Source organism: Acinetobacter sp. SW-226 (assembly GCF_055632855.1).
Genome location: NZ_CM145752.1, coordinates 3,451,737 through 3,682,422 on the forward strand (window position 1 = coordinate 3,451,737; position 230,686 = coordinate 3,682,422).

At 41.0% G+C, this 230,686-nt stretch carries 194 protein-coding genes, 5 tRNA genes, 3 rRNA genes, 11 pseudogenes, 1 CRISPR repeat array and 1 riboswitch (2 of these 215 only partly in view); of the genes and pseudogenes, 78 read left to right on the top strand and 135 right to left on the bottom strand.

Translation table 11 applies throughout. The annotated features are described in order from the left end of the window. The 6 genes from ACZ8ZH_RS16375 to ACZ8ZH_RS16400 form a co-directional block, all read right to left on the bottom strand. On the bottom strand, positions 1 to 813 hold the 5' portion of the coding sequence (locus ACZ8ZH_RS16375) for a hypothetical protein (protein WP_086209752.1). The gene continues 381 nt to the left of window position 1, outside the view; the window shows 813 of its 1,194 coding nt (coding positions 1-813); it begins with the start codon at positions 811 to 813; the stop codon falls past the left edge of the window. A 4-nt stretch (positions 814 to 817) separates the two neighbouring features. After that, positions 818 to 1,660 carry a hypothetical protein gene (locus ACZ8ZH_RS16380; RefSeq protein ID WP_086209753.1) on the bottom strand — a complete coding sequence of 281 codons (843 nt, stop codon included), beginning with the start codon at positions 1,658 to 1,660 and terminating at the stop codon, positions 818 to 820. Next, complete coding sequence (locus tag ACZ8ZH_RS16385) at positions 1,657 to 2,436, bottom strand: uroporphyrinogen-III synthase (RefSeq protein WP_119064880.1); 780 nt, start codon at positions 2,434 to 2,436, stop codon at positions 1,657 to 1,659. The genes ACZ8ZH_RS16380 and ACZ8ZH_RS16385 overlap by 4 nt, the downstream gene beginning before the upstream one ends. Positions 2,437 to 2,447: 11 nt before the next feature. Then, positions 2,448 to 3,368: a hydroxymethylbilane synthase gene (gene hemC, locus ACZ8ZH_RS16390; RefSeq protein ID WP_119064878.1), complete on the bottom strand. Its 921-nt coding sequence runs from the start codon at positions 3,366 to 3,368 to the stop codon at positions 2,448 to 2,450. Between the two features lie 118 nt (positions 3,369 to 3,486). Further along, positions 3,487 to 4,227: a LytR/AlgR family response regulator transcription factor gene (locus ACZ8ZH_RS16395; RefSeq protein ID WP_086209756.1), complete on the bottom strand. Its 741-nt coding sequence runs from the start codon at positions 4,225 to 4,227 to the stop codon at positions 3,487 to 3,489. A 50-nt stretch (positions 4,228 to 4,277) separates the two neighbouring features. Further along, positions 4,278 to 5,432 carry a sensor histidine kinase gene (locus tag ACZ8ZH_RS16400; protein ID WP_162900308.1) on the bottom strand — a complete coding sequence of 385 codons (1,155 nt, stop codon included), beginning with the start codon at positions 5,430 to 5,432 and terminating at the stop codon, positions 4,278 to 4,280. Between ACZ8ZH_RS16400 and argH the strand changes: the two genes are divergently transcribed. Both argH and ACZ8ZH_RS16410 read left to right on the top strand, forming a co-directional pair. After that, positions 5,423 to 6,856, top strand: a complete 1,434-nt coding sequence (gene argH / locus ACZ8ZH_RS16405) for an argininosuccinate lyase (RefSeq protein ID WP_004692796.1) — start codon at positions 5,423 to 5,425, stop codon at positions 6,854 to 6,856. The genes ACZ8ZH_RS16400 and argH overlap by 10 nt on opposite strands. Before the next feature lie 12 nt (positions 6,857 to 6,868). Continuing rightward, positions 6,869 to 7,141: an oxidative damage protection protein gene (locus ACZ8ZH_RS16410; protein ID WP_087528582.1), complete on the top strand. Its 273-nt coding sequence runs from the start codon at positions 6,869 to 6,871 to the stop codon at positions 7,139 to 7,141. Positions 7,142 to 7,589: 448 nt separating this feature from the next. On the opposite strand, the gene phoU is transcribed toward ACZ8ZH_RS16410, so the two are convergent. Next, entirely contained in the window at positions 7,590 to 8,306 is a 717-nt protein-coding gene (phoU, locus tag ACZ8ZH_RS16415; RefSeq protein WP_004692799.1) for a phosphate signaling complex protein PhoU, read from the bottom strand. Between the two features lie 580 nt (positions 8,307 to 8,886). On the opposite strand from phoU, the gene ACZ8ZH_RS16420 reads away from it, so the two are divergent. The 6 genes from ACZ8ZH_RS16420 to gluQRS all read left to right on the top strand — a co-directional run bounded on the left by ACZ8ZH_RS16420 (position 8,887) and on the right by gluQRS (position 15,345). Then, on the top strand, positions 8,887 to 9,939 hold the full coding sequence (locus ACZ8ZH_RS16420) for a hypothetical protein (RefSeq protein ID WP_119064892.1): 1,053 nt from the start codon (positions 8,887 to 8,889) through the stop codon (positions 9,937 to 9,939). A gap of 78 nt (positions 9,940 to 10,017) precedes the next feature. Then, positions 10,018 to 10,145, top strand: a riboswitch (TPP riboswitch). A gap of 144 nt (positions 10,146 to 10,289) precedes the next feature. Further along, entirely contained in the window at positions 10,290 to 12,182 is a 1,893-nt protein-coding gene (gene thiC, locus ACZ8ZH_RS16425; RefSeq protein ID WP_119064876.1) for a phosphomethylpyrimidine synthase ThiC, read from the top strand. 75 nt (positions 12,183 to 12,257) lie between these two features. After that, positions 12,258 to 12,878: an NUDIX domain-containing protein gene (locus ACZ8ZH_RS16430; RefSeq protein ID WP_086209759.1), complete on the top strand. Its 621-nt coding sequence runs from the start codon at positions 12,258 to 12,260 to the stop codon at positions 12,876 to 12,878. 10 nt (positions 12,879 to 12,888) lie between these two features. Continuing rightward, positions 12,889 to 13,686, top strand: a complete 798-nt coding sequence (gene cpdA / locus ACZ8ZH_RS16435) for a 3',5'-cyclic-AMP phosphodiesterase (RefSeq protein WP_086209760.1) — start codon at positions 12,889 to 12,891, stop codon at positions 13,684 to 13,686. A 208-nt stretch (positions 13,687 to 13,894) separates the two neighbouring features. Further along, on the top strand, positions 13,895 to 14,422 hold the full coding sequence (gene dksA, locus ACZ8ZH_RS16440) for an RNA polymerase-binding protein DksA (protein WP_004692816.1): 528 nt from the start codon (positions 13,895 to 13,897) through the stop codon (positions 14,420 to 14,422). A 2-nt stretch (positions 14,423 to 14,424) separates the two neighbouring features. After that, complete coding sequence (gene gluQRS / locus ACZ8ZH_RS16445; RefSeq protein WP_470247787.1) at positions 14,425 to 15,345, top strand: tRNA glutamyl-Q(34) synthetase GluQRS; 921 nt, start codon at positions 14,425 to 14,427, stop codon at positions 15,343 to 15,345. Positions 15,346 to 15,564: 219 nt separating this feature from the next. Here gluQRS and ftsW read toward each other — a convergent pair whose 3' ends face one another. The 5 genes from ftsW to ACZ8ZH_RS16470 all read right to left on the bottom strand — a co-directional run bounded on the left by ftsW (position 15,565) and on the right by ACZ8ZH_RS16470 (position 20,682). Further along, positions 15,565 to 16,761, bottom strand: coding sequence for a putative lipid II flippase FtsW (gene ftsW / locus ACZ8ZH_RS16450; RefSeq protein WP_086209762.1), 1,197 nt, complete (start codon positions 16,759 to 16,761; stop codon positions 15,565 to 15,567). 19 nt (positions 16,762 to 16,780) lie between these two features. Next, entirely contained in the window at positions 16,781 to 18,127 is a 1,347-nt protein-coding gene (murD, locus tag ACZ8ZH_RS16455) for a UDP-N-acetylmuramoyl-L-alanine--D-glutamate ligase (protein ID WP_119064872.1), read from the bottom strand. 159 nt (positions 18,128 to 18,286) lie between these two features. Continuing rightward, positions 18,287 to 18,538, bottom strand: coding sequence for a DUF6587 family protein (locus tag ACZ8ZH_RS16460; RefSeq protein WP_086209764.1), 252 nt, complete (start codon positions 18,536 to 18,538; stop codon positions 18,287 to 18,289). A gap of 27 nt (positions 18,539 to 18,565) precedes the next feature. Next, positions 18,566 to 20,425 (bottom strand): ferrous iron transporter B, encoded by a 1,860-nt coding sequence (gene feoB, locus ACZ8ZH_RS16465; RefSeq protein ID WP_086209765.1) that lies wholly within the window; start codon positions 20,423 to 20,425, stop codon positions 18,566 to 18,568. Further along, positions 20,422 to 20,682 (bottom strand): FeoA family protein, encoded by a 261-nt coding sequence (locus ACZ8ZH_RS16470; RefSeq protein WP_213033328.1) that lies wholly within the window; start codon positions 20,680 to 20,682, stop codon positions 20,422 to 20,424. Before ACZ8ZH_RS16470 ends, feoB begins: the two co-directional genes overlap by 4 nt. Positions 20,683 to 20,856: 174 nt before the next feature. Between ACZ8ZH_RS16470 and xerD the strand changes: the two genes are divergently transcribed. From xerD to thrC, 4 genes and pseudogenes are all read left to right on the top strand, one after another. Further along, entirely contained in the window at positions 20,857 to 21,774 is a 918-nt protein-coding gene (xerD, locus tag ACZ8ZH_RS16475; RefSeq protein WP_086209767.1) for a site-specific tyrosine recombinase XerD, read from the top strand. 127 nt (positions 21,775 to 21,901) lie between these two features. Then, a pseudogene (locus ACZ8ZH_RS16480) lies at positions 21,902 to 22,710 on the top strand (DsbC family protein). A 129-nt stretch (positions 22,711 to 22,839) separates the two neighbouring features. After that, the gene (locus ACZ8ZH_RS16485; protein WP_086209769.1) at positions 22,840 to 24,144 is read left to right on the top strand and encodes a homoserine dehydrogenase; all 1,305 of its coding nucleotides are present in this window, start codon (positions 22,840 to 22,842) and stop codon (positions 24,142 to 24,144) included. 65 nt (positions 24,145 to 24,209) lie between these two features. Further along, positions 24,210 to 25,349 carry a threonine synthase gene (gene thrC, locus ACZ8ZH_RS16490; RefSeq protein ID WP_119064868.1) on the top strand — a complete coding sequence of 380 codons (1,140 nt, stop codon included), beginning with the start codon at positions 24,210 to 24,212 and terminating at the stop codon, positions 25,347 to 25,349. Positions 25,350 to 25,434: 85 nt separating this feature from the next. Here thrC and ACZ8ZH_RS16495 read toward each other — a convergent pair whose 3' ends face one another. Beyond that, the gene (locus tag ACZ8ZH_RS16495) at positions 25,435 to 26,487 is read right to left on the bottom strand and encodes a serine hydrolase (RefSeq protein WP_139841364.1); all 1,053 of its coding nucleotides are present in this window, start codon (positions 26,485 to 26,487) and stop codon (positions 25,435 to 25,437) included. A 214-nt stretch (positions 26,488 to 26,701) separates the two neighbouring features. Here ACZ8ZH_RS16495 and gacA point away from each other — a divergent pair, with 214 nt between their 5' ends. The 3 genes from gacA (at position 26,702) to ACZ8ZH_RS16510 (ending at position 30,365) form a co-directional block, all read left to right on the top strand. Further along, the gene (gacA, locus tag ACZ8ZH_RS16500; protein ID WP_086209771.1) at positions 26,702 to 27,337 is read left to right on the top strand and encodes a response regulator transcription factor GacA; all 636 of its coding nucleotides are present in this window, start codon (positions 26,702 to 26,704) and stop codon (positions 27,335 to 27,337) included. A 22-nt stretch (positions 27,338 to 27,359) separates the two neighbouring features. After that, complete coding sequence (locus tag ACZ8ZH_RS16505; RefSeq protein ID WP_119064866.1) at positions 27,360 to 28,928, top strand: sensor histidine kinase; 1,569 nt, start codon at positions 27,360 to 27,362, stop codon at positions 28,926 to 28,928. A gap of 72 nt (positions 28,929 to 29,000) precedes the next feature. After that, positions 29,001 to 30,365 carry a sigma-54-dependent transcriptional regulator gene (locus ACZ8ZH_RS16510; protein WP_416202564.1) on the top strand — a complete coding sequence of 455 codons (1,365 nt, stop codon included), beginning with the start codon at positions 29,001 to 29,003 and terminating at the stop codon, positions 30,363 to 30,365. Positions 30,366 to 30,369: 4 nt separating this feature from the next. Here ACZ8ZH_RS16510 and ACZ8ZH_RS16515 read toward each other — a convergent pair whose 3' ends face one another. The 4 genes from ACZ8ZH_RS16515 to lptF all read right to left on the bottom strand — a co-directional run bounded on the left by ACZ8ZH_RS16515 (position 30,370) and on the right by lptF (position 35,407). Next, positions 30,370 to 31,545, bottom strand: a complete 1,176-nt coding sequence (locus tag ACZ8ZH_RS16515; protein ID WP_110974813.1) for a S41 family peptidase — start codon at positions 31,543 to 31,545, stop codon at positions 30,370 to 30,372. An 18-nt stretch (positions 31,546 to 31,563) separates the two neighbouring features. Next, entirely contained in the window at positions 31,564 to 33,111 is a 1,548-nt protein-coding gene (gene gpmI / locus ACZ8ZH_RS16520; protein WP_119064864.1) for a 2,3-bisphosphoglycerate-independent phosphoglycerate mutase, read from the bottom strand. A gap of 122 nt (positions 33,112 to 33,233) precedes the next feature. Beyond that, positions 33,234 to 34,304, bottom strand: a complete 1,071-nt coding sequence (lptG, locus tag ACZ8ZH_RS16525) for an LPS export ABC transporter permease LptG (protein ID WP_119064862.1) — start codon at positions 34,302 to 34,304, stop codon at positions 33,234 to 33,236. Between the two features lie 2 nt (positions 34,305 to 34,306). After that, positions 34,307 to 35,407, bottom strand: coding sequence for an LPS export ABC transporter permease LptF (gene lptF, locus ACZ8ZH_RS16530; RefSeq protein WP_086209777.1), 1,101 nt, complete (start codon positions 35,405 to 35,407; stop codon positions 34,307 to 34,309). 158 nt (positions 35,408 to 35,565) lie between these two features. Here lptF and ACZ8ZH_RS16535 point away from each other — a divergent pair, with 158 nt between their 5' ends. From ACZ8ZH_RS16535 to blhA, 3 genes are read left to right on the top strand one after another with little or no spacing between them, the layout of a single operon-like run. After that, the gene (locus tag ACZ8ZH_RS16535) at positions 35,566 to 37,014 is read left to right on the top strand and encodes a leucyl aminopeptidase (protein WP_119064860.1); all 1,449 of its coding nucleotides are present in this window, start codon (positions 35,566 to 35,568) and stop codon (positions 37,012 to 37,014) included. Continuing rightward, positions 37,007 to 37,414: a DNA polymerase III subunit chi gene (locus ACZ8ZH_RS16540; protein ID WP_110974817.1), complete on the top strand. Its 408-nt coding sequence runs from the start codon at positions 37,007 to 37,009 to the stop codon at positions 37,412 to 37,414. The genes ACZ8ZH_RS16535 and ACZ8ZH_RS16540 overlap by 8 nt, the downstream gene beginning before the upstream one ends. A 32-nt stretch (positions 37,415 to 37,446) precedes the next feature. Beyond that, a complete protein-coding gene (blhA, locus tag ACZ8ZH_RS16545) occupies positions 37,447 to 38,085 on the top strand; it encodes a cell division protein BlhA (protein WP_119064858.1) in 639 nt (212 codons plus the stop codon). Between the two features lie 72 nt (positions 38,086 to 38,157). Here the strand turns inward: blhA and ACZ8ZH_RS16550 are convergent, their stop codons facing one another. From ACZ8ZH_RS16550 to glnK, 7 genes and pseudogenes are all read right to left on the bottom strand, one after another. Beyond that, the gene (locus ACZ8ZH_RS16550; RefSeq protein WP_086209781.1) at positions 38,158 to 38,706 is read right to left on the bottom strand and encodes a VTT domain-containing protein; all 549 of its coding nucleotides are present in this window, start codon (positions 38,704 to 38,706) and stop codon (positions 38,158 to 38,160) included. A 145-nt stretch (positions 38,707 to 38,851) separates the two neighbouring features. Continuing rightward, positions 38,852 to 39,511, bottom strand: coding sequence for a riboflavin synthase (locus ACZ8ZH_RS16555; RefSeq protein WP_119064856.1), 660 nt, complete (start codon positions 39,509 to 39,511; stop codon positions 38,852 to 38,854). A gap of 23 nt (positions 39,512 to 39,534) precedes the next feature. After that, positions 39,535 to 40,826 (bottom strand): annotated as a pseudogene (locus ACZ8ZH_RS16560) (DNA adenine methylase). Further along, positions 40,823 to 41,926, bottom strand: coding sequence for a bifunctional diaminohydroxyphosphoribosylaminopyrimidine deaminase/5-amino-6-(5-phosphoribosylamino)uracil reductase RibD (ribD, locus tag ACZ8ZH_RS16565; protein WP_086209784.1), 1,104 nt, complete (start codon positions 41,924 to 41,926; stop codon positions 40,823 to 40,825). The pseudogene ACZ8ZH_RS16560 and the gene ribD overlap by 4 nt, the downstream one beginning before the upstream one ends. A 14-nt stretch (positions 41,927 to 41,940) precedes the next feature. Continuing rightward, the gene (gene nrdR / locus ACZ8ZH_RS16570; RefSeq protein ID WP_470247935.1) at positions 41,941 to 42,399 is read right to left on the bottom strand and encodes a transcriptional regulator NrdR; all 459 of its coding nucleotides are present in this window, start codon (positions 42,397 to 42,399) and stop codon (positions 41,941 to 41,943) included. A 151-nt stretch (positions 42,400 to 42,550) separates the two neighbouring features. Further along, positions 42,551 to 43,954 carry an ammonium transporter gene (locus ACZ8ZH_RS16575; RefSeq protein WP_470247788.1) on the bottom strand — a complete coding sequence of 468 codons (1,404 nt, stop codon included), beginning with the start codon at positions 43,952 to 43,954 and terminating at the stop codon, positions 42,551 to 42,553. Positions 43,955 to 44,013: 59 nt separating this feature from the next. Beyond that, the gene (gene glnK / locus ACZ8ZH_RS16580) at positions 44,014 to 44,352 is read right to left on the bottom strand and encodes a P-II family nitrogen regulator (RefSeq protein WP_004281042.1); all 339 of its coding nucleotides are present in this window, start codon (positions 44,350 to 44,352) and stop codon (positions 44,014 to 44,016) included. 274 nt (positions 44,353 to 44,626) lie between these two features. Here glnK and ACZ8ZH_RS16585 point away from each other — a divergent pair, with 274 nt between their 5' ends. Both ACZ8ZH_RS16585 and ACZ8ZH_RS16590 read left to right on the top strand, forming a co-directional pair. Further along, entirely contained in the window at positions 44,627 to 44,854 is a 228-nt protein-coding gene (locus ACZ8ZH_RS16585) for an accessory factor UbiK family protein (protein ID WP_119064890.1), read from the top strand. 64 nt (positions 44,855 to 44,918) lie between these two features. After that, positions 44,919 to 46,407, top strand: a pseudogene (locus ACZ8ZH_RS16590) (YifB family Mg chelatase-like AAA ATPase). Between the two features lie 70 nt (positions 46,408 to 46,477). Here ACZ8ZH_RS16590 and ACZ8ZH_RS16595 read toward each other — a convergent pair. Then, on the bottom strand, positions 46,478 to 47,248 hold the full coding sequence (locus tag ACZ8ZH_RS16595; RefSeq protein ID WP_119064852.1) for a TorF family putative porin: 771 nt from the start codon (positions 47,246 to 47,248) through the stop codon (positions 46,478 to 46,480). Positions 47,249 to 47,595: 347 nt separating this feature from the next. Continuing rightward, on the bottom strand, positions 47,596 to 48,366 hold the full coding sequence (locus ACZ8ZH_RS16600; protein WP_119064850.1) for a TorF family putative porin: 771 nt from the start codon (positions 48,364 to 48,366) through the stop codon (positions 47,596 to 47,598). A gap of 456 nt (positions 48,367 to 48,822) precedes the next feature. Between ACZ8ZH_RS16600 and ACZ8ZH_RS16605 the strand changes: the two genes are divergently transcribed. Continuing rightward, a complete protein-coding gene (locus tag ACZ8ZH_RS16605; protein ID WP_119064848.1) occupies positions 48,823 to 50,115 on the top strand; it encodes an OprD family outer membrane porin in 1,293 nt (430 codons plus the stop codon). A gap of 102 nt (positions 50,116 to 50,217) precedes the next feature. Here ACZ8ZH_RS16605 and ppa read toward each other — a convergent pair whose 3' ends face one another. Together ppa and ACZ8ZH_RS16615 are read right to left on the bottom strand one after the other, a co-directional pair. Beyond that, the gene (gene ppa, locus ACZ8ZH_RS16610; protein WP_119064847.1) at positions 50,218 to 50,742 is read right to left on the bottom strand and encodes an inorganic diphosphatase; all 525 of its coding nucleotides are present in this window, start codon (positions 50,740 to 50,742) and stop codon (positions 50,218 to 50,220) included. Between the two features lie 117 nt (positions 50,743 to 50,859). Further along, a complete protein-coding gene (locus ACZ8ZH_RS16615) occupies positions 50,860 to 51,264 on the bottom strand; it encodes an MAPEG family protein (protein ID WP_110974824.1) in 405 nt (134 codons plus the stop codon). Between the two features lie 106 nt (positions 51,265 to 51,370). Between ACZ8ZH_RS16615 and ACZ8ZH_RS16620 the strand changes: the two genes are divergently transcribed. Next, complete coding sequence (locus ACZ8ZH_RS16620) at positions 51,371 to 51,751, top strand: hypothetical protein (RefSeq protein ID WP_086209792.1); 381 nt, start codon at positions 51,371 to 51,373, stop codon at positions 51,749 to 51,751. 50 nt (positions 51,752 to 51,801) lie between these two features. Here the strand turns inward: ACZ8ZH_RS16620 and ACZ8ZH_RS16625 are convergent, their stop codons facing one another. From ACZ8ZH_RS16625 to ACZ8ZH_RS16650, 6 genes are all read right to left on the bottom strand, one after another. Continuing rightward, the gene (locus ACZ8ZH_RS16625) at positions 51,802 to 53,481 is read right to left on the bottom strand and encodes an AMP-binding protein (protein ID WP_119064845.1); all 1,680 of its coding nucleotides are present in this window, start codon (positions 53,479 to 53,481) and stop codon (positions 51,802 to 51,804) included. 149 nt (positions 53,482 to 53,630) lie between these two features. After that, positions 53,631 to 55,850 carry a DNA topoisomerase IV subunit A gene (gene parC / locus ACZ8ZH_RS16630; RefSeq protein ID WP_119064843.1) on the bottom strand — a complete coding sequence of 740 codons (2,220 nt, stop codon included), beginning with the start codon at positions 55,848 to 55,850 and terminating at the stop codon, positions 53,631 to 53,633. A 448-nt stretch (positions 55,851 to 56,298) separates the two neighbouring features. Beyond that, the gene (gene niaP, locus ACZ8ZH_RS16635; protein WP_086209795.1) at positions 56,299 to 57,618 is read right to left on the bottom strand and encodes a niacin transporter NiaP; all 1,320 of its coding nucleotides are present in this window, start codon (positions 57,616 to 57,618) and stop codon (positions 56,299 to 56,301) included. 104 nt (positions 57,619 to 57,722) lie between these two features. Continuing rightward, positions 57,723 to 58,367, bottom strand: coding sequence for a trimeric intracellular cation channel family protein (locus ACZ8ZH_RS16640; protein WP_086209796.1), 645 nt, complete (start codon positions 58,365 to 58,367; stop codon positions 57,723 to 57,725). Positions 58,368 to 58,426: 59 nt separating this feature from the next. Beyond that, entirely contained in the window at positions 58,427 to 58,894 is a 468-nt protein-coding gene (locus tag ACZ8ZH_RS16645) for a YchJ family protein (protein ID WP_119064841.1), read from the bottom strand. Between the two features lie 72 nt (positions 58,895 to 58,966). Continuing rightward, a complete protein-coding gene (locus ACZ8ZH_RS16650; RefSeq protein WP_086209798.1) occupies positions 58,967 to 60,547 on the bottom strand; it encodes a TerC family protein in 1,581 nt (526 codons plus the stop codon). A 329-nt stretch (positions 60,548 to 60,876) separates the two neighbouring features. Between ACZ8ZH_RS16650 and ACZ8ZH_RS16655 the strand changes: the two are divergent. Further along, a pseudogene (locus ACZ8ZH_RS16655) lies at positions 60,877 to 61,496 on the top strand (LOG family protein). 73 nt (positions 61,497 to 61,569) lie between these two features. On the opposite strand, the gene ACZ8ZH_RS16660 reads toward ACZ8ZH_RS16655, so the two are convergent. Together ACZ8ZH_RS16660 and ACZ8ZH_RS16665 are read right to left on the bottom strand one after the other, a co-directional pair. Continuing rightward, complete coding sequence (locus ACZ8ZH_RS16660) at positions 61,570 to 62,544, bottom strand: hypothetical protein (RefSeq protein ID WP_119064839.1); 975 nt, start codon at positions 62,542 to 62,544, stop codon at positions 61,570 to 61,572. Positions 62,545 to 62,700: 156 nt separating this feature from the next. Continuing rightward, entirely contained in the window at positions 62,701 to 64,608 is a 1,908-nt protein-coding gene (locus ACZ8ZH_RS16665) for a choice-of-anchor I family protein (RefSeq protein WP_119064837.1), read from the bottom strand. Positions 64,609 to 64,768: 160 nt separating this feature from the next. Here ACZ8ZH_RS16665 and mdtD point away from each other — a divergent pair, with 160 nt between their 5' ends. The 4 genes from mdtD to ACZ8ZH_RS16685 all read left to right on the top strand — a co-directional run bounded on the left by mdtD (position 64,769) and on the right by ACZ8ZH_RS16685 (position 69,117). After that, a complete protein-coding gene (gene mdtD, locus ACZ8ZH_RS16670; RefSeq protein ID WP_119064835.1) occupies positions 64,769 to 66,160 on the top strand; it encodes a multidrug transporter subunit MdtD in 1,392 nt (463 codons plus the stop codon). A gap of 101 nt (positions 66,161 to 66,261) precedes the next feature. Further along, positions 66,262 to 67,047: a glycoside hydrolase family 25 protein gene (locus tag ACZ8ZH_RS16675; protein ID WP_416332353.1), complete on the top strand. Its 786-nt coding sequence runs from the start codon at positions 66,262 to 66,264 to the stop codon at positions 67,045 to 67,047. A gap of 130 nt (positions 67,048 to 67,177) precedes the next feature. Beyond that, the gene (dinB, locus tag ACZ8ZH_RS16680) at positions 67,178 to 68,251 is read left to right on the top strand and encodes a DNA polymerase IV (RefSeq protein ID WP_119064832.1); all 1,074 of its coding nucleotides are present in this window, start codon (positions 67,178 to 67,180) and stop codon (positions 68,249 to 68,251) included. A gap of 509 nt (positions 68,252 to 68,760) precedes the next feature. After that, the gene (locus tag ACZ8ZH_RS16685; protein ID WP_086209804.1) at positions 68,761 to 69,117 is read left to right on the top strand and encodes a RidA family protein; all 357 of its coding nucleotides are present in this window, start codon (positions 68,761 to 68,763) and stop codon (positions 69,115 to 69,117) included. A gap of 62 nt (positions 69,118 to 69,179) precedes the next feature. On the opposite strand, the gene ACZ8ZH_RS16690 is transcribed toward ACZ8ZH_RS16685, so the two are convergent. From ACZ8ZH_RS16690 to ACZ8ZH_RS16700, 3 genes are all read right to left on the bottom strand, one after another. Continuing rightward, complete coding sequence (locus tag ACZ8ZH_RS16690) at positions 69,180 to 69,722, bottom strand: DUF2726 domain-containing protein (RefSeq protein WP_119064830.1); 543 nt, start codon at positions 69,720 to 69,722, stop codon at positions 69,180 to 69,182. A 379-nt stretch (positions 69,723 to 70,101) separates the two neighbouring features. Further along, positions 70,102 to 72,507, bottom strand: coding sequence for a YgiQ family radical SAM protein (locus ACZ8ZH_RS16695; RefSeq protein ID WP_086209806.1), 2,406 nt, complete (start codon positions 72,505 to 72,507; stop codon positions 70,102 to 70,104). Positions 72,508 to 72,671: 164 nt separating this feature from the next. Then, a protein-coding gene (locus ACZ8ZH_RS16700; protein ID WP_470247926.1) for an IS4 family transposase occupies positions 72,672 to 73,762 on the bottom strand; the annotation gives its coding sequence in 2 pieces (ribosomal slippage) (positions 72,672 to 73,222 and positions 73,222 to 73,762; 1,092 coding nt in all). Between the two features lie 249 nt (positions 73,763 to 74,011). Here ACZ8ZH_RS16700 and ACZ8ZH_RS16705 point away from each other — a divergent pair. Further along, the gene (locus ACZ8ZH_RS16705; RefSeq protein WP_470247936.1) at positions 74,012 to 74,881 is read left to right on the top strand and encodes an IS982 family transposase; all 870 of its coding nucleotides are present in this window, start codon (positions 74,012 to 74,014) and stop codon (positions 74,879 to 74,881) included. Between the two features lie 205 nt (positions 74,882 to 75,086). Here ACZ8ZH_RS16705 and rrf read toward each other — a convergent pair. From rrf to def, 8 genes are all read right to left on the bottom strand, one after another. Then, a 5S ribosomal RNA gene (gene rrf / locus ACZ8ZH_RS16710) occupies positions 75,087 to 75,201 on the bottom strand. A 179-nt stretch (positions 75,202 to 75,380) separates the two neighbouring features. Continuing rightward, a 23S ribosomal RNA gene (locus ACZ8ZH_RS16715) occupies positions 75,381 to 78,274 on the bottom strand. 335 nt (positions 78,275 to 78,609) lie between these two features. After that, positions 78,610 to 78,685: transfer RNA gene (locus ACZ8ZH_RS16720), tRNA-Ala, on the bottom strand. A gap of 68 nt (positions 78,686 to 78,753) precedes the next feature. Further along, positions 78,754 to 78,830, bottom strand: a tRNA-Ile gene (locus ACZ8ZH_RS16725). 61 nt (positions 78,831 to 78,891) lie between these two features. Next, a 16S ribosomal RNA gene (locus tag ACZ8ZH_RS16730) occupies positions 78,892 to 80,428 on the bottom strand. Together the 16S, 23S and 5S rRNA genes with 2 tRNA genes alongside form the textbook arrangement of a ribosomal RNA operon. Before the next feature lie 704 nt (positions 80,429 to 81,132). Beyond that, on the bottom strand, positions 81,133 to 83,178 hold the full coding sequence (locus ACZ8ZH_RS16735; RefSeq protein ID WP_119065004.1) for a TonB-dependent copper receptor: 2,046 nt from the start codon (positions 83,176 to 83,178) through the stop codon (positions 81,133 to 81,135). Positions 83,179 to 83,250: 72 nt separating this feature from the next. Next, on the bottom strand, positions 83,251 to 83,688 hold the full coding sequence (locus ACZ8ZH_RS16740) for a DUF2946 family protein (RefSeq protein WP_086210793.1): 438 nt from the start codon (positions 83,686 to 83,688) through the stop codon (positions 83,251 to 83,253). An 84-nt stretch (positions 83,689 to 83,772) separates the two neighbouring features. After that, positions 83,773 to 84,303 carry a peptide deformylase gene (def, locus tag ACZ8ZH_RS16745; protein WP_086210794.1) on the bottom strand — a complete coding sequence of 177 codons (531 nt, stop codon included), beginning with the start codon at positions 84,301 to 84,303 and terminating at the stop codon, positions 83,773 to 83,775. A 120-nt stretch (positions 84,304 to 84,423) separates the two neighbouring features. On the opposite strand from def, the gene ACZ8ZH_RS16750 reads away from it, so the two are divergent. From ACZ8ZH_RS16750 to tsaC, 3 genes are read left to right on the top strand one after another with little or no spacing between them, the layout of a single operon-like run. Beyond that, the gene (locus tag ACZ8ZH_RS16750) at positions 84,424 to 85,578 is read left to right on the top strand and encodes a LysM peptidoglycan-binding domain-containing protein (RefSeq protein WP_086210795.1); all 1,155 of its coding nucleotides are present in this window, start codon (positions 84,424 to 84,426) and stop codon (positions 85,576 to 85,578) included. Between the two features lie 22 nt (positions 85,579 to 85,600). Continuing rightward, positions 85,601 to 86,734: a DNA-processing protein DprA gene (gene dprA / locus ACZ8ZH_RS16755; RefSeq protein WP_119065005.1), complete on the top strand. Its 1,134-nt coding sequence runs from the start codon at positions 85,601 to 85,603 to the stop codon at positions 86,732 to 86,734. A gap of 45 nt (positions 86,735 to 86,779) precedes the next feature. Next, on the top strand, positions 86,780 to 87,349 hold the full coding sequence (gene tsaC / locus ACZ8ZH_RS16760; RefSeq protein ID WP_086210797.1) for an L-threonylcarbamoyladenylate synthase type 1 TsaC: 570 nt from the start codon (positions 86,780 to 86,782) through the stop codon (positions 87,347 to 87,349). A 395-nt stretch (positions 87,350 to 87,744) separates the two neighbouring features. On the opposite strand, the gene ACZ8ZH_RS16765 is transcribed toward tsaC, so the two are convergent. After that, on the bottom strand, positions 87,745 to 88,665 hold the full coding sequence (locus tag ACZ8ZH_RS16765; RefSeq protein ID WP_086210798.1) for a DMT family transporter: 921 nt from the start codon (positions 88,663 to 88,665) through the stop codon (positions 87,745 to 87,747). A gap of 336 nt (positions 88,666 to 89,001) precedes the next feature. Here ACZ8ZH_RS16765 and ACZ8ZH_RS16770 point away from each other — a divergent pair, with 336 nt between their 5' ends. From ACZ8ZH_RS16770 to ACZ8ZH_RS16800, 7 genes are all read left to right on the top strand, one after another. After that, on the top strand, positions 89,002 to 89,556 hold the full coding sequence (locus ACZ8ZH_RS16770; RefSeq protein ID WP_119065006.1) for a hypothetical protein: 555 nt from the start codon (positions 89,002 to 89,004) through the stop codon (positions 89,554 to 89,556). Positions 89,557 to 89,678: 122 nt separating this feature from the next. Continuing rightward, positions 89,679 to 90,224, top strand: a complete 546-nt coding sequence (locus ACZ8ZH_RS16775; protein ID WP_086210800.1) for a glutathione peroxidase — start codon at positions 89,679 to 89,681, stop codon at positions 90,222 to 90,224. 175 nt (positions 90,225 to 90,399) lie between these two features. Continuing rightward, positions 90,400 to 90,702: a hypothetical protein gene (locus tag ACZ8ZH_RS16780; protein ID WP_086210801.1), complete on the top strand. Its 303-nt coding sequence runs from the start codon at positions 90,400 to 90,402 to the stop codon at positions 90,700 to 90,702. 62 nt (positions 90,703 to 90,764) lie between these two features. Continuing rightward, a complete protein-coding gene (locus ACZ8ZH_RS16785; protein ID WP_119065007.1) occupies positions 90,765 to 91,199 on the top strand; it encodes an RcnB family protein in 435 nt (144 codons plus the stop codon). A gap of 152 nt (positions 91,200 to 91,351) precedes the next feature. Beyond that, positions 91,352 to 91,942: a hypothetical protein gene (locus ACZ8ZH_RS16790; RefSeq protein ID WP_119065008.1), complete on the top strand. Its 591-nt coding sequence runs from the start codon at positions 91,352 to 91,354 to the stop codon at positions 91,940 to 91,942. Between the two features lie 83 nt (positions 91,943 to 92,025). Continuing rightward, a complete protein-coding gene (locus tag ACZ8ZH_RS16795; protein ID WP_086210804.1) occupies positions 92,026 to 92,469 on the top strand; it encodes an AAA family ATPase in 444 nt (147 codons plus the stop codon). A gap of 81 nt (positions 92,470 to 92,550) precedes the next feature. Continuing rightward, on the top strand, positions 92,551 to 93,486 hold the full coding sequence (locus ACZ8ZH_RS16800) for a hypothetical protein (protein WP_119065009.1): 936 nt from the start codon (positions 92,551 to 92,553) through the stop codon (positions 93,484 to 93,486). 38 nt (positions 93,487 to 93,524) lie between these two features. On the opposite strand, the gene ACZ8ZH_RS16805 is transcribed toward ACZ8ZH_RS16800, so the two are convergent. The 12 genes from ACZ8ZH_RS16805 to ACZ8ZH_RS16860 all read right to left on the bottom strand — a co-directional run bounded on the left by ACZ8ZH_RS16805 (position 93,525) and on the right by ACZ8ZH_RS16860 (position 103,117). Beyond that, positions 93,525 to 93,827 carry a hypothetical protein gene (locus ACZ8ZH_RS16805; RefSeq protein ID WP_086210806.1) on the bottom strand — a complete coding sequence of 101 codons (303 nt, stop codon included), beginning with the start codon at positions 93,825 to 93,827 and terminating at the stop codon, positions 93,525 to 93,527. Positions 93,828 to 93,964: 137 nt separating this feature from the next. Further along, the gene (locus ACZ8ZH_RS16810) at positions 93,965 to 94,825 is read right to left on the bottom strand and encodes a D-hexose-6-phosphate mutarotase (RefSeq protein ID WP_119065010.1); all 861 of its coding nucleotides are present in this window, start codon (positions 94,823 to 94,825) and stop codon (positions 93,965 to 93,967) included. 98 nt (positions 94,826 to 94,923) lie between these two features. Further along, positions 94,924 to 95,343, bottom strand: a complete 420-nt coding sequence (locus tag ACZ8ZH_RS16815; protein WP_086210808.1) for a F0F1 ATP synthase subunit epsilon — start codon at positions 95,341 to 95,343, stop codon at positions 94,924 to 94,926. A 26-nt stretch (positions 95,344 to 95,369) separates the two neighbouring features. After that, positions 95,370 to 96,764 carry a F0F1 ATP synthase subunit beta gene (atpD, locus tag ACZ8ZH_RS16820; RefSeq protein WP_004684425.1) on the bottom strand — a complete coding sequence of 465 codons (1,395 nt, stop codon included), beginning with the start codon at positions 96,762 to 96,764 and terminating at the stop codon, positions 95,370 to 95,372. A gap of 26 nt (positions 96,765 to 96,790) precedes the next feature. Continuing rightward, the gene (atpG, locus tag ACZ8ZH_RS16825) at positions 96,791 to 97,660 is read right to left on the bottom strand and encodes a F0F1 ATP synthase subunit gamma (RefSeq protein WP_004984038.1); all 870 of its coding nucleotides are present in this window, start codon (positions 97,658 to 97,660) and stop codon (positions 96,791 to 96,793) included. A gap of 87 nt (positions 97,661 to 97,747) precedes the next feature. After that, positions 97,748 to 99,292 carry a F0F1 ATP synthase subunit alpha gene (gene atpA, locus ACZ8ZH_RS16830; protein ID WP_086210809.1) on the bottom strand — a complete coding sequence of 515 codons (1,545 nt, stop codon included), beginning with the start codon at positions 99,290 to 99,292 and terminating at the stop codon, positions 97,748 to 97,750. A 44-nt stretch (positions 99,293 to 99,336) separates the two neighbouring features. Then, on the bottom strand, positions 99,337 to 99,873 hold the full coding sequence (locus tag ACZ8ZH_RS16835; protein WP_086210810.1) for a F0F1 ATP synthase subunit delta: 537 nt from the start codon (positions 99,871 to 99,873) through the stop codon (positions 99,337 to 99,339). A 12-nt stretch (positions 99,874 to 99,885) separates the two neighbouring features. Further along, the gene (locus tag ACZ8ZH_RS16840; RefSeq protein ID WP_110975790.1) at positions 99,886 to 100,356 is read right to left on the bottom strand and encodes a F0F1 ATP synthase subunit B; all 471 of its coding nucleotides are present in this window, start codon (positions 100,354 to 100,356) and stop codon (positions 99,886 to 99,888) included. A gap of 38 nt (positions 100,357 to 100,394) precedes the next feature. Beyond that, positions 100,395 to 100,640: a F0F1 ATP synthase subunit C gene (gene atpE / locus ACZ8ZH_RS16845; protein ID WP_000424060.1), complete on the bottom strand. Its 246-nt coding sequence runs from the start codon at positions 100,638 to 100,640 to the stop codon at positions 100,395 to 100,397. Between the two features lie 84 nt (positions 100,641 to 100,724). Then, on the bottom strand, positions 100,725 to 101,600 hold the full coding sequence (gene atpB, locus ACZ8ZH_RS16850) for a F0F1 ATP synthase subunit A (RefSeq protein ID WP_086210812.1): 876 nt from the start codon (positions 101,598 to 101,600) through the stop codon (positions 100,725 to 100,727). Positions 101,601 to 101,707: 107 nt separating this feature from the next. After that, a complete protein-coding gene (locus tag ACZ8ZH_RS16855) occupies positions 101,708 to 102,106 on the bottom strand; it encodes an ATP synthase subunit I (RefSeq protein WP_086210813.1) in 399 nt (132 codons plus the stop codon). Between the two features lie 171 nt (positions 102,107 to 102,277). Beyond that, the gene (locus ACZ8ZH_RS16860) at positions 102,278 to 103,117 is read right to left on the bottom strand and encodes a metal ABC transporter solute-binding protein, Zn/Mn family (protein WP_086210814.1); all 840 of its coding nucleotides are present in this window, start codon (positions 103,115 to 103,117) and stop codon (positions 102,278 to 102,280) included. Positions 103,118 to 103,258: 141 nt separating this feature from the next. On the opposite strand from ACZ8ZH_RS16860, the gene ACZ8ZH_RS16865 reads away from it, so the two are divergent. From ACZ8ZH_RS16865 to ACZ8ZH_RS16880, 4 genes are read left to right on the top strand one after another with little or no spacing between them, the layout of a single operon-like run. Then, the gene (locus ACZ8ZH_RS16865; RefSeq protein WP_086210815.1) at positions 103,259 to 103,753 is read left to right on the top strand and encodes a transcriptional repressor; all 495 of its coding nucleotides are present in this window, start codon (positions 103,259 to 103,261) and stop codon (positions 103,751 to 103,753) included. Next, complete coding sequence (gene znuC, locus ACZ8ZH_RS16870) at positions 103,738 to 104,520, top strand: zinc ABC transporter ATP-binding protein ZnuC (protein WP_086210816.1); 783 nt, start codon at positions 103,738 to 103,740, stop codon at positions 104,518 to 104,520. The genes ACZ8ZH_RS16865 and znuC overlap by 16 nt, the downstream gene beginning before the upstream one ends. A gap of 3 nt (positions 104,521 to 104,523) precedes the next feature. Next, on the top strand, positions 104,524 to 105,324 hold the full coding sequence (znuB, locus tag ACZ8ZH_RS16875; protein ID WP_119065011.1) for a zinc ABC transporter permease subunit ZnuB: 801 nt from the start codon (positions 104,524 to 104,526) through the stop codon (positions 105,322 to 105,324). A gap of 4 nt (positions 105,325 to 105,328) precedes the next feature. Further along, entirely contained in the window at positions 105,329 to 105,826 is a 498-nt protein-coding gene (locus tag ACZ8ZH_RS16880) for a 2-thiouracil desulfurase family protein (RefSeq protein ID WP_119065012.1), read from the top strand. Here ACZ8ZH_RS16880 and ACZ8ZH_RS16885 read toward each other — a convergent pair. Next, positions 105,807 to 106,427: a LysE family transporter gene (locus ACZ8ZH_RS16885; protein ID WP_119065013.1), complete on the bottom strand. Its 621-nt coding sequence runs from the start codon at positions 106,425 to 106,427 to the stop codon at positions 105,807 to 105,809. The two genes, ACZ8ZH_RS16880 and ACZ8ZH_RS16885, sit on opposite strands and share 20 nt — an antisense overlap. 163 nt (positions 106,428 to 106,590) lie before the next feature. Here ACZ8ZH_RS16885 and ACZ8ZH_RS16890 point away from each other — a divergent pair, with 163 nt between their 5' ends. Then, entirely contained in the window at positions 106,591 to 107,511 is a 921-nt protein-coding gene (locus tag ACZ8ZH_RS16890) for a Dyp-type peroxidase (protein WP_119065014.1), read from the top strand. Positions 107,512 to 107,559: 48 nt separating this feature from the next. Here ACZ8ZH_RS16890 and ACZ8ZH_RS16895 read toward each other — a convergent pair whose 3' ends face one another. Together ACZ8ZH_RS16895 and ACZ8ZH_RS16900 are read right to left on the bottom strand one after the other, a co-directional pair. Then, on the bottom strand, positions 107,560 to 108,273 hold the full coding sequence (locus tag ACZ8ZH_RS16895) for an SH3 domain-containing protein (RefSeq protein WP_119065022.1): 714 nt from the start codon (positions 108,271 to 108,273) through the stop codon (positions 107,560 to 107,562). Between the two features lie 533 nt (positions 108,274 to 108,806). Next, on the bottom strand, positions 108,807 to 109,475 hold the full coding sequence (locus ACZ8ZH_RS16900; protein ID WP_171264508.1) for a hypothetical protein: 669 nt from the start codon (positions 109,473 to 109,475) through the stop codon (positions 108,807 to 108,809). A 319-nt stretch (positions 109,476 to 109,794) separates the two neighbouring features. Here ACZ8ZH_RS16900 and ACZ8ZH_RS16905 point away from each other — a divergent pair. Then, positions 109,795 to 109,971, top strand: a pseudogene (locus ACZ8ZH_RS16905) (Dyp-type peroxidase); the annotation flags it as partial. Between the two features lie 162 nt (positions 109,972 to 110,133). Here the strand turns inward: ACZ8ZH_RS16905 and ACZ8ZH_RS16910 are convergent. The 5 genes and pseudogenes from ACZ8ZH_RS16910 to ACZ8ZH_RS16930 form a co-directional block, all read right to left on the bottom strand. Further along, positions 110,134 to 111,160, bottom strand: a pseudogene (locus ACZ8ZH_RS16910) (IS30-like element ISAba125 family transposase). Between the two features lie 37 nt (positions 111,161 to 111,197). After that, positions 111,198 to 111,866, bottom strand: coding sequence for a hypothetical protein (locus ACZ8ZH_RS16915; RefSeq protein ID WP_470247789.1), 669 nt, complete (start codon positions 111,864 to 111,866; stop codon positions 111,198 to 111,200). A 4-nt stretch (positions 111,867 to 111,870) separates the two neighbouring features. Beyond that, complete coding sequence (locus ACZ8ZH_RS16920) at positions 111,871 to 114,057, bottom strand: LysM peptidoglycan-binding domain-containing protein (RefSeq protein ID WP_086210823.1); 2,187 nt, start codon at positions 114,055 to 114,057, stop codon at positions 111,871 to 111,873. Between the two features lie 2 nt (positions 114,058 to 114,059). Then, a complete protein-coding gene (locus tag ACZ8ZH_RS16925) occupies positions 114,060 to 117,377 on the bottom strand; it encodes a type VI secretion system Vgr family protein (protein ID WP_119065015.1) in 3,318 nt (1,105 codons plus the stop codon). A 153-nt stretch (positions 117,378 to 117,530) separates the two neighbouring features. Continuing rightward, positions 117,531 to 119,231, bottom strand: coding sequence for an NAD-dependent malic enzyme (locus tag ACZ8ZH_RS16930; RefSeq protein WP_110975789.1), 1,701 nt, complete (start codon positions 119,229 to 119,231; stop codon positions 117,531 to 117,533). Between the two features lie 274 nt (positions 119,232 to 119,505). Here ACZ8ZH_RS16930 and ACZ8ZH_RS16935 point away from each other — a divergent pair, with 274 nt between their 5' ends. Continuing rightward, entirely contained in the window at positions 119,506 to 120,108 is a 603-nt protein-coding gene (locus ACZ8ZH_RS16935) for a hypothetical protein (RefSeq protein ID WP_119065016.1), read from the top strand. 8 nt (positions 120,109 to 120,116) lie between these two features. Here ACZ8ZH_RS16935 and ACZ8ZH_RS16940 read toward each other — a convergent pair whose 3' ends face one another. Continuing rightward, positions 120,117 to 120,401: a DUF2798 domain-containing protein gene (locus tag ACZ8ZH_RS16940; protein WP_004684392.1), complete on the bottom strand. Its 285-nt coding sequence runs from the start codon at positions 120,399 to 120,401 to the stop codon at positions 120,117 to 120,119. Between the two features lie 177 nt (positions 120,402 to 120,578). On the opposite strand from ACZ8ZH_RS16940, the gene argS reads away from it, so the two are divergent. Next, positions 120,579 to 122,384, top strand: a complete 1,806-nt coding sequence (argS, locus tag ACZ8ZH_RS16945) for an arginine--tRNA ligase (protein ID WP_119065017.1) — start codon at positions 120,579 to 120,581, stop codon at positions 122,382 to 122,384. Positions 122,385 to 122,662: 278 nt separating this feature from the next. Next, positions 122,663 to 123,265, top strand: a complete 603-nt coding sequence (locus tag ACZ8ZH_RS16950) for an SPOR domain-containing protein (protein WP_004684390.1) — start codon at positions 122,663 to 122,665, stop codon at positions 123,263 to 123,265. 31 nt (positions 123,266 to 123,296) lie between these two features. On the opposite strand, the gene ACZ8ZH_RS16955 is transcribed toward ACZ8ZH_RS16950, so the two are convergent. The 8 genes and pseudogenes from ACZ8ZH_RS16955 to ACZ8ZH_RS16990 all read right to left on the bottom strand — a co-directional run bounded on the left by ACZ8ZH_RS16955 (position 123,297) and on the right by ACZ8ZH_RS16990 (position 129,875). Continuing rightward, positions 123,297 to 123,899: an alpha/beta fold hydrolase gene (locus ACZ8ZH_RS16955; RefSeq protein ID WP_119065023.1), complete on the bottom strand. Its 603-nt coding sequence runs from the start codon at positions 123,897 to 123,899 to the stop codon at positions 123,297 to 123,299. Between the two features lie 14 nt (positions 123,900 to 123,913). Beyond that, positions 123,914 to 124,555 (bottom strand): glutathione S-transferase family protein, encoded by a 642-nt coding sequence (locus tag ACZ8ZH_RS16960; RefSeq protein ID WP_086210828.1) that lies wholly within the window; start codon positions 124,553 to 124,555, stop codon positions 123,914 to 123,916. A gap of 130 nt (positions 124,556 to 124,685) precedes the next feature. Beyond that, positions 124,686 to 125,084 (bottom strand): OsmC family protein, encoded by a 399-nt coding sequence (locus tag ACZ8ZH_RS16965; protein WP_086210829.1) that lies wholly within the window; start codon positions 125,082 to 125,084, stop codon positions 124,686 to 124,688. Between the two features lie 101 nt (positions 125,085 to 125,185). Continuing rightward, the gene (locus ACZ8ZH_RS16970) at positions 125,186 to 126,133 is read right to left on the bottom strand and encodes a pirin family protein (RefSeq protein WP_119065018.1); all 948 of its coding nucleotides are present in this window, start codon (positions 126,131 to 126,133) and stop codon (positions 125,186 to 125,188) included. A 260-nt stretch (positions 126,134 to 126,393) separates the two neighbouring features. Then, positions 126,394 to 126,867, bottom strand: coding sequence for an HNH endonuclease (locus tag ACZ8ZH_RS16975; protein WP_470247790.1), 474 nt, complete (start codon positions 126,865 to 126,867; stop codon positions 126,394 to 126,396). 398 nt (positions 126,868 to 127,265) lie between these two features. Beyond that, positions 127,266 to 128,835, bottom strand: a pseudogene (gene guaA, locus ACZ8ZH_RS16980) (glutamine-hydrolyzing GMP synthase). A gap of 144 nt (positions 128,836 to 128,979) precedes the next feature. Next, positions 128,980 to 129,345, bottom strand: coding sequence for a NirD/YgiW/YdeI family stress tolerance protein (locus ACZ8ZH_RS16985; protein ID WP_119065020.1), 366 nt, complete (start codon positions 129,343 to 129,345; stop codon positions 128,980 to 128,982). A gap of 113 nt (positions 129,346 to 129,458) precedes the next feature. Next, positions 129,459 to 129,875, bottom strand: coding sequence for a DoxX family protein (locus tag ACZ8ZH_RS16990; protein WP_086210662.1), 417 nt, complete (start codon positions 129,873 to 129,875; stop codon positions 129,459 to 129,461). A 194-nt stretch (positions 129,876 to 130,069) separates the two neighbouring features. Here ACZ8ZH_RS16990 and ACZ8ZH_RS16995 point away from each other — a divergent pair, with 194 nt between their 5' ends. Then, positions 130,070 to 130,714: a DedA family protein gene (locus ACZ8ZH_RS16995; protein WP_086210663.1), complete on the top strand. Its 645-nt coding sequence runs from the start codon at positions 130,070 to 130,072 to the stop codon at positions 130,712 to 130,714. Here the strand turns inward: ACZ8ZH_RS16995 and ACZ8ZH_RS17000 are convergent. The 5 genes from ACZ8ZH_RS17000 to ACZ8ZH_RS17020 form a co-directional block, all read right to left on the bottom strand. Further along, positions 130,711 to 131,304 (bottom strand): LysE family translocator, encoded by a 594-nt coding sequence (locus ACZ8ZH_RS17000; RefSeq protein ID WP_086210664.1) that lies wholly within the window; start codon positions 131,302 to 131,304, stop codon positions 130,711 to 130,713. The genes ACZ8ZH_RS16995 and ACZ8ZH_RS17000 overlap by 4 nt on opposite strands. Before the next feature lie 214 nt (positions 131,305 to 131,518). Continuing rightward, positions 131,519 to 131,908: a hypothetical protein gene (locus ACZ8ZH_RS17005; protein WP_086210665.1), complete on the bottom strand. Its 390-nt coding sequence runs from the start codon at positions 131,906 to 131,908 to the stop codon at positions 131,519 to 131,521. Beyond that, positions 131,905 to 132,759: a ParA family protein gene (locus ACZ8ZH_RS17010; RefSeq protein WP_086210666.1), complete on the bottom strand. Its 855-nt coding sequence runs from the start codon at positions 132,757 to 132,759 to the stop codon at positions 131,905 to 131,907. The genes ACZ8ZH_RS17005 and ACZ8ZH_RS17010 overlap by 4 nt, the downstream gene beginning before the upstream one ends. 85 nt (positions 132,760 to 132,844) lie before the next feature. Continuing rightward, complete coding sequence (locus ACZ8ZH_RS17015; RefSeq protein WP_086210667.1) at positions 132,845 to 133,237, bottom strand: SirB2 family protein; 393 nt, start codon at positions 133,235 to 133,237, stop codon at positions 132,845 to 132,847. Between the two features lie 14 nt (positions 133,238 to 133,251). Further along, entirely contained in the window at positions 133,252 to 133,560 is a 309-nt protein-coding gene (locus ACZ8ZH_RS17020; RefSeq protein WP_086210668.1) for a BolA family protein, read from the bottom strand. Positions 133,561 to 133,780: 220 nt separating this feature from the next. Here ACZ8ZH_RS17020 and ACZ8ZH_RS17025 point away from each other — a divergent pair. The 3 genes from ACZ8ZH_RS17025 (at position 133,781) to ACZ8ZH_RS17035 (ending at position 134,087) form a co-directional block, all read left to right on the top strand. Next, positions 133,781 to 133,856 (top strand) — tRNA-Gly (locus ACZ8ZH_RS17025). A 41-nt stretch (positions 133,857 to 133,897) separates the two neighbouring features. Next, positions 133,898 to 133,973: transfer RNA gene (locus ACZ8ZH_RS17030), tRNA-Gly, on the top strand. A gap of 38 nt (positions 133,974 to 134,011) precedes the next feature. Beyond that, positions 134,012 to 134,087: transfer RNA gene (locus ACZ8ZH_RS17035), tRNA-Gly, on the top strand. Positions 134,088 to 134,467: 380 nt separating this feature from the next. Here ACZ8ZH_RS17035 and ACZ8ZH_RS17040 read toward each other — a convergent pair. Further along, the gene (locus ACZ8ZH_RS17040) at positions 134,468 to 134,686 is read right to left on the bottom strand and encodes a helix-turn-helix domain-containing protein (RefSeq protein ID WP_010588955.1); all 219 of its coding nucleotides are present in this window, start codon (positions 134,684 to 134,686) and stop codon (positions 134,468 to 134,470) included. 110 nt (positions 134,687 to 134,796) lie between these two features. Here ACZ8ZH_RS17040 and ACZ8ZH_RS17045 point away from each other — a divergent pair, with 110 nt between their 5' ends. The 5 genes from ACZ8ZH_RS17045 (at position 134,797) to ACZ8ZH_RS17065 (ending at position 137,810) form a co-directional block, all read left to right on the top strand. Further along, on the top strand, positions 134,797 to 135,012 hold the full coding sequence (locus tag ACZ8ZH_RS17045; protein ID WP_004985715.1) for a hypothetical protein: 216 nt from the start codon (positions 134,797 to 134,799) through the stop codon (positions 135,010 to 135,012). Between the two features lie 13 nt (positions 135,013 to 135,025). Then, entirely contained in the window at positions 135,026 to 136,207 is a 1,182-nt protein-coding gene (locus ACZ8ZH_RS17050) for a site-specific integrase (RefSeq protein WP_119065021.1), read from the top strand. Continuing rightward, positions 136,200 to 136,448 carry a hypothetical protein gene (locus ACZ8ZH_RS17055; protein ID WP_004985719.1) on the top strand — a complete coding sequence of 83 codons (249 nt, stop codon included), beginning with the start codon at positions 136,200 to 136,202 and terminating at the stop codon, positions 136,446 to 136,448. Before ACZ8ZH_RS17050 ends, ACZ8ZH_RS17055 begins: the two co-directional genes overlap by 8 nt. Positions 136,449 to 136,516: 68 nt before the next feature. After that, positions 136,517 to 137,053: a DUF1376 domain-containing protein gene (locus ACZ8ZH_RS17060; protein WP_026039984.1), complete on the top strand. Its 537-nt coding sequence runs from the start codon at positions 136,517 to 136,519 to the stop codon at positions 137,051 to 137,053. Positions 137,054 to 137,063: 10 nt separating this feature from the next. After that, positions 137,064 to 137,810, top strand: coding sequence for an ATP-binding protein (locus ACZ8ZH_RS17065; protein ID WP_004985725.1), 747 nt, complete (start codon positions 137,064 to 137,066; stop codon positions 137,808 to 137,810). Positions 137,811 to 138,706: 896 nt separating this feature from the next. Here the strand turns inward: ACZ8ZH_RS17065 and ppk1 are convergent. Continuing rightward, positions 138,707 to 140,784: pseudogene (ppk1, locus tag ACZ8ZH_RS17070) on the bottom strand (polyphosphate kinase 1). Between the two features lie 139 nt (positions 140,785 to 140,923). Between ppk1 and ACZ8ZH_RS17075 the strand changes: the two are divergent. Continuing rightward, positions 140,924 to 141,952, top strand: a complete 1,029-nt coding sequence (locus tag ACZ8ZH_RS17075) for an IS701 family transposase (protein WP_086197162.1) — start codon at positions 140,924 to 140,926, stop codon at positions 141,950 to 141,952. A 50-nt stretch (positions 141,953 to 142,002) separates the two neighbouring features. Here the strand turns inward: ACZ8ZH_RS17075 and ACZ8ZH_RS17080 are convergent, their stop codons facing one another. The 7 genes from ACZ8ZH_RS17080 to ACZ8ZH_RS17110 all read right to left on the bottom strand — a co-directional run bounded on the left by ACZ8ZH_RS17080 (position 142,003) and on the right by ACZ8ZH_RS17110 (position 152,107). Next, positions 142,003 to 143,271 (bottom strand): MgtC/SapB family protein, encoded by a 1,269-nt coding sequence (locus tag ACZ8ZH_RS17080; RefSeq protein WP_004907087.1) that lies wholly within the window; start codon positions 143,269 to 143,271, stop codon positions 142,003 to 142,005. Between the two features lie 49 nt (positions 143,272 to 143,320). Continuing rightward, positions 143,321 to 144,913: a Na/Pi cotransporter family protein gene (locus tag ACZ8ZH_RS17085; RefSeq protein ID WP_004907089.1), complete on the bottom strand. Its 1,593-nt coding sequence runs from the start codon at positions 144,911 to 144,913 to the stop codon at positions 143,321 to 143,323. Positions 144,914 to 145,053: 140 nt separating this feature from the next. Continuing rightward, positions 145,054 to 146,178: an ABC transporter permease gene (locus tag ACZ8ZH_RS17090; RefSeq protein ID WP_016165638.1), complete on the bottom strand. Its 1,125-nt coding sequence runs from the start codon at positions 146,176 to 146,178 to the stop codon at positions 145,054 to 145,056. Between the two features lies 1 nt (position 146,179). Next, a complete protein-coding gene (gene rbbA, locus ACZ8ZH_RS17095) occupies positions 146,180 to 148,936 on the bottom strand; it encodes a ribosome-associated ATPase/putative transporter RbbA (protein ID WP_016165639.1) in 2,757 nt (918 codons plus the stop codon). After that, complete coding sequence (locus ACZ8ZH_RS17100; protein ID WP_005137629.1) at positions 148,933 to 149,991, bottom strand: HlyD family secretion protein; 1,059 nt, start codon at positions 149,989 to 149,991, stop codon at positions 148,933 to 148,935. Before ACZ8ZH_RS17100 ends, rbbA begins: the two co-directional genes overlap by 4 nt. A gap of 18 nt (positions 149,992 to 150,009) precedes the next feature. Then, positions 150,010 to 151,407 carry an efflux transporter outer membrane subunit gene (locus tag ACZ8ZH_RS17105; RefSeq protein ID WP_016165640.1) on the bottom strand — a complete coding sequence of 466 codons (1,398 nt, stop codon included), beginning with the start codon at positions 151,405 to 151,407 and terminating at the stop codon, positions 150,010 to 150,012. Between the two features lie 4 nt (positions 151,408 to 151,411). Continuing rightward, the gene (locus tag ACZ8ZH_RS17110; protein WP_016165641.1) at positions 151,412 to 152,107 is read right to left on the bottom strand and encodes a TetR/AcrR family transcriptional regulator; all 696 of its coding nucleotides are present in this window, start codon (positions 152,105 to 152,107) and stop codon (positions 151,412 to 151,414) included. A 304-nt stretch (positions 152,108 to 152,411) separates the two neighbouring features. Here ACZ8ZH_RS17110 and ACZ8ZH_RS17115 point away from each other — a divergent pair, with 304 nt between their 5' ends. The 8 genes from ACZ8ZH_RS17115 (at position 152,412) to ACZ8ZH_RS17150 (ending at position 163,411) form a co-directional block, all read left to right on the top strand. Further along, positions 152,412 to 153,830, top strand: a complete 1,419-nt coding sequence (locus tag ACZ8ZH_RS17115; protein WP_016165642.1) for a hypothetical protein — start codon at positions 152,412 to 152,414, stop codon at positions 153,828 to 153,830. A gap of 553 nt (positions 153,831 to 154,383) precedes the next feature. Continuing rightward, a complete protein-coding gene (locus tag ACZ8ZH_RS17120; protein ID WP_010588950.1) occupies positions 154,384 to 155,052 on the top strand; it encodes a hypothetical protein in 669 nt (222 codons plus the stop codon). Then, positions 155,052 to 157,379 carry a hypothetical protein gene (locus ACZ8ZH_RS17125; RefSeq protein WP_004907117.1) on the top strand — a complete coding sequence of 776 codons (2,328 nt, stop codon included), beginning with the start codon at positions 155,052 to 155,054 and terminating at the stop codon, positions 157,377 to 157,379. Before ACZ8ZH_RS17120 ends, ACZ8ZH_RS17125 begins: the two co-directional genes overlap by 1 nt. Continuing rightward, entirely contained in the window at positions 157,363 to 160,578 is a 3,216-nt protein-coding gene (locus ACZ8ZH_RS17130; protein WP_004907120.1) for a tyrosine-type recombinase/integrase, read from the top strand. The genes ACZ8ZH_RS17125 and ACZ8ZH_RS17130 overlap by 17 nt, the downstream gene beginning before the upstream one ends. 130 nt (positions 160,579 to 160,708) lie before the next feature. Then, positions 160,709 to 161,071: an MbcA/ParS/Xre antitoxin family protein gene (locus tag ACZ8ZH_RS17135; RefSeq protein WP_004907123.1), complete on the top strand. Its 363-nt coding sequence runs from the start codon at positions 160,709 to 160,711 to the stop codon at positions 161,069 to 161,071. Positions 161,072 to 161,366: 295 nt separating this feature from the next. Beyond that, complete coding sequence (locus ACZ8ZH_RS17140; protein ID WP_004907126.1) at positions 161,367 to 161,627, top strand: helix-turn-helix domain-containing protein; 261 nt, start codon at positions 161,367 to 161,369, stop codon at positions 161,625 to 161,627. Positions 161,628 to 161,816: 189 nt separating this feature from the next. Next, a complete protein-coding gene (locus tag ACZ8ZH_RS17145; protein ID WP_004282130.1) occupies positions 161,817 to 162,125 on the top strand; it encodes a helix-turn-helix transcriptional regulator in 309 nt (102 codons plus the stop codon). Further along, positions 162,122 to 163,411, top strand: coding sequence for a type II toxin-antitoxin system HipA family toxin (locus ACZ8ZH_RS17150; protein WP_004907127.1), 1,290 nt, complete (start codon positions 162,122 to 162,124; stop codon positions 163,409 to 163,411). Before ACZ8ZH_RS17145 ends, ACZ8ZH_RS17150 begins: the two co-directional genes overlap by 4 nt. Before the next feature lie 17 nt (positions 163,412 to 163,428). On the opposite strand, the gene ACZ8ZH_RS17155 is transcribed toward ACZ8ZH_RS17150, so the two are convergent. The 3 genes from ACZ8ZH_RS17155 to ACZ8ZH_RS17165 form a co-directional block, all read right to left on the bottom strand. After that, positions 163,429 to 166,776: a DEAD/DEAH box helicase gene (locus tag ACZ8ZH_RS17155; protein WP_005001572.1), complete on the bottom strand. Its 3,348-nt coding sequence runs from the start codon at positions 166,774 to 166,776 to the stop codon at positions 163,429 to 163,431. Between the two features lie 184 nt (positions 166,777 to 166,960). Then, entirely contained in the window at positions 166,961 to 167,239 is a 279-nt protein-coding gene (locus ACZ8ZH_RS17160) for a helix-turn-helix domain-containing protein (RefSeq protein ID WP_005001571.1), read from the bottom strand. A 330-nt stretch (positions 167,240 to 167,569) separates the two neighbouring features. Continuing rightward, the gene (locus tag ACZ8ZH_RS17165) at positions 167,570 to 168,661 is read right to left on the bottom strand and encodes an ATP-binding protein (protein WP_005001570.1); all 1,092 of its coding nucleotides are present in this window, start codon (positions 168,659 to 168,661) and stop codon (positions 167,570 to 167,572) included. Positions 168,662 to 168,860: 199 nt separating this feature from the next. On the opposite strand from ACZ8ZH_RS17165, the pseudogene ACZ8ZH_RS17170 reads away from it, so the two are divergent. From ACZ8ZH_RS17170 to ACZ8ZH_RS17180, 3 genes and pseudogenes are all read left to right on the top strand, one after another. After that, a pseudogene (locus ACZ8ZH_RS17170) lies at positions 168,861 to 169,164 on the top strand (helix-turn-helix transcriptional regulator). A gap of 64 nt (positions 169,165 to 169,228) precedes the next feature. Next, positions 169,229 to 169,410 (top strand): annotated as a pseudogene (locus tag ACZ8ZH_RS17175) (type II toxin-antitoxin system HipA family toxin); the annotation flags it as partial. Positions 169,411 to 169,528: 118 nt separating this feature from the next. Further along, on the top strand, positions 169,529 to 169,765 hold the full coding sequence (locus ACZ8ZH_RS17180) for a VF530 family protein (RefSeq protein WP_002058193.1): 237 nt from the start codon (positions 169,529 to 169,531) through the stop codon (positions 169,763 to 169,765). Positions 169,766 to 170,177: 412 nt separating this feature from the next. Beyond that, a CRISPR array of direct repeats spans positions 170,178 to 173,746; the repeat unit is 28 nt; unit sequence TTTCTAAGCTGCCTACATGGCAGTGAAC. A 132-nt stretch (positions 173,747 to 173,878) separates the two neighbouring features. Here the strand turns inward: ACZ8ZH_RS17180 and cas6f are convergent. The 31 genes from cas6f to ACZ8ZH_RS17335 form a co-directional block, all read right to left on the bottom strand. Continuing rightward, positions 173,879 to 174,493 (bottom strand): type I-F CRISPR-associated endoribonuclease Cas6/Csy4, encoded by a 615-nt coding sequence (gene cas6f / locus ACZ8ZH_RS17185; protein ID WP_119064432.1) that lies wholly within the window; start codon positions 174,491 to 174,493, stop codon positions 173,879 to 173,881. Between the two features lie 3 nt (positions 174,494 to 174,496). Further along, on the bottom strand, positions 174,497 to 175,510 hold the full coding sequence (csy3, locus tag ACZ8ZH_RS17190; RefSeq protein WP_119064434.1) for a type I-F CRISPR-associated protein Csy3: 1,014 nt from the start codon (positions 175,508 to 175,510) through the stop codon (positions 174,497 to 174,499). Positions 175,511 to 175,536: 26 nt separating this feature from the next. Beyond that, positions 175,537 to 176,421, bottom strand: a complete 885-nt coding sequence (csy2, locus tag ACZ8ZH_RS17195; protein WP_110975694.1) for a type I-F CRISPR-associated protein Csy2 — start codon at positions 176,419 to 176,421, stop codon at positions 175,537 to 175,539. After that, entirely contained in the window at positions 176,421 to 177,662 is a 1,242-nt protein-coding gene (gene csy1, locus ACZ8ZH_RS17200; RefSeq protein WP_119064436.1) for a type I-F CRISPR-associated protein Csy1, read from the bottom strand. The genes csy2 and csy1 overlap by 1 nt, the downstream gene beginning before the upstream one ends. A 14-nt stretch (positions 177,663 to 177,676) precedes the next feature. Then, positions 177,677 to 181,051, bottom strand: coding sequence for a type I-F CRISPR-associated helicase Cas3f (gene cas3f / locus ACZ8ZH_RS17205; protein WP_119064438.1), 3,375 nt, complete (start codon positions 181,049 to 181,051; stop codon positions 177,677 to 177,679). Continuing rightward, entirely contained in the window at positions 181,048 to 182,013 is a 966-nt protein-coding gene (gene cas1f, locus ACZ8ZH_RS17210) for a type I-F CRISPR-associated endonuclease Cas1f (protein WP_119064441.1), read from the bottom strand. The genes cas3f and cas1f overlap by 4 nt, the downstream gene beginning before the upstream one ends. Positions 182,014 to 182,202: 189 nt before the next feature. Then, on the bottom strand, positions 182,203 to 182,577 hold the full coding sequence (locus ACZ8ZH_RS17215) for a rod shape-determining protein (protein WP_119064442.1): 375 nt from the start codon (positions 182,575 to 182,577) through the stop codon (positions 182,203 to 182,205). A gap of 280 nt (positions 182,578 to 182,857) precedes the next feature. Further along, positions 182,858 to 183,292, bottom strand: coding sequence for an excinuclease (locus ACZ8ZH_RS17220; RefSeq protein WP_119064539.1), 435 nt, complete (start codon positions 183,290 to 183,292; stop codon positions 182,858 to 182,860). A gap of 15 nt (positions 183,293 to 183,307) precedes the next feature. Further along, the gene (locus ACZ8ZH_RS17225; RefSeq protein WP_119064444.1) at positions 183,308 to 184,531 is read right to left on the bottom strand and encodes a beta-ketoacyl-ACP synthase; all 1,224 of its coding nucleotides are present in this window, start codon (positions 184,529 to 184,531) and stop codon (positions 183,308 to 183,310) included. Next, entirely contained in the window at positions 184,531 to 185,256 is a 726-nt protein-coding gene (locus tag ACZ8ZH_RS17230) for a 3-ketoacyl-ACP reductase FabG2 (RefSeq protein ID WP_068909339.1), read from the bottom strand. The genes ACZ8ZH_RS17225 and ACZ8ZH_RS17230 overlap by 1 nt, the downstream gene beginning before the upstream one ends. After that, complete coding sequence (locus ACZ8ZH_RS17235) at positions 185,253 to 185,690, bottom strand: hotdog family protein (RefSeq protein WP_068909341.1); 438 nt, start codon at positions 185,688 to 185,690, stop codon at positions 185,253 to 185,255. Before ACZ8ZH_RS17235 ends, ACZ8ZH_RS17230 begins: the two co-directional genes overlap by 4 nt. Beyond that, entirely contained in the window at positions 185,687 to 186,883 is a 1,197-nt protein-coding gene (locus ACZ8ZH_RS17240; protein WP_119064446.1) for a beta-ketoacyl-[acyl-carrier-protein] synthase family protein, read from the bottom strand. Before ACZ8ZH_RS17240 ends, ACZ8ZH_RS17235 begins: the two co-directional genes overlap by 4 nt. Beyond that, entirely contained in the window at positions 186,876 to 187,433 is a 558-nt protein-coding gene (locus ACZ8ZH_RS17245; RefSeq protein ID WP_119064448.1) for a DUF3261 domain-containing protein, read from the bottom strand. The genes ACZ8ZH_RS17240 and ACZ8ZH_RS17245 overlap by 8 nt, the downstream gene beginning before the upstream one ends. Then, on the bottom strand, positions 187,423 to 188,724 hold the full coding sequence (locus ACZ8ZH_RS17250) for an NAD(P)/FAD-dependent oxidoreductase (RefSeq protein WP_119064450.1): 1,302 nt from the start codon (positions 188,722 to 188,724) through the stop codon (positions 187,423 to 187,425). Before ACZ8ZH_RS17250 ends, ACZ8ZH_RS17245 begins: the two co-directional genes overlap by 11 nt. A gap of 18 nt (positions 188,725 to 188,742) precedes the next feature. Then, positions 188,743 to 191,067 carry an MMPL family transporter gene (locus tag ACZ8ZH_RS17255; protein WP_119064452.1) on the bottom strand — a complete coding sequence of 775 codons (2,325 nt, stop codon included), beginning with the start codon at positions 191,065 to 191,067 and terminating at the stop codon, positions 188,743 to 188,745. Continuing rightward, on the bottom strand, positions 191,042 to 191,683 hold the full coding sequence (locus tag ACZ8ZH_RS17260; RefSeq protein WP_119064541.1) for a LolA family protein: 642 nt from the start codon (positions 191,681 to 191,683) through the stop codon (positions 191,042 to 191,044). The genes ACZ8ZH_RS17255 and ACZ8ZH_RS17260 overlap by 26 nt, the downstream gene beginning before the upstream one ends. 7 nt (positions 191,684 to 191,690) lie before the next feature. Next, positions 191,691 to 192,110, bottom strand: coding sequence for an acyl-CoA thioesterase (locus ACZ8ZH_RS17265; protein WP_005012597.1), 420 nt, complete (start codon positions 192,108 to 192,110; stop codon positions 191,691 to 191,693). Between the two features lie 9 nt (positions 192,111 to 192,119). Beyond that, on the bottom strand, positions 192,120 to 193,652 hold the full coding sequence (locus tag ACZ8ZH_RS17270; protein ID WP_119064454.1) for an HAL/PAL/TAL family ammonia-lyase: 1,533 nt from the start codon (positions 193,650 to 193,652) through the stop codon (positions 192,120 to 192,122). Between the two features lie 5 nt (positions 193,653 to 193,657). Then, on the bottom strand, positions 193,658 to 194,572 hold the full coding sequence (locus tag ACZ8ZH_RS17275; protein ID WP_119064456.1) for an LpxL/LpxP family acyltransferase: 915 nt from the start codon (positions 194,570 to 194,572) through the stop codon (positions 193,658 to 193,660). Between the two features lie 17 nt (positions 194,573 to 194,589). Next, the gene (locus ACZ8ZH_RS17280; protein WP_119064458.1) at positions 194,590 to 195,324 is read right to left on the bottom strand and encodes a glycosyltransferase family 2 protein; all 735 of its coding nucleotides are present in this window, start codon (positions 195,322 to 195,324) and stop codon (positions 194,590 to 194,592) included. A 14-nt stretch (positions 195,325 to 195,338) separates the two neighbouring features. Continuing rightward, positions 195,339 to 197,000, bottom strand: coding sequence for an ApeI family dehydratase (locus tag ACZ8ZH_RS17285; RefSeq protein WP_119064460.1), 1,662 nt, complete (start codon positions 196,998 to 197,000; stop codon positions 195,339 to 195,341). A 78-nt stretch (positions 197,001 to 197,078) separates the two neighbouring features. After that, entirely contained in the window at positions 197,079 to 197,633 is a 555-nt protein-coding gene (locus ACZ8ZH_RS17290) for a COG4648 family protein (protein ID WP_086210682.1), read from the bottom strand. Continuing rightward, on the bottom strand, positions 197,630 to 197,878 hold the full coding sequence (locus ACZ8ZH_RS17295) for an acyl carrier protein (RefSeq protein ID WP_058868645.1): 249 nt from the start codon (positions 197,876 to 197,878) through the stop codon (positions 197,630 to 197,632). Before ACZ8ZH_RS17295 ends, ACZ8ZH_RS17290 begins: the two co-directional genes overlap by 4 nt. A gap of 9 nt (positions 197,879 to 197,887) precedes the next feature. After that, positions 197,888 to 198,148, bottom strand: coding sequence for a phosphopantetheine-binding protein (locus tag ACZ8ZH_RS17300; RefSeq protein WP_005090854.1), 261 nt, complete (start codon positions 198,146 to 198,148; stop codon positions 197,888 to 197,890). Further along, positions 198,141 to 198,944, bottom strand: a complete 804-nt coding sequence (locus ACZ8ZH_RS17305) for a lysophospholipid acyltransferase family protein (RefSeq protein WP_086210684.1) — start codon at positions 198,942 to 198,944, stop codon at positions 198,141 to 198,143. Before ACZ8ZH_RS17305 ends, ACZ8ZH_RS17300 begins: the two co-directional genes overlap by 8 nt. Next, the gene (locus tag ACZ8ZH_RS17310; RefSeq protein ID WP_119064462.1) at positions 198,938 to 199,561 is read right to left on the bottom strand and encodes a beta-ketoacyl synthase chain length factor; all 624 of its coding nucleotides are present in this window, start codon (positions 199,559 to 199,561) and stop codon (positions 198,938 to 198,940) included. The genes ACZ8ZH_RS17305 and ACZ8ZH_RS17310 overlap by 7 nt, the downstream gene beginning before the upstream one ends. A 301-nt stretch (positions 199,562 to 199,862) precedes the next feature. Beyond that, positions 199,863 to 201,572 (bottom strand): fructose-specific PTS transporter subunit EIIC, encoded by a 1,710-nt coding sequence (locus ACZ8ZH_RS17315; RefSeq protein ID WP_110974460.1) that lies wholly within the window; start codon positions 201,570 to 201,572, stop codon positions 199,863 to 199,865. 4 nt (positions 201,573 to 201,576) lie between these two features. Further along, a complete protein-coding gene (gene pfkB / locus ACZ8ZH_RS17320) occupies positions 201,577 to 202,509 on the bottom strand; it encodes a 1-phosphofructokinase (protein WP_119064464.1) in 933 nt (310 codons plus the stop codon). A 7-nt stretch (positions 202,510 to 202,516) separates the two neighbouring features. Next, on the bottom strand, positions 202,517 to 205,381 hold the full coding sequence (gene ptsP, locus ACZ8ZH_RS17325; RefSeq protein ID WP_119064543.1) for a phosphoenolpyruvate--protein phosphotransferase: 2,865 nt from the start codon (positions 205,379 to 205,381) through the stop codon (positions 202,517 to 202,519). Between the two features lie 240 nt (positions 205,382 to 205,621). Then, positions 205,622 to 206,539, bottom strand: a complete 918-nt coding sequence (locus tag ACZ8ZH_RS17330; protein ID WP_058952405.1) for a LysR family transcriptional regulator — start codon at positions 206,537 to 206,539, stop codon at positions 205,622 to 205,624. 575 nt (positions 206,540 to 207,114) lie between these two features. After that, entirely contained in the window at positions 207,115 to 207,237 is a 123-nt protein-coding gene (locus tag ACZ8ZH_RS17335; protein WP_265733404.1) for a hypothetical protein, read from the bottom strand. Between the two features lie 372 nt (positions 207,238 to 207,609). Between ACZ8ZH_RS17335 and ACZ8ZH_RS17340 the strand changes: the two genes are divergently transcribed. Continuing rightward, the gene (locus ACZ8ZH_RS17340; RefSeq protein WP_086210688.1) at positions 207,610 to 208,275 is read left to right on the top strand and encodes an epoxyqueuosine reductase QueH; all 666 of its coding nucleotides are present in this window, start codon (positions 207,610 to 207,612) and stop codon (positions 208,273 to 208,275) included. A gap of 2 nt (positions 208,276 to 208,277) precedes the next feature. On the opposite strand, the gene ACZ8ZH_RS17345 is transcribed toward ACZ8ZH_RS17340, so the two are convergent. Next, positions 208,278 to 209,672: a methylenetetrahydrofolate reductase C-terminal domain-containing protein gene (locus tag ACZ8ZH_RS17345; protein WP_119064466.1), complete on the bottom strand. Its 1,395-nt coding sequence runs from the start codon at positions 209,670 to 209,672 to the stop codon at positions 208,278 to 208,280. Between the two features lie 508 nt (positions 209,673 to 210,180). Between ACZ8ZH_RS17345 and ribBA the strand changes: the two genes are divergently transcribed. The 8 genes and pseudogenes from ribBA to ACZ8ZH_RS17385 all read left to right on the top strand — a co-directional run bounded on the left by ribBA (position 210,181) and on the right by ACZ8ZH_RS17385 (position 218,330). After that, positions 210,181 to 211,296 (top strand): bifunctional 3,4-dihydroxy-2-butanone-4-phosphate synthase/GTP cyclohydrolase II, encoded by a 1,116-nt coding sequence (gene ribBA, locus ACZ8ZH_RS17350; RefSeq protein ID WP_058868641.1) that lies wholly within the window; start codon positions 210,181 to 210,183, stop codon positions 211,294 to 211,296. 18 nt (positions 211,297 to 211,314) lie between these two features. After that, entirely contained in the window at positions 211,315 to 211,785 is a 471-nt protein-coding gene (gene ribH, locus ACZ8ZH_RS17355) for a 6,7-dimethyl-8-ribityllumazine synthase (protein WP_004684294.1), read from the top strand. Positions 211,786 to 211,789: 4 nt separating this feature from the next. Further along, positions 211,790 to 212,245 (top strand): transcription antitermination factor NusB, encoded by a 456-nt coding sequence (gene nusB / locus ACZ8ZH_RS17360; protein WP_058952409.1) that lies wholly within the window; start codon positions 211,790 to 211,792, stop codon positions 212,243 to 212,245. 12 nt (positions 212,246 to 212,257) lie between these two features. Continuing rightward, positions 212,258 to 213,174, top strand: a pseudogene (gene thiL / locus ACZ8ZH_RS17365) (thiamine-phosphate kinase). Further along, on the top strand, positions 213,152 to 213,673 hold the full coding sequence (locus ACZ8ZH_RS17370) for a phosphatidylglycerophosphatase A family protein (RefSeq protein WP_119064470.1): 522 nt from the start codon (positions 213,152 to 213,154) through the stop codon (positions 213,671 to 213,673). Before thiL ends, ACZ8ZH_RS17370 begins: the two are co-directional and overlap by 23 nt. A 20-nt stretch (positions 213,674 to 213,693) precedes the next feature. Further along, positions 213,694 to 215,058, top strand: coding sequence for a bifunctional UDP-N-acetylglucosamine diphosphorylase/glucosamine-1-phosphate N-acetyltransferase GlmU (gene glmU / locus ACZ8ZH_RS17375; protein WP_119064472.1), 1,365 nt, complete (start codon positions 213,694 to 213,696; stop codon positions 215,056 to 215,058). A gap of 12 nt (positions 215,059 to 215,070) precedes the next feature. After that, entirely contained in the window at positions 215,071 to 216,909 is a 1,839-nt protein-coding gene (gene glmS, locus ACZ8ZH_RS17380; protein ID WP_086210693.1) for a glutamine--fructose-6-phosphate transaminase (isomerizing), read from the top strand. A gap of 53 nt (positions 216,910 to 216,962) precedes the next feature. Then, on the top strand, positions 216,963 to 218,330 hold the full coding sequence (locus ACZ8ZH_RS17385) for a phosphohexomutase domain-containing protein (RefSeq protein ID WP_086210694.1): 1,368 nt from the start codon (positions 216,963 to 216,965) through the stop codon (positions 218,328 to 218,330). Positions 218,331 to 218,425: 95 nt separating this feature from the next. On the opposite strand, the gene ACZ8ZH_RS17390 is transcribed toward ACZ8ZH_RS17385, so the two are convergent. From ACZ8ZH_RS17390 to ACZ8ZH_RS17410, 5 genes are all read right to left on the bottom strand, one after another. Continuing rightward, on the bottom strand, positions 218,426 to 219,892 hold the full coding sequence (locus ACZ8ZH_RS17390) for a capsule assembly Wzi family protein (protein WP_171264503.1): 1,467 nt from the start codon (positions 219,890 to 219,892) through the stop codon (positions 218,426 to 218,428). A 268-nt stretch (positions 219,893 to 220,160) separates the two neighbouring features. Continuing rightward, the gene (gene pgi / locus ACZ8ZH_RS17395) at positions 220,161 to 221,822 is read right to left on the bottom strand and encodes a glucose-6-phosphate isomerase (protein WP_042891518.1); all 1,662 of its coding nucleotides are present in this window, start codon (positions 221,820 to 221,822) and stop codon (positions 220,161 to 220,163) included. Beyond that, positions 221,822 to 223,075: a UDP binding domain-containing protein gene (locus ACZ8ZH_RS17400; RefSeq protein ID WP_042891516.1), complete on the bottom strand. Its 1,254-nt coding sequence runs from the start codon at positions 223,073 to 223,075 to the stop codon at positions 221,822 to 221,824. The genes pgi and ACZ8ZH_RS17400 overlap by 1 nt, the downstream gene beginning before the upstream one ends. An 18-nt stretch (positions 223,076 to 223,093) precedes the next feature. After that, entirely contained in the window at positions 223,094 to 223,969 is an 876-nt protein-coding gene (gene galU, locus ACZ8ZH_RS17405; RefSeq protein ID WP_042891514.1) for a UTP--glucose-1-phosphate uridylyltransferase GalU, read from the bottom strand. A gap of 126 nt (positions 223,970 to 224,095) precedes the next feature. Further along, complete coding sequence (locus ACZ8ZH_RS17410; RefSeq protein WP_042891512.1) at positions 224,096 to 225,460, bottom strand: undecaprenyl-phosphate glucose phosphotransferase; 1,365 nt, start codon at positions 225,458 to 225,460, stop codon at positions 224,096 to 224,098. A gap of 765 nt (positions 225,461 to 226,225) precedes the next feature. On the opposite strand from ACZ8ZH_RS17410, the gene ACZ8ZH_RS17415 reads away from it, so the two are divergent. Next, positions 226,226 to 227,023 carry a glycosyltransferase family 2 protein gene (locus ACZ8ZH_RS17415; protein ID WP_042891510.1) on the top strand — a complete coding sequence of 266 codons (798 nt, stop codon included), beginning with the start codon at positions 226,226 to 226,228 and terminating at the stop codon, positions 227,021 to 227,023. Positions 227,024 to 227,094: 71 nt separating this feature from the next. Here the strand turns inward: ACZ8ZH_RS17415 and ACZ8ZH_RS17420 are convergent, their stop codons facing one another. The 4 genes in view from ACZ8ZH_RS17420 to ACZ8ZH_RS17435 are tightly spaced (at most 16 nt apart) and all read right to left on the bottom strand, a layout consistent with a single transcriptional unit that may run on beyond the window. Beyond that, entirely contained in the window at positions 227,095 to 227,841 is a 747-nt protein-coding gene (locus ACZ8ZH_RS17420; RefSeq protein ID WP_119064474.1) for a glycosyltransferase family 2 protein, read from the bottom strand. Between the two features lie 16 nt (positions 227,842 to 227,857). Continuing rightward, complete coding sequence (locus tag ACZ8ZH_RS17425) at positions 227,858 to 228,751, bottom strand: glycosyltransferase family 2 protein (protein WP_119064476.1); 894 nt, start codon at positions 228,749 to 228,751, stop codon at positions 227,858 to 227,860. Continuing rightward, positions 228,748 to 229,734, bottom strand: a complete 987-nt coding sequence (locus ACZ8ZH_RS17430) for an EpsG family protein (protein WP_119064478.1) — start codon at positions 229,732 to 229,734, stop codon at positions 228,748 to 228,750. Before ACZ8ZH_RS17430 ends, ACZ8ZH_RS17425 begins: the two co-directional genes overlap by 4 nt. Then, positions 229,731 to 230,686, bottom strand: partial view of a glycosyltransferase family 32 protein gene (locus tag ACZ8ZH_RS17435; protein WP_162900299.1) — the 3' portion only. Its footprint extends 16 nt past the window's final position; 956 of the gene's 972 nt are visible here — the last part of the coding sequence; the start codon falls outside the window, past its right edge; it ends in the stop codon at positions 229,731 to 229,733. Before ACZ8ZH_RS17435 ends, ACZ8ZH_RS17430 begins: the two co-directional genes overlap by 4 nt.

A 230,686-nucleotide genomic window follows, 5' to 3' on the forward strand; every position in this document is an offset into this window, starting at 1 on the left:
TAATAATTTAAGCCATAAAAGTTGAATATCATAACTGCGGGTAAAAATCTGATCCGATAGATCTAAATAGCGCTGTTTTAAATCTTCTAAATTGTCATAGCTGGCTTGATCAAATTTAATCAACAAACGTTTCAACCATGCTTTCTTCACATCCTGATCCAAATGACCATATTGGGTTGAACGCAAATACAGCCATGGAAACTGAACCGCGAAACGCCCCCACAACTCTTTTAAACAGGATTCATAAGCCGTTTGTACATCCTTTAGCCATGGTGAAAGTTCATGTTGATTAAGAAACTCAAGATGAGTGAGTGCTTGTTCCGCATCCTCTTTCGCTAAAAAGAGTTCAATACGCTGAAGTTCAGCCAGTTCAAAAGCCATGGCATTGCTTTGACTTAGTGCACTGAGTGCTTCTGGAAACTGCGCCTTCATCAAGTATAAGCGCGCATCAATAATACTTTTGAGCAAGCCCGACTGAGCAAACGCATTTTGAATAAAGGCCTGCTGATCTCGACCTGCATCTAACAACCAGATCACAGCCAATTGCTCGTAAGGATGTAAATTTTTAAAATCAAAAACCGTTTCTGCTTTACGTTTTTCCCGACTAAGATAACGTTTCAGCCCGAGCCAACATAGGTGCAAACCAAGACTCAGTACGGCTAATGCAAGAAACATCACCCAAAGATTGGTTTGCAATTGCCAGTCATGCCAAAATACATAGACATAGCCTGCACCATGTCCGTAACTCAAAACACTCAGTACAGCAATCGCAATTAAACTCACCAAGCCATAAGCAATCAGTATTTGTTTCATCTCATTACCCCAGCAACGCACGTGTGCCTAAAATCGGGGTGGGCACGACCATCAAAGTCTTTAATTTATTCAATTGTTTTAGCAGTTCCTTAGCTTTAGGATCTGGTAGCTGCTGAATGAGCAACATAACCTCAGTCAAATCTTTTTGGTATTCGGTGTATTGTCCTGAAATTAAGGCTTGACGGGCCAATAACAAACGCAATTGGGCCTCTTTCAAAATAATCTGGCGTTGCATTAACGCTGTTGCGGGTGCTTGAGCAGGTTCAAGCTTAAACCATTGTTTCCAAAAGGGTTCAGACGAATCACGTACGGTGCTTAACTGTGGTTGCTGTATTTCACGATTTAAAGCCAGATCAATCTGTTGCAGTTGACGGTTAATTTGTGCTTGCTGTTCATTGCGCTCAGCCACAAATTTCTGAATGGTTTGCATATCTCGCGCGATGACCTGATGCAGACTTTGCTTCAACGCCACAGCCAAATTATATTTTTCCAGTTGCATATCTAAAAAGGCCAATTTATCGGTGGCCACCACATACTGCTGTTGCTTTAAGGCAAACTCCACCAAGTCCAGTTGTTGTTTGATAAACAAAATTGGATCAATACCCTCAACCACTTCTTCAGTGAGCTGACTACTCGTCGCATTCGCTACTGCAGGACTCTGCTTCAAAGTTTCTTTCTGACGTTGCATGGCGACAACTTGATCGTTCAAATTAGCACTGCGCTGCTCGATTTGGTGCATCTCACTCAACAAAGCAGTTTGCTGTGTACTCAGCCCCCACACGTCATAACTCAGCTTCGCAACCCACGCCAACGTAGCCATTAACACCACTATAAGAATCTTCTTCATGCGTTCCCTTGCCCACTGCATAACAACTGTACAATCGTGGCTGTCTTTAAGTCTTTCAGTACACTCACTTTAAACTGTACATACATTTGCTGTTGAGACTGTTTCAAGATGTGAGCCAAACGTTCACCTAATACCAAAAAGTGTCCTTTTTGCAAAAGTTGAATGTTTGTGTCTAGTAGAGCTAACCAATTCAGCCAACTAGCCTCACTACTGATCAGCGCAACATAATCATTATGTTCTGATAAACATTGAACCAATTCAGCCTGTTGCTGCAAAGTTTGATGAGGACAACGGCGTTCATATAGCACAAAGTTCAGTATAAAACGCCCGTGTTGCATTAAGGTGTCCATCATAAACTGACGCCCACCCTCGCCACGCCAAAATGCAATGCTCGCATCACCAGCCAAGTTCTGCAAAACGGGTAATTGTAACATCCCTTCTGAGCTTTCCACCTCAGGCACAACACTATCTAAACCAAACTCAGCTAAAGCTTGTGCAGTCTTTTGTCCAACAGCAATCCACTGAAGATGCTTTAAGTCAGACAGAGCTAACCCACTGCGCACCAATTGATCCATACCAAACTGTACAGCACTTGGACTAACCACGACCACAACCTGTACCTGAGGCAACTGATCATACAAATGTGCCAAGTCTGTATCCCATAGCCTTGGAATGAGTTCCAATAAAGGCAGAGAATAGACCTCAACCGCCTGTTGCTCTAGCACTTGAGTCAGGCTTTTCGCCCGATCGACTGGACGCGTATTAATAAACAGCATCGTAACTAATATTAATGATAAAAAGCTTTGAGCAAGTCACCAGCGCCTTGTGCCAATAGCTCTTGCGCCAGTACAACCCCTAAATGCTCTGCTTCAGTAGCATCACCTGCCACTTGTGCTTTCAGTAAGGTTTGCCCATCGACACTGCCCACGCGGCCTTCAAGCTGAATGCGGTTATCTGCTAAAGTGGCATAGCCTGCAATCGGTACCTGACAGCCACCTTCAAGATAAGCATTGAAAGCGCGTTCAGCACGTACACAAGTATCTGTTTCTAGATGTAGTAAGGGATGAATCAGGTCCAAGACTACTTGATCATTGCCACGACACTCTAGCCCTAAAGCCCCCTGACCCACAGCAGGTAAACTCAACTCTGGTTGAATGGTATGGCGGATACGTTCTGCCAAACCCAAACGTTTTAATCCTGCACTGGCCAAAATAATGGCATCATACTGACCCGCATCCAGTTTAGATAAACGTGTTCCCACATTGCCGCGTAAGTCGATAATGTCTAGGTCTGGTCGTTGTTTTAAGATTTGGCATTTACGGCGCAAACTCGAAGTACCAACCTTTGCCCCTTCTGGCAATGCCTCAAAACTCGCATAACTATTCGACACAAAGGCATCTAAAGGGTCCTCACGCTCACAGATGACCGCCAGTGATAAGCCTTCAGGCAAAGCCATTGGAACATCTTTCATCGAATGCACTGCCAAATCAGCACGACCATCCAATAACGCTGCTTCAAGCTCTTTGACAAATAAACCTTTGCCACCAATTTTTGCCAATGGCGTATCTAAAATTTTGTCCCCTTGAGTAACAAAAGTTACCAACTCTACGGTGAGCCCCTCATGCAATGCTTCTAAACGAGCACGAATATGTTCAGCCTGCCAAAGAGCAAGTGGGCTTTGTCGAGTAGCGATCTTTAGGGTTTTCATAAATTTTAGTATGTGCCAATAAGAATGAAACTATCTTAAACTGAATTTCCCCCATTGGAAATGTATTCAGCCTAAAGCACTGAGTCTCATTTCTTGCAGCATTACCGATGGCTTTAAGTTAGAGCTTATGTAAGCGCTCACGCAATCCTGGCAAATGCCGTCGGCTGACTGCCAAACGTTCATCTAGCTCACGGCAACGCACTTGATACTGTCCAGAGTTAACCACCTCTAACCCTTCTAAAAAGTGAACTGAAACCAAAGCATTGCGGTGGATGCGAATAAAGGCATCCCCAAACTCATGTTCTAAGTCTTTTAAGGTTTCATCAATTAAAACACTGCCATTTCTATGACGGACAGTGACGTATTTTTGATCCGCTAAAAAATAATAAATATTTTCAACAGGAACCAACTCCACACCACGATAGGTTTTCGCTGCGATTTGATGTCGCTTTACATTAAATTCGTCCATATTTTCTTTTTGTTTTATCTCGCTCATTTGAGCTTGGGTTAATTTAGTGAGGTGACCAAGCACCTGTTGCAATTCCTGTTGCATCACTGGTTTTAATAAATAGCCTTCAGCATGTGACTTAAATGCGTCAAGCGCATGTTCATCGTAAGCTGTACAAAACACCAAAGCAGGCATGGGCTCAAGCTGACGCAAAAAATGCGCACAGGTTAAACCATCCATTTCTGGCATTTGAATATCCAAAAGTACAACGTCTGGCTCATATTGTTGAGTGAGTTCTATAGCTTGTTGACCATGCGATGCGGTTGCCACCACCTGATGTCCAAGCTGACTCACCAATCGAGATAAACGTTCAATTGCTAAAGGCTCATCATCACAAATTAGGATGTCCATTTATCTCCCCCCAACAGTCACCTTGTTTATTTTTATAGGTTCACTGTGGCTTATTTATATTGATACTGCACAACAGTGGTATACATTCCTTCCCCTGCATAAGTTTGAAAACTGACACTACGCCCAAAATATGCTTCTAGACGCTGCTTCACATTTTCAATGGCAATACCATGTCCCTGTCGTTTATGAATTGTTTCCTTTGTAAATGGGTTAGTTATCACGATATTAACTTGATTCTGCAATATTTCAATCAGTACACTTATCGTACTCTTAGTTAAAAATTTTTCAACTCCATGAAAAATACTATTTTCAAGTAAAGGTTGTAAAGTTAAGAGTGGAATATGTACCTGCGGACATAACTCGGCATGTTCGATTTTCCATTCAACCTGTAAACGATCTCCCAAACGAATTTGCTCGATTGCCAAATAGCGTTGACATAGCTCAATTTCATCACTTAACTTCACCAACTTCAGCTCTTGAAAACTGGCTCTAAACAGGCGCGACAAGTTGAGTAGCATTTGCTCTGCTTTATCTGGATCAATCGCAATTAAACTGACAACATTATTTAAACTATTAAACAAAAAATGTGGATGAATACGGGCTTGCATAGCTTGTACCCGCGCATTCAATTCACTATGTTGCTGCCTGAACCACTGCTCTCTTAAATATAGATAACGAAAACAAAAAGTCCCCAACAGCAGACCATAACCCAAATGTAGCGCCACATCCTCGAATAAAACTGGCGAAGTTAAACCTTTGAGACTAAAATTGATGCCAAAGAAGATCAGTATATTAAGACTCAGCGTGGTTGCCAAAACAATGATCTGTAATAAAAAAAAGCCTGACAATAAAGTCATACCCAAACTTAAATTTTGCAACTTTTTTTGAGCATATTGCATCAGTGCGGTAAACGACAGCAACACCCAATTAATGTAAAGCATATAACTCAGCACATGCCCAAACACCAAAGCTGACCAAGACTGTGCTTCGGCCAAAGCCAACAGCATAGCCAACAAATTTCCACCAACAAACAGCTCCAGCAAATGTGGCCATTGCACAATTTTACTAAATAAATAGGAAATATTGGGCTTGGTCATACTGGAAGTTAAACTTTGCGCATCTTGAACTTCGGCAAGTTGTCTTGAATTTGTTATACTCATGCGAGTTCTACCGCTTTTTATCTTATTGAGCCGACATGACCACATCTTCTAATTCCTCAAATCCGTCACAAGCCCAAACTTCGGGTATGTGGGGCGGTCGTTTCTCTGAAGCTACTGATGCCTTTGTTGCTGAATTTACAGCATCTGTACAATTTGACCAACGCTTTTATAAACAAGATATTGCAGGCTCTATTGCCCATGCGACCATGCTTGCAAAAGTTGGCGTTCTGACCGAACAAGAACGTGATGACATCATCAATGGCTTAAACACCATTCAAGCTGAAATCGAAGCGGGTCAGTTCGAATGGCGTATTGACCTAGAAGATGTGCACATGAATATTGAGTCGCGTTTGACTCAACGGATTGGCATCACAGGTAAAAAGCTCCATACAGGTCGTAGCCGTAACGACCAAGTGGCAACCGATATCCGCCTCTATGTTCGCGATGAAATTGATGCCATTTTAGAATTACTAAAAAAATTACAAAAAGGTATTTTGAGTATTGCGGCTCAAAACACGCATACCATTATGCCAGGTTTCACCCACTTACAAACGGCACAGCCTGTGACTTTTGGTCACCACCTATTGGCATGGTTTGAAATGTTAGTCCGTGATTCTGAACGTCTCATTGACTGTCGTAAACGTACTAATCGTATGCCTTTAGGTTCAGCAGCACTGGCAGGTACCACTTACCCCATCGACCGCGCATTTACAGCAGAGTTACTGGGTTTTGAAGCTGTTTCTGAAAACTCGCTTGATGCAGTGTCTGACCGTGACTTCGGTATTGAGTTCAATGCTGCAGCTTCGCTGATCATGATGCACTTATCGCGCATGTCAGAAGAACTCATTCTGTGGACATCTGCTCAATTTAAGTTTGTAAACATTCCAGACCGTTTCTGTACGGGCTCATCCATCATGCCACAAAAGAAAAACCCAGATGTGCCTGAGTTAGTGCGTGGTAAAACAGGCCGTGTCTATGGCGATTTGATGAGTTTGTTAACACTCATGAAAGGTCAACCGTTGGCGTATAACAAAGACAATCAAGAAGACAAAGAGCCTTTGTTTGATGCGATTGATACCGTGCGTGGCTCGCTCATGGCTTTTGCCGACATGATTCCGGCTTTGGTGCCAAACATCGACATCATGCGTGAAGCAGCGCTTCGTGGCTTCTCAACCGCAACCGACTTAGCTGATTACCTTGTTAAAAATGGCGTGGCTTTCCGTGATGCACATGAAATTGTGGGTAAAGCTGTTGCTTTAGGTGTTCAAGAGTCCAAAGACCTCTCTGAATTGACTTTAGAACAACTTCAACAGTTCTCTGACTTAATTCAAGCTGATGTGTTTGAAAAAGCGCTGACCCTTGAAGCGTCAGTCAATGCGCGTAACCACATTGGTGGAACTGCACCTGCGCAAGTAGAAGCTGCCATTGAACGTGCCCATGCGCGTTTAGAAAAACTTTATGCTCAATAAGGACGTCTAGATATGACTCGACAAGTTTTTTGCCGTAAATATCAAACAGAAATGGAAGGTTTAGACTTTGCACCGTTTCCAGGTGTAAAAGGTCAAGAGCTTTTTGAAAGCATCTCCAAGCAAGCTTGGGGAGAATGGTTAAAGCACCAAACCACGTTAATCAATGAAAAGCGCCTAAATGTGTTTGAACCTGATGCGAAAAAGTTTCTTGAAGAACAACGTGAGAAGTTCTTTAACAATGATGAAAGCTTAGAAAAAGCTGAAGGCCTAAAGCCTGAGGCGTAATAAAGCGGAGTACTGCTCCAGCACGCCGTAAGACAAGCGAAGCGCATCGTTTCAAATGTCATGAAAGAGTCTGTAAAAGGACTCTTTTTTTTATTTGCATGTCGATTGACTAAATCAATCTCTAAAGTAAAAAAGAAGATAGATGACACGTGGATGACTTAATTACTGTTTAAACCGATTATTTGTATCCAAATGATTGAGTGTAAACATAGCGCTACAGAACCTGTATAAAACTCAACATTACACTACAAGAACCTACATGACGCAGAAAAACATCTTTCCTATAATGACATTCAAGGATAGAGGGAAACCTCTTATCTATAACGATAAATATCCCCGATTTTAGTCTCAGATTTCCCCCAAAATCTGAGATTTTTTTTATCCAAAAATTAAGCAACCATAAAAAAGCACAACCGAAGTTGTGCTTGAAAAATAAAATTCGCTTTTTTTATTTTTGGATATGTTTTTCAACTTCTTCAAAACTGGTATGACGCACATCCAAGCCTTTCACCATGTAAATCACTTGCTCAGAAATGTTACGCGCATGGTCGCCAATCCGTTCTAATGAACGTAATACCCACATCACATTAATCACGCGCGCAATATGACGCGGGTCTTCAATCATATACGTCATCAAAGTACGCGTTGCAGACTGATATTCACGGTCAATATCAGCATCGGCCATCATCACCCGTAACGCTTGCTCAGCATCCAAACGCGCGAACGCATCTAAAGCATCATGAATCATGACACGAACTTGGTTACCAATATGACGCGTTTCCATATAACCACGTGGTGATTCGCCATCTTCACATAAACTTTGCGCAATACGAGCAATTTTCGCAGCCTCATCACCAATACGCTCTAGATCAGTATTGGCTTTCGACATTGCAATCACCATACGCAAATCAATCGCAGCAGGATGGCGACGGGCTAAGATCAAGGTCAATGCTTCATCAATTTCACGCTCTAATTGATTCACTGCATTGTCTTTAAACTGTACATCTACCGCTAAGTTGGCATCGGTGTCGAGTAAAGCATGAATTGCATTTGCCACTTGTTGCTCTACCAAACCACCCATGGTCATAAATTTAGTATTCACATCCTGCAAATCTTCATTGAACTGTGAAGAAATGTGATGGTTTAAAACAGGACTATTTGGCAAAGGACGTACTCCACAGCAACATCATGAGGGACTAAAGTTTGAGCGATATTAAAACATATCAATTATGAAGATTTGATGACAAGAGCTCATTCTGAGCTTGTTTTGTCGATCCACAATGCTTTCATTTTTCGCATCTCATAGTCAGTCAACTTACCCACAGATGCCTTTAAATGCAAGATAATGCGCAAATCACCTTTCAAGTATCCGCATTGTATTTTGATTAAAACAGTATTCCTTCCCCATGAATGTCCATTTTTAGCACTAAACTTTTAACCAAATTGACATGCATCGAATTCAATTACACCTGTCACAACTTAGCTTTCGCCAACATCATCAAAAGCAAAAGTTTATTCAAACGAATTGTTATTAGTTTCGTATATTTTTTATTGCATACATTACACTGACATATCTTAATGCATTCATTATGAAGTAAATATTTTCCAGCGTCATAAACCCTGAACCACATTCATTCACAATACTACACATTAAAAATCTGATTCCTCTATAAAATGAGGCGTGGAGAAACGGAGTGTCTCTATATCTTGTTGTCGCTGAACTGAGTTTTCTAAATCGAGTTGCTGTGAATCATTTTTCTTTCTTTTCACTTAAAACATATACGCTCATATTTTTGTGCGTAATGCTGGCTGCCTGTCAGAAACCAGAGCCAGTGAGTTTTCAGGAACCAGCCAGAATTGAACCATCTTCGTCACAAACGATGGATCTCACAGATTTGTGCCAAAAAATTGGCAAAAACATGTCCGAAATAGATGCTCAACGTACCACTTTTGCTTTAGAACAAATCAACCAAGACTTGAAACTATGTCTACCTTTACTTGATTTCCAACAGCAAAAACATTTATTGAGTTTATCTAATAAAATGTACAGTGACTTCTTAGCCGTCGATCGTACGCCACAGCAACAACGTGCTTTTGAAAGTTATGCTTTAGAAATGGCACAGCACCCGACCATTCAACAGAGTCTTTTTGAACAATTAACGCTTCGTGACCAATACTTAATCAAACATCAAGGCCAATCTTATGTGGAGTTATTCGACGCAGGCGAAGGGGAAGTCCATTACCGCCGCAGCCCTGAATATTTAGCTAAAATTTTTGCACCCTATTTACCTGTTGCAGAGCAAGCGTTTATTGAACATTTAGCAGCACAAAATCAGTACCCTGCCGTGATCGACCATCAAGTTAAAATTGATGCTAAAGAAATTGCAGATCGTGCATTGTATTGGGAAAGTTATTTAAGACAATATCCTCAAAGTAGCTATCATCAAGATGCCCGCCATTTATTGAATCTATATAGCACCTTGCTGTTTATTGGACCAAATACTCAAGCTGTTTATGATGGCTATACCGTACAAAGCAGTTATTTAGAGGAAATTGAGCGTCTTGCTGAACTCAAAAATTCAGTAGTCACCGATCATGCACGTTTATTTTTGAAATTTATTGAACTTAGCCCTGAACAAAGAGCAGCTCAAATCATCTTGCCTGCTTCCACTCATCCGCAGCGTTTAGGTGCAGAGCAATTATTACAAGCTCAACTCGCTCACTTTATTCAACTCCGTATGGTTCAACCCGACCAAGGCAAAGACTGCTTAAGTGATGCCATTTGCCTGAACCGCTAACATATACGCTCTCAAATTGTGCTCATATTTTGAGTAAAAAGATCGCTGTTTTTGCTTAACATGCATGTTAAGATGATGCATCGCTTGACGGAGCGCGAGTAACAACTCGCTGAGATCATCTAAAGCTTTTTAATGAAGTTTTGAAGATGAGTACCGTTGAACCTGATCAGGTTAAGACCTGCGTAGGAATCAAGCCATCTAAAAACTGAACGCCTTTCATTGAACTATTTCCAGTAGAAATACATTCGTTGCATTTGTATCCACAAATCAACAACACATAGAAATAGTTTCAATTGCCATCGTTTTTGGTCGTGCTTGATTCGTTGATGTCATTCATAAGGATCATTGCAATGAACCATTTAACGAATCTTTCCGCTGAAATTTCAGCACAACATGAACAAGATGCCAAAGACCTGACCCGTATCTTGCCTGCCTCTAAAAAAGTCTATATCCAAGGTTCGCGCCCAGACATTCAAGTCCCCATGCGTGAGATTGAACTGACCGAAACCCCAACAGGCTTAGGCGGTGAGTACAATCCGCCTGTCATGGTATATGACACCTCTGGCGTATATACCGATAGCAATGTCAGTATTGATCTGAATAAAGGCCTACCAAATGTCCGTGAAAGTTGGATTGAAGAGCGCGACGATACTGAAATATTAGACTGCCTCAGCTCAAGCTTTGGTCAAGAACGTTTACGGGATATTCGTACCGCTGAGATTCGCTTTGCGCATATTCAAAAACCACGTCGTGCCAAAGCGGGCCACAATGTCACGCAGATGCATTATGCTAAACAAGGCATCATTACGCCTGAAATGGAATACATCGCTATTCGTGAAAATCAACGTCAGCGTGAAGGGGTCGATGCACGTCAGCACGTGGGGCAAAACTTTGGCGCGCATAACTTGATGGAAATCACACCTGAGTTTGTGCGTAAAGAAGTGGCTGAAGGACGTGCGATTATTCCTGCCAATATTAACCATCCTGAAATTGAACCGATGATCATTGGTCGAAACTTCTTGGTGAAAATCAATGCCAATATTGGTAACTCGGCTCTCGGTTCTTCAATTGATGAAGAAGTCGCAAAAATGACGTGGGCAACCCGTTGGGGTGCAGACACCATCATGGACTTATCGACCGGTAAAAATATCCATGAAACCCGTGAGTGGATTATCCGTAACTCACCTGTTCCGATTGGTACCGTGCCTATCTATCAAGCTTTAGAAAAAGTCGATGGGGTTGCGGAAGACCTCACATGGGAAATTTTCAAAGACACGCTGATTGAGCAAGCGGAGCAAGGTGTAGACTATTTCACCATTCATGCGGGTGTCTTATTACGTTATGTACCGATGACTGCAAATCGTCTCACTGGCATTGTCTCTCGTGGCGGTTCGATCATGGCGCAGTGGTGTTTGGCCCATCATCAGGAAAACTTCCTCTACACACATTTCGATGAAATCTGCGAAATCATGAAAGCCTATGACGTGTCATTTAGTCTCGGTGATGGTCTACGTCCAGGTTGTATTCAAGATGCCAATGACGAAGCACAATTCTCTGAGTTACGCACATTAGGTGAGCTCACTCATCGTGCGTGGAAACATGATGTTCAGGTGATGATTGAAGGACCAGGGCATGTGCCTATGCATATGATCAAAGAAAACATGGATCTACAACTTGAAGTTTGCCAAGAGGCGCCCTTCTATACTTTAGGTCCATTGACCACCGATATTGCCCCAGGTTATGACCATATTACTTCTGCGATTGGTGCAGCGATGATTGGTTGGTACGGGACTGCCATGCTGTGTTATGTCACCCCCAAAGAACACTTGGGCCTGCCGAACAAGAAAGATGTCAAAGATGGCATCATCACCTATAAAATTGCAGCGCATGCGGCAGATTTGGCCAAGGGTCATCCAGGTGCGCAAGTCCGTGACAATGCCCTGTCTAAAGCACGTTTTGAATTCCGCTGGGAAGATCAGTTTAATTTAAGCCTTGATCCAGACACGGCGCGTAGCATGCATGATGAGACTATGCCAAAAGAAGCACACAAATCTGCACACTTCTGTTCGATGTGCGGTCCGAAGTTTTGTTCGATGAAAATCACCCAAAACGTCAGGGATTATGCACAAAATAAACAGAACACTGAACTGAATAAAATTCAGCAAGAAGAGGTTGAATCAGGCCTCAAAAGCATGAAAAAACAGTTCCATGCAACAGGACAAAACTTGTACCAAAAAGTGTAAGTTCATAAAAAACCTTTTGTAATCATGCGATTCTCAGTTAGGATGAAGTGATAAATTTCATCCTGATTGAGCTTTATGAACATAATTAAGCAAGCTACATATCACCGTGAAGATGTCCAAATTGTAGACAGAACCTTTCTGTTTCGGGGTTTTATCCAAGTAGAAAAAGTAAATTTACGTCATCGTCTGTTTAATCAAACTGAGTACACCTCTGTGATTTCACGTGAGCTCATTCAGCGCCCTGAAGCGGCTGGTGTCTTGATTTATGACGATACACAACAAAAATTTGCACTGATTGAACAGTTTCGTATCGGCGCTATGGATGACCAAGATTCAGCTTGGCAGCTAGAAATTATTGCAGGGGTTTTAGATGGAGATGAATCACCCGAAAGTTGTATTCGTCGCGAAGCACTAGAAGAATCAGGTTGTCAGATTGAACAATTACAACATCTGTTCAGCTTCTATCCTTCTGCGGGTGCCTGTGCTGAACTGTTCCATCTGTATAGTGCTGCAGCCAATTTACCTGAACAAGGCGGTGTCTTCGGTATGCCAGATGAAGGTGAGAACATTTTATTGCACCTAATTGATTATGCGCAGATTGGTACATTACTTTCCAATGGTCGGCTCAGAAATGCGCCTGTCATAATGGCCTTGCAATGGCTACAACAACAGATTAAAACGACAAGGAATGTCTAAGGGGTCAGACATGACTTTAAATAATGAAAAAAATTGGATCATTGTCCAAATTTCCGATACGCACTTGATGGATCAAGATCATTTGGAATTTGTACATATGAATCCAGAGCAAAGCTTTCATCATGTGATGCAACACATTGTTGAACGCCATCCAAAAATTGATGCCATCGTCCATACAGGCGACTTGGCACAGGTTCCCGTGCCTCGGACTTATCAGCGCTATCTAGACTTTATGCAAAGTTTAAAGACGCCGTTTTACCAAGTGCCTGGCAATCATGACAATATTGAACACTTCCCTTTTCATGAGCAACAGAATAAAGCCCACGTTATTCACTTTGGTCCGTGGAGCGTAGTCTTACTCAATAGCGCAGTAAAAGGAAAAGTTGATGGATGGGTGGATGAGGCTCAGTTGATTCAGTTGGAACAGATTTTACAAGATTTTGCACAACAGCATATTCTGATTGCTTGTCATCATCATCCCTTTGAAATGCAGTCCAAATGGATTGATCAGCATAAACTCAAGAATACCCCAGACCTCACTGCTGTGTTGGCACGACATACCAATGTCAAAATTGTCTTATCAGGTCATGTACATCAAGAATCATGGCGTGAATGGCACAATATTCAGTTTTATTCGACACCTTCAACCAGTGTGCAATTTAAGCCTTTAAGTGATCATTTTGCTTTAGATGAGCAAGCACCTGGTTATCGTATTTTACAATTAAATGCAGATGGAACACACGAAACACAGGTACAGCGCGTGTCACACGCGCAACAAAAAATAAATGTTGAAATTTCAGGTTATTAACTTTTCATTTTTCTCGTTTTCAATTACCTTAGTTGCTCTTACGAAAAAGTGATCAATTTAATCCAAACATCAAAGACTATCAAAATACTTAAAAAGTCTATATGATGACGACCCCCGAGGGTGGAATCTACTCGAGGGTGGATAAAAACACTTGCATATCACCATATTTTTTGCGTATTGAATACGTATATGATGAGGATTGCCCTAAATGGCGAATGACAACCAAAATACTGTCTTAGACGAACAAACTGATGTTGTAGATGAAAAATCTACAAAACGCGTGCGCAAAACTAAGCCCAAAGCGACTGACGGTGGTTCTACTGCTAGCTTATTTGGTATTGAACCTTATCAGCCGAAAAAAAATGAAGAATACATGTCTGAAGGTCAGCTGGAGCACTTCCGCCAGATCTTATTGGCTTGGAAAGCAGAGTTGATGTCAGAAGTTGACCGTACACTCAACACCATGCAAGACGAAAACACCGCTTTGCCTGATGTGAATGACCGTGCGACACAAGAAGAAGAGTTTGCAATTGAACTACGTACACGTGACCGTGAACGTAAACTCATCCGCAAAATCGAACAATCAATTGAAGCGATTAAAAACGACGACTATGGTTTCTGTGAAACCTGTGGTATCGAAATTGGTCTGCGCCGTTTAGAGGCTCGCCCAACTGCAACTTTATGTATTGACTGCAAAACATTAGCAGAAATCAAAGAGAAGCAAAATAACGGTTAATCATGTTATTTAATAATCCTCCCCCAACCCCTCCTTTACAAAAGGAGGGGGACAACAGGATGGCTTATGTGGGTCGGTTTGCGCCATCGCCAACCGGCCCTTTGCATTTTGGTTCACTCATTACAGCCGTTGCCAGTTATTGCGAAGCAAAAGCACATCAGGGCTTATGGTTAGTACGCATTGAAGACACTGACATTCCCCGCATTTATCCTGGCAGTGAAAGCCATATCTTGCGTTGTATCGAAGCTTTCGGCTTTCAACCCGATGCAGAGATCATTTTCCAAAAAGATCGTCTCGATCTATACGAAAACGTCATTCAACAACTGCATCAACTCCAACTGGTCTATGCCTGTCAATGCACCCGCAAAATGCTCGGTTCTAATCACATTTATGCAGGTACTTGCCGTGACCTTGCTCTGCCTTTTGAGCAACAAGCCATTCGCGTCAAAGTGGAAGATCTCGAGATTTGTTTTGATGATGCGCTGCAAGGCAGACACTGCTCGCAGCTGGCACATGAGCTCGGTGACTTTGTACTGAAACGCCGTGATGGCATTATCAACTATCAGTTAGCAGTCGTAGTAGATGACTACCTACAAGGTATCACCCATGTGGTTCGTGGTGCAGACCTTTTAGACAATACCGAGCGACAAATTTATTTAGGTCAGCTCTTAAATTACCCGCATCTTAACTATATGCATCTGCCTTTAGCCATGAATGATCAAGGGCAAAAACTGTCTAAACAAAACATGGCACATGCACTCGATCTCAACCAAGCACCTGCTCTACTCGCTCAAGCGATACGCGCTTTAAATCAGCCAGCTGTCGAGTTAGACCACCCTGAACAAATGTTGCAACAAGCCATCACACAATGGGATGTTTCGCTGATTCCACATTGCACCACCCTGCACGGCACCTATGTATAGCAAAACGATTACGGCAGAAACTCAACACTAGGCATAGCATTCAACGTTTCAATTAAAGCAAATTCAAAACTGATGTAAACCATTACAGTTATATCCATCATAAAAGCATGAGGGATAAATGCACTGATGAAAAACAGAATTCAGGAACAGCTCAAACGCTATTCGCATAACAAAAAACATGTCCAGTATGCAAATAACATGATGAAAGAAGAATCAAGCTTAGAAGCTTGATTCTTCTTTCGTTGGGTTAGTGCTTTGTGTGCTGGCATCAATTTTTAAAATCAAACTAATCATCACTGCACACATAATCAGTGATGAACCGCCATAACTAATGAAAGGTAGGGTCAAACCTTTGGTTGGGAGCATCCCCATATTCATACCTGCGTTGACCAAAATTTGCAGTAAGAAAATAATCGACACCCCATAAGCCAAATACCCCGCACGCAGGTATTGGTTTTTCAGTGCACGATGACCAATTTTGATACAACATACCAACATGGTAAAGGACAGAATTAAGACTGTCGTAATTCCGAAAAAACCAAACTCTTCACCTAAAATAGCCAGCATGAAGTCAGTATGAGCTTCTGGTAAATACGCCATTTTCTGCACGCTATGCCCAAGCCCTACACCAAACCACTCCCCACGCCCAAAGGCCATCAAGGCATTGGAAAGCTGATAACCCGTACCTAGTGGGTCTTCCCAAGGGTTAGAAAACGACATTAAGCGCTCAAAACGGTAAGGCTCAAACACAATCAAAAAGACAAAGGCCGCAAAGATTGCACCAAAAGCCATACCAAACTGAATGAGGGGTGCGCCAGCAAGAAAGAAGATGCCGAGCATCATCAAGCTAATCACTACGGTTGCACCTAAGTCGGGCTCCGCAATAATCAAACCCACCGTCAACAGCATAATGATGCCGAGACGAATCAAGCCTTTGATGTTGTTCCTTACCTCTTCAGCACGGCGTACCACATAGTCTGCCGTGAAAATCGCCATCATTACTTTGGCAACCTCAGAGGCCTGCAAGGTGAAGCCCGCAACACGAATCCAGCGGGTCGAACCATTCACCTCTGTACCAACAACCAATACCGCGGCCAGCAGTAAAATGGTTAAGATCCACAACGGAAAAGTATTGTTAAACCAGACATTGAGTGGTATTCGGTAGACGGCGTAGGCTAAAACACCCGCTACAACAATGGAAATCCCATGACGCAATACGTAGTGGAATGAATTCTCATGAAGGCGTTCAGCATACGGCATAGAAGCCGAAGCTACCATGATCGAGCCTAAACACAACAACGCTATCACACAAAAGATCAATACATTACGCGGTGTCACTTCACTGGGTACACGTGGCGCCCAACGGCTATAAAACTGGTTAATTTTATTGATCGTTGTCTGAGCAAACTCAGCCATCTCAATTTCCTTATTATTTTTAGTGGAGTTCTTGCACACAAGCGACAAACTGATGTCCGCGCTGTGGGTAACCACTGAACATATCAAAACTTGCACATGCAGGTGACAATAACACGACATCGTGGGCTTGGGTATGGGCTTGGCAAAGGGCAACCGCCTGCTCTAAAGTGTCAGCATGCAGTAAAGTCGTTGTTCCTGCCACGGCTTTTTCAATCAATACTGCATCTTCACCAATCAATACTGCCACTTTCACATATTTGCTCAAAGCTTCACGTAAGGCACTAAAGTCTTGCCCTTTGCCTTGACCACCTAAAATGATCGCGACCTTACCACCTTTGGCCGCAATTGCTGCACCTAAGCCATCAATTGCAGCTAAAGTTGCGCCGACATTGGTTCCTTTAGAGTCATTATAGTAACGGACACCCTCAACGTCTTTCACAAACTCACAGCGATGCTCTAAGCCTTTAAAGCCTTTCAGCGTTTCCAACATCGACTCAAGCGGAAGATTGATTGCCTCCCCCAAAGCCAAACAGGCTAAAGCATTGGCAACATTGTGTGTGCCTTGAATATACATCTCTGCACTATTCAATAACCGTGTGCGGCCACGAGCCAACCAAATCGTACCATCATCATCTCTTAACACACCGTACTGATTCATATCAGGCGCATTTAAACCGAAGCTTTGCATTGGTGTAGCATCAGGAACTAAAGGACGAGTGAGCGAGTCATCACGGTTATGAACGACTTTTTTCACGCCTTGGAAAATGCGATGCTTCGCGGTATGATAACCCATCATATCGCCATGACGGTCAAGATGGTCTTCACTCATATTCAGCACCACCGCAACCTCAGCCTGTAAATTTGATGTGGTTTCTAACTGGAAGCTGGATAACTCCAAAATATATAGGTCTGGATCATCCTTGGTTAAGTCTAAAGCTGGACGGCCAAGATTGCCTCCCACCGCGACTTTCACACCTGCATGTTCAGCCATCAGACCAATTAAGGTCGTCACGGTACTTTTTGCATTAGAGCCTGTAATCGCCATAATCGGTTTATCGGTTGCACGGCGTAGGATTTGAATCTCACTCACCACAGGAATGCCTTTGGCAATCGCAGCTTGAATTTCAGGTAGTTTCGGATCAAGCCCAGGACTAATAATGATTTCTTCAGCAGACAACAACAGCTCTGCGTCAAACTGACCAAAACTGGTTTGTACCTCTGCTGGAATTTGGTCATGACCGGGCGGGGTCGATCGAGAGTCCGTTACTGCAACGCGGTAGCCTTGGTTATGTAAAAAATTGACCGCTGCAACACCTGAAATACCGAGTCCTGCAACGACCTTAAGTCCACCACGTTGTATTAACATTTTCGCCCCATGCTTGGTCTGAAATTTATCTGCGGAAATGTTAGCACTTTGCTGTTTTGAATGCTTTTTCTGTTTTGACTTTCCCGCACTTTTTTTGTGTCAGTGCGTAAAAAAGCCGTCCCTATCGGACGGCTTTTTTATTTGTGAGTAAAAATCGTTTTATTTCCACTTCACCGCCTGAACTTCAGGCTTTTTCGCACTGCTGTCTTCTGTCGCTGGGCAGGCACAATTTCCACCACACCCACCAGACATCGCAGGTTTTAACCACGCTGCTAAACGCGTCCAACCGCGTGCTTCACATAGCTCCGCCAAGGATGTGAAAACTGAACCTGATGTCTGAGGAAATACTTTCTTAAACACCACCACCGCACTCCAGATCACTAGAGCAGCAACAATTAGAACTTCAATCATCTCAATCTCCTCGCCTATTTACACTGATTAGCCCAAATAGTGCGTTGCAATTTGATAGGTCAGGAATGACATTAAATAAGCCAAACCAAACAAGTAAATGGTCATAAAACTCACGGTTTTCCATGAACCTGTTTCACGTTTGACCGTCGCTAAGGTAGCCAAACAGTGCGGTGCATAAATAAACCACACCAGTAAAGATAGTCCTGTCGCTACCGACCAACCGAGCTCACCACCACTACTGATCAGTGAAGCCAAGCCTTGTGACATGGCATCATCATCGACAGCAGATAAGGCATATACCGTACCTAGAGCTGCCACCACCACTTCACGGGCCGCCATGGCTGGAATCAAAGCAATACAAATCTGCCAGTTAAAGCCCAGTGGCGCAAAAATCGGTTGCAGTAAATGACCAAGCATGCCTGCAAATGAATAATCAATTTCAGGTAAAGTCGCGCCTTCAGGGGCTTGCGGGAAGGTACACAAGAACCACAGCAAAATAGACAAGGCGAAAATGATACCACCTACACGACGTAAGAAGATCTTGGCACGGTCAAGTAAACCAATCCAAATATTCTTCAAGTCAGGGAAACGATAGCTTGGTAACTCCATCATCAACATATGTTGTGACTTGTCTTTCTGGAAGAATTTCAGAACGAAAGATACACACAGTGCACTCACAATCCCTGCCATATATAAAGCGAACAACACCAAGCCTTGTAGGTTGAACAAGCCCCAAACGGTTTGATTGGGGATGAATGCTGCAATCAATAATGCATATACAGGCAACCGTGCTGAGCAAGTCATCAACGGTGCAACAAAAATCGTGGTCAAACGGTCACGGGGATCGCTGATGGTTCGTGAAGCCATGATGCCCGGAATCGCACAAGCAAAACTAGACAAGAGTGGAATAAAGGCACGTCCTGAAAGACCTGCCTTATACATCAGTTTATCCAGCAAGAATGCAGCACGTGGCAAATAACCTGATTCTTCCAACACTAAAATAAAGAAGAATAGAATCAGAATCTGTGGCAAAAATACCACCACACCACCTGCACCTGCGATGATTCCATCCACCACCAAACTGTTGAGTAAAGGTTGACTAATCACCCCACCTGCGGTTTCACCCAACCAGCCAAAGAAAGTTTCAATCCCATCCATAAACGGCGCTGCCCAAGCAAAAACCGCTTGGAAAATAATAAACATCATCACAGCGAGGCTGACTAAACCGAGAACAGGATGCAAGAAAATTTTATCCAGAAAATCTGTTCGTTTGTCTTCTTCATCAACATACTGCACCACATCGTGCAATACATTCTCAACCTTCTGATGTGCCGTATCACCTTTTAAACCTGTCAACTCAGTATAAGGCACAGCATATTTGCCCTGCTCTAAAGCACTGAGGAGACTTTCAATACCCGAGTTACGTACTGCAACGGTTTCAACAATGGGCACACCCAAACGCTCAGAAAGCTTTTGGGTATTGATTTGCATCCCACGGCGACGTGCTTCATCCATCATGTTTAAAACGATTAACATTGGACGACCCAATGCAATCAGTTCAATCACTAAACCAAGGTGAAGTTTGAGGTTGGTTGCGTCAACAACGCACAAGAAAGCATCTTGCTGACCTTCATCAGCAATTTTCCCCATCACCACGTCACGGGTAATCATTTCATCAGGGCTGGTCGCATCTAAGCTATACGTCCCTGGCAAGTCCAGAACGCGAACCGCTTGACCTGAAGGCAAACTAAACTGACCAACTTTACGTTCAACCGTTACACCCGCGTAGTTGCCGACTTTTTGACGGGTTCCAGTCAGATGGTTAAATAACGAAGTTTTACCGCAGTTAGGATTACCTACAAGGGCAACACGCAAGGCATCACTCATCTAGGTGCTCCTTCGACTTGAATTTCAATTTTTTCAGCTTCAACTTTTCTTAGGGCGAAACGTGTAAAACCCACTTGGATTAAAATGGGATCGCCTCCAAAAACGCCTTTGGTAATCACCTGTACTTTAGTACCTGCAACAAATCCTAGTGTTTCAAGACGACTAGCCACCAAGTCAGTCTGAGCTTCGCCATCCAAAGTACGATTCACTTTGCTAATGATGGCAGTTTGTTTGACTTTTAAATCAGATAAACGCACCGCATCCAACCCTTTAATATTTTGAACAGTATACAAACAAATGAGAATAATTACCAAATCAGATTCGATAATGATTCGCATCTGTTATAACACATCGACAAGCGAGAATGATTACACTACATTGAATAAACCCCAATCATTGTTTTGTATTTTTTGCTGATGTGCTGAAAAGTTATGCTAAATAAAAAACCGCGTATACCTGCGCCTGTTCAAATTCCAACCCAGCTCAGCTTTTTACATGGCTTTAAAGATTACCTCATTGCACAAACTGTCAGTCCGCATACGCGAAATGCTTATCTTTCCGACTTACTACAATGTAGTGAGTGCTGTGCTGTGAGCATGCCCGAATGGAGCAGTGATGATATCGCTGATGTTTTACTGGCACTTACGAAACAAGGCAAAAGTCCACGTTCAATTGCGCGCTGTCTATCCGCCATGCGTTCTTTTTTTAAGTTTTTACGGGAACAAAAACTACGCTCCGACAACCCCGTCGCACTGCATAAAACGCCCAAAATTGGCCGCGCACTGCCTAAAGATTTATCTGAACAAGATGTCGATGCCCTGATTCAAGCACCCGATATTGAAACCGCTCTCGGACTGCGTGATCGTGCCATGTTTGAAGTATTGTATGCTTGTGGGCTACGTGTATCTGAGCTACTGAACCTCCGCCTAGACTTAATCAATTTAAAACAAGGCTATTTAAGAATTACAGGTAAAGGCAATAAAGAACGACTGGTGCCTTTAGGGCAAATCGCAGTGGAATGGGTCGAGAAATATCTGCAAGAGTCTCGCCCACAGTTATATAAATCTGCAACCGACTATCTGTTTCTCACTCAACATGGGGGCATTATGAGTCGGCAAAATTTTTGGTACGCCATTAAACGCTATGCCTTACAAGCAGGGATTCAAGCAGAACTCTCGCCACACACCTTACGCCACGCTTTTGCAACCCATTTACTCAATCACGGTGCGGACTTGCGTGTGGTACAAATGCTCCTAGGACACAGTGATCTGTCGACAACACAAATTTATACCCATGTCGCACAAGTGCGTATGCAGCAACTGCATGCCATGCATCATCCACGTGCTTAAAGCCATTAACAAATATACACGGAAGACTATTTTTAGCAGGAAGGCTACGAAGTATTACCGAGTCTTCTGCTTTTTTTGTTATGCTTGGCGCTCTGTTTTTATAAAGTCAAAAGAAAAAGGGTTATCTATGTTATTTACCCGTAAGCCATTGTTCATTGCCTGTGTCCTTGCCTCCTCTGTTCTGGTCACAGCATGTTCAAACAATACTGAAGAAAAAAACAAGACTCTTTAACAGCAAGCGCTCCGGCCACGGGTGAAGCATCGACATTGTCGGAACGCAATGCGAAACAACGTTTAATTGACACGCTTCAAAAGCATTTCAAAACAGCCAACATCAATGCCAAAATCATTGATATTAAAGCCACCGAAGTACCCAACCTATTTTGGGTGAATCTTGAAGGAATGAGTTCTGTCTATACCACAGCAGACGGCAAATATATTATCCAAGGGGATGTGATTCGCTTAGGCGATAAAACCCTCCACAATGTTAGTGATAACCTACAGGCTGAGGCCAATAAAAAGCTATTAGCAGAACTGAAAACTGAAGACCTACTGGTTTATAAAGCCAAAGGCAAGACCAAACATGTGGTTTATGTCTTTACCGATGCCAGTTGTCCTTACTGCCATAAACTGCATGAGCACATCCCTGAAATCACAGCTCAAGGTGTCGAGGTGCGTTACATTGCATGGCCACGTGGCGAGCAGTTCATGCCTGCTATGGAAAGCGTGTGGTGTAGTGCAGACCGTCAAGCTGCGTTTGATCAAGCCATTTCAGGTGTTCAACTGCCACCTGCAACTTGTAAAAATCCAGTGCGGGATCAATACCAATTAGGTCTAAACATGGGTGTAAATGGTACGCCTGCGATTTATAACGAAGATGGTGAATATCTCGGTGGCTATTTGACACCAAGTGAATTATTAAATCGACTTAAATAACTAATTTTTATTTGTTATTTAACTAATATTTATAGTTAAACATAAAGTTATTTCTTTCCTAGAGTCTCACAGTTTTTTTAGCTATGATCTAAGCTTGATTTAATATTTATAAGTAAATTGGAGTGTGACGTGAAACCAGTTCGTCTGGCAATCCTCGGTCTTGGTACTGTGGGTGGTGGTGCCCTTAAACTACTAAAAGAAAATGCTGCTGAGATTAAACGTCGCACCGGTCGAGAAATTCAAATTACCTATGTCGGCACACGTCGTCCACGTCCAGATTTAGAGCTTGATCCAAGTATTAAACAAAGCTCAGATTTGTTAGATATTGTGCGTCAACCTGATGTCGACGTTGTGGTTGAAGTTATGGGTGGCATCCACCCTGCTTATGAAGTGATTAAGGAAGCCATTCTTCACGGTAAGCAAGTCGTTACAGCAAACAAAGCCTTACTGGCTGAACATGGCAATGAGCTGTTCAAACTAGCGGATGACAATGCGGTGCAAATCGCCTATGAAGCTGCGGTTGCAGGCGGTATTCCGATCATTAAAGTCATGCGTGAAGGTTTAGCTGCCAACCGTATAGACTGGTTAGCAGGTATTATCAACGGGACAGGAAACTTCATCCTCACTGAAATGCGTGAAAAAGGTCGTGCTTTTGCAGATGTGCTCAAAGAAGCGCAGGAACTCGGCTATGCCGAAGCAGATCCAACCTTTGACGTTGAAGGAATTGATGCTGCGCACAAACTGACACTATTGGCATCTATTGCCTTTGGTATCCCGCTTCAATTCGATAAAGTCTTTACAGAAGGCATCAGCAAGGTCACTGCGCAAGATGTAAAATATGCTGAAGAACTAGGTTTCCGTATCAAACACTTGGGTATTGCCCGTCGTGCTGAAAACGGCATTGAACTCCGTGTACATCCAACGTTGATTCCTGAAGAGCAATTGATTGCCAATGTGAACGGTGTGAAGAATGCCGTATTGGTTCAAGCACATGCTGTCGGCCCAACATTGTATTACGGTGCAGGTGCAGGTGCAGGCCCAACTGCTTCTGCCGTGGTTGCAGACGTGATTGATATTGTCCGTGACATTTCTTATACCGAAGATGGTGCAGGAACAATTCCACAATTGGCTTTTGAAGCATTAGCAGACTTACCTATTCTGCCACGTGAAGAAATGACCACAGGCTACTACATCCGTATTAATGCTGAAGATCAAACAGGTGTTTTGGCCGATGTCACCACAATTCTAAGCCGTGCTGGTATTAGTATTGATGCCATCATGCAGCAATCTCGCTTAAAAGACCTGATTCCAATCGTGATTTTGACTGATCCAGTCAAAGAATCAAAAATGGATGAGGCTCTTGCTCAAATTCAAGCCTTACCCGTCATTCATGGCGAAATCGTGCGAATTCGTTTAGAATCGCTTGATAATTAATCGGGTTGAGGAAAAGAACGCTCTTCTCTTTCTCACCAAGCTCTACACACAATTGGAACATCATCATGTCGAATGCCAATCGTTATACTGGTTTAGTTGACCGTTATCGCGACCGTTTACCAGTGTCTGCAACTACTCGCGCTATTTCTTTGGGTGAAGGTAATACGCCACTGATTAAACTTGAGAACATTCCACGTTTAATTGGCAAAAATGTTGAAATTTATGTGAAGTACGAGGGCTTAAACCCGACTGGTTCATTTAAAGACCGTGGTATGACCATGGCAGTCACTAAAGCCGTTGAAGAAGGCTCAAAAGCGATTATTTGTGCATCTACAGGGAATACCTCTGCAGCGGCAGCAGCTTATGCTGCACGTGCTGGTATCAAAGCATTCGTTTTAATCCCTGAAGGCAAAATTGCCATGGGTAAAATGGCACAAGCGATGATGTATGGTGCGATCACCATGCAAATTCGCGGTAACTTTGATGACGGTATGCGTCTGGTTAAAGAAATTGCAGATAAAGCGCCAGTAACCATCGTAAACTCAATCAATCCATACCGTTTGCAAGGTCAAAAAACCATTGCTTATGAAATCGTCGATGAGTTAGGTCGTGCACCAGATTACCACTGCCTACCAGTAGGTAACGCAGGAAACATTACTGCACACTGGATGGGTTATACCGAAGCAGTTGCCAATCAACCTGCAGATCAATTTGAGCAAGTGATTTACAATGCTGAAACTGATCAATTCACAGGTCCAAAACCTGAAGGCCTACCAACCATGGTGGGTTACCAAGCAGCAGGTGCTGCACCTTTCTTACGTGGTGCACCCGTTGAAAACCCTGAAACAGTTGCAACAGCAATTCGTATTGGTAACCCACAAAGCTGGAACCATGCGAAAGCGGTGGTTCGTGACTCTCAAGGTTGGTTTGACGAACTGACTGATGCAGAAATTTTAGACGCACAGCGTTTACTTTCAATGTATGAAGGTGTCTTTGTAGAACCTGCTTCTGCAGCATCTATTGGTGGCGCAATCCGTGACATCAAAGCCGGTAAAATTGCAGAAGGTTCTGTGATTGTCTGTACCGTGACAGGTAATGGTCTAAAAGATCCTGATACTGCGATCAAGCAATGTTCTGACGCAGTTATGCTTTCAATTGATGCAACTTTAGAACAAGTTCGTGATTCAATTTTGTCGAATATGTAAGCTGAATTAAAAGAAGAAGCCCTGCATATGCAGGGCTTTTTTGTGACTCAATTTTTGTTGTTGAGTGAACAAAAACAAAGTCAGGTTAAATACGTTTTGGTAATTGGCTTGCCCAGTTCATTAGGCGCGTTGCATCATTCGTACGTGCTGCAGATGAGTCCGCGCCCAATAATACCACCACTGCTGGACGGTTATTTAAAGTGGTATGCATCACCACACAACGACCGGCTTCATTAATGAAACCTGTTTTTGAAATATTAATATTCCAGCCACCATTACGAACTAAGGCATTGGTATTATTTGATTTTAATACACGATAACCCAAGTTAAAATCATAGCTTGCTGTGGTTGAGAACTGACGAATCAGACCATATTGTGATGCGGCATTAACCAAAATACCCAAGTCACGTGCTGAAGCCACATTACCTGGATGTAAACCTGTTGACTCCATATAATGCGTTGAATTCATGCCCAAAGATTTTGCTTTGGCATTCATCGCAGCAACAAAAGCTGAACGTCCACCTGGATAAGTCCGAGCAAGTGCTGATGCTGCAGGATTTTCTGACTTCATTAAAGCAAATAACAAAGCCTCTGCACGGTTCATACTATCACCCGCACGTAGAGATGAACTTGAACTTTTACAGCCTGAACACGAAAAGTCTGCTTGCTGTAAAGTAATGTTCTCAGACATATTTAAACGTGCATCTGAAATCACCACCGCGGTCATCAGTTTGGTAATGGACGCAATTGGCAGAGCGGTATTACTGTTTTTACTGTACAGCACCTCCCCAGTATTGCCATCCATGACTAATGCTGCACGTGCATTGACAGTTGGCTGGTTAGAATATTTCGATGTGTCGAAAATTTGTGCAGTTTTAGCTGTGCTATTGGTAACAACACCATTTGAGCTTCGAATACTGGTGGTGACTTTTGTTGAACCCTGCGGAGCGTACTCCTCAGGATCTTCCATCATCTGATCATTAAGAAGCTGTTCTGCATCCGCAGCAGACCAACTCATAGTTGCTTGGCTCGATCCCGAACCCGGGTTGACCACCAAGTCTGCAAAGCTATGGGTACTGCTAGTCATTACAATTGACCATCCCAATAGATGCATTAAAAATTTATTTGATTTTTTCACTTTTATTCACTCAACTTCATAACCCATAAGATACATTTGCGTATCCACGCCCATTGCCTTACATTTGTACACAATGCGAATAGCATTGCCATCAACAGTGCGCATATCTTTTCAAATAAGCCTAAGAATAGGATTGCTAATTTTGTCGTTTCATTGCAAGCTTATTTTGCTTTATGTAACAAAAAATATGGTTTTTATAGTGAGGAAGTGCTAGGTGATCACAGTTTTAGTAGTAGATGACCATGAGTTAGTGCGTACAGGGATTTGTCGAATGCTCGAGGACCATGCCGATGTTCAAGTCATTGGCCAAGCTGAATCTGGTGAAGAAGCCATTAACCTTGTTCGTCAACATCATCCGAATGTCGTTTTATTAGATGTCAACATGCCTGGGATTGGTGGGGTAGAAACGACACGCCGTTTACTACAAACCGCACCTGACACTAAAGTTTTAGCCGTCAGCGGTTTAGCGGAAGAGCCTTATCCATCGTTATTACTCAAAGCTGGGGCTAAAGGTTACATTACCAAAGGCGCACCTGTAACTGAAATGGTTCGTGCCATCAATAAAGTGATGCAAGGCGGTAAATATTTCAGTGCTGATATTGCTGAGCAACTGGCCAGTTCTTATCTATCCGATACACAGACGTCACCTTTTGATGCCTTGTCTGAACGTGAAATGCAGGTCGCGATGATGGTGGTGAATTGCATCAGTGCGCAGGAAATTTCTGATAAACTTTTTGTCAGTGTAAAAACAGTCAATACCTATCGTTATCGCATTTTTGAAAAGCTCAACATCGACAGCGATGTAAAACTCACTCACTTAGCGATTCGTTACGGGCTGATCAAACCCTAATGTCTGCTCACTAAAGACCGACATGGCTCGACACAATAGCAATATTCAACTCAACCAATACCGCTTAGGCATTTGGTATGCGTCGTATCGACTGTTTATTGGCTGTTGTTTACTGCTGGTATTTTTACTGACCTATGCGCAACTGTTTTCAAACTACCAGTATCCAGCACTATATCGCTATGTACTGATTGGCTTTATTTTTATCAGTGCTTTTCAGCTCCTGAGTCTCAAGAATATACGGACACATATTCCGCTTCAGCTTACCTTACTGTTCATTGTCGATGTTGTCAGTCTCAGTTTACTCACCTTCGCCACAGATGGCCCTAACTTACAATTAAGTTTACTATTTGTGATCACGATTTTTGCCTCTTCCTTATTGGTGGATAAACAAAAAGCGCTCATCATTACTTTGATCGCAGTGATTACACTGGTTTATCAGCATTTTATTGGGACATTATTTTCAATTAGTTCACTCAACACCATTGGCAATAGTGCAGTGCTCGCCTTTTTATTTTTTGTGGTGTATGGGTCAGGTCAAATTGCTGTTCGACGCTTCCAATTCCTTGAAAAAATAAACTTTTACCAATCTCAAGAATTAGATCAACTGCAAAATATTAACCGTTATATTCTTGAGCAAACCGAGCTGGGTTATTTGGTTCTCGATGAAAACTGCCATATTGTACTCAGTAACCCTGCAGCATGTGCACTCTTGGGTATTTCTCCGATTTATGCCAATGACAAATACCCTTTGTATAAAGCACAACCTGATTTATTCGAGCTACTCAAATTCGACCAACTGAAAAATGGGGAAAAATTCCAATTTAAATCACAGTTGAGTCGCTTTCAAATTCAAATCGAAATTCAAAAACTACAAGTCCCGAATCAAACGCTGACTTTATTTGTGCTGCAAGACGCACAGAAAATTAATCAACGCGTACAACAACTCAAACTGGCTGCACTGGGCCAACTTTCTGCCAGCATTGCACATGAAATTCGCAATCCTTTGGCAGCCATCACTCAAGCCAATGAACTGATGCAAGTCAATGGCCCACAACAAGAACTATTGCATAACATGATTGCCAAACAAGCTTCACGGATTGATAAAATTATTGGCGACACACTGAGCATGGCACGAAGTAAAGAAACCTATCCGACTTTAATTGATGTCGCAGCTTTTTTAGAACGTTTTATCATTGAAGATTTGCCCGATGTCAAAGAGCAAATTGACTGCCGTATTTCAGATCAAGCTTATATTCAGTTCGACGAACAACAACTGAGACAAGTGCTGATCAACCTGATTCGAAATGCCATCCGGCATAATGCAACGGAAGCTGAACATATTCAAATTCGCGTCTATAGCTATAAAAACCTTGTTCACATTGAGGTTTGCGATTTTGGAGACGGGGTCGCCACTCAGGATCAAACGACCTTGTTTCAACCGTTTTTCAGTACCTCAATCAATGGAACTGGTTTAGGATTATATTTATCCCATAGTTTCTGCGAAGCCAACCAAGCTAAGCTATACTATGTAGAACAAAAAATAGGGGCATGCTTTCGGATTGAATGCCCTCGTATAAACAATGACGTGTAATTTTCGGGGTTAAGCGTGGAAAAAAAACCACTTGTCTTATTGGTGGATGATGAACAAGACTTATGTACACTGATGCAAATGTCTTTAAGTCGAATGGGGATTGATACGCATATTGCCTATCGCTTACAGGAGGCTGTTCAAGCACTTAAAACACATCAATATGATGCCTGTCTGACAGATTTGAATTTACCTGATGGTAATGGATTAACGCTGGTGGATTTTATTGCTCAAAATTATCCTAATCTACCTGTAGCTGTATTAACTGCTTATGGCAACATGGATGTCGCGATTGCCGCATTAAAAGCGGGTGCTTTTGATTTTGTCAGTAAACCAATCAACCAAAAGCATTTAGAGCAACTTTTACAAAAGGCCTTTAACCAGCCTATCAGCCAGCTACATATTCAAGAAGATACGCTTGAACACAAACTGTTAATTGGTCAATCCCTTCCTATTCAACAGCTTCGTGTGACCTTGAAAAAAATTGCCCGCTCACAAGCCCCTGTCTTTATTACAGGTGAATCAGGAACTGGTAAAGAAGTGGTGGCCAATTTGGTACATCGCCTGAGTAACCGTAATGAAGGGCCATTTATTGCCATCAACTGTGGTGCTATCCCAACAGAACTGATGGAAAGTGAACTATTTGGACATCGTAAAGGTAGTTTCACAGGGGCAACCCAAGACAAACAAGGCCTGATCCTTTCTGCACATGGTGGCAGTCTATTTTTAGATGAAATTGCAGAACTGCCACTAACCATGCAAGTCAAACTCTTACGTGCAGTACAAGAAAAGCGTATTCGTCCCATTGGTAGCGATACCGAAATTGATGTCGATTTCCGTGTGATTAGTGCCAGCCACCAAGACCTTGAAGCCTTAGTACAACAAGGTAAATTCCGTCAGGACTTATATTTCCGCATCCATGTTATGGACATTGTACTGCCTGCCCTACGTGAGCGCGGTAATGACATTATTCTTTTGGCACAGCATTTCATTCAGAAAATCTGTCAAGAGTGGGACATCCCGGTCAAAACCCTAAGTGAACGTGCACGTGAGTTTTTATTGGCCCAATATTATCCGGGCAATGTGCGTGAACTGCGCAATATGATGGAACGTGCCATCACTTTAAGTGATGAAAGCAGTATTGACTTACCGCACTTGCAAACCGCCCCACTGCGACCGATTGCACAGGCCAACTATACTAATGCCACACAACAGGGTGCGATTGGTACTGATCAACTTAGCCCTGTGCCTTCACGCAAATTACCTGAAGAAGGCTTAGAGCTGTATTTAGAAAAAATTGAAAAAGAAATTTTGATGAATGCACTCAATCTCACCCACTGGAACCGAACACTGGCGGCTAAAAAGCTCGGCATGTCATTCCGTTCTTTACGTTATCGCTTGAAGAAATTCGGACTCGATGGTGAAGACGATTCCGTTTAAAGACTTAACGACGGTTAATTAAAATCTCTGCCACATGTTCAACATAGCTTTCGTCTTTGAGTTCGTGTGGCATTGGATAAACCTGATTTGGCGCAATTCCCACCCCTTCAATCATCTGACCAGTTGGCGTGTAATAGTGAGACACGGTCATTTGCAAAGCTGCACCATTGGACAGTGGAAAAAGTTTCTGCACGACCCCTTTGCCATAACTTTTCTCACCAATCACCCATGCTCGCCCATGTTCCTTGAGCGCCGCAGTAAATACTTCTGCCGCTGATGCAGAGCGATCATTAATTAAAATTCCTACTTTCAAGTTTTGAAACTCAAAGCTTGGTAAGGCCTGAAACTGCTGATCACCCTCAGAGCGGCTTTTCGTTGAAACAATGACGCCTTGATTTAAAAATAGATCAGCAGATTCCACTGCAGCAGACAACAATCCTCCCGGGTTATTCCTGAGATCAATCAACACTGCTTTTAGACGCGACGAATGGTGTTCTTCAATCAACTGTTGAATTTCGTTGGCGGTATCTTGTTGGAAAACACGAACTTTCAGCACCAATACTTGGTTGTTCAATAACTGAGACTGAATATCTGTTTCAACCTTTCGGGTTCTCACCACATTGATTGGAACAGAATTGGCTTTCAATTGAAGGCTCACCGTACTGCCGATGGCACCACTGAGTAAATCATTCACCTGAGTATGGCTGAGCTTATGTAATTCCTGATCATCTATTTTAAAAATGGCATCTGCATTTTTTAAACCCAATTTGCTCGAGTCTGAATCAGGTTTCAGCCCACGTATCAGCCATTGTTGTAAGCGGGAATCAAATACTAAACCAAAATCTACCGAAGCCAAATCTCCTTCAGTATATTGCACCAACTGCTTATATTCTTGCGGTGATAAATAGCGGGAATAACGGTCTAAACCGCCGACCAAGCCTTTAATGGCCTGTTGAAAAAGAGCATCATCACTGCGTTCAGCCACATAATTATCTTTGACTAAACCATAAATTTGCACAAATTGTTGAATAGATTCTATTGGAACCTCAACATAGCCCTGTTCCAATTCATCATCAAAAGCAGGTGCAGTCGCTGTTTTTGCAACAGCACCCACTGGGTGGATCAAAGCAAAACCTAAAGCAATCATTACACCTATTGAAGTCCACGATGCTTTTGCCATTTATCCACCCAAATTGATTTATACGTCTAATGTAATTAAGTTACGACCTTGCATTTCTGTAGGAACAGGAATGTGCATTAAGCTGAGTAGCGTTGGTGCGACATCAGCCAATACGCCACCTTCAGCGATGGTTGCTTGCGTTGGTCCTACATAAATGAACGGCACGAGCTCTGTGGTATGCTGAGTATGTACCTGACCGCTATGATAATCCTGCATTTGTTCAACATTACCATGGTCAGCTGTAATTAACATATGACCTTTTTGTGCCATCACCGCTTCATAGACACGGCCTAAGCATAAATCAACGGCTTCCACTGCTTTCACCGCAGCATTAAACACGCCCGTATGGCCAACCATGTCGCCATTGGCATAGTTCACCACCAACAGATCAAACTTGCCTGAGTTAATCGCAGCCACCAATTCATCGGTTACTTCATATGCGCTCATTTCTGGCTTGAGATCATAAGTCGCAACATTCGGTGAAGGAATCAAAATACGTTTTTCACCCGGATATTCATCTTCACGACCACCGCTAAAGAAGAACGTCACATGTGCATATTTCTCAGTTTCAGCAATACGCAATTGGGTTTTGCCAAGGTCTGAAAGATATTCACCAATCGAGTTTTTCAATGCTTCAGGCATATACGCTACAGGCGCATCAATACTAGCTTGGTAACGTGTCAACATGACAAATTTCGATAAGTTGGGTACGACTTTACGTGCAAAACCTGCAAAATCTTTTTCAACAAACGCTTTAGTGATCTCACGTGCACGGTCGGCACGGAAGTTCATAAAGACAATACTGTCACCATCTTCAACTTTCACAGCATTGCCAATACGTGTTGCTTTGACAAACTCATCCGACTCATCAGCCGCATAAGCCAGTTCCAAACCTTCAACTGCCGTAGCCGCAGTACGTGTAGCTTCAGACTCTGTGAGTAAGCGATAAGCTTGCTCTACACGGTCCCAACGATTGTCACGATCCATCGCAAAATAACGACCAATCAAGCTGACAATACGTCCTTGATTTGGATATTGAGCAAACAATGCATCTAATTTTTCTAAAGAGGGTTGAGCACTGCGTGGCGGCGTATCACGACCATCTAAGAAGGCATGAAGGTACACGGTTGCACCACGTTTTAACGCAAGTTCAGCCATAGCCACAATATGATCTTCGTGTGAATGTACCCCACCTTCAGACAACAAGCCCATGATGTGTACCACACCACCCGCTGCTTTGGCTTTTTCAACAGCATCGACCAACACTTCATGCTCAAAAAAAGCACCTGTGCGAATGTCTTTGGTGATGCGGGTAAAGTCTTGATAGAGCACACGCCCTGCGCCCAAGTTCATATGACCCACTTCAGAGTTGCCCATTTGACCATCTGGTAAGCCGACGTCTTCACCAGAGCCTGAAATTAAGCTATGCGGATGCTTTGCTTCAATAGCTGTTAAATTTGGTCGATTTGCTGCTAAAAATGCATTGTCTTCGACCGCCTCACGATGACCCACACCATCCATAATCACCAATACGTGAGGAATTTTGCCAGCAGTTGCATCCGCCATAATAAACACTCTTTTTTGTCTACAAATTAATCGCTATATCTTACCGAATTTTCGGTCAAGACTCTATGCAGGCATGATGGTTTAACACCATCATTCGCATTGTTTTCTTCAATATCGTACAGTTAACGCGCACGTTGTAATAAATAACCGCCTGCTGTAAACATCAACAAGATCGGCACAAAAACAAACCACGCAGGTGATGGTGAATACACCAAACTTGCATACCCCAAGAAGTCTTGTAGGTAAAAGAATCCTAAACCTGTAAACAGTGCAATCACCAAACGAAAGCCCATCGACTGTTGGCGAAGTGGACCAAAAATAAAGGAACAAGCAATCAACACCAAGGCAATTAAAGCAAATGGAGAGGCCACTTTCTGCCAAAAAGCCAACTGATACGTTTTAGGCACTTGGCTGTATTCATGCATATAACTCATGAAACTGACCAATTGACTCGGTGAGAGATCTTCAGGATCAATAGTCACCATATGTACATATTTCGGTTGTAAAGCTAAGGCCAAAGGCATCTCAGTTGCTTTTTGTAAAGACGCATTCCCCGTTACTAGCAAATCGACTTGTGCAGTATTCTGTAAAATCCAACGGCCATCTTGTACAAATTGCCCCTGTTCGGCATTCAATACCCCTTTTAAACGAGCATCCCGATCAAAGTCGACCACTTGCACATTTTTCAATTGACCTTGAGAGTTGGCATAATCGACATAAATAAAGCGTTGCCCTTCTCGCGTCCAATAACCACGGACTTCGCCCAACTCAGCAGCCGTTCGATGACTTTTCACACTTTTGGCTTGCTCATTGGTATAGGGAATCACCCATTCACTTAGAGCAAAAGACAGCACCACTAAAATCAATGCCGAACGAATCACCCAACCGACGATCCGCCAAAGACTCACACCAACAGAGCGCATCACTATCAGCTCACTGTTCGATGCCAAAGTGCCCAAGCCCAATACAGAACCAATCAGTGCTGCAATCGGCAGAATTTCATACAAATATTGTGGTGCCCCCCATAGGACGTAGCGTAAAGCATCCAACGCCCCATACCCATCTTTGAGAGAGCCTAACTCACCTAAATAAGTAAATAGAATTTGTAGAACTGATAAAATGGCTGTGGCACCTATCATTGCCATCGCGGTGGTTTTGGTCACATGTTTTGCGACTATACGACGTGCGAACATGATTAAGACCCCGCTCGTTGTAATGTTTTCTTAATTTTGGGTGCAAGCTTTTGTTTACGAGAAAACAGTGCTGCTGCAATCGCATAAATCACCAAAATCAGTGGATAAGCCCAAATGCCCATTTCTTCTTTGCTGACCCGAGTTTTAATGGCCATTAACGCCACAATCAGACTGGCAAAAATCAGTAATGCTGGAAACAGCTTTAAATAACGCCCTTGACGTGGACTCACTTCAGATAAGGCTACAGCAAGCATCAATGCGACCACAATCGCAAAGGGCACAAAAATACGCCAACCCAATTCACTCGCCACGACAGGATCATTTCGATTATCCCAAAGTTTCACAGTAGACAGTGCTTCAACATCAGCACTTTCAAACTTCGCTTCTTTATCATTTTCTAAACGTAGACGATAAGACTGAAACTCCGCTTGCGTATAACGCGGCTGTCCTGGATAAATTTCATAACGTCGACCCTGTACCAAGTCCACCACATTGGCAGGATCATTTTTAATTTCAACACGTGTGGCTTCTTTGGCCAAAATCATGACATCAGGCTTACCCTCTTTCTCAGCACGCTGATAAAAGAAAATATCTTTGAGATTCTTGCGGTCTTCCGACAAATCACCTGCATAAATAGTATAAGGGCCAGATGAAATGAACTCTTTAGGGCGAACCAGATCAAACCCTGTTCGTACTGCCTGACTGGTGGTGAGTTGTTCAAATTGACGAACACCCCACGGCGCCATCCACAACATTAAAATTGCTTGGACAGCAAGATAAACCACCGTAAGTGGAATCAGAAGCCGTCCTAACTGATTACGACTAACCCCACTACCATTAAGTACCGCCATTTCATGATCGACATATAAACGACCAAACACCAGCATCAAACCAATGAAGAAGCCTAGAGGAAGTATGAGCGTTAAAAATTCAGGCAAACGATAGCCAATAATGCTAAATAAAATACCTGCATCCAAGCGACCTTGTGCGGCTACACCAAAATACTTGATCAAACGACCGCCCATCATGATCAAGGTCAATAAGGCAATCACAACCAAGGATGTCGACACCACTTGTTTGACCAGATAACGCCGAATAATCAAATTAATGCTTCCAAAAATAGGTGAATAAAAACTAGCGCTAGTTTACCCGAATAGTGAAAATATAAAACCTGTACTCTTGTTGCACTTTGCAACTCTATTCATGTTAATGTTTCAGTGGTTTAATCATTTTCAAACTTTATAAGGCTTAAATAAAACTTATGAAACTCTCTATTAATACGTCATTCGCAGAGAATACGTCTAGCCAATTTTTGTTGATATTAGTAGATTCTGAAAACACTCAACAGCTTACAAATAGTTATCAAATTAATGATTTAAACAACTTAGTTGAGGCAGCTCAGTTTAAAGCCGCTTTCAATGAAACCTTAAGCCTCATTGCTCAAATCCCAACAAGCCCAAATGCAGCATTGTTAGGAATTGGTAAAGCTGCTGAATTACAAACAGCAAAACTGGCTAAAGTTGCACAAACTATTATCAAAGCTTCACAAAAAAAATTCAAACACATCAGTATTGATCTTTCAGCCCTCCCGACTGAATTGCATTATTTATTTGCCCTCAGCTTGACGCAAGCAGCGTATGCTTTTGACGAATTCAAATCGAAAAAAACAGAGGCTGTGCTTGAACACATTAGCTTCATTGCAACCAACTCGACACTGAATGATGCACAGCTCAAATTGATTGAAGCAGTGCAATCAGGTCAAAGCTTTGCACGTGACTTAGGTAATCGTCCGGGCAATATCTGCTTCCCTGAATATTTAGCTGAACAAGCTTTAGCTCTAGCAGCCCAATACCCTGACCTGCTCCGCGTTAATGTCCTCGATGAACAGCAAATGGCTGACTTGGGTATGCACTCTTTCCTTGCAGTGAGCAAAGGCTCAGATCGCCCAGGCCGTATCATCACGATTGAATATCAAGCAGACCGCCCTGAGGCACCTGTGATCTTAGTTGGTAAAGGCATCACTTTCGATACAGGTGGTATTTCACTCAAACCAGGTGCAGGCATGGATGAAATGAAATTCGACATGTGTGGCGCTGCCTCGGTTTTAGGTACCCTACGGGCTCTTTGTGAATCAGGTTTAGCCATTCATGTCGTAGGTACGATTGCTGCGGCTGAAAATATGCCATCAGGTAAGGCAACGCGCCCAGGTGACATTGTGAGCACCATGAGTGGCCAAACCGTTGAAATTTTAAATACTGATGCTGAAGGTCGTTTGGTGCTGTGCGACACCTTGACCTATGTAAAACGTTTTAATCCCGAACTGGTGATTGATATTGCAACCTTAACAGGTGCTTGTGTCGTTGCACTCGGTTCTGTACTCACAGGAATGTTTACTCCTGATGATGAATTAGCAGCAGAATTATCCAACGCAGGTCAAAACAGCTTTGACCGCGTCTGGCGCATGCCGGTGATTGATGATTATCAAGAACAACTCGACTCCCCCTTTGCCGATATTGCCAACATTGGCGGGCCTAAAGCTGGTGCTGTGACGGCGGCTTGCTTCTTGCAACGCTTCACCCGTGATTACCGTTGGGCGCACTTAGACATTGCAGGTACAGCATGGAATTCGGGCGCCAATAAGGGTGCAACAGGGCGTCCAGTGCCTTTACTGATGCAATTCTTAGCCAACCGTGCGCAATCTAATGGCTAATATTAGCTTTTACCTGTTTGAACAAAGTCCTGAACGACAAGTCGAAAGTGCTTGTCGTTTATGCCGAAAAATCTTGCGCCAACCAGAGCGAATCTGGTTGTATGCAAGTGACACTGAACGACAGCAGCAATTAGATGAACGGTTGTGGAGTTTTGATCGTACAAGCTTTATTCCGCATGGCATTGATCAAATTGAGGCTCGAATCTGTATTTCAGGCCAACTGCCCGAACAATCCGATTGGATTGTGTTCAATTTTAACGATCGAGCTATTGAACAGTTCGAAAAATTTAGCCACATTATAGAAATTATTGAAAATAACGAGTCGGCCAAACAACAAGGTCGTGAAAAATTTAAACAGTATCGACGTTTAGGTGTAGAAGCTCGAACCTTCAAGCTCTAAACCTTTCCACCGTTGACATAAGGAGATGCGTAGTGGCATTGAATGTTGGTCCAGATTTTAAACAGCGCTGGTTAAATGTCCCTGATGCTGTTCGTCAGGCCTTTATTGATGACCTGAGTCGCGTCTGTGATGTACTCAAACCTGAAACAGGTTTACACAGTTGGATTGAACAAGACCAACGCGCTCAAGCCGTCTCTACCCAAAAAATTGAGCAAGCCTATGCTGACCTGAAAGCACAGCTGATTGAAGAAGCGCGAATTCGTAAGCAAGAAACGTTGGAAAAATCACTGGCAGATAAACGTGCTGCACAGGAAGCTTATGCTGAAAGCCTGAAAAAAGATGAAATTCGTCAGTTTAATGAGCAAACCCAAGCTTTAAATGTCATGCGACAAAGCGTTGATCAGGAAATTTCAAACTATACTGCACGCTATGAAAAAACACCTGAGCACGCACTGGATTATGCCAAAGCTAAGCTCAGCATTAACGATGCACAGATTTTATCTGAACTTGAAAGTGTCCGTTTACGCTTGGAACTTGAAGCGGAAACCTTAATTGAGGAATCTGTGACCGCCTACCGCAGCAAGCTGAAAGCTGCGGCACAAGAAGAAATTGATTATATTCTGAAAAACTCAAGTTTCTCAGATGAGGTGGTATCCAACACTGCCGAATAAGTGACCCATTCATGTAAACTCACTTCGGTGAGTTTCTTTATATGTCTGCATCACGCTCTCCATTGTTAGTCGTTAAGCGAACACCCCAACCATGAACGATAAAGTATTACCCACACCATAACCAATCGCCAACAAACTGGTGATCCAAATCAAACCACCTGTGACGTTGTACCACATAAAACTACTCAAACTCATATGTCCTGCACCTGCTGCAAAAGGAGCAAATGAACGGACAAAAGGAATGAAACGTGCTACTAAAATGGTTTTACCACCATGCTTTAGGAAGTACTGATTGGTTTTCACCATATATTCAGGTTTCAACCAACGTGAATGTTGATGTGCAAACTTGAAGCCTAGTTTTTGGCCCGTATAATAATTGACACTATAGCCCAATACCGCAGCAATAATCATCAAAATACCCATAGTATGGATGTGAATTAAATCTGAGCTTGAACACAGTGCACCAATGGCAATTAATAAACTGTCACCAGGCAAAAAGAACATAAAAACGAAACCCGTTTCTGCAAAAATAATCAGAAAAAGAATCGCATAAATCCAAAGGCCGTATTCTGCAAGCAGTACGGGCAATAATTGTTCTAGATGGAGAAAAAAATCAATCATTGTCACGTATCCGTGCAATAAACTGCGTACTATCTTTCATCATACTCAATTGCTTACCTATTCATTTCAAAAGAAAAACTCCCTCATTTTGGCAAAATAGGGAGCTCATCTTTTGTCTATTCTTGCTGCAATCTAAACGATTTTTCTATTTCAAGAAACCATTTTGTGCCAAAAAGTCTAAACTAATTTTAGATTGTGGGGTAATTTCAGCTGCTTTATCACCCATCATCAGGCGTTCGATGTAGCGTGCTAACACATCTACTTCAAGGTTCACTTTACTGCCTGACTTCCACGTTGCAATATTGGTTCGTTCCGCCGTATGCGGAATTAAATTGAGACTCAAAATATGCCCACGTAAATGGTTAATGGTCAAACTAATGCCATCAACTGTAATCGAACCCTTTTCTGCCAAATAACGGGCAATTTCAGGCGGTGCTGTGACTTCAAAATACAGCGAGCGTGCATCTTCACGTACAACGGTAATTTCACCCACCGCATCGACATGCCCTGACACAATGTGTCCACCAAAGCGTGTGGTTGGCAACATCGCCTTTTCTACATTGACCCGTTGCCCCACTTTCCAACCACCCAGTGTGGTTCGGTTCAGACTTTCACGCGAAACATCTGCAGCATACCAATGCTCCCCCCAATCAATCACCGTGAGGCAAATACCGTTGGTGGCAATCGAGTCACCTAAATGTACATCTGACATATCGAGGTCAGTACCAATGCGTAAACGCACGTCACCACCGACATTTTGCAGGCTTTCAACAGTGCCTAGACTTTCAATGATCCCTGTAAACATGACTTATTTTTACCTCAATCTTCTTACCACAATGCCAACTGCGTGGTGACTCCAGATGTATCGACCCCGCCCAATTCTGCATAATGGTATAATTGCCCAAGTAACTGTCGAATTGGTGGCCCTGACTTGGCATGGGTATCGGTGATCACAATAAACTCTAACACACGTGCACGCTCCGACTGGCGTTGCTTACTCACGCGATAACGAGGTACATCTTGTGTCAATAAAGTCACTCGCCCACGCTCTAGATTCGCCTTGAGCAAATCACCTGCTTCAATATTACCATCGGTTGAATAGCTGGTTAAAATGTAACGTGCATTGATGGTCGAAAGTAACTTCTCATAAGCTTCTTTGGCATACTTCGAAGAGTTATATGGGCTCGGGCGTTCTTTACGCCATGCACGGTCGATCCCGCTTTTAAAGCCTTTGGTATCGGGTGTTGGTAAATCAACCTGATCCCATAGCGTTAAAGCATTCAACACATGATAATTACTGCTGTAGGCATGCTGGTTATAGGGTGGGTCTAAATACGCCACATCGACCTCAAAACCACTCATTTGATTGGCCAAATGTTGTGCATCGACACACCACATTTCCGCCGCAGGTTTTTTCGGGTCACCCACTTCACAAAAACGGCTCGGCGTTAACCAAAGCAAGGACTCAATCCGCTCTAACGCTGTTTGAGTTTTCCCCCCCAACCGTGGTGGAAGCTTTTAAAGACGCCTGAAGTATTGCTGACAAAACTGGCAGAGTACAGTAGCGGCGCCAACAGTGCTGACATTTCCACATCATCAATAGCACCCTGTGCTTGCCAAGTCGCAATTTGCTGACGAATCGCATCAATACGCATGCCGTTGCGACGCTTAAAGAATAAACGGTCACGGCTCGGATCATAAATTTCATCATTACGCGGACACAGATTATGCGTCACCCAGCCTTTCACTTCAGGCAGGCGATTTAAATAATCAATGGCTTTTTGATAGCCACCCAACTCTTTAAATGCAGGTGCATCAACGCAAGATAACACGGCATTATTCAGAGCATGGCTATACGGTTCCCAGTCATTGGCAATCACCCGATAACCATTTTGGCGTGCCAAACGTGAGACCACACCTGAGCCTGCAAAGAAGTCTGCAAAAATAGGCGCACGACCATCTGTACGGTTTAACGTTCCAGTACTCTCAAGTGCTTCTAAAATCAGATGCAACAGACGGCGCTTATTCCCCAAATAAGGAACAAGTTGATGAAATAGGTATTCATCTGTAGTACGTGCCGCATGACGACGTTTATGATAAACCGTAGACTCTGAACTCATAATGACTCTTGAGATGGAATAAGCGTTAAGCGCACATCATCACCCAATCGGGTAACATCCAGCAGCTTAAAGCGGAGTTGCTCTGCCATCTGAGAAAACTCAGCATTGAACATTGCACGTGCAGACTGACCCAATAAGGTCGGTGCTACATAACTAATCATTTCATCAACCAACTTTTCTTGTAAAAAAGCTGTCGATAACGTTGCACCTGCTTCAACCATGACATCATAAATCTGATGTGATTGAACCAACTGCTTTAATAACTGATCTAAAGGCTGTACAGCAAACTGCAGCACGCCTAAATCGGCTAATGCTTGACGATAAGGCCCCATCACCATTACGGTATCAGGTTGTTGTAGGATCTGAGCAGTCAAAGGTAGACGTCCTTGACGATCTAAGATCAGACGTTTTGGCTGTATCACAGTATTAATATCAGCTACACCCTGAAGTTCTCTCACATTGAGTTGAGGATCATCGGCCAATATCGTTTCAATCCCCGTGATCACGACGCCAGAAATGGCACGAAAATGCTGAACATCTAAACGTGCTGCTGAGCCTGTAATCCATTTTGACTCACCCGACGCCATCGCGGTTCGACCATCTAAACTAGAAGCGACTTTTAAACGCACATAGGGCATGCCTGTTGCCATGGCTTTTAAAAAACCCGAATTCAACTGATGCGCTTCGGCTTGGCAAGTACCAACCTCAACCTCAATACCTGCTTCTTCTAAAATTTGAACACCTTTACCTGCCACTAAGGGATTGGGATCTGGACAGGCGATCACAACACGTGCCACCCCTGCCTCAACCAAACCTTTAGCACATGGCGGTGTACGCCCATAATGCGCGCACGGTTCTAAGGTCACATAAGCGGTTGCACCCCGAGTCTGTTCGCCCGCTTCACGCATGGCAAAAACTTCTGCATGGGGTTGACCTGCTTTAGGATGATAACCTGTGCCTAGTAACTGTCCATTTTTGACAATGACACAGCCTACATTTGGATTTGGTTTAGTGCTGTATTGACCTTGCATTGCTAAAGCAATCGCTTGTTTCATCCAAGCTTGGTCAGCTTGTAAAGAACTGGACTGTAATTCAGACATGGATGAAAACTCGATTAATGTTCACGTTGTTGCATTTGTTCAATTTGATGACGAAATGCATCCACATCTTGGAAATCTTGATAGACTGATGCAAAACGCACATAGGCAACATGATCCAGTGCAAATAAAGCCTGCATCACAATTTCACCAATGGTGCGAGACTTTACATCGCGCTCACCTAAACGGCGAATTTGCAGTTGAATATCACTCAAAACGGTTTCAATCTGCTCTTGGGTCACTGGACGCTTTTGTAAAGCATGCATCAAGGAACGACGCAGTTTTGCTTCATCAAAAGGTTCACTTTTTCCATCAGACTTAAGCACACGAGGCATAACCACTTCATAACTTTCAAAAGTTGTGAATCGTTCACCGCAACCAATACATTCTCGACGACGGCGAATTTGACAACCCTCAGCGGCCAAACGGGAGTCGATCACTTTACTGTCTTCAACGTTGCAAAATGGACAATGCATAGTGGTTAAATTGAACAAATTTGAATGGATTTAAAGTGTAGCAAAAATTCTGTGTTTTGTAGAGTTTTACGCTAGATATAGAAAAAAAACAGCCCTTTCGGGCTGTTTCACACAATATATTGATTATACTGTTTATTTATTATTCTATTGCTTAGTCAACACGTTCACCATGTTGGCTCAAGTCTAGACCCATGCGCTCATCATCAGATTCAACACGAATTCCAATCACAAGGTCAATCACTTTTAAAATGATGAAAGTTAATACTGCTGAGTACGCAATTGTTGCTAATACGCCTTCAACTTGAACCCAAAGTTGATGCATGATATCCGTCGGTGCTTTATCACCCATGATGAAATCGCTAGCAAAGAAGGCCGTTAAAATTGCACCCACGATACCACCCACACCATGTAGACCAAAGGCATCCAAAGAATCATCTGCTTTTAATATACGTTTCAATCCGCTAATGCCCCAGAAGCACACTACACCACCAATAAGGCCCATAGCTAGCGCGCCACCTACAGTGACAAAACCTGCTGCTGGTGTAATCACCACAAGACCAGCAACTGCACCTGATGCAGCGCCTAAAACAGAACCTTTACCACGCGCAACTTTTTCAGTAATTAACCAAGAAATTGCTGCTGCAGCCGCTGCGACTTGAGTCACAAGTAATGCATAACCTGCAGAACCGTTTGCACCCAATGCAGAACCACCGTTAAAGCCAAACCAACCTACCCAAAGTAAGCTTGCACCGACCACGGTTAAAGCCAAATTGTGCGGAGCCATTGATTCACGACCCAAGCCCATACGCTTACCGAGCATATACGCTGCAACTAGACCCGCTACACCTGAGTTAATATGAACAACCGTACCGCCTGCAAAGTCTAGAGCACCATCATGACCTAACCAACCGCCACCCCATACCCAGTGGGTAATGGGTGCGTAGACCACCACAACCCAAATCGCAGTGAATGCAACAAATGCGCCGAATTTCATACGTTCAGCAATTGAACCACTGATAATTGCAACCGTGATGATGGCAAAGGTCATTTGGAAAATGACGAATAAAATCTCAGGAATTGTCCCCGTTAACGCATCGGTAGTAATGCCTGTCAACATGAACTTATCTAAACCACCGATAAAGGCATTGCCTTCACCAAATGCTAAAATATAGCCAATTACAACCCATGCAATACTTACTACAGCTGCAGCTACAAAGCTATGCGCCATCGTACTTAAAACGTTTTTCTTACGAACCATACCGCCGTAGAACAACGCTAAACCAGGAATAGTCATCAGTAAAACGAGTGCCGTAGAAACTAAAATCCACGCTGTATCACCTGTATCTAATTTTGGTTCTTCTTCTGCAGGTGCTGGCGCTTCTACTGAGGCAGTAACGGCTTCTACCGCTTGTGCTGCTGGGGCAGCAACATCCGTTGTTTCAACCACTGTGACTTGTTCTGATGGAGTTGGCGCTGTTGCCGCTTCTTCAGCCCATGCAACAGAGCCACCTAAAAGTGCGCTAGATAAACCCAACGCGAATAGCATCTTTTTCATTCGTATCCCCCAACCTAATTTGTGCGAGTTATGTGTTACTCAGCAAACTTCATGCCAAATTAAACGGCATCAGCACCTGTCTCACCTGTACGAATACGGATGACTTGTTCTAAATTCGTTACGAAAATCTTACCGTCACCAATTTTTCCAGTACTAGCCACACGAGTGATTGATTCAATTACCGCATCAACCATTTCATCGCTGATTGCGATCTCAATTTTTACTTTTGGTAAGAAATCAACGACATATTCAGCACCACGATAAAGTTCAGTATGACCTTTTTGACGACCAAAACCTTTGACTTCAGTCACGGTGATCCCTTGAACACCAATTTCAGATAGTGCTTCACGCACATCATCCAATTTAAACGGTTTTACAATTGCAGTTACGAGCTTCATGTTTGTTTTCCTTCGGCTTATTTCACCAGTAAGGTTTTATGTTCAAATTTCATGCCAAAAATTCTTAGGTTGGGGGAGAAAGAAAGTCTGACATGAGTTTTCTTTATACCCTATTCTATACATTTAAATGCGTTTTGAGCTTCAAAATTCAGGTTTTTTAGTCGAAGATTTAGAATTTTTTACAATCCATGAAATCATATTTCATCTGAAAGGCTATAGAGTCAGAAGCAGCAATGGTACACTGCTGTCACTTCTCCAACCCATGGATATAGAAATGATCGAAACTTTATTACAAGCCATACTGGAACAAGTCGACCAACCTAAAAAAGACTTAGAACACAATCTTCGAGCATTATTAAACGAAGCAGTCACCAAAATGGATTTAGTCTCAAAAGATGAAATTGAACGTCAACGAACTGCACTAAACAATGCAAATTTACGCTTAACTGAATTACTTGCACAGGTTGAAGCATTAGAACTACGCATTCAGAACAAAAAATAAGCACCTGCTTGGTGCAACAGAAGACACTAACGAATTAAAATAATGCACTATAATGGAACAAAATATGTCTTTTGCCAAAATTCACACTCGAGCTTTGCTCGGATTATATGCACCATCCGTTGAAGTTGAAGTTCATCTCAGCCAAGGACTTCCTTCTCTAACCATTGTGGGGCTTCCTGGAAGCAGCCGTTCGAGAAAGTAAAGATCGAGTCCGCTCTGCCATCATTAATAGTGGTTATCAATTTCCGACAAAACGCCTCACCATCAATCTTGCTCCCGCAGACTTGCCCAAAGACAGTTCACGACTAGATTTACCTATTGCACTGGGTATTTTAATTGCCTCTGGTCAGCTCCCCGAACACGGGACTGAAAATTTTGAATTTATTGGTGAATTGGCACTCGATGGGCAATTGCGACCCATTTCGGGCACTCTAAGTATTGCGATAGCTTGCCAGCAAGCTGGGCATCAACTGATTTTACCTGAAGCCAATGCGCAAGAAGCCTCTCAATTGCCCAACTTCCAAGTGTTTGCAGCGCAACATTTAAAACAAGTCTGTGCACATCTGTCGCAAAATCATCTTATCCAACAGTTTCAACCCGCGGCACTAAATGCCTCTCAGCATTACAAATTTGATTTGGCGGATGTTAAAGGCCAACTACGTCCAAGACGTGCTTTAGAGATTGCGGCAGCAGGTGGACATTCCTTGTTGTTTAAGGGGCCTCCTGGGACAGGGAAAACCCTATTGGCATCACGTTTAGCCAGTATTCTACCGCCCTTAAACACACAAGAGAATTTGGAAGTGGCGAGTATTTACTCGGTGGCCAATCATCAACATCCTTTTGGGCAACGTCCCTTTCGCGCACCGCACCACACGGCTTCTGCCGTTGCCTTAGTCGGTGGCGGGTCGCAACCCAAACCTGGTGAAATTACATTGGCACATAAAGGCGTGCTGTTTTTAGATGAACTACCTGAATTTGATCGAAAAGTTTTGGAGGTTCTAAGGCAACCCATTGAGTCCAAAGAAATTGTGATTTCTCGTGCTTCGCGGCAAATTACCTTTCCTGCAAATTTTCAATTAATTGCAGCAATGAACCCTTGCCCATGTGGTTATGCTTTTAATCAAGATAGTCGTTGCCAATGTTCAGCAGAAGCCATAAAACGCTATCAAAACCGTATTTCTGGCCCATTATTAGACCGTATTGATTTGCATATTGATGTGCCACCATTGCATGCCTCAGAGCTACAGGACACACAGGTTGTTGAAAACTCAGCGACCGTTCGCGAGCGGGTCATTCAAGCTTATGAAAGACAAATCCAGCGCCAAACCTGTCTCAACATGGCATTATCACCCAAACAACTCGAACAGTTTGCTCTACTAGATACAGCAACTACTCTTATCTTTGAAAAAGCACAGCAACGTCTGAACTTATCTGCCCGTGGTTATCATCGTATTTTAAGAGTAGCTCGAACCATTGCAGACTTGGCTGAGTCAGAGCACATTCAAACAACACATTTAACCGAAGCGCTGTCTTACCGACAGCAAAATACCTAAGCATCACCCAACTCCATATAAAAAAACCCTCTAGTCCTAAGGACTAGAGGGTTTTTGAAGGGGTTAAAACTTAGAAAGTTTTAGTCAAGGTAAACACTGCGCCTGTTTCTACACCACGTGCTGTAACATGATCTAGATCATCGGTATCAATATTGGTACCTATTGCTGCTAACTCTGCTGTTGCACCAGAGATAGATTTGAATGCATAGGTCACGCCCACTTTCCAATCTACATAGTTATCATCACCATTGAATGAATATTTATCTTCATCACTCACCACGGTATAACCCACATTCGCTACACCACCAAAGCCTGTTGAACCAAATGGAATTGCATAGCCTGCATTGATGTTCCAACTGTCTGTATCTGCTGCAACATAGTCATTGGTATAGTTTACATTGGTCAGTAAGCTATCACCTTCAGTAAAGACACTCGCAAAGGTTAATTTGCCATAAAACTCTAACCAGTTCAGATCATCTGCGCTTGGGTAGTTGTAGTACACCATGCCCACATCAAGTACAGGCTTGCTAGCAAAACTCTCTAAGGTCGTTGCAAAACCAATTGACGGATCGAGTTCTAAGCTCGGTGAACCTTCACCAAAATCAACATTTGAACCCCAAAGGCCCAAATACACGCCTGATTCATGTGCCAAAGTAAAGCCCGCTTGTACCGCTGGATCATTTTGGGTTTGAGTTAAACCACGGAAACGATAGTCGGTTGTTACAGCAGCGCTTCCGCTAAAAGAGAAACCAAACGGTAGTGCTGGCTCGTCATCTGCGAAAGTGAATGTAGAAGCTGAAGCCACTACAGCTAAAGATAATGCTTTAAGTGCAAATTTCATTGTTTGATTCCCCTACATCGTATCCGACGTTTTTTTGGTTATTTCGATAAACTCATGTAGGAATTAGCAATAGCTATGCCAAACTCAAATTAAAACCAGTTACACTCTCATAAAAAATAGAATAATTATTTGTTTTATAAAAATTTATTAAGAATAAAAAAAATTAAACACCATCTGCCTTTTATGGCCAATAACATTCGCTGTTAATTTATGTAATTTAATTTAGTTCAACATAATTGTTTACAATATGCGCTATTTTGAACCCAGCTTTTATACTTGCTCTTTTTAAATGCATAAAAAAAGTGCACCAGCATGATATAAGCTGATGCACTTCTAATCAGAAAATATTAGAAATTATAGGCTAGCCCTAACACTACATGACGATCTAAATCATTTCCTGCTCGGTCATATACCCCATAAATATAATCAGCAGACAGCTCAAAACCTGTATTTGCAATAGGTTTAGTCAAACCTAGTCGAATTTCATTTAAAGTTAAGCGTCGCTCAGTGGAGAACATCACATCGTTGCCATGCTGATAAAGCGATACCCCTAAAGAGCTGTTGAAGCTAATGTCGTGTGGAAGTATATAATGGTGCGTCAGATTTAAATAAGTATCTCCTGCATTGGCATAACTTACATTAGCCAATGCTATGCTGACACCTAAAACAAAATCTTGATACGAAAGATTACTCACCCATTCTGCACCTGTAGTGCTTCTGCGCTGTGAGCCATCTTCACTCGAAACAGAGCCACCAACATTATATAAATAAGTGACAATATGTGAACGATAGCTTAGATCAGGACTCAAGCTTCCTGCATAGCCAATATAGAAGTCGTGTTCAAAGCCGTGATCCTTACTGGCATCTGCTGCATCATAATTGAGTGTAGACCCCCAATACCCGACATATACCCCCGAGGCATCTGCATATTCAAGCCCCACTTGTACAGTTGGGTTATCATTCTCAACACCACCGCGATAGATATACTGACTCATCACAGCAAGGCCTCCGCTGACCTTATTTTTTGAACTTTCTTTTTGTTCATCACTCGCCATTGTCACCGTACTGCTAAAGATCAAACCAAAAAACAGTGCAACTTTATGTGAATCTTTATGCATTTAAACTCTCAAATTTAACTTAAAAAAATCTTTCAAAGATTCGCTATGCATAAATTTTAAAACGGTTTTTTAATAATTGGTAAAATTTATATGAAAAAGAACAACATAAATGCTTACACATTCATTTTTATATTTTCTATCTTTGCAGTATTTGATTGGATAAAAATCAAACAAAGCCTTTGTTTAAAAGGCAAAGCGACTGGACGATCTATATATTATATTCTTCGATCTATATCAGAATAGAGAATTAAGAAAAGAAAAATAATTAAATGTTTTATAAAGAGTTATTTTAAAAAACAGAGTATTTTAACTAAAAATAAAATATTTAGAACATATCACTTACAAAAAAGTGCATTACTTTAGTTGAATATATTAAAGAAAAATGACAATTTTTCTGCGATTACTTATACAATTATTGCTCTCTTTCCATCCAATTTGTATAAGGTTCGCTCCCCAATGCAAAACACAAAAAAATTAGCATTAGCAGTTTTAGTTCAAACTGCACTTATATCAACAGCTTTTGCAAGTGAGCAAAGCGAATCTAAAGGTTTCGTAGAAGACGCTGAAGGATCAGTTTTATTCCGTACAGGTTACTTAACCCGTGACAAGAAAAATGGTGTAGCTGATACAAGTTCAGCGGCTCAAACAGCGATGGTTAAAATTGAGTCTGGTTATACTCAAGGTCTTGTAGGCTTTGGTGTCGGCATTATTGGCGATACATCATTTAAATTGGGTAAAAATGGTCATACAGCTAACCAAATGATCCCAACCCATCCGCAAGACAATGCTGATGGTACCAAAGATGCGTATGACTACTGGACACGTGGTGGCGGTATTGTAAAAGCGCGTATCTCAAACACAGAAGTGCGTTACGGTACTCAAGTACTCGACCTACCTGTACTCGCAAGCAACACTGCTCGTTTAGTACCTGAATATTTTGAAGGTGTGCTAGCAACAAGCCGTGAAATCAATGGTCTTGAGTTGACTGCTGGTAAATTTACCAAAGATCAAATGTCTGAACAAATTAACAGTGATGGCAACCATTTAGACCGCGCTGTCGTTTGGGGCGCGAAATATAAATTTAATGGTGACCTAAATGCATCTTACTTTGGCTTAGACAGCAAGAATGCTCTTGAACGCCATTATGTAAATGCCAACTATAAGCAAGCTTTGGCAAACAACAGCTCTTTAACCTATGACTTCAGCGGTTACCACACTGAATGGGATAAGGGTGTAGAGGTATCTTCTTCTACTTTGCCTGTTACTTCATCTGAGCGTAGCAACAATATTTGGGCATTGTCTGGTACATATAACCAAGATGCACACAATGTTATGCTTGCATACCAACAAAGTACGGGCAACACAGGCTATGCATACGGTGAAAATGCTGACGGTTTCCAAAGTATCTATCTACCAAACTCATACCTTTCTGACTTTAACGGTCGTGGTGAAAAATCTGTTCAAGTTCAATATAGCCTAGACTTTGCAAATTACGGTGTGCCTGGTCTCAGCTGGACCACTGCGTATGTTTATGGTTGGGATATTGATACAGCAACTGATGACAATGCGAAAGAAAGCGAACTCTTTAACCAAGTGAAATATACAGTTCAATCTGGTTTTGCTAAAGATGCAAGCTTACGTTTACGTTATTCTCACTATCGTAATGACGATGCTTACGCAAAAGATTACTACTTTGGTGACACCAACGAATGGCGTATTTGGTTAGACATTCCTGTGAAATTCTTCTAATTTCTACGGAAAAGCTAGTCTAATAAAAAACCTGCACATTGTGCAGGTTTTTTATTGAAGCCATCAATCAAACACGAGTCAATTTAGGCTTCACAGACAGGATTATTTTGCTGCTTCGATTGCTTTAAGCACTTCTTGCTTAGCAACTTCAGAACCTTCCCAACCTGTTAATTTAACCCATTTCCCTGGCTCTAAGTCTTTATAGTGCGCAAAGAAGTGCTCAACTTGTTGAATCAGTAAAGGTGGAAGGTCTGTATATTCTTTCACATCTTTATAAATTGGTGTTAATTTTTCGTGTGGTACTGCAATCAATTTCGCATCAATACCACCATCATCTTCCATATTCAGTTTGCCTACTGGACGGCAACGAATTACAGAACCTGGCTCTACAGGATGAGGAGTCACAACAAGTACGTCTAATGGGTCACCATCTTCAGACAACGTGTTTGGTACATAACCATAGTTCGCAGGGTAGAACATTGCTGTACCCATGAAACGATCTACAAAAAGCGCATCCGAATCTTTATCAATTTCATATTTGATTGGTGCTGCATTTGCAGGAATTTCGATGATCACGTAGATATCGTTCGGTGCATCTTTACCCGCTGGGATATTGCTGTAGCTCATAACATCACTCTTTAACAAGTTAAATCTTTTAAAAACCACATTGATTATAACGGGTTTTCAGAAAAAATATTTCGGCGATTATACATTCACTAGGTGAAAATATGTATGTTTCATACGTTAACCCGTCGTCAACTTAATCACCAAAAGCAATAAACAAATCGGACAAAGCAATGATAATAACCAAATGATCGTACGTAGCGTTGCCCAATTGACCAAATAGCAAATGCCATACAACACACGCAGAACAAGATAAGCGATACCAAAAGTCATAGTGACCACTTGTGGAATTACCATGTATTCAGCCATTAAAATCGCAGCAATAAATAAAGGTAGACCTTCAAAGCTATTTTGCTGTACCGCATTGGCACGCGCGGCTAGACCTGTGGTTTTAGCTAGAAATTCGCGAGGGTGTTGGTTATCTTTAGCACGAAATCCTGCCGACTTTTTAGCAATAACGGTAAATACATATGGCAGTAAACAAGCAACTAAAATGAGATAAATAATCCCGCTAATGCTTTGCATTGGTTTTTTCTCATCAAGATCATTTCGAAGGCTATCATAGCATGGCATTCCAAAGATAAATTTGGTTAAATTATAGTGTTTTTATAATTTCCCGATGAGACCCACTATGGCTAGCCCAGATCAAAAAGAAATGTTCGACGTACTCGACATTCAGCGTCAACATCAACGCCAAGTGGATCGTGTTTTAAAAATTGTTCTCCCCATCACAGCTTTTCTACTGACGGTTATTTGTGCCAATATGAATATCGGCTCAACAATCGGTACATTGATTATGCTGATTATCGCATTTTGGATGGTTGGGATTAGACGCCAAACACTTTGGTATTGGCTGATTGCTGTCACTATCTATTGCTTCATCGACAATGTACTTAGCTATGGCACATTTGCATTCCCAGCCTTTAGTCGCCAGTGTGGCACCATGTTGACCTTTATCGGTATTTTGGGTATTGGCCGCCCCTATATCGACCGTTGGCTAATGAAAAACTAAAAATATAAATAGAAAAAAAGCGCCATTCGGCGCTTTTTTTAGAACTCAACTTATGCTGTTTTACGCAAATCTTTACGTAAGATTTTACCTACGTTTGATTTTGGTAATTCATCCATAAATTCAACATAACGCGGGCGTTTGTACCCTGTTAAGTTTTCTTTAGCAAATGCCAGAACTTCTTCTGTGGTTAAAGATGGATCTTTTTTCACTACAAATAGTTTTGGCACTTCACCTGATTTTTCATCTGGCACACCAATTGCTGCAACTTCCAAGACTTTAGGATGTTTTGCAACCACTTCTTCAATTTCCGAAGGATAAACGTTGAAGCCTGATACTAAAATCATGTCTTTTTTACGGTCTACAATTTTTATGTAGCCACGAGGATCCATCACACCGATATCACCCGTACGGAAGAAACCATCTTCAGTCATCACTTTAGCGGTTTCATCTGGGCGGTTCCAGTAACCACGCATCACCTGCGGACCACGGATTGAAATTTCACCTTGTTCGCCCAGTACAACTTCGTTGCCATCATCATCCAAAATCGCAACTTCAGTTAATGGCAATGGAATACCAATTGTGCCACTGAATTCTTCAGATGCAGGTGGATTTGCCGTTGCAACAGGCGAAGTTTCAGATAGACCATAACCTTCGATAATGTTGGTTCCAGTAATTCGCTTCCATGCTTCAGCGGTAGAAGGAAGAACCGCCATACCACCGCCCATTGCCATTTTTAATTTGCTGTGGTCAAGTTGTTTAAACTCTTCGTTGTTCACCAAAGCATTGAATAAAGTATTCACTGCTGGGAAGAACGATGGTTGATACTTACGTAATTCTTTCATTACCCCAGGTAAATCACGTGGGTTTGGAATGAGAACATTGGCTTGACCTTTGTACATACCGTACATCGCACAAACCATGAACGCAAAAATGTGATAAAGCGGTAAGGCACAGAAAATACGGTCATCGGGCTGACCATCTTGTGCGCCAAATTTACTTTGGAAAATACCATCACATTGCAACATGTTCGCTACAAGGTTGCGATGCGTCAGTTCTGCACCTTTAGACACCCCTGTAGTGCCGCCAGTATACTGAAGCACTGCGGTGTCACTTAACGTTAAGTTCGGACGCTTATAATTGCTTGCACTGACTTTAGACATAGCAGCATTAAAGCGAATATGACCTGGAATATTCCATGCTGGAATTTGCTTACGCACTGAACGTAATACAAAGTTCACCAGTGTGCCTTTTAATGCACCCAACATGTCACCTACAGAGGCAATCACAACATGTTTAACAGGCGTTTTACCATTAATTGCTTGGTAAACAGATGCAAAATTCTCAATAATAACAAGAACTTCTGAGCCTGAGTCATTTAACTGATGTTCAAGCTCACGTGCGGTATACAGTGGGTTGACGTTGACCAGTACTAAGCCCGCACGGAAGACACCCAAAGCAACGATAGGATACTGAAGAACGTTTGGCATCATCACAGCGACACGTGAACCTTTTGCAAGACCTAAACTTTGCAAATAGGTTGCAAATTTACGACTTGCCTCTTCTAACTCACTAAAAGTCAATACTTTATCCATAAAGATAAAGGCATCTCGTGAGCCAAATTTTTGGAAATTTCTTTCAAATACATCAACCAATGACGTATTTTCTGGTGGCAATTCTACAGTCTCTGGAATCCCCGTTTTTTGGTATTCTGCGAACCAAATCTTTTCCATATCGCCCGATTCTCCTATCAGTAATCCTTAAATTCTCAGCTGTTGTTCTCAATATTAAGCGCTCTTTATTTAACTTGTGTTGCTTAATATTGCATCCATTTCCCGCATACATACCATATATAACGTATTTTGATCAATGGATGCTAGTTTTATCTCTGAACTAACAGTTTATTTGCTTTTTGATAACCACGTGGTAATAACTGCCCTTTGGATGCCCGTTTACCCACATATTTTTCTAAATCATCACCCTTCAATTTTAATTGCTGCTGTCCTGCAACGACTTGCAGTATTTCATCTAGCGTTAATCTTGTCATGAATACAATTTGATCTTTCTCTTCAAGTTGTATCAATTTATTACCTTTACCTTTATTTAAAATAGGCAACTCTGACAACTCTAAAATCAACAAACGACCCGTTGAGGTCAATAACGCCAAATGGGTGGCTTGATCAACACTAGTCAACGGCATGACTGTGGCTTTTTCAGGTAAAGTTAGGAAGGCTTTACCCGCTTTTGCATTGGTATCCAACTGTTTTGCCTGTGTTTTAAAACCATAGCCTTTACTGCTCAGAGCCACAACTTCAGCTTCATCTTCAGCAATAAAAATTTGCTTAAAACCTACACCACTGGCTGGCGATAATTTTGAACTCAACGGTTCTCCCAGACCCCGTGCGGACGGTAGGCTCGCTATGGCTAGGGCATAACTACGCCCTGACTCATCCAACACATACACGCGCTGATTAGATTTTCCTTGCGCATGACTGAGATATTGATCGCCGGCACGGAAATTTAAGTTCTCTGCGTCTACATCATGACCTTTGGCCGAACGAATCCATCCCGCTTCAGACAACACCACCGTCACAGGATCCGCAGGCATAAAGTCCTGCTCACTCATCGCTGTCGCTTCTGCACGATGTACGATTGGCGAACGGCGGTCATCACCAAATTTTTTCGCGTCATCTTTAAGTTCATTGATAATCAAAGCTTTCAAAGACTCAGGATTGGCCAATTGTTCACGAATCAATGCAGCTTTGGCTTCTAACTCTTCTTGCTCACGGCGCATTTCCATTTCTTCAAGTCGGGCCAAATGACGCAACTTGAGTTCTAAAATAGCTTCGGCCTGAATGTCATCAATATTAAAACGTAACATCAACTCTGCTTTGGGATGCTCTTCTTCACGAATAATACGAATCACTTCATCAATATTTAAATAGGCAATAATCAAACCACCCAAAATATGTAAGCGCTTTTCAATTTTATTCAGGTGATATTGCAAACGACGGGTAACCGTTTCCTTTCGAATTTCAATCCATTCCAACAAAATACGACGAATTGATTTCACTTGTGGACGGCCATCCGCACCAATCATGTTCATATTGACACGATAGCTCGACTCTAAATCGGTTGTTGCAAAAAGGTGGCTCATCACCGCTTCAGCATCAATCCGATTTGAGCGCAGTACAATCACCAAGCGGGTTGGGTTTTGATGGTCGGATTCATCACGTACATCACTCACCAAAGGCAATTTTTTCGCCTGCATTTGATCTGCAATTTGCGAAATGACCTTCGAGCCTGAAACTTGATAAGGCAAGTCCGTGATCACAATTTCATTTTTTTCGATGCTATATACCGAACGCATACGGTAACTGCCCCGACCTGTGCTTTGTATTTTTAATAACTCTTCAGGTGGCGTAATAATTTCAGCTTTGGTCGGCAAATCTGGCGCAGGAATGTATTCTGCAACTTTGTCATCGCTTAAATTTGGATTACGAATTAAGGCAATGGTGCCTTTTACGACTTCACGCAGGTTGTGTGGAGGAATGTCCGTAGCCATGCCTACTGCAATACCTGTGGTACCGTTTAACAAAATATTCGGAATACGTGCAGGTAAAGTCACTGGCTCTTTCATCGAACCATCAAAGTTGTCCTGCCAGTCACAAGTCCCCTGTCCCAACTCAGACAACAGCACTTCACTATACTGAGATAATTTGGCTTCGGTATAACGCATCGCTGCGAACGATTTCGGGTCATCGGGCGACCCCCAGTTACCTTGACCTTCAATAAACGGATAACGATAACTAAAAGGCTGTGCCATCAGCACCATCGCTTCATAGCAGGCCGAATCACCATGCGGGTGATACTTACCGAGCACATCACCAACGGTACGCGCAGATTTTTTGGGTTTACCGCTATGTTTTAGCCCCAATTCACTCATGGCATACACAATACGGCGTTGTACAGGTTTTAAACCATCGCTGATATGCGGTAAGGCACGATCCATGATCACGTACATGGCGTAATTGAGATAGGCTTGTTCAGTAAATTCTGCTACGGAACGGTTTTCTGTCGCTTGATGCGCAAGGCTTGTCATAACAACCTGTCATCCTAATTAATCGTTTTTTGTTTAAGTTCTTATGCTATGTCGCAGGCTCAGCCTATACAAGTGAAAGCGTACACCACTACGACAAATTGCGTCTTTAGATGTTCCTAATGTCGTAAAATTATCCATTTTTTTTAAAATGAGCAACTAATTATTTCGAAGTTCCTATCTTGCTCTTATTTAGGATTGAAATAGAGTAACTACACACCCTCTACGCTTATGTCATGACATTGAATATGATGATCGAGCACATCGCCAATCACACACTTTCAACTAGATATGCGAGCTGTCTTAAACCGGAATTTGATACTCCGCGAGTCCCACATTTCAAAGATATTGTGGTAACAGAAAAGTTTCAATTCTGCTCGCGCACGCGGTTTGATTGTTCCTGAAGATCAAGGGATCTAAAACACATCCCTCTATCTTCAGTCTGTACATTTTACAAACCAATCTCTTCCAATGTTTTGCCTTTGGTCTCTTCACCCAAAATCAAAATCACCGCCGCCACCGCAAGCAGTACTGCGGTAAACATTATAAAGATTGCACTAAAACCATTGCTCATGACCATCATATGCGTCACCACCATCGGTGCGACAATGCCGCCCATACGACCAATGGCCGATGCCCAGCCCGAACCAAAAGCCCGAATATTGGTTGGATATTGCTCTGGAGTGTAGGTATACAAAACACCCCATGCGCCGAGATTAAAGAATGACATCAGACAGCCCCAGAACATGATCATGCTCACAGTGTCAGCTTGACCAAAGAAATAGGCCGAAACTGCACACATGCCAATAAAACCAGCTAAGGTTGCTTTACGTCCAAGTTTTTCGACCAGCCATGCTGCAGCCACATAGCCTGGAAGCTGTGCCAAAATCATCACCAGTACATATTCAAAAGACTGAACAATGCTATACCCCTGCTTCACCAGCAAACTTGGCAACCACGTAAAAATGCCATAATAAGAGTACACAATGCCAAACCAAATCAGCCATAACATCAAGGTTCTACGTGCAAATGCACCCGACCAAAGCTGAGTAAAAGACACATTCTTTTTTTCTGCCACAGGTTTGACAATGATATGTTCAACGACTTCAACGCCACATTGACGTTCAATCTGCTGCACCAAAGCGTGCGCTTCTACAATTCGACCACGGTTGATAAGATAAGGAATCGACTCAGGCACTTTGAACCAAATGACAATGGCATACAGTGCAGGAATCCCGCCCATCAAAAAAGCCATGTGCCAGCCAAACTTTGGAATCACAAAATACGCCACTAAGGCAGCACAGAGCCAACCTAAGCCCCAAAAACTCTCTAGCAGAACAATAAAACGCCCACGTACCTGTGCAGGAATATACTCACTGACCAAGGTCACTGCTACTGGCAACTGTCCACCTAAACCAAGACCCACAATAAAACGAAACAGCAATAGCCACGTTAAGTTGGGAGCAAAAGCACAGGCTGCCGTCGCCAAACTATAAATCACTAATGTTGCAGCAAAAACCGTTTTACGTCCGATGCGGTCGGCCAAGCCCCCTGAACACACCGCACCAATCGCCATTCCGACAAAGCCTATTGAGACGACCCAACCTTTCTCAGTTGGGCTCATGTGCCAGTCTTCAGCCATTTTCGCCAAAATAAAAGAAATCAGCCCCGTGTCCATGGCATCGAACATCCAGCCCAAGCCAATCACCCATAACAAGGTGTAGTGGAATTTACCGATCGGTAAGCGTTGTATACGGGAAACTAAATCCATAGCTTGACCTCTAAAGCGGAAAAAGGATAGCGGGCTGCTTTCTCAACAGGCTTTATCATTATGTGCTTTTTTTGGGGACAAGGGACAGTTTGATATCCCTTGTTTTAGCTGGCATCTTTGGAAGAAGCAGACTGTTCATCATCATCTTGATAAATGAATTTCGGCATTTCTAAACCAAAGTAAATTGCAATTAAACGTAAGCTAAAACCAAAGATCAAAGTCGAAATCACGGTCAGCTCAAGCGACAAACCGAGTTGAATGCAGCCCCAATAGAAAATCACTGCGACAAAAGAAATACTGGCATACAGTTCACGGCGGAACACCAAAGGCACGTCATTACACAAAATATCACGCAAGATACCGCCCGAGACTCCTGTAAGGACTCCAGCAACCGCAGACACCACAAAACCATGTCCCATTTCTAAGGCAATTTGACAGCCGATGATGGTAAAACCGATCAGGCCCAGAGCATCGAGCACCAAGAAAATATTGCGTAAATGACGCATCCACTTGGCAATCAAAATCGTCATAAAAGCGGCAAAACACGTCAGCATCAAATATTCAGGATGCTTGACCCAGGTCAGCGGATAATGTCCCAATAACACATCACGAACAGAACCACCGCCCAGTGCTGTGACACAGGCAATAATCACCACACCAAACCAATCCATACTACGCCGACCCGCTGACAGTGCACCAGTCATCGCCTCTGCCGTGATCGCTATAATATAAATAACAGTGAGTAACATCGCCTGGATTCCATATAGGCTAATTGATGCGCGCTATTCTAAGCCAAATTTTCTGAAAATTATAAAAATTGTGCACAACATTGTTTAAATTTTTTCCCTGAACCGCAAATGCACGCTTGTTTCATGGTGATTTGCATTTCAGTGGTCGGATCTAAAAAATACCATGCCTCAGCATGTTTCACAAAATGTGAAATTTCATGATGTATCTGTGGTGATTTTCCATCATGATAATGCGCTTTAAACTCGACCATAGCGTGGTTTTTATCGAGTTTCTCATTGGCGTTTACGACATCTAACTTTAACCATTGGTTGCTTCGACTCCACTCCGCTATGGCGACAATATCGAGTGCTTGTTGCTGCCCCAACGCTGTGGTTTGCACAATGTAATCAATTTGCTGTTTGGCAAAAGCACTATAGCGTGAGCGCATCAATTGGACAGCTGTCTGCGCATGACTTTGTCCCAAATGCAAAGGCTGACAGCACTGTACATATTCTCCTTGCCCACACGGACACTCAATATGGCTCATGATTTTCCATAAAAAAAATAGCTCGACATTGCGAGCTATTTTAACCTGTTCACCCCAGTTTGAGGACGGGTTTTAAGATGATTCTTTGTGCAGATCTGACTGTGGAATTACATGCACTTTTTCAATTTTGTGCCCATCCATCGTCACCACTTCAAAAATGCAACCATCTGCTACAAGGCTAGAGCCATTTTCGGGTAAACGACCTAAATGAAAGAGGATATAGCCTGACAAGGTTGAGTACTGATCGGACTCATCGACCAAATCACGATCCAACAATAACGACACATGACGAATATCGGTTGAGCCATCGAGCATCAAGCTGCCATCTTCTAAACTTTCAGCCACATTGTCTTCAGCATCTTCATCAGGGAACTCCCCTGCAATTGCTTCTAATACGTCAATCGGGGTGGCAATCCCTTCAATCGAGCCGTATTCGTTCAAAACCAAAGCCATTTGTAGTGGGGCTTGACGCAGTTGTTCCATCACCATCAGGACTTGCGCATTTTCATGCACAATCACAGGTTCACGTAAATGTTTATCAAAATCGAGGACACCCGTTTCGATATATTCGTTTAAAACTTTATGGGTCAATACCACACCTGCAATGTTGTCTAGCTCGCCCCGTGCTACGATTAAACGTGAGTGCGTAATACTGAGCAATTGTGATTTGATCGAGGCTTCATCATCCTCTAAATCAATCCATTCCAACTCTGGACGTGGTGTCATCACGGACTTCACAGGACGCTCAGACAAACCCAACACCCCCTGTACTAGAACACTGTGATAGACCCCATTTTCAGGATCAAATACTTCATCCGCATAAGCGCGAGTTGCCAACACATCTTCAGGCTCAGAAGCATGATCACTACTTTTACCGCCCAACATCCGCAGTACCGCAGACGCAGTTTTATAGCGAAGGTCTGTGGTGGTGACCATTTTTTCTTGATTACGGCGCATGGTTTGGTTGATAAATTCAACAATCACCGAGAAACCAATCGCGGCATAGAGGTAACCTTTTGGAATATGGAAACCAAAGCCCTCTACAATCAAAGAGAAACCGATCATCATCAGGAAGCCAAGACACAAAATCACCACGGTCGGATGTTTGTTGACGAATTCCATCAAGGCCTTGGATGCCCACAGCATAATGCCCACGGCGATAATCACCGCAATCATCATTACAGACAGGTGCTTGACCATACCGACTGCAGTAATCACCGAGTCTAAAGAAAATACCGCATCCAAAACCACAATTTGGACAATCACCATCCAAAATACGGCGTTGGCAGGATTTTCTTCTTTTTGGATCACTTTGGCGTCGATGCGTTCATGTAACTCCATCGTCCCTTTAAACAGCAAGAACACCCCACCAAACAGCAAAATCAGATCACGCCCTGAGAATGGATGGTCGAAGATATGGAACAATGGTTCAGTCAGCGTCACCACCCAAGCGATAGACGCGAGTAAAACCAAGCGCATGAGTAGCGCTAACATCAGACCAACGATACGGGCTGTATTACGTTGTTCAGGAGGAAGTTTTTCTGCCAAAATCGCAATAAAAACGAGGTTATCAATCCCGAGCACAATTTCCAGCACCACCAAGGTGAGTAAGCCCACCCATGCAGAAGGATCAGACATCCATTCAAATATCATGTGATCTGCCCCCGTCGAAGGAATGTATAACGCGCATAATGATTAGGCGAATAAAAATGAAGATTCAGCACTGCTCGCTGTAAATTATTTTCGGAAAACTGAAGATGTCTTGAGTGACAACTACCACTACCCATGTTCGTTCTTGTGTTGTGAAACAAGAGCTCAGTATAGGCAAGATCTACATAAAATTCATCTTTTTTAAAAATGTCGTTTTTTTAGAGATTTAACAAATTATTACCTGATTGTTCGATTAGATACAGTGATTTGTCACATTTCTTGCTTAAACTAAGAGAGAAAAAGTAGATAAAGAAAAGGTAAAAACATACGCCATGAATAGTGAATTAAAAATATCATCTCTCAACACTGAATCAAACGTTCAAACTACTCAACCCTTGATCGCACTTTACTGTGGCTCTCGGTCAGGCAACAAACCGATTTATCAAGAAAAAGCAATTGCGCTAGCCCAAGGCTTAGCAAACCACGGTTTCGGACTGGTCTATGGAGGCGCGAGTATTGGTCTGATGGGACAAGTGGCAGATGCCATGATTGCTCATGGGGGGAAGCCGTTGGCGTCATCCCTGAGTTTATGCTGGATTATGAAATTGCACACAACCAATTGACTGAATTACATATTGTACAAACCATGCATGAACGCAAAGCATTGATGGCTGAACGTGCAAGTGCTTTTGTCGCACTACCCGGTGGCTTAGGCACTTTTGAAGAAATTTTAGAAGTGGCAACATGGGGACAACTCAATCAACACCAAAAACCCATGATGCTCTATAACGTCAATGGTTTCTATAATGCACTGATTGCCCAACTTGATCATGCCGTTCAAGAAGGGTTTCTGCCTCCACAGCACCGCGCCAAACTCATTGTGTGTAACCATGCTGAACAGATTTATTCAGCAATTGCAAACTTAGGGAGCCCAAAGCGCTTTGTGGTTTAAAGTTGTTTAAACACCTCAAAACTCTCCATACACAAAGAAGCGAGCTCAAGGCTCGCTTTTTTAACAGCTTCGTCTATTGACCATAATTCGTGACAAAGTTGTAGAACCACGGCAAAGTGGTCGCCAAAATCACCGACATGGCTAAACCAAACATCAACTTCATGGCATCTTTACTGACATTGCGCGAAGTACGGTGCTTATTCACCTCATCAAAAATCATCGACATAGCAAACTCACGACCAGCAAGTAAACCTAAGAATACCCATGTGGTACTCATTGGAATGTTGCTCCACTCCTTGAAGACCAACAAAATCAGGGCATACATAAAGTCAATAATCGTTGCAGCACGAATATCCGTTACACCTGTTTTAGTATCGACAATTTTTTGAATCGCCCCACCACGTTGGTACAAAATCAGCGCCAACAACACCACAAAGATGGTGATAGCAAACAGCAAAAATGCCAACGGAACTTGGCGTGGCACGTATACAAAAATATTGGCCAAATCTTGAATCAGCCATTGGCTCCACAAAAAAGCGGTCGATACCCACTGTAACCCAATCCAAATATGGGAAGGTTCTTCATGACGGGTTTTGGCAAAGTACTTTGCCACTTGTCGCATCACAAAACGATAGACAATAATCGCAACCACAAAAGCCACGGCATAGCCCATCATTGACTTCACCATCATCGCCCCCAAACTTGCAGGCGAGAAAATGGTTAAAACCAAAAAAGTGGTACTCACAGGAATGCCGTATTTGGTCAAAAACAACAGTAAAATTGGCGGTACGATATACAGCCACGTAATCCCATTATCTGGAAATGGAATCGTCTCTAAGCGACCGTAAGAGGCATCTCCCACACCTGATGCATACCAACCATAGATCAGAACCACAACTAAAATGGTGCTGATAAAGAGCCAAAGCACCCACCATGGGCGGTGTGCATTCGATGAAATAAAGGTACCTAATGTCTGTGGCACATCATTTCCGACGATAGAATAAGCTGCTAAACAGAAGCCAATCACCATCAAGATTTCGATTGTCATAAAACAAACCTTTTGCAGAATCTTTCCAACAGCCTGCCATTGAAGCTTTGGCAGAGATTATGACGGTTTTATTTCATTTTCATGACATTATTGTCATATATTTTTTGTAGCGCCATAAAAAAGAGCACCACTGTGCTCTTTATTTAAACTAAGCTATTAATTTAGCTTTACTTCATAAACTGACGTCGTACCACTGACTTCATTCCCCACTACCAATAAAGGTCGAGCATTTGGTGAATTTTTCGCCGCGATAAAGATCAAACCTTCTGGGCCAAGGTCTCCTTGCTTCGTGACTTCTGTTTCGGTGGTGTTGCGATGGTTCAGGTACTGAACAAATTTAGCCTGATTCGGGTTGCTAATGTCATAGACCATGATGCCACTGGCACGCTCAAGTCCAATAAAGGCAAAGGTCTTTTCACCAATTTTACCCAGAGTCACTCCTTCAGGTTCAGGGCCTTTGTTGTCACTACGGTCATCAAATTTAAATGTTTCATGATTGCTATTAAATTGATTTGGAAACAACTCCGCAATTTTTCGCTCAAACTCACTGCCCGAGTCCCACACAATCTGCTTGGTTTCAGGGTCGACAATACTTACCGAACGACCACCATAAGCATATAATTTGTCATACGTCAGACGACCATTTTCATCCAACTTCGGCAGACCTGTCAGTGGATCTTTTTGATAACCTTGAGTCCAACTAATGGTCAAACGTCCAATTTGTGCGTCTTTAATTAAATTGTCCGCACAGACTTCTGTTGCGTCAGCCGTTTGACAAGGTTTAAACACCTCTGGGTTTAATTTCGCCCCTTTCACACCTGGCGCAAGCTGACGTAAATGTGCTGCATAATCGCCTTTGGCATCAAAACCTGCTTTTTTAAACAAGTGTTTGATACGTATCTCTTCTGCATAACCAGCATTTAAGTCCGCGCCTTCAAAGTATTTGGCTTCATCCTTTAACCATTCACGGGCATCCCCTTCATTGGCCGTGACCAAATAGGTTTTACCCTTGGCTTGATATTGTGCAATGGCATCGGGCATATACATGCCATATAGTCCCGGCCAAGAGCGGATATTGATCATGCCTGCATCTTTTGCACATTCTGTAATACTACGCCCCAACGAGTCTTGACCAATAGCACAGTCACGGTCACTGCCATCTAAGGCATTTTCAGGCAAGCTATGGTCTTTGTAGCCCATCGGGAAAAGATCAACAAATTGATTTTTTTCTAGGTCTAAAACCCCAATCGCATTATTTTCCTGCAAACTGACCCATGCTTTTTTTCCATCAGCACTCACCGCGATGTACTCAGGCTCCAAATCCTGTGCTACAGAGGTGGTTTGAATACCTACGGTCGCGACATTTGAGTATTGGCTGATGTCTGGACCAAAAATACGAATCCCTGCATCCAATAATTCTTGTTTACGGTCATTCCATGCTTGGAAGCCTGCTATGCTTGCTGTTGGTTTTTGAATGTCAGAAACATCAATAATACTAACCGAACCCTCAGGATCAATTTGATAACCCTCATTCGGTTCCGCCTCATTGGCAACCAACACCTTTCGACCATCAGGTGTAAAGGTTAGCATATCGGGTAAAGCACCGACCTTGACTTGGCTAATATAAGACAAATCTTGTGCTTTAAAGAAAGCCACAATACCAGTTTGGGTTTTATCCTCAGCCTGAACCGCAAGCGCAACGATACCATTATGCACCGCGACACTATTCACTTCGGAATTGGCTAAATAAGTTTTGGCATCCAAAGACTGAATATATGTCGGCTGCGCTGGTTTGGAGAAATCCAAAACATCGACCATGCCTTTTTGAGCATTTACCACGAATAGGCGCTGACTCGCAGCATCATAAGCGGGTATCTCCGCTGCACTCTGCCCAAATACCCCCGACGCATAACTTGCAAGCTTGACCAGTTCAATACTATTCGGCGTAACTTCCTCAACAACAGGTGGGGATGTAATGGTTTGTTCATCATCACTGCCATTACATCCCACTAAACCCAGTCCCATCCAAGCTAAAAATACGGCACTATATGTTTTGTTCATCATGATCTAAATATCGGTTCAAATTTGACCAATGTATGACGCAAGCGTTGCAGTTCAATGTCGTATAGATGTCAATTTGATGGCAGGTGATAAATGCACTTTCACAACATCAGTTCTGTATAAATTGGGCTAAACTGTTTAAAAATTTCACTTTGTTGTATCTATGAATCAAACGCCAACCCATCAAGCGCTCGCTCCTGAGTACCGTCTTTTGGTACTTCTGGTTTCGATTGGCTTTTTTATGCAAGGCTTAGATACCACCATTGTGAATACCGCTCTACCTGCTATGGCCATCAGCCTAAATGAGGACCCGCTGCAAATGCATAGCGTGGTGGTGGCCTATGTGCTTGCCGTGGCTGCCTGTATTCCCTTGAGTGGTTGGCTTGCAGACCGTTTTGGGGTGCGCAATACCTATTTCAGTGCCATTATCATTTTTACTCTTGCTTCACTGGGCTGTGGCTTTTCTGAAAGCTTAAATGAATTATTGTTCTATCGCGTACTCCAAGGCGTAGGCGGTGCATTATTATTGCCTGTGGGCCGTTTAGCCATGCTCAAGGTCATCCCGCGGACGCAGTTCTTATCCGCAATGAGCCTAATGAGCCTCGCGGGACTGATTGGCCCACTCATTGGCCCAACACTTGGTGGCTGGCTGGTCGAAGTCAGCACATGGCATTGGATTTTCCTGATTAACCTCCCCATGGGGCTGTTAGGGGTCCTGATTAGTTTTAAAGCCATGCCGAATGTCACCGAACAGAATGTGCCACGTTTTGACTTTTGGGGTTTTATCCTACTGGTCATTACCATGGCAGGACTCTCTTTAGGCATTGAAAATTTTGCTAGTCCACATCTGACTTTATGGTGGAGCCTCGGATTAGTTGGATTGAGTTTGGTCACTGCACTTTGGTATGCCTATCATGCGCATACGCATCAAAATGCCTTATTTCGTAGCAAGCTGTTTGGTAACCGCATCTATGCCGTAGGTATTTTAGGCAATTTCTTTGCTCGCCTCGGTGGCAATGCCATGCCCTTTCTCATGCCTTTGATGTTACAACTGGCCTTTGGCTTTGAACCCTTAATTACAGGGCTATTAATGATTCCCACAGTGCTAGGTTCATTGGCATCCAAACCCATCATTCGTCAACTGATACAACGCTTTGGTTATCGCCACGTCCTTTTAGTGAATACCCTATTGGTTGGTGCATGTATTGCCAGCTTCGCACTCAACACCGCAGATACCCCAACCTGGCTACGCGCACTGCATTTCTTTATTTTTGGTATGCTGAATTCACTGCAATTTGTGTCTATGAATACCCTTACCCTGAAAGATCTGCCACAACAAGATGCCAGCAGTGGCAACAGTTTCTTGTCGATGATCATGATGGTGTCGATGAGTATTGGTGTAGCCTTGGCGGGTACTTTGGTCAATGTCTTTACGGCGTATTTGGGCACAGAGCATATCGTCATGGCATTCCATAATACCTTGATTGTATTGGGCTGTATTAACCTGATTACTGCTGCTATTTTTTGGCATATCCCCAAAGACACCGCAGATTAACAACAGATACAAAGTACGGCCATTCACTGAGCATAATCATCATGGTCAGTTCAGTGAATTCAAGCTATGATGATGAGCTAAAAATCAACACCTGCAAAAGCATGCCTGCAAGAAAAAAAGCCACCGCTTCTCGAAAAATATCATTAGTCTATTACACAGTCGCCTGTGTAATAGTGCTCTGTATCGGTCTCGGAATCACCTATTTTTTCTTGCAGAACAATGTCGCATCTGCTCAAGAGTATCCCGTAAAAGGCTTTGATGTGTCTCATCATCAGGGTGATATTCAATGGCAATCTATTTCTCCCAAAGAGTTTAAATTCGTCTATTTAAAAGCTACCGAAGGTGGCGATTTTAAAGATCGAAAGTTTCAGGACAACTGGCTTAAAGCACGTGAGCACGGCTTCTTAGTCGGAGCCTATCATTTTTATCGTTTATGTCGTGATGGGCAGATTCAAGCGCAAAACTTTATTGAAACCGTGCCAAAGAAAAAAGATAGCTTGCCACCTGTGATTGATTTGGAATATGACAGTAACTGTATTAATACCTACACCAAAGAACAGCTGCTCAAAGAAATTCAGGTCATGCATGATAAACTGCACGAACATTATGGTTTACAGCCGATCTTTTATACCTCTAAGGCATTTTATAATATTGTTTTAGTCGATAAGTTTAAGAATACACCGCTTTGGATTCGTGAATATCAAGGGCAACCTGAACTCAAGGGCAATCCAAAATGGACCTTTTGGCAACACACCAGCCAAGGACAAATTAAAGGTGTTCCTACCTTGGTTGATCTCAATGTATTTCATGGTTCAGAACAAGAGTGGATACACTTTTTAGAACGCCAAGGACTTTATCAACTGCCACAAAATTTACCCATTAAATAAGTCACCCACCTTCATCTTTAACAAAAAAAAGAACATGAAGACAAACTATGTCGCGCATAGCGGATGAAAGGCTTCGCAATCGAGAGAGATAGTGCCATACTTTAGCTGAACCTCTACATCAAAACCGAGTATGCGAAAAATCATTCACATCGACATGGATGCCTTCTACGCATCTGTAGAGTTGCTTGAACGTCCAGATTTAAAGCACTTGCCTGTGGTCATTTCTTCGCACCATCCTCGTGCCGTTATTGCAGCCGCATCCTACCCTGCACGTCAATATGGTCTCCGTTCAGCGATGTCGATGACTCAAGCCAAAAAACGCTGCCCTCAAGTGGTCGTGATTGAACCCAACTTTTCTAAATATCGGGCAGTTTCAGAACAGATTCATACTATTTTCCAACGTTATACGACCCTCATTGAACCCCTTTCTTTGGATGAAGCCTATTTAGATGTCACTGAAAATTTACAACAACTGGCCAGCGCCACAGAAGTGGCTGAGCGCATTCGCGCTGATATTTTTCAAAGCACAGGACTGACCGCCTCGGCGGGTGTTGCACCCAATAAATTTCTCGCCAAAGTTGCTTCGGACTGGAATAAACCCAATGGGATCTGTGTGATTAAACCCTCACACGTTCAGCAGTTTATTCAGCACTTAGCGCTTAAAAAAATCCCTGGTGTCGGTAAAGTCATGCAAGAAAAGTTAAAAAGCTTAAATCTTGAGACTTTAGGCGATCTACAAAAATTAGATGAAAATGTACTCATTCACCATTTTGGCAAATACGGCAAACAACTGTTTTTATATGCGCAAGGGATAGATGAACGTCCTGTACAAGCAGAACGTGAACGTCAGCAAATCTCAAAAGAAACGACCTTTGATGATGACTTAAGCATTGAACAATGCATGCCATTTTGGCCCCAGTTGATTGAACAGGTTTGGCGAAGTCTCGAGAAAAAACAACTGTATGCTCGTGGCGTCACCGTCAAACTTAAACTCAAGAATTTTCAGACTTTACAGCATAGCAAAAGCTTTAAAACACCTCTTAAACATCAGGCAGAACTACAACTCATCTTAGACAGCCTGCTCAAAGACATGCATATCAGGCCAGAGCAATGCTTTCGATTAGTGGGTGTTGGTGTTTATGCACTTTCTCACAAAGAAGTACTTCCTCAACTCTCCTTGTGGGAAGATGAAATACCCAAATGAGCTATTTTTTAACCAAAAGAACAAAAATAATGCAATTTAGCATTCACAATATCCTTTTTTAGAGTAATCTAATGGCGCACTACATTTATCCATGTAAGCGCTGAGATGCTAAAACTCACCTTTACTTTTAGCATAACGTCCTGTGATTGGTGTGACGATCAAATCCAAAGATTACAGGGCATCTCTGATGCTCATCACGACATACTGCTTTTACATCGTGTAGCATTTTAGCCTTATCAAAATAACAATAACTATCTATAATTAATTTTCATACCCCATTCCAACTCAGACTAAACACTTCTTTTTATTTTTACACCACACTTTTCAAATCATAACCATATACTATCAAAGTCAGTACCACTCTCTTCTGAGTGATTGTAGAACTCCAAAAACCTTAATACTATAAATAACGGGATTGCGAGCGAGTGATCATCTGCCGCACTTGACTTTGTGATAGGCTATCGAGGTATATATCATGATCTTTAATTCTACGCGCACAGGGCTCTCACATGGCTGTTCAACGTTTGCATGTCTCAAATCGCTTTTCTGAAGTAGCAATTGCTGGAAACCTCATTCATTTAGCAGGACAATTAGCTTCTGACTTTGATTTAGATATTAAAGGACAAACTCAACAGACTTTCGACATGATCGACCAATTTCTTGCCGATGCAGGCACAGACAAAAGCCATATTTTATCTGTGACAATTTATTTAAAAGATATTGAACAAGATTATGCTGCGTTTAATGAAGTATGGGATGCATGGGTTGCCGATATTGATGCATTACCTCGTACTTGTGTTGAAGCAAAACTCTATGATCCACGTGTTTTGGTCGAGTTAACAGTTGTTGCGGTTAAACCTGAATAAATAAATTATTCATCATAAAAGACATGGATCGCATGTTTTTTATGATGAACTTCAAAGCTCAACTAGCCAAGCACACGTAATTTTCGTGTTTGTGCATCATTATAATAGTCGTACTTTTTTGAGGTTTTCTTATCTTTGTTTGAACGTGTTGGGAGATAGACATCTCCATAAAAATCTTCACGTAACTGATGATATTCAGGTACTTCTTCATAACGGATGACTTTATAGCCCGCCATATCGAGTATCGCATCCTGAAATTGGGACTTTTGTGGGCGTTTCAAGGAAAGTGGGTCATCTAAAGCCACGACAGCAACCACTTGCTGCATCGCATCTACCACCACAAAATCGGCCACCAAGTTACGATATTTACTTCGTGTACGTGAAAATTTAGTTGTCAATAAAGCATCATAAGACACATGTGCAAGTATCGTATGATGAGGTAAAATTTCTTTCAATCGTGTATAGGTTAATTGTTCATTTACATTGAAAATAGCGCGCTGCCTTAATGCACTATCCTGTTGTTTTGTTTTTGGAATTAAACCCTTACTCGCCAAAATCATGGACAGTAGTAGTATCACACTACCAATTACTATATAAGTTGTCATATTCGTATCCTTCTCATATTTATTATAATTTCCGGTCTCACACCGATTTTTATGCGATCAGTATAGCGTGCTGATCATTTTCCCAAACCACGAAATAAAAAATTACAGCTAAATTTGACCAAATGGTTATAAAACTAAACAAATCTTTTCAATGTCATTTGATGTAACATTTATTGCAACTGCGCAAACAACGACATCATTTATTTAGCTAGTTCATACTGTAATAGACTCAATCCTTAGGGTGCAATACTATTTTAGTCTATGCCAAATTTTTCCCGACAAATGACAAAAATCCCTAGAGTAAAGTCTTTTAACTGCTTATAAAAATAATATCGCATAAAAAAGGATGCCAAGGCACCCTTCTTAGTTTCAGTTCCGATTAAGCACGCGACTTAGACTTCGGTTTTGATTTTGAATGTCCAAATGGCTTCTTGGCATCACCTGTTTCACGCGGTGGTAAACCTGTATGTTGCGTCAAAATCTGACCACGCTCAGGACGCTTCTTGGTATTTGACGGACGAGATTGATTTTTCGCTTGTTGGTTACGATTCTCACCATTACGCTTTTGCGAATCACCATCCACGGTTGAGTTCTTTTTACGCGCAGATTGATACTGCCCCTCTGTCCCTTGCGGTTGATAGGTTGGAATCAAATGCTGTTTCGAGTTACCAATCAAGTCTTGGCGGCCCATCTCTTTTAAAGCATCACGCAGCAAAGGCCAGTTGTTTGGATCATGATAACGCAAGAATGCTTTGTGCAAACGACGACGCTTCTCACCTTTCACAATATCTACATCTTCAGTATATCGCGCCACTTTGGCTAATGGGTTCTTACCCGTGTGATACATGGTGGTCGCTGTTGCCATTGGCGATGGATAGAAAGTCTGTACTTGATCGGCACGGAAACCATTTTTCTTCAGCCAAATCGCCAAATTCATCATGTCATATTCAGTCGTACCCGGATGTGCAGCAATAAAGTACGGAATGAGATACTGCTCTTTACCCGCTTCCTTACTGAAACGATCAAACATTTGTTTAAAACGATCATAGGTGCCAATGCCCGGTTTCATCATCTTCGACAATGGACCCTTTTCGGTATGTTCCGGGGCAATTTTTAAATAACCACCGACATGATGCTGTACCAATTCTTTGACATATTCAGGGTTGAGTACCGCCAAGTCATAACGTAAACCTGAGCCAATCAGGATCTTCTTGATGCCTTTAATGGCGCGTGCTTTACGATATAACTGCGTTAAAGGTGCATGATCGGTATGTAAGTTTTGACACACCCCTGGATAAACACAGGATGGTTTACGACAATTCTTTTCAATTTCAGGGTCTTTACAGTGCAAACGATACATGTTTGCTGTAGGTCCACCCAAGTCAGAAATGATGCCAGTAAAACCTGGTGCGGTATCACGAATCTTTTCCACTTCACGCAAAATTGATTCTTCTGAACGGTTTTGAATAATACGCCCTTCATGTTCTGTAATCGAACAGAAGGTACAGCCACCAAAACAGCCACGCATGATGTTCACAGAGAACTTAATCATATCAAATGCAGGGAAACGCGCATCCCCATACACAGGATGGGGTAGACGTGCATACGGTAAATCAAACACATAGTCCATTTCTTCCGTGGTTAACGGAATCGGTGGCGCATTTAACCAAACATCACGCTCACCATGCTTTTGTACCAAAGCACGTGCATTTCCTGGATTGGTTTCAAGATGTAAAATACGGTTGGCATGTGCATATAAAACTGGATCATCTGCCACTGCTTCAAATGCAGGCAAACGAATCACAGCCAGTTCACGTGGCGGTAATTTATGTTTAATTGCCTTTGAAGACGGCTGTAATTGCACAATTTGTGTATCAGGATCAAGTTGATCCCCTTCACGAACAATTTGATTTGTCACAATTTCTTTTTGGAAATTTTGGTATTGGGTTAAAGAATTACCCTTATCTTTTTCAATTTCACAGCCATCTAAATCTTCAGTCATCACATAAGGATTGATAATCGGATCAACGCGACCAACAGTATCTACATCATTTGATGCAATTTCCACAAACTTGGCTTTAGATGGGCGGTTTAACTTATTCACAATAAATGCCGTGCCACGAACATCGGTAATTTCGTGAATTTTTTCGCCTTTGGCTAAACGATGCATCACCTCAGTAATCGAACGCTCGCCATTACCATACATCAAGAGATCGGCTTTTGAGTCCATCAACACTGAACGACGAACTTTGTCTGACCAATAGTCATAATGTGCAATACGACGTAAAGACGCTTCAATTCCACCTAGCAATACAGGCACATCTGGAAATGCTTCACGCACACGCTGGCAATACACGGTTGCTGCACGGTCTGGACGTTTATTGGGTAAGTTATCTGGCGAATAGGCATCATCAGAACGAATTTTACGATCAGCCGTATAACGGTTGATCATCGAATCCATATTCCCAGCAGTCACCCCCCAAGCAATATTGGGCTTACCTAAAACACGAAAAGCTTCAACATTAGTCCAATCTGGTTGCGCAATAATGCCGACACGGAAACCTTGTGCCTCTAACGTACGACCAATAATGCCCGAACAAAATGATGGATGATCAATATAAGCATCACCGCAGACCAAAATAAAGTCGCAACTATCCCAACCGAGTTGATCCATTTCCTCGCGCGACATCGGCAAAAATGGCGCAGGTTCAAAGCATGACGCCCAATATTTGTCGTAATCAAACAACGCTGTAGGCGCGGTCTGCATAGTATAAGCAGTAGACATGGCTAGCAATTCTCGGCTGGCAGATGAAAGATCTCAAATAGAGATCAAAGATGAAAGCCGATCATTTTACCATGAATTATATTCACCTTGCTTGATTATAATTTATACAACCTGGCTTAATTCATAATCAACTTATTAGAAGAATTCTCTGTACACGACAAATTTCACAGAACCCTTATCCTATCAGGATTCTGCCTTCTTAAAATTGCCAAAATTTCCTTAAACTCTTCTTTTTTCCCAAAACCAATTAAACGCTGAATCGCCATTTGAACATAGTCTAAACCATAGCGAAATAAACTCATTGAGAGTCGTCCATGCTTCTTTATTTTTATCGCTTTTTTTTGATCATGTTGCCATTCACCTGTTAAATAGCACCAACAGAAACCGATAGCTAGCACTGCTATCAATTTCTTGACTCGTCCAGGGTCTGTTAAACGAGTATTTTCAAGATTGAATCCACGTCCTTTGAGACAACTAAATAAGGTTTCGATTTCCCAGCGTAATGCATAATCACGAATAGCAGAAGCATTAAACATAGGAGAAACAACAAGTAAAAGTTCCCCATCTTCTAATCGTAGCGCACTAATATACAGTTTCACTCGACCAACCCAAATACGTCGTTTACGACATTCAGTTTGACCAACTTGAAGATGACGAAATAAATCACTAATTTTATGATTCCTGGCTAAGTGATTGGTCACAATAAAGTTTTTTTAACACGTATACAGAAGTTGATGTCATTTTCAATTAACCATGTAAACCATTTCTCACCGATAAATTCTCTGTCTGCGAACACATTCACAATACGGTCTTTACCAAAAATAGAGATAAAGCGTTGAATCAAAGCAATACGCTCTTTTGTATCTGAATTTCCACGTTTATTGAGCAATGTCCAAACAATAGGTATCGCTATTCCACGATAGACGATGGCTAACATCAAGATATTGATATCTCGTTTTCCCCATTTCCAATTGGTTCTATCTAAAGTCAGTTGCACTTTGTCGAATGAAAACATATTGAAAATCAACTGAGAAATTTGACGATAATCAAAATACTGACCTGCAAAGAAGCGTTGTATACGTCGATAAAATGATTGTGGTAAGCACTTGATGGGTAAGGCTTTAGATGCAGAAGAAAGATTACAGGTCTGTTTTACAATTAATGCAATCATAATCAGTGTAAAACATTTTACATGTGACTTGTTCCACTTTAGATATTTGTTTAAGATGAGATGTAACTCATTGAAATGTGTCATCATATTCGTCGTCAGAAAACAAGTATTATGCCATTATTTCAATGAGTTATCTATTTTTGTCGTGTACAGAGAGAAGAATTATTCCAAGCAAACCTATCTCTTTTATGAAAACCACAATAAAAAAGATAAAATGCTTAATAAATGAAATATATAGATTAACCCGAATCATGGATAAGAAATAGGCTTGAAAAAGAAGAGGACTAGAGCTATCAGTTGAGTTACCACACCAAACTCACAACTCTAGTCCTTATGTTCGATAGTACAGAATTATTTTGTGTAATTGATGATTTCTTCTTAAAATTTGAAGCCACTTACTGGAAATTTCTTAAAGAATGTCACCATTGTCTAAGAATTCGAACCGCTCAACTGAATATTTCAGAAATCATCTTCATTGCGATTTGGTATAAATGTTCTCATTTTAATAACTTCAAAGCATTTTTCTCATCGTTGAAACAAGACAAAAGCCATTTATTTAAAAGTTTACCCTGTTATCAGCGCATGATTCATTTAGTGAATACACATCAACTCGCTTTACATGCCTTGCATTTCGCTGTGATGAAAGATGATCAAAGTTCGTATTTATGGATTGATTCAACTACTTTGCCAGTCTGTAAAAATCAGCGTATTCAGCGACATAAATCCATATCATCAATTGCAACGCGTGGTAAAAGCTCAATGGGATGGTTCTTTGGTTGTAAGCTACATTTACTGATGAATCAATCAGGTGAGATTGCGAACTCAGTTTTATCTAATGGACATACAGCGGATATCAAAATGGTTAAACAGTTGGTAGAAGGATTAAAAGCAAAGCTTTATGCTGATCGTGGCTATATTAGTCATGAACTGAAAGCTAGGCTTAAAGAACAAGATATTGATTTAATTACATATCATCGTAAAAACATGCAGGCAGTTCAATTGTCAAAAGAAGATGAATATTATCTAAAGCAGCGCAACAAAATAGAAACGTTATTTAGTTTGCTCAAAGGGAAATATAATTTGGTAACAAGTAACGCGAGAAGTGTTGAAGGCTATTTAGCTGGTATTTATGCCTCTTTATGTGCTTACCAATTATGTCATCAAAACAAGCCAATCATTCGGGTTGTGGAATCATTGACTTAAACAGGATTCGGGTAGATTAAGAAAGCCGTTCTAAACTTTCAGACTGAGCAGAATGCAGACAAAGATATGGAATCACATGATCATGCATGAATATAAATTTTTTATACTATATGGTTTCTGATCTCTTCTTCTTTCCTCTATATTTCGCTAACCGCATAATAAAAAAAGCCCCCTAACAATTAAGTTAGGGGGCTTTTGAATAATGAGCTGGCGATGACTTACTCTCACATGGCAAACGCCACACTACCATCAGCGCTAAGAGGTTTCACTTCTGAGTTCGGGAAGGGATCAGGTGGTTCACTCTTGCTATTGTCGCCAGCACAACTGTTTATGACTATTCGTTTGGTCTTATTTACACATTGTGTATGCCTAACTTTCATCAAATGAGTTATTAACAGAACATCTGAGTTAATTTAATTTGCACATTGTACTTAGCTTTATAACTAAATCAAGGTATTTGCAGTGATTTGAACCACAACACCAACTGTTTGGGTGTTGTATAGTCAAGCCTCACGAGCAATTAGTATTGGTCAGCTTCACATATCACTATGCTTCCACATCCAACCTATCAACGTCGTAGTCTTCAACGGCTCTTTAGAGGACATAAAGTCCTAGGGAAATCTTATCTTGAGGTAGGCTTCCCGCTTAGATGCTTTCAGCGGTTATCCCTTCCGAACATAGCTACCCGGCGATGCGACTGGCGTCACAACCGGTACACCAGAGGTTCGTCCACTCTGGTCCTCTCGTACTAGGAGCAGATCCTCTCAAATTTCCAACGCCCACGGTAGATAGGGACCGAACTGTCTCACGACGTTCTAAACCCAGCTCGCGTACCTCTTTAAATGGCGAACAGCCATACCCTTGGGACCTGCTTCAGCCCCAGGATGAGATGAGCCGACATCGAGGTGCCAAACACCGCCGTCGATATGAACTCTTGGGCGGTATCAGCCTGTTATCCCCAGAGTACCTTTTATCCGTTGAGCGATGGCCCTTCCATACAGAACCACCGGATCACTAAGACCTACTTTCGTACCTGCTCGACTTGTGGGTCTCGCAGTTAAGCGCGCTTTTGCCTTTATACTCTACGCGTGATTTCCGACCACGCTGAGCGCACCTTCGTACTCCTCCGTTACTCTTTAGGAGGAGACCGCCCCAGTCAAACTACCCACCAGACATGGTCCTCGTCCCGGATTACGGGACAGAGTTAGAACCTCAATATTACCAGGGTGGTATTTCAAGATTGGCTCCACCGAAACTAGCGTCTCGGTTTCAAAGCCTCCCACCTATCCTACACAAGTAAGATCAAAGTTCAATGTCAAGCTGCAGTAAAGGTTCACGGGGTCTTTCCGTCTAGCCGCGGGTACACCGCATCTTCACGGCGAATTCGATTTCACTGAGCCTCTGCTGGAGACAGCGCCCCCATCATTATGCCATTCGTGCAGGTCGGAACTTACCCGACAAGGAATTTCGCTACCTTAGGACCGTTATAGTTACGGCCGCCGTTTACTGGGGCTTCGATCAAGAGCTTCGCTTACGCTAACCCCATCAATTAACCTTCCAGCACCGGGCAGGCATCACACCCTATACGTCCACTTTCGTGTTTGCAGAGTGCTATGTTTTTAATAAACAGTTGCAGGGGCCTGGTTTCTGTGGCTGCCAATAGCTCAAGGAGTAAATCCTATCACCGTCGGCAGCGTACCTTCTCCCGAAGTTACGGTACCATTTTGCCTAGTTCCTTCAGCAGAGTTCTCTCAAGCGCTTTGGTCTACTCGACCTGACCACCTGTGTCGGTTTCGGGTACGATTCCTATGTAACTGAAGCTTAGAGACTTTTCCTGGAAGCATGGTATCAGCCACTTCACTGTACAAGTACAGCTTGCTATCAGTTCTCAGCATAGAGTACCCCGGATTTGCCTAAGATACATGCCTACAACCTTCCACCTGGACAACCAACGCCAGGCTGACTTAACCTTCTCCGTCCTCTCATCGCATTACATAGAAGTATTGGAATATTAACCAATTTCCCATCGACTACGCCTCTCGGCCTCGCCTTAGGGGTCGACTCACCCAGCCCCGATTAACGTTGGACTGGAACCCTTGGTCTTTCAGCGAACGGGTTTTTCACCCGTTTTGTCGTTACTCACGTCAGCATTCGCACTTCTGATACCTCCAGCATACTTCTCAATACACCTTCATCGGCTTACAGAACGCTCCCCTACCACTTGCAATAAATTGCAAATCCGCAGCTTCGGCATATAGTTTTAGCCCCGTTACATCTTCCGCGCAGGCCGACTCGACTAGTGAGCTATTACGCTTTCTTTAAAGGGTGGCTGCTTCTAAGCCAACCTCCTAGCTGTCTATGCCTTCCCACATCGTTTCCCACTTAACTATAATTTTGGGGCCTTAGCTGGCGGTCTGGATTGTTTTCCTCTTGACTACGGACGTTAGCACCCGCAGTCTGTCTCCCGGATAGTACTCATTGGTATTCGGAGTTTGCATCGGTTTGGTAAGTCGGGATGACCCCCTAGCCGAAACAGTGCTCTACCCCCAATGGTATTCGTCCGAGGCGCTACCTAAATAGCTTTCGGGGAGAACCAGCTATCACCGAGTTTGATTAGCCTTTCACCCCTATCCACAAGTCATCCCCTGGCTTTTCAACGACAGTGGGTTCGGTCCTCCAGTTAGTGTTACCCAACCTTCAACCTGCTCATGGATAGATCACCCGGTTTCGGGTCTACACCCAGCAACTAAACGCCCTATTAAGACTCGATTTCTCTACGGCTCCCCTATGCGGTTAACCTCGCTACTGAATGTAAGTCGCTGACCCATTATACAAAAGGTACGCAGTCACCGAACATGTCGGCTCCCACTGCTTGTATGCATGCGGTTTCAGGATCTATTTCACTCCCCTCACAGGGGTTCTTTTCGCCTTTCCCTCACGGTACTGGTTCACTATCGGTCAGTCAGGAGTATTTAGCCTTGGAGGATGGTCCCCCCATATTCAGACAAGGTTTCACGTGCCCCGCCCTACTCGACATCATCATATAAGCCCTTTCGTGTACAGGACTATCACCCACTATGGTTGCACTTCCCAGAGCATTCCACTAAAACTTATATGACTTAATGGGCTTTTCCCCGTTCGCTCGCCGCTACTGAGGGAATCTCAATTGATTTCTTTTCCTAAGGGTACTGAGATGTTTCACTTCCCCTCGTTCGCCTCGTATGACTATGTATTCATCATACGATACCTGCCTTATGACAGGTGGGTTTCCCCATTCAGAAATCTCCGGATCACAGGATATTTGCCGCCTCCCCGGAGCTTATCGCAGGCTATTACGTCTTTCTTCGCCTCTGACTGCCAAGGCATCCACCACATGCACTTAATTACTTGACTATACAACCCCAAACAGTCGCTAATCCCTACAAGTAGGATATTGCGTCGCGAACTTAATCGCTACAGTTGGAGCCTTGTAGATTTAACTACGTACAGCTTCAATTCAATTCACATACCAAAACGCTTGATTCAGTTAATTTCGCTAGTAACTCATTTCTTCAATCTTCACCATCCAGTAATAAATCACTGTTAATGTCGATCTTAAAAACGAGTATGAACAAATTATTTCAACTCAAATATATTCTGTTAATGATTTTTCCAGCCTTCGTCAGGTCAGGAAACTGCGATAAATCACAGAAGTTAATAAGCTTTAACTTACTAATTTCTATAATCTATGGTGGAGACTAGGAGAGTCGAACTCCTGACCTCCTGCGTGCAAAGCAGGCGCTCTACCAACTAAGCTAAGTCCCCAGCTTATCAATAAGTCAATGTCTCTGTTTTTCTGTATTCAGCATTTAACAATGCTTGTTAGTCAGATTTGGTGGGTCTGACAAGACTTGAACTTGTGACCCCACGCTTATCAAGCGTGTGCTCTAACCAACTGAGCTACAGACCCTCAGATACATCGTCATGAAGAACAACTTGTTGTGGATTCTTACCAATCGTCAATCTTTCGTTAAGGAGGTGATCCAGCCGCAGGTTCCCCTACGGCTACCTTGTTACGACTTCACCCCAGTCATCGGCCACACCGTGGTAAGCGTCCTCCTTGCGGTTAGACTACCTACTTCTGGTGCAACAAACTCCCATGGTGTGACGGGCGGTGTGTACAAGGCCCGGGAACGTATTCACCGCGGCATTCTGATCCGCGATTACTAGCGATTCCGACTTCATGGAGTCGAGTTGCAGACTCCAATCCGGACTACGATCGGCTTTTTGAGATTAGCATCCTATCGCTAGGTAGCAACCCTTTGTACCGACCATTGTAGCACGTGTGTAGCCCTGGTCGTAAGGGCCATGATGACTTGACGTCGTCCCCGCCTTCCTCCAGTTTGTCACTGGCAGTATCCTTAAAGTTCCCACCCGAAGTGCTGGCAAATAAGGAAAAGGGTTGCGCTCGTTGCGGGACTTAACCCAACATCTCACGACACGAGCTGACGACAGCCATGCAGCACCTGTATGTAAGTTCCCGAAGGCACCAATCCATCTCTGGAAAGTTCTTACTATGTCAAGACCAGGTAAGGTTCTTCGCGTTGCATCGAATTAAACCACATGCTCCACCGCTTGTGCGGGCCCCCGTCAATTCATTTGAGTTTTAGTCTTGCGACCGTACTCCCCAGGCGGTCTACTTATCGCGTTAGCTGCGCCACTAAAGCCTCAAAGGCCCCAACGGCTAGTAGACATCGTTTACGGCATGGACTACCAGGGTATCTAATCCTGTTTGCTCCCCATGCTTTCGTACCTCAGCGTCAGTATTAGGCCAGATGGCTGCCTTCGCCATCGGTATTCCTCCAGATCTCTACGCATTTCACCGCTACACCTGGAATTCTACCATCCTCTCCCATACTCTAGCTTCCCAGTATCGAATGCAATTCCCAAGTTAAGCTCGGGGATTTCACATCCGACTTAAAAAGCCGCCTACGCACGCTTTACGCCCAGTAAATCCGATTAACGCTCGCACCCTCTGTATTACCGCGGCTGCTGGCACAGAGTTAGCCGGTGCTTATTCTGCGAGTAACGTCCACTATCCAAGAGTATTAATCTCGGTAGCCTCCTCCTCGCTTAAAGTGCTTTACAACCAAAAGGCCTTCTTCACACACGCGGCATGGCTGGATCAGGGTTCCCCCCATTGTCCAATATTCCCCACTGCTGCCTCCCGTAGGAGTCTGGGCCGTGTCTCAGTCCCAGTGTGGCGGATCATCCTCTCAGACCCGCTACAGATCGTCGCCTTGGTAGGCCTTTACCCCACCAACTAGCTAATCCGACTTAGGCTCATCTATTAGCGCAAGGTCCGAAGATCCCCTGCTTTCCCCCTTAGGGCGTATGCGGTATTAGCATCCCTTTCGAAATGTTGTCCCCCACTAATAGGCAGATTCCTAAGCATTACTCACCCGTCCGCCGCTAGGTTAGGTAGCAAGCTACCTCCCCCCGCTCGACTTGCATGTGTTAAGCCTGCCGCCAGCGTTCAATCTGAGCCATGATCAAACTCTTCAGTTAAAATCATTTAGTGACTTAAGGTCACAATTCTGGCTCATCAATTTTCTGACTAAAAATTCGCTCAAATAAACTTCGAGTAATTTCTACCATCAATCAATGAAATATTTTCGATCGATCAATCAGTAAAAATCCACACAAGTTGTTCTTCATAATCTCTTAATGATCTTCTCAATGGTTCGTCACCATCAAGCTAGGTCGGCTATATTACTCTCAATCTCTTAAAAGTCAACTGGTAATTTAAATTATTTTAAACTCTCTTTCTAAAACCCAACTCAATCACTTTCAACTAAGTTACTGTTTTATCAGAAGTTTTAATCTTAATCACCGCCGATGGATGTGCATTCTACAGCATTTCTATCCCCTTGCAACACTTATTCTGAATAAATATTTTCACATGTTTACTTTTCAAACTCGCATGAATTTAAGTTGTTGTTATTTATATAAAATATATTTTATAAATTTTAACTCATTTTCATAACCACTTAAATTCAACCCGTGCGGTATACATTTTTTACACCCTAACATATTGTTTATATTATATATTTTAAAAATAAACTCAATTACTATCTTTAAACTGCTGTTTCCTTAGCCACTTTCTGTTGAATCTTTATTCAGCATGCTGTTTTATCAAACATTTTTTAACTTACAAAGCAAAACAGCCCATCTATTTCTAGACAGGCTGTTGCGATGATTACTCTATATTTTTAGAACTTCATACTGATACGTGCCCAATAATTACGCCCAATATTATTGAATTGTTCTGTTGCAGCATAACCAAAACCTGAACTTCCAAGTTTATTCAAATGCTCGGCATAGTTTTTATTCAGCACATTATCTATTCCGACTGAAAGGTCTAGATCTTTTTGGATATTATAAGTCCCATTTAAAGACAGCGTTCCAAAACCTTTACTGTCTTCTAAATCATATCCAATGATATTGCCTTCTCGGTAGCTAGTACGATCTTGTGCTGCAACCACACGCCATAATAAACCAAGGTTATATTTTTCTTGCACATAGCGTAGATTGAAACGTCCTTCTAATGGTGCAATTTGCGGTAAAGCGGTGTGATCCGTTGTATTTTCACCCCATGCATACATGGCACTGATGTCCGCTTGAATTTGATCCGTCAACTGGTAAGCCACACCTGCTTCAGCACCTGCAATGGTTGCATCGACATTTCGGCTTTTGGCTTCTAACTTGCCCATTGAACCTGTCGGGGTATACACCACTAATATATAGTCTTGAATCAAACCTGCGTAAACAGAAGCCCATGATTTAAATGCACCCTGTTCATATTGATAGCCTGCATCAAACTGCGCGGTTTTTTCATTCTCTAAATCGGCAAAGGTCGTACCTGCACTTTGATGATATTTGGTACTAAACAATTCCCAATAATCAGGCACACGCTCTACATAACCTAAACCTGCGTAAGTTTTAAGATGTTCCGCAAGCTCACTTTCAATTCGAATAAAACCACTTGGCAAAGTTTCTTTACGCTCTGTATTAGTGGCTAAATTATCAATCTTCGCTTGATCGACACGTGCACCTGTTACCAGTTTATGCTGATCATTGAATGCATAACTCAGCTCGCCAAAAGCCCCATAAGACTCAAATTCCATATTGGTTTTAAAGGGAGAGTTCATACTCGGCATAGCGTACATAATCATATTGCCACCATGCTTATTAAGCTGTGAGTCTATTCCTGTCATCAGGCTGACTTTGTCCCATTCAGAAGTCATTGCAGCACGTGCATTCAACGTACGACGTGTCACCTCCATCTCCATCTTATTTGGCACAGTCATACTCATGCCATTCATCGTCATAGTCGTTGTTGGTGGCGTTCTTAAACGAAAATTATCCATAACATGGTCGTTATAGCTATAGTCAACTTGTGCTTCGACCTTCTTAATCACTTCGCTGACATTTTTCTTTTGCAGATGCAAACCTAAACTTTCACGGGCAAATTTAGAGCCATCCATGCTACGTCCAGCATAAACAGCCTCACCATCACTTTTACCACCTTTTAGCTCTATCCATGTGTCTTCATTCGGAGTCCAGCCTAATGCAAGGTCTGCATTCCATTTTTCCCAATCTGATGGAACCGTATCGCCCGCTCCATCTTGATAACTGCCTGCAATCGAACGGTTAGCATTTAAACGTGCATATTTCTTTTCATCACCAACAGCAGCTTCAACATTTTGATCTAAACGACCATAAGAGCCAAGCATGACACTGGCTTGTCCACGATAAGGTTTCGCCGAAGTGAGCTGTTCAGGTTCACGTTCAAAAATAACGGTTGCGGCTGAACCAGTATGCGCATACTGAACAGTTTGCGGCCCTTTTACGACCGTGATTTTGTCGTAGCTTTCAGGAGAAACATACGACGCTGGATTATCCATACGGCTTGGGCATGCGCCTAGGTTTTCCGTACCATCGGTGAGGATTTTAATACGGGAACCAAACATACCACGGAAGGTGACATCGCCATTCGCACCGCCATTTTTGATCTGGTTAAAACCGACAATACTTTGTAGGTAGGCTGCACCGTCAACTGCAGGAATTGGCTGCGTGGGTTGCTTCGGATCGGCATGTACAATGAGACCATTGGCATCATTGCCCTGCTGAGCCGTCACCACAATCGGCGCTAAAATATGCGCACTGTCTGTCTCTGTGGCAAATACGACACTTGAAAAACAAGCAAGAGAAATCGCAGCCGCAAGAGGCTGTAAAAAGAATGTAGGCTGAGCCATTTTTATTCTCACTAAATCTATAAATACAACTAGGCTAGAGTCCGTTAAGACCCGAAAAATAAATGTCTAGGTTTATACAAACAGTGGCGGTGCTCGCCCTTGAGGCAATAAGAAAAGTTGTTGCAGCGCAAACCAAACATGCACAAAGGCTTTTTGAAATGCAACTAAACGGACTTGAATACGATCGAGTACCGATTTCAACTCTAAATCGGGCGGTAAGACTAAATTACCGTACACCGTACAGTATTGGCATTGATGACTGGCATCATGATGATTGTGTTCAGCATGTTGTGAACTGAGTTCATGCTGAGTCTGCATATCATGATGATGCGTGGAATGCTTTTCAGCATGAGAACTGAGATGTTCAACTGGCTTGAGTAAAAGCGCACGCGTAATGGTTTCACAGACCGGCGCAATTTGATATTGCGTCGGAAGCAAAGGCTGTAAAAAAACAGCAATCTGTAAAAACACGGCTACACAAGACAGTAGCAACGCAGCTCTAAAGAACAATCCATTCCACCTAAGTTGAGGACGTGCGAAGTATATAACAAAGCCCAATCAAAATTGGGCTTTGTTTATGAAATTTAGGAAAAATTAACGTTTTACGGCTACTTTGTCTTTTTGACGTTGACGCGTGATTTTTTCCACTTTTTCCCGTGCACGTTGACGCTTCAGCGGCGACAGATAATCGACAAACAATTTGCCATTTAAGTGATCCATTTCATGTTGAATGCAAACAGCGAGAAGTCCGTCAGCTTCGACCTCAAATGCTTGACCTTCAAGGTTAATTGCTTCGATCTTTACACGTGACGGACGCGCAACTTTATCGTATATTTGAGGAACTGATAGACAGCCTTCTTCATAGGGCTGTGTTTCTTCGGTCAATGGGGTGACTTTGGGGTTAATGAATACCAAAGGTTGGTCTTTATGTTCAGACAAGTCCATGACAATTAACTGAATATGACGATCAACTTGTGTCGCGGCAAGTCCAATGCCTGGCGCTTCATACATGGTTTCAAACATATCTGTAGCCAGCTGACGAATTTCATCAGTAACTTCTTCGACGGGTTCTGCAATGGTACGAAGACGGGGATCAGGAAAACTTAAAATAGGTAATAAGGCCATACTGCGTCCTCAATTATGCCATTGATCAAAAAACCAAATGAAGGGAATGCTTGATCAAAAAAATGTGTGTAATATCGTTATTATAACGCAACTACATACATAATTTTAGGAATTATGATAATGAAAAAGGTTTTTATGGGCATGCCATCTTTTAGTGCCTTGGGGTTTAAGCAACACATACTAGCTCTTGCCATTTGTGTAAGCGTTGGAGCAAGCGTTATTTCTACAGCACATGCAGCACCTGCTCGAAATACCAATCCACCTGCTCTAAAAGCCAATGCACCGAATGTTTATGTGGTGAAAAAAGGCGATACCTTGTGGGATATTTCTAAACGTTTTCTCAATAATCCTGTTCGCTGGCCTGAAATTTGGGCAAGTAATAAACATGTTAAAAACCCGCATTGGATTTTCCCAGGTGACCGCTTGCTGATGTGTACCTATGAAGGTCGCCCAATCATTGGCAAAGACGAAGGCGATGGCTGTGAAGGGATTATTCGTCGTTATGCAGGTGGCACCAAACTTCAACCACAAGCTCGCGTTGAATCATTAAACAATGCAATTCCAGTGATTCCACTTGAATATATTAAGAACTGGCTAGAACACAGTACTATTCTGCCTGAAGAATCATTAAAAGATACACCATATATTGTCGGTGCTGCAGATCAACGAGTCATTGCAGGTAAAGGCCAAACTGTTTATGCACGTGGTCAAGGCATTCAAGTCGGTCAGCGCTACGCGATTTACCGTGAAGGCGAACCGTATATTGTGACGGATGCAGAAGGTAAAAAACAAAATCTAGGTTTAGAGTTGACTCAGGTTGGTTCAGCCATTGCCATCCGTGGTGAAAATGACATGTCAACTTTAGAAATTACAGACTCATATAATTCTGAAGTCCGTCGTGGTTATCGTGTCCTACCTGAATATGATGCCATGCTTCCAACCTTGTTCTACCCAACACATGCACAAGATGTGACTGGTGGCGGTCAAGTGATTCGTGTTCAAGGTTCGATTGGTTTGGCAGCGAAGCATTCAGTTGTAACCATTGACCGTGGCACAATGGATGGCGTTCAATCAGGCTATGTGTTCGCGGTCAGCCAAAAGGGTCAAGAAATTCGTGATCCGAAGACCAATGAAAAACTCACTCTTCCAACTGAGCGTATTGGCAACATCATGGTATTCAAAACCTTTGACCGCGTTAGTTATGCTTATGTACTCGACAGCGAGTTACCAATGAACTTGGGCGCTCATATTTATCCATCGGTTGTGGATGAATAATCCGTTGCTTTAAGGTACATATATGCTGAACTCATTATCACATGAACAGATTGCAACAATCACCCTGTGGTATTTAGTTCAGCATTCTTTATCGAGCTTTCAAAAATTACAATTTCATTTTGGCTCAAGCAGTGAAGCCGTTGCTCCAGCTCATCTCAATACTTGGTCCAAACTCGGTTTGCACAAAAGCCACCTGCAACGTGTAGCAGAGCTACAAACGCCTGCTGGACAAAACAGATTGCAAAGTGTACTGCATAACATTCAAACCAGTTGTGATTTTATCTTGCTAGAAACCGAAAGCAATTACCCCTCTCAACTACTCCCTTATGCAGATCGGCCGCCAGTCTTGTTTGGTCAGGGTAATCTACAAAACTTAATGCAAGCTCAAGTTGCTATCGTCGGTAGTCGTAAGCCGAGCCCCCAAGGTAAGCAAATCGCGTATGACTTTGCTTATTACTTGGCAGAAAAAGGCTTTTACATTACCAGTGGCTTAGCTGAGGGCATTGATGCTGCGGCGCATCAGGGTGGATTAAAACATCAACGTACAATTGCGGTGATAGGTACAGGCTTAGATCTCACTTACCCCTCCCAACATCAAACGCTCCGCAGACAAATATTGGAAAATAATGGCTGCATTATTACAGAGTTTCTGCCCAGCACCCCACCTTTACAGCGTAATTTTCCACGGCGGAATCGTATCGTCAGTGCACTGAGTCTAGGGGTTGTGATTGCAGAAGCAGCCTTAAAAAGTGGCTCTATAGGAACCGCACAAAGAGCCGCAGAGCAAGGGAAAACCATTTTTGCCATTCCGGGGCATATTTACAGTGAACACCATCAAGGCTGCCATCAATTGATTCGTGAAGGAGCTATTTTGGTTGATCACCCTGAACAGGTCATTGAAGATTTAGCACTCCCTACCCAGTGGCATAGCCAATCTCAAGCAAATGGACTGCATGAAAATGTAGGTCTTGAAATTCCCCCCGATTTACTTGAGCTCTATAATCAACTGGATTGGGTTGGACAGAATATGGATCAGCTCAATTTTAAACTTGGGGTGGATATTGCCACACTCACCAGTCAATTGATGGAACTGGAAATTTTGGGACTTGCACAACAACAGGCTGGAAATTATCTGCGTTGCCGTTCTCACCAATAAAGTTCACAATAGTCCCTCTTTCCCCAATAAAAGGTACCACGTGTAATGATTACCACCTCTGTGACTGAAGCGGCGCAATGTTTAAAACATGGTCAAGTTTTAGCATATCCAACAGAAGCAGTATGGGGTTTAGGCTGTGATCCTTATAACGAACAGGCATTTTTGGACATTCTACGGATTAAACAGCGTCCTATAGAAAAAGGCGTCATTTTACTGGCCGGGCAAATTTCTCAAGTTGAACCGCTTTTAGAACATCTAGATCCTACTATTCGCCAGCAAGTTATTGATAGCTGGAGTCATCGTAGTCCATCTGAACGTGCAACCACATGGCTCTTGCCTGCAAATGAACATATTCCGACATGGATTAAAGGCAATCATCCTAAAGTTGCGGTTCGCGTCACCACACATCCCATTTGCGTTGCCCTGTGCAATGCTTTTCAGGGCTTTATTGTTTCCACCAGCGCCAATCCTGCTGGACTCGATCCTGCACGCTCATTACAAGATGCAAGCCAATATTTTGCCCAACAGGTAAGTTATCTAAATGGTGACTTAGGGCTAAGCCAAGAACCAAGTCGCATACTTGATGCAGAAACCGGTGAAGTGGTTCGTGCCTAAAAATAGGCTTCTGGTCAGAACTTATAGGAAAAATAGACAAAAAAAAGCTCAGCCATATAGGGATGGCTGAGCATAAAAAAGGATGTGTAATCACATCCAGAGGGTCTGAAAACCGTTGAGCAAAAGCAAATGCACTGTTTAAAAGCATCATCGTTTCGCAGTGCGCGTATTATGTAGCAAAATGTAACTTCTAACAAATAGATTTTTTGTATTAATCATGCGTCTAAAAGCATGATTAATCTGAATAATTGAAAGATAATTAAAATTATCTGTCTATTTTTAATGATTTTTTAGGCATATTAAAGAACATTGTTAATCTAAAAATACTATTACAAACAAAAAAATGAATGAATTATTCTATTCAAAATACATCTGTTTGTACATTTTTCAACCTTTTAATCTAAATGACCCGTCAACGTAGAAACCTTTTGTAGCGTTTTTCGCTGTGCGAGTAAAATACCCAAGATGATCACTATACCACCAACAGTATGATAGACCGTCCACGCTTCTTTTAACCAGAAAAATGCAATTACTGCAGTAAAAACAGGCATCAAGTTCATAAAAATGCTGGTTCGGTTTGGCCCTAAACGCGTAATTGCAAGCATCCAAACCATCGGTGCCACCAATGAAGGAAAGATGCTGGCATATAAGACACTCGCTGCATTTTGACTATTGATTGAATCCAGTCCGAAATATGCAATAAATGGTAAATGATAAAGCAGCGCAAAAAAGATTTGGACATAAAGGCTCAACATGAGTGGAATCTGTAATTGCCATTTCTTTAAAAACACGCCATAAAAGGCATAGAAAAAGACAGCAACCACCATCAAGACATCACCAAAGTGTCCGCCAGACTGAACTAAGCCCGCCAGATTGCCCTGCCCAATGATATAGACCAAACCAGCAAAAGAGAGAATACTGCCAATAATCGCAAAGCGATTTGGAATATCTTTTAAAATCAACAATGAAACAAAAATGGTAAAGATCGGAATAAAGGCATTAATCAGCCCCATATTAGTCGCAGTGGTATAATGGGCAGCCGTATAAGCTAAGCCCTGATACAACACTAGACCAAATGCGCTCAATACCGCGAGTTGCCAAATATGTCCTCGGATCAATACCCATTTACGACATAAAGGAATGAGTGCAAAAGGAGTTAAAAGGATAAAAGCAAAGAACCAACGATAAAAGCTAATACTCACAGGTGAAATAAAATCTGCCACATAACGCGTGACCACAATATTGATTGACCAAATCAGTACAGCAATGATGGGTAAACTCAAAGCCCAATACATTCGTTGTTGTGTAGTACTCATGCCTAATCCAGTTCAACTTTTGTATGCAAAATTTAGATGAATGTTAAAGCATTTTTTCAGTTTATTCGAATATCATTTGGGTATTCAACATAATTGATACATTTATTTTTTAGATTTAAAATCAATAAAAAAACAAAGTATTAGCGTTAATCATAAGTGCAAAACAGATTACAGTCATCACTTTCTACGTGCCAACTCTACAAAAACACCATAGAACGCATTCGGCCATCTCTGCATCTTATTTATAGCGTATGAGAAACGCATTCTGAATAGATTTGTCATTGCACTGCGACTTTGGCAGATACCAAGCATATTTCCCGATAGAAGGATGTTCTTATGAAAAAGTTACTTTTAACCACAGTCTGTTTGGCCACGCTATCTTTGGCCGCATGTGAAAAAAAAGGAACTGAACCGGTCGTTGAACAAACAACGTCTGCATCTGAAACAACCTCCACCGAGGCAACCACCGTCGTTGCTAATCATAGCAATAATAACATTGCTGATATTCAAGCCGATTTATTGGCCGTAGAAACCTTATCAAATGCAAAAGCACAGGAAGCCACAGCATTCCAAAAAGAAGTTGCCGCAGTTGTCGAAAAGAAAGATTCGACACAACTTAAAGCAGTGCTTGAAAAAACAGAAACCTATGTCAAACAATTTAATGATGAGCTTGACGCTTTAACTTTAAAAAGTACTGAGGTGGATGCCTTACGTAAAAAAATGCAGGATGCCAATAACCTTGGCATTGTGCTGACTAAAGAGAGTATTGAAACAAAGCCAGATAGCACAAAAATTACCGAGCTTCAAAACAAAGCCATGGAACTACAGAAAACCATCATGGCTGATGTCACGGCTTTAGAAGCCAAAGTCAAAGCAGCTCATGCTCCTTAACCTTAAAGCAAAACATTAAAGCAAGCTTCGGCTTGCTTTTTGTTGTGATGAGACATCAAATTGACGTGACTTTGGCGAACGCTTACAACACAATAAAATAGACTTTATATAAGGACACTCAAATGAGCACTTCGATTTATAACATTCCAGTCAAAACCATTCAGGGTGAAAACATCAACCTAAACCAGTACCAAGGTAAAGTACTACTGGTGGTGAATGTTGCATCTAAATGTGGACTGACACCACAATACGAAGGTTTAGAAAAACTCTACCAAGACAAAAAATCTCAAGGTCTAGAAATTTTAGGCTTCCCTGCTAATGATTTCTTAGCACAAGAGCCTGGTTCAGATACTGAAATTCAAGAATTTTGCTCACTCAATTACCAAGTTGATTTTCCACTCTTCTCAAAAATCTCAGTTGCAGGCGATGACAAACATCCGCTATACCAAACTCTGACCCAAGCCATTCCTGAACGTATTGGAGAAGGTCCATGGTGGAAAGACTTAGTTGACTACGGTTTAACACCAAATGAACCACCTGAGGTACTGTGGAACTTTGAAAAATTCTTAATCAATAAGAATGGAGAAGTGGTTGCGCGCTTCGCACCCGATATTACAGCCAATGATCCTCGTATCGTCGATGCAATCAATGCTGAACTATTAAAGTAAAAACAGCTCCTATGCTCAGAAAGTGAGATTCTTACTTTCTGACCTACTTTTCATTCGTCTCCTTTATTCCTCCACAGTTTTAAACTTTATACAACATAAAATCCAAATTAACTCGAACACTTACTGTTGTAATAGCAACATCAGAACAAGACAGATATGAATTGAAAGGTCGATTATGAAACATTTGGTGCAAGCAGTTATTCTCTCATTATCCACAGCATTAGTCGCTGCACCTGTTTTTGCAGCACAAGCAGAACAGCAACCTGCTAAAACTCAAGCAGCAACTCAACAGCACGTACATAAAGCAGCTGACGCCAGTAAGCCAGTAGCTGTAAAAAAGCAATCTAAGACACCAACACCAGCTGTACAAAAGAAAAAAGAAACACCTAAAAAGGCAACAAGCAAGAAAGTTACACCTCAGAACCACACACAACCGCAACACAAAACTGGCGAAAAAAAACCAGTTAAAGCTGCGTAATATTGCATTATTGCCTCTGTAACTTACGCCATCAACGCATACAATATTTAAAAAGGTCAATTATGAATCGTTTAATTAAAGCTGTAATTTTTTCATTCTCAACTGCATTAGTTGCTGCTCCTGCATTTGCTGCTCCACAAGATCAACGTAACAACGCAGAGCATGCAACACAAAATCACAATGATGCGCCAAATCACAATGATGCACATAAAGATGCATCTAACCATCATGCTGACGAGCATAAACCTGCTCCACAAGCTGCACAGCAACCAAGTCAACAAAAACCAAACCACGATAAAGCGCCAAGACCATCAGCATCTTGGAAGCCAGGCAATCCCGTACCAACTCAATACCGTGGTCAAGGCTACAAAGTCGACCATAAAAAGTTTAAAAAATTGAGCAAACCAGGTAAAAACCAACAATGGATTAAAGTGAATGGCGACTATGTACTGACAGATATTCGTACACATGCCATTATCAAAATTATTGCAGGTTAAGTTATCTGCTGATATCGAATCAGAAGAAAGAGTGCCACGGCACTCTTTTTTTTAGCTTCTCAAATAGTTTTGTTATGACTTTGAAACACTCTATTTTATCTGCACATTTTGCCTCTATATTAAAAATAGATAGCCGCAATATTGATTTGATGATGAAAAAATTTTTACAAAACTTAATTCTCCCTTTTGCTTTGTTTAGTGCGGGCATTTTGCTGATTGGCTGTGAACAAGCAGCCGAACCAAACCAGCAAAATATTCAAACTGAAAACGCTGATCAGCGCTCAACAGCACATGTGCAAAACACTGAAAAACCTGAACTCAAAACAGGGAGCATGCTGTATATCGTCCGTGATGTAGCAGATCTGCAATTAAAAGCAGGAGAATATGTCACCCAACTTCAAGAAACCCAAAACGATCTACAAACCGCAATTAATCAGCACGATCAACAACAATTGCAACAGGCAGCCTCTGCCTTACAAAAACAATTGACTGGGTTTAATGCTGCTTTGAACAGCCTAAACCTCAAAACTCAAGAAATTAACGATATTCGTAATACTTTACTCTCCGCGAACCAACAAGTTTTGGCTTCACCATTTTTAAATGGACAAGTGGATTTCAGCCAAGTGGATTTTAAGAAAATTCAACAACAAATGGGCACAATCCAATCCGAAATGCTGAAACTGGCTTCTATGATGATTCCTCAACAAGCGGACAACGATGTGGCAGCTGAAAAGCAGTCTTAAATTATTTTAAGTCTTGCGACTTTAACAATAAGGAGAGAAAATTATTCAAAGGCTTTCTCGCACAGCGAGTATTTAAATCACATATGCAACTGATTATTTTTATGGGCATCCAAGCTTCAGGAAAATCGAGCTATTATCTGCTAAATTTGGCCCATAGCCATTTACGCATCAACCTCGACATGCTGAAAACAAGGCATCGTGAAAAGATCATGTTTGAAGCAGGACTGGCCTCAAAAACCAAAATGGTGATTGATAATACCAACCCAACCATCGCTGACCGAGCCCGCTATATTCAAAGGGCAAAGGACGCAGGCTTCGAGATCATTGGCTATTGTTTCGAAACTGAACTCAGTAGTGCTCTACAACGTAATCGCTTACGCGAAGGCAAAGCTTGCATTCCCGATGTCGGTGTTCGTGCCACTTATAAAAAATTTGAGCAGCCACAACATGCTGAGGGCTTTAATGCTTTATATAAAGTTAATATTCTAGGTCATGGGGAGTTTTCCATTTCTCCCATACATACTTAATAGTTTGATGAAAAAATATTAACTATTTCTCATTTTTGAGCTAACATCTACAAATAATAAACACAGAAAAACATTTCTATAATGAAAAAAGTCATTCTTGTGGTGGTCTGTTTAGCAATCATGGTTTTTGGCGTGATGCATTTTGTAATGCCTGAAAAAACGACACCACATTTGACCCATTTTTTCTCTAAAGAGTACAAAGAAACCCAACGCACTCAAGATTGGTTGAAATACAAACAGCAACAACAATTACTTTTGGTCGATGTGCTAATCCCTGTCAGCCCCAAACAGCAAGGCGCCTATGCTGAGTATATCAAACAGAAAATTGAGCTTAATCAGCAAAATATTCAGCGTATCAAGTTAAATCATTATCAAAGTAAAGGCTTTAAAGAACTACAGCAATTAGAAATACATGCGCTAGAGCAATGGAATGACCTGTTCCAGACACATATTGTCGATGCCTTTGTCGATCAACAATATTTCTCTGAAATTCCCGTAGAAGAATATCAACAGATCAACACAGAAGCGCGTTATGCCTTACAGCAGCAGGAAATTTTGGTCTTAGAACATTTACAGCAACTGCTACAACAGAATAATCCTTATGTCTCGGACATAGACCATGCTCTACTCAGTGACTGGGTTTATTACCAACAGATGCAACATGAAATTCACCCCGTGATATCTGAATGGCTAAAAACCGAAACAGATACACCACACCGAAGCCGTCAAGATGCGATGCAAGACTTAAGGCTTTATAAGCGGTTTAACCCAAATACCGATGAATATAAGTACATCATGTCACTTGAAACACAGCTTTGGCATGCTGAACATCCATCCTCTAACTTGGTCGCAGAACAGCCAAGTGCTATCTCTGAACTAGAAATAGACCAAGACATCATCATTCCTCAAGAGAAGCCACAGATCGACCAAATCAAACAACTCATCCAGCAACAGCAGGATGCTGTAAGCCAGATGCTACTCCATCAGCTCAGTCAGGCCTTTCTTAAAAAGAATTAAGCCCACCCACCATAATAGAAAATAAATTTAGCTTACTGCTAAACTTGAGTGCTTTTCATCCAGTTTCTAAAGGCCAATTGCATCGCTTGTCGTTCATAAGGCTTGGCTAAACGAGATTCTATGCTAGAAAAATCACCTTTATAGGCGGCTTCTATGATGCACTTGGCCAATTCCTGAATACTGACTCGGCCACGATGTTCATATTGCAAAATTTCTTCTTGCGTCAAAACCAAGTCCCAACAAGACACAACCGAACTCATATCAATGGCAATACTCAGATAATAGCGCTCAAAGTCTTGGTAAAGCTCCCAAAAATGAGCTTCATAGGCAATCAGGTTCATGGTCTTATTCACTTAACAATACTGTATCAACTTATACTTTTTATTGAATGAAATATATGCAACTTTAGCTACATATTCACTTGAGTACTATCCGTTGGCCTCAATCTAGATGGCTTTACTGCGCGAAGGCTTCCCATTTACTCTATACATAGTTCAAATTGGATCATTTCTCCCACTTTTAAAAATACTTTCTCTGATGCAATTTGCCCGCACTCAATACAAACGAAATCTTGCCAAGCATCATCTCGAATATCAAGAATACGCCTCGATTTATCTATCCAAGGATTCCAGATAATTGCACTTTTTGCAGTACTACGAATAAAAATCTGGTGCTGCGTGTCTTGTTCTAAAACAAACTGCCCCCTTGTTAGAGGATAAATGCGATCTAATTCTGATTTAAACTCAATCTGTTGCTCAAATTGATTCTGAACTTTATTGTTATTCAATTGATCAATATAAGTTGTATTGTCTAATCCCGAAATTTTAGCAATTTCTGTTTTGGCAGGAAAATAGCTATGCCATGCAAAGCTAAATTCTATATCCACTGTATCTAAATTGCTCAGTTGCATCATGAGTTGCAATTTTTCACCACAATAAATATGCATACTCAACTTAAATGCAACATCCCAATATCTACGCGTTACATTTGAATCCCTCAATTCAAAAATAATTTCATGCCCTGCTTCACTCTCAATAACATTGACAAGTTTCCATTTCAGGTTCCGTGCAAAGCCGTGTGCAGGAAAATCGGCATGTTGTGAGTGGGCACTAAACCACGGAAAACATAAAGGAATCCCTCCTCGAATGGCTGTCCCTGCCTGATAAGAATTTAGTTCAGAGAGCCAAAGCAAAGGCTGTTGTTTCACTTTGGAATAAAATTCGAGTACTTGTGCTCCTTGATAACTCATCACAGCATCACAATATGCATTTGATACTTTTAAAACATCCAACTCACTCTCGGCAAGTTGATCAATGCTAATGCCAGAAACATTGAACATAAATTTTCACACTTTTCGAATTAACGCCATTTATACTAAATTTTTTCGACATAAAAAAACCACCCTTTCGGGTGGCTTTTTTAATCTCAAACCGTCTCTTACTGAGCACGGTTCTTGATTTTGCGGATGGTTTCCAACTGAGCAGCAGTTTCTGCAAGAGCAGCCAAAGCGGCAGCAGAGTCCAAGTCGCTCTTTTGATTTGCAAGCAATTGTTCAGCGTGTTTACGCGCTTCAATAATTGCTGCTTCATCTAAGTTTTCTGCACGGACTGCAGTATCTGCAAGAACCGTCACAACATGCGGTTGAACTTCGAGTACACCACCAGATACATAGATTAACTCTTCTGTACCATTTTCAAGTAGAACGCGGATTGCGCCCGGCTTGAGTAAAGTTACTAGTGGTGCGTGACCAGGCATAATACCCAACTCACCACCAGCACCTTTAGCAATTAGCATCGTTACAGTGCCAGAGTACAAAGACTCTTGAACACTTACAACATCACACTGCATAGTCGCCATGAGAATCTCCTAAATTAGGTAACTAATTAAAGTTTCTCAGCTTTAGCAATTACTTCGTCAATACCACCAACCATGTAGAACGCTTGTTCTGGGATGTGATCGTATTCACCAGCTAAAAGACCTTTAAAGCCACGAATCGTTTCTTTAAGCGGTACAAGTTTACCAGGAGCACCAGTAAACACTTCAGCTACGTGGAACGGTTGAGAGAAGAAACGTTGGATTTTACGCGCACGGTAAACAGTCAACTTATCTTCTTCTGCAAGTTCGTCCATACCAAGAATCGCGATGATGTCTTTCAATTCTTTATAACGTTGAAGAACGTTTTGAACTGAACGAGCGATCTCGTAATGCTCAGCACCCACAACTAGTGGATCTAACTGACGTGAAGTTGAATCCAGTGGATCGATCGCTGGGTAAATACCAGAAGATGCGATGTCACGGCTCAATACAACAGTTGCGTCTAAGTGAGCAAATGTCGTTGCAGGCGATGGATCTGTTAAGTCATCGGCAGGTACGTATACCGCTTGGATTGACGTAATCGAACCAGACTTAGTCGATGTAATACGTTCTTGAAGAACACCCATCTCTTCTGCAAGTGTTGGTTGGTAACCCACTGCAGATGGCATACGACCTAGAAGTGCTGATACTTCAGTACCTGCTAGTGTATAACGGTAGATGTTGTCTACGAACAATAGTACGTCACGGCCTTTGCCGTTTTCGTCTTTCTCGTCACGGAAGTACTCAGCCATAGTCAAACCAGTCAACGCTACGCGTAAACGGTTACCTGGTGGCTCGTTCATCTGACCGTAAACCATTGCTACTTTGTCAAGAACGTTTGAGTCTTTCATCTCGTGATAGAAGTCGTTACCTTCACGAGTACGCTCACCAACACCAGCGAACACAGATAAACCTGAGTGCGCTTTCGCGATGTTGTTGATCAACTCCATCATGTTTACAGTTTTACCAACACCGGCACCACCGAACAGACCAACTTTACCACCTTTAGCAAACGGGCATAGTAAGTCGATGACTTTGATACCAGTTTCTAAAAGGTCAGTAGAAGCTGCTTGTTCAGCATAAGAAGGTGCTTGACGGTGAATCGGCAAACGCGCTTCAGTCGCAACTGGACCAGCTTCGTCGATTGGGCGACCAAGAACATCCATGATACGACCCAAAGTCGCTGTACCCACTGGTACAGAGATTGGTGCGTTAGTATTCGTTACGTTCAAACCACGCTTAAGGCCTTCAGTAGAACCCATTGCAATAGTACGAACTACGCCATCACCAAGTTGTTGCTGAACTTCTAATGTAGTTTCAGTGCCATCAACGTGGAGAGCGTCATAGATCTTAGGAACGCTGTTACGTTCAAACTCGACGTCGATAACCGCGCCGATGATCTGAATGATACGACCGCTACTCATTGCTGTCTCCTCAATTCAAAATAATGTTAAACGGCAGCGGCACCACCAACGATCTCAGAAATTTCCTGAGTAATCGCGGCTTGACGCAGCTTGTTATAAATAAGTTGTAGGCTCTTGATCAAATCACCTGCGTTGTCGGTTGCGGCTTTCATTGCAACCATACGAGCTGACTGCTCACACGCGATGTTTTCGATCACGCCTTGATATACCACAGACTCGATATAACGAACCAATAAGCCATTTAAAAGCTCTTCAGCTTCAGGCTCATAGATATAATCCCAACCGTATTGACGGTTAAGGGTCTTGTTTTCTTCAGCAGTTGCTAAAGGAACAAGTTGTTCGATTTTTTGATTTTGAGTCATGGCATTGACAAAGCCGTTTGACACAAGATAAATACGATCTAACTCGCCTTTATCAAATGCGTCTAACATCACCTGTACAGAACCAGATAACTGTTCAAGGCTTGGTGTATCACCGACATTTGTCGTAGCACCCAGCACTTTACCGCCGTAGTTTTTAAAAAACGAAACCGCTTTTTGACCAATCAAAGCAAATTGAACTTCAATTGACTGCTCTTGTTGCTGTTGTACGTGTTTAACCACTTTTTTGAACAAGTTAATGTTCAAACCACCAGCAAGGCCGCGATCTGAAGACACAATGATATAGCCAACGCGCTTAACTGGGCGTTCAACCATATAACGGTGTTTATATTCAGGGTTCGCTTGAACCAAATGAGCAATTACACGGTGCATATTTTCGGCATACGGACGGCCTTGAGCCATGCGCTCTTGCGCACGACGCATCTTAGAAGCTGCTACCATCTGCATCGCGCGAGTAATCTTCTGCGTGCTTTTGATACTAGCTACTTTGGCGCGAATTTCTTTTAAATTTGCCATACGCTTAACCTAGTATTCGAAGGCCCTTTCGAGCCCTCGAAGGTTGATTCCGTGAACCAAACCAACACTAATTAGCAAGTTGCTAAATTAGTAAGTTTGAGTCGCTTTGAACTTTTCAATACCAGCTTTGAATTCAGCTTCGATATCTTTGTCCCAAGCACCAGTCTGGTCAATTTTTTGCATTAACGCAGCGTGCTCTGAACGGAAGTAAGAAATTAACGCAGCATCAAAGTCTACGATTTTCTTCACTTCTACGTCAGCCATATAGCCTTCGTTAGATGCATAAACTGAAACAGCTTGGTCAGCAATTGAGTATGGAGCATATTGTTTTTGCTTCATAAGCTCAGTTACACGTTGACCGTGTTCAAGCTGTTTACGCGTTGCTTCGTCAAGATCAGAAGCGAACTGAGCAAACGCTGCAAGTTCACGATACTGTGCAAGTGCAGTACGGATACCACCAGACAATTTCTTGATAACTTTAGTCTGCGCTGAACCACCAACACGAGATACAGAAATACCCGCGTTCACAGCAGGACGAATACCTGCGTTGAATAATGATGTTTCAAGGAAGATCTGACCATCAGTGATCGAAATTACGTTCGTTGGTACGAATGCAGATACGTCACCCGCTTGAGTTTCAATGATTGGTAATGCAGTTAATGAGCCAGTTTGGCCTTTAACTTCACCATTCGTGAATTTCTCAACATAGTCAGCTGAAACGCGAGAAGCACGCTCAAGTAGACGAGAGTGAAGATAGAATACATCACCTGGATACGCTTCACGACCTGGTGGACGACGTAATAACAATGAAATTTGACGGTAAGCAACAGCTTGCTTAGACAAATCATCATAAATGATCAATGCGTCTTCACCACGGTCACGGAAGTATTCACCCATTGTACAGCCAGAGTACGGAGCAAGGAAAAGCATTGCTGCTGGATCCGCTGCCGCTGCTGCTACAACAGTTGTATACGCCATAGCGCCAGTTTCTTCTAGCTTACGTACCACGTTAGCAATTGTTGATTGTTTTTGACCAACAGCTACGTATACACATTTAATGCCAGAGTTTTTCTGTGCGATGATCGCATCGATCGCCATTGCTGTTTTACCAGTTTGACGGTCACCAATGATCAACTCACGCTGACCACGGCCAACTGGAATCATTGTATCTACTGATTTATAACCAGTTTGTACAGGTTCATCCACTGATTGACGCCAGATTACGCCTGGTGCAACTTTTTCTACTGCATCAGTTAATTTTGCATCAATTGGGCCTTTACCATCAATTGGGTTACCCAAAGCATCTACTACACGGCCTAAAAGTTCTGGACCAACCGGAACTTCTAATACACGACCTGTGCAACGAGCTTTTTGACCTTCTTGAAGGCTTAAGTAGTTACCTAAAACAACGACGCCCACTGAATCCTGTTCTAGGTTCAGTGCCATACCGTATAAGCCGCCGTCGAATTCGATCATTTCACCGTACATTGCATCAGCAAGGCCGTGAATACGCACAATACCGTCGGAAACCATAACAATGGTTCCTTCGTTCTTAGCGGTCGCGCTGGTGTCCAGATCGCCGATACGCTGTTTAATGAGCGCACTGATCTCGGATGGATTCAGTTGTTGCATTGCGCTATACCTCAATCTTTTTAAAGTTCAGTCTTCTTATGCAATTAAGCAAGAAGACGAGTCCGCATTTTTTCTAGCTTGTTAAGTGCAGAATCATCTATCACTTGGTCGCCTGCACGAATAACAACACCAGCAATAAGCTCTGGTTTAACTTCTACAGTTACATTTACCGCAGCTTCGAATTTTTTCTCTAAAGCATGAGTCAGTAATTGTTCTTGTACAGAAGTCAATGGGAATGCAGATTCAATCACTACATCCACAGTATTGTTATTCTGTGATTTGAGCTGCTCGTATTCTGCAGAAATTTCAGGAAGAAGCGCCAAACGGTTGTTTTCAGCAAGCAATGTCAAAAAGTTTGACACTGCTGCAGTTTGGTCTTCGCCTAATACTTTTGCAAAAAGACTTACCTGCTCAGCAGGAGTAAGCTCAGGGCGAGTTAGGAAAGCTGAAAATGCTTCGTCTTGCACCGCAGCACTGAGCAAATTCAATGCAGATGACCAATTGTCAGTTGCATTTTGCTCAGAAGCGTAAGCAAATGCTGCTTTAGCGTAAGGGCGTGCCAACGTCAAGAGTTCAGCCATAATCCGCCTCTCTTAAAGTTTAGCAGCCAGCTGAGTCAGCATGGCATTGTGAGCTTCTGCGTCAACTTTTTGGCTAAGAATTTTCTCAGCACCTGTTACTGCAAGATCAGCAACTTGTTGACGTAATTCTTCACGAGCAGAATTGATTTCTGTATCAACAGCTTCTTTTGCTTGTTGACGAATACGCTCACCTTCAGCTGACGCTTGATTACGAGCTTCTTCTACCAATTGTGCACCGCGACGGTTCGCTTGTTCGATCAATTGAGCCGCTTGTGCTTTAGCCGCGTCTAATTCAGCTTTCACTTGAGCTTGCGCATCCGCAAGGTCAGCTTTTGCTTTTTCAGCAGCGTTTAAGCCATCAGCGATTTTACGCTGACGCTCACTAATCGCATTGATTAGTGGTGGCCATACAAATTTCATGCAGAATGCGACGAAAATCGCAAATGCAATCGCTTGGCCAATCAATGTGAGGTTGATATTCATTGCTATTCCTCAATAGTTTAATTTAGGAATTAAGCTGATTAACCTACAAATGGATTAGCAAAGATGAAGAACAAGCCAATACCAACACCGATCATAGGCACAGCATCAAGAAGACCTGCGATTAAGAACATACGAGTTTGAAGTTGTGGAGCCAATTCTGGTTGACGAGCAACAGCTTCAAGGAAGCGACCGCCTAAAAGACCAAAACCAATCGCAGTACCTAAAGCACCAAAAGCGATCAAGATAGCAGATGCAATTGCAACTAGACCTAAAGTGAGTTCCATGATAATTCCTCAGAGGTTAGGTTTATACCAAATTAAAATAAAAAATTATGCGCCCAACCATCCAGTGATAGTTGGGCATTACCATTAATGCTTTTCGCTTGCCATGCTCAAGTATACGATAGTCAGCATCATGAAAATAAATGCTTGTAGCGTAATAACAAGAATGTGGAAGATCGCCCAAGGCACAGACAACGCCCATTGGATCCAGAACGGTAATAATGCGATCAAGATGAAGATTAACTCACCTGCATACATGTTACCGAAAAGTCGTAGAGCCAATGAAACTGGACGTGCAAGGAAGGTTACCAATTCAAGAATTAAGTTCACTGGAATTAATAACGCTTTTGCAACTGGGTTACTTGGATTAAATGGGTTAAGTGCCAATTCGCCAACGAAACCACCAATCCCCTTTTCACGAATACTGTAGAACAAGATCAGAACAAATACAGATAAAGACATACCTAAGGTAATGTTTGGATCTGTAGAAGGTACAACCTTAAAGTAAACGTGATGAGGATCCATACCAAATACACTTGCACCAATTTGTTGAGCTATGAATGGAATCCAGTCAACAGGGATTAAGTCCATTGCGTTCATGAGGAAAATCCACACGAAAATAGTCAATGCAAGTGGAGCAATTAAGCGTGATTTGCCATGGAAAGTGTCGCGAACACTTGAGTCTACAAACTCAATGATCATTTCAATTGCAGACTGGAACTTGGTTGGAACACCAGAGTTTGCAGCTTTCGCTACACACCAGAATAACAAACAGAAAATCACACCAAGCGTGATAGACCAACCCATTGAATCCAAGTGAATAGCAGTGAACCCCATCTGTTGAGCTTCATCAGCAGTTTCAGCCAACTTCCATGAACCATCTGGCATTTTGCCATAGGTCATATTCGTCAAGTGATGCTTGATATACTCGGTCGAAGTAAGGGCATGTTCTTCAGCAGCCATAAATCACACCTGGTCAATGTCAAATACAAATAGAGAGAACGAACATCGCGTGCTGCTTGACATCTCGTTCTTCTCCTAAAAAACTTTTCAATTTTTTGTAGTGCTTATTAAACTCGTTTTTGTTGACGCGACACCCAAAATGGAGCAACCCACGTCATGGTTTGAACGAGCATAAAACCACAAAACAACGCCACCGCTGACAACGGTTTGACATTGCTTAAAATTAAAATGAAACCAACAATCACAATTGCAAACTTACCCATCATGCCTTTATACATGTTCGCAAGAACCTGTTTAGAAGCGCGAGCTCCTGCTGCTCGAAACGACTGCCATGAAAAATAACAAGTCGCAAGCCAACACACGAGTGCACCTAATGCTGCACTCAGGGCTGCAGTTGAATCTTTCAAGACCCAACCGATCAAGGCTGAAACAGGAATCATACATGCTTGTAAGAGGACTAAAGCTTTCGCTAATCGTCGGTCAATCAAGCGACTAGTTCGGCTCATTTTTTACTCACTCACAACAATCATGCTTGACAAGTTTAGCTGATGATTATTTTTAATCGCAGGCATTATAGGGTTACACCCCTGAACATGCAATCTTTTCCCGACCTAAGTCGAGTTTTTTTCTATGTTTAAATTGCTTTTAAACTAATCAATTATTGTTTAATTTTTGCGTCACTTTCGGGTATTTAGCACACATTTATGCACATGATCAGCTAATTGCTTCCACGCACTGACAAAATCCCCTGCCCCAGTCATACTTTCATCGACCGCTTGGAAAACCAATGGGTTCAACTTTTGATATTGTGCTTGACTGGCATGCACTTCAGCCAAAAGGCACATCTTAGAATAAGGACGGTTGTCATTTAAGTATTTGATTTGCGCAACAGTAGGTGCAACATGTGGATCATCCGTTAGCGCACCTGCAAAACGCAAGTTTAAAGGACGCTCGAGGTATTGATAAGCATCATGAAAAGACCAATATGGGCGAGCTTGGGTACTTTGACTATATATATTGGAGGTTTGCAACATGCTCTGCGCAAAGACTTTAGCATTATTCCAATAACGGTCTTTATATTCAGGCATTTGCTGCGAGCGAAGACTTGCAATAAAGAAAGCTATGCGAACTGCATTATTGGGATCTAGCCAGACATGAGTATCAACAGTATCTTTGAGTGCTATGCCACGGGTATTTCGCTGAGGTAATGCATGAATAATGCCCGAGTGTAAGATAGAAATGGCTTTTTCATTCTGTGACAACAGCTTATCTAAAGGTGCCTCATGTTCTTTACCCAACCAAATCACCAGATCTGCATCTTGAATAATTTTGCGATGCATTGGGGTCAGACTGACATCATGTCCAGATTGATTTGCCAATAATAAGGTTGGTTTTTCAATGCCTTTCGTCACTTCCTGTGCGATCAAGTAAATGGGCTGCGTAGAGACAACCAAGTCTTGCGTCCAAGCAACACTACTAAACAGCGCAAACGCACAAAAAGCCAAAAAACGGGACATGGGGAGCAATCACTAGAAAGACAATTAGTGTTATAATATAACAAATCAACAAAAATACCTATGCCCAATCGAAACTCTCTTCGCTTCATGCTAAGATTTAATGTCGTTTTTCTTTTATAGATTTTGCACTTGAGGTTTGCTATGAGCGCTTGTTCTCACGAACACCACCATGCTTTACATGATGTGCATGGTCATCACAACGTTGAGACGCGTTTGGCGGAAGCGGAAGTCTTGTGCACAACAACAGGGGCACGCTTAACCCCGCTAAGAAAAGAAGTGTTGGCACTGATCCTCAATGCAACAGGCCCAATGGGGGCGTATGACTTGCTGGCTAAAATTAAAAGTAATGCTGACCGTCCTGCTGCCCCACCAACAGTGTATCGCACTTTAGACTTTCTATTAGAAAAAGGCCTGATTCACCGTTTAACCTCAATTAATGCCTATATTCCATGCTGTCATCCACGCGAGGGACATCAAGCGGCCTTTCTTATTTGTACCGATTGCAAGTCAGTGACGGAAGCCTCTGCTCAAGGGTTATTACAACAACTCGACGCCCTTTCAGCAGCAGATGGTTTCACCGCGCAGCATAGTATTATTGAAATTTCAGGAATTTGTCAGCAGTGCCGCAACAAATAAACTCGGATCCCGTTCTGGTCGAACTCTCCCAGATTAGTGTTCGCATTGATGAACGCGACATTCTAAAACATGTCGATTTTTCTTTGCATGAGCAAGAAATTGTGACCTTGATCGGCCCCAATGGGGCGGGGAAATCCACGCTCATTAAAGTACTATTGGGCATTGTGCGCCCTAATGCTGGTGAAATTAAAACGACAAAGTCCCTGAAATTTTCCTATGTGCCACAAAAATTTAATCCTTCACATAGCCTACCACTTAGGGTGAAAGACCTCTTAGCTTTGGAAAAATGTGATCCCACAATCAAACAAGAAATTATCCACGATACGGGGATCAGCAAACTTGAAAATTCCAAAGTACAACAACTTTCAGGTGGGGAACGACAACGGGTTTTGCTGGCGCGCGCGCTGTTACGCCAACCCGATATTTTAGTTCTCGATGAACCCATGCAAGGCTTAGATATCCAGTCTGAAGCTGAATTATATGATTATGTACGCAGTCTGCCCGTCAAATACGGTTGTGCTGTGCTTATGGTTTCCCATGACTTGCAGTGGGTGATGCAAGGGACACATCGTGTGGTGTGTCTCAATAAACACATCTGCTGTAGCGGTTTACCTGAAAATGTGCAACAGCACCCCGAATACCAAGCAATATTTGGCACCAACCGCGTGTTCTATCAGCATCATCATGATCACTGTGCACATGGTGATAGTGCAACGCCTTGTCAGCATGACACTCGCCCCCACATTCACCCTGAACCGGAAGCTTAAATCATGATGGAATGGTTACAAATACTATTGCCTGCATGGATTATGGGAACCTTATTGGTCTTCCTCACAGCTCCACTGGGCTGTTTGATGCTATGGCGTCGTATGTCGTTCTTTGCCGACACCATGGCACATGGCACACTATTGGGTGTCGCAATTGCAGGAGCAATGACGTTACCCCTGTGGATGGGTGTAGCTTTTATTGCGGTGCTGTTGGTGGCGATTCTTTGGGTGTTGCATGATCCACGTTTACCGAATGACGCCTTACTCGCACTCTGTTCTGCGACCTTGCTCTGCTCAGGCCTAATGTTTATTCAACACATTCCAAGTTTAAGACCTGAGTTGCTCAGCTATTTGTTTGGTGATTTGCTCACGATTACATGGGCAGACCTCCCTGTTTTTGCAAGCGTTATTGTTGTTGCTTTGGCAGTGCTTTATAAGAGTTGGCAGGCTCAAATTCAAATCGCTATTGATCCTGATATGGCTGTCAGTGAAGGTGTTAGTGCGAAATGGCAACGTTTGATTTTTATGTTGCTACTGGCTCTATTTACCATTTTAGCGCTTCGTGCAGTGGGTTCTTTACTGATGGGTGCATTGCTTGTCATTCCAGCACTCACCGCTCGACTGCTTGCCCACTCTCCAAAACAAATGGTGATTTGGGCCTTTGTGATTGCGCAAATTGGAGTAACGGTTGGTTTATGGTCCAGTGCAGGGCTAAACACTTCCACAGGGCTTAGCATCGTGTTAACCATGTCGATTCTGTTTGCGCTGATTTTTATCGCGCAGAAGTTTAAAAAACTGACATAACTAAATGAGCCATAAACGTTATTTTATCAGCGCATGTCTACTCGGACAAAAAGTCCGTTATGACGGCAAAGACTGCCTAGTCTCTCAATTAGCTCAAGCCTTACTCGATAAAAATTATGTCAGCTTATGTCCTGAAGTCAGTGCAGGACTTCCCACCCCACGTCCCGCAGCAGAAATTCGCCACGGGTCAGGTGCTGATGTTTTATTTGGCCGCGCACAGGTTTTTTCCGAAGATGGCCATCAGCTTAGCGATGTCTTTATTCAAGGCGCCTACAAAGCTTTAGCATTGGCACAAGCCAATCATGTTAGCCATGCTGTGCTCAAAGCCAATAGCCCATCCTGTGGCAGTGATGGCATTTATGATGGTTCATTTACAGGGCAAAAAATTGCGGGTGAAGGAGTCACTGCCGCCCTATTTCGTCAGCACGGTATACATGTGGTTACTGAACAACAGTTTTTAGCAGAACTGACGCAGACTAAATTTACTGATGAACTAAACTAAGCAATCCCGCCGCACAACTGAACAACACGGCAAAAGTACGATTGAGATATTTTTGCTGTCGCGGGGATTTTAAGAGTTTTAAAACTTTTGCTGCCAGCCCTGTATATCCCGCCATCACAATCAAATCAATCGTGACCATCGTGACAGCCATCACCGCATATTGAGACCACTGCGGTTTAGACAAATCCAAAAATTGCGGTAGAACAGCCAATAAAAATACGATGGCTTTCGGATTGCTCATATTGACCAGAAAGCCATACATCACCAATTTGGAACGTGATTTAGTCGGTTGTTCTTGTTGAATGTCAATCGACTGGATGGGTGCCGTCCATTGTAAATAAGCCAAATACATTAAATAAGCCACACCAAACCATTTCACAGCCCAAAATGCCCACGGCGTTGTGGCAAAAAGCACCCCCACCCCAGCCGCAACAATACCGATTTGCACCAATAAGGCGAGTTGTAGGCCCAGTGCATTCCAGTAGCCATGCCGAAAACCGTAGTTGACACCACTCGACATTGACGCAATGGCCCCTGCCCCAGGGGAGATACTAATGATCCAACATGCAAGTACGAAACCAAGCCAAATTTGAAATGACATAAAAGATATTGAGAGAAAATGACTGTTCAATTATATGATCTTTCATGCTTTCAGGGGCCCATAATTCATCAATGAATTTTTCACTTAAAGGCTATGAAGCTGAAACAGCATAAGGCACAATAAGTGTAGCCAATAGAAATAACAATTTTTTTAGGAGCCATGAATGACCGCCCAATCTGTAATTCTACCATTACCTTCAGATCATGCCCGTTTTATTGTTTTACGTTTAAAAGATTTAAGTATTGAAGAACTTAAAGAAAAATTAGAAGATTTATTTTCAACCCGTGATCGTCTTATTACTCAACATCCACATGCTCAAATTAAAACAGCGGTTGCTTTTGGCCCTGAACTTTGGGCACAACTTCATCCTACAGCGCCTGCAGGGTTTAAACAGCTAGAGCCCATTTATGGTTCTTTTAACATGCCTGTCGCACCTGCGGATGTTTTAATTCATATTGCGGCTCAGCGTACCGATCTTTGTTTTTCCCTTAGCCAATCGTTCTTTGAAGGCATCCAAGATAAAGTGGATGTTTTAGATGAACGAGTCTGTTTCCGCAATTTTGATGGTCGAGATTTGACTGGGTTTATTGATGGTACTGAAAACCCGCAGTTCCCCGATGATCGTGCTGAAACAGCATTATTAGGTGAAAATTCCGGAGTATTCGCAGATGGCTCTTTTATCTTTGCACAGCGCTATTGCCATGATTTGGAAAAGTGGAAAAAATTAAAAGTTGATGCTCAAGAGCAAGTTTTTGGCCGAACAAAACTTGAAAGTATTGAACTAGATGATGACGTTAAACCTGAAAATTCTCACGTTGCACGTGTCGTGGTTGAAGATGATGAGGGCGAGGAAATGGAAATCCTACGTCACTCTCTTCCTTATGGCGATGGTAAAGGTGAGCAAGGTTTATTTTTTATTGCCTATACGAAAGATTTAAGCATTATTGATGCGATGTTATTGCGTATGTTTGGCACCAGCGGTGATGGAATTCATGACCGCATGCTTCATTTTGTGACTCCTGTTGACGGTGCTTATTATTTTGCACCGAGTGAGGAGTTGCTGGAAGAAGTTTTGGAAGGGTGATTTTTAATGCTTAACTACAGTAAGAGTCTACTGTAGTTAAGCTAGTTTTTACAATTCTGTCTTCCATACTTTATTTTTCACCAACTTCCCATCTTTAATATGTAATGCAATATTATATTGAGCAGCCCCACCACTACTTAATGAGTTGATTATGTATAAATCATTATTTTTCTCATAAATCTGAAAATCAACAAGTTCATTCTTACTAGTGAGCCCATCTTTTGGAAAAAAATAGTTTTCTAATTGATCTGAATTAATAATAATTTTTTGCTCTTGTATTTTAACTACTATTCTATTCAACTGAAGAAAATTTGCAGCAGGGAGGTCACCATCCGTACCATAAAAAGCCTTCCCTTTATACAAACTATATAACTCCCTCCCCTTTAAAATTTTGGAATAATTTTTTGAATTCAAATCTGCATCCTTCGATGAGATCTCAACTGTATATAAAGAACTCCTATATAAAGCAGTTCTAACATCATATTTTTTTAATTTTATTTTGTTATAACCATCGAATCTATTAATTCTATTATTATAAATATAACCATTCACACCAGACGATGAGTTAATAAAACAAAAATTATTCACAATATCATCTACACATGAAACTATTTCTCCATTCTTCTGTTTAGATATAACCTTAGAGCTCAAATCTGCCAATTCACGAACATTAACATAGCCATCCTTATCTTGAATTAATCCAAAATCAGCATAAATACAACTACTAATTGTCATTAAAAAAAGGAAAAATATATAATTCATTATTTTAAATTCTCTTAGACTCAATTCATTTCCTGCACAATAAAATTCGGTCTTTTATCATTTCTGTTTGAAATTCTCGCGTGAACTTCTCATCATTAGCAACATATTTCTTTTTTATCCAAGTTCTTTGGGAATCTCTTAATGTTACTCTTTCTTCTTCAGATAATTTTGATATTTTCTTTTTTTATAAGGAAGTTTAATATTTGGTAATTTTCTTATAATCAATTAAACAACAACTCAATATATCGTTAAAAGGGGCGCTATCAGGCTTACATACCAAACCATCTTTATCTAAAAATACATATAAATAGATAAATATAGTTAATATAGAGATCTTAATTTTTTATTTATAGCAATATCTCCTTAACCCTTTTTAAAGTAGCCTTAGGATCCAATAAAATCGTCCCTTTATTAAAAACCCAAAAAGTAATACTCTTTGATAGAATAAATATCTTATTATTTATTGTAAAATACCCCTAAAGTTATTTACACTGGCGTAGAAGATTTCATTGACACAGAATTTTTACAAGGTATTATTCTTTTAGATCCAATAAACCTAAACTAACTATTTTATCATTTTCAGTACATGATGGCTGTATATCCATATCTAAGAAAGTATAACGGTGCAATAGTTTTTCTTCACTATTATGACCTCCCCAGATATTAAAATTAGAACCTTCATGTGAAAAACATTCAGTTATAATATTTGGAATACCATTTCCAATTAGATCCACCCCTCTAATCTTTCCATTACTATACATAATTTGGTTTTTACTTAACTCAAAACCATAACCTCGAAGAGGCGTTTTAGTTTTCTTATCAATATTATAAAAATAATTAGGCTCATCAGTTACAAAAGTCAAGTTCGAAACACAATCAGTATCATCTTTTTTAGATACTGGTTTCACCATATCATATTTAAACTTTTCATCTTCCTTATATATAACAACAACATCATTATTAATTGGTTTTTCACTTACAATACATCCTTCTTTAGAGTTTAATAATACATAAATTTTATTATCTAAGGCTTTCTTTACGCCTTTACTGCTCTGCAAAATTTTACCAGCTAATAAATCTGATTGTGGCTTCTCTATTTTCTGTTGTTCAATCGATTTAGCATGAGCAGTCTCACCTAAATATTTAGTGTCGCAAGCATTTAAGATTAATAAGCACATAAAAATCAATGTTTTATAAATCACTTTTACCTACCTGTGTGTGACCAATGCAGTGCATCTTTACTGCCGTACCCAATTACACTATATTTTTATTTAATTGCATAAATGTAGACCAGCTGGTATTCTTTTTCTTTCAATATTAATAGTCAAAAATTTTCCAATATAATTAGATATTTTTATATCTACTGCCATTCTCCTAACATGGTTTGAATACCTTGGCTTATCCACCACATTATCTCCTATGCATTATTTTTAATACATTGCTTCAGAAAATTCACTCCTTCAGCATTATTTCTTTTATGGGTCCATCCACTGTCTTATAGCTATGGTAAAATAAGCAAGACTTATTTTTATTGCCTATACTAAAGATTTAAGCATTATTGATTCGATGCTATTGCGTATGTTTTGCACCAGTGGTGATGGAGTCCATGGCCGCATGCTTCATTTTGTAACTCCTGTTGACGGTGCTTATTATTTTGCACCGAGTGAGGAGTTACTGGAAGAAGTGTTGGAAGGATGAGTTTAAATTAGGAGTAACTAAAAATGCTAGTTACTCCTAATTTAATCAATTAATAACAAACTCTCCATTATTATTCAGAGTAATTTTCAACAGCTTTCCATTCTTTGTATAAAATATTTCATAGTTTTTATTAATTGTTATATTGTTAGAAGCATGGCGAATTCAAACATGAGGTGCGACAGTTTCAAAAGCCATATGATAATCAACAAGCTGAGCAAATTTCTCTAATGGTGTAAGCCAATCTAACGCCTTTCTAGGACGAGTATTCAGTGACATGGCAACTTGATTTAAATAATGCTGATCTGCCTGATTTAAATCAATCCCTTTAGGTAAATATTGCCTAATTAAACCATTCATATTTTCGCATGTGCCTTTTTGCCAGGGTGAATGTGGGTCACAGAAATATACATCTATGCCTAAATCTTCTTCGAGTATTTTATGTTCTGACATCTCACGTCCACGGTCATAGGTCAACGTTTTACGCAGTTCTGCAGGTAAATATTTCAGAGCTTCAGTTAAAGCCTTGCGCACTGATTCTGCCTTTGCATCAGGTAATGTTGCCAAGATACAGAGCCGTGTATTTCGTTCAATAAGTGTTGCTATCGAACTTTTATTGTCTTTACCTTTAATTAAATCAGCTTCCCAATGACCCGGTATTTTTCTTTTCTTGAACTTCGGCTGGGCGCTCATGAATAGTTTTAATATCCTGTAATATAGAATCTTTTTTAGGTTCACCGTTAGCTTTTCGCTTTTTATTTTCATGACGTAGACAGGATAATAAGTCTTTTTTCAACTCACCCTTGGGTAATGCTCGTATCGTTGAATAAATCGTTGTATGGCTTACATTCATTGTTTGATCCAAATCAGGAAATGTCTTTAAACGCTTTGCTATTTGCTGAGGAGACCATAAACAACGGATCGCTTCAACAATAAATTTCCAGAGGATTGAATCGATTTTGAGTTTTCTGTGACCACGTCTACGTCTAGCAAAAGTGTTATCAGAAGCATATTGAGCTTGATAAACGTCATTGATGCTATTTCTTTTAAGCTCACGATAGATCGTACTAGGATGTCTTTTAATAAGTTCAGCAAATTTTCTGGCTGAAAAGCCTTCTTTTCTTGACTCAAGCATTAATGCAGTACGATCTTCAAAGTTAAGATGATGGTATGACAATTTTATATACTCCATAAACCCTTTAAATTAATTAGGTGGTTTATGTCGCACTTCAAGTTTTACTCTGCCCATCTATAGTAATTTTTTTAAATAGTCCCAATGCATTTACTGAGGTAAGATTAATTACAGAGCGACCAGAATCCGAAGACGATGGAGATGCTATTAAGATCACACCATTTTTTGATTCAGGAAAGATAACTGAACTACCATAGTTTTCATCAAGTTCGTTATAAACTTCCAATAAAGCAGAAACATCAATTAAATTTACTTTATCACAACTAGTCTTACTGTTTTTCAAAATGCAGTTGATGTGATCATCAGTATTATAAGGTAATAAAGTTACAGAAAATCCATCATCATTTTTTTTATTAATTTCTTTTAAAACCTTACCATTATCTCTGCCAATTTCATTTAACCTGTTTATGTATTCACCCCTATAACACTCTTCCTTTACCAATCCAACACCTTCCCCAAGAGTATAAGATTTTTTACTCTCACATCTATTCTCAATACTTTTTTTCCATAGAGTAAAATCTTTTCTTTCATTGTTTTTTAACTTTTTCAACTCTTTTTCAAGAAGAAAATTTTCTTTTCTAATACATTGAAATTTTTCCTCAACATTATTTGAATTGCAACCTTTTGTGCTAGTTTTTGCACATGCCACATTCAGAAAACCTAATCCTATAAAAAAAATTAAATAAAAAAAATTAAAATTAAACATGGTGTTAAATTCCTTTAAAATTATCTGGAAGTCTTAATTTAAATGATTTTGGAATACTATCTTTTAATTCAGAAACTGTACCATGTGCATGAATTGCTTTTCCATGACCAAAAATTAGACCCTCTCTAACAGCTTTATCATGAAAAACATTGACCCATGCTTTTCGATTATATTCATCAGAATAATATTTATTTGCATAATTCAAATGTCCCCCTACAATGGATGGGCGACCATTTGCTCTTTCAATCAAATAACTATTCACGAAATTTTTTATCCTTGAGCTAACAGCAGACATTGGCATATTTTGAACAGAACCATATGGCTCTAAACTTTTAGGTCCTGTTATTTTAGAGAACTGACGATGTGCATTGACAACATTTCTCACAGTACCTCCCCATACACCAGATTTCGTCCTATTTAATATAGTATCTACAACTCCAGCAGCTTGTTGTTTAAAATTATTTTCATTTTTAAATTTAATTACTTCAGTCTCCGTTACCTTCATAATATCAATAATATCTTGATTCGATAAAATCAACTCACTTTCTAAAATATTAGATTTAGGATCTTCATTTTTAAAGATAATACCAGAACAACTGAGTAAAGATTGCTTATTTATTTCTTTTAGTAGAACAGAGAATAATTCTCCATTTAGATCTTTAACTGTTTTTTTAAAATAAATTTCATTTCTAGCAACCATTGAAAATTTTGTCACATCGTAATGCACCCATGTACTTGCTCCCGAAGAACCATCATTAAACTTTTCTGGTTCCAGATAAATTTTACCATCTTGTCTTTGTTCTGAAGCATTCATCTTAGCTACTAATATTTTTTTACGTATTTTATTCATATCTTGAGAAGCTGTAGTTCTAACTCCATTTTTATTAAAATGTATATCTAAAGCTAGTCCCATATGGTTAACACTAGTTCTTTTCTTTTGTTTATTACTCTCGATACACCTATACCCGGACTCTATATATGCTACTTCGATATTTTCAGATTTAAAATCATTTTTTAGATAAAAACTTAATGCCTTCAACACCCATATTAAAGACCTATGTAAACCTGGATACTCATTTGCAGTATTTAATCCTGACTTCACCCCTCTAATATTATTACCATACCCTAAACACTCACCACACGGACAAGAAGCCTTCGCCATAAAACTTGCTATTGGATACTCATAGTAAAACTTATCCAAAGCAGATAAAACGCTTCCACAAATTTTTCCAGTTTCAATCACCCCCATATAATCTCTCTGAAATTGCCTAATACAAGCAGCTGTTAAGTTAGTAAACTCATCTGTGGGTAATGCACCACCAAACCCAGCTAAACGAATATTAATTTCTCTAATTAATTCACTTTTACCTGATGAAATACATTGAGGATTGGTTTTACATAAATTTTCAGTATTCGTTTTGGGTGTTCCACTCTCTTGGCTACGGTCTTCAACTGTCGGGATTTTAGAGCCTAAATTGGCAGTTTCATTGAGTATATTCTTACCCTCTTCATAAAGTTCATTCACCTTATTTAGGATTTCATTACCTAAATTTCCTGAAAAAAGTCCATCACCTTGCTTTTTTTGCGGACTCGCCTGAGAAGGCTTTTTTGCTTCTTGCCTCTGAGATATTTTTGATGTTGTACTAGGGGACGATTGATTTTTTGGTTGTGTGGCTGATTTTTCTTTTTGTTGATGCACATGATTTCCTGCAGCTGGAATATTTACTTCCAACTTAATCACTTGACCAATATAAATCTTATTTGGATCATCTATCTTATTTAGGCGTTCTAATGCGCGAACTGTCGTATTATTTTTCTGAGCGATATCAAATAAAGTTTCTCCTTTTTTCACAACATGTGTTTTTCTTTTATATTCTCCATTACTTCCCTGATTAGTGAATGTCGTTAAGTTTAAAAGAACTTTAGGGCTCGTAATCTTTACAATCATCCTATCTCTAGACATAACAAAGCTTTGGACTTTTAGCATTAAACCATCAAACATACTTTTGACATGAACATCTAATGCTGTACCTTTATCTCGGCTAATTTCGACAATGCACCCTTTAGAGTTTGTTGCACCAGCCGCAATAACCTGTCCAGTCCTTTGGTTCGTCACTTTATATTGAGCTTTAGGAATTGGGCTTCCAAATAAATCTAAAATTTGTATAGTCACTAATGATTTTTTATTCATTTCTAATCCTTATTATTTTCATTATGATTTATTTCTAAATTCTCACCATTTACATTTTTATCAATACTAAAATCATCTTCATCAAAACTTTCGACTCGTAAGCCCCATTCATCATCAGATCCAACAAGCACTTGGACTTTTGTTGGGTCTGATGTGTTAATTTTTCCTGTACGGCCATGTTCATCTATTACCCCTGCAATAAATACATTTGTCTCAGGAATAAAAGCTTTGTAACTGAGCTGATTAAAATCACTTGCCCAAAATAAATTATAAATATCTAGCCGATTGCTAAAAGTAGAAGAGCAAGGTAATTCAGGAACCTCATAAGACACTTTTGCCCCACCCACAAAACTATGCTGACCCGCCTTACTTTCAAACTTTCCACCTGTTGTCGTAAAAATTCCATCCCCATTGATTTTGAGCTGTGAACCACCAGCAGTAAGCACAATTTCTTTTGGACTGGTTATCTCTATTTTATCTTCAGTTGAAATTAGCTTAATCACCTTGCGCGCAATCGCCTCTATCGCATCATCTTGCGCCTGTAATTCAACTTTTCCTTTTGCAGCAAATGCCTTTAGCCCTTTTTGTGCAGCAAATAAGCTCACCTTATCCTGTGCATGCGCAATAATATTCTTCTGTGCACTTAAGTTAATAGACCCCTGTGCGCTTTCAACAATGTCTTGAGAAGCCTGTAAAACAATATCTTCGGGTGTCGTGAGGGCAATACCATTGGGGGAAGCCAACAACATTAAAGCCTGACGAAAGATCTTCGCTTGAGCTTGATTGTGAGTATCCTGCGTTTGCTCTGCCTCTTGAGCATATGTCTCCATAAAGCCTTGCATGGAGCCCAATGCCTGCATAGGATTAACATTTAGCTTGCTGCCTTTATTAAAGCTTCCGCAAACACTGGTCAGATCAAAGTCATTCATCTCGACATTAGCAATCACTTTGCCAACATCTTTTAAAGCGGAGAAAGGATCCGCATTCAATTTTTCTTTGACACTTTGCAACTGACTCTTTAAAGCATCTGAACCATGTTCTTCGAGATTATCAATAAAGGCTTTTAAGTTTTCGATTGAGTTATTCGCGTCTTGAAAGAAGTCTTTAAATTCATTGATCAGATTGTCTGTGTCTTGACCAAATTTTTGAATATCCTCAATGAAGCCACCACAGCTTTTTAGTGCCGAAATCGGATCTTGACTAACTGCCGTTTTAAATAAACCAACAGTTGCTTGGAGTGCTTGATTGGCTCCTTTTAACTCTAAAGATTGAATCAACTTAGGCAGACGATTGACGACATTCAGTGCATCGGTCTGTTGTTTGACAGCCAAAGTACTCAACATGTGCATACTGTCATGACCTTGCTGCAAGATGGACTGGGCTTCTGACGCAGCCAAATGATCTGCGACCGCTTGATCCTGAGCATAGGTACTAATCAAGAGACCCTTACCTGCACGCATGGCTCCCCATTGATCCGTTCTTAGCTCAAACCCCTCACCACGCCCATCACTGTTTTCAGTTTCTTTTGGATGACTGAGGTTACCAAGGTTGAGCTGACTCGCTCCATGACTACTGTGTAACTGCACACTAATTTGCCCTGTCGTATCATCAAAACGCAGTTGGTTAAAGCCTTGTCCTGCAACCTCTTGTGAACGGATTCCGCTGAGCTTTTTCGTCGCAGGCAATGTCCCTTTCACATCAAACATAGTTTGGTGGCGCTCGGCTTCATGAATACGCCCTACGACAAAGGGTCGATCAACGTCCCCCTCAAAGAAGTCAATAACCACAATTTCTCCGACACGCGGATGAAAACGTGCGCCATATCCCTCACCCGCCCATGGGGTCAATACATCGACCCAAGCCGAATCTGTGTCATTGTCATTTGCCCCCGCACCACCATCATGGGTATGGTCATCACTACGGGTAAACATGAAGCGAACTTTAATCCGCCCCCATGCATCCACATAAATTTCTTCCCCTTCGGGCCCGACGACTTTAGCCCGTAAAGGGTAGGCTGCTGGACGGTGGATCCATGCTTGATATTCAGGAACAATTTTAACCTCACGGCGTACGACAAAGAGTTCATTGGCTTGTCGTTCTTCATCACTCAGACCTTGCCAGCGACTTCCTTTTAATAACAGATTGATTTGCTGTAGCAACTCTTTGGGTAAATTATTTTGGTTATAAAAAGTTTTCCCTAAAATGAGAAATTCACGCTCTGTGGATACATGTTGGTCTATTTCAGGATGTCCCACCATTTCAAACCAATAGCCCACTTGCGCATCTCGAACGCCACCTTTTGCGGTGAAATATTTGGCCTGAAGCTCGTAAGAATGGCTCAGTTGCTGATTCAGTCGTTCTAGTTGGTTGCTATTTGCAACTGTCGTCTGATCTCCTCCCTGCAGATCACCCGTCCATGCTGGACTAACACACCAAACTTGTTCTAAGCTTAAACTTTCATTGTCCTGTTGATCACTATGCTGATGCGTACTGAGTGCAGTATGACTTTGATCTTGAACCAAATGTTGCGCATGCCAACGCTGCGTTTGTACCCGTGTTGGTTGTAAATGCCGCTCTGCAATAAAACTGGTAATGCTATCAAATGGCTCGGTGGCATGGCTACGGTGGAAACGAATCGTCCGACGACCCAGTACTGTAAACACTTGATTATCATCAATCAAACGAAGTTGCTGTGCCTGAATCGGTTCAGACGAACTGAACACTACCGGAACTTGTTCATCAATCAACCAATTGATACCTTCACTCCGCCATAGGCGCGTAAGAAACTCTGCATCGGTTTCATTAGACTGCATGACAAACGGACGTATATCATAATCGCGGCTCAGACCCTCTAAATTCAAGCTTAAACTGGCTGCGAATAAGGCACTATTGTTTTGCCATTCACTAAACAGAGTTTCAGTAATTTCACGAACACTTTTATTCATAAACACGCGACTGTTTCTGCGCTTATGCCACAGTGAGGTTGCATCTTCAATCGTCAGTTTATAAACAGTTAGTGCACCATCACTTTGGCCTTGACTAGCACCCGTAATTACGCCAGTGAGACGCGAGAGCTGCCCAACATCCGTAACCTGATCTACGGCGACACGACCACCAATGAATTGTTTCAAAGGCAGATAAGCATTGGTCGATAGACATAGAATTTCAGCTTTTAGGCCTTGATTGATACGGTGCTTACCCTCAATGCGCTGAATAAACACCTGTGTATTCAAGGCCAGATTGGAAAAATGAATATGCAAGGCACGTTTTTGCGAGCCAAATCCAAAGGATTCCAGCATCTTATAAATAGAATTGAACATGATCATTATTTAAGTTATTGGTTTTTATATTTGTGCGCGGAGTGTACAAAATGTCTAATTTTTAATCTAGTAAAATAATGTTAATCAATACGTATTCCTGAGATAATAAAAAAAGGAGCATTCTGCTCCTTTTTTTATTATCTCATTTCAGCTTTAGAAGGCGACACGTTTATAGTGACGATACTCTGGCTTCCAGAAGCTCTTTTCAATCGCGTGTTGCAATTGCTCATCACTAATAATCGGGGCTACACCTGCATCCATCGCTGCTTTCGCAACCTTGAAAGCTATCAGCTTAGATACTTTTTGAATTTCATCAATTTCAGGTAGCAAGTCTGCTTCAGGATTAACCAACATCGGTGAGCAATCGGCCAAAGCATTACTCGATGCAATCAGCATAGAATCCGTCACACGGGTTGCATTGGCCGCAATCACGCCCAGCCCAATGCCTGGGAAGATATACGAGTTATTGCACTGCGAAATATTATAAATTTTGCCTTGATAGTTGACTGGAGCAAAAGGACTACCTGTCGCAATCAAAGCCTTGCCGTCCGTCCAGTGAATAATATCTGCTGGCACAGCTTCGACACGCGAGGTTGGATTAGACAGTGGCAACACAATCGGACGCTCACAGTTCGAAGCCAAAGTACGAATTACTTCTTCAGTGAATAAGCCCGGCTGACCCGACACCCCAATCAACACGGTAGGTTTGGCATTTTTCACGACATCGAGCAGTGAAATCACCTCTTCCGCATTTCCCCATTGCGCAATCACGTCTGGCTTTTGCGCCAATTTACGTTGGAAGTCGAGTAGATTCGGCTGATTTTCAGTGATTAAACCAAAACGATCGACCATATACACGCGTGCACGCGCTTCGGCATCAGTTAAACCTTCAACTTTCATCTGTGCAACGATTTGTTCAGCAATCCCACAGCCTGCTGAACCTGCACCTAAGAAGGCAACGGTTTGATCCTTGAGTTGTTTACCTGCCGCACGTGATGCAGCAATCAAACTGCCCACAGAAACGGCTGCCGTACCTTGAATATCATCATTAAAACAACAGATTGCATCACGATACTTATTCAGTAACGGCATGGCATTATTTTGCGCAAAATCTTCAAATTGAATCAGCGCTTTCGGCCAACGACGCTTGATCGCCGCAATCACTTCATCGACAAAAGCATAGTACTCATCACCACTGATGCGTGGTTGATTCCACCCCATATAAATCGGGTCATTCAATAACTGTTGATTATTGGTCCCGACATCGAGGGTAATTGGTAACGTATACGCTGGACTAATACCACCACACGCGGTATATAGCGATAATTTTCCAATCGGAATACCCATCCCGCCAATGCCTTGGTCGCCCAAGCCTAAAATACGCTCGCCATCGGTAATCACAATAACTTTGACATTTTTCTTGTTAATGTTATGCAAGATGTCATCAATATGCGCACGGTCTGGATAGGAAATAAATGTGCCGCGATGGCGACGATAGATATCCGAGAAACGCTGACAGGCCTCACCCACCGTTGGAGTATAGATGATCGGCATCATCTCACTTAAATGGTTTTCAATAAGGTGATAGAACAAGGTTTCGTTGGTGTCTTGAATGTTACGCAAGTAAATGTGCTTATTGATCGCATCATTAAAAGCACAGTACTGTTGATAAGAACGCTGACTTTGTTCTTCAATACTTTCTTCAACATGCGGAATTAAACCATGCAAGTTGAAGCGAGTGCGCTCTTCTTCCGTAAATGCGGATCCTTTATTTAACAGCGGCAACTCAAGTAAAGTATTGCCCGCATAAGGGATGTATAAGGGTTGTTTTGTCTTTAAATATTCTGTCGTCATTACCTATCTCGTTATACATAGATTTAGATGAACCTATGGGAGAATCTGTACATCTATTTCGGCTACTAGCTTAGCGCCATTTACTCATGTTTTGATATTTATAAGCGTGATGCAATTATCAAAGCGATTTAGTCTGAAAATAAAAATACTGAGTCATACAACTAAATATAGGGACTGAAACAGACTTTTCGCAAAATTCAAAATGGATAAAAATTGAACTTCACCATTACACAAGCTAAGCTAGCGCCTTTCGTAGTACTCTATCCGCAAAAAAATGACAATAAAAAAATTAATGCTCTTGTTGGGCCTCATAAGCGTTGTTACCGCTCAACTGACCGCTTGCCAATCTGTCTCTAAGGCTCAAAATACCGTGAGTCATAAAATTACAGGGCTATTGGGTAATCACGAGAAACTGCCTGAAATTGATCAAAAAGGCATTGTCGATATCAGTAAAGCCACCATCGAGCAATATGAGCAACTCAGTGCCAATTTACCCTTGAACCAATGGGTCTATTTGGAGAATGAAAAACAAGGCATTTATCAACTACAAAACAAATCGACCGAAGGCTTTGTGCTCTCACTGCGTCTGAATTGTAAAATCAGCAGTCATCCGCCTACGTTTGAGCTTCAAAATGCGCACGGCAAACGTATTTTATATGGTTATGATAAAGAAGCAGGACAGATTCAGTTTTTACTCGACAACAAAAACTACGGCAATCCCTTTGATCCATTTCAACACCAAAGCCTGAGTCGTTTTCAACAACAGCTTGCCAGTGCCCAAGTGATTAAGCTCTTTCATGCAGGCAAACTGTATCGTTTTCAAAACCAAAATGCGGAACTACTCAGCAAACCTGTTTCATGCCGTGAAAATAGCTAAAATGGTGCTTATTTGGGTGGATTCAGATGTGACATATCGACAAACACACCAGTCAAACGGCGCACAATCGGTAGTACAATGAGCACGACAGGATAGGCCACCACCCAAGACATCATCCATGCAGACAGCCAAACCTGTAGAAAGTTGTCCACCCAGCCCAAATTACGCCACAGATTGATCATCGAAATAATGCCACTCATAAAAAATGAGATAAAAAACGGCAAAATAAACATGGCGTATTTTGCGGGTAACTTGGGAATATTGCCAATGATCATGGGGCGCTGTTCAGACACGTTTCATCCTTAAAAACATGAATTTTGGTTCTGATCATACTGCACTTTTCATCTTTGTTGCAGCGCAATCGTTAGCAGTTTTCGGACATTTTTTACTCTATAAAAATGGATTCACCTAAAGACGCGGAAATTTGCTATATTTAGCGTTTTTCTGCGACATTAAATTTTCGACTGAATATGAACACGGCAATCCAAGCAGCTCTCGAGCACGCAGTACAAAACCTTCAAGCTGAAGGTATCCTTCCAGCAGACTGGAACAACAGCAGTACTTTGACGCGTACCAAAGACCGAAGCCACGGGGATTTCGCGTCCAATATCGCAATGATTGCCTCTAAAGCTGCGGGGATGAAGCCACGTGATTTAGCCGAAAAAATTCTAGCTGCACTGCCTGAAGTGGCAGACATCAGCAAAGCAGAAATCGCAGGCCCTGGCTTTATTAACTTCTTTTTAAATGCTGACCAACGTTTTGCTGTACTTGAGCAAATTCAAGCGCAAGGCAAGCAATTTGGTCGCACTCAAGCCAATGCTGCGAAAAAAATCCAAGTAGAATTCGTTTCTGCCAACCCGACGTCTAGCTTACACGTTGGTCATGGTCGTGGCGCAGCGTACGGGATGACCGTTGCAACCCTGCTTGAAGCAACAGGTGCAACGGTAGACCGTGAATATTATGTGAATGATGCAGGCCGTCAAATGGACATCCTTGCAACATCCACCTATTTACGCTACCTCGAATTAACAGGTCAGGAACTGGTTTTCCCAAAAAATGCCTATCAAGGCGATTATGTTAAAGAAATCGCGCAAAGCATTATTGATGCTGATGGCGATGCCTACGTTCGCCCTGTAGCCGACGTCTATAAGGATGTCCTTGAAGATGTACAATATGCAGAAGAGCTCGATGCTGAAGGCAATAAAGTTGTCCTTTCAGGCGACAAAGAAAAACACATTGATGGTTTAATTGCCAATTCACAGCAACTCATTGGTGCTGGCTACCGTGTATTCCACCAAGCAGCACTCCATGCCATCTTAGATGACATTAAAGATGACTTAGGCGAGTTTGGCGTAACCTTTAACCAATGGTTCAGCGAAGCATCACTCACTGATAAAATTGATGAAGCGTTAGCCACTTTAGAACAACGTGGTTTCTTATACGAAAAAGACGGCAATATTTGGTTCAAATCAACTGAATTTGGCGATGAAAAAGACCGTGTTGTGAAGCGTCGTAATGGACAAACCACTTATTTTGCTTCTGACATCGCTTATCACCTCAACAAATTACAACGTGGCTATACCGACCTGATTGATATTTGGGGTTCAGATCACCACGGCTATATTTCACGGGTTAAAGCCGCGATTGATGCAATGGGCTATGACTCGAAAAAACTGACTGTACTTCTGGTTCAGTTCGTCAGCTTATGGCGTGGTGGTGAGATGGTACAAATGTCATCTCGTTCGGGTCAGTTCGTGACTTTACGTGACCTACGTAAAGAAGTGGGCAACGATGCTGCGCGTTTCTACTACGTGATGCGTAAGTCTGAACAACACATTGACTTTGACTTAGACCTTGCGGTTTCACAAAGCAAAGACAATGCGGTGTACTACATCCAATATGCGCACGCACGTGTCAATCGTATGGTCGATGTGAAAGCCCCTGAAAAAGGTATTCCTTTTGATCGTAGCAAAACGGCTGATTACGATGCGACCTTATTAACGCTTGACGCTGAAACTGAAATTCTGGCTAAACTTGCAGCCTATCCTGAAATTGTGCTTCGTGCTGCAAATAGCTATGAACCACACCAAGTGGGCAACTATTTGAAAGAACTCGCAGCATTATTCCATGGTTGGTATAACTTGGATAATACAAGAATTATCGACGAACAGAATGTTGCCCTTTCGCAAGCCCGTTTATTACTTTCAATAAACGTACAACAAGTTTTGCGTAATGGTTTAGAGTTACTGGGTGTGTCTGCACCTGAAACCATGTAATAAGTGAAGCAAAGCTTCACACATGGCTGCAAGACCGAAAGCTATGCTTGAGGTAACGATGTAAAAAGCAACGCTTTGCACATCGTCGCAAGATGAAGGGCTATGCTCGAAGTAGCCATATCAACCCTGATGTATTGTTCGCTTTGTGAAACTTGAATTTTGCAAAGCGATTCTTTATTTTACGATGATGCCTCTTTTAATCCCTTGAGGCCAAGTATTAAAATAAAGAAAAGAATGGGCCAGTCCCTCATATTGATTAGAAGAAAAGAGGTTTCCACGTGTTTGGAAAAACGCAGCGCGGTGTATCTGAAAGACCGAACAAACCCAAAAAGCCACTGATTCCAGCTTGGCTTGGTACACTTGTGGTCATTTTAATCGTGCTCTGTTTTGCTGTAGCACTGTTACTGTGGAAGCCTTGGGCGCCAGTGAAGCCGAAAGGTCAAATCACCTCGGAACATTATCAAGAAGAAACCAATAAAGACTACCGTTTCTACGACTTACTGCCACAGCAGCAAGTGACTCCGATTCCAGATCAAGCCATTCCTGAAACTAAAGACAATCCAAGCACTGTGGTGATTGTTGAAGCACCTGCTGCCGAAGAAAGCACCCCTGCTGAACCAGGTTTAACCGAAGCAGCACCAACACCGCAAGCGCCAAGTTTTATATTGCAAGTGCGTAGCTACCCTGACCCAGACAGTGCCGATGCACGTCGCGCAGAAATTATCTTAAATGGTCTCTCGGCCGATGTCGTCAAAACCGTTGAAGGCGGCCAAACATGGTATCGCGTGATTTCAGGGCCATATGACTCGCAAGAAGCTGCAGTAATTGCACAGCAAACCCTACAACATAGCGGCATTGATTCGATTGTGGTCAAACGCTAAAACAAAAAAAAGGATGCCTCGGCATCCTTTTTTATACTCTGAGTTTGACGAGAAAATTTTGAATCAATTGCGCAACATGCTCTGCATGCACATAAGCCAAATCATGTTGCCCCTGTGACACGATGTGCAATTCAGCATGTGGTATTTGATGGTGTAAGAACTGCCCCACCGCAACAGGACTAATCGGATCTGCATCGCCCCAAATCAACAAAACGGGACACTGGATACGCTCCAGAATGCTCGTCAAATCAGACTGATACTGAACAAACCAATCAGGAACAGTAAAGCTCTGTTGATAATCCTCTCTCCAATCCGCCACCTGAAAAGGACTTAAATCAATGCCGCCTGAGGTTGCCACGAGCACCAAGGCCCGCACCTGTTCAGATTTTTGTAGGGCAGCTTGTACTGCAAAAATGCCACCCATAGATTGTGCAATGACCACAGAAGGCTGTTGAATTTGATTCAATACATAGTCTTGTAAGCCCTCAAAACTCTGCACATTCACATCATCCGGATAGCCACCAAAGCTCGGATAAGCGACGACCATGCTTGAATTGTCCTCTGGGAGGCGCTGTATGACAGGTTGCCAAAATGCCGTATTACCCGATGCACCGGGCAAAAAAATCAGGTTCAAACCATCACTCACCACTATAACCCACTGAGTTCTTTGGCTTTTTTAAAGGCTGGGCGTTGCTGAATACGCTGTGCATAAGCAACCATTTGAGGATTATGGGCTTTGACTCGCTCTTGCATCGCCACCACAGGAAAGCTCATTTGAATATCGGCAAAAGAAAAATCACCTGCAAAATATTCATGTTGAGATAAATAATTTTCTAAATATGCACTGTGCTCTTTCAAGCGTGGATTAATAAAGCTGCCTTTCACCCCATCACAAATTTTATTGGCAATCGGCTTAATTAGAAAGGGAACATGTTTCGGTACATTGGTCATCACCAAGGTCATGACCAAATAGGGCATCAACGACCCTTCGGCATAATGCATCCAGTAGTTGTATTGCATTAAGTCCTTTGGATTTTGCGGTTTAAACCTATGCGCCGTATCGTAAGTGGCTTGCAGATATTCTAAAATCACCGCAGATTCTGCTATGACCAAATCACCATCAGTCAAAACGGGGGCTTTGCCTAAGGGATGAATGTCTTTTAACTCAGGTGGCGCAGCATAAGTCGGCAGCCGTTTATAAAACTTCACCTCATACTCCAACCCTAACTCTTCCAAAGCCCATAAAATGCGTAAAGAACGTGAATGTTCCAAATGGTGCAGAGTGATCATTGTTTTGCCTTTTGTTTTAATTGAAATCTAGCACTCACTTTACGCGAAAATTTGGATTTTGCACCTGTAGATGTACATGAATCTGCAGTCGTACAAAATCCTTTACTGCCTCTAAAAACAGCCAAGTGACTTAAACGATTGAGGTTTCAATCTCAACAGAACGTAATAAAGTTTTAGTAACTGGTGTTTTTTGACAGATATCTAAGATTTTTTGGCGCGCTTCTTCTGTCAATGTTTGCTCAAACGACAAACGACGACTAATCCATTCTCGGCCTTCTTTGTTGGCATTAAAGTCTGCTTCGACACTAAAAGCCCCCCACTCGATCCCTTTGTGCTGCGCATACATCCGTAGGGTAATCATGGTGCAGGAAATCAAGCCTGTACAAATAAAGTCATAAGGTGCAGGGCCTTTGTCCTGACCGCCAAAAGACGCTGGTTTATCGGTAATGAATTGATGTCGCCCACTACTTACTTCACCAGACCATGCTTCGACGCATGTTTTCACTTCTGCATTCGCAATGATTGCCATTTTTTTATTATCCTATTTTTCATTTATCTTTTTTGAATAGGTTTCACGTACTGAAACTGTCCACCTATGCTGTTGTTGAACGATTTTTCGCAGTATTCCTCTTATTTTGAAGCGCGCATTTGGTCTGGAAATGCTGGTGCTTCCAAACGCGGGCCTTCATAGTCTGGAATTGAGCCAAAACGTTCATCTTGTGCAATCCACTGATCACGTGCAATTTTCAATTCTTCTTGAGTACGACCAACAAAATTCCACCACAGTAGAATTGGACTTTCAAACGGCTCACCACCTAACAGTAACAAGCGACTACCCGCATGAATTTCAATCTCAATCGCGCTTACACCCTGCTCGAGCACCACCATATTGTCTTCATTCAGTTCGTGCCCATTGACCGTAGCCGTTCCTTCTAAAGCCATAAATCCATATTCAAAGTTTGGATTGAGTGTTAAACGAGTCTTGGTGCTTTCTGCTGCACTTAAGTCCACCCCTAATAGCTTGGTATAAACACTCACAGGTGAGGTGGTATTTAAAAACTCTCCGACCAAAACGGTAAATGCTACCCCATCTTTTTCCACCACAGGCAGCTCTGGATAATGCTCAAAGCGGGGTTCAACAGCAATTTGTGCATCGGGCAATGCTATCCACAATTGTGCCGCATGCATTTTGGTTTCTGTATCTGGTGCGACTTCTGTATGGGAAATCCCATGTCCTGCGGTCATGAGGTTGACCTGTTTTGGACGAATCAGTTGTTTGCTGCCCAAACTGTCGGTATGCATCATGGTGCCTTCAATCATCCATGTAAAAGTTTGCAAACCAATATGTGGATGTGGACCAACATCTAAACCGTCCCCTTGTGGGAAAGTTACAGGGCCAGCGTGATCTAAGAAACACCATGCGCCAATCATTCGTTTATGGCGACTTGGTAGTGCACGCTTGATGACCGTCCCTTGGCCGATTTCAGCACTTCTCAGTGGAAACTCTTGAATGAATTGATTTACGTATTTTTCACAGTCATCCGAATGCGAAAGTTCAGTATAATTATTATTCGTCATGTGCTTACTCATTACAGATCCATATGTCCTAGATCATAACAAGCAGATTCCCAACTGCACATCCCTAAAAATAGAATGCTGATTCTTAAACATGGGACAATATCTTGTATTTTCAAAACTTAAGTAAAAGGCAATGCGTGGATGTAAAAATGTTGTTACATCTTTATTTTTTAAAGATTACGACCACCTGAAAATAAGAAAAATATTATTGTGTAAGCCCTTTTGATAAATGAAATATACAAATTTCTCAATTTTCATGCCTATCCCATATAAATTTCATTCTGATGATAGTGTAGATAAGGCAGATGTTTTACATCCAAGTGCAATTTTAAATGTGTTGGAATAGAAAAGAACTCTTTATCAATCTCATTGAGCTTTTTCGAAATCTGAACTATCCCCGTGTCAAGAAAAGTAATAAATCCTTGATCAAATAGACGGTCAAAATTTGGAGACAATAAGAATCCATTATAAACATCTACTTTTTCATTTCCATCACACTTTGCCCAAGGCTTAATATGGGATGCAATTAACAATCTACTATGACTAAAGCCTGTGACTGCACAATAGGGATAAAAATCAAAAAGCTTTTTCCTGAACTTATTTTGAATCAGTCTGACTTTAACTAAACGCTCAGCATCTGTTGTAAATATTTGTTTTTCCGTAAATATTGACTCATCATTAACATCAATTTCTTTTAAGAAGTCACCATAATGCTTCAATGCAGAAGAATACATATTATTCCCCACTCGGTTTCTATCTTGATAGATATCTAAAAGTAAAAATTGTCTGCTTTAATGCTTCAAACTCAATGCTGTTTTGAGGTAACTCATAACTAGGTAACCACTCATTAATTCTATTTTTTATAACTAAATCATATTTTAAAGCTGTAGCCTTTGAAAGATTCTTATTCTGTATTAACCAATGATAAAAATTCATCCCTCTCTCCCTACCTCGTTATATAAAAAAGGACGCCTAAGCGTCCTTTTCAAAGAGTAATTTCTCATTCACTGCCGCGAGCATAGCTCTTGGCGTAATTTAGGCAAGAAGCTTCTCTTCTTGAAAGCCCTCACTGACGCAGGCGTAGCCTTTGGCGTAAAATCGGTAAAATGCGTTGCATTTTAAAACCCCGATTTTACTCCCATTCAATCGTTGCTGGTGGCTTAGACGACACGTCATACACAACACGAGAAACATCTTTGATTTCGTTCATGATACGCGTTGAGATTTTATCGACAAGATCATAAGGAAGATGTGCAAAACGTGCTGTCATAAAGTCTACAGTTTCTACTGCACGAAGTGCAATCACCCATGCATAACGACGACCATCACCTACGACACCTACAGATTTTACAGGCTGGAATACTGCAAAAGCTTGTGCAGTTTTATCATACCAACCACTTGCACGAAGCTCTTGCATGAAGATGTCATCTGCAAGACGTAAAATGTCTGCATATTCTTTCTTCACTTCACCCAAAATACGCACACCCAAACCTGGACCTGGGAATGGATGACGATATAGCATTTCATGCGGTAAGCCTAAAGTTGTACCTAAACGACGTACTTCATCTTTAAACAAATCACGGATTGGCTCAACCAATTCAAAAGCCAAGTCATCTGGTAAACCGCCCACATTGTGGTGAGATTTAATCACATGTGCTTTACCATTTTTGGTTGCAGCAGATTCGATCACGTCTGGGTAAATCGTCCCTTGTGCAAGGAAGTTTACACCATCAAGTTTACGCGCTTCTTCAGCAAAAACTTCAATGAACTCACGACCAATGATTTTACGTTTTTTCTCAGGATCAACTTCACCCGCAAGTGCAGTCAAGAAACGCTCTTCAGCATCGGCACGAATCACACGGATACCCATGTTTTTCGCAAACATGTCCATCACTTGCTCGCCTTCGTTTAAACGAAGCAAACCATTGTCTACAAATACGCAAGTCAATTGATCGCCAATTGCTCGGTGTAAAAGTGCCGCAACAACGGATGAATCCACACCACCCGACAAACCTAAAAGAACTTTCTGATCGCCAATTTGTTGACGTAGTTGTTCAACACGCAGGTCGATAATGTTTTCAGAGTTCCACAGACTACGACAGCCACAAATGCTGTGTACAAAGTTAGACAATAACTCTGCACCTTTTGCAGTGTGCGTTACTTCTGGGTGGAACTGAATACCGTAGAAACGACGTGTTTCATCAGAAACCATCGCCACTGGGCAGCTTGGCGTGCTTGCAGTAATTTGGAAACCTTCAGGAATCGCCGTCACTTTGTCGCCATGACTCATCCATACTTTAAGCTGGTCTTTGGTGTCCTCAAGATCACCAATCAACTTGTCACGAACTTGGATGTTTACTTCGGCATAACCGAATTCATGTACTGTCCCTGGCTCAACTTTACCGCCAAGTTGTGCCGACATGGTTTGTAAGCCATAGCAAATACCCAAAACTGGTACACCTAAGTTGAACACAACTTCTGGCGCACGTGGGCTGCCCTCTTCGTGTACGCTCTCAGGACCACCTGACAAGATGATACCGTTTGGATTAAATGCACGAATGTCTTCTTCAGACATATCAAAAGCATACATTTCAGAATATACACCAGCTTCACGTACTGCGGCGTGCAATAAGCTGGCTATATTGAGAACCGAAATCCAAAATAAGGATACGATCTTCAGTAATTTGAGTATTGGTAGTCATGACAAACAACTATGAAAGGCAAACGAATATAAGCGCCGTATTCTAGCATTTTTCCACACATAACGCACATAATTCGGACAAGCTTTATGCAAGGCCAACATTTGGTGGTGTTTAAACAAAAAAGCACGCAATTATGTGCTATGTTTATTGCGAAATTTTCTCTATTTTAACAACTTCAATATCGGTCGGTTTATAACGATGTGTGTCGACCTCACCGACCACCTGTACTTTATCGCCTGCTTTAATATTGGATACTTTCCATAAATCCTCATCAATATCCAGCAAAATAACCCCTGTACCATCACTGAACTCATAATGATCTTCATTGAGATGTTTCAACAGTGTACCTTTTAAAGTGACCGCCGTTTCATCTTTGAGATTTGCAATGGCTGAAACAGTGACGTGATTGTTTGCCGCTTCTTGCATGATGATATGGTCATCATTTGCCCATGCGCCTACAGCTAGACTTAAACTGCTCATACAAAGCGCAATTTTTAGAAGATTTTTCATATTATTTTTCCTCATGTCTTATTGCTATTAATCAAAACAAAAAAAGCACCAACAGACGGTACTTTTTTGTAAATAAAAAAAGCAGCATCGTAAATGCTACTTTTCATTTTGAATTATTTTTCAATCAGATGATCTAGGCTCATTTTTCCTGCACCATGTAGCATCAGAAAAAACAAACCTCCTGCCATGGCAAAGTTTTTCATAAAATTAATACTGTCTTGTGTGCCATCATGAAAGATAAAAGCGGTAATCACACTAAATAGACCCAAACCAAACGCAGCAAAACGCGCTTGGAATCCAAACAGCAGCGCTAAGCCACCACCAAACTCAACCAAAATAGTTAATGGTAATAGCGCTCCGGGAACGCCCATAGACTCCATATACCCTACAGTTGCGCTATAAGCTGTAATTTTCCCCCAACCTGCGACAAGGAAAATATAAGCCATCAGCACGCGTGCAATTAAAGCTAAAACAGCATCGGTATTGGGTTGATTGACAATATTTTTGACCACAACATTTGGATTAAACATTTTTACACCTTTAAATACGTTTTATTTGAAGTTGTAGCTATCTTAATAATCTCTGTTTTTAGAATAAATATGCATTTTCATTATGCATCGTTCCGAATAGAGAACAATAATAGCCGAATTTATTTACGTTTTAATACTGACTTCTGACAATGAGACTGCTAGGATTTCTGCACTCTTCTGTTTAATTGTGCCCCATGGAACTGATTGATTTTATATTACATGTCGATGACCATCTGCTCGAGTTTATCACCAACTATGGGGTTTGGATTTATGCAATTTTGTTTCTTATCATCTTTGTGGAAACAGGCTTGGTGGTCATGCCCTTTCTACCCGGCGATAGCTTATTGTTTGCCGCAGGTGCCTTAGCTGCATCAACGGGTGCAATGAATCCATGGTTCCTTGGTATTTTACTTTTTGTCGCAGCCGTACTGGGCGATACATTGAACTATCACATTGGTCGTTATATTGGGCCGCGTGTTTTTGAAATCGAGTCACGTTTTATTAATAAACAACACCTGATAAATACACAAAAATTCTTTGAAAAACATGGTGGTAAAACCATTATTTTTGCGCGTTTTATTCCCTTTGCGCGCACCTTTGCACCTTTTGTGGCAGGCGCAGGAAAAATGGACTACAAATTTTTCCTGTCTTATAACCTGATTGGTGCATTCTGCTGGATTGGTTCATTCATTACTTTAGGTTATATTTTTGGCAATGTGCCTGTGGTCAAAGACAATTTCACGCATCTGATTTTCGGTATCATTATTATTAGTGTCTTGCCTGGAATCATTGGTTTTATTCGGGCGAAATGGAAGAAAAAATCAACCACTCGTGCTTAGGCAAAAAAGCGTAAAATCACAGGGAACATACATACCACCAATAACATGGCCGATCCTTTGTACAAGAGATCGGCTTTTATTTGCTTGGACTCACCCGATAAAATGGCACGACCAAATGACATCCAAAACAAAGCCGTAGGTAATAAAACTAAGCTAAATACAATAAAGACCCATAAAAAATTCGTCGGATTATCCCATGTTTCATAAGGAAAAATACCTGCAGCAAACAGTACAGCTTTTGGGTTTTTCAAAGTTGAAAAAAACAACTGCATTGGTCGAATCGAGGTAAAACGTTGATTATGTTTTTCTAAATGTGAGCTTTTCCATAGGTGAAAGGCCAGCCAAAATACGTAACCTGCGCTAATAATATGCAAAATATCAATCAGATATGGCCAGATAGGGGTACTCAAATGAATTAACAATGCCCATAAGTTGATGGCATAGAAATACCCGAACAGTTCTGCAGGCACAAGCGCACTGGTTTTCGCCAGACCTTGCTGATGTGCAGAGCTTGCGAGTAAAGCATTGGTTGGTCCCGGAATCATAAGGACAGCAATCATTGCCAATACAAACAGCCAACTCTCAATCATAGACATCCAACAACAGTATTCAAGATGCGCAATTTAGCCGAAAAAGAGCAGTTTCCTCAAGTCAAGGCAGACAAAAAGACAGAACCTACTTACTGAAAAGTGACCTTAAAAAATAATAAGACGTTGTTTTATTGTGATTATTTTTGAAACATTTTGCTAAAATTTTCATTCTGCTAAAGATACAAACACTTCAGCAGAATGAATCTATCCGTGTTTAATTTGTCTTATTTCGGACAGTAATCGTACAACCCTTAAACTTTGCAGCTTGTACTATGGCTTCTTGTTGGCCCAAAAGCCTTGAAATTTCGGTCTTTTTAGTATTCGAAGATTGTCCCATATTGAGCGAAATACTTGGACCAAAGCCCCAGCCGCCACCATGACTCCAACCACCACCCAGTCCCACACCTACACCCATACCCGTGCGTTTTTCAGTCGGTACACCTTCATCTAAATGTTGTTGAATACGATTATACTCTGCCTGTAGCTGTTGGCAGTTCAGCGCTTGGTACTGTGTAGGAGAAACATAGGTTGGTTTAACCGTTGTGGCACACGCACCTAATAACAACGTACTGCCCGCTAAAAAAGCAACTAAGATATTTTTCATGCTGAATCTCGCAGTTTATTATTCTCAATCTCATTGAACAATGATTGATAGGCCTGCGTCAATTTATGATCATGCGCCAAATGAATCAACGGTAAATTTTTATGATGTGACTCTTTCATCATCACCGATGGCGGTAACATACTTTCTAAAACAGGTAGACCTTCATCTTTCAACTGTTGCACCACTTCACGTGGCAGTTTAGCCTGTGCTTGGTATTGATTGACCACGATGCCCTCAATTTCCAAATGGTCATTATGATCATCTTGGGTTTCAAGTACATTTTCAATCAAGGTTTGTAGTGCTCGTTTAGAGAAAACATCACAGTCAAACGGAATTAGAACTTTATTGGCCGCAATCAATGCCGATAAGGTAAAGAAATTAAAGGCTGGTGGTGTATCAATATAAACTCGGTCGTACTTCCCAACCAGTTGTTGTAAGGCATCACGCAATTTATAAATTTTATGTTTGGATTCTAATGCATGGGCCAAGGCACCCAAATTTGGGCTGGCAGGAATCACATCAAGATTTTTAAAAGGAGACTGATGCACATAGCTTTCTAAGCCTTTGGCACGTCCTTTCAGGATCGAACCAATCGCATTGCCGAGCAAGCTTTTATTTTGTGTAGCACCCAGAACTTCTTCAAAATAGTTCTCAATATTTGGCTCTAAAGCAGGCTTATCCGCAGTATAGGTTGCATCATCGCCCAACACATACTGACTCGAATTCGCTTGTGGATCGAGATCAATCAATAATGTTTTTAGACCTTGATGCGCACTGATAGCAGCCAAATTCACAGCAATACTGGACTTGCCTACACCACCTTTTTGATTAAATACCACACGTGTATGCATAAAATCCCCTCCATCTTGTTATTTTTCCACCTTATCTAGCAGTGTAGCGCAGAACAGGTTTCGTGCCGAACATTATGTCTAACAATTAGCCAAAGTTTGGTTTAATCATGACTAAACCAATAATCGAAACCATCGACACTACAGCGAGAAATAAGCCTGCACGGCGCTGTGCTAATAAAATTGTGTCATCCTTTTTATAGGCTTTAGATAAAGAAGACAGTATGACTAAAAATAAAACCACTTTGGCATAGAACCATGTTTGCACTTCAAAGTTTTTCATCACCAATAAGATGATGCCTGTGAGTACAATCATAGTCATACTCAAATGCTGAAATGCAACAAAAGCGATACGACCTGTAGGATTGGGCTGGTTACCCTGAACCCCCTTAAACAAGGTCATCGCACGTGCCAAAATAATTATGCATGCAATACTCACTGCACTCATATGTACAATTTTAATCAGTAATTGTGTTTCCATTCGCAAGCCTCTGTTTAGCTTTTCGGTGCATGCGCACAGTTTGGGCTAGAAGTGTCTTGCCCTTCCCACTCTTCTGGTAGAAAAGCATGAATAGCTAAAGCATGAATTTTTCCAGGACTGAGTAAATCGCCTGCTACGGCATAAATTTTTTGATGCCGCTGTACCAAACGCAGACCAGCAAAGGCTTCACTCACCACAATCACTTTAAAATGTGATTCCTTACCGGGGAAATATCCACCATGCCCCGAAGATTCATTCACCACTTCTAAATGGGATGGGGAAAACTGCTGTAAGCGCTCAATTAATTGCTGCTCTAAGCTCATGCCTGTCTCCAAAAATGATTATTCTGAGAGTATACCTGTTCCTTGCTGCTATGCGACGGTTAAAACGATCATCATCCGAACCAAGACTTTACTTTTCAGCGGTAAAAAATCAAAAAGTCGGAACAGACTGCATTAAACTGGCTTTATTTTATGCAATTAAACTCAGCTTTTTCATAAAGCTATTGACCCTGAACTTGCTTGCTGTATCATACAGCGCTATGCGGGAATAGCTCAGTTGGTAGAGCACAACCTTGCCAAGGTTGGGGTCGCGAGTTCGAGTCTCGTTTCCCGCTCCAAATTTTTTTCAGGGTAAGTTTTCGTAAAAACTGCTCAATACGCGGGAATAGCTCAGTTGGTAGAGCACAACCTTGCCAAGGTTGGGGTCGCGAGTTCGAGTCTCGTTTCCCGCTCCAAATTTTTTAGTGTAAGTTTTTATAAAACTGCTCAATACGCGGGAATAGCTCAGTTGGTAGAGCACAACCTTGCCAAGGTTGGGGTCGGGAGTTCGAGTCTCCTTTCCCGCTCCAGATTCAAAAAGCCCTCATCGAAAGATGGGGGCTTTTTTCTTGTTGATTATTAATAATATTTTTTCTAAAACCTATATGTTCCAGCTTTGGAAGAAGCTCTAAAAATTTTAGAAAAAGTATTGTATAAGCTCGCTGCGTGACCAAAAGTGCCCTAAACGTGCCTTCCCTTTATCATATACGAATCAATTCATTCGCTATTCTGGTATTTTTTTAATCAATTTCAGTATAGATAATCAGAACACCTTCCCCATACACTTGACTTCCCTTTTTTCCATCTATTTTAGTATTTTTTTATTTGCTTTATTTTGATGGTGACCAAATTTGGTCACCAAAAATACATAGTTAAAACATTTACTTATGATCAAAAAACTCAATTTTAATCAATCATTCTGCTCTTCATTTTTCTTAAATTTTAATAAATCACCCACTTCAACATTAAGTAATACACACAATTTTTCTAAGGTCTCAAAATCTATTCGAGTCGATTGACCATTATATAACTTATGCAATGTTGTCTTACTCATTCCAGTCGCTCGAACTACATCCGCAACTTTCATTCTTCGCTCTGCCAAAAGCACTGGCAAGTTACAAACTATCATTAATTACCACCATTGTGTAATAAAGTACTTGCATAGTGTCTTAAATGCATTTATTATCGCATTGTGGTCTTAAATAACACCATTGTGATACTTTATAAAAGGATACAAACATGAATCTTACTTATATTACTACAAAAGAATTGGCGGAACGAATCCATTATAACGAACGTACTATCCGTAATCAGTTAAAAGATAGCGTTTTGATCGAAGGCATTCATTACATTCGCCCTTTTGGTGGTCGCAAAATTTTATATGTATGGGAGCGTATTGAAGAAGATATGACTAAAACAACTTTAGGCTCGCTACACAGCCTACAACTTCTGTAAGGAGAACATAATTATGGCTGCTATTGGTACTAGATACGGTAAGTTATGTGTCGATTTTCGATACTTAAGTATCCGTTGCCGTGAAACCACCGCTCTTGAAGACAATGCTCAAAATCGAAAAAAGCTTGAAAAAGCGATTGAACGAATGGAGGCAGAAATCTTATTGGGTATTTTTGACTATGCTAAATACTTTCCAAAAAGTTCTCGTTTGAAAGAAATCAAAAATGCAGAAAACAGAGTAAATGAAATCAGCTCAAAAACACCTCTATTTTCTAAGTTCTGTGAAATCTGGTTCACTGATAAAGAAATAGAATGGCGTACAAGCTACAAGGAAAAAATTCAAATTGTGATCAGAAAGTACTTAATTCCTTTTTTTGGCACAATTCCGGTTATTAATATCAAAAAGTCAGACATTCTTGGATTCCGTTCATCCCTCGCCAAAGTGACTCACGGGAAAAACCAAGAATGCCTTTCACCATCAAGAATCAACCAGATTATGATAGCACTTCGTATGATACTCGATAGTGCTGCCGAACGATATGACTTTGACAGTCCTTATAAGAATATCAAGAACTTAAAGCAAGGGAAAATTGAAGTCACGCCTTTTTCATTAAAGGAAGTACATGCAATCTTGGCCACAGTTCGTGATGATTTTAAGCCTTATTACACTGTTCGGTTTTTCACAGGTATGCGCACCAGTGAAATTGATGGGTTGCAATGGAAAAATGTGGACTTGCAACGTCGGGAAATCCATATTCGTGAAGCCTTGGTGAATGGGGAACTGGGTGGAACCAAAACCTATGGTTCTGACCGCACAATCCAGATGAGTGACCGCGTTTACCAAGCCTTTCTGCAACAGAAAAGCTTAAATAATGGTAAATCAGAGTTTGTTTTCTGCAATCGTGATGGTGGACCTCTCGATTACCGTTTGGTGAATAAACGTGTCTGGCATCCGATCTTGCGCTTTCTAGGATTAAAGCCTAGAAGAGCCTACCAAACACGTCATACAGCAGCAACGCTCTGGCTGTCGGCAGGAGAGAATCCGGAATGGATCGCACGTCAATTGGGACATTCAACGACTGAAATGCTATTCCGGGTCTATAGCCGTTACATCCCCAATGTTACCCGTCGTGATGGCAGTGCATTTGAAGCCATGCTGGAAAAACTAAATACAGAGGAGCTTGCACATGAATAGTAAAGCTTTCTTTGGTGGTGTGGTCGTCAGTCCTGAAGCGGATACGGTCGCTCGTGAATTAATCCATGAGCTACACATTCCCAAACTGCACAATCTGGCGTTTTTGCTGGAGATCAACAAATGCTTCGATGATCACCAGGCGTTAAGACTGTGGCTACAGCGACTGCTGGATGATGGACAAGCCCATTACGATGACCTAGCCCAACAGGCTCGCCTCCGGTTAATGAGCTTAGCTCCCTGATCAAATAAATATACAAGGTCATCTGATTGATGACCTTAGCCCTCTATACCTATAAAAAAGGTGAACACATGCATAAACATATTTCAATTTGGATGCCACTCTATATTGGCGACCTACAGGCGAAATTTGCACGAATGACAGCAGAACAAATTGGTGCGGCACTGCTGTTAATGATGGATTTCTGGAAAAACGGTGCTATTCCTCATGACCTAGCTACGGTATGTAGCATCACAAAATTATCGCAACATACCAAGGCTAAAACTTTGTTGAATACGCTAATAGCCCTGGAATTGTTTGAAATCGAATCTGAGCAAATTCATTCAAGTTTTTTAACCAGTTTAAAAAGCCAGGCATTGCAAAATCAGCAAATGAAATCTGATAAAGCTAAAAATGCAGCTCAAGCACGTTGGGGAAAATCCGCAACTAATGCTCAAGCATCAGCCAAGCAACGAAAAGTAAATGCTCAAGCAGCTCCTGAGAAGAGCCCGAGTATTACTCAAGTCATGCTTGAACCATGCCCTTCATCTTCATCTTCATCTTCATCTTCATCTTCAAATTTTGAAGAAAAAAATGAGAGTTTTTTAGAAAATTCAAAATGGATTTAGGAGAACAATCATGAATACCATGCTTAAAACGCTCCAGTTTCGCGCAGAAACAACAGAAGCACTCTGCCCTACCCATCATATACCCCTGATGGAAATCGCCGGTCACAGGCTTTGCAAATTGTGTGCAAAAGAAATGGTCCATCGCTCACATGCAGCCTATGCAGATGAGCTGCAACAACGGTTGCTGCAACAGAAAATCAAAAACTCAGGGCTCAATAAACGCTACCTGGACCGTGGCTTCAAGAATTATGTAGTTGCATGTCCTGCTCAAGACAATGCCATAAAACTATGTCAGGCTTTTGCACAGCAAATTATTTCTGACCATTATCCAAACCTGCTGCTCATTGGTACACCAGGTACAGGAAAGACTCATCTGAGTGCGTCAATCATTCGCAACATTCTGCATAACAGTACAAAATCTGCACGCTACTATACCAGTGCAGAAATTGCTCAAAAAATGATGGACACCTGGTCAGATGCTTCACGCTCTGAAAAGGAAGTTATCGAGCATTTCTCCAGTTTTGATTTATTGGTGATAGATGAATATGGCCTGCATGACCGACATGAAAAACGCCTGGAGATGGTGCATAAGGTTTTATATAGTCGTTATGACAATATGAAATCTACACTGCTGATTTCCAATTTCACAATCCAAAATATGCAGCGGGATTTAGGTGCCCGATTATGGTCACGGTTACATGAGAACAATTTGATTGTAGTGCCATGTTATTGGGATGATCTAAGATTTAATCAGTAAAATAATTTAGATTTAGAATCTATATAAGTGTAAAACCTATAAGTATTGGTTTTACACTTAATATCAAGATAATTAGAAGTAGTAAGAATTCTCTCCATCCAAATTCAATACCATCTAATTTTCAAATATAACAAAATTAATTTAACAATATCAAAAATTGCTTTTTTAAGAGTTAAATCTATACTACCTTTTATGAAAATTGGTTCATATTTTTTCATCAAATTGAGAAAATAAAAATCGAAAATAACCCTTATCAATTTCAGTTAAATTTTTAAAATCATGTTAAAAAATTACATATTTTTTGTTATTTTCAACATAACTTATAGTATAATTATAATATATAAAACAGCATCTTGTGATAGGAAAATGAAAAAATGAAGCTCACATCTAATAAATTTTTAATTCCCTTTACTCTTATCATTTTAATCAGCAGTTTTTTAATTATTCTCTACCGTATTACTATCAGCTAATACAGAAATTTTTCATATAATGATATGAAAAGAATTTAAAAAATTTAGATCAAATGAAAACCGACATAATTTAGATATATTCAAATTATGTCATTATTGTTTCATCGTACTCATTCGCTATGAAATAAAATAAGCCAAATGAAATATTTTTACCAAGGCAAAAAGATCAACTTCGGCATCTGGACAGGTAAGACTTGATCAAAATATAAAGTACCCAAAAATGTTTATCCTATTTAAATGTGTTAAATCAAAAAACAATGACCATCCAACAACTTAAAATATTATATCTGCCTATAACTTTATTTGACAAAAGGTGGCAAAGTGCTTGCTACTTTAAAATTAGTGGCATTCCACCTGTATCGAAAGATCATAATTTCTTAAATGTTGTTGAATAGGCCTAAAAAGAGTTAACTTTAAGTTAAGCATTTACTTTATAACGCTTAACAAAAAGTGCTGCGCATTATGTGGCTTTTCATTTTCTATGCATGAGTTACGCTTCCAACTACCATCACTTTGTAATAGCCATGCTTGTTGATTATCCATTAAATAATTTTCTAACCCTTGCTGATAAATTCTTTTTTGAGTCTAGTATTTTCAATAGGAAAGCACACTTCAACACGTTTAAATAAATTACGCTCCATCCAGTCAGCACTAGAACAATACACACGTGTATCACCATTATTGTAAAAATAATAGACACGAGTATGCTCAAGAAAACGCCCTACAATTGAGCGAACACGAATATTTTCTGATAAGCCAATTAGGCCTGGACGTAAACAACAAATAGAACGAATGATTAATTCTATTTGCACACCAGCTTGAGAAGCTTCGTATAATTTATTAATCAATTGAACTTCGGTTAGTGCATTGACCTTAATGATAATTTTTGCCGGTTTCCCTGCTTTCGCAAGCACAATCTCGTTTTCAATAAAATTCATCAACTGACTATGCAAAGTAAATGGTGCATGTAGAAGTTTCTTTAACTTCACCATTTTGCCCATACCGGTTAATTCTTGAAAAATACGATGTACATCTTCACACAAATCTTGATTGGTCGTTAATAAACCGTAATCAGTGTAAATTTTGGCATTGCCAGCATGATAATTTCCTGTACCTAAATGTGCGTAGCGCACCAGTTTTTGATTTTCTCGGCGTACCACCAAAATCATTTTGGCATGAGTTTTATAGCCGACAATGCCATATACCACCACGGCACCCGCTTCCTGTAAAACATTGGCAACAGCGATATTGGACTCTTCATCAAACCGTGCCCGTAATTCAATCACTGCGGTGACTTCTTTACCATTTCTTGCCGCCTCAGCCAAAATTTGCACAATTTCTGAATTTGCACCGCTACGGTACAAGGTCTGTTTAATGGCCAAAACATGCGGATCTTGCGCGGCTTCACGTAATAATCGAATTACAGGGGAAAATGATTCAAAAGGATGATGCAATAAAATATCTTGTTTCTGCATCGCACTGAAAATATTTGCAGATTTTTTCAGTATTTTTGGAATCACAGGAGTATGTGGCTCATAGCGTAAATATGGGCGTTTAAAATCCGAGACCAATCGAGCCAAATTAACAGGCCCGTCGACACGATACAATTGATGCGTATCCAAATCGAATTCTTTGAGTAAGTATTCATAAATATGTGTTGGACAATTTTTATTGACCTCCAAACGTACTGCCCGACCAAAACGGCGTGAACTGAGTTCGTCTTTTAAGGCTTCCGCTAAGTCTTCAACATCTTCAGTTAACGTTAAATCTGCATTTCGGGTTACTCTAAATTGATAGCAACCCGTTGCCGTCATTCCCGGAAATAAATCAGACACATGAGTATGAATAATTGAAGAGAGCATCACATGATGCTCTTTGCCTTCGGTCAACTCATCTGGCAAACGCACCACACGTGGCAATGAACGTGGTGCAGGAACCACTGCCAAATCGATCTGACGGCCAAAGGCATCCTTACCTTCCAAAGTCACAATGAAATTAAGTGATTTGTTGACCAAGCGTGGAAAGGGATGCGCAGGATCTAAACTTATTGGTGTTAAGGCTGGTGCAACCTGTTCCTGAAAATATTTTTTGACCCAATTAGATTGTGCTTGAGTTAACTCTCCACGTCTTAAAAAGCTGATGCCTTCTTCTCTTAACTGCGGAAAAATTTGCTCATTTAAAATTTGATATTGGCGTTCAATCGCAGCATGTGCTGTCTCCGAAATTTGATGTAAAATTTCTTGTGGGGATAAACCATCAGCCGTTTGTATGTCTCGCTCTTGAACAAAATGTTCCAACATAGTTGCAACACGAATTTCAAAAAACTCATCTAAATTTCTAGAAAAAATTAATAAAAAATTCAATTTTTCTAAGAGTGGATTTAAAGGATCGACCGCTTGTTCTAAGACACGTAAATTAAAATCTAAAATTGACAACTCGCGATTAATATATCGCTCAACTTGACCATATACCGGGGGGGAGGCTTGTGTAACTACGGAATTCATATACTACCCATATTTCTTAAAAGCAATGCCATTTTTAGTTGGCTAAAAATAAATAGAATTACAAAACAAAAACTTAAATATCATAGGACTTACGCATTGACGGATTCAAAAAAGTATTAAAATACTTTATAAAGTATCTGTGATCAGACGAATTAAACATGCTTCTACAGCAACTTGTACATTACCCATTTATATGGGCTTTCTCATGACAGAACCGAACTCTATTAGCTGCACACAACTTGCCGAGACTTATAATATCTCGCATGATAGTGTAAATCGCTTTCTAGAGCGTGAAGACTACACACCTCACGACCTATATCAAGAATCAATTCAACATATTGATAATAATAAACTTATAGTCAGTATTGATGATACTGTTTTAGATAAACCATATAGTCAACATATGGACTTGGTTAGCTATTTTTGGTCAGGCAAACACCACCGATCCGTCAAGGGTATTAATCTCATTACCTTGTATGCGACAGATCGAAATGGTCAAAATATTCCAATTAATTTCCGAATTTATGACAAATCTGAAAGTAAAACCAAGAATGATTACTTTATGGATATGTTAAGTGAAGTACTCAGTTGGGGTGCAAAGATTCAATTTATTACAGGTGATAGTTGGTATTCATCGACTGGAAATCTAAAAACCATAAGAAAATATGGTATTCGATTTATGTTTGGTATCGACTGTAACCGTAAGGTTTCCCCAGAAAAAGGACAATGGTTTCAACTGCGCTTATTGCCAGATTTCCATCAGGGTCAAGTGATCTGGCTCAAAGATTTTGGCTTTGTACAATTATTTAAGACTCAGTTAAAAGAACAGCAGAGGTTTTATATTGTGCATCAAGATGAAGATGATTTATTGTCCTTTGAAGGTTTTCATGAATTACATTCAAGTCATTGGAAAATAGAGCAATATCACCGGGTGATTAAACAGGTTTGTCATATTGAAAAGTTTCAAGTAAGACGATCTAAACTGATTTTGAATCATATTTTTTCAGCCTTGATGGCCTACGTTGAGATACAAAAGAACCAGTTTGAGCGGATCTTTGAAAATATATATCGTTGGCAGAAGAAATTATTTAGACCAATTATCAAAAACTTCATTGATGACTTTATTCTCGATAAAAATCATCTGCTACCACAGAGAATCTATAAGTAATAGTGCGTAAGTCCTATATCATTCTAAAATATTGAAAATAAATCCTAAATTTACTGAATAACCATCCAAAGTACCGCCATTAAAATCGCCATATGCAGCATTTGTGCGGGGGCAAAATATAGAAAATATTTCCCGCCACCAGTTAAAAATGCATTGATGCTTTTAGAAAATGCATGTGCAGCCAAACCAATCATCATAGCGTAGACCAACGTCATCTGCTGTGGTGTTCCTTGCATCACCACCGTTGCCATGGCGGCATGCACTTCAAATAAAGAAGCGAAGAATGCCCCAATAATCAAACCGCTATCACCCAACACTACATTCAAGCCATATACCGCTGCTTGAATCACTGTCAGTGTTACCACAATGATCAAGGCTTCCTTAATGCTGAACATCCGACTGTCCATATGCGTAATATCATTTTGTGGTGTAGCCTGTTGACCCATCGTCGCTTTGGATGAATGAATTAACATCAAGGCAATGATCAAAAGCACTGCAATGCCAATACTGCAAGGCAACAATAAAACCTTAAACCAAGCAAAATTAATCCCTGCGACAATAATCAGCAGCTGTAACAGGGTCGCAATACAGGAAATTAAGCCTGCACCAGCATTAGATTTGGCTTCTGCTTTGCCTGAACGGACTTCCATGCCCAAACTGGCAATAGTTGCGGTGCTAGAAACAAAACCGGATGCCAAAGATGACAACATCAAGGCTTTATTGTTTGGCAAGAGACGTTTAGCAATATGTGCCAAGGACTGTACGCCTAAAATCATGATCAGCAGTTTTAGAATCACATATGGATTGAGTACTGTGCCCCACATTGCCTGATCCGGCATCAGTGGCAAGGCAATTAAAATCAGTGCCAGTAAAAACAAACCGTCACGCAGTTCAAAATGCTGAATCCAATTGCCAGCAAAATAATGCAATGACTGCTTGCCCATTAAAATCAGACACAACACTACCGCTAACCCTGCAGCAAGCGGCACATTAAACACACATAATGCACCAATCAAATAGGTCATCAAAAATGCCAGTTCAGTGGTCGCACCAATATCCTGTTTTTGTTTAATCAGGCTATAAACACAAAAAGTCGTGACTGAAAATGCACCTAAGATACCTACTGCAAGATGTAGTAAAAAACATACTGCCCCAAGCAAGGCGCAAATGGTAAATGAACGCAGTCCGGCAAAACTGGGTTCACTTTCTTTACGATTATGCCTTTCCCGTTCTAAACCGATTAATAAACCGCAGCCTAATGCAGATACCATGACTCTCAATAATTCTTGAAAGGACAAATCTAGTAATACAGTATTCAATTTCTTAGCCTCAACACAGCTGGATAAAAAATGCGATGAACCACATTCATCAAGACTCCTCTAAAAGACGCTCATACATCACGTTAGAGAAACGATAGCTATGTGCAATTAAGCGATCCATCCAACGCTGTGCAGCTAATAATTCCACCCCTTTGGATGCGCTTAATTGATTTACTTCGGTATATTCCATGACTTTTTTACGCGTTTCGGCACGATGGCTACTGGTCCATTTTTTTAACTGATTTAAATCGGCTCTAAGATTTTCAATGACTGACCGATCTGCTAACTGTTCTATATGTGAAAAGTAACTTTCTAAAATATTGCAATAATCTAGTGCTAACTGAAAAATTGCCGGCTGTGTTCGTAGCAATATGGCATTATCTAAACGCTCTAAATCATTATGTAAGACACGTACATAGACCATTACTCGCAGTAATGATAAGAATTTTTGTTTGAGTGCAGGATGCTCAGGAATCGCTATTTTTTCTAAATACTGCTCAATATGCTGAATAATCTCATTCAGCGTATTCAGCTGCTGCTGTCTAGGTAATGTACCGGTCTGAAAAACCATTTGCAGAATTTTAAAAATCTCAAATATGCTGAAATATACTGCCTTTTCCGCAGCCTCTACTGCAATAGCAGGTACTTGTAAACTAGCATCATCCAGACTGTCTAAAATGGCAGGATTATTACTTGGCAACCATTGGATAATTTTCTGTTCTAAAAATTTCAGACTTGGCATAAATATACATGCCCCCAACACACTGAACGTGGTATGAAACAGCGCGAGCATAATCACCTGATCAATGCTGCTGAAAAATGCACTGTGTTTAATCAACCAAAGAAAAAACGGAGCCAACATGAAAAATGCCACAATCGCACTGATGAGATTAAAAATCACGTTCACAGCAACTGTACGTTTGGCATTGATCGAAGCACCAATCACCGAAATCACGGTAATGCCGACTGCACCAATATTTTGCCCAATCACCATATATAGTGCCTGCGGTAAATCAATTGCACCGCTGACTAAAGCAGCCATAGTCGCTGTAATAGATGCACTAGAGGACTGCAGCAGCATCGCCATAATGATGCCGATCAGCACCAAAACCAATTGTGACCACAAGCTGTCATAACCAAAAAAGGATAAATCTGAGTGTGCAGCAAACCCCGCCATGGCTTTTTGCAAAACATCGATGCCAAAGAAAATCAGACCAAAGCCTGCAATCACAAAACCCAATAAAGCCATTTGACCTTTAGCAATGAGTTTAAGTAGAGCGCCAAAAGCAATCATCGGCAATGCCAACATGGAAATGGAAAATTTCATGCCCAAAAATGCCACAATCCAACCAGTACTGGTTGTGCCGATATTGGCACCAATCACCACACTCATGGCTTGCGTGAAACTAAGTACCCCTGCTCCGACAAAACCAATCGCGGCGACAATTGTTGCTGTAGATGAATGCACCAGCAATGTCATGCCCAAACCTGACAGCATGGCTTTAAACGGTGTTGCCGTAAACCGTGTCAGTAACTCCTTCAAGGTCTGACCTGCAATTTCTTTAAGGCTATCAGTCAGTAACGTCATACCAATTAAAAATAGACCGACACCGCCACATAGTTCAGAGAGAATTTGAAGCACTACATTCCCCTATAAATTTCAAAAAAATTATGCTATTAAATGACATTTATTTAAATCTTGCGCCATTGAATTATTATCAAAGAATAAAAAAAAGCAGGCAGACTATTCAGGGAGTCATCTGCCTGCAAAAGGGAAACTCTTTACGCCATGGTATGAATCGTGTCTTTAAAGCGCTTCCAAGACACATAAAAAAACACTGACGCAATACCTAACAACCATACAAATGATGGCCACACCACATCGAATCCTGCATTACGGTATAAAATGGCCTGAGCCAAAGAGACGAAGTGTGTAGTTGGGGCAATCATCATGACCTGCTGCACAATTTCCGGCATGCTTTCGCGTGGAGTAGATCCGCCTGACAGCATTTGCATTGGAATTAGTACCAGCATCATTAACAAACCAAACTGCGGCATAGATTTTGAAACGGTTGCCATATAAATACCCATCGAAGTGGTTGCAAACAGTGTGAGTAAGGCGCCAAAGAAAAAGAGCGGCAAACTACCATCAATCGGGACATGCAATACACCCTGAATCACGACTTTTAAGCCAACAAATACTGCGATCAATACCACAAGACTCATTGACCAGACTTTGGACATCATGATTTCAAATACCGTTACTGGCATCACCATCAAATGTTCAATGGTGCCATGCTCACGTTCACGAATCAGCGCTGCACCAGTCAGAATAATTGAAAGCATTGCCACGTTATTAATAATCTGCATGACACTCATAAACCATTGATTTTCCAGTGTTGGATTAAAACGGGAGCGTATCGCCAAATCTATAGGCAGATTAGTAACTTCACGGTTACGCAGCACATATTCATTCACTTCAGACTGAATCATCTGCTGAATATAGCCTGCGCCCGACATGGCTTGAATCATACGAGTCGCATCAACATTCACTTGAATCTCTGCACTTTCGCCAGACAATACATCTTGCTGAAAATTGGGTGGAATATTTACTGCAAAAGTAAACTCACCTGCATCCATACCCGCATCCATCGTGCTAAGCGTTGTGGTTTTACTGGTAAAATTCGGAGGATAAAATGTTGAAGAAATCCGTTCCGACAAAGTTGAATGATCCTCATCAATAATCGCAATCGGCGCCATATTCAATGTTTCTTTTACAGCAGTTGATGATGTGTAAACTGATACAGTAAAGGTGTAAATAATTAACACCAACATGATTGGATCGCGCCAGAGACTCCAAAGCTCTTTACAGCCGAGCTGGTAGATATTCTGTAATTTTGTGAACATCTTATTGCTCCTGTTTCTTCAGCAAGGCAATAGCAGCAAACATTACTACCGGAACAGCCATGGCCATGATCCAAATGGCCTGTTTCAAATCATCAAAGCCCAAACCTTTATTAAAAATTCCACGACTGATATTGACCATATGCGTTGCCGGATAAATTTCCCCAAACCAGCGTCCAAACCCATCCAAAGACGATACAGGATTGATAATTCCAGCAAACTGCATAACTGGTATCAAAGTCCCAATCATGACTAAAAACATTGAAGCAATCTGGCTTTTGGTAATAGTAGATGCCAATAGGCCCATACCTGTGGCAAAAATTACAAACAAAAAAGAAGCTAAGGTCAGAGCAAAGAAGCTACCTTTTACAGGTACATCAAATAAAGTAACCATGACCAAACACATAAGGAAATAGTTCAACATTGCCAACAAGATATATGGAATCTGTTTACCAATTAAAAATTCTGTCCGCGTCACTGGTGTGACATACAAATTCACAATCGAACCTAATTCTTTTTCTCGCACCACAGATAAAGCAGTCAACATGGCAGGAATCAACAGTAATAATAAAGGCAATACTGCGGGGGTCATCGCAGGTAAACTTTTAATATCTGGGTTATAGCGGTAACGAGTTTCAACACTCACAGTACTAGATGTTTTATAACCACTTTGTTCCAATGCTTTTTGCATCAGCCAATACGTGTGAATCCCCTGCACATAACCTTGCACAGTTTCTGCACGCTGTGGCATCGCACCATCAATCCACGCAGCGACTTGCACCTGTTCACCACGAGCAACATCACGAGCAAAATTTGGCGGAATTTCTATCGCCAAGGAAATATCCCCACTACGCATACGCTGATCAATATCATCATAGCTTTGCAGCGCTGGCTGTTCGATAAAATAACGCGACCCTGCAATACTCATGCTGTAGTTTTGACTTAAGCTCGTTTGGTCACGATCCAACACAGCGAATTTGAGGTCTTCAACATCCATGGTGATGCCGTAGCCCATGACCAGCAGTAAAATTAATGACCCCATTAAAGCCATGGTGGCGCGAATCGGATCACGCGCCAACTCCAAAGATTCACGCCAGGCAACACTCAATAACCGGCGCAAACTGAATTTTTTTGGCTTGGCATTCAGTTCTTTACTGCCATTTGTTTCAGCAATACTTTTCGCCAAATCATTGGGCTGATCTTTAGTGCCTGCACCAGCATCAATCAAATAACCGATAAAAGCTTCTTCAAGTGTTTCAGCATGGCGGTTTTTTATCAGCTGTGCTGGTGACGCACTGTCAAGCACTCGTCCAGCGTGCATCATTGACATTCGGTCACAGCGCAACGCTTCGTTCATAAAATGAGTTGAAATAAAGATCGTGACCCCATCATTACGCGACAAATTGATTAAATAGCGCCAGAAATTATCACGCGCAATCGGGTCAACCCCAGATGTTGGTTCATCCAGAATTAAAATTTCAGGATTATGCACCAGTGCCACTGCGAGTGATAAACGCTGACGAACCCCCAAGGGCAAATCATCAGGCAGTTTTTCTTTCACATTCTCAAGATCAAAACGCTCGAGCATCAGTTGTACACGCGGCTCAATTTGCTCTTGTGGCACATGAAATAATTTGGCATGCAATACCAAATTCTGCACAATAGTCAGTTCGCTATACAGGGAAAAAGCCTGCGACATATAGCCCACACGACGCCGGGTTTCAATATTGCTGCCTTCAACGGGCTGACCAAACAGCCATGCCTGCCCTTCCGATGCTTCTAAGAGGCCCGTCAGCACTTTCATGGTGGTAGATTTACCGCAGCCATTTGAACCTAGAAAGCCAAAAATCTCACCACGTTTAATTTGAAAATTAACATGATCTACAGCAGTAAAATCTCCGAATTTTACTGTTAAATCTTTCGCTTCAAGTGCAAAGGTATCTGAACCATAATCTGGCAAGGGCGGGATCACGACAGGTTCATAACCGGCTTTTTTTTCTTCTGGCAGCAATTTAATAAATGCATCTTCTAAGCTGATGCTTTGGGTTTGACTGAGCAGCTCCTGCGGTGTGCCAGTTTTTAAAATTTCCCCATCATCCATCATTGCAAGCCAGTCGAAACCTTGTGCCTCATCCATATAAGCAGTAGCAACAATTACACTCATATGTGGACGAACTTTGCGAATACGGTTAATTAATTCCCAAAATTGCGCTCGCGCCAAAGGGTCAACCCCTGTTGTAGGCTCATCTAAAATCAGAAAATCCGGATCATGAATTAAAGAGCAGCATAGACTCAATTTCTGCTTCATCCCGCCAGAAAGTTTTCCTGCTGGGCGATCTAAAAAATTGTATAAACCTGTACTCTTGGTCAGTTCATCAATTCGTTTGCGGCGCTCGATGGCATCATGTCCAAATAACCGGGCCACAAATTGTAAATTTTCTTCAACAGTTAATGTTTTATAGAGGTTTTTTCCTAGACCCTGCGGCATATAGGCAATATATGGGCAGACCTGAATTCGATGATATTTATCTGCAATATCACCACCCAAGACTGTTACTTTCCCCTGCTGCACAATTTTAGCACCTGACAGCAAAGCCAATAAGCTAGATTTACCTACCCCATCTGGACCAATCAAACCAATCATGCAACCTGCAGGTAACGTTAACGACACTTTATTAAGCGCGACTGTTTTTCCATATTTCAGGCTGACATTTTCAATTTCTGCAACAAACGATCCTTTTTCAGATTGTTGTGTCATCATTTAGCTTTTTTCTCTAAAAATGTCGGCCACACTGCCTGATCATCAATTTTGATATATGCCACACCCGGCAAACCTGTTTTGACTTGTTCAATATTATTGTTTAATAAAGTCGGATCAATTTTCGCTTTAACACGGAACATCAATTTTTGGCGTTCGCTTTCAGTTTCCACCGATTTTGGTGTGAACTGTGCAGTATCTGCAACAAATGACACTTTGGCAGGAATCACCACATTTTTCGCGGCATCCAACACAATGCGAACTTCTGTACCAATGGCGATATGCCCTGCGACAGTTTCCGGCAAAAAGAAGGTCATATACACATCAGACAGATCAATCAGATTTAAAACACGTCCACCTGCTGCCACCAATTCACCCGGCTGTGCAACACGGAACTGCACTCTTGCTTTTAATGGAGCACGTAATTGCGCATCATCCATATCAAATTTAATACGTTCAATCGATGCTTTGATTGCATCAACTTGAGAATGAGCCGCTGAAACTTGACTTTTAGAGGCCACGATCGCACCTTGCGCACTTTGCACTTGTGCTTTAGCTGCGCTTAATACCGCTGCTACTTGCTGCGCAGAGGCACGTTCATCATCGAGTTGCTGCTTTGATGAGGCTCCCTCTTTGGCTAAAACCTCAGTACGCGCCAAACGGTTTTTAGCGGCCATCAATTCGGTTTCACGCTGCTGTACCATTGCCTCAGCAGCAGATTTTTCACTAATGCGCATTGACACTTGTGCTTCCGCTGTCGCAATCGCATCCTGGGCTTGACGCTGTTGTGCTTCCAATTCACGCAATTGGGCCTCTAAAGCAGAAATTTTAACCCGCGCCAAGATTTGACCAGGCTCGACAAAGTCACCTTCTTTAACCAAAATTTCTTCTAACTGACCAGATAGCTTACTAGATACGTTAATTTCAGTGGCTTCAATACGTCCATTGCCACTGACTAAGGCATCAGTGTCTGGCTTATTCATATTTTTCCAGATCAGATAAGCGACCAACCCTAAAACAACGATGAACCCAGCAATGGTTATTTTCTTAAAATTCATGTTTAATTACCCAATATTTTAAATTTTTTTTGCAAATGCGGTGTCACCACCCAAGGCAAAATAAAGACTGACATAGGACTGCATTAAGCTACTTTGCGTTTCAATCCATTGCTGTTCTGCACTAAGTAAATTGCGCTGTGCATCCAAAACGTCTAAATATCCCACAGCACCGTTGTCATAACGCAGTTGTGCCAGCCGTGCAGTTTCCTGGAAAGCACTGAGTCCTTGTTTCTGAATCCGTAATTGTTGATCTAAATATTTCTGTTGAACCAGTGCATCAGAGACTTCACGGAATGCGTTCTGTACCGTCTTTTCATACTCTGCCACTGCAATCTCTTTACGCACTTCTGCTAAGGTCAAATTATTTTTTAGACGACCCGCAGTAAAAATCGGCACACTGATACTTGGAGCAAACGACCAAACACTGCTGCCAGATTTAAATAAATCGTCTAAATCTGCACTGGCTGTTCCAAAACTGCCCGTCAGTGCGATACGTGGAAAAAATGCTGCGCGTGCCGCATAGATATTGGCATGCTTAGATTTAAGCATTGCTTCCGCAGCATGAATATCAGGACGGTTCAACAATAAGTCTGAAGGCAAACCCGTTTGTAGCATACTTGTTTTAAAAGTCACTTGATCTAAATCTGTTTTAGGCAAAGAAATCGGCTGTCCCACCAATTGCACTAAATAGTTTGCAGTCAGTGCACGGGATTTCTGTATTTCAGCCACTAAAGCTTGACCATTACTGAGCATTGTTTTTGCTTGCATGTATTCCACTTTAGAGCCTGCACCCACCTCAAAACGGCGCTTAAAAATTCGTACTGATTTTTCATAATTCTGTACAGAGCGCTGAGCAAAATGGATGCGTTTATCCAGTTCAGATAACGTTAAATAACTTTGAACAGTTTGCTGCATAATACTATTGCGTGCTGCACGCACATTGCTTTCAACTGCAAGAAATTGCTGCAAAGCCGCTTCATTCAAGCTGCGGATACGACCCCACAAATCCAGCTCCCATTGGTTCATGCCAAGACCCACAGAATACTGACTGGATGTCACTTCTCTACCGACATAAGATAAGTCGGCAGGCACATGACTGCGTTCCATGCTCGCAGTACCACCTATATTCGGAAAAAGTTCAGCACGTTGAATGTTATAAGCCGCTTGTGCTTCATGCATACGTAATGAAGCAATCTTTAAATCCTGATTCGCCACTAGTGCCAGATCGACAATATTAATAAGTTGTTGATCTTTGACATAATCAATCCAAGAAAGTGCTTGGTAAGAGTGCTGAGTTTGAATCGGATAATTATGAGATAAAGAAATTTTAGGCTTTTGATAAGGATCTATTTGTTGACAACCAGTAATACTGAATATAATTAAAAAACTACTATATTTTAATTGGGTAAATTGCATAATATTATTCACCCCAAAAATTAACAGAATGATAAAAATGAGAATTTGAAAACATATTTTTTAAATGAATATAAACTAACTGCTTCAATCTAATTTCAATATTAAAATTAGGATCTACCATCCAGTTATGAACTAAACCCATCAATGATGTTTTAATAAAATCATGTACCATTTCAATATCTACATTTCGTGATAATTCCTCTAGAGCTAATGCTTCTTTAAGCCATTTAATAATGTTTTCCTCACGCATATTATGAGATCTTACCAGATATTCATTTAAAATTTTATTTTGCTCTAAACCATAAAATCTCAACCAAAAATATGCTCTATATTTTTCACGATACAAATAAAAATCATCTGAAATACTTAAAATAAATGAATTAATAGCATCTAAACCATATTTATTATTAGTTGCAATTTTAGATTTCTCATTTAACCAGTTTTCCAAATAATTTAAAACTCGAACAAGTAATTGATCCTTAGAACCATAGCGCCGAGAAACTAAACCGCGACTGTATCCAGCATTCACACCTACTGCCTCTAATGTAACTGCATTAACGCCACCTTCTGATAGAAGCTTAATAGTCTGATTCACCATCTTAAAATCAGATTCAATTGCTCTAACCTGTGTCTTTTTCTTAAAAAAATCATTATTCAAGTTTTCTTTATGTTCTAAAACAGTTGAAATCTCAAGACTCACAACAGCCCCCTTCCAAAGACATATAAAAATATTGCTGTCAACAAATTTTCTGAAAAGAATATAAACTTAAAATAATAAAAGGTCAAAATTTATATTATAATATTTTAAATATCAATAAATAACAATAACTTATATTAAACATACTAATAAAAATAATAATAAAAAATACCGATCTTTTTAGTCGGCTTTGTTTCAATGGCACAAAAAAAAGTTGTTGCAAAACAACTTTAACCATAAAAAAATAACATTGACTGTAACTGAATTTATAATTATTTTATTAAAATTTTTTTAAACGAGACTTAAAATGAATTATCAAGACCTCTCCATTAAATTAATTCAAGAACAATATAAACTCAAGAATTCTAAATCAAAAAGTATATTAGTAATAATTGGCGGAATTGAACTAACGCGAAAAAATCAATCAATCAAAAAGCTAAGTGAATTAATGGATCCTAGATATTTAAAAATTAAGGCTGAAACCCCAAATAGAGTCAAAGAAAATAAATTAATTTGGCAACCATACATAAATGACATTCCAAAAAATGGACAAATCCTGTTTTTTTATGGGAATTGGTATACTGATTTACTAGCGTCAACTATATTAAATGATGAAAAAATACAAAATAATGCATTCAACGAACACTTAAAGCGTATATATGAATTTGAAAGTTACTTAAAAAATAATAATGTAGATATTATTAAAGTTTGGTTTGATGTTTCATGGAGCAAAGTAAAAATTCGCACAAAAAATATTGATATTATTAATAAAATCCAAAGAGTTCCACGTTTTACATGGGATGATTTTCCACAAAAAAAATGGAAAACTAAAACCTTATACAATCAAATTCAAACTTTAAGAAATAGATTCACCCACGATTGGGTAATCATTAATAGTGAAAACAATATAGAAAGAAATACACAATTTTCTCAATTAATACTTAAACATCTAAAACTACCACCTGTACAAATTAAGAGTAAATTAAAATATCAGGCGGCACCTATTCCTTCAAGTTTAACTCAAATAAAAAAAAGTGAAATTAGCCACATAGAGTATAAAAAAACCATTAAACAACTAGAAAGGAAAGTCGCAGATGTTCTACGTTATTCATCACATAACGTTGTATTAGTTTTTGAAGGTATGGATGCCGCAGGTAAAGGCAGTTCAATTAAGCGCATCATTAAATTTCTAGGGCTACACGAATATAATATTCATAGTATTTCAGCACCAGAAAATTTTGAACGATTACGTCCTTATTTGTGGCGTTTTTGGAATAAGCATTCAACGAATGGGGCACTTAATATTTTTGATCGCAGCTGGTATGGACGTGTACTTGTAGAACGTGTAGAAGATTTAATTAACCCAATAGAATGGCAAAATGCTTATGAAGAAATAAATCAGTACGAAAAACAACTGTCTGATACAAATACAATTGTTATAAAATTTTGGCTAGCAATTTCAAAAGATGAACAATTACGTCGTTTTTACAAGCGAAAAAATACACCTCAAAAAAGCTTCAAATTAACAGAAGATGATTGGCGTAATAGAGAAAAGTGGGATGCCTACTTACAAGCAGCATCAGATATGTTCAAATATACGAGCACAGATATTTCTCCTTGGCACATCATTGCCAATGATAGTAAATATGCTGCACGAATTGAAATTTTGCAAACTATCCTTCATAGCGTACAAAATAAAAATTTAGGTCACTTAGAAAACTTATAAGATTATATAAAGATATTTTATAATCAAATCAGGTGCCATTAGCATCTCGAAAGAATGAGTCCAAAAGCATTTGAAACAGGGCAGAATGAGGCTGTCTCATACTGGGATAACTAGAGCTGTCCCCTATGAACTCAAAATAATAGCCCTCTAGGTAAAGAGGTCCATTTTAATTTTGAGGCTGTATTAATTTAATATTCAACTTCTTTCAGTTCTTTAGCTAATAAAAATTTCCAAGCTCCGTTTTCATCAGGCTTGAAACTATACCTCCAATGTGCGAATAAGGCTGAAAACTCAAGTGGGAGATTGATTGCATAGAATATCTGTAACAACTTCTACCTGTTTCAATTGTTTAATTTCCCAAGTAAGAACCTCTATATCTTCAAATATACAGCATGTTATAGGTTGTTATTTAGTTCTTAAAATTATATAAAAATAACAATATATTGTATATTAATTGTAAATATACACAAGATATGGGGTATATCAATCTTGTTTAATATTTCAAAAAATTATAAGAATATTCAATTGATTGTTTTTTACACTTATGGGGACTATGGAAACGGCTTTTGATTTCAATGAAAAATTTGGCACACCTAAAAAATTGTTGTGTAAAAATTTTAATAAAATCCAAATCAGTGTACATCCTTATTTTTCTGGAATTTATCTTTGCTATCAAGAGGCTTTTAAATCCTTAAAAACTGATTTGTCTACATTAAATCCAAGTCTCGAACTTCACGTATGGAAAGATCCTAATTTCTCTGGTTTTACCATTACAAATAATTTTCAGTGGTTTCTATATTGGTCTCAGCATATACCAAAAAATATTAACGTACTTGTTCATTCTTTTCCTCAAGATGAGGACAAAATTGAGCTATTAAAAAAAGTGGCAAGTTCAGAATTCATAAAATTTCTGTCCTTTTATCATGAACTGGACCGACTTAACCCTAAAAAAATGCAATCGCTGATTAATGCCCATATTTCATCTGAAGTTATCCTGGCTTTAAACAAAGAAAATTCTTTCAAACCTCACCGTACTATGAGCTTGGATCTGCTTGCAGAACTGCTGTCATGCACACAAAATCAACTGAATTACCGCAATAAAGTTATAAACCGGAAAAGACAGAATGTGCTTGATCAACTGCAGCAAACCAGTGGAATTGTGCAGCAGCTTCTAAACAATCCCGACTTCGTTCTCACGCCAGATCAGCTATGGAAAGCATAATGTCAGAATCTAACCCAAGCCATCAAAATGCTGCTGATATTACGCGGGTATCATTAAAACAGACACTGGAAAAACTCTTTGGTGACGAGCAGCTCCAACGTACCAAACATATTCAATATGTTGCTGATTTACTGATTTCATATCCAACTGATCAATGTCTGGAAGGGCTGAATCTCGATCTATTAGATTTTGATCTAGAAACCAGTTCTGTTGTTGCTAGACCCGCTGCCTTGGTCTCCTCTCGAAAACATACTGTTCGCGCAACACCAGTCACTTGGTATGTGAACTCAATTGCACAATTAGCAAAGTCAGAAGAAAATGCGTTAATCTGGAATATCCTGGTCTTAAAAGCAGCAGTTTACCTAATTGCGCTTCCAGACATTCAACCTGAACTTTTTAAAGATGATCACACAGAACATTTCAACACTGTAAAACGTTTATTCCAGCGCTTCCGTACCGCCAATCGGGTTCTGAGTTCCGAAAAAGAATATCAAAATACTCCTGAATATATGCTTCTTTGGAAAAAGTATCTTAAAGATCCATCCCTTTCCTTAGTTGAATTTATTCGGTATTTGAATGAGGTTATTGATGAAGAACGTGATAAAGAGTCATCTAATGATTTTATGCAAAACCTGCTCAAAGTGATCCGCATCACCTTTAATTATGTTTTGGAAAATAAAGCAAAAATTGCCAAAGAGAGCATCGAGACTCAACTGCAACATGAATTTTTAGACGAAGATCAGCTGATTGTAGAAAGTTCAGAAATTAAAAAAGGGCAAAAATCTAAAGCTCTCAATATAGAAAAACAACTAGATGACCAAGATACACGTCAAATACTTGTAGACCCAACCATCGTTACCCCTCTGGCTGAATATTCAGAATCCAGCCAGAGCTATGTGCTGCCTCTGGTTGCCAAACATATTCAACGAAAAGAACATTTGCTGCCATACAGCAGCCTCTTTCCTAATATCACAAGTATAAGTGCTCTACTTACTGAACTATATAAAAATTACATTGTTGAAATTGAAGAAGACTCTAAAGACAAGGATAAAGAAACCAAAAAAAAGAAGGCATCCTTGATCCTGATGCTGTCATTTCTGACCGGAAATAAAATCCAGGAGTGGCTACATCTACAAAGTAAACGTGCTAAAAAATTGAATTCTCGCCAACAGATCAAGCAAAGCAATGGGCAATATTTTCTGAGAAGTAAATTTTCAATTTTTGAAAATAAGGATTTTGCTTATCCAGATGGCTTGCTCAACCAAACAGTTCATCTGGACATCCCGATCCCGAATTCATTTATTGCTTCGCTACGAGATGGTAACACCGTTACGGAAGAGGACATTCAGCAACATTTGAAACAGCTGAGAGCCAAACTTTATATTCCAAAATTATCATTAATAAGAATTAGCTCTCTTTTACATCAGACTATTTTGCAACGCACTGGAAATAAACAGCTTGCTGACCTTCTCACCGGTATTGATGCAAATAAGTCTTCTTCTACTTCTTATTGTCATCAAAATATCCTGACTTTACAGACTGAATATGTCTCAATTTTAAAAGAGCTGTGTGAGTCGTTATCCGATGACTACCAGAATATCGAATATGCTGCAGAAAAAAACTTTGGTAGCCGCAAAGCACCTACTTCAAATGTGATTCAAAATATCTTTGCCACACTCAAATTCAGAATAATTTCACAAAAAGAAGACGACTGGATAGCAATTTTCAATCATTACAATCTGTGGATGTGGCATTTCTTGTTGCTCTTTACTGCTGCACGACCCGTCGCTGAATTTCCAGGTTTTTTAAAAAGCTTTAACCTGAAAAGAAAAATATGCATGGTTTCTGATAAAGAGGTGGGTGGGCGTCAAGGCTATGGACGTTTAATTCCACTGGGTCATTTTGTCGCACAAGAACTCCAGAAATTCATAGAATTTTTACATTATTTTAAAACTCAAATTGCTCCTAGTCAGCCAGAAATTCCACAATATATTCAACATATTTTAGAGAGCAAGCTTCCACTTTTGAATATCTTTCAGGATGGTCAATGGCACCCATTAAGGCCATCAATTGTAAAAAACTTTCATCCTGAGTTAGGTTTGGAGCATGAAAACTGGCACCGGCATACTGCCCGTGCGTTTCTCAGCAATAAAATTAACGAAATTGAAATTTTAGCTTTATTCGGTCATGAACCGATGCAGCAAGAAGCTGCTCATCCTTATTCCAGCTTATCTATTTCACAATATTCAAGCATTGCTCATATTCTTGAACAAATGAAAGATCATTTTAATATTACCGGTATTGAACTAGATGTCCTCACTCAATAAACGTACTAAGCAAACTCGAACACTATATGCCGAAGCACGTAGAAAACAAGACCGACTCGATCAGGAAAAACAGCTTCGAGCAGATGTAGAACAGGAGCTAATTCAATACTTCCAAGAACAAGATTTGGAACAAAAAGGGCATCTTGAATCCTTCTATCCAGCAATTTATGAGTTTATTAAACGCAAAGCTCCAAGCTTGGCCTGGAAAAAATATGCGCATGAATTTTTTCGGTCATATATCAAGCAAATCAATTTAAATCGTCGTGAGACTTTGCCCCTACCAAATCTGACATTTGAGATGCAGCGTGATCAGCCGGTTTTTACAATGGACTGGATCGAGAAGGGACATCAGGTTGATGAAGTTCTTGATAAGCTTTGGGACTACTGGATTCTAGCGAAAGATAGCAAGACATTTTCTGATGATGAAATCATTGGAAATATTGTTATTTCTGCCCTGCTTTACTCAGGCTTAAATCAAAAATCCTCTTTAGAAGCTTTGCTTGAACACTTAAAAGATCCGGCAAAAATCAGAAAGATCGAAGATCTGAACATTATATTTTTAGAACCGCTCTCCCCCTCTTATGGAGATCTCTTTATTGATGAAAAAACCATCCGTAAATCGCGTAATTTTATTCCGGATCAAATTACACGCTTATGGTTAATTCATTTTAATAGCAGAAATATTCGTACAGTAAACCAGAATGTAGAAGACTATCTACAGCTTATTTTTAATAAGATTAAGTTACCATTTAATCTCAAAACTTATAAATTGTTACGCGACTACGCCAACTTTAACTGGATGCAACTCCCGAAAGTTGACATTGATCCTGCACTTTCACAATGCCTCATTGAGAATACTGCAACCTGTGGCTTATCAGAAATAGAATTTGAAAGATTTCTTCATCCAAAATTTAAATATCAGCAGGACACTCTTACTGATTCAAATGTAGAAAAATCACCATCTACTGTGAGGGAATCCTACTCTAATGATGACATTCAGCAAGCCTTGGATGATGTTATAAAGATTCACAAAGACCTTTTACAACTGATTCGTACATCACAAACTGATCAAAGTATCGATGCATTAATCATTAAATATTGCATTGAAAATACTAATAAATTTAATGAGTATAGTAAACGTGTCGCCTTATGGCTCATCAGCCTTTATAAACCAGAATTAGAACAGATTCAGCCACTGGCTGAACGTTTTAATTTTTGCGTAAACCAATTTCAAAAATCGTTTCAGCAGAATAAGCGTTTAAAAGACGGTTCGATTTACACTTATTATTCGCGTATTGCCGAGCCTTGGCTAACCCATTCTTTACAATATCTAGATAGCGAAGATGATCTGAATACGATACTGGCTAATATCTATCAGCAAATCATTACGAATACCCGACTTGCAGATGAGGCAGGCGAGCTTAACTTTAAAAAATCCAGTGGTCAGACCGTCAGAATGTTGAAACGCTTCCATAGCTTTCAACAAACAGTTTTTGACGCTGAGTCTCTCGAATTAGAGTCAATTGCCATACAAAACAGACCGAGAGCACGTATCATTGGTCCCATGACTTATCAAGCTTTCATGAACAAGTTAGATACCTTATTTTCAGGGGCTAATAGTCAAGAAAATACGTATAAGACATTAAAAATCATCTATATTTTAGCTTACCGTACCGGTATGCGTATTAATGAAATTCTCGGCTTACGTGTGCGGGATATCGAGGGCTTGAGCTGTTTATCCGTTTGGATTCAGCCCTACGGCTCAAAAAAGAAAGGAAACTTACATCAACTTAAAACAGATAGTGCTGAACGCAAAGTCCCTGTATATTGCTTATTAAAAACCGATGAATATCAAATATTTCATAATCATGTAGTCGAGCAACGATTACTCAATCAGGAAAACTTATACCTATTCAGCAACTGGAATGAAAATAGCAAGCTGAACAAACATACGGTGACAACACCTTTCAGAATGATTATGAACGAGCTTTTTAAAACTCATGACTATTCTTTTCACTCATTTCGACACACGGCTGCCAATCACTTATCCATTCTGCTCAACTGCGATTATGCTCCACTGGTCAAGAATCTTACGGATTATACTGCAGAAGAATATCAGTCCATTCGGACAGAGTTACTCCGTAATACGCATGGTCAAAATCATTGGTTTATGATTGCCCATTTACTGGGTCACATTGACCCTACGGAAACCTTTAAAAGCTATATTCATCTGAGCTACCTGATCGCTGGACATAAAATACTGCAATATCACCCAGACATAGATACTCAATTAGCAAAGAAAATGATGGGCTACCTGCCTTCTTTCAAATTTTTAAACACAGTAAAAGATTCTGCTCCATTCAATTTCGAAAAACATGCTGTCCATTTAAGTCAGCAGTTACTCAACGATCAAACTGACTGGTTAAAAAGTAACGTAGAAGATATTCTAGATGAGGTTTCATTTAACGCTCAGCCTCATGATTTTTTTAAATATTTTGCAGGAACAAAGGAATCCAAAATTTCATTTGCATGGTTTTTTAAATGCTTAAATTTACTGGAAATTCATCATGATCCAGATCTAGTCTCAAAGGAAATGTGTTTACCTGTAGAACTGGTTAACTACTGGTATGAAAATGCAAAACAACTAGGCCAGCTCAAGTCTCAAAAAAATAACCCAAGATTATTTGATCTCAACAACACAAATCATCTGGATAAACCTTTGAAACCCGCCATGATAGATACCGTTGAAGAGCGCACAGCAAGGAACTATTTTTTTGAAAATATTCAAAATATATTTGAAAAAAAGCCAGATCAAATAAAAGCGGTGCTTGAGACATTTTTAAGTCGTGTTACAGTTTCTCATACCGGCATTCATTATCGATGGAATAAAATCGATCAATTGGAATCATTTTATTCCAAGGTAAAAGACCTGTTTCCCCATCAATTTTGGCATTTGCTTGGACAAGACTTGGTACAATTGTTAGATAAAAAGAAACAACCTTTATTACTGAAGCTGACTAAATCGAGCACAACAGAGCATCCTACGACTCAAGAAGATTATGTTCGTCTCCAGCTTTACTCAACAAAAGATGCCAAAGCACTGGCAGCGTTTAAATTCTGTTTACATTTAGCCTGTATCGGTAGACCTCGATCTCTTGAACTCCAAGTTGCAGGACTAGAAATCACTACATGCTGTTAAATAATTTAACCGTTGTTTCCTTATCTAAAGTCAAATTTAATATATCTTTAGTAAAAATTGGATGTCTGATCAACGATAATTAAATAGTATAAACTCTATGAATTAGCAGCGTCTGAAACAGGGATCAGTCATGCGTACAACATCAGAAAAAACTGCAAAACAGAAAATGATATTAGCTAAGGCAGTTTTAGCTGCTGCTGAGCGCCTTGGTCTTACACAAGATCAACTAGCCTTAATACTGAATATAGATTCAGTGAAAAAATTAACCTCTCTTGAATTAGATCCCACTTCAAAACAGGGAGAAATCGCCCTCACTTTAATCCGTATTACCACATCACTAGATGCTCTTACAGGTGGGGATACAGCCTGGATGCAGCATTTTATGAAATCACCCAATAAATTGATGAGTGGTATTCCAATAGAACAGATTCAGAACCCTCAAGGATTGGCCTCTGTTTTACAATTGGTGGAAGGTCTTCGGGCTAAACTTTAAGATAAGCAAAGTATTATAGAAAAATTTGAAAGTGATAGTCCTCTCCAATAATTCAAATGCGAGGTATAAGAATCCCCCTTCTTCTCAAGATGTATATGTCTGGCCTAATTCCGTCAATTAATTGCGAACTGCTGCTATATATTGGATTTTATTAACCTGATGCGAGGTAAATCCCCCTTATAAATTCAATAACTATTCAACAATCATTATAGAAGTTTGCTATATAGCAAACATTCACCATAATTAGTTAAAAGTTTGCTATATGGCTAACAAGTTTCGGGAGCGAAAAATTGATATGGCTACAAGAGGCGAAATAGGTAAAGAAATACGTTTGGCAAGAAAAGGATTAGGCTATACACAGAAAAGTCTTTCAGAAAAGACTAAAGTCAATAAAACAACAATTTCAGAGATAGAGAATGGCCGTTTTACAGGTTCATTTGACATATTTGAACGTGTGCTTGATGGCGTGGGTTTACAATTCGAAGTGAATAAAAAAAAGTTTAAATTGCCACAGTGGGATGAAATTGAAGAAATATTTTCAGAATATGATGAATGAAATTATTTACAGGCTCTTATCATTTGGTATTTACATCCAACAATGCAAAATCAACAACAACTTGAACACCCATTTCTCATACAAGTAGGGCTATTTTACAGATCGAAATGATAAATTCATAAATTGCTTTTCAAAAAAAAGAAACTAATATGTTTCTTATAGGACCTAAAAGCAATAAATGTATCTACAATGAATAAGTCTTTACTTCAGCAAATCAAAAAAAGACGAACCCAATTGGGCTTAAAGCAAGTTGATATGCAATCCCGTACAGGCATTTCAAGACAGCAGTACCAAAAACTGGAAAGTCAGGGCAACCCTCGATTAGAGACCTTAGAAATTATAGCGGCAGGATTAAATGCTCAACTGATGCTCATCCCTGATGATAAGGTTCATTTGATCAGACAATTATTGAATGATGAAATTAAAGTCACTATTGAAGATCAGGATGACTTAATGACTAACCCATGGAAGGGTCTTCTCGGAGGAGAGGAACCATGAATACTGTTGCCGTCCTGAAATTAACATTACATCACGGTATCGTTGGATACTTGGCAGGATTTCAGAGCGGAAAAAATATTCTGGTTTTTACAGATTCTTTCCGCTTTGATCAGCAACGTCCGACCTTGAGCCTGCTGACTTCCCCCTTGTATCCTCAAGCGGATAAAATTTTAGAAAAGACCTATGTTACACATCAGCGCTTACACCCCTTGCTATCAAACTTGCTACCAGAAGGTGCATTACGTGAACTGATTGCACAAAGCCTCAAAGTACATATAGACAATGAATTTCAGTTATTGGCAGCTTTAGGTCATGATTTACCTGGAGCACTCATTGCGACTCCATTAGATCCAGAAGAAATTCCAGATGAAATAAAATTCAAACTGCAGATCTCGAATCCAGATCAAATTTTAAAGCAAGAGATTCGAACAGATAATAAGTTTTCCTTGGCCGGCGTCCAAATGAAGTTTTCCATGAAAGCCAAAGATGGGCGTTTTACACTAGCACAGGCAACGGAAACGACTCTACTCGGGGACTGGATTATCAAAACTCCTTCTTCCAGACATGCTTTTGTTCCGCTAAATGAATATTCTATGATGACCCTTGCCAAAACGGTCGGAATAGATGTCCCTGAGATTCGCTTGGTGGATATGGCCCTTTTACAAGACCTTCCACCATTAAATTTACCCCAAGAGCAATATGCTTTCGCAATCAAAAGATTTGATAGACAGAGTACTGCTGATACTACAGAGCTTATTCACATCGAAGATTTTGCTCAGATCTTCGGCGCATATCCACATCAGAAATACAGCACCACAAATTATGAGCAGATAGGAAAGATCATTTATCAATTATCAGATAACAAAATTATTGATATTCAGCAATTTGCCAGCCGTTTACTCATAAATATTTTACTCGCCAATGGAGATGCACACTTAAAGAACTGGAGTATGATTTATTACGATAAAAGTGCACCAAGATTATCACCCGCATACGATATATTAATGACCAGTGTATATATTGAAAATGAGCATCATTTCGCATTAAATCTTGCCAAAAATAAAGATTGGTATTTAGCTGAGATGAAGCATTTTAAGCAATGGGCAGAAAAAGTCGGCGTTCCATGGCGTATCATCGAGAAGCAACTTCACGATATTATGGATAATGCTCGATCATTATGGCCAGCGCTATTACTAGACTTACCTATGATTTCCGCTCATAAAGAAAAATTAAGAGAACATTGGAAAAAATTGCATCCAGACTTTCAGATACTTACAGGTGATTAGGGCAACCAGTAACCAAACTAAAATTTCTCAAACAAGTTCATCACATCATTTTCCGTCAGTTTCGCTTCTCCCTCATGATCGGTGCTTAAAATTGACTGTGCCAGTTCGGCTTTATTTTGCTGCAAGGCAATAATTTTCTCTTCTATGCTTTGGTTGGTAATCAGCTTATACACAAATACCGGTTTGTCCTGTCCAATCCGCCATGCACGATCTGAAGCTTGATCCTCAGCAGCAGGGTTCCACCATGGATCATAGTGAATGACTGTATCTGCGGCTGTTAAATTCAGACCGACCCCTCCTGCTTTCAGACTGATTAAAAATACAGGCACTTGTCCAGACTGAAATGCAGTAATAACTTCATCTCGCTTTTTGGTCTGCCCAGTCAGTTTCACATAGCCAATTTCTGCGTGATGAAGTTGCTGCTCAATCAGTTCCAACATTGAGGTAAACTGAGAGAAGATAAGAATTTTTCGCCCCTCTTCCACCATTGGAACGACCATATCGATCAACTGTTCAAGTTTGGCAGAGTGTGCCTGCCCGGTTTTCACTGAATCCAGTTTCAGTAAGCTAGGATGGCAGCACACCTGACGTAGCTTCAGTAAGGCATCTAAAATTTGAATTTGACTACGTTTAAAGCCTTTTTCTGCCACAATTTTCTGAATGCTTGCCTGCATCGTGGCGCGAACAGCCTCATATAACTTGGATTGCTGTTCATTCATGTCAATATTGACTTCAATCGTGGTTTTTTCTGGCAATTCTTTGGCGACGTCAGTTTTCAAGCGACGTAAAATAAAGGGTTTAATGCGGTTTACCAACTTTTGCCTTAACTGCTGATCACCGCGTTTTTCAATCGGATAGCGGTATTTTTTATTAAAGATTTCTTGTGAATATAAAAATCCTGGCATCAGAAAATAAAATAGTGCCCACAGCTCACCCAAATGATTTTCCATAGGTGTACCGGTTAGACATAGACGATGTCGTGCTTTTAATTGTCGTACCACCTGTGCAGCTTTGGCACGCGGATTTTTGATATTCTGTGCTTCATCCAAAATGAGTTGATGATATTCATATTGTTTCAGTTGTTCTTCATCTCTCGCCAAGAGCGGATAGGTGGTTAACACAATGTCATAGTGCGGAATCTGCTCAAAATACTGATGGCGGTCGGGGCCCTGTAGCAGCAGTACCTTGAGCTCAGGGGTAAATTTCTGCGCTTCTTTGAACCAGTTATACATCAGCGATGTTGGCGCAACAATTAGTGCAGGTCTGTCCTGCAAATGTCCAGCCTGCTTTTCCATGAGTAAATGCGCTAAAGTTTGTGCTGTTTTGCCCAATCCCATATCATCCGCCAGAATCCCGCCATGCTGGGTTTCCCTTAAAAACTGTAACCAGCCTAAGCCCTGCTGCTGGTATGGACGCAATTCCCCCTGAAAACCTTGTGGTGTCGGCAGTTGTTGCTGATAGCCTTGTTTGAATTTCTGTACAAATTGCTGCAGCTGGTCACTGACCTGCCATGTCATCCCAAGATTATGCTGTAATTCTAATAGTTGACTCGCATCATAGCGATCGATACTGCGCTCTTCTTGCTGTAAAATGCTCTGCAGATGCAACAATACCGGCTTAATGTCCCTGGCGGATAGAGCCAAATCAGGTTGATCCACTGCAGTTTTCAGGGTGAAAATTTGACTGTCATGCAGATGAATAAAAGTCCGCGGATCAAGTAAATCAGGATTTTCTCGCACCAAAGCTACGAGCGCATCAAGCAAATTATAACAATTGCCTGCACTATCCTGAACCGTCGCCCCGATATTGAACCAGTCCTGCTGGCTTTCAGATTCAGTGATGGAAATATTTAAATTTTCTACATATTGCAGGTTAAAGGGGCTGTTTTCCAGATGCTCTATCTGCCAGCCCATCAACTCAATTTGATTGATGGGCATGAGTTGCCTGATCCAGTCTCCATAGAAAGCAAAAACCATAGAATCGAGACGTTGTTTATCAAGTTTTAATTGCTGTTCATTGCTCAGATCTTTCACCCACTCCAGTGATTCGACCAATAGCTGTAAACGCTGGATTGCCTGTTGTTCCTGAACTAAGTCCCGAAGCTGTCGCACCATTTTGCCATGCTGCTCACCAATAAAACTGTCACCTGATGTACCTGCTTTTATTCGCCCGCCTGCATAGGAGAATTCAATTTCAGCACAAACAGACTCCTCCCATTTCCAATCAAATTTATCTAAAACACCGAAGCGTAAAATTGGCTGGGGATTACCCTGTAAGACTTCAATCTCTTGAAGAAACCCAGGTTTCGGCAAGTTATGTATCGTTGTAGATTGATGGGTAAGCTGCTCGAACTCAGTCAAAACCGTCGCAGGCATCTCTGGCATCCGCCAAAGGTAGTACAGTAAATCCGATGTATATTCACTATAGAGTTGCCCTACCGTATTCTTGTGAATATCGATATAACAAAGTGGCTGACTTACAAGAATTTGAAGATGTGGATTCGATTTTAAATTGAGTCGAACATTTCCATTGACCAACTCAAAATCTAAGTGCTCAGTCTGTTTTTCAATGCTCTTTTGCCAAGAAAATTCAAGCTGATAGCTTTGTTCTGACCATGTAAGTGGAGCATCACTTTTTTGTTTCCAATAGACATCGCCACTCTGAATGAAAGATTTAAAATGCTCTAAAACAATGCCTGATATATCAAGACTATTTCCATAAGAAAACTCATTCTGATTGAGCTTGGCATAATAATAAATTTGATTAAATAATTGTCGCTTCCCATCAGGCAAAGACAGACGTTTTTTTAGAATATTGCCATATTCAGTATAAGAACTGACACCTGTGATCGTCCCACTTTTATTACGTCTACCTTTGCGAACCTCAAGTTTTAACCCGAATAGACCTAAAGGCTGATCTAAATAATAAAGTAAATAATTACTCGTTGTCTTTTGCTGCTCTAACTGGGTATGTTGTAAATACTGCTTAAACTCACTTAACCAGCGTTGTGCTTGATTAATTGCAACCCGATCTTTTTGAGTGTGAGATGATGACTGAGAGTCAACATAGCTCTTCAGATATCCTTCTCGATATTCTTGATAAAATAATTTGGCTAAAGCAGCAGCATGTTTACAGTTATATCCAACCGGACAAGTGCAGTCGTCATCAATTAAACGGTCTTTTTTAAGATTATAGGTAATTGCAGTATCGTAATAATCTGTCCCTTCAATTTGGGCATACATCGTGACATCGTCATTTTCCTCAAAGAACTCAATCGTTTTCCTATCAATGTGTTTAGCATAGCTCTGGCTGCGCTGAAGAGTTGCAGTACTAAAGCGAGATAGAAAATTGATCAATGAGGACATAATTACCAGACACTAAAAATGTTTATACAATTATAACGGACAAAGCTGTCATTTCAGAACAGTAGCCGAACTGCTCAACCCGAGCACAGATTCGACTCACTCAATAGGAATATTGTGAGTAAAGACAATCAAATCCGAGAAGTTAAACAGATCATTGAGGTCGAAAATATCCTGATAGAAGTGATCATTTCTTCACGACCGTTAATTTTAAACCAAATGGGGTTAAAAATTTTAGCATTGTTTCTAGAGTTGGATTTGCATCTGATCGCTCTAGTTTCTGTAAAGTTTGAAGCGAAATTTTAGTGATCTTGGACATTTCATGTAATGTCAGATGCAGCTCTGTTCTAATGAATTTTGCAATGACATGTATCGGCCAATCGGGATTCAGTTGAATCTGTTCTAAGACATATTGTCTTTTTTTAATTTGCTCTATTTGAGAGAGTGGAATAAAACGTTTATCCATAACAAATCTCCTTTAATTGTGCGCAAATACCTTCAATGCGATATGCACAATTTTCTAGAATTTCATCATCTATCCCGATAGATTTCATCTTGGTTATGTTCAATTGCGTAATCCATTGAATAATATGTTCCGCAGCTAGCTTTCCAACCTTTAGCTTTTTCACCTATTACTTCAATAGTGGCACAATCGATCGATTGATTATTCAGAAATATTTGGAAAGATCAAAAATCATTCATAATTCTATTTAAATAGTAAAGTACAGGCAGTTTTGCCTATTATATACTTATTATAGTAGTAAAGTATTATTTTTATCCAAGTGAGTTTTCAAAATTATGCTTCATCCATAATCCATTCTTTAAAAAGAGCATCCTCGATTTCATAAGTACCATTTTCTGGTTTAAAAATAATTTGTTTTTTTGATAAAGAACGTAGGGCCGATTGAATACTTGATACCGCAATGTTATCTACACCAATGGAATCAGCCAGATGTTGTCTAAATTGACTACTATAAAGTTCAACTTGCGATTCCGCTATGGCTTTTAAAATTAGCTGTTCTAATAACTTAAACTCTCCCCATAATCCCGAAAAGTCACGATGCCCCATTGTATCGGCTATAAGCTGTTCCTTGGCAAAATCTATAGCCAGCATCGGGTTTAAGGCTAAACGCTCCACTAATGATCTTGCTAGTTGAGGACTTTGCTTCATATCTAAAAAAGCATGCCATAAAATTTCTTTATTCAAACTACGTCCTGTTGTTTGATTAAATACATCTGCCAGATGATCTGTAAATGCTTTTGTTAGATTTGGAAAAGGTAAATTCTGTCCATAATGAAAAAATGGAGCACTACTTACAGAAAAAATTTGTCTCAGGCCTTCTCGACTTGAACCAGTAAAAATCACCTTTATTGTTTCTTTATGCATATCTAAAGCGGTACGTAAACTGGCAATCGTGGTTTTATATTTTGAACTAGCTAAAGCCTGAATCTCATCAAGTAACAGTAAAATAGGTTTCCCCTGCTGAGCCAGTTTAGTAATGCTAGACAAAATACTGGAATTCACTTGTCCTTGTAGAAGTGTCACTTCAGCTTTTACCCCTGCCACCTCTGTACTTAAAGAACCAATATTTTTAATCCAATGTGTGGCTTTCCCCATTAAGCCATTTTGTTTTGAAAACTCATCAAGAGCTTTTACAAACTGCCCTTCACTATGCAGGCCTGCATCTAAAAAACTGAAATAAAAAACGCGCCATCCAAGCTGTTCTGCTAGTGGCGTAATATCTTTTCGTAAAAATTCAGTTTTTCCCATCCGGCGTGGGGCAAAAAAAGTCAGAGAACTAGCTAGTCCAGTCTCAAACATGCCTAAAATTTGTTTCGCCAGTTCGGTACGTGGAAAGTGCCAAGGGTCATTGGAGATGGTCATCATTTTAATTACTCGGCAATGATTTATTTATTACCATAGATTGTATTAGACTCCATTAGATTGTAAATGTCTAATTAGATTTTTTTAATCTAATAGGATCTAATCAGGCCAATAAAGCACCTTTTCACCGATCAACCGACACATTTTATAACTCCATTATTTTGTGGCTTAATAGCTATATCTAAACATAAGACCCAATATTATGGATTTAAGATTCAGAAAACCTGAAGAAGTTGTTGCATTATTAATGTGAGAGGCTTCGTAAAGAACGGCTTTATCTGGAAATGACTCAGGCAGATGTTGCTGCACGTGCTGGTATTGGTGTGAATACAGTATCCAATCTGGAAGCAGGTCGAAATGTTTCATTTGAAAATTTAGTACGCGTTGCCATGGTACTAGGCCGATTAAAAGAATTAGAGGAACTCTTCAAACCTCATTTAAACAGTGTAGATGACATTCTTCGCTATAAGAGCAATACGGCTCGCCAACGTATCAAAAGAAAATAAACCCATGCTCAAAAAACTTAATGTTTACTACAATGGATGGGGTGAATATTGGCTTTAGGGTACACTGGTCGCCTCAACAGTAATCACAGGTCAACCATTAATTGCCTTTAAGTACAGTGCAGCGATCCGTAAAGGTTTAGAGCTTTTCTCTTACCTACTTCCATAAAAAGGTGACCCATTAAGAAAAAATTTCCTACACAGCAAATGGGATTACAAAGTCATAAATATGATACATCACCCGATGGCTAGGCGTGCTCCAGAATTTTGGTGGCTATTTAGTCCATCATTACCTACATTCCAACTCTCTAGTTTTCCAACTAGCCCAGGTTATAATAATGACCACCCAAAATACTATTGATCTATTATGAACACCTCCAATGACCCTTTACACGGCAAAAAACTTGCTGACATTTTGGATGAATTATTGGATTACTACGGTGGCTTTGAAGGTTTAAGTCGTAAAATTGAAATTAGATGTTTTTGCATAGACCCAAGTGTTAAATCATCATTGCGATTCTTGCGTACCACACCATGGGCACGTGAAAAAGTAGAAAGCTTATATTTGTACGTATTACGTCAAAAGGCAAAACAGAAACCGTAGCCCCAGGCAACACCCCTCTCATCATAAAATTATACCAGTCAGTAAAATACCTTTAGATTAAGCATGTGTATGTTGGTTATTATTGTTGATTATCACAATAAATTAGTGACCAAAAATCAAAGTACTCCACCCTACCTTAAATTACACCACACAAAATAAAAACCCTATATAACTGTTATATATAGAGTTTATTAAAATACCAATTATGTTATTTAGTGTATTTTATGTCGGTGACTCTTGCCAAGGTTGGGGTCGCGAGTTCGAGTCTCGTTTCCCGCTCCAGATTCAAAAAAGCCCTCATCGAAAGATGGGGGCTTTTTTATTGATTTGATTACAATTTTCTCTAACATCTAAAGGCAGTATAGACAATTTCAGCAAAGTCTTACCATAGATAGTGTCACCTTTACATCAATTTCTAAGCTGCCTACATGGCAGTGAACGCTGAAGGTCGTGGTGGTGACTTCTTTGATAATTTCTAAGCTGCCTACATGGCAGTGAACCGCGACATTTCGTTTTTACTGGTCTTGTACTTTTTCTAAGCTGCCTACATGGCAGTGAACCGGTTGATTTTCAATTGACGTTACCTTCAGTTTTTCTAAGCTGCCTACATGGCAGTGAACGAGCATAAATTTGATTTGACAGCATACGCTCATTTCTAAGCTGCCTACATGGCAGTGAACAAACAATCTCTATATCAAATTCAGAAGTTGAATTCCTAAGCTGCCTACATGGCAGTGAACGGGCTGTCGCAGTATCGGGTGCGACAGCAACTTTTCTAAGCTGCCTACATGGCAGTGAGCGTTGTAACTTGATCAATTCAAAGAGATTTGACTTTCTAAGCTGCCTACATGGCAGTGAACACGACATATATCAGACCGATTGTTATATCAATTTTCTAAGCTGCCTACATGGCAGTGAACTGATAAACATCCAATCGCTATATTTGAATTCATTTCTAAGCTGCCTACATGGCAGTGAACAGTGAAACGGCATAAAGTGTTTTACCTGCACCCTTTCTAAGCTGCCTACATGGCAGTGAACATAAGATGATTTACCTAGAATTGACTCCAAGTATTTCTAAGCTGCCTACATGGCAGTGAACTTCTTACCCAGTCAATAAACTCACATACTTGTTTTCTAAGCTGCCTACATGGCAGTGAACTTTTGAAGCTGTCAGGTGGAGTAATTCCAAAATTTCTAAGCTGCCTACATGGCAGTGAACCTGTAGGTATGCGTCTCAACCATCCCGGCTTTTTTCTAAGCTGCCTACATGGCAGTGAACTGTTCAGCAAGCTATTGCAGATGCTCGTGAATTTTCTAAGCTGCCTACATGGCAGTGAACTTATCTTAGATGCGCCACAGGTAACAGCTACATTTCTAAGCTGCCTACATGGCAGTGAACTCTAAACCTCTTATCACGTTGTCTCTGTCTAATTTCTAAGCTGCCTACATGGCAGTGAACACTGATAATTGTATTGATTGCTTGGGTGTTCATTTCTAAGCTGCCTACATGGCAGTGAACGAAAGCGGTGGCGGGTTTATCTATAGCGAAAATTTCTAAGCTGCCTACATGGCAGTGAACAGTCAGAATTGATAAGCCTGCGCCCATCAAAATTTCTAAGCTGCCTACATGGCAGTGAACTGACAACAACTAGCCTAACAATTGATTCAACTTTTCTAAGCTGCCTACATGGCAGTGAACCTATGAGTCGAATCAAGCTCACGAGGAATCAATTTCTAAGCTGCCTACATGGCAGTGAACTTGTGACTGCAATTAAGTTGGATTTATCAGTTTTTCTAAGCTGCCTACATGGCAGTGAACTAATACCCTTAAATGAAGACTGTATTTTGGTTTTTCTAAGCTGCCTACATGGCAGTGAACGTTGACCCTTCTGCCTTCGGCATTGTCAGGATTTTCTAAGCTGCCTACATGGCAGTGAACCTCGGGATAAACGATGTATTTTTAAGTTTAATTTTCTAAGCTGCCTACATGGCAGTGAACGGAGGCGGAAACCTCTATGCTGCTATTGCTCATTTCTAAGCTGCCTACATGGCAGTGAACTCTTACAGAAAGCTGTCACACGGTGAGATTATTTTCTAAGCTGCCTACATGGCAGTGAACTCTTACAGAAAGCTGTCACACGGTGAGATTATTTTCTAAGCTGCCTACATGGCAGTGAACCACCGAATGCTTTGAAGAAGAAGATTAAATATTTTCTAAGCTGCCTACATGGCAGTGAACACCAACCTGAACACCGTCAATAAATTGCTTTATTTCTAAGCTGCCTACATGGCAGTGAACTTGACAAACGAGCAATTTACTAAAATTATCTTTTTCTAAGCTGCCTACATGGCAGTGAACGTAAGGAGAGAGAGAGAGACTAATGTAATTTCTAAGCTGCCTACATGGCAGTGAACTCTAAAGCCTTGCTTTAGTATAGCTCTCTAAATTTCTAAGCTGCCTACATGGCAGTGAACAGTTTGCAGAAATATTAACGGCATTAGCAGAATTTCTAAGCTGCCTACATGGCAGTGAACGACCAATCCCTGCAATGATCAAACCACCCCAGTTTCTAAGCTGCCTACATGGCAGTGAACATGAAGACTCTGTTGGCTTAGATTCACCAGCTTTTCTAAGCTGCCTACATGGCAGTGAACATTATGATATTGCTTGGAATATTTTAGTCAAGTTTCTAAGCTGCCTACATGGCAGTGAACGCGTGTATGGTCTGAAAACCATTTTAGAAAGTTTTCTAAGCTGCCTACATGGCAGTGAACTAGTAGCTAAGCCGTTATTACATGCCTGTTGTTTTCTAAGCTGCCTACATGGCAGTGAACGATCGTATGTAGGGTTTGCAACTTGTCGAACTTTTCTAAGCTGCCTACATGGCAGTGAACGCAAGCCATCAACATCAAAGGTAATATCAGCATTTCTAAGCTGCCTACATGGCAGTGAACTATTTTTGAGTTTGAGTTGACAGCTTTCGAGATTTCTAAGCTGCCTACATGGCAGTGAACAGTCAATTCTAGGAAAATCATCTTATCCACTTTTTCTAAGCTGCCTACATGGCAGTGAACTAAGGGTATCTGCAACTATTGTTTCGGGAAATTTTCTAAGCTGCCTACATGGCAGTGAACAAAATGCGTGCTGCCGCTTATGTCTGTCCTGTCTTTCTAAGCTGCCTACATGGCAGTGAACACGGTGGCGTTCAAACAGGTGGATCAGATACATTTCTAAGCTGCCTACATGGCAGTGAACTGGTGCCCCTGATTGAATGGGGCCGACTCATTTTTCTAAGCTGCCTACATGGCAGTGAACGTTTCGGGGTCAAAGCCGCAGACTTGCGCAGTTTTTCTAAGCTGCCTACATGGCAGTGAACATAGTTCTATCACGTAAATTTCGCTGAAATAATTTCTAAGCTGCCTACATGGCAGTGAACAAAAGCGAGGATGAGTTTAAATCCATTAGTCGTTTTCTAAGCTGCCTACATGGCAGTGAACAAATTCGATTAATTGAGGTGACTATGCTTGCATTTCTAAGCTGCCTACATGGCAGTGAACTGCTAAATTTTGTTAAAATCTCTGCACCCTCATTTCTAAGCTGCCTACATGGCAGTGAACTCGGGGCCGTCCGTCTCAAATGGTATTTTAGCTTTCTAAGCTGCCTACATGGCAGTGAACATCGGCTTTTGGATCGGGCTAGGCTTCGGATTTTTCTAAGCTGCCTACATGGCAGTGAACATAAATGAGACGCTCCGGCGTCTTTTTTTTAATTTCTAAGCTGCCTACATGGCAGTGAACATAGAACTATACAACAATGATTTGGCTGAAAATTTCTAAGCTGCCTACATGGCAGTGAACGCGAATAGCCCTGCTATTCTTGCGATTATTGATTTCTAAGCTGCCTACATGGCAGTGAACCAAGCGGGCCGTCATTATTTGTCTATGGCCTTTTTCTAAGCTGCCTACATGGCAGTGAACAGTAAAATTAACACAAAAAATAAAGCTATAACAGTGAGTTAAGCTTCAAATCTAGTAAAAGACCCAAGTTTCAACCCACGTTTATAACTTATTGATTTTATTAAGCTGTTAAAGAGTATAAAAAATATTGGGTTAAAATTCAGGTACAGAACTCTGTGAACTTAAACCATAAGTACTAAAAACCTGAGTTTCAGATTTTTCAGCAGATTTCTTTTCAATGAACAACTTAAACCATCTCTTATTTTGTTCATCAGAAGTACTTAAACTTTGCAATTGGATATAAGGTAAATCCGTTGTTGTTACAACATTACTATAACGAGCCAATGCTTCATCAAAACCAATATCACCACGCTTCACACGGTGACGAGCCAAACGCTGTGGATTAGTTTTCACCTGTTTACGCCTATAAATGGCATAGCCTGTAACCCTACTTTCAGGAACAGGACGTATACTTGTAATATGAGTATAGTCTAACAAACGATCTAGCCATTTTCTGATGTCCAATTTTTGTAAATCTATTTCAGATATAGCAAAAATACGTAGTTTCCCACCTAAACTAACTTTAGGTTTTTTATTTTCCTGTGTTTCATAGACATAATCAGGAAAAGAAATTCCTATTGGCACTTGATTGTGCTGATCTTTCATTTCTACCAAAGCAAAATGTAACTGCATATAGATTTTTGACCAAAGGAAATAAGGTGAAATCTCAGCTTGATCAATCAAGGTGATTTCTTGGTAATAATCCATTGATTACTCCTTGCCACTTTGACCAAATACTCCACCACGAACTAAAACTGCCATAACATAATGTTCTTGTTCAGCATTAGCCAATGATTCACCTAAAGCATACTTATCAAATAAATTGAAAAAATCGACTTTATCTTTCGGTGTTCTATACGCTTTTCCTAGATTTGTAACCGCGCCATACGGTTCTATCGCAATTGCTGTTTTTTTCTCATCAAATTCAGGATACCAAGTATCAATTGTACGTAGTGCATTACCGATTTTTTGAGAATGCATTGCAGCAACATCATTCACTTGATAAAGAATTTTACTCTTATTGCCTTTTCCTTTATCTAATACCAACTCTTCACTTGGATAAACTTCTTGCGCTTTACCAACTAATGCATAAGCTTCAACTTTAATTAATAGATAAGCGGTTTCACCCTTTAAAGCCTGTGCAATTTGGTTCGCTAAGTTTTGTACTTTCTCATCAATCTGATCAAAGTCATGCAATGGATATTCCAAAGCATTAAAAGTGATTGCTGCTTGATCATTAATCGTAACAACAACTTCTACTTTTTCAGCTCCAACACGGTTACGCCATAAAAACCGAGCATTGGCTATATTGAGTGCATAGCGTTTAGCAAGCTCAGTAAAGCCATATTGTTCAATATAGTTTTTTGCTACAGCTTGATAAGAATCAAAGAAATTTTCATTGTTACAAGCAGATGGATTTTCAATTCCACCGAGCACTTTTAAGGTAAATCCAACTTTTAAAGTGTCCTGATTTTCTCCCAAAGCACATGCATCTACAGTCTGTAAATTGGCTTTCTCAACCTCTGCATTCAGTTTCATTGGGTCACCTGCAACAGCAGGTTTTAAACGGTTTGAAATCGTTCCTCGTACAGATTTTTCAATCAGCTTTAATGCTGTTTGTTCATTACGATTAGTCCAAGTTGTTCCGTAAAAATAACCATCTGATGGAACAAGTTTCTTTTCAAATGCCAATACACTTGCAACTGCTTTTTCATTTTTAGCCATGAGTTTTTCCTTTTTTCAATATCAAGTTAGTTTGTTGTAAAATTTTCACAAAGGTATAAATTATTTTCTAAATCAACATGATACTTCCATAACAGTTGATCAATGTGTTCTATACGATATGGCATCACAAATTCACCTAACGTTAAAACACTTTCTGCAAATCGATGCGGAGTATTGGCATCACGTTGATTTTTTGCTTGTCCCAGTTCGGAAATTCCCTGAAAACCAACAGCAATAGGCACAAGCCAACCTTGAGCTTTACGCTTTGATGTCCATGTCACTTTGTCATCTTGATCTAGACTAGAACTATGTATGACTTTTAAATAATCTAAAACCGCATCTAACGCATCTCTGCCCTGATTCATACTTTCTATAACAAGATCACGACGCTCAATCAGTACATGTCCAAGCATGAGCTTATTTAAGATGGGTTTTAATTCCTTATCCTGACTTTCATCTTCATCAAAATCCAATATTTGACAATTCTTAACTGCTAAAACATCTCCACTCGCAAATTTCATGCTGCACACTAGATCAGGGATAAGCTCTAAAAGTTGATCTCTTTTTTTCTTACTCAAATTTTCAATTTCAATTAAAAGTGAAACTTCTAAATGACAACGAGCTTCTTCAATAAAAGCAGGTCTACTCCCATCCTTATCTAATGGATTCGCTGTACCTATAATGGAGTGAACAAAATCCCCTTGCCCTTTATAGGTTTGCAAATTAAATTCATGACAGCTAATTGCCACTTTAGTTAAAGCCACATCACACGTTTTAGTTTGTAATTTACGTTGCAAGGCATGAACTGCACCGAGCCACGCTGTCATTGCAGGAAATCCGATGGTATATGGACTACTCATTGCATTGGCATTGTGAAGTTTTAAATGTGAAATCAATAAAAAATGACGCATTAAAAAAACTCCTTATCTTCATCCAGTGCTTCAAATACAATACCTTTTAACTCAATAATTTCAGGGCTACCAAATAACTTAGAACCATAAAAGTCTTCAAAGCTGTCTAAAATCCATTTTGCAGTTCTTCGAGCAATTTCATCTCGCCATTCACTTTCAGTTTCTCTTACATCTAAATATGCATCGTCAAGCCATATTTTTTGCTTTAGAGCTAAGGATTGATAATGCTCCTTTTTAGACCATCCCTTTTCATTTTTACGTATACAAAAGGCAATAAATAAAATATCTCCAACCATTTGACGTAAAATTTTTTTAATTTTTTTACGTGTATGCTGATTATTAATTCCAGTGACATATTTCTGTAAGCTTTCAAATTCACTACCAAATCTTTTCCAATATAGACACTGTTGAAAAAAATCTTGACTGGGTAATTTAATATTACGGTTTTCAAACTTAGGTGGACAAGTTGATAATAAATAAGCTCGTCCTGCATTTTGACTATTTAAAACACTGACATTTTGAGGTTGAGTTCCACCATACCCCGTTACAGTTAAATCAAAAATATCGGAATAGCCTATTTCATGATGCTCATTTTTCTTACGTGACTCTTTAGCTTGTTTAGTGTCTTCAGAAAAACGTATCGCATCAATGGATTGTTTTAGTCGAGTGATTAATCCTGATGGCGTTAAAATAGAGAGTAAATGATATTGTGCTTCACGAACTGGAAAATAAACTTGTTTCACTAAGTGATCTGTTTTAACAGAATGATCTGTTACTTTTATTTTTAAAAATTCTGTACTTAAAGTATCAAAGTTTAATTTTGCATGAGTAATTAGAGTTTTCAATGCTTGATCTTGCTGTTCAAAACCGTCCAATACCGTGAACTTTTCATTTAATGGTAAGGACAAAAACTTAAATACATCCATTGCAGCAGCATTGCCAAATACATCTAATGAATAATCCACATTCCCACTTCGTAAATAGCCATCATTAGATTGTTCTACTTTAGCAATCACGCTTGAAGTTTTTGCACTTGGGTGACTGAATTTACTTGGGTGACTGACCATAGAAAGCTGTGTAACTCGCTTTGCTGCATCAGGTAACCACTCATTTAAACTAAACTTATCATTTGCCTGTTTTTGTAATTCGCTTATTACCGTTTCATTTTCAGCCTTTTTTATTCGCTCTTTTAACCAAAGTTCTTTTCGCTCATTCAAAAATGTATAAATGCTTTCAGCCATATATCCCCCACTTATTATTTATCTAAAACTACAAGTCCAAATTGTTCAGAATAAACAAGTCTTTTATTCTCATCATATTCAGGTAACATAATTTCCCCATAGCGTTCTGATAATGTTTCTACCTTTTCAGAAATATCCTCATTTTCGCTCAATTTATCAAGAGAAAGACGACACAAAATGTCGTGATAATTTCGATTTAACCATAATCTTTGTTGTTCTAATTCGTTTAATTGCATGTGATGAATATTATAAAAACCATTACGATCAATATATTTTCCAAAATCATCTTTTACACAAAATACAAGTTTGTGATTTTTTAACACTGCAAAAAGCTGAATATTAGGTGAACTTTGTCTAAAAGGCGTAAATTGCTGAGGTAAAGCCGTTAAAAACCAGTTTTGAGTCAACCACGCATTGAGGGGCTTCGCACCTACTTTATTATATGAAGTTAAAGCATCAGCCATGACCGCATGTTCAAGATCAGCCAATTTTTTTACAGCTTGTAAAGGTTGATTTGCCTGAATACGTGGAACGGCATTGATATTAAAATCAACATTTGAAATATCGAGTAATTCTTTTAGATCTTTGGTCTGTAATTTGAATTTATCATTATTCATTTCACAACCTGGCTTTTCAAATGCGACCTTCGCCTTTCGTACGCCTTTCAAATTATATTGCATCAAAGCAATATTTGGTTTTTGAATATCCTGTTCCAGTTTTCGATGCCGTAATACCCGCCCAGCAAGTTGGATGATAGAGCGATAAGAGGATGGCTCTACAATTGCCCAATCAAAATCATGATCTCGACCAACCTCCTCTACAGGCGTAGCAACCAAGATAAAAACAACATGTTCATGCTCTGTTGAATCTAAATGCTGTCGAATCACATTTTCTGAAAATGCAGTTGCCTGCTCTCCTACTTTTTCTTTGCGCTTCAAAACCTGATCTAAATGTCGCTCCTGCTCACTACGTAATAGCAAAACTTGACGACTATGATATGCCATGACACGAGGTGCAATTCCTTGTGACCACTCGGCATTTAATAGATATTGAGTGAGCGCGACACATGGCGAAATATTCGCTATGCGTACCACACCAAAAGAAACTTTTTTGCCTGTTTTAATATCAATACTGTAATGATTTAGATGCAATTGTTCAGCATTCTGCTGAATTCGTTCAAAATATTGCGACTGTAAACTTTGATCTAAACGTTGTACTTCTTTTTCTGCAACAAGGTCAGCGCAATCTATAATATAAGCTCTATGTTTTACGATTTGTTTACTTAATGCATTTACTCGAAGCTCAATAAATTGATCATGTGTATTCTTATATTGCTGTATCGTTTCTTTTGATTTGCTTGAATCAATGATTTGAATTTTAGTTTTAAATTCATCAACCCACATTGCAGTCATATTTGTATTTTTAAGTTTTTTAAACGCACAATACAATGACCAACCTTGCTGATACGCATTAAAGAAACCCTCAGCTAATGCAGGTGGAATGGTTGCCGAGGAAATCATCACTTTTCGCCCTAACATCCCTGCCAAATGTACAAGTCGAGCAATCGCAATTAAGTCCTGACCGTTAAAATCATCAACTTCATCAATCACCAAATCTGAAGATGAAAGTCTCAAACTGGGTAAAATATATTTTCCACCTCGTTTGGTTTCCGTGGCTGCCATCATATGATCAATGGTGCAAGCTAAAACAGGTTTATATAAAAAAGCTTTATTACGTTGTTCCTGATGCTTTGGAAATAAAGCATTCATAAACTCTGCTTGAGGCATAGCGTCATAATCAAGTTCATTGTCTAATAGTTCTTCCAGTGACTCTGAACCTATTTCCTCAATACTTACTTCATCTGGCTGAGTATTTTTTATATTTTGATGATGTAATTCCTGAACAGCTTTTGAACCAATTAAAACAGCAAGCTCATCATTGCTCAAACCAATATCATGACGATATGAATCACCAGTTTGTAAAGTTAATGTTCTGAGTCCTAAAGCTAAGATATAGCGTAATGATTGCCCATCTTTGGATAGAGCTTGCATAATTTTAGCATTGGCAATCGTTTTACCCTTACCCGTACTCGCCATATTGACAATAAACCAACCTTGTTTCTCCACTCCCTCATTTTTTTGAATAAACTGTTGTATCCCTTTCACTGCCTGATCTTGCCATTCAAAACCTTGAGGACTTTTCTTTTTTAATTTTTGAATATCATAAGCGGGTTCCATGTCATCAGCTAAGCGACTTAAAGACTGAGCAACTCGCATTGCATTGTCACTGACCCGTACTAAATGCTCATCTAAAAATTGTTTGGCTTGTTTCGTTTTTGGGTCAGTATTTGCAACGAGTGATAAATTGGTTTTCCACGTTTTATCTGCCTCACAAGATGAATAATAGTGATCACCCAACATGAGACATAATCGTGCATGATGTAAAATCACTCGCCAACTGCCATCAACAAAAATCTGTTGTGATGCTTGAGACTCTTGTAATAAACGTGTTGACCATTTTTTAATTTGCTTGTTCCACTCAGATGACTGAGTCAACAAACCTTGTTTAAACTCAAAACACAATTTAAGACGTTGTTGATACTCTTTTTCCTCAAATTTATTTTGATAACCCCAATCTGCTTCGATAAATTCAAATAATTCAACGATGCTATTTGCAGGTTGAACCGTATATTCTTTTAACGCTTTATCATCTTTTAAATTAGGTAAACGATGATGTGACACAATCAACCATGCGACTAATTGCGCTAAAGGTGGAAGTTGGTCTAAAGCTTTTGATTGATCTGAATTTTCCACTATCCTTTGTTTGAGTACGTCTTCATTCCAACTTTGACTGATAAATAAATTTAGCCATGCTTCATCAGTTTCAATATTGCCCGATGATTGAACCAATGCATTGAGCAAAAGACAAGAAATCCATTCATGCCGTAAAGGATCGCCTTTAAATTGATTGTTTTTACTGAGGAGTTTCTGCTGAAATAAAACCGTTGCTTTGCCCCAATCGTGAAGTAGTGCGGACACTGCAACCAACGCTTTAATCAGAGGTAAATAATGCCAGTCATTTTCCCATTTATTTTGATCTAGTTTTTTCTTCGTGGTATTCACAGGCACAATCCCCTGCGTATTAAACTTATTCCGATTTCCAACGACCCACAGCAACTCACTTCTACGACGACCACGTATCCAGTGACAACTGACCGCTGTACTTTTAGTAACGGTCTTTCTCAATAATTTTTTAACAGCAATCAAACCATCTTCGGTCATGACTGTTTGCCATGTATTGTCACCAATTCGATCCGCAAAAGCATCGAGTACGCGGCGAGTACGAGCAATCGCTTTCTTTTCACACTGGCTAATGAAGGTCACAATCATAATTCACTTGCCTCTGTATTAAAGTTTTTACAAGCTTGCGTTTTCACCTGATCAAACATCCAATCCAAACAGCGATATTCAGTAAATTTTTGTAGTAACTGCTGTCTAAACTCTTGCTCTTTCATGCCCTCTTTGGCACAAATAAATGCCCAAGGCAAAACCACAGTATCCTTAATTAAATCCGCTACATCAAACACCAAAGCACCACGTCGAGTTTTACCGTGCATCACTGCAAATGAATGAGAAATGCCTAACACCCAAAGCGTGGTTGCAGCTAAACCGTAGGCGAGATAATTACCATGATTCAAAAAATTATTGGCTAAATCCCCTTGCTCAGGATTACGTTCAAAACTAAGTTTGCAACGTGTTGCCGCAATTTTATAAAGTTGCTTGGTCATTTGTGCTTCAGCAAGCAACAAATCACCAACTTTGCTTTGAGGCGGAATTTTCTTTTCAAATCCTGTTAATGCTTGAGTGATATCTTGGTCATCCAGATAAAATCCTTCGGCTTGTAAATCCCGATCTTTAGCCCAAACTTTACGGATAAATTCGATACGCGCGAACTGAAATTGTTTTGCGACCTCTAAACGTTTCGCATCATCAAACCAAAAGCTCATCCATCCCTGCATGTACTCTGTTGGACGATATTCACTTTGTGGCATCATCCATTCAATTTCGCCCCCCATAAATAAAGGTGTTCCGCCGCCACCTGTAAAACCGACCAATACTCCTGCACTGGCGAGCATCCGCATCGCTGCTTGGGTAATGGATGTGCCTGTACCCAATAAAATGACCGTGGTATTGGCGATTGGAATATTCCAATATTGGTTTTCATTTTTGGCTTCTGTGAGATATAAAACTCGACCATCTTTTTGCATGACACGTGCATGTTCAAGGTAGTAAAGATTGGCACGTTTAGAATGTAAAATTACTTTTAAATCGGAAGGATTAAGTTGTTCCATTATTGTTATCAATTTTAAAGAGGCGTTATTATTAAAATATCTTCATCCCATCTTTATTGAAATAAAATTAAGCAAGCTAACGTCACATCTTGACGCAGAATCTTCGCAAGATGCATCTGTATGGTAATTTATACCTCGATTTGCTGAAACTACTTCGTAACAACCCTCTTTAACTTCCTAAACCCCTAGTTATCTATTCTCAATAGGATTTCCATCAAGGTCATAAAGATTTACTGCTCGTGCACCAGTATCAAGAAATAATTCTTTAAAAGCTCGTATTTCAATCTTAGCTAAATTAGCCTGTATTGGCTCCATTATTTGGACAATCGCAATAGGAGCTGTAAACTTGAAAAAAGATAAACTATTAGAATGATGTTTCATTAAAGCTTTCAATGTTGTTGTAGCACTTTCAAAATCTGCCAAAATCATTCTCGGATGATCATAAGGTATTTGAGGAACTTCTGTTGCTTTGACAGTACCATCCCCTGACATCAAATCCATACGGTTTTTATAAAAATGTACCCACATTGCTTTAGGATGTTTCTTTAAATCGTCGCTTATCATCTTGATTCTTAATTTTCTCTAAATTAACATAATACGCTTATACGAAGTGCTTGAAATTTTCCTTTTAGCATCAATCCCCCAGCCAAAAAGATTTTAGAATTCAGCATACTAGAACAGCTTTTCATCATTATTCATGCTTCACACTTACTGTTTAAACAAGATAAAGCCACTGAGCCTAACCTCTCATGAAAACCGCTAACTTGAGCGATAAAACCATGATTATCTTATATCAAGCCGAGCCTTTCTCTTGTTTATAGAAAGACCCAGCCCACCAGTCACATTAGAACTTTACTAAGTCACCTTTTAACGCCACCCCTGCTAATGCCGTACCTTTCGCACATTGGTAAGTCGTGGTGCTACGTGTTTCGTTGGACTTATAGAAACTCACCAAATTGGTCACGGCATTTGCACCTTTTGCTTTTGCCGTATTTTGGAACTGAATCAACGCAGAACGTAGCACATGATCACATGAACTTTCTGCCGATTTAGCAAAACCATTGGTTTTTTTATTGGTCACTAAGCCTTTTTGAATGACCTTGCCACCTGACTTAGTGCCCGCTAAATAAAACTTGACTGAACCATCCAACACCCCATCAGCGACAGCACGGTTTACGGCTTCTTGGAAATTGAAATCATGCATTTGGTCAGCTGCGTGAGCCGATGCAATCCCACATAAAGACAATACTGTTACTGCAAAAGCTTTTTTAAAAGACATCATTTTTCCCTCATTTTATTTGAAACGTTTAAAAATTAAGGAGGTATTAATCCCTCCAAAAGCAAAATTATTGCTCATCATGGTTTGCGTTTCTGCTGAACGCATGCCCGATACCACATAATCCAGATCACCGCAGGCGCTGTCAATCTGATCTAAATTTAAAGTCGGCACCAATTGGTTGCGTCGCATCATTTCAATACTGAGCCATGCTTCAATGGCGCCACACGCCCCAAGTGTATGCCCAAAATAACTTTTTAATGAGCTAATCGGTTTTTTGCCTAAGATCCGCGCAGTCGCTAGTGATTCAGCAATATCCCCCTGATCGGTCGAGGTACCATGCGCATTAACATAATCAATATCTTTGGCTGTAAGCTGTGCATCTTTGAGTGCCAACTGCATACAACGGCCCATCATTTCAGAATCAGGTCGGGTCACATGCTGACCATCGGTATTGCTGCCATACCCCACAATCTCGGCATAAATGGTCGCCCCACGTGCTTGCGCATGTTCATACTCTTCTAAAATCAAACAACCTGCGCCTTCACCCACCACCAAACCATCTCGGCTTGCATCAAATGGACGTGGGGTTTTCTCTGGATGGTCATTTTGCACACTGGTCGCCAATAGCACATCGAACACGGCTGAACCCGCTGCACTGAGCTCTTCCGCACCACCTGCAATCATCACAGTTTGCTTGCCATATTTGATCGCTTCATAAGCTTGGCCAATCGCCATAGAACCTGAAGTACAAGCACTCGAAGTTGGTAGGGTTAAACCCTTTAAACCAAAATACACCGTCATATTGACTGCACTGGTATGCGACATCATACGAATGTAGGTCGTGGCATTCAGTTGGCTCATATTGTGCTCAATCAACATGGCACCAAACTCACGCACAGCATCCACACTGCCCGCAGAGGAACCAAAGGCCACACCTGCATCACCACTTTTTAAGATATCCGTATGCAGTAAACCTGCATCTTCCAATGCTTTTTCAGCACATACTGTAGACATTAAAGCAACACGCCCCATGCCACGGGTCACTTTACGGTTAAAATGCTTCGGTACAGTAAATGACTCCACTGGGCCAGCCAACTTACTGCGTAAATCAGGATAAATTTCCCAGTCAGGCATATAGCGAATACCGCTTTTGCCTTGTGCAAACTGCTCAAAAATTTGCTCTGCGGTTTCACCCAAAGAGGTAATCCCAGACATGCCTGTTACGACAACACGTTTCATTAGATCAAGCCTCCATTGACTGAAATCACTTGGCGAGTGATATAACTGGCATCATCACTACATAAAAACTTCACCGCTTTTGCGACTTCTTCCACCTGCCCCATGCGCTGCATCGGGATCATTTTCAAAGCATGTTCTTTCACTTCTTCCGTGACCATTTCGGTTTCAATCAAGCCCGGAGCCACACAGTTCACCGTAATTTTGCGTTTTGCCAATTCCAGTGCCAATGCTTTGGTCGCACCAATCAAGCCTGCCTTAGCAGCACTATAGTTCACCTGACCACGGTTGCCCATGATCCCAGACACTGAAGATAAGGTCACAATACGTCCGCCCTTTTTCAAGCGGATCATCGGCATCATCAGGGGTTTCAGCACATTATAAAAACCGTTCAGAGAAGTCGAGACCACATCATCCCAGTCTTCATCAGTCAGTGCGGGGAAAGCACCATCACGGGTTAATCCTGCATTCAACACAGCGCCGTAAAAAGCACCATGCTGTGCTATATCTTGCTCTAAAATAGCGGCAATATTTTCACGCTCATTCACATCGAACATCAGTACATGGCTGGCCTGTCCAAGTGCTTGAATTTCCTGAGCCACCGTTTCGGCCTCAGACTGTCTTGAACGAGCATGTACCGTGACATCAAAGCCCGCCTTTGCCAACTCCAAAGCGATCGCTTTACCTATTCCTCGACTCGAACCCGTGACTAAAATTCTTCTGTTCACACTAATTTTCCAATGATTTCATTCATATTTTCAGGCTCAAATACGCTCAACATAGCGCTGAACCGATGTTCTTGATATTCAATTTCACAATTAAACTGCCCCAAACCTTCGTGCAGATAACTTTGTTCGACCCGAATCTGCACGGTTGTACCCAAACTAAAATAGGCACAGGGTAACTGCATTTTACGCGTTCCCAATAAAAAGCCAATTTTCGGTGGCCAACCCTTGGTTTGCCCTTTATAGCCTGCATAGGCACTAATGGTCTGCGCCATCAGCTCAATACTGCTCCATGTGGGCAAGCCATTTGGCTCACAAAACATCAAATCAGCTGTGATATGAAGTTCTGCAATCGCAAATGTATCATTGGCTTCAATCAGATGACTTACAAAAACCATCGGTTTCGCATGTGGAATAAACTGTACTGCGTCCATCATGACAAAGCCGTCCCGAAAATTAAACTGATGTTGCTCCCCCCAAAAGCAAAAGAATTACTCATCGCATAGCGAATGGGTGTATTCAAATGCGGTGTAAGCACATAATTTTGCCCAGCCAAAGCATCGTCCAACTCACCTGCATGATGTAGCGGCAACCAGGATTGGTCCAATAAAACTTGCTGGCAAATAAAGGCTTCTATTGCACCCGCCGCCCCCAGACAATGCCCTGTTTTATGTTTGGTGCTGCTAAGTGCAACTGGATAATCTGCAAAAACAGTCTGCACCGCCTTCATTTCCATCGCATCATTTTGCGGTGTAGAAGTCCCATGTAAATTCAAATATCCAATATCGCCTGCTTCAAGCTGTGCCATATCTAAAGCTTTTTGCATCGCCTCCGCAGCCCCTCGTCCTTCTGGATGTGGTGCTGAAATATGCCATGCATCCATTGACTCGCCGCTCGACAGTAACATCACAGGAGCGGGCGTTTTGGACAGTAAAAACAGTCCTGCGGCTTCACCAATATTGATACCGTCACGGTTGGCACCACAGGGCTGACAAATTCCGCTCGATAAGCTTTCTAAACTATCAAAGCCATTTAAGGTCAGTTTGCATAGGGTGTCGACTCCACCGACTAAGACAGCATCCGCCAAATCGGCATTCAGCAGACGTTGCCCCGCCGCCAGCGCTTTAGCTGCCGAGGAGCAGGCAGTAGAAATGGTATAGGCGGGCCCTTCCCAGCCCAAATACTGTTGTAAGGCTTTCGCTAAACTGCCCATTTCTTGCTTTTGGTGCTGTACAGACTGCGGTACAGACTGTTGAAACTGCGCTTTTAAAGTAGACTCATTATCTGCGATGCCTGAGGTTGACGTGCCGATAATCACAGCAAGACGTTGTTGAGCAAACTGTGCTGTATAAGCATGAATTTCAGTTTCAATGTGCGCCAAAGCCGTCAGCGCAAAGCGTAGATTCCGTGAATCTGCACCGCTCAAGCTTTCAGGCACTGCTTGAAGCAAGGCTTGATCCGATGCACCGACCCAGACCGAACGCCCCGCGATCAGATCCTCTCGTTGCGACAAAGTATTTTCTGTGTGTGTTAAGGCATGTTGAAGTTCAACGGCATTTTGTCCCAAAGCCGACAGCGCCGCACTGAACTGAATACCAACAGCTGGAACAGGTTGTAAATTTTTAGTCATGATGGTCACCTTGATCATCTTCTAAAGTATTGCTCACCACACTGATGACCATTTGATAAGGCACTTGCAGATTATCCAGTTCAATTACCCCATCATTTTGCTGAATTTTCAACACTGGCTGTTGCTGCATATAAATGGTATCTGCTTTCTGTAATACATTACTTTGAGCAGCATGTAAGGCAGCAAAATTTGGATAAGTGGCATACAGAATATCACGCACCACATAATCAAAAGGCAACCGTTTCATTGGATCAATCCGCTGTTCAACTTCGACCTTTTGACCATCAAAACTGAGCTTAAACAACTGTTGCCCTGTGAGACTAAGCGCCAGCATGTCAAGCGACTGCCCCCGTTGTTGCTGATACAGCAAAAAGCTGAAACCCTGAGTTTTCCACTGTACTTCAATTTGGTCTTGGCGCTGGTAATTTTGCGCAGCCCACTGCGGGGTCGCGAGTCCTTGCGCTTTTGGGATCCAGCTTTGGCAAGCACTACAAAGCAGAGCACTGACTAAAACCCAACTGACGGTCTTTAAACGCAGCTTAAGTTTCATCGGTCAGCGACTCTTTTTTTGGTTGTTCTTCTCGGCAATATTCGGCCAAAGTGCTCAAGCGTTGCTTGGCATTACGATGAATCGGGTTGCTTGCATCCCACGCATAACCTGCCAGTAAGGAAGCAATCATACGGCGGATTTTTTCATCCTGATGGATAGAGAACACCACATCCTGAAATTCACCTGAATACCATGACTCGACATAGGCACGGAACACTTGAATGCCTTTACGCAGCGGCTTTTCATATTGCTCCATCCAATCGACTGCCTGACCTTGCAGCACTTGCTCAACCAATGGCACAGCTAGACTGGACGATTTCAAAGCAATAGTCACTCCCGAAGAAAAGACAGGATCGAGGAACTCACCGGCATTGCCCAGTAGCACGTAGTTTTCAGATGCCAAATGTTTCACATCGGCAGAGTAGCCCACCAAAGTCCGCACAGGAGTATCATGTTTGGCATGGCGCAGCACATGCGACAAACTGGCATCATCGGCCAAAATACGTTTTTGCAAGGCTTCTAAATCGTAATCTGCACTACCGTCATAACCATATTTTTCAAAGAAATCCTGCTCCGCCACGATGCCAAATGAAGAACGCCCATCGGCAAAGGGAATCAGCCAATACCATGCACGGTGGTCTTTTTCATGTACGGTAATTAAAATTTTCTCACGGTCAAACTCAGGGTCATTCAATAGACCGTCTTCAATGTGGGTAAAGACCGCACGGCGCACAGGAAAGTCCGATGGGCTTTCTAAGTCGAGAAACTTCGGCAAAATACGGCCAAAACCACTGGCATCTAACAGGAACTTGCCTTGAATTTGGTAGCTGTTGCCTTGCGCATCTTTGACCGTCAAAATCGGCTGTGTGGATTTGACATCGACGGCCAAGACTTCATGGCCAAAACGGATGTCCGCGCCCACTTTTTCGGCTTGCTGTGCCAAAAGCTGGTCAAAGTTGGCACGTCGGACCTGCCATGTAGTGCCTGGGCCTTCACTAAATTTTTGGGTAAAGTCATAAAAACTACGCTGTCTGCCTCTTAAAAAAGCCGCGCCATTTTTAAACTGAAAGGCATATTCGTCGGCATGTGCACGCACCGTTTCCAATAAACCCGCTTCTTCTAAAAACACCATACACTGCGGCAATAAAGACTCGCCAATGGAAAAACGCGGAAAATATTGCTTTTCAATCACCGTGACTTGATGGCCTTTTTGGCGTAGCAAAGCTGCAGCCGAGCTGCCTGATGGTCCCGCCCCAATAATTAAAACATCTGTCTGTTGCATGGTGCTCATTGCACTGTACCCTTTGACTCAGCTCTTTGGCTGATATTGTTGAACCACCACATGTTTTGCATCGGAGGATGTAAAAAGTGTGGCATAAATAAATGAAAAAATAACGCCTAGCAACACTGTTAAGCCAAAACTGTGAATGGCATAGGTATGACTAAAGGACAGCAAACCAAAACTAAAAAACGTCGACATCATGCACAGGAATAAAGCCATCCCCACCACCTGCGGATGATCATGTCCGTGGCGGTAGAAAATCGCATAGTCCACCCCAATCCCAATGATTAGGAAGGTACCCATAATGCTGAATAAATTAATCTCGACACCCAGCCATGCTTGAATCGCAAACGTGGTCATTAAGGCCATGCTGACAGGCAACACCAAAGGCAGAATTGATTTTTTGCCATATAGTGCCCCTAAGCCAATGGCTAAAATCAGCAAAGCGCTGAGTAATAGCCACTGTGCCTGCTCACGGTGCTGTTTAAACAATTCAGACAGTTGATGAACGGGACGTAACAGTTGCACATCAGCATTCTCAAGCTGCTGTACGGCATGTACATCATGCACATTTTGCAGCATCACCAAACGTTCTGTCGGACTCATCTGCAAAAAATGCAGAGGATGATCTTTAAAGATGGCTTCGGTCAGCAACGGCTGGTCTTTTAAATGCGCTTGCCAGTTTAAAACATCGGCGGTATTGAGCTGTAACGCTTGCGCATATTCCACCAAAGCAGGCTGGGGAATCGCCTGTAACATCGCAATATTGTGTTTTTGCTGCTCAAGCGATGGAATCCATTGCCCTAAAGCTTGTACAGCATCTAGCTTTCCAGCCTGCTGCAAGGGCGCAAGCTCTGCCAGTAGTTGCTGTTCGCGCTGCTCCAACTCTGCTGGGGTTCTGCCCTGTACCACAAAGTATTCACTGCTTTGCTGTTGCATAAAACGCGAACGAATATATTGATCTTCCTGCTTTAAAGTGGCATCCATACTTTGTAAATTGCGGATGTCATCATTGCTTTTCAGCAAGGCGAGACTACTACCCATCACCAGTAGAATCAGTGCAATCATGCTATAACGCAGCGTATTTCGACTCTGCACATAACTGCGTGCTTTGCCAATAAAGCCCAGTGCACGTATCGCAGGTTCCGCATTCAACGCAGGCAAACGTGGCAGCAATAAAATACTGGTCACCCATGCGGCGCTCAGTCCAACCATGGAAAAGACCGCAATCTGCTTAAAACCCGGAAATGGGGTAAAACTCAGCACTACATAAGCCAACAATGTGGTCATCAAACCCACAAATAGGCTTGGCAATAATGGCCGTAGAACTGCAAATCCATCCACCTTTCGATGCTGAGACTGCATGGCCATAAAGTAAAATGAAAAATCGACACAGACCCCTATCAGACTGGCGCCAAAGACCAGTGTCATCAGGTGAATTTCACCGAAAACCCAATACGTCACCGCAAAGGCCACCAGACTGCCGGTACCTACTGCAACCATTTCCGTCAGCATCGGGCGTATCGAACGGAAGCCAAACCAGACCAGCAGTAATATTCCGATGGTCGAACCCACGCCAATAGTCGAGATTTCCTCTTTGGCAGAATTGGTGCCAAACTGTGCAAACAACAGTGTGCCTGTCCAGTGTGGTCTAACCTGCAACTGGTTGAGTTGCTGATTGATATTTTGAATAAAAGCAGCGGTTTGCTCTTGGTAGGCAATGTTATAGGGGCTGTTGTTGAGCTGAAGTACCATCAGGCGCGAGATACCTTGCTCATCACGAATGGTCGCAAAGCCCTGCTCTAAGTTGACATCGGCATTGCTTTGTAAAGTACTTAAACCCACTGCATAACGCGGAAACAGCAATAAAGGATCTTGCTTGAGCATGTCAGCCGTGATTGGCATGCCCGGACTCATCAGTTGTAATAAGCCCTGCTCCATCAACGCGGCATCATCCTGCCCTTGCACAATCTGTTGATCTGTCTTAGATAATAGCCCTGCTTTGTGCTGATACAGCGCTTGGGCAAATTGATCAGGATCAAGCTGTGGACGAACAGGTAAAAACAGCTGACTGTGGTCGGCTTGGGTTTTGAGTGCTTGCGTTGCCTGTTCGAGTTGCTGATCTGTTTTGGCATCCAGCACCACAAAAACTTTGTCATTTAACTGCTGACTGACATATTGCTGTGCTTGTTCCAGATGAGCATCTTGATGGGCTTCAGGCAACAAAGCAAAAATATTGGTCTCAATCTTAATGCCTTTATTCAGCCAAGCCACGCCCAGTGCCAAAGCAATGACACACAGCACCAACAGCCACAGGGCGCTAAATTTATTTTGCCAATTGGAAAAGCGCATTTTCCGCAGCCGTTAAAGTTTGAGGTTGAGCCGTTTGTTGGCTAAAACGAATGATGGTGCGGTTATTGGCTTGTTCCAAAATCGTAATACGGTCTACATAACGCTGACCTTGCGCATCAACTTGGACAAAAAGCTTTTTAAACAGACCACTTTTCGGTGTCAAACTGACATTCCACTGCGTCGGACTATAATTGGCAGACACCACGTTAAAGTTTTTAGCGAGTGCCACTTCATTGCCCGACATCAACTGTAAAAACATCGTCGCTACAGAGCCATAAGGAGTCTTATCGACTTCAATTTGACTGGACGTGCGCTGCGTCTTTTGTACCAGCTTACGCGGTGTCACCACCAAATCGGCTTTGACTGGACTTTGAATCTGCCACAGCACCCCTTGGTTTTTGCTGAACAGCACCGTACCTTTGGACACATAGGTTTTATTCAGAGCGGCCAGTTTTTTCTGCTGCTCAAATTGGGCACGCACCACAGGCGTTGCACCGAGCTGAGCAAACACCTGCTTCAATTCAGTATTTTGTGCATTCACTGCGGGAGCAAGCAGTGTCATCATACTGGCTGTACATGCAACCAAAATCGGCTTAAAAAATTTGTATCGAATCATGCTTGCATTACTCCGCTTTAAATTCAGGCCATGCATTTAAACAGTCCAGCAACACCTGTGGTGACTGGAAGCACATTTCACGTTTTTCAATATGTACTGCCACTTGTGAGGTATAACCCTTGGTCAGCTTTCTGCCTGAAACCGCATCGAAAATCAGATATTCGATTTTTAAGCGATTTTCCCATTCTTTCAAAACGGCGCGCACACGAATTTTTTGCTCAAACTCAATGCCTTGTACATAGCGGACATGACTTTCAATCACCGGCCATGCATAGCCCGAGTCACGCATTTGGTTATAGTTATAGTGAAATTGATCCAGCAGTTTGCAACGTGCGATTTCAAAATATTTTAAATAATGCCCGTGCCACACCACATTCATGGTGTCGACATCATGAAAAGGCACTTCAATGATTACATCAGCATGCATGCCCATTTCCTATGAATATTGAACAGCAATGCTGTCTAACAGTTCTAAATGCTCCAAGCGATGAACCAATGCCTGAAGCTCTTGTTGCAAAGGACGATCTTCCATTACATAGGTGAAGCTCTGAAGTACCCAGTGTTGAAATGCTGTTAAAACAGGGCTGAGTTCTGTATCTACCCCTTTGAGTTTGACCGCCTGAACCGCTGCACAGCTGAGTGCCGCAATCACTTGTTCAGTCAGGGTAATCACGCGGCTGGCATCACGCGCAGCAATAGTGCCCATACTGACTTTGTCTTGATTATGACATTCGGTTGAGCGTGAGAAAATCGACGCAGCGAGTGTTTGTTTTAATGCTTCTGCCGTCCATGCCGAAACCGCGATTTGTACCGCTTTAAAGCCATGATTCAGCGGCAAACGCTCAGGACTTGAGCCGGTTAAATTGCGTGGCAAACCATTGTTCATTTTATAGTCGACTAACTGCGCCAACTGACGATCCATCAAGTCTGCAATATTCGCGATCATAATCTTCAGGCTGTCCATGGCTTGGGCAATATGTCCGCCATAGAAATGTCCACCATGCAGTACCCGTAGGTTCACTGGGTCAATCAATGGGTTGTCGTTACTTGAATTCAGCTCATTTTCAATAAACTGACGTAGCCAGACTTTAGAATCTTCAAACACCCCAATCACATGCGGTGCACAGCGCAATGAATAACGGTCTTGCAGGCGCGAACTTTGGTGTTCAGTCTGCACTTCACTGTTTAACCAGTCACGTAACTGAGCTGCAATATGTTGCTGTCCCGGATGTGGTTTCTGCGCAAACAAGACTTCATCAAAATGGCTTGGATTCCCTTCTAAAGCCAAGACATTCAGGGCAGTAATCAAAGTACTGGCAAAAGAAATCTGTTCGGCTTTTTTATAATTCAGGCAGGCAATCGCGGTCATAACCGCTGTACCATTCATCAGGGCTAAGCCTTCTTTAGGACGCATCACCAAAGGCTGTACACCTTTTTCGGCATACACTTGTGCAATCGGTACGATCTGGTCTTGATAGTACACATCACGCTCACCGACCAAGGCCCCAGCGATATAAGACAAAGGCGTCAAGTCACCACTGGCACCCACCGAACCTTCCGAGGGAATCACCGGAATCACATCTTCATTCAGCATCCAGGCCAAACGCTGTAACAAGGCATGCGAAACACCCGAATAACCGCGTGCTAAAGAACATAAACGCACCACCACGACAGCACGTGCGGTAATTAAGTCTAAGTTTTGTCCCATGCCACAGCCATGAAAACGCGACAAATGTAGTGGCAACTCATGCACTTGATGGGCTGGAATTTCGACCAAGCACGAATCGCCATAGCCCGTGGTCACGCCATAAATGACGCCTTCGTCTTGCAACAGCTGATCGAGGAAATCTGCGCCACGTTGAATCAATGCTGTCCATTCAGCAGAGGCAGGCAATGCCACCTGTTTTTCTTTACGCGCTACAGCCACAACATCTTCAATACTGAGCGGAGTTTCCCCAACAATTAACACAAGACTTATCCTTTATTCCAAAAATTATAAAAATTAAACCATTGATAGGGTGCGCGTATGCAATGTTGTTCCAACAGTTCCACATACTGTCGTGTGGTCTGTTGCATGGCCTGTAAACGCTCTTTACGTGGCCAGTTTAACTGCTCCGCGACTTGATGGATATGCACTTCAAAATGTGTATCGACTCGATAGCAAAACACAGCCAGCACAGGAGCTTTCAGCAAACTGGCCAAAATCCATGCGCCTTGTGGCCACAGCGCCTGCTCACCTAAAAAAGCAACCGATTGTACCCGATCTGACTGCACGGGTACGCGGTCTGCTGCCACAATCACCCATTCACCCTGATCCAATTTATCCTGCAAAATCAGTGCTGTTTCGATCCCCAACTCATCCACAGAAACCAAATTGACATCGGCATGTTCATTCAGCTTTTTTAAAAATTGATTGAACTTGGTGGCATGCTTTTGATAGACCAACACATTAATTCTCTGCGGATGCTCTGCTTTGACGGCGCGCAACAATTCAATATTGCCAAAGTGCGACACCACAATCACCGCACCTTTTTGATAGTGCGAGCGAAAGTGCGCATGACCATGTAGCTTTAAGTTCTGTTCAGGAATATGCCCAAGCCAACCTTCAATTTTATCTAAAATACATTCGCCAAATTGCATCAAATGCGTATAGCTATGCCAAAGCTGCGGCTCAGCCTGAAACGGTGACTGTGCACCTGCAAAATGATGCAGTTTTTTTAAGTACAACAGAGAAGCCTGACGCGCGGTATTGGAAAAGAGCCAGTACCATAAAATCACAAAGTACAAGATGACCCGACACAGCCAGCGCCCACCTAAACGGTAGAAACCCAGCATCAGCATCAGCGGTAACATCCCGCCCCGCTCTTTCACGGCGCTCCATTTCTGCATATGCTTCTCTGACCGCCTTAACCTTTGACTTTCTGATAAATCAGTTTGGGGAACCGCAGCAGCATGCCACCTAACAAGCGACTATGCGCGCGCGCCATGCCCAAATTGTCACGCCAAACATCAAAATGTGAAATGCCACCTTCAGGGTAAACGACATGCGTGGGCAAATTGATAAACGGCACATTATCCCATTTCAAACGCACCAAAATTTCCGAGTCAAAGCCCATCCGCGGTTGAAACTTGGCTGTATTTAGAATGTTCACTGTCTGCGCCAAAGGATAAACACGAAAGCCACACATGCTGTCTTTAATGTCAAAAGACAGACTGTTAATCCACACCCAAATATGGGTTGCATAACGGCCATAGAGACGTTTTTTTGGAACAGTCGCATCAAAGATCGGCTGACCAATAACCATGGCATCGGGATGCTGGATAGAGGTGTCTAAAAAGCGTTGCACATCCTGCCAATCATGTTGTCCATCCGCATCCAGTTGCAAAGCATGGCTATAGCCACATTGAAAGGCATGCTTGAGACCCGTGATCACCGCCTGCCCCTTCCCTTGATTGTGGGTATGTTCAACCAAATCGACCCTTGGGTAGTCCTGCGCAAGCTGATGTAACACTGTTGTACAATCAGCATCACTGCCATCATTCACCATAATGATGGGTAACTCAAAAGCGCTTAAATGTGACAGTAACGCAGCCAAATAATGCGGATGGTTATACACAGGAATCACAAAGCAGTGTTTCATTTTTGTCTCTCGGCTTAAACGTCTACAGGGACAGCAAACAGCAAACGTCCTGATGCCAATATTTTGTCATGATTTTTCAGCTCAAAACTGATCTTATGTACTTTACGGCTGAGCACCAGTTCCAGCGTTTGATAGGGTTGGATCAGTCCTTGAAATTTTAACTGCTCAAAACCATTGCACCACAGTAAATCTGCCCAATTTTGTTTGGCAAAATGTTGAATAAATCCAATTTGCCCTACGCCCGGATAAATCGGGAAGTTCGGAAAATGCCCTTTAAAGCATTCCAGCTCAGGCACAAACTCCAAAGCATAAGTGATCTGCATATCCTGTGACTGCTGTGTCAATACCACAGGCAGAGTCATCGGCTGAAAGAGTGATTTTAAATACTGTTTGTTCAGCTTCGATTGTGCATTTTGTGGCATTTGCGTTAAAAACCGCCACTGCCGCGGAATCGCGATACTTTCCAATTTCAGTTGTAAGTGTTTTTTCAGTTGTGCGGTGAGTACGGCTTTGCCCTTTTCAATGAGCAGCACCCTTGCATCATCCGTTAACACTGCCACCACCGCCAACATCTGACGCTGTTCTTTTTCATGAATTAAAACATGGCACTGCTGTATTTCTGCCAACTCAGCGATTTTTGCTTCAATCGCATCGAGACTTAACCGCTTTTCTTCGAGTTTGACAATGCGATCCAAACGCCCCAACAACTGAAACGAACTTTTGGGATTATCTGCATCCATAACCTGCACTTTATCTCCCGTCAGAATCCAATCCTCGCTATAGGCATGGTTGGTTTTAACGGCTAAATCTTGCTGCTCGGCGCAGTTAATTTCGACATTGGCAAAGGGTGTCCATAGTGCATCATCCGCCTGACGGTGAGCAATCCCGCCTGTTTCAGAACTACCAAACACTTCGGTAATGGGACGGTTCAGCAAAGGACGCACACCTGCATCCAACTTTCCGCCAGAGGAATAGACCCGATGGCAGTCTTGCAACACCACATCTGTGGTCCAGCGCTTCAACAATGCAGGACTTGAAATCAGATAATTGGGCAGTTGCAGATGGGCAATTTTCTTTTGAAGATCAACCACATCTTCAGGGAAAGCCAGTTGTTTTTGGTAGAAACTACGTCCACTGGCTAAGGGCCACAACAGCTTAAACAACAAACCATAAATATGTTGATGACTCACCGTGGCAATCGCAACTGCCCGCTCAGGCAAATCAAAACTGGCTTCCAAACCACAGACTTCATTGAACAATTGTTGCAAGGTGCGCGGAATCTTTTTCGGCTGCCCTGTTGAACCCGAAGTATAGAAATACAGCTGTGCCTGATTGAGAAAGGCAGCATCAAATTGAAGCTCAAAGGTTGACGATGCTGTCGACGGCAAACGTTGTAAAAAATAAATCTGCTGTTCAGCCAATTCTTTTTCTAAGTCACTGACCCGATGCGGCGGCAACAGCACTTGCTTACCTGCTTGCAAGGCTGCAAACAACAATACCAAAAACTCATAACTGTCTTGTTCCCAAAGCGCCCATACTGGCTGTTCCAACTGCTGAATTTGCGTAGCCTGCACAGCTACATCCAACCAAAAAGTGTGAAAGGACACAAAACTTGAGTCCGCCTGAATACACAAGGGACGCGATGAATGGAGATGGTGTTGAAAATGACAAGACATAAAATTTGTTTTTAAAAACCGTATTTCTAATCGCTATAGTTCGAGGCCACTGTTTGAGCTGCCCTGACGGAAATGCTGTTATTTCTGTGCCTGATGCAGTCGTTGCTGGCGTTTACGCAACACAAACTCACCCAGTAACAGTCCACCCATCAAGACATAAGAGATCAAACCGTTATACAGCACCCAAATCTTCATCGGTGCAAAGAAAACAGTGATCAGGGCAATGACCGCATTGATGCAAAAAAAACCACACCAAACTTTGGTCACTTGACGGGTCCATTCTACCCCTTCTTCGGGCAAATTGGGTTCAGCCAAACGTGCAAAACGTTCAATCATTGAAGGCGGTCGAATCAAGGTGCTGGCAAAAATAAACAGCGCCCCGAGACTCATAAAGACAGGATAGAGTTTAAGCCACGCATGATCTTTTAAAATCAAACTCAGCCCGCCACATAAAATGGCAAAACCTGTCAATGGCCACAGCAGGGCATTGCCCTTACTCAAGAGACGTAAAATGCCCAGTGCAATCAATACAGCACTGACCCAGACATACTGTCCATGTGCCAAAGCATAAGCAACAAAAAAAGGATAGAGGATCAATCCGATCCCTGCTACCCCTTTTAAGATGTTGTTCATGCAACTGACATATTCTGAATGACGACCACCACATCTTCTACGGTGCGCACATTTTTAAAGTCTTCAGGGTTGACTTGTTTGCCGGTCAACTCTTTAATTTTTACGACCAAATCAATGGCATCAATACTGTCAACATCGAGGTCTGAAGCTAGGTTTGACTCTAATTGCACATCTTCAGGCGCAATTTCAAACAGCTCTTCCATCCATTCACGTAATTTTTCTAACACGGTTTCTTGTGCAAGCATAGCAACCTCTTATGCTGTTTTCTGTGCTTCAACCAAAGCCACTAAGCTTTGAATTGATTTAAAATGTTCTTTGGTTTCTGCAGACTCTGCATTCAAATGAATGCCATAACGTTTTTTCAATGCCAAGCCTAATTCAAGGGCATCAATCGAGTCCAAACCCAGACCATCGCCAAACAAAGGCGCGTCTGTATCAATGTCTTCAATACTGATGTCTTCAAGGGCAAGGACATCAATAATCATTTGCTTTAATTCATCAGCAAGATTAGTCATTTAGGGATAACTCTTGGTTAAAAAACCACTGTAATTGTTGATTTAATTGACGTACATTTTTTGGATTGACCGTTACGTCATCCAATACGTCTTCCACGCGGATCGCATCCAAGACTTTTACATGGATATGAAAAGGCTGTTCTGGAATGTGATACCATTTTTCGTTTTTGGTGAGTGTAGAGGGCGTACAGCTAATTAGCACAGGCCGAATCGGTACCCCTGCCCTTAGTGCAATATTGGCTGCACCACGCTGGAACTCGTTCAACTGCTCACCTTTGGCCGTCCGTGTTCCTTCAGGAAAGATGAGCAATGAGGCAGCATGGTCTTGTTGTAATTTATGTACACAGTCCTGAATAAACTGCTCGGAACCTGCATTTAAAATATAGCCTGCGCTTTGTACAGGACCTTTGGTAAATGGATTCGACCACAGCGCCTGTTTCACAACGCAATTCGCTTGTTCCATTAAACCAATTAAAACCACCACGTCAATCAGTGTCGGATGGTTGGCAATCACCAGCTCTTGCTGGCTGTGCTGTAGCTTATCTAAACCTTCAACCGTATAGGTCATAATGCCCAGTTTTACCATCATCTCGGTAAAACCTTTGAAACTGTGCTTAATGACCTTTTGGGTGCGCTGCTTGCGAACTTCTGGGTCTTGTGAACTCAGCTTGACCATTGGTGCAATCAAACTACCAATCGCCACACCGCCTAAGCCAAAACTGGCAAAGCTAAAGCCCGTTGCCCCAACACGCCATGCATAGTTGGCTTTTTGCTTGATTTCATCTAGTTTCAGCATTTTGTCCACACTTCAAATTCGGTTTCGTTGTTATTGTTCCAAAACGCATTAAACGCTAAAGCTTGTTGATAAGCAGGATCTTGAGCGATGTGATGCTCTGACTCTAAAATCAAATTTGCTGGCGCTAATGAAATCACAGCACCCATCGCAAAAGCAGCAAATGGCTGATGCTCGATATAAATTTCAGGTAGTGCATCATCATAATACACCAGCAAAACCTGACGGGCTTCGGGCTGTGTTTTTAACCACGCATAGGCTTCAATCAACCCGTCATTCCACGAGCCTGCCAAACTGGTCGCAGGTGTCGCATCCTGACATAAAATAGAATACAAGCCTGAAATTGCATTATGAACCGAGGTTGAAAACTGTGTCGGTGAAGGCGTTTGCTCTCTCAAGACATCTTCTAATATATTCAGCGTTTTGGCTTCATCGCCATATTGCGACACCCAAACAATATAATCGACATTGCAGGTATCTAAAGCTTGTATGGCACTATTCAAAGCCAGCTTTGCCAGACGCGATAAACGTCGACGTTGCATCGCAGGAATGTGTTCTATAGCTGATAATTCTTGATCAACCGAACTTAGATTTAAGCGGGATACGTGGAGTTGCATCATCATGATCAGTGTTTAAAAAATTGACAAATTATCAGGCGCGCAATTATAGCACCGAGCCAAATTTTTCACAAAAAATAACAAAACCACGTTGTTTTCAAAAATAAAAATGTGAAATACCATTCACTTATCAATAAAAAATTGCCGCTTTTTTTATCAATACCTCTAAATTGGCGGATTTTTAGTATCCCCACGTAACATGGACTACATTTAACCTACACGTTGTATCATTTTAAAAGATCGCACCATAAGCCTTTGATTATATCTATTGGCAAACCAAAGGCTTAACAAGAAAGGATCTTCATTAAGCTTGAGCAATGACAGGCTCAGTTTGTGGCAAACGGCGTTTGATCACGGCATAAGCTACACCAGTCACCACACTTCCAATCGCAATCGCCAATAAATATTTTAATGGATAATTCATCGCATTCGGAATGATCAGCACCATTACACCGCCGTGCGGAGTGACCAATTCACATTTAAACAATGCAACCAAAGCCCCCGTTACAGCACCACCTGCGATCGTACATGGAAGCACTCGAATCGGATCTTTGGCTGCAAACGGAATAGCTCCTTCCGAAATAAAACATAGGCCAAGGACCACAGCAGCCTTCCCTGCATCTTGCTCAGGTTTGGCAAATTTATGCTTTGCCAGAAAAGTTGCAATTGCCATACCCAATGGCGGTACCATACCCGCGGCCATGGTAATCGCCATCGGTCCGTATGTTTGTGACGTCAGTAAGCCTACTGTAAACGCATAAGCGGCTTTATTAATTGGCCCCCCAACATCAATACACATCATACTCCCAAGAATAATCCCCATGATCATGGCATTGGTCGTACCCATATTGGCAAGGAAGTGTGTAAGTAATTCAAACAATTGTGCAACAGGCTGTCCAACCACATAAATCATGATTAAACCAACAGCTAAACTGGCTAATAGTGGAATAATCAAAATTGGTTTTAAGGCTTCTAGGCTACTTGGGAGTTTTAATTGTTTCGATAAAAATAACGCAATATAACCTGCAATAAAACCTGCAACTAAGCCACCGAGAAAGCCTGCCTCTAATTGTGTTGCAAGCAAGCCTCCAATCAAACCAGGGGTTAAGCCCGGACGATCCGCAATAGAATAGGCAATGTAACCTGCCAGCATAGGCACCATGAGGGTAAATGCTGCAGCGCCTATTTGTTTTAAGGATGCTGCAAAGCTCCCTTCAACAGGATTGAGGCCAAACATAAACGAGATCGCAATGATCAAACCGCCCGCCACCACCATCGGTAGCATGAAAGACACCCCCGTTAAAAGGTGTTTATAAATTCCAGCTTTTTCTTTGTTTTCACTTTCTGTCTTGGTGGCTGTTTGCTTACCCGTTTCAAGCACTTTGGCCTCAGCAATTGCATTTGCAAAAGTCTTATCGGTTTGCTTAAGGGCAAATCCCGTACCGCAGCGATATACACGTTTGCCTACAAAGCGATCGGTATTGACCTCAATATCCGTTGCTAAGATCACCACATCTGCATTGGCAATACATTCTGCCGATAAAATATTTTTAGCCCCAACCGAACCTTGGGTTTCAACATCAATCTGATAACCATGCTTTACTGCACCTTGTTGCAAGGCTTCGGCCGCCATAAACGTATGTGCAACACCAGTTGGACATGCTGTAATTGCGACAAACCGTGTAACCTCAGCATTGTCTGCAATAGGTTCATCTACAGCATCTGAATACTCAAAGACTTGTTGCAAAAGTATGGTCGCATCATGTTGTGCGGCACCCAAACGAATGACTTTCACAACTTTGTCACGCAGTTGATCTGTATCTGTCGACTTCTGTCCCACAAAAACAACCGTATCAATAGCATTTGATAAATCGAGATGTTCGACTGACGTCGCTACATGATTGGAAATGCCAAGTGCTGTTGCTGCTTTGGACAATTTTTTGGCCAAAATCACTGCATTAATCGGCTGCTCGGGACTATGTGGCACAAATAGAATATGTTTTATCTCTTGCATCGTATTAACTCAATGATTGGACTGAGATTTGCGATTTCAAATCTTCAATAACAGCAAATTCTGGAAGGGCAAACCCTATTTGGGTCACGGCATTGCTCGCAATTGCGGTTGCTGTTTTCAATGTTTCTTCTGGGGAAGTTGAACTCAACAAGCCATGAATCATCCCTGCCACTAAGGAGTCTCCTGCACCCACCGTACTTTGGACGCTGACCTTCGGTGCAGTAGCATGCAGGGATTGTGTGCGGTGAAGCCAGTTCACCCCGTTTTCACCCATCGAGACCACAATGTGTTCTATCTGACTATTTAAACGGGCAAAAAGGTGCTGTTGTTCTGCAAAAGTTTCTGCTGGCAAATGGTAAGTTTCCGTCAACTCATCCGTATTGGGCTTAATCAACCAAGGATGGGCAGCAATTGCCGCTTTCAATGCAATACCACTGGTATCCACTGCGACTTTTTTACCCTCAGACTGTAACCATATAATCAGCGTTGAAAGCTCTTCTGCAGAAAAACCTTGTGGCAAACTACCTGCAATCACAATCGCATCCACTGCAAAAATCAGTTGTGATAGGCGTTCACGTAGCTGTTGTTTTGCGGCGGTATCCACAAAAAAGCCCTTGCCATTGATGTCTGTCATCTGACCAGAGGCTTCTGCAACTTTAATGTTTTGTCGTGTTTCACCTGCAACATAAATAAATTGGTTATCAAATTGCTCTTGCTGGATATGATGGTCAAAAATTTGACGGTTTTCTTGCCCCAAAAAGCCACTCACAATCAGTTCATGTCCCAAATCCTTAAGGACCTGTGCCACGTTTAAGCCTTTACCTGCTGCATGGCTTTGGGCCGTTAACTGACGATTGACCTCGCCAATTTTTAGTTGATCCAATTGCACGGTGAGGTCAATTGCAGGATTCAGGGTAATGCTTAATATCTTAGCCATTCGGTAATTACTCCACCAATGCACGTACGGCGGTTGCACTGTCACAACTTAAGGCTTGCTGTGCGACCTGTTGGCAATTTATATAGTTCAAACCACGAATTTGCGCCTTCACCAATGGAATACTGGTACTCGACATACTCAACTCATCCACGCCCAAGCCCATCAATACAGGCACAGCTTTTGGGTCAGCAGCCAATTCACCACAAATGCCCACCCATTTACCATGCCGATGTGCTGCCCGAACAGTATGATCAATCAATAACAAAATACTCGGATGTAAGCCATCAGCTTCAGCAGACAACAGCGGATGACCACGGTCAATCGCCAGAGTATATTGAGTCAAGTCATTGGTTCCAATACTAAAAAAATCAACTTCTTGAGCAAGAATCGGAGCCAACAATGCTGCCGCAGGAACCTCTATCATAATACCGACTTGTAAGTTTTCACATGGATGCTGTATGCGAACCTCATCCAAAATCGCTTTTGCTGCTCGCCATTCTTCAACCCGCCCAATCATAGGAAACATAATCCTTAATGGGCGATTATCCGCCGCTTTAAGTAAAGCAACCAATTGCTGACGTAACAATTCTGGCTTACGTAAAGTCAGACGAATACCACGTAAGCCCAAGAATGGATTTTCTTCTTTTTCAATAGGCAAATACGGCAAAGGTTTGTCCCCGCCAACATCAAGTGTACGTACCACCAATGGACGACCCGCCAAAGCATCTAACACCACCCGATAATCGGCTTCCTGTGTAGCCTCATCAGGCGCACTGCTGTGTGACATAAAGACCAATTCTGTGCGTAGCAAACCAATTGCTTCTGCCCCATCTGCCACAGCCTGTATCGTAGCGCCCACTTTGCCAATATTGGCTGCGATTTCAACTTGATGTTGATCCAGTGTAATGGCAGGTTCTAAACAGTGCTGTTCCGCTTGTTCTCGTAACTCACGCTGGCGTTGGCGCTCTGCAATGGCATGATCAATCTGGCTTGGCTCTGGTGAGACCACATACTCACCTGTATCCCCATTAATCAGCACGGTGGCATGGTTCTCAATACTTAAAACAGTTGCACCCGCACCTACGACCGCTGGAATAGCCAAAGCACGTGCCACAATAGCACTATGGGCACTCGCCCCACCAACCGCAGTCAAAATACCTGCAACCCGGTCTTTATTCAGACGAGCAACATCACTTGGACCAACATCATGCATAATTAAGATATAAGGTTGCTCGGGTTCTGTGACCTCAGCAACACCGCACAAAGCAGCCAAAACACGCTCACCAATATCTCTCAAATCAGCCGCACGCTCTGCCAGTAAATGATCACTAAGTGCAGCCTGCGCAGTCGCAGCCACTTCAATATGCTCATGCCAAGCCGCCGCAGCAGACAACCCTTGTTTTAAACCGCGTTGCACACTTTGGATGAGGTCTGGGTCATCCAGCATTTCCAAATGTGCCATGAAAATCTGTTTAATGGCGGTAGATTCAGTATGTGCAATGAATTGACGTAAGCTGTTTTTCACCTGATGAAGCGCAATTTCAAGCTTTTCATTCTCAGCTTTAAAGCTCTGTCCGAGACGTTCATAGCTAAATTCACGTGGCTTCACCACATGTGCAGGACCAAAAGCAAGGCCAGTTGATGCTGCAATACCGCAGCTCCCCGTATCGCCATGTGATTCAAAACGCAGTAATTCCAAAGTATTTCCGACTGGGTCACTACTGCTATGCTGATGAGATACAAGGTCAATAGCTTCAACCTCTTCTCCTAAGCCCTGTTGAACTGCATCAATAATCTGTTCTAAGCCTGCTACAGCATCGGTATCAGGTTGTGCAATAAAAGTCAGAGTTTGACCACGACGGCATCCCATGGCTAATAATTTGGTTAAACTTTTTGCCGAAACGTAAGCCCCCTCATCTACAGCAACGAGAATATCCCCTGCAAATTTCTTGGTCATATTGACCAAGTGTGTCGCGGGACGCGCATGTAGTCCATGAGCGTTGGCTAAGACAATACGACGAGATGGCCAATTAGGAATCAGTTCAGCACCAATTAACTGCGCCAACTGGTGACTATCTTGCTCTTGGTTGAGGGTATGAACTTGTTCAGTATCAAACAAAATATCCATTAATTGTTGAAACCGTGGCATATCCAGTTGCTCATTACTGGCAATACACACCAAAGTCTTGAGCATTTCCTGCTGATGACTTAAAACCTGTTCCGCTTTTACCAAACTTACAGCTGGGCTCAAAACATGCTGGTTCGAAGTGATCGACCAGACCCCCTCCCCTAAATGAATCATGCTTTTTAGGTTTAAACCCGACAGAAAACCACACTCCACCATTTTTTGCTGTTTCAGCAGCTGTGTTGCCTGCCAAATCAAATCCTCTACATCTAGTGCGGGAACTTGAGTGGCGATTAAATTTTCATGCAATGCCAAAGATGCTGGTTGGGCTTGTAATAATGCAATAATTTGCTCTGCAGATTGAGCCTGTTTCACTTGGTCAGCGACCTCGTTAATTAAAGCCCGTGTCAAAACTTGTAAGACTTGCAAATGCTCATCTGATTTCGCAGCAATCACCACCGCTAAATAAATTTTATTTTCACCGTCCCAAACAATTCCTTCAGGAAAGTGCGCCAGACGAATACCTGTTTTTAAAATAGATTGGCGCGACTGAGGCGTCCCATGCGGAATGGCAATTCCTTGCCCTAAATACGTTGCACTTTGTTGTTCGCGCGCGGTCAAGCCATGAATATAATCAGGGGTAACCAATTGGTCTTCGACTAAGATATCGACTAGACATTGCAACGCTTGTGCCTTATCAGTGGCGTGTTGTTTCATTCGAACATGTTGTATATCTAGCGCGAGCATAAAACGTCCTTGCAAAGCAGCATAGTGAGAAGCCATGCCTTTTTTACTGGAGAAAAAATAAAAGTCGAATTCTACTCAGGATTTACCCGAAAATCTGTATATTTTAGTCAATCATTTAAATGATTGTTATCGTGAATAAAGGTTTAATATTTTATGAAGAAAAATTTTCATAAATTATAAATAGTTAAGAATAGTTAAAAAAAGAGAAGGAAATATGTTCCTCCTCTTTTTATTTTTCAACTAGATATAGTATTGCGCTCTTTTTTTGGCAAATTTATCGAGCTGCTTTAAAAAGCCTTCAAAATAGTCTTTTTCTTTTTCTTCAGTACGATATCCAGCGTAGAGAGTACGACGCAAACCTTCAGGTGCTACACAGTCCAAACGACGTGAAGTCACCCAGCCTTTTTGTTCATATTCATTCACTACCCAGTCTGGCAACGCACCAATACCACGACCACTTGCCACCAACTGGATCAGCATTTGAGTCAGATCGGTGGTACGGATTTGTTTTGGCAGAATATTGGCTGGAATAAACAGACGCGACATAATATCCAAACGATGTTTATCAACTGGATAGGTAATAAGAGTCTCTTCGGCAAGCTCTTGTACAGTAATCTCTTTAGCGCGAACCAAAGGATGGGTATTGGATAAGACCAAACGTGACTCGTACTCAAAAATTGGGAAATATTCTACCCCTTTTAATGCAATCGGGTCGGCTGTAATCAATAGGTCAAATTCGCCCGTCTGTAGTAATTCATGCGGGTTCGCCTCAAAGCCTGAAGCAAAGTCCAAATCAACATCAGGATATTGCTGACGATATTGATTTAACAACGGCATTAACCAATCAAAACAACTATGACACTCAGAAGAAAAGGTAATGCGTCCTGTTTGCCCATGTACGATACGGGTAATGTCACTTTGTGCAATTTGTACCTGTGGTAACACCTCATCCGCTAGCTTTAATAGACGCTGTCCAACATTCGAAAAACTAACAGGGCGACTGCGACGATTCACCACCTCCACACCAAACCATTGATCAAGCTCACGCAACTGGTGCGATAGTGCTGAAGGGGTTAAACACAAATCCCCTGCAGCAGCGACCAATGAGCCATGCTCTCTTAAGGCGGTCAAAGTTTTTAAATGGCGGAGTTCTAACATCTGGCGCAACTCAAGGTTTAATTTTAATAGATACGGTATAGCTTAACTGATAATTACGCCTAATACTTAATATTTTTCACCTTTAAATTAAACTTATTAATTTATTTCATTATTTAATTTTAAATCATGCTGTCTATAACAAAAATTTTACCGCCCTACACGGTATGTAAATATATTCAGCACACGATCAACAACCCAGAGATGCAAGCCACAATTTACTGCTGAAGCCTGTTTTAGACATGAAAGCAACTCTCAAACAAGTAAAGAAAATGATTGGCACGATCAACTACAAGTTAAAAACCACAGCTAAACACTTCTTATGGGTTAAGCTCAACCCTCCCTATTGTATACCTGAGTAATATTCATCTCATTTATATAAAGCTGATGTTTTCGAACACCTCCAATCAACTAAAGCACACTACATTATTTGCCTCAGCCTTGGTTTTTGATGTTCCACGTGAAGCATCATGTAAGCAGGGAGCAAAAGTCGTTTGTATCTCAAACTAACGAGATACAAAACAAGGCATGCAAAAACAAAAAAGCTTCCTATTTTGGAAGCTCTTTTCAATCTTAACTTAACTATCAATCGTGAGTTTTAAAATCTCAGCTTTGGTATAACCACGTTCTTTTAAAAGATGTTGAATGGCTTTTTTCTCATCTTGATCTTCAAGAAATTTACAGCGTTGGATCAAACGCATATCAGTTTCAAATTGGAAATTATGACGACACTCCAATTCCTTATTAGAAGGCGTAGTAAAAAAATGCAGCACTGTTAGATACTCTCTTTCTTGCTGTTGAAGTGGCCCGCCTTCAACGAATACCTATCTAACACAACTGTTAAACACCCTTTGTGTAAATGATGACGAATCTCGATCCATTATGCAAGTTTAGGCCTCTCAAATGTTCTCTCTATATCCATTACAAGGCTAAGTGCATATCTTAATCATCGACTCAACTCGCTTTTGATCATGAAAATTCATCAGCTCATCCTGAGAATTCTTCACCCAATCTGGATTGATCTGTCTCTTAGACGTTTTAAACTGTCTGGTTTAAATATATAACCATTCAATATGTCGAAGCTCGAACGTCAGAAACTTACCCTCCCCACAGGTCATGACAAACTGCTCCTGCATTCCTGCTGTGCACCTTGTTCAGGTGAAGTCATGGAAACCCTGATTGAGTCAGGTATCAATTTTTCCATCTTTTTTTACAATCCCAATATTCATCCCGTGAAAGAATATCTAATTCGTAAAGAAGAAAATATTCGCTTTGCAGAAAAACATCATATTCCATTTATTGACTGTGATTACGACACAGACAACTGGTTTGCACGTGCCAAAGGGATGGAAAATGAGCCAGAGAAAGGCATCCGTTGTACCATGTGTTTTGATATGCGGTTTGAACGAACGGCGTTATATGCGGCAGAACATGGCTTTAGCCTAATCAGTAGCTCTCTCGGCATTTCCCGTTGGAAGAATATGCAACAGATCAATGAATGCGGACACCGTTCTGCTTCACATTATGCAGGCATTCAGTACTGGGACTATAACTGGCGCAAACATGGCGGTGCGGTACGCATGCTAGACATCAGCAAACGTGAAGAATTTTATCAACAAGAATACTGTGGTTGCGTGTATTCACTGCGGGATAGCAACCGCTGGCGCATGAGCCAAGGCCGTGAGCGCATCAAACTCGGAGAAAAGTTCTATTCAAATGCTATGGATCAGGACAGCTGATTTTAGTTCGCAGACTCCACATACCAATTTTTCCAAGAGCTGGTTCCACGTACCGCAATCGACACGGTCGGAATCAGCTTTTCTTTTAAAATCGCTGTTTGTCCAACCGCTTTGGCTAAGCGTGCTTTGACGGAATGAATGCATTCACGGTCACCAAATTCACAGCGGTCTAAGCTGGTTCCACCACAAGGACCATTAGCCAATCCTTTAGGGCAAGTTTCTGGGCAAATGTACAGGGTCTCGCCTAAACGGCATTGACCACAACTCTCACAGCCCACCACCGCATGCTTACTCAAATGTTCCGTTTTCAGTAATGCATTGTTGGCTTTCGTTCGATCCCAAACATTAAAATTAAAAATAAACCGCCCTACTCCTTTAGCCAGTTTAGATTCAAATAAAGCATCGTGCATCAGATGCAGATGTTGGTATTTAATGATCTGACTAGAGGTCGCAGGCCGTGAATAATAAGTCAGCTTCGGATGAAACTCTGTACCTGTTTGCACCTGCCAAAGCGTATTCCAAAGTCGTTCACACTCAGCAAAACTCAAGTGCCGATATTCTTCAATATAGCGTTCCAACAACATTTGTTCTTCAGGCTGATGGCAAGCCGATAAATGCACTCCCGCAAAGCCCAAATGTCGACACATGAGAATCTGTAATGCGCAGCGCACATAAACGCGATCACTTAAACCCTGTTCTTTTTCCTGCTGCAACACCTTCAATATATGCGGGGTGATCACAATGCCGGCTACTTTATGATTCAGCATAAACTTAGCCCGCGCCAAGGTCAGTGGCATAACGCAGGCTAAAATTTTCTGCGCATACTGATGTTGCGCTAAAAATGCATGCGCATCCTGTAAAGCAGCCATGTCATAGCCCAATTGGGTAATCACATAATCCGCCCCTGCTTTCATCTTTTTATGCAGTTTCAGATATTGTGCCTCTTTTTCCGCTTCCGCATATTTAAACGGATTAAACGCCACACCAATATGAAAACCGCCTTGGCGTTTGGCTTCCATGACAGCATTCACAGACTCCAAATAACGTGTCCGTGGCTCTAAGTCATGGCTGTAGTGGTGCTGTTTTAATTTATCACCCGTTAAGAGCAACAGGTTCTTTTGACCCTGTATTTTTGCATCCTGCAAAAACTGCTCAAAGTCCCGTATATCGCGCGCTTTCCCCGAAAAGTGAATGACTTTTTCAATCGCTTGTGGATACTGCTTGGCGACCATTAAAGGCGCTTCATCGTCATCCGCATGTACCCGATCGGCCAGCGTCATAGCCGCAGGAAAACCTGCAAATTGAGTTTTGACAGGCGATTGGGCTTGCTGCACGCTTAAGTATTCAACCAATACGCAAAATTGTTGCTGTGCAAAATATTGAGCAAGTAAGGACATCACAGGAGAAATAATCCAGAGGATTAAAAAAAGAAGAATTATAGTACAAATCAAAAAGAGATGACGAATCGTCTGATTATTCACTACGGCACATTTAATATTTCGTTAACTCACCCTCTACCCGATGAGTGCCCCCTGATCGGATTACGCAATTGCCGTGTCCATCTCGAATTAAACCTGATGCTCAAATGCAAAAAAGAATGACTTGAGCGCTCAACGACACACCAGTACCAACACAACATTTGTCTAGCCCCCTTATTTACTACGCCGATTGACTTATTTTCGATAAGATTGTTCTTTTTTATGCTTTTCAATTGTTTAAAGACTAAGCACTTTTCGGCTTTTTAAAATAAAGGTCTCTTTTCAAGCTGAGATTGACTGTGTATAACAATGGACAACTCAGGGAAATGATTCGCGCATAGGCAAAAGCCTGAAAAAAGCTTAAACTATGTGCCAATGAAAACAAATGATACGTCGTCCATGACGACAACAATGAAGGTGAAGGTTGATGCCGCTCAATACTGTTGAAGAGCTAGTTGCAGATATCCGTGCAGGTAAGATGGTCATCCTGATGGATGACGAAGATCGTGAAAATGAAGGTGATTTAGTTATTGCAGCGACCCATGTTCGCGCAGAAGACATCAACTTTATGATCACCCATGCCCGTGGTTTGGTGTGCTTAACGCTCAGCCGTGATCGCTGTAAACAATTGAATCTTCCATTAATGGTCGATGCCAATGGCGCACAACATGGCACCAACTTCACGCTTTCAATTGAAGCGGCAGAAGGTATTTCTACAGGGATTTCACCTGCGGAACGTGCGCATACCATTCAAACGGCTGTAGCGGCACATGCCAAACCATCAGACATCGTTCAACCGGGTCATATTTTCCCATTGATGGCGCAGCCTGGCGGTGTACTGCACCGTGCTGGGCATACCGAAGCAGGTTGTGATTTATCTCGCCTAGCGGGTTTAGAGCCTGCATCCGTCATCTGTGAAATCATCAATGAAGATGGCACAATGGCGCGTCGTGCCGATCTTGAAATTTTTGCTGAAAAGCATGGTTTAAAAATTGGCACCATCGCGGATCTGATTCACTACCGTATGACCAATGAACAAACGGTTGAACGGATTGATCAGCAAAGCATTGATACCGAATATGGGACTTTTGACTTATATCGTTACCGCGAATTAGGCAATCCAGATATTCACTTGGCTTTGGTGAAAGGTGAACCGAAAGAAGGGGTAACCACCGTTCGTGTTCATGGTTTCAACCCTGTTCGTGACTTGCTTAAGTTCAATAAAAAGGACGGCGAGCCAGCATGGAATCTCGACAAAGCGCTGCAAGAAATCGCAAGTAGCGATCGGGGTGTTTTGGTTTGGATTGGTCAACGTCACTTACAAGACCTAGGCCCAGCCTTAGACAGCCTTACCGCACCAAAACCAACCAAATCCAATGCTGCTTTATCTCAGCAGTACCAAACCATTGGGGTTGGCGCACAAATTTTACGTGATTTAGGCGTAGAAAAGATGAAGCTTTTGAGCTCACCTTTACGCTTTAATGCACTTTCTGGGTTTAATTTAGAAGTGGTGGAATATATCACCGCACATCAAACAACTTAAAAAATCATCGAGGTTGCTATGGCAATTCGCCGTATTGAAGGTATGTTACATCTCGCTAGCGAAGGCCGTTATGCGATTTTAGTGGGTCGTTTTAATAGTTTTGTTGTCGAACATCTATTAGAAGGTGCAATTGATACATTGAAACGTCATGGTGTATCAGAGGATAATATCACTGTTGTTCATGCACCAGGCGCGTGGGAACTTCCTGTCGTAGCTAAGAAATTAGTGGCGTCTGAACGCTTTGATGCCATCATTGCACTGGGTGCTGTGATTCGTGGTAGCACACCTCACTTCGACTTTGTTGCAGGTGAATGTGCCAAAGGTTTAGGCGTGGTTGGCCTAGAATCTGGTCTTCCAGTGATTAATGGTGTATTGACTACGGATAGTATCGAACAAGCGATTGAACGCTCGGGTACAAAAGCAGGTAATAAAGGCGGCGAAGCTGCTCTTACTGCAATTGAAATGGTTAACTTGTTAAAGGCTATTTAACGCTATGTCGCAAACATTGCAAGCAACTTATGCAGCAAAACGTAAAGCACGTCGCTTTGCTGTACAAGGAATTTACGAATGGCAAATGAGCCACAATCCAGTCCATGAGATTGAAGCACGTACGCGTGTGGAAAATGCCATGCACAAAGTGGATCTGAGCTATTATCATGAATTGTTAACCCAAGTGGTTGCCAATCATGAAGCATTGGATGCGCTCTTAATCCCTGTGCTTGATCGCGACGTTTCTGCGCTTGACGGCGTTGAACTTGCGACCCTTCGTTTAGGCGCATATGAACTCAAGGAACATCTTGAAATTCCATATCGTGTGGTTTTAGACGAAGCAATCGAGCTTGCTAAACACTTTGGCGGTGCAGACAGCCATAAATACATCAATGGTGTATTAGATCGTTTAGCAACAACTTTACGTGCAGCAGAAAAGCAACAAGCGAACTCACAGTAGTAGATTTGTTGTATGGCTGAGTTTTCGATCATTGATAGCTATTTTAATCGTAAGAGTCCTTATTCTGTCGATTTAGGCGTCGGTGACGACTCGGCCTTGCTCACCCCCCTCCACAGCAACAATTGGTCATCTGTGCCGATACTCTCGTTGCTGGACGTCACTTCCCGCTTGATACCCGTCCTCATGCGATTGGCTGGAAATCTGTCGCGGTCAATTTATCTGATATCGCCGCAATGGGCGCGAAACCTCAGAGTATTTTACTGGCCTTGAGCTTACCCCAAATTGATCATGACTGGCTTAAAGGCTTTAGTCAGGGTTTATATGATTGTTGCGATCAATTTGGCGTGAGTTTAATTGGTGGAGACACCACCCAAAGCCCACATCTCACCATTTCAGTGACTGCTCTGGGCTGGGTCGATATCGGCCAAGCCGTCACCCGCTCCGCCGCTCAAGTGGGTGATTTAATTTGTGTTAGTGGTACGGTTGGTGATGCCGCCTTCGCACTGCAACACTTGGGCCACCCTCTACAACAACGTTTGGACTACCCCACCCCACGCTGTGAACTGGGCCAAGTACTCAAAGGCTTGGCACATAGTATGATTGACGTGTCCGATGGCTTAGCACAAGACTTAGGTCATATCTTAAAGGCCTCAAATGTCGGTGCGACCCTACAACTTGATCAATTGCCCATCAACATCGCTCTACAAGATTTAACACGAGAACAACAATGGCAATATGCTTTGGCGGGTGGCGATGACTATGAATTATGCTTTACAATAAGTCCGCAGAATTATGAAAAACTTTTGCAACAACAAAACCATACTAAGATCAACGTGATTGGAAAAGTTGACGCTCAAAGCGGTCTACGTTTTCAACAAAATGGCTTAGACCATTCATTGCAATTTACTGGATATCAACACTTTGCATAAGCCTCCTATCCTCTTTCGTCAGATGTCTGGGTACGACCGTTTCATCGTGTTTTGCGGTGTAGGTTTTGGCTCAGGACTAGCACCCAAAGCACCAGGAACATTTGGTTCAGCCTTTGCACTGCTGTTCGTCCCAATCTGGCTTGCAATTGGCTTATCCAACACCATTATTGCCATCATCTTCATGTCTCTGATCGGCATTTATATTTGCGACCATACCGCCAAAGTCATGGGGGTACATGATGATGGACGTATCGTATGGGATGAATTTGCAGGCCAATCCATCACTTTCTTGCCTGTACTGTATTTAGGGCAAATGAATTGGCTCTGGCTGTTGCTTGGTTTTGCCTTATTCCGCTTATTTGACGTATGGAAACCATGGCCAATTCGTGTCATTGACCAAAAAGTCGATGGTGGTTTCGGCATCATGCTTGATGACATTATTGCTGGTCTTTGGGCAGCACTTTGTATTGGGCTTTATTTTTATTTCACCGTGGCCTAGGCCATTTTTAGGATTAGAACATGTCAACGACTGTTATTATTCTTGCTGCAGGTAAAGGAACGCGTATGCGTTCGACGTTACCCAAAGTGCTACAACCACTTGCAGGGCGTCCTTTACTCGGTCATGTGATTGAAACAGCAAAAAAAATCCACGCTGAAAACATCATTACGATCTATGGTCACGGTGGCGATCGGGTTCAATCAGCTTTTGCAGATCAAGACATTAAATGGGTTGAACAAGCAGAACAACTCGGTACTGGGCATGCGGTACAAATGACCCTGCCCGTTTTACCTCAAGATGGTATTTCCCTCATTCTCTCTGGTGATGTGCCTTGCATTAGCCAGAATACGCTACAAAAACTATTAGATGCATCGGGCCAAACTGGTATCGGCTTAGTCACACTCACTGTGGATGATGCAACAGGCTATGGTCGTATCGTCCGTGAGAATGGTCAGATTCAGGCGATTGTTGAACATAAAGATGCAACAGAGCAACAGCGCCAAATCAAAGAGTTTAATACTGGCATTTACTGTGTGAGCAATGCCAAATTACACGAATGGTTACCCAAACTCAGCAATAACAATGCGCAAGGCGAATATTACCTGACAGATATTGTGGCAATGGCATTGGCTGATGGTTCGACCGTTGCCTCAGTTGAGCCTGAACAAGCCTTCGAAGTTGAAGGGGTCAATGACCGTATTCAGCTGGCAGCTTTAGAACGCCAGTTCCAAGCAAATCTAGCCAAAAAACTCATGCAACAAGGTGTGCATTTAATTGATCCTAGTCGCTTTGATCTTCGTGGTAACTTAGTCGTTGGACAAGATGTGCGCATTGATATCAATGTCATCATTGAAGGCGAATGTGAATTCGGTGACCATGTAGAAATTGGCGCAGGCTGCATCATTAAAAATACCAAAATCGCGGCAGGCACCAAAGTTCAGCCTTATAGTATTTTTGATCAAGCTATTGTCGGTGAAGATGTGCAGATTGGACCTTTTGCCCGTTTACGCCCAGGTGCCAAACTCGCGGCTGAAGTGCATATTGGCAACTTTGTAGAAGTCAAAAACTCAACAGTCGGTGTCGGGTCTAAAGCCAACCACTTTACTTATTTGGGTGATGCTGAAGTGGGCAGTGGCTCTAATATTGGCGCAGGAACCATTACCTGCAACTATGATGGTGCAAACAAATTTAAAACCATCATTGGCGATCATGCCTTTATTGGTTCAAATAGTGCTTTGGTTGCCCCAGTCACCATTGGTAACGGCGCAACTGTCGGGGCTGGCTCAACCATCACCCGCGATGTCGAAGAAAATAGTTTAGCGGTAGAACGTTCTAAGCAGTTTACGAAAGAAAACTACCAACGTCCGCAAAAGATCAAGAAATAAGAGGAATTTGTTATGTGTGGTATCGTCGGTGGCGTTGCAGAACGTAATATTAGTAATATCCTCATCGAAGGCTTAAAGCGTCTAGAATATCGTGGTTACGACTCTGCGGGCTTAGCTCTCATTAACCAAGGCCATGTTCTACGTGAACGTCGTGTCGGTAAAGTAGCCAATCTGGGTGGTGCGGTTGAAGAATCACAGATTATCGGTTCATTAGGGATTGCACATACTCGCTGGGCAACCCATGGCAAACCAACTGAAAACAATGCACATCCGCATATTTCAGGCAACGTTGCTATCGTACACAATGGCATTATTGAAAACTATCAAGAACTAAAAGATGATCTTGAAGCACGGGGGTATGTATTTACCTCTCAGACCGATACCGAAGTGGTTGCCCACCTGATTCATGATGCATTGAAGTCAACGCCAAGTTTACTTGAAGCAGTCAAACAAGTCGTGCCACAGCTTAAAGGAGCTTATGCTCTCGGTATCGTACATACTGATTATCCAGATGAACTGATTACCGTGCGTGAAGGTTCACCTTTGGTCATTGGCGTAGGTATTGGTGAAAACTTTATCAGCTCAGACCAATTGGCGCTGCTTCCGATTACCAACCGATTTATTTATCTCGAAGAAGGTGATATTGCGCGTCTCACTCGTAATAGCATTGAAATCTTTGTTGATGGTCAATTGGTTCATCGCCCAGTAAAAGAGTTAGATGCGACCGTCAGCAATGCATCAAAAGGCGAATATAAACACTACATGCTCAAAGAAATTTATGAGCAACCTGAAGCGATTCAACAAACCATTTCACAAGCCTTAAATGGCAATGCCCTACGTGAAGATTTCCTTGCGAATGCTGTTGCAGATTTATCTCAAATTCAGCAAATCCAAATCATTGCCTGTGGTACCAGTTACCATGCGGGTATGATTGCAAAATATTGGTTTGAACAGCTCATTGATCTGCCTTGCCAAGTGGAAATCGCGAGTGAATTTCGCTATCGCACACCAGTGATTGTCAATAATACCCTATATGTCTGTATTTCTCAGTCCGGCGAAACAGCAGATACTTTAGCTGCCCTGCGCGATACTCAAAAGCGTGCTACAGCAAAAGGCTTAGACATCATTACGATGACCATTTGCAATGTCGCAACATCTTCCATGGTACGTGAAACCAACCATAGCTTATTAACTCTGGCAGGTCCTGAAATTGGTGTTGCATCCACCAAAGCATTTACCACGCAGCTTGCAGCGCTTATGTTATTGGTACTCAAAATAGGTACGATTAAAAATCGTATCTCTACACAACAGGTGGCTGAGATCACCGCTGGACTTTGGCACTTACCTAAAGTCATTTTAGATACTTTACGGAACGACGCTGAAATTCTCCGCCTCTCTGAACTATTTGTAGAGAAACAGCATTGCTTGTTCCTTGGTCGTGGGACTCACTTCCCTATTGCACTCGAAGGTGCATTGAAACTAAAAGAAATTTCTTATATTCATGCAGAAGGCTATGCAGCAGGCGAACTTAAACACGGTCCACTCGCTTTAGTTGATAATGAGATGCCAGTGGTCATTCTCGCACCGCAAGATGACATGCTCGATAAACTCAAATCCAATATGGAAGAAGTCCAAGCGCGGGGCGGGGAACTCTTTGTCTTTGCCGATGAAAACAGTGGCATCCAAGCCAAAGACCGCCAACATGTGGTCTATGTGCCAAGCATCAGCCCTGTATTAGCTCCAATTGTTTATAGCGTTCCCGTACAGCTCTTGTCCTATCATGTTGCCGTACTTCGAGGAACCGATGTCGATCAGCCTCGAAACTTAGCTAAATCCGTAACTGTTGAATAATAACGTTTAAAGGGCTGACTTCCAGCCCTTTCATTTTTAAATAGGGTAATAAAATGACTTTAACCTGCTTCAAAGCCTACGACATCCGTGGAAAGCTTGGCACAGAACTCAATGAAGATATTGCATATAAAATTGGTCGTGCTTATGGGCAAATTTATCAACCAAAAACAGTTGTGATTGGTGCCGATGTTCGTCTAACCAGTGAAAGCCTTAAACAAGCAACCATTCAGGGTTTAAATGATGCAGGCGTAAATGTTCTTGATCTGGGTATGACAGGTACAGAAGAAGTTTACTTTGGCGCATTCCATTTAGATGTCCAAGGTGGTATTGAAGTAACGGCCAGCCATAACCCTATGGATTACAATGGGATGAAACTGGTTCGCGAGAACTCACGACCAATTAGTGCGGATACAGGTTTAAAAGAGATTCAAGCGCTTGCTGAATCAGGCAACTTTATCGACGCTACTCAAAAGGGGCTTGTAGAAAAATACAATATCCTACCTGAATTTGTAGATCACCTCATGACCTACATTGACCCGACTAAGATTCGCCCAATGAAACTTGTCACCAATGCAGGTAATGGTGCAGCAGGGCATGTGATTGATGCGATAGAAGAAAAATTTAAAGCATTAAATATCCCAGTCGAGTTCATCAAGATCCACCATGAAGCTGATGGCAATTTCCCAAATGGAATCCCTAACCCTATTTTAATCGAAAACCGTGATAGTACCAGCCAAGCAGTACTTAAGCATGGTGCAGATATGGGGATTGCTTGGGATGGGGACTTTGACCGTTGTTTCTTGTTTGATGAAAAAGGCCAATTCATTGAAGGTTATTATATTGTTGGCCTCTTAGCACAAGCCTTTCTACTCAAACAAGCAGGTGAAAAGATTGTGCATGACCCTCGTTTAACCTGGAATACATTAGATATTGTTGAGAAACATCAAGGGATCGCCGTCCAATCTAAATCAGGCCATGCATTCATTAAAGATGTAATGCGTGAGCACAATGCTGTATATGGTGGTGAAATGAGTGCCCACCATTACTTCCGTGATTTTGCTTACTGTGATAGTGGAATGATTCCGTGGTTATTGGCTGTTTCTGTACTATCTGAAACAGGTCAATCTTTATCTTCATTGGTTGAGGATATGATTGCAAAATTCCCGTGCTCAGGTGAAATTAACTTCAAAGTTGCCGATACACAAATCACCATTCAAAAGATCTTTGATCATTTTGCTGACCAAAATCCAGTAATTGATCAAACTGATGGCGTGAGTTTAGATTTTGGTATTTGGCGCCTAAATGTACGGGCTTCAAATACTGAACCACTATTACGCTTAAACATTGAAAGTGATGCAAGTAAAAACCCTGAACCAATACAAGTCTATGTCGATCAGTTGACCCAACTTATCCAAGCTTAAGCAATATTTAGCCTCAAATAAAAAACCATTCAAACGATTTAACATCGTTTGAATGGTTCATGTATAGATACGTTTTTTAAGAAAGTCTTTTTAACTTAGTAAAATAAAGAGCGATCCAAAGGAATTTCAACCCCTAAAGACACGCCGCTATCTCCACCATACACGTCAGAGTCACTGACCCAACCACTTAATTTCAACGGCGTATTCGGACGAAGATAATGTGTCCACGTTAAATCCAGAGCTTTGATTTCATCTTTTTGTGGAAAAGCATGATTGATTTCAAGTCCTGACTGATTCACTTTTGCCAACAAGATGCGACCATTTAAACGATTCATTTTATCGAAACGAATATCCCCACCTAAACTATACATCTGACCATCACCGCCCATAGCGTGACCTAAAGGGAATCCATGTTGGTAGTAACCATCCGTATAATTATGATGATTATATGAATAACCCCAAACATCACCATTGGTACGTGTATCTGCCCATTCAGTATAAAGCTGGAACGGCATATTCTTCACTTGTGAGGAATAATCGAGTCCTGCCAAATACATTTTCCGAGATGGCAGTAAACCTGATTCATCTTCACCGACAAACTGCCCATACAAACTCAATGGAACTTTAAACCATTGTTGTAGATTTAAACGCGCATCTAGGCCTGCAATTTGGTTTGAGGCATTCCCCTCTCCAGTACACCCACTATCATCACATTCGTTATCTTTACCAATAAAAGCATTCCAATAGGCTTTGAAACTATCAGGTTGACCTTGACCATCTATTTGGAATGTACGTGATGCACCCAATTCAAGATAAGGTAAAGGTTGGGCTGTTAAACGCATTCCCAAGAGATTTGTATTTGGCACGGCCTCATAATCATCTAATCGGCCAGCAAAAACTTGATACTGCCAAGGGCCAATCCAAGACAGCCATTTCGTTTCAAATGCCTTTTGCTCAGCGCGTTGCATTGTAAAACCGTATACTGGACGACTTGCATCCCCTCGAATTAGACTACCATCATGTCCAGGCCCCCAATAGGTCGGAATCTGCCCTGCAATCAACCATTGATTCCACAACTTTCCAGCTAAATATGACCCTTCAACATTCACATCATGCCCATTATCAATAATAGGGTCTTTTTCAGCATTAATACGCAGTCTTGCATCCCATTGCGCCCCACCAGCATTGAACTCAACAGCCGCTTGGTATTGTGATTTTTGTTCATCTGCAAAATGTTGCGGTACATTTTGGGGATCAGATTCAGCATATAAACTGGCTTTGGCCGTTGTATTTTCCGCACTTAAAGCAGCTTGCACGGAGTCCAAGACTTGTTGCTGAACTTGATTATCAATCTTTGCATTAGATAAAGCACGTTGTATTTCATCACCACTTAAAGGCCATGTAGACGTGCTAATTTGAATCACACCTTGTTGATTTAACCAATTTAAATCAGTTCGTAAGTCTTCATTATTTAACACAATTCCTTGTGCAACTGCTGGCAAAGCAAGTGCAGATAAAACCGCAAGTGACAAAAATCTAATACTTTGATATCTCATAAATATTCTTCATCTAAGTTCATTTTTAAAAAACATCATAGCGATGTTTTTTAAAATAAGGGAATAAATACATGATTGTTTGCATAATCAATACATGATTCAATCATATTTTAAAGACTCATGAGATTTTTTATTCAACACATCTAACTTCGATCAACTAAAGCCATGATAAAAATAAAAAAATCACTCATAATATTCTTTTAATCATTAAATTTTTGTCTAAAAATAAAACGAATAACTTGAGGAAAGAAACAAATTTTAGGCAGTCTGAATCCTATTTACCTAGTAAAATATCCAACAGCCCTCGCGTTGAACTATCGAATTCAGAGTAATCTTTTTCTGTACCTGTTAAAATCGGAAGTACTTGATTTGCAATTTGTTTTCCTTTCTCAACACCCCATTGGTCAAAAGCATTGATATTCCAAAGTACAGATTGCACAAACACTTTATGCTCATACAATGCCACAAGCATTCCCAGTGTATAAGGGCTCAGTTCTTTAAGTAAAATTGTTGTACTTGGTTGATTACCATCATATTTTTGATAATTTTCTAAACCTAAAACCTCTTCAGCGTCTAATGCTTGATTACCAAAGGCCAATAGTCGAGACTGAGCCAAACAATTCGACAGTGCTAAATGATGCTGATCAATTAATGCATTGGCATTTTTAACATAGGTAAATTGGTTCGCTGCATAACGATTAACGGGTGCTATAAACTCACAACTCACTTTATGCGCACCTTGGTGTAACAGCTGATAAAAAGCATGCTGTGCATTCGGACCAACTTCCCCCCAGACAATTGGGCAAGTGTTTAGCTCAACTTTCTTTCCGTTACGCTGAATAGATTTACCATTCGATTCCATTTCAAGCTGTTGTAGATATGCAGAAAAATACTTTAAACGACCATCATAAGGTAAAATAGCCTGCGTCTGAATTCCCAAAAAGTTATGATTCCAGATCCCTAAAATACCCATAAGAACAGGAATATTTTGCTGTAAAGGTGCGTTTTGAAAATGCTCATCAATTGCATAGGCCCCTGCAAGTAATCGCTTAAACCCTTGCACACCAATATTTAATGCAATCGGCAAACCAATACAAGACCATAAAGAGTAACGGCCACCCACCCAGTCCCAGAGTAAAAACTGATTATGACTTGCTATACCCCATTCTGTCATTTTCTCAGGCTTAGTCGATACCCCAATAAAATGATGCTGATTTACTGCTTCAGATTGCCCCAATTGCTTTTCGAGCCATTGGCGTGCTGTTTGCGCATTGTATAATGTATCAATCGTTCCAAAGGACTTGGATGAAATAATAAACAATGTCGTTTCTGGACGTAACTGATGCAACAGATCTGAAAGTTGAGTGCCATCCATCGTTGACACGAAATGCACCTTCAGAGGCTTAATCGTATTAACTTTAAAATCAGACAAAGCATGACTCACCATCAATGGGCCTAAATCAGACCCACCCACACCAATATTGACCACATCTTGTATAACTTCACCTGTTGCACCACGGTACTGACCCGCATGAATTTTCTCAACCAATGCATACATTCGCTCTAATTGCTCATGTACTTTGCCTGCTAATTTAGGATGCTGTTCATCATGCTTCGGTAAACGAAGCGCCCAATGCATAGCTGCACGCTGTTCTGTATAGTTAATTTCTTCTTCTGAAAATAAACGTTTCGTCCACGTAGAAAGATCACGAACTTGTGCAAAGTCAATCAATGCGCTTATTACAGACTCATCAACACGATGTTTGCTGTAATCAAAAGTAATTTCGTCATACTGAACAGAAAAATGCTTAAATCTTTGATTATCTTCGGCAAAAAACTCGTTTAAATGCTTTTGACCTACGGTCAAACTTAAATCTTGTAAATGCTCAAGTGTTGTTGGTAATGTTTTTTTAGGAAAAATAGTTAAATTTATCATTATCTTCCTACTCCCATATATGCAAAACCCTGACTTTTAACATAATCAGGTTGATAAATATTACGTCCATCCAAAATTAAAGGATGAGCTAACTTAAGTTTTAATTGCGTATAATCAAGTGACCAATATTGCTTCCATGCAGTCAGAACACATAAACCATGTGCTTGATTCACCGCGTCATACTGATCTTCACATAAAATTAAATTATCACGTTCACCATAAATTGTGTGTATTTCTTCTAAGGCTTGTGGATCATGCAAACGAACAGTCACACCTTGCGCCCACAGTGCGGCAAGCATCGGATGAATAGGTGAGAAACTGGTACTTGAGGTATGTTGCTTAAATGCAGCCCCCCAAATCGCAATCGTTTTTCCAGCTAAATTTCCATGAAAATAATTCCACAACTTGCGAAAAAGAAACTCTTTTTGTTGCTCATTGATATCCCAAACCTGTCCCAATAGCTGACTTTTTGTTCCAGTATTACTAATAGTATTTGATAGAGTCAAAATATCATGTGAAAAGTTTTCACCACCAAAACCTGCACCTGAATATAAATACGATTCACCTATCCGACTGTCTGCTGCCATTCCATCTCGAACATGGGCAATATCAATACCCAACTTTTCAGCAACATCTGCCAAATCATTCATATAACTGATACGAGTCGCCAACATGCCTGAAATACTGAGTTTGGTAAATTCAGCATCTAAAACAGGCATAAATAAATATTGTTGCTGGCGTGGGAATAAAGGTCGCAACATTTCCTCTAAGTCACCCTGTGCTTGTTGGTCAGCACAGCCAATAATCACTTTAGAGGCACTCGTCACACTTTTAAAAGCTTGACCTTCCTGAATAATATCCGGGAAATAAACCCAATGATCTTTTGTTAATACGGCTTTTAATTTTTCAGTACCATTAAGACCAAAAGTAGAGGCATTAATCATCAATTTAGGATGAATAATCGTGCGCATTTTTAATTTCTGTACAACATCAAGTGCCTCAGCCTCTTGAGTTGGATTGAAACTAAAAAAATACGCATCAATATCCAAGGGAAGAGCCGCAAAATTACAATAACTTAGAAAACCACTTTGATGTTGTTTTTCTAAAGCACGAACAACATCTTGATCTCTAAGATTGAATAGCGCTGTATGGTCTTGTAAATCATTACAAATAAAGACCTGATGTCCACTCTCTGCAAGTAATGATGAGATAACACCCGCATACAGCGTTGTACCAAACATTGCGATTTTCATGGCTCATCCCTCTTTTTTTTATAACTCTAACTCTTTAATCAGTGCTTTAAACTCATCACCTAACTTGGGATGGTCAACACCATAATGTAAAACTGCTTTCAAATAGCCAATTTTGCTACCACAGTCGAACGTTCGTCCTTTCATGCGATATGCTTCAACAGGCTTTGATTGCTGTAGCATTGCAATCGCATCTGTCAGTTGAATTTCATTCCCAGCACCTTTCGGTGTTTGTTCTAATAAAGTCATAATCTGTGCAGGCAATACATAACGCCCAACAACTGACAAATTAGAAGGAGCCGTACCTATTGCAGGTTTCTCTACAATTCCTTGCATGACATAACTTTCGCCTTCAGCAGGAATTTCAGCAACATCGACAATGCCATATTGATCAACCAAACTATCAGGGACAGCTTCAACCATAATTTGGGCTGCGTTTGACTTAGTATAACGCTCAATCATTAAGCTTAAATCGTTACGCGTATCACTATCTTTAACCAAGACATCAGGCAGGAGCACAGCAAAATCATCATCACCAACAATAGATTTAGCACAAAGAACAGCATGGCCAAGCCCTAAAGGTTGTGGTTGGCGTACACTAACAACACTTACACTTGCAGGTAAAATCTCAGTAATTTCTTTAAGTAAATCAAACTTCTTTTTTTGTTCTAATGTCGTTTCTAATTCAAAGTTACGATCAAAGTAGTTTTCTATAGATGCTTTCGATGAATGTGTGACTAAAATGATTTGCTCGATCCCAGCAGCTACTGCTTCTTTGATGACATACTCAATTGCTGGGCGGTCTACCACAGTAACCATTTCTTTAGGAATCGCTTTACTTGCAGGCAAGAATCGGGTACCTAGTCCAGCCACAGGAAGAATCGCTTTTTTAATCATAAAACACACTTTTGCATCAAAAAATTATTTATTAACACTACACTATTTTTTATTTCAAAATGTTTAAAAATAGTGCAAATAACCCAAAGTTTGTATAAACGTATCAAATATTGAAAACACAAATATTTAATATGCAGCTTTATTAATGAAACCCTTAAACACCGTTAAAAATATAATTTTAATATCCAATAGAAGACTCCAAGTTCGGATGTATTCCAAGTCACATTCAACACGCTTTTCCATCTTATCCAGAGTATCTGTTTCTCCACGCCACCCACGAATCTGTGCTAAGCCCGTAATACCAGGCTTCACTTTATGTCTAAGCATATAGCCCGTGATTAGTTTGCGATATTCTTCATTGTGCGCTGCTGCATGTGGACGCGGACCTACAACAGACATACTGCCTAATAAAACGTTAAAAAATTGCGGTAGTTCATCTAAAGATGTCCGTCTTAAAAAGCCACCTATTGGGGTTAACCGGGGGTCATTTTTAATGGCCTGAGTCACTTTTGTTCCATTTTCCATGACATTCATACTTCTAAATTTGTAAACTAAGATCGGCTTTCCATTTAAACCATAACGCGTCTGCTTAAAGAAAACTGGACCTTTAGATGTCAATTTAATAGCAATTGAAATACCAATTAAAATTGGAGAAATCAACAATAAAATAACCAGTGCAAAACAAATATCTTCAATGCGCTTCAGTAAAGTATTAATACCTGTTAAACGAGTATCTATAATTGGAATGATCGGCGTACCATTAATATCTTCAACACGCGAGTATAAAAAGTCATGCGAGAACAACTCAGGAATAATGACTGTTGAACATGTAGTATCTGCTAAAGACTTAATAACTTGATCAGCTTGTTCAATATTATCTTGATTGATCACCACATAAACCTTATTAATTTTTTGTTTGTGAACAATCTCCATCGCCTCATCAAGTCCGCCAGAATAAACAAAACGGTCATAGTCCTGTCTAAATGAAAACACACCTATTGGGTTAAAACCTGTCCACTCTGAGTGCTTTAAGTCTTGAAAAAGCTTCAACGCTTTGTCTGTATTACCCAATATCAGGACATCATTTGCGCGAATAAAATATTTAAAAAATAATGCATATGCCAATCGAATAAAAACGCGCAGCGCAGACATAATAAAAACGACACAAATAAAGTAAGATATAACAATCTGTAGATTTATTTTCCCTAAAAGAAAAAGAACTGGGCTCACCAAAACAACACTTAATAGAATATTTTTAAGACAAAAAATTAATTCATTAAATAGGCTAACGCCACGCCATGAGCGATAAAAATCAGTCAAGCCACCAATGAGCTGAAATAAACTAACCACACTTAAAAACATTAAAAGCGTTCTATTATCTACAGGAATATTATTTATTTTAGAAATAAAATAAAAGCCCAAATAAATTGCTACAACATCACAAAAACGTTGTAATATTGACACATATGATGCGTGTAACCTTGAAGCCATTTTTTGCCTATAATATTGTTGCGCAGGCTTAATGAAAGATAAACCTATCTACTCTTTAAGAATAGTTAGGTTAAAATAACCCACAGATAAAACTATTCTGACCTTATTTTATTTAGAAGTAATACTAATAATTCAATTTTCACCTATAATAAATTGTATTAAAAATATCAATTAATCGTTCAAACTAATTTAAACCAAGCTCTTGGAATATAATTTATTTTAAAATAAAAAATTATTTATACATTTCCTCTGCTTAGCTTTTATTTTCGGTTTCAGTCATTATGGGCTAACGTCTTCTCAAGTAAACATTAGACTCGACAACTCTTTCGGTTGATTACTATCAGAAACCCACCAAAAGAACTAAAGTTAGCCCTATCGACTCATAAGTCAACAAGCTTATCAAAACTTGCGTCCTGTGCTGTATTTTATACCAAAAACTCTTTTGGACAAAGACTTAGTCAAAGACGAGTAAACATCATTCCCCATAACATTACAAAAATTTAACAGTTTTTGGTTTTCACTAGTATGTGCAAGATACAGTCAAAACCATAATTCATACATTTCATCAATTTTAAAAAAGTAAAGTTACAAGAGTAGGACAGCAACGACTATGGCTATTGGTCATTATGGAAGGTACAATGGAAGAAGAATGCAATCACAAACAGTTGCAGAGATTAACACATAATGTATATTACCTCAGAAAAGGTCTGCTGTAGTTTAAACAAGTACACCCCATGATTAACCAATAAAAAGCCATCGAGTGCCATGAAAGTTTTTGCATCTATAGTAATTTATAAACATTCTTATGAAGAATTAAAACCCACATTAGACTCTCTATTAAACACAAATTCTATACAAAAAATAATTCTAGTTGATAATGACGCAAGCAATTGGGCTGGTAGTTTTTCTCATGAAAAAATAGTTTATATCAAAACTGCGGGTAATTTTGGTTTTGGTTATGGTCATAATATTGCAATACAACAATATGCAACAGAAAGTGATTTTTTCTTGATTTGTAACCCAGATATCGAGTTTGAATCTCAACAATTTGAGAAGTTGCTAGATTTTGCATCTCAAAATGATGCTGGTATGTACTTACCGCGTATCTTTAAAGGCGATGGCGTAGATCAACATGGAGCACGCCTACTCCCTACACCTATGAATTTATTTGCTCGTCGTTTCTCTCCAGCTCTTGCAGAAAAACTTGATCAACAATATCTACTCAAGACATATTCTATAGAAAAACCAATATTTGCCCCAAATCTCATTGGATGCTTTATGTTATTTTCCAGTGAGAAATTACTAGCGCTTGGTGGTTTTGACGAACGCTTCTTTATGTATATGGAAGATGTCGATCTTTCTAGACGATGTGCAGAAAAATTTGGGACGATTTACTGCCCTTCTATTCATGTTACACACTTCCATGAACAAGGCTCGCATAAGAACAAAACTTTATTAAAAGCCCATCTAAAAAGTGCTTATCAATATTTTAATAAATGGGGGTGGTTTTTTGATACAGGGCGAAACAAAATGAATCAGACATGCTTACAGCAGTTTGATTAACCCACAACCTTATCAATTAAAATAAAGCATTGATCCATATTTAATCAATGCTTTATTTCTTCAAGAATATATTATTTATTTTGCGTATAGTCCTGAACAAAGTTATCAAGCCCTGCTGCTTGATATTTTTCTACATCACGCTCTAATTGATCAAACTGTTTTGAATAAAACGAACCCGATGCATGAAAACATTTTTGGTCTTTAATAATGCCCGATTTTTTACCAAAAAGCTTAAATAAGTGTTGCAAGGCTCCATCTTCGCCAGACTTCATAGTCAAAGGCATCATGTTAAACAACCAAGAAATTTTCTTAAAATCCTTGGCCCTAAATCCAGCACACCAGCCACCTGTCGGTCCACTCTCTACAGTCAAACCATTGACGGTGACATCGGTATAATGATGTGACTCAGGTTTAGAACCATTTGTATGTTCATTTTGAATAACGTCGAGCGCTAAAAATCCAAAATTCTTAAAATTGTCAAAGTATTTTATAAAAACTTGATCAACGGCAGTAGGATATGCCAAAACATCATCATCAACCTCAATGACAATATCTCCCGTCGCCATTTTGAATAACTTTTTATAAGCAAGTAAACGTAAATTTTTGTCAGAAATATAATATTTAATATCAATCTGAGATGAAAATTCTGAAACAAGGTCTTTCAACAAGGCTTCAGTATCATCATTTGAAGCATTATCAAAAATAATGATCTCACAATCATTTTTATTCTGAATAGATTCAATAAGTTTTGGAACGCAAATTTTTAACATATTTGCACGTTTCCAAGTTAATATTACAAAAGAAACTTTTTTAGACATTTCATAATTCCAAAAATTATTTTACCCAGTATAAAATACCATCACGAATAGCTCTAAAATATGATTTTATATAGCTCATTTTTTGCTTTTCAAATGTGACAAGTATGGCTTGATGAATAAAGTTAAATAACATTTCCCGTAGCACTAACAAAGTTGGTACGTGGCTTTCTTTTGCCATGTAAAATGCATTTCTAACACGATAGTAACGTCTAAAAGGCGAGTGCACAGGCACATTAAAATATTTAAACTTTAATATATTATCACCAATAGCATGCTTCATAACTGCTTTAGATGAAACGTAGTTTTTGTAACCCATAGCTTCTGCACGAATACACCATTCAGTATCTACATAATCAATAAAATAGTTTTCTCTCATATTGCCTACGACTTTCAATGTATCAATAGCAATTAGAGAGCCAGAAGATATCAGTAAACTAGAATGTAATGGTTCCGTTATATTGGATGTATCCATTTTATCTCGAAAGCCATGTTTCGACATATTTACTGTTTTATAATAAAATCCAAAACGTTCATCTATAAATCTTGGTCCAATTGCACCAACTTTTATACCTTGATTCTGCAAGCTTATATAATCATCTAAAAGATCATTTAAGTAGTTATCTGGAATAGTGCTATCCTGATCAAAAAACAAGACATATTCTACTTGGTCTGCTAGCGCATGCTCAATTCCTTCATTCTGCGCTTTTGCTATTCCAGTGTTTTCTTTAAGTTTAATTAGTTTTAATCTTTCATCTTGAATTCCAACATCTACATTGAATGAAGATGCATTATCAACGACATATACTGAAATATTTTTATAAATCAGCAGTTGATTAACAAGATTTTTTAGGTTTTCAATTTCAGGATTAAAAGATATAACGACCACACCAACATTAGTAGTTTTTTTCATATAAATAGTCCTAAAAATAAATCAAAATCAAACATTGGATCTGACCCAAAGAAAAATATATTTAAGTAGAAGGGTATTAAAATAAGTGCAGTTATTACCTTGTATGCACGCAAAAAGGAAACATTTGAAAAACATGCTAAAGCAAAAATTGTATTGAATAATAACAAATCGGAGAATCGAATTGCCACACTTGGGTAATAAATCCCAATATATATACAAAATACAAAAAGCATAAAATTTAAAATAACTAAATTATATGTGTCTTTAAAGAAAATTTCCGTTGACTTATTTTTAATCAAAATATAAAGCAAAATTGAATTAGTTAAAAATATATAGAAATTTTTAAATGAAAAAATATTATATGACTCACCCCAACTGGAAGAACTATATACATCATAATCAGTCAGGCCAATTACAAAACCGCAGACATATATATAAACTAAAGAAACAACTAAAGCCAACCACTTATACTTATATAAGAAATTTATTATTAAATAAAAACCTATTAAAACAAACATACTATTATGAAACAGTAAAGATAATATCAAGAGCAAATATTTATTTCTTTCAGATTTCACACAAAAGATTGCATACATAAATATGCCAATTGCAACACTCATCCTAATCTGTGTTACTTCCCATAAAGGAAAAAAGCAGGTCATATACATTATAATAACAAAAATAAATGTTAAAATACTCTTACGATAAAATACATCAACAAATAGTTTATACTTAATAACCAAGCTAACAAAACAGTAAAAAAACAGAAGGTAGGAAAACGCAAGACCAAAGTATTTACAAACTTGAGTAACTATATAATATGTAATTTCCTTGCTTTCATTTGTATTAAATGCATTAAAATAAACATAATAATCATTATCAAGATTATCTGGTTTATTTGCAACACATAACGAAATATAAAATAAAATCAATAATATAAAGAAAAAAACAAAACTAGTTTTTTTAATCAAAATAGAGTTCATCCTAATCCTCCTGCTTGCTCTTTAATACCAACACCCAGCAAACTCTCTGGATTATATTTCTTTAGCCGAATATCTTTTTCTACGACTGACCTAGTTTCAGATGTGAACTTAATCAGCCTAGGTATAAATACGCTTATCTTATTAGCACTTAATAATTTTTTGGCAATAAAAAATCCATTCGAATATAAAACATAATTATAGTAATGCCCTTGAGACCCTGAATTCAAAGTGACTACATTATAATTTTTCCTTTTTCGAATAATTGCTGCCGCTATATAGCACATCAAATAATCTGTATTTGGTATGTTTTGTATAACATCTCGATCTTGAGCATAATTTTTATAATATTGAGTAGGATTACTGTCAAAAATACATTTTTGAAACTCAGCAAACCAATCATTAATAAATTCATTATCTTTTGTTGTTGCTATAAACCAATTCTCAACAATTGGGTTTGTATAATCAGTTGTACAATGGTCTGAATAAAAAACAAAAGTCGAGTTATTTGAGATCTTTTCTAAAACCCAATTTAAGTTTTCTGTTAAAAAAATACTAGCATCCATCCATATGCCTCCATATTTTTTCAACAGTGCAAGTCGAATATAATCCGCTTTGACAGCGATAGGAAGTTCCTCATTAAATACTGGTAATTCAATATACGCTGAAATAGTCTGATTATTTAAAACCCTAACATCAAAGTCATTACATACTGTTTTAGTGTTTGATATACATAAATCGACTAAAGCATTTCCTTTATTTCCATCCCAATACATCCAGATAATTTTTGGGACAATGTTCTCTTTAGTTTGTTCGGGCGTTGTCATGCTAATTGGGAAAATCCATTTTTCCTCAATTTTAGGCATACCAAAAATGAAGCGGATTAAAGCTTTAAGAAAGAAAAAAATATCTTTAATTAGTTTTATGAACATACGACTATAATTTAACCAACTTG

Bases quoted from the DNA above. Each gene is read 5' to 3' on its own strand.
- ACZ8ZH_RS16380 (WP_086209753.1), bottom strand. From the start codon at position 1,660: ATGAAGAAGATTCTTATAGTGGTGTTAATGGCTACGTTGGCGTGGGTT.
- ACZ8ZH_RS16385 (WP_119064880.1), bottom strand. From the start codon at position 2,436: ATGCTGTTTATTAATACGCGTCCAGTCGATCGGGCGAAAAGCCTGACT.
- hemC (WP_119064878.1), bottom strand. From the start codon at position 3,368: ATGAAAACCCTAAAGATCGCTACTCGACAAAGCCCACTTGCTCTTTGG.
- ACZ8ZH_RS16395 (WP_086209756.1), bottom strand. From the start codon at position 4,227: ATGGACATCCTAATTTGTGATGATGAGCCTTTAGCAATTGAACGTTTA.
- argH (WP_004692796.1), top strand. From the start codon at position 5,423: ATGACCACATCTTCTAATTCCTCAAATCCGTCACAAGCCCAAACTTCG.
- ACZ8ZH_RS16400 (WP_162900308.1), bottom strand. From the start codon at position 5,432: ATGTGGTCATGTCGGCTCAATAAGATAAAAAGCGGTAGAACTCGCATG.
- ACZ8ZH_RS16410 (WP_087528582.1), top strand. From the start codon at position 6,869: ATGACTCGACAAGTTTTTTGCCGTAAATATCAAACAGAAATGGAAGGT.
- thiC (WP_119064876.1), top strand. From the start codon at position 10,290: ATGAACCATTTAACGAATCTTTCCGCTGAAATTTCAGCACAACATGAA.
- ACZ8ZH_RS16430 (WP_086209759.1), top strand. From the start codon at position 12,258: ATGAACATAATTAAGCAAGCTACATATCACCGTGAAGATGTCCAAATT.
- cpdA (WP_086209760.1), top strand. From the start codon at position 12,889: ATGACTTTAAATAATGAAAAAAATTGGATCATTGTCCAAATTTCCGAT.
- dksA (WP_004692816.1), top strand. From the start codon at position 13,895: ATGGCGAATGACAACCAAAATACTGTCTTAGACGAACAAACTGATGTT.
- gluQRS (WP_470247787.1), top strand. From the start codon at position 14,425: ATGTTATTTAATAATCCTCCCCCAACCCCTCCTTTACAAAAGGAGGGG.
- ftsW (WP_086209762.1), bottom strand. From the start codon at position 16,761: ATGGCTGAGTTTGCTCAGACAACGATCAATAAAATTAACCAGTTTTAT.
- murD (WP_119064872.1), bottom strand. From the start codon at position 18,127: ATGTTAATACAACGTGGTGGACTTAAGGTCGTTGCAGGACTCGGTATT.
- ACZ8ZH_RS16460 (WP_086209764.1), bottom strand. From the start codon at position 18,538: ATGATTGAAGTTCTAATTGTTGCTGCTCTAGTGATCTGGAGTGCGGTG.
- feoB (WP_086209765.1), bottom strand. From the start codon at position 20,425: ATGAGTGATGCCTTGCGTGTTGCCCTTGTAGGTAATCCTAACTGCGGT.
- xerD (WP_086209767.1), top strand. From the start codon at position 20,857: ATGCTAAATAAAAAACCGCGTATACCTGCGCCTGTTCAAATTCCAACC.
- thrC (WP_119064868.1), top strand. From the start codon at position 24,210: ATGTCGAATGCCAATCGTTATACTGGTTTAGTTGACCGTTATCGCGAC.
- ACZ8ZH_RS16505 (WP_119064866.1), top strand. From the start codon at position 27,360: ATGGCTCGACACAATAGCAATATTCAACTCAACCAATACCGCTTAGGC.
- ACZ8ZH_RS16510 (WP_416202564.1), top strand. From the start codon at position 29,001: ATGCAAATGTCTTTAAGTCGAATGGGGATTGATACGCATATTGCCTAT.
- ACZ8ZH_RS16515 (WP_110974813.1), bottom strand. From the start codon at position 31,545: ATGGCAAAAGCATCGTGGACTTCAATAGGTGTAATGATTGCTTTAGGT.
- gpmI (WP_119064864.1), bottom strand. From the start codon at position 33,111: ATGGCGGATGCAACTGCTGGCAAAATTCCTCACGTATTGGTGATTATG.
- lptG (WP_119064862.1), bottom strand. From the start codon at position 34,304: ATGTTCGCACGTCGTATAGTCGCAAAACATGTGACCAAAACCACCGCG.
- ACZ8ZH_RS16535 (WP_119064860.1), top strand. From the start codon at position 35,566: ATGAAACTCTCTATTAATACGTCATTCGCAGAGAATACGTCTAGCCAA.
- ACZ8ZH_RS16540 (WP_110974817.1), top strand. From the start codon at position 37,007: ATGGCTAATATTAGCTTTTACCTGTTTGAACAAAGTCCTGAACGACAA.
- ACZ8ZH_RS16550 (WP_086209781.1), bottom strand. From the start codon at position 38,706: ATGATTGATTTTTTTCTCCATCTAGAACAATTATTGCCCGTACTGCTT.
- ACZ8ZH_RS16555 (WP_119064856.1), bottom strand. From the start codon at position 39,511: ATGTTTACAGGGATCATTGAAAGTCTAGGCACTGTTGAAAGCCTGCAA.
- ribD (WP_086209784.1), bottom strand. From the start codon at position 41,926: ATGTCTGAATTACAGTCCAGTTCTTTACAAGCTGACCAAGCTTGGATG.
- nrdR (WP_470247935.1), bottom strand. From the start codon at position 42,399: ATGCATTGTCCATTTTGCAACGTTGAAGACAGTAAAGTGATCGACTCC.
- ACZ8ZH_RS16575 (WP_470247788.1), bottom strand. From the start codon at position 43,954: ATGAAAAAGATGCTATTCGCGTTGGGTTTATCTAGCGCACTTTTAGGT.
- glnK (WP_004281042.1), bottom strand. From the start codon at position 44,352: ATGAAGCTCGTAACTGCAATTGTAAAACCGTTTAAATTGGATGATGTG.
- ACZ8ZH_RS16585 (WP_119064890.1), top strand. From the start codon at position 44,627: ATGATCGAAACTTTATTACAAGCCATACTGGAACAAGTCGACCAACCT.
- ACZ8ZH_RS16595 (WP_119064852.1), bottom strand. From the start codon at position 47,248: ATGAAATTTGCACTTAAAGCATTATCTTTAGCTGTAGTGGCTTCAGCT.
- ACZ8ZH_RS16600 (WP_119064850.1), bottom strand. From the start codon at position 48,366: ATGCATAAAGATTCACATAAAGTTGCACTGTTTTTTGGTTTGATCTTT.
- ACZ8ZH_RS16605 (WP_119064848.1), top strand. From the start codon at position 48,823: ATGCAAAACACAAAAAAATTAGCATTAGCAGTTTTAGTTCAAACTGCA.
- ppa (WP_119064847.1), bottom strand. From the start codon at position 50,742: ATGAGCTACAGCAATATCCCAGCGGGTAAAGATGCACCGAACGATATC.
- ACZ8ZH_RS16615 (WP_110974824.1), bottom strand. From the start codon at position 51,264: ATGCAAAGCATTAGCGGGATTATTTATCTCATTTTAGTTGCTTGTTTA.
- ACZ8ZH_RS16620 (WP_086209792.1), top strand. From the start codon at position 51,371: ATGGCTAGCCCAGATCAAAAAGAAATGTTCGACGTACTCGACATTCAG.
- ACZ8ZH_RS16625 (WP_119064845.1), bottom strand. From the start codon at position 53,481: ATGGAAAAGATTTGGTTCGCAGAATACCAAAAAACGGGGATTCCAGAG.
- parC (WP_119064843.1), bottom strand. From the start codon at position 55,850: ATGACAAGCCTTGCGCATCAAGCGACAGAAAACCGTTCCGTAGCAGAA.
- niaP (WP_086209795.1), bottom strand. From the start codon at position 57,618: ATGGATTTAGTTTCCCGTATACAACGCTTACCGATCGGTAAATTCCAC.
- ACZ8ZH_RS16640 (WP_086209796.1), bottom strand. From the start codon at position 58,367: ATGTTACTCACTGTTATTTATATTATAGCGATCACGGCAGAGGCGATG.
- ACZ8ZH_RS16645 (WP_119064841.1), bottom strand. From the start codon at position 58,894: ATGAGCCATATTGAGTGTCCGTGTGGGCAAGGAGAATATGTACAGTGC.
- ACZ8ZH_RS16650 (WP_086209798.1), bottom strand. From the start codon at position 60,547: ATGATATTTGAATGGATGTCTGATCCTTCTGCATGGGTGGGCTTACTC.
- ACZ8ZH_RS16660 (WP_119064839.1), bottom strand. From the start codon at position 62,544: ATGACAATCGAAATCTTGATGGTGATTGGCTTCTGTTTAGCAGCTTAT.
- ACZ8ZH_RS16665 (WP_119064837.1), bottom strand. From the start codon at position 64,608: ATGATGAACAAAACATATAGTGCCGTATTTTTAGCTTGGATGGGACTG.
- mdtD (WP_119064835.1), top strand. From the start codon at position 64,769: ATGAATCAAACGCCAACCCATCAAGCGCTCGCTCCTGAGTACCGTCTT.
- ACZ8ZH_RS16675 (WP_416332353.1), top strand. From the start codon at position 66,262: ATGCCTGCAAGAAAAAAAGCCACCGCTTCTCGAAAAATATCATTAGTC.
- dinB (WP_119064832.1), top strand. From the start codon at position 67,178: ATGCGAAAAATCATTCACATCGACATGGATGCCTTCTACGCATCTGTA.
- ACZ8ZH_RS16685 (WP_086209804.1), top strand. From the start codon at position 68,761: ATGGCTGTTCAACGTTTGCATGTCTCAAATCGCTTTTCTGAAGTAGCA.
- ACZ8ZH_RS16690 (WP_119064830.1), bottom strand. From the start codon at position 69,722: ATGACAACTTATATAGTAATTGGTAGTGTGATACTACTACTGTCCATG.
- ACZ8ZH_RS16695 (WP_086209806.1), bottom strand. From the start codon at position 72,507: ATGTCTACTGCTTATACTATGCAGACCGCGCCTACAGCGTTGTTTGAT.
- ACZ8ZH_RS16705 (WP_470247936.1), top strand. From the start codon at position 74,012: ATGTTCGATAGTACAGAATTATTTTGTGTAATTGATGATTTCTTCTTA.
- ACZ8ZH_RS16735 (WP_119065004.1), bottom strand. From the start codon at position 83,178: ATGGCTCAGCCTACATTCTTTTTACAGCCTCTTGCGGCTGCGATTTCT.
- def (WP_086210794.1), bottom strand. From the start codon at position 84,303: ATGGCCTTATTACCTATTTTAAGTTTTCCTGATCCCCGTCTTCGTACC.
- ACZ8ZH_RS16750 (WP_086210795.1), top strand. From the start codon at position 84,424: ATGAAAAAGGTTTTTATGGGCATGCCATCTTTTAGTGCCTTGGGGTTT.
- dprA (WP_119065005.1), top strand. From the start codon at position 85,601: ATGCTGAACTCATTATCACATGAACAGATTGCAACAATCACCCTGTGG.
- tsaC (WP_086210797.1), top strand. From the start codon at position 86,780: ATGATTACCACCTCTGTGACTGAAGCGGCGCAATGTTTAAAACATGGT.
- ACZ8ZH_RS16765 (WP_086210798.1), bottom strand. From the start codon at position 88,665: ATGAGTACTACACAACAACGAATGTATTGGGCTTTGAGTTTACCCATC.
- ACZ8ZH_RS16770 (WP_119065006.1), top strand. From the start codon at position 89,002: ATGAAAAAGTTACTTTTAACCACAGTCTGTTTGGCCACGCTATCTTTG.
- ACZ8ZH_RS16775 (WP_086210800.1), top strand. From the start codon at position 89,679: ATGAGCACTTCGATTTATAACATTCCAGTCAAAACCATTCAGGGTGAA.
- ACZ8ZH_RS16780 (WP_086210801.1), top strand. From the start codon at position 90,400: ATGAAACATTTGGTGCAAGCAGTTATTCTCTCATTATCCACAGCATTA.
- ACZ8ZH_RS16785 (WP_119065007.1), top strand. From the start codon at position 90,765: ATGAATCGTTTAATTAAAGCTGTAATTTTTTCATTCTCAACTGCATTA.
- ACZ8ZH_RS16790 (WP_119065008.1), top strand. From the start codon at position 91,352: ATGAAAAAATTTTTACAAAACTTAATTCTCCCTTTTGCTTTGTTTAGT.
- ACZ8ZH_RS16795 (WP_086210804.1), top strand. From the start codon at position 92,026: ATGCAACTGATTATTTTTATGGGCATCCAAGCTTCAGGAAAATCGAGC.
- ACZ8ZH_RS16800 (WP_119065009.1), top strand. From the start codon at position 92,551: ATGAAAAAAGTCATTCTTGTGGTGGTCTGTTTAGCAATCATGGTTTTT.
- ACZ8ZH_RS16805 (WP_086210806.1), bottom strand. From the start codon at position 93,827: ATGAACCTGATTGCCTATGAAGCTCATTTTTGGGAGCTTTACCAAGAC.
- ACZ8ZH_RS16810 (WP_119065010.1), bottom strand. From the start codon at position 94,825: ATGTTCAATGTTTCTGGCATTAGCATTGATCAACTTGCCGAGAGTGAG.
- ACZ8ZH_RS16815 (WP_086210808.1), bottom strand. From the start codon at position 95,343: ATGGCGACTATGCAGTGTGATGTTGTAAGTGTTCAAGAGTCTTTGTAC.
- atpD (WP_004684425.1), bottom strand. From the start codon at position 96,764: ATGAGTAGCGGTCGTATCATTCAGATCATCGGCGCGGTTATCGACGTC.
- atpG (WP_004984038.1), bottom strand. From the start codon at position 97,660: ATGGCAAATTTAAAAGAAATTCGCGCCAAAGTAGCTAGTATCAAAAGC.
- atpA (WP_086210809.1), bottom strand. From the start codon at position 99,292: ATGCAACAACTGAATCCATCCGAGATCAGTGCGCTCATTAAACAGCGT.
- ACZ8ZH_RS16835 (WP_086210810.1), bottom strand. From the start codon at position 99,873: ATGGCTGAACTCTTGACGTTGGCACGCCCTTACGCTAAAGCAGCATTT.
- ACZ8ZH_RS16840 (WP_110975790.1), bottom strand. From the start codon at position 100,356: ATGAATATCAACCTCACATTGATTGGCCAAGCGATTGCATTTGCGATT.
- atpE (WP_000424060.1), bottom strand. From the start codon at position 100,640: ATGGAACTCACTTTAGGTCTAGTTGCAATTGCATCTGCTATCTTGATC.
- atpB (WP_086210812.1), bottom strand. From the start codon at position 101,600: ATGGCTGCTGAAGAACATGCCCTTACTTCGACCGAGTATATCAAGCAT.
- ACZ8ZH_RS16855 (WP_086210813.1), bottom strand. From the start codon at position 102,106: ATGAGCCGAACTAGTCGCTTGATTGACCGACGATTAGCGAAAGCTTTA.
- ACZ8ZH_RS16860 (WP_086210814.1), bottom strand. From the start codon at position 103,117: ATGTCCCGTTTTTTGGCTTTTTGTGCGTTTGCGCTGTTTAGTAGTGTT.
- ACZ8ZH_RS16865 (WP_086210815.1), top strand. From the start codon at position 103,259: ATGAGCGCTTGTTCTCACGAACACCACCATGCTTTACATGATGTGCAT.
- znuB (WP_119065011.1), top strand. From the start codon at position 104,524: ATGATGGAATGGTTACAAATACTATTGCCTGCATGGATTATGGGAACC.
- ACZ8ZH_RS16880 (WP_119065012.1), top strand. From the start codon at position 105,329: ATGAGCCATAAACGTTATTTTATCAGCGCATGTCTACTCGGACAAAAA.
- ACZ8ZH_RS16885 (WP_119065013.1), bottom strand. From the start codon at position 106,427: ATGTCATTTCAAATTTGGCTTGGTTTCGTACTTGCATGTTGGATCATT.
- ACZ8ZH_RS16890 (WP_119065014.1), top strand. From the start codon at position 106,591: ATGACCGCCCAATCTGTAATTCTACCATTACCTTCAGATCATGCCCGT.
- ACZ8ZH_RS16895 (WP_119065022.1), bottom strand. From the start codon at position 108,273: ATGAATTATATATTTTTCCTTTTTTTAATGACAATTAGTAGTTGTATT.
- ACZ8ZH_RS16915 (WP_470247789.1), bottom strand. From the start codon at position 111,866: ATGTTTAATTTTAATTTTTTTTATTTAATTTTTTTTATAGGATTAGGT.
- ACZ8ZH_RS16920 (WP_086210823.1), bottom strand. From the start codon at position 114,057: ATGAATAAAAAATCATTAGTGACTATACAAATTTTAGATTTATTTGGA.
- ACZ8ZH_RS16925 (WP_119065015.1), bottom strand. From the start codon at position 117,377: ATGTTCAATTCTATTTATAAGATGCTGGAATCCTTTGGATTTGGCTCG.
- ACZ8ZH_RS16930 (WP_110975789.1), bottom strand. From the start codon at position 119,231: ATGACGACAGAATATTTAAAGACAAAACAACCCTTATACATCCCTTAT.
- ACZ8ZH_RS16935 (WP_119065016.1), top strand. From the start codon at position 119,506: ATGACAATAAAAAAATTAATGCTCTTGTTGGGCCTCATAAGCGTTGTT.
- argS (WP_119065017.1), top strand. From the start codon at position 120,579: ATGAACACGGCAATCCAAGCAGCTCTCGAGCACGCAGTACAAAACCTT.
- ACZ8ZH_RS16960 (WP_086210828.1), bottom strand. From the start codon at position 124,555: ATGATCACTCTGCACCATTTGGAACATTCACGTTCTTTACGCATTTTA.
- ACZ8ZH_RS16965 (WP_086210829.1), bottom strand. From the start codon at position 125,084: ATGGCAATCATTGCGAATGCAGAAGTGAAAACATGCGTCGAAGCATGG.
- ACZ8ZH_RS16970 (WP_119065018.1), bottom strand. From the start codon at position 126,133: ATGACGAATAATAATTATACTGAACTTTCGCATTCGGATGACTGTGAA.
- ACZ8ZH_RS16975 (WP_470247790.1), bottom strand. From the start codon at position 126,867: ATGTATTCTTCTGCATTGAAGCATTATGGTGACTTCTTAAAAGAAATT.
- ACZ8ZH_RS16985 (WP_119065020.1), bottom strand. From the start codon at position 129,345: ATGAAAAATCTTCTAAAAATTGCGCTTTGTATGAGCAGTTTAAGTCTA.
- ACZ8ZH_RS16990 (WP_086210662.1), bottom strand. From the start codon at position 129,875: ATGTTTAATCCAAATGTTGTGGTCAAAAATATTGTCAATCAACCCAAT.
- ACZ8ZH_RS16995 (WP_086210663.1), top strand. From the start codon at position 130,070: ATGGAACTGATTGATTTTATATTACATGTCGATGACCATCTGCTCGAG.
- ACZ8ZH_RS17000 (WP_086210664.1), bottom strand. From the start codon at position 131,304: ATGATTGAGAGTTGGCTGTTTGTATTGGCAATGATTGCTGTCCTTATG.
- ACZ8ZH_RS17005 (WP_086210665.1), bottom strand. From the start codon at position 131,908: ATGAAAAATATCTTAGTTGCTTTTTTAGCGGGCAGTACGTTGTTATTA.
- ACZ8ZH_RS17010 (WP_086210666.1), bottom strand. From the start codon at position 132,759: ATGCATACACGTGTGGTATTTAATCAAAAAGGTGGTGTAGGCAAGTCC.
- ACZ8ZH_RS17015 (WP_086210667.1), bottom strand. From the start codon at position 133,237: ATGGAAACACAATTACTGATTAAAATTGTACATATGAGTGCAGTGAGT.
- ACZ8ZH_RS17020 (WP_086210668.1), bottom strand. From the start codon at position 133,560: ATGAGCTTAGAGCAGCAATTAATTGAGCGCTTACAGCAGTTTTCCCCA.
- ACZ8ZH_RS17040 (WP_010588955.1), bottom strand. From the start codon at position 134,686: ATGATAGTTTGTAACTTGCCAGTGCTTTTGGCAGAGCGAAGAATGAAA.
- ACZ8ZH_RS17045 (WP_004985715.1), top strand. From the start codon at position 134,797: ATGAATCTTACTTATATTACTACAAAAGAATTGGCGGAACGAATCCAT.
- ACZ8ZH_RS17050 (WP_119065021.1), top strand. From the start codon at position 135,026: ATGGCTGCTATTGGTACTAGATACGGTAAGTTATGTGTCGATTTTCGA.
- ACZ8ZH_RS17055 (WP_004985719.1), top strand. From the start codon at position 136,200: ATGAATAGTAAAGCTTTCTTTGGTGGTGTGGTCGTCAGTCCTGAAGCG.
- ACZ8ZH_RS17060 (WP_026039984.1), top strand. From the start codon at position 136,517: ATGCATAAACATATTTCAATTTGGATGCCACTCTATATTGGCGACCTA.
- ACZ8ZH_RS17065 (WP_004985725.1), top strand. From the start codon at position 137,064: ATGAATACCATGCTTAAAACGCTCCAGTTTCGCGCAGAAACAACAGAA.
- ACZ8ZH_RS17090 (WP_016165638.1), bottom strand. From the start codon at position 146,178: ATGTTCACAAAATTACAGAATATCTACCAGCTCGGCTGTAAAGAGCTT.
- rbbA (WP_016165639.1), bottom strand. From the start codon at position 148,936: ATGATGACACAACAATCTGAAAAAGGATCGTTTGTTGCAGAAATTGAA.
- ACZ8ZH_RS17100 (WP_005137629.1), bottom strand. From the start codon at position 149,991: ATGAATTTTAAGAAAATAACCATTGCTGGGTTCATCGTTGTTTTAGGG.
- ACZ8ZH_RS17105 (WP_016165640.1), bottom strand. From the start codon at position 151,407: ATGCAATTTACCCAATTAAAATATAGTAGTTTTTTAATTATATTCAGT.
- ACZ8ZH_RS17115 (WP_016165642.1), top strand. From the start codon at position 152,412: ATGAATTATCAAGACCTCTCCATTAAATTAATTCAAGAACAATATAAA.
- ACZ8ZH_RS17120 (WP_010588950.1), top strand. From the start codon at position 154,384: ATGGAAACGGCTTTTGATTTCAATGAAAAATTTGGCACACCTAAAAAA.
- ACZ8ZH_RS17125 (WP_004907117.1), top strand. From the start codon at position 155,052: ATGTCAGAATCTAACCCAAGCCATCAAAATGCTGCTGATATTACGCGG.
- ACZ8ZH_RS17130 (WP_004907120.1), top strand. From the start codon at position 157,363: ATGTCCTCACTCAATAAACGTACTAAGCAAACTCGAACACTATATGCC.
- ACZ8ZH_RS17135 (WP_004907123.1), top strand. From the start codon at position 160,709: ATGCGTACAACATCAGAAAAAACTGCAAAACAGAAAATGATATTAGCT.
- ACZ8ZH_RS17140 (WP_004907126.1), top strand. From the start codon at position 161,367: ATGGCTACAAGAGGCGAAATAGGTAAAGAAATACGTTTGGCAAGAAAA.
- ACZ8ZH_RS17145 (WP_004282130.1), top strand. From the start codon at position 161,817: ATGAATAAGTCTTTACTTCAGCAAATCAAAAAAAGACGAACCCAATTG.
- ACZ8ZH_RS17150 (WP_004907127.1), top strand. From the start codon at position 162,122: ATGAATACTGTTGCCGTCCTGAAATTAACATTACATCACGGTATCGTT.
- ACZ8ZH_RS17155 (WP_005001572.1), bottom strand. From the start codon at position 166,776: ATGTCCTCATTGATCAATTTTCTATCTCGCTTTAGTACTGCAACTCTT.
- ACZ8ZH_RS17160 (WP_005001571.1), bottom strand. From the start codon at position 167,239: ATGGATAAACGTTTTATTCCACTCTCTCAAATAGAGCAAATTAAAAAA.
- ACZ8ZH_RS17165 (WP_005001570.1), bottom strand. From the start codon at position 168,661: ATGATGACCATCTCCAATGACCCTTGGCACTTTCCACGTACCGAACTG.
- ACZ8ZH_RS17180 (WP_002058193.1), top strand. From the start codon at position 169,529: ATGAACACCTCCAATGACCCTTTACACGGCAAAAAACTTGCTGACATT.
- cas6f (WP_119064432.1), bottom strand. From the start codon at position 174,493: ATGGATTATTACCAAGAAATCACCTTGATTGATCAAGCTGAGATTTCA.
- csy3 (WP_119064434.1), bottom strand. From the start codon at position 175,510: ATGGCTAAAAATGAAAAAGCAGTTGCAAGTGTATTGGCATTTGAAAAG.
- csy2 (WP_110975694.1), bottom strand. From the start codon at position 176,421: ATGCGTCATTTTTTATTGATTTCACATTTAAAACTTCACAATGCCAAT.
- csy1 (WP_119064436.1), bottom strand. From the start codon at position 177,662: ATGGCTGAAAGCATTTATACATTTTTGAATGAGCGAAAAGAACTTTGG.
- cas3f (WP_119064438.1), bottom strand. From the start codon at position 181,051: ATGATTGTGACCTTCATTAGCCAGTGTGAAAAGAAAGCGATTGCTCGT.
- cas1f (WP_119064441.1), bottom strand. From the start codon at position 182,013: ATGGAACAACTTAATCCTTCCGATTTAAAAGTAATTTTACATTCTAAA.
- ACZ8ZH_RS17215 (WP_119064442.1), bottom strand. From the start codon at position 182,577: ATGATAAGCGACGATTTAAAGAAACATCCTAAAGCAATGTGGGTACAT.
- ACZ8ZH_RS17220 (WP_119064539.1), bottom strand. From the start codon at position 183,292: ATGTCTTTTAAAAAAGCTTTTGCAGTAACAGTATTGTCTTTATGTGGG.
- ACZ8ZH_RS17225 (WP_119064444.1), bottom strand. From the start codon at position 184,531: ATGAAACGTGTTGTCGTAACAGGCATGTCTGGGATTACCTCTTTGGGT.
- ACZ8ZH_RS17235 (WP_068909341.1), bottom strand. From the start codon at position 185,690: ATGATGGACGCAGTACAGTTTATTCCACATGCGAAACCGATGGTTTTT.
- ACZ8ZH_RS17240 (WP_119064446.1), bottom strand. From the start codon at position 186,883: ATGACTAAAAATTTACAACCTGTTCCAGCTGTTGGTATTCAGTTCAGT.
- ACZ8ZH_RS17245 (WP_119064448.1), bottom strand. From the start codon at position 187,433: ATGAAACTTAAGCTGCGTTTAAAGACCGTCAGTTGGGTTTTAGTCAGT.
- ACZ8ZH_RS17250 (WP_119064450.1), bottom strand. From the start codon at position 188,724: ATGAGCACCATGCAACAGACAGATGTTTTAATTATTGGGGCGGGACCA.
- ACZ8ZH_RS17255 (WP_119064452.1), bottom strand. From the start codon at position 191,067: ATGCGCTTTTCCAATTGGCAAAATAAATTTAGCGCCCTGTGGCTGTTG.
- ACZ8ZH_RS17260 (WP_119064541.1), bottom strand. From the start codon at position 191,683: ATGATTCGATACAAATTTTTTAAGCCGATTTTGGTTGCATGTACAGCC.
- ACZ8ZH_RS17265 (WP_005012597.1), bottom strand. From the start codon at position 192,110: ATGCATGCTGATGTAATCATTGAAGTGCCTTTTCATGATGTCGACACC.
- ACZ8ZH_RS17275 (WP_119064456.1), bottom strand. From the start codon at position 194,572: ATGCAGAAATGGAGCGCCGTGAAAGAGCGGGGCGGGATGTTACCGCTG.
- ACZ8ZH_RS17280 (WP_119064458.1), bottom strand. From the start codon at position 195,324: ATGAAACACTGCTTTGTGATTCCTGTGTATAACCATCCGCATTATTTG.
- ACZ8ZH_RS17285 (WP_119064460.1), bottom strand. From the start codon at position 197,000: ATGTCTTGTCATTTTCAACACCATCTCCATTCATCGCGTCCCTTGTGT.
- ACZ8ZH_RS17290 (WP_086210682.1), bottom strand. From the start codon at position 197,633: ATGAACAACATCTTAAAAGGGGTAGCAGGGATCGGATTGATCCTCTAT.
- ACZ8ZH_RS17295 (WP_058868645.1), bottom strand. From the start codon at position 197,878: ATGCTTGCACAAGAAACCGTGTTAGAAAAATTACGTGAATGGATGGAA.
- ACZ8ZH_RS17300 (WP_005090854.1), bottom strand. From the start codon at position 198,148: ATGACTAATCTTGCTGATGAATTAAAGCAAATGATTATTGATGTCCTT.
- ACZ8ZH_RS17305 (WP_086210684.1), bottom strand. From the start codon at position 198,944: ATGCTGAAACTAGATGAAATCAAGCAAAAAGCCAACTATGCATGGCGT.
- ACZ8ZH_RS17310 (WP_119064462.1), bottom strand. From the start codon at position 199,561: ATGATGCAACTCCACGTATCCCGCTTAAATCTAAGTTCGGTTGATCAA.
- ACZ8ZH_RS17315 (WP_110974460.1), bottom strand. From the start codon at position 201,572: ATGCAAGAGATAAAACATATTCTATTTGTGCCACATAGTCCCGAGCAG.
- pfkB (WP_119064464.1), bottom strand. From the start codon at position 202,509: ATGGCTAAGATATTAAGCATTACCCTGAATCCTGCAATTGACCTCACC.
- ptsP (WP_119064543.1), bottom strand. From the start codon at position 205,381: ATGCTCGCGCTAGATATACAACATGTTCGAATGAAACAACACGCCACT.
- ACZ8ZH_RS17330 (WP_058952405.1), bottom strand. From the start codon at position 206,539: ATGTTAGAACTCCGCCATTTAAAAACTTTGACCGCCTTAAGAGAGCAT.
- ACZ8ZH_RS17335 (WP_265733404.1), bottom strand. From the start codon at position 207,237: ATGCGTTTGATCCAACGCTGTAAATTTCTTGAAGATCAAGATGAGAAA.
- ACZ8ZH_RS17340 (WP_086210688.1), top strand. From the start codon at position 207,610: ATGTCGAAGCTCGAACGTCAGAAACTTACCCTCCCCACAGGTCATGAC.
- ACZ8ZH_RS17345 (WP_119064466.1), bottom strand. From the start codon at position 209,672: ATGTCCTTACTTGCTCAATATTTTGCACAGCAACAATTTTGCGTATTG.
- ribBA (WP_058868641.1), top strand. From the start codon at position 210,181: ATGCCGCTCAATACTGTTGAAGAGCTAGTTGCAGATATCCGTGCAGGT.
- ribH (WP_004684294.1), top strand. From the start codon at position 211,315: ATGGCAATTCGCCGTATTGAAGGTATGTTACATCTCGCTAGCGAAGGC.
- nusB (WP_058952409.1), top strand. From the start codon at position 211,790: ATGTCGCAAACATTGCAAGCAACTTATGCAGCAAAACGTAAAGCACGT.
- glmU (WP_119064472.1), top strand. From the start codon at position 213,694: ATGTCAACGACTGTTATTATTCTTGCTGCAGGTAAAGGAACGCGTATG.
- glmS (WP_086210693.1), top strand. From the start codon at position 215,071: ATGTGTGGTATCGTCGGTGGCGTTGCAGAACGTAATATTAGTAATATC.
- ACZ8ZH_RS17385 (WP_086210694.1), top strand. From the start codon at position 216,963: ATGACTTTAACCTGCTTCAAAGCCTACGACATCCGTGGAAAGCTTGGC.
- pgi (WP_042891518.1), bottom strand. From the start codon at position 221,822: ATGATAAATTTAACTATTTTTCCTAAAAAAACATTACCAACAACACTT.
- ACZ8ZH_RS17400 (WP_042891516.1), bottom strand. From the start codon at position 223,075: ATGAAAATCGCAATGTTTGGTACAACGCTGTATGCGGGTGTTATCTCA.
- galU (WP_042891514.1), bottom strand. From the start codon at position 223,969: ATGATTAAAAAAGCGATTCTTCCTGTGGCTGGACTAGGTACCCGATTC.
- ACZ8ZH_RS17410 (WP_042891512.1), bottom strand. From the start codon at position 225,460: ATGGCTTCAAGGTTACACGCATCATATGTGTCAATATTACAACGTTTT.
- ACZ8ZH_RS17415 (WP_042891510.1), top strand. From the start codon at position 226,226: ATGAAAGTTTTTGCATCTATAGTAATTTATAAACATTCTTATGAAGAA.
- ACZ8ZH_RS17420 (WP_119064474.1), bottom strand. From the start codon at position 227,841: ATGTCTAAAAAAGTTTCTTTTGTAATATTAACTTGGAAACGTGCAAAT.
- ACZ8ZH_RS17425 (WP_119064476.1), bottom strand. From the start codon at position 228,751: ATGAAAAAAACTACTAATGTTGGTGTGGTCGTTATATCTTTTAATCCT.
- ACZ8ZH_RS17430 (WP_119064478.1), bottom strand. From the start codon at position 229,734: ATGAACTCTATTTTGATTAAAAAAACTAGTTTTGTTTTTTTCTTTATA.